Source organism: Achromobacter sp. Marseille-Q4962, from assembly GCF_943737005.1.
Classification (GTDB): Bacteria; Pseudomonadota; Gammaproteobacteria; order Burkholderiales; family Burkholderiaceae_B; genus Achromobacter.
In genome coordinates this window covers 1-225176 of the sequence record NZ_CALSFU010000005.1, presented here as the reverse complement: position 1 = coordinate 225176, position 225176 = coordinate 1, and the positions used below count along the sequence as shown (strand labels likewise).

General features: G+C 69.2%; 215 protein-coding genes, 1 tRNA gene and 1 pseudogene (1 of these 217 running past the window's edge). 80 read left to right on the top strand and 137 right to left on the bottom strand.

The genetic code is table 11. From position 1 onward, the window contains the following. Window positions 1-1453, top strand: the 3' portion of a protein-coding gene (gene lysS, locus NGJ44_RS06300; RefSeq protein ID WP_053245765.1) for a lysine--tRNA ligase. 71 nt of this gene lie to the left of the window's left edge; the window shows 1453 of its 1524 coding nt (coding positions 72-1524); its start codon lies beyond the left edge, outside the window; its stop codon occupies window positions 1451-1453. 15 nt (window positions 1454-1468) lie between these two features. Then, window positions 1469-1789, top strand: coding sequence for a preprotein translocase subunit TatB (locus tag NGJ44_RS06295; protein ID WP_251863423.1), 321 nt, complete (start codon window positions 1469-1471; stop codon window positions 1787-1789). Window positions 1790-1799: 10 nt separating this feature from the next. Here NGJ44_RS06295 and NGJ44_RS06290 read toward each other — a convergent pair whose 3' ends face one another. Genes NGJ44_RS06290 through NGJ44_RS06255 form a run of 8 tightly spaced genes read right to left on the bottom strand, consistent with a single transcriptional unit; the run spans window position 1800 to window position 10282 of the window. After that, window positions 1800-2444 (bottom strand): TetR/AcrR family transcriptional regulator, encoded by a 645-nt coding sequence (locus tag NGJ44_RS06290; protein WP_251863422.1) that lies wholly within the window; start codon window positions 2442-2444, stop codon window positions 1800-1802. Window positions 2445-2450: 6 nt separating this feature from the next. Beyond that, a complete protein-coding gene (locus tag NGJ44_RS06285) occupies window positions 2451-3605 on the bottom strand; it encodes a thiolase family protein (protein WP_251863421.1) in 1155 nt (384 codons plus the stop codon). Further along, window positions 3602-5458, bottom strand: coding sequence for an AMP-dependent synthetase/ligase (locus tag NGJ44_RS06280; protein WP_251863447.1), 1857 nt, complete (start codon window positions 5456-5458; stop codon window positions 3602-3604). The genes NGJ44_RS06285 and NGJ44_RS06280 overlap by 4 nt, the downstream gene beginning before the upstream one ends. After that, entirely contained in the window at window positions 5458-6252 is a 795-nt protein-coding gene (locus NGJ44_RS06275; protein WP_251863446.1) for an ABC transporter ATP-binding protein, read from the bottom strand. The genes NGJ44_RS06280 and NGJ44_RS06275 overlap by 1 nt, the downstream gene beginning before the upstream one ends. Window positions 6253-6301: 49 nt before the next feature. Further along, entirely contained in the window at window positions 6302-7483 is a 1182-nt protein-coding gene (locus NGJ44_RS06270; protein ID WP_251863420.1) for an ABC transporter substrate-binding protein, read from the bottom strand. 55 nt (window positions 7484-7538) lie between these two features. Beyond that, a complete protein-coding gene (locus NGJ44_RS06265; RefSeq protein WP_251863419.1) occupies window positions 7539-8576 on the bottom strand; it encodes a branched-chain amino acid ABC transporter permease in 1038 nt (345 codons plus the stop codon). Between the two features lie 3 nt (window positions 8577-8579). Beyond that, a complete protein-coding gene (locus NGJ44_RS06260) occupies window positions 8580-9458 on the bottom strand; it encodes a branched-chain amino acid ABC transporter permease (RefSeq protein WP_053243941.1) in 879 nt (292 codons plus the stop codon). After that, complete coding sequence (locus NGJ44_RS06255; RefSeq protein ID WP_251863418.1) at window positions 9458-10282, bottom strand: ABC transporter ATP-binding protein; 825 nt, start codon at window positions 10280-10282, stop codon at window positions 9458-9460. Before NGJ44_RS06255 ends, NGJ44_RS06260 begins: the two co-directional genes overlap by 1 nt. A 311-nt stretch (window positions 10283-10593) precedes the next feature. Here NGJ44_RS06255 and NGJ44_RS06250 point away from each other — a divergent pair, with 311 nt between their 5' ends. Then, entirely contained in the window at window positions 10594-11397 is an 804-nt protein-coding gene (locus NGJ44_RS06250; protein WP_053243940.1) for an enoyl-CoA hydratase/isomerase family protein, read from the top strand. A 17-nt stretch (window positions 11398-11414) separates the two neighbouring features. Here the strand turns inward: NGJ44_RS06250 and NGJ44_RS06245 are convergent, their stop codons facing one another. The 11 genes from NGJ44_RS06245 to uvrB form a co-directional block, all read right to left on the bottom strand. Beyond that, the gene (locus tag NGJ44_RS06245; protein WP_053243939.1) at window positions 11415-12299 is read right to left on the bottom strand and encodes a methylglyoxal synthase; all 885 of its coding nucleotides are present in this window, start codon (window positions 12297-12299) and stop codon (window positions 11415-11417) included. A 181-nt stretch (window positions 12300-12480) separates the two neighbouring features. Continuing rightward, entirely contained in the window at window positions 12481-12675 is a 195-nt protein-coding gene (gene iscX / locus NGJ44_RS06240; protein WP_053243938.1) for a Fe-S cluster assembly protein IscX, read from the bottom strand. Beyond that, the gene (gene fdx / locus NGJ44_RS06235; RefSeq protein ID WP_053243937.1) at window positions 12675-13016 is read right to left on the bottom strand and encodes an ISC system 2Fe-2S type ferredoxin; all 342 of its coding nucleotides are present in this window, start codon (window positions 13014-13016) and stop codon (window positions 12675-12677) included. Before fdx ends, iscX begins: the two co-directional genes overlap by 1 nt. Before the next feature lie 9 nt (window positions 13017-13025). Then, complete coding sequence (hscA, locus tag NGJ44_RS06230; protein WP_251863417.1) at window positions 13026-14885, bottom strand: Fe-S protein assembly chaperone HscA; 1860 nt, start codon at window positions 14883-14885, stop codon at window positions 13026-13028. Between the two features lie 54 nt (window positions 14886-14939). Further along, window positions 14940-15452 (bottom strand): Fe-S protein assembly co-chaperone HscB, encoded by a 513-nt coding sequence (hscB, locus tag NGJ44_RS06225; RefSeq protein WP_053243935.1) that lies wholly within the window; start codon window positions 15450-15452, stop codon window positions 14940-14942. 3 nt (window positions 15453-15455) lie between these two features. Then, window positions 15456-15779, bottom strand: a complete 324-nt coding sequence (iscA, locus tag NGJ44_RS06220) for an iron-sulfur cluster assembly protein IscA (RefSeq protein WP_053243934.1) — start codon at window positions 15777-15779, stop codon at window positions 15456-15458. 1 nt (window position 15780) lies between these two features. Further along, entirely contained in the window at window positions 15781-16185 is a 405-nt protein-coding gene (gene iscU, locus NGJ44_RS06215) for a Fe-S cluster assembly scaffold IscU (protein ID WP_053243933.1), read from the bottom strand. A 33-nt stretch (window positions 16186-16218) separates the two neighbouring features. Beyond that, on the bottom strand, window positions 16219-17430 hold the full coding sequence (locus NGJ44_RS06210; RefSeq protein ID WP_053243932.1) for an IscS subfamily cysteine desulfurase: 1212 nt from the start codon (window positions 17428-17430) through the stop codon (window positions 16219-16221). 19 nt (window positions 17431-17449) lie between these two features. After that, window positions 17450-17995 (bottom strand): Fe-S cluster assembly transcriptional regulator IscR, encoded by a 546-nt coding sequence (gene iscR, locus NGJ44_RS06205; RefSeq protein WP_053243931.1) that lies wholly within the window; start codon window positions 17993-17995, stop codon window positions 17450-17452. Between the two features lie 269 nt (window positions 17996-18264). After that, entirely contained in the window at window positions 18265-18756 is a 492-nt protein-coding gene (locus NGJ44_RS06200; RefSeq protein WP_053243930.1) for a low molecular weight protein-tyrosine-phosphatase, read from the bottom strand. Window positions 18757-19006: 250 nt separating this feature from the next. After that, the gene (uvrB, locus tag NGJ44_RS06195; protein WP_053243929.1) at window positions 19007-21034 is read right to left on the bottom strand and encodes an excinuclease ABC subunit UvrB; all 2028 of its coding nucleotides are present in this window, start codon (window positions 21032-21034) and stop codon (window positions 19007-19009) included. Window positions 21035-21121: 87 nt separating this feature from the next. Here uvrB and NGJ44_RS06190 point away from each other — a divergent pair, with 87 nt between their 5' ends. Both NGJ44_RS06190 and lexA read left to right on the top strand, forming a co-directional pair. Continuing rightward, on the top strand, window positions 21122-22321 hold the full coding sequence (locus NGJ44_RS06190) for an amino acid aminotransferase (protein WP_053243928.1): 1200 nt from the start codon (window positions 21122-21124) through the stop codon (window positions 22319-22321). 214 nt (window positions 22322-22535) lie between these two features. After that, window positions 22536-23207 carry a transcriptional repressor LexA gene (lexA, locus tag NGJ44_RS06185; protein ID WP_251863416.1) on the top strand — a complete coding sequence of 224 codons (672 nt, stop codon included), beginning with the start codon at window positions 22536-22538 and terminating at the stop codon, window positions 23205-23207. Window positions 23208-23558: 351 nt separating this feature from the next. On the opposite strand, the gene lon is transcribed toward lexA, so the two are convergent. The 5 genes from lon to loiP form a co-directional block, all read right to left on the bottom strand. Beyond that, window positions 23559-26009: an endopeptidase La gene (gene lon, locus NGJ44_RS06180; protein WP_251863415.1), complete on the bottom strand. Its 2451-nt coding sequence runs from the start codon at window positions 26007-26009 to the stop codon at window positions 23559-23561. A gap of 283 nt (window positions 26010-26292) precedes the next feature. Then, window positions 26293-27591, bottom strand: a complete 1299-nt coding sequence (gene clpX, locus NGJ44_RS06175; protein WP_053243927.1) for an ATP-dependent Clp protease ATP-binding subunit ClpX — start codon at window positions 27589-27591, stop codon at window positions 26293-26295. Window positions 27592-27699: 108 nt separating this feature from the next. Further along, a complete protein-coding gene (gene clpP / locus NGJ44_RS06170; RefSeq protein ID WP_053243926.1) occupies window positions 27700-28353 on the bottom strand; it encodes an ATP-dependent Clp endopeptidase proteolytic subunit ClpP in 654 nt (217 codons plus the stop codon). Window positions 28354-28357: 4 nt separating this feature from the next. After that, window positions 28358-29668 (bottom strand): trigger factor, encoded by a 1311-nt coding sequence (tig, locus tag NGJ44_RS06165; RefSeq protein WP_053243925.1) that lies wholly within the window; start codon window positions 29666-29668, stop codon window positions 28358-28360. 158 nt (window positions 29669-29826) lie between these two features. Continuing rightward, entirely contained in the window at window positions 29827-30582 is a 756-nt protein-coding gene (loiP, locus tag NGJ44_RS06160) for a metalloprotease LoiP (protein ID WP_251863414.1), read from the bottom strand. 246 nt (window positions 30583-30828) lie between these two features. Between loiP and NGJ44_RS06155 the strand changes: the two genes are divergently transcribed. Further along, entirely contained in the window at window positions 30829-31374 is a 546-nt protein-coding gene (locus tag NGJ44_RS06155; RefSeq protein WP_053243923.1) for a TIGR00645 family protein, read from the top strand. A 115-nt stretch (window positions 31375-31489) separates the two neighbouring features. Here the strand turns inward: NGJ44_RS06155 and NGJ44_RS06150 are convergent, their stop codons facing one another. The 5 genes from NGJ44_RS06150 to NGJ44_RS06130 form a co-directional block, all read right to left on the bottom strand. Further along, a complete protein-coding gene (locus tag NGJ44_RS06150; protein ID WP_053243922.1) occupies window positions 31490-31696 on the bottom strand; it encodes a cold-shock protein in 207 nt (68 codons plus the stop codon). Window positions 31697-32085: 389 nt separating this feature from the next. Then, window positions 32086-32646, bottom strand: coding sequence for a DUF924 family protein (locus NGJ44_RS06145; RefSeq protein ID WP_053243921.1), 561 nt, complete (start codon window positions 32644-32646; stop codon window positions 32086-32088). Window positions 32647-32728: 82 nt separating this feature from the next. Beyond that, window positions 32729-32932 carry a cold-shock protein gene (locus NGJ44_RS06140; protein WP_053245399.1) on the bottom strand — a complete coding sequence of 68 codons (204 nt, stop codon included), beginning with the start codon at window positions 32930-32932 and terminating at the stop codon, window positions 32729-32731. A gap of 375 nt (window positions 32933-33307) precedes the next feature. After that, window positions 33308-33628: a hypothetical protein gene (locus NGJ44_RS06135; protein ID WP_053245398.1), complete on the bottom strand. Its 321-nt coding sequence runs from the start codon at window positions 33626-33628 to the stop codon at window positions 33308-33310. A 108-nt stretch (window positions 33629-33736) separates the two neighbouring features. Then, window positions 33737-34135, bottom strand: a complete 399-nt coding sequence (locus tag NGJ44_RS06130) for a hypothetical protein (RefSeq protein ID WP_251863413.1) — start codon at window positions 34133-34135, stop codon at window positions 33737-33739. 120 nt (window positions 34136-34255) lie between these two features. Between NGJ44_RS06130 and NGJ44_RS06125 the strand changes: the two genes are divergently transcribed. After that, a complete protein-coding gene (locus tag NGJ44_RS06125; RefSeq protein ID WP_053245404.1) occupies window positions 34256-34585 on the top strand; it encodes a DUF2513 domain-containing protein in 330 nt (109 codons plus the stop codon). Here NGJ44_RS06125 and NGJ44_RS06120 read toward each other — a convergent pair. The 4 genes from NGJ44_RS06120 to NGJ44_RS06105 form a co-directional block, all read right to left on the bottom strand. After that, window positions 34549-34866 carry a hypothetical protein gene (locus NGJ44_RS06120; RefSeq protein ID WP_251863412.1) on the bottom strand — a complete coding sequence of 106 codons (318 nt, stop codon included), beginning with the start codon at window positions 34864-34866 and terminating at the stop codon, window positions 34549-34551. The two genes, NGJ44_RS06125 and NGJ44_RS06120, sit on opposite strands and share 37 nt — an antisense overlap. 76 nt (window positions 34867-34942) lie before the next feature. Continuing rightward, window positions 34943-36061 (bottom strand): autotransporter outer membrane beta-barrel domain-containing protein, encoded by a 1119-nt coding sequence (locus NGJ44_RS06115; protein WP_251863411.1) that lies wholly within the window; start codon window positions 36059-36061, stop codon window positions 34943-34945. A 179-nt stretch (window positions 36062-36240) separates the two neighbouring features. Beyond that, entirely contained in the window at window positions 36241-36627 is a 387-nt protein-coding gene (locus tag NGJ44_RS06110; protein ID WP_251863410.1) for a RidA family protein, read from the bottom strand. A gap of 14 nt (window positions 36628-36641) precedes the next feature. Further along, entirely contained in the window at window positions 36642-37724 is a 1083-nt protein-coding gene (locus tag NGJ44_RS06105; protein ID WP_502802115.1) for an alanine racemase, read from the bottom strand. 171 nt (window positions 37725-37895) lie between these two features. On the opposite strand from NGJ44_RS06105, the gene NGJ44_RS06100 reads away from it, so the two are divergent. Beyond that, window positions 37896-38825 (top strand): LysR family transcriptional regulator, encoded by a 930-nt coding sequence (locus NGJ44_RS06100; RefSeq protein WP_251863409.1) that lies wholly within the window; start codon window positions 37896-37898, stop codon window positions 38823-38825. A 96-nt stretch (window positions 38826-38921) separates the two neighbouring features. Then, entirely contained in the window at window positions 38922-39230 is a 309-nt protein-coding gene (locus tag NGJ44_RS06095) for a hypothetical protein (RefSeq protein ID WP_251863408.1), read from the top strand. A gap of 42 nt (window positions 39231-39272) precedes the next feature. Here NGJ44_RS06095 and NGJ44_RS06090 read toward each other — a convergent pair whose 3' ends face one another. Further along, complete coding sequence (locus NGJ44_RS06090) at window positions 39273-39530, bottom strand: hypothetical protein (protein ID WP_053244892.1); 258 nt, start codon at window positions 39528-39530, stop codon at window positions 39273-39275. A 174-nt stretch (window positions 39531-39704) separates the two neighbouring features. On the opposite strand from NGJ44_RS06090, the gene NGJ44_RS06085 reads away from it, so the two are divergent. Beyond that, window positions 39705-40193 carry a GNAT family N-acetyltransferase gene (locus NGJ44_RS06085; RefSeq protein WP_053244893.1) on the top strand — a complete coding sequence of 163 codons (489 nt, stop codon included), beginning with the start codon at window positions 39705-39707 and terminating at the stop codon, window positions 40191-40193. Here NGJ44_RS06085 and NGJ44_RS06080 read toward each other — a convergent pair. From NGJ44_RS06080 to NGJ44_RS06055, 6 genes are all read right to left on the bottom strand, one after another. Beyond that, a complete protein-coding gene (locus NGJ44_RS06080) occupies window positions 40190-40498 on the bottom strand; it encodes a hypothetical protein (protein WP_053244894.1) in 309 nt (102 codons plus the stop codon). The genes NGJ44_RS06085 and NGJ44_RS06080 overlap by 4 nt on opposite strands. A gap of 66 nt (window positions 40499-40564) precedes the next feature. Further along, a complete protein-coding gene (kdsA, locus tag NGJ44_RS06075) occupies window positions 40565-41422 on the bottom strand; it encodes a 3-deoxy-8-phosphooctulonate synthase (protein WP_053244895.1) in 858 nt (285 codons plus the stop codon). A gap of 72 nt (window positions 41423-41494) precedes the next feature. Next, window positions 41495-42037 (bottom strand): cytochrome b, encoded by a 543-nt coding sequence (locus tag NGJ44_RS06070; RefSeq protein ID WP_251863407.1) that lies wholly within the window; start codon window positions 42035-42037, stop codon window positions 41495-41497. Window positions 42038-42146: 109 nt separating this feature from the next. Next, window positions 42147-42857: an aquaporin Z gene (gene aqpZ, locus NGJ44_RS06065; RefSeq protein WP_053244897.1), complete on the bottom strand. Its 711-nt coding sequence runs from the start codon at window positions 42855-42857 to the stop codon at window positions 42147-42149. A gap of 296 nt (window positions 42858-43153) precedes the next feature. Then, on the bottom strand, window positions 43154-43498 hold the full coding sequence (locus NGJ44_RS06060) for a hypothetical protein (protein ID WP_251863406.1): 345 nt from the start codon (window positions 43496-43498) through the stop codon (window positions 43154-43156). A 182-nt stretch (window positions 43499-43680) separates the two neighbouring features. Then, window positions 43681-43935, bottom strand: a complete 255-nt coding sequence (locus NGJ44_RS06055) for a hypothetical protein (protein WP_251863405.1) — start codon at window positions 43933-43935, stop codon at window positions 43681-43683. An 8-nt stretch (window positions 43936-43943) separates the two neighbouring features. Here NGJ44_RS06055 and NGJ44_RS06050 point away from each other — a divergent pair, with 8 nt between their 5' ends. After that, window positions 43944-44417: a tyrosine-type recombinase/integrase gene (locus tag NGJ44_RS06050; protein ID WP_353506948.1), complete on the top strand. Its 474-nt coding sequence runs from the start codon at window positions 43944-43946 to the stop codon at window positions 44415-44417. Window positions 44418-44440: 23 nt separating this feature from the next. Here the strand turns inward: NGJ44_RS06050 and NGJ44_RS06045 are convergent. Continuing rightward, a tRNA-Leu gene (locus NGJ44_RS06045) sits at window positions 44441-44527 on the bottom strand. A gap of 45 nt (window positions 44528-44572) precedes the next feature. On the opposite strand from NGJ44_RS06045, the gene dapC reads away from it, so the two are divergent. From dapC to NGJ44_RS06000, 9 genes are all read left to right on the top strand, one after another. Beyond that, window positions 44573-45772, top strand: coding sequence for a succinyldiaminopimelate transaminase (gene dapC / locus NGJ44_RS06040; RefSeq protein ID WP_053244899.1), 1200 nt, complete (start codon window positions 44573-44575; stop codon window positions 45770-45772). Window positions 45773-45797: 25 nt separating this feature from the next. Further along, window positions 45798-46619: a 2,3,4,5-tetrahydropyridine-2,6-dicarboxylate N-succinyltransferase gene (gene dapD / locus NGJ44_RS06035; protein WP_053244900.1), complete on the top strand. Its 822-nt coding sequence runs from the start codon at window positions 45798-45800 to the stop codon at window positions 46617-46619. After that, window positions 46619-47806 (top strand): succinyl-diaminopimelate desuccinylase, encoded by a 1188-nt coding sequence (gene dapE / locus NGJ44_RS06030; RefSeq protein ID WP_082308332.1) that lies wholly within the window; start codon window positions 46619-46621, stop codon window positions 47804-47806. Before dapD ends, dapE begins: the two co-directional genes overlap by 1 nt. Before the next feature lie 11 nt (window positions 47807-47817). After that, a complete protein-coding gene (prmB, locus tag NGJ44_RS06025) occupies window positions 47818-48714 on the top strand; it encodes a 50S ribosomal protein L3 N(5)-glutamine methyltransferase (RefSeq protein WP_053244901.1) in 897 nt (298 codons plus the stop codon). Further along, entirely contained in the window at window positions 48711-50645 is a 1935-nt protein-coding gene (locus NGJ44_RS06020) for an ABC-F family ATP-binding cassette domain-containing protein (RefSeq protein WP_251863404.1), read from the top strand. The genes prmB and NGJ44_RS06020 overlap by 4 nt, the downstream gene beginning before the upstream one ends. A gap of 119 nt (window positions 50646-50764) precedes the next feature. Further along, complete coding sequence (locus tag NGJ44_RS06015) at window positions 50765-51253, top strand: RNA polymerase sigma factor (protein WP_053244902.1); 489 nt, start codon at window positions 50765-50767, stop codon at window positions 51251-51253. Continuing rightward, on the top strand, window positions 51250-52266 hold the full coding sequence (locus NGJ44_RS06010; RefSeq protein ID WP_251863403.1) for a FecR family protein: 1017 nt from the start codon (window positions 51250-51252) through the stop codon (window positions 52264-52266). Before NGJ44_RS06015 ends, NGJ44_RS06010 begins: the two co-directional genes overlap by 4 nt. Window positions 52267-52359: 93 nt before the next feature. Next, the gene (locus tag NGJ44_RS06005; protein ID WP_251863402.1) at window positions 52360-54984 is read left to right on the top strand and encodes a TonB-dependent receptor plug domain-containing protein; all 2625 of its coding nucleotides are present in this window, start codon (window positions 52360-52362) and stop codon (window positions 54982-54984) included. Further along, entirely contained in the window at window positions 54957-56153 is a 1197-nt protein-coding gene (locus tag NGJ44_RS06000) for a cytochrome-c peroxidase (RefSeq protein ID WP_251863401.1), read from the top strand. The genes NGJ44_RS06005 and NGJ44_RS06000 overlap by 28 nt, the downstream gene beginning before the upstream one ends. A 62-nt stretch (window positions 56154-56215) precedes the next feature. On the opposite strand, the gene NGJ44_RS05995 is transcribed toward NGJ44_RS06000, so the two are convergent. Genes NGJ44_RS05995 through NGJ44_RS05985 form a run of 3 tightly spaced genes read right to left on the bottom strand, consistent with a single transcriptional unit; the run spans window position 56216 to window position 60034 of the window. Then, on the bottom strand, window positions 56216-56521 hold the full coding sequence (locus NGJ44_RS05995; protein ID WP_251863400.1) for a chorismate mutase: 306 nt from the start codon (window positions 56519-56521) through the stop codon (window positions 56216-56218). A 19-nt stretch (window positions 56522-56540) separates the two neighbouring features. Continuing rightward, entirely contained in the window at window positions 56541-58832 is a 2292-nt protein-coding gene (locus NGJ44_RS05990) for a UvrD-helicase domain-containing protein (RefSeq protein WP_251863399.1), read from the bottom strand. Continuing rightward, on the bottom strand, window positions 58829-60034 hold the full coding sequence (locus NGJ44_RS05985) for a DesA family fatty acid desaturase (protein WP_053245960.1): 1206 nt from the start codon (window positions 60032-60034) through the stop codon (window positions 58829-58831). The genes NGJ44_RS05990 and NGJ44_RS05985 overlap by 4 nt, the downstream gene beginning before the upstream one ends. A gap of 360 nt (window positions 60035-60394) precedes the next feature. Here NGJ44_RS05985 and NGJ44_RS05980 point away from each other — a divergent pair, with 360 nt between their 5' ends. Then, the gene (locus NGJ44_RS05980) at window positions 60395-60814 is read left to right on the top strand and encodes a hypothetical protein (protein WP_082308471.1); all 420 of its coding nucleotides are present in this window, start codon (window positions 60395-60397) and stop codon (window positions 60812-60814) included. Window positions 60815-60880: 66 nt separating this feature from the next. On the opposite strand, the gene NGJ44_RS05975 is transcribed toward NGJ44_RS05980, so the two are convergent. Continuing rightward, window positions 60881-62182: an RsmB/NOP family class I SAM-dependent RNA methyltransferase gene (locus tag NGJ44_RS05975; protein WP_251863443.1), complete on the bottom strand. Its 1302-nt coding sequence runs from the start codon at window positions 62180-62182 to the stop codon at window positions 60881-60883. 535 nt (window positions 62183-62717) lie between these two features. Continuing rightward, window positions 62718-63383 carry a phosphoribosylglycinamide formyltransferase gene (gene purN / locus NGJ44_RS05970; protein WP_053245873.1) on the bottom strand — a complete coding sequence of 222 codons (666 nt, stop codon included), beginning with the start codon at window positions 63381-63383 and terminating at the stop codon, window positions 62718-62720. 118 nt (window positions 63384-63501) lie between these two features. Here purN and NGJ44_RS05965 point away from each other — a divergent pair, with 118 nt between their 5' ends. The 4 genes from NGJ44_RS05965 to coaBC all read left to right on the top strand — a co-directional run bounded on the left by NGJ44_RS05965 (window position 63502) and on the right by coaBC (window position 69197). Beyond that, window positions 63502-64467: a bifunctional riboflavin kinase/FAD synthetase gene (locus NGJ44_RS05965; protein ID WP_251863398.1), complete on the top strand. Its 966-nt coding sequence runs from the start codon at window positions 63502-63504 to the stop codon at window positions 64465-64467. Further along, on the top strand, window positions 64457-67318 hold the full coding sequence (ileS, locus tag NGJ44_RS05960) for an isoleucine--tRNA ligase (protein ID WP_251863397.1): 2862 nt from the start codon (window positions 64457-64459) through the stop codon (window positions 67316-67318). The genes NGJ44_RS05965 and ileS overlap by 11 nt, the downstream gene beginning before the upstream one ends. A 2-nt stretch (window positions 67319-67320) precedes the next feature. Then, window positions 67321-67908 (top strand): signal peptidase II, encoded by a 588-nt coding sequence (gene lspA, locus NGJ44_RS05955; RefSeq protein WP_251863396.1) that lies wholly within the window; start codon window positions 67321-67323, stop codon window positions 67906-67908. 95 nt (window positions 67909-68003) lie between these two features. Next, entirely contained in the window at window positions 68004-69197 is a 1194-nt protein-coding gene (gene coaBC / locus NGJ44_RS05950; protein WP_251863395.1) for a bifunctional phosphopantothenoylcysteine decarboxylase/phosphopantothenate--cysteine ligase CoaBC, read from the top strand. A 48-nt stretch (window positions 69198-69245) separates the two neighbouring features. Here the strand turns inward: coaBC and NGJ44_RS05945 are convergent, their stop codons facing one another. From NGJ44_RS05945 to NGJ44_RS05920, 6 genes and pseudogenes are all read right to left on the bottom strand, one after another. Next, window positions 69246-70250 (bottom strand): Bug family tripartite tricarboxylate transporter substrate binding protein, encoded by a 1005-nt coding sequence (locus tag NGJ44_RS05945; RefSeq protein ID WP_251863394.1) that lies wholly within the window; start codon window positions 70248-70250, stop codon window positions 69246-69248. A gap of 122 nt (window positions 70251-70372) precedes the next feature. Continuing rightward, the gene (locus NGJ44_RS05940) at window positions 70373-71059 is read right to left on the bottom strand and encodes an AroM family protein (RefSeq protein ID WP_251863393.1); all 687 of its coding nucleotides are present in this window, start codon (window positions 71057-71059) and stop codon (window positions 70373-70375) included. Beyond that, window positions 71056-71985 (bottom strand): DUF1177 domain-containing protein, encoded by a 930-nt coding sequence (locus NGJ44_RS05935; RefSeq protein WP_251863392.1) that lies wholly within the window; start codon window positions 71983-71985, stop codon window positions 71056-71058. Before NGJ44_RS05935 ends, NGJ44_RS05940 begins: the two co-directional genes overlap by 4 nt. Next, entirely contained in the window at window positions 71982-72686 is a 705-nt protein-coding gene (gene pepE, locus NGJ44_RS05930; protein ID WP_251863391.1) for a dipeptidase PepE, read from the bottom strand. Before pepE ends, NGJ44_RS05935 begins: the two co-directional genes overlap by 4 nt. Window positions 72687-72753: 67 nt before the next feature. Then, window positions 72754-73521 (bottom strand): IclR family transcriptional regulator, encoded by a 768-nt coding sequence (locus NGJ44_RS05925; protein ID WP_251863390.1) that lies wholly within the window; start codon window positions 73519-73521, stop codon window positions 72754-72756. 136 nt (window positions 73522-73657) lie between these two features. Further along, window positions 73658-74703: pseudogene (locus NGJ44_RS05920) on the bottom strand (metal-dependent hydrolase). A gap of 119 nt (window positions 74704-74822) precedes the next feature. Between NGJ44_RS05920 and NGJ44_RS05915 the strand changes: the two are divergent. The 3 genes from NGJ44_RS05915 (at window position 74823) to NGJ44_RS05905 (ending at window position 76718) form a co-directional block, all read left to right on the top strand. After that, on the top strand, window positions 74823-75461 hold the full coding sequence (locus NGJ44_RS05915) for a DedA family protein (RefSeq protein ID WP_251863389.1): 639 nt from the start codon (window positions 74823-74825) through the stop codon (window positions 75459-75461). Window positions 75462-75478: 17 nt separating this feature from the next. Continuing rightward, window positions 75479-75967 (top strand): hypothetical protein, encoded by a 489-nt coding sequence (locus NGJ44_RS05910; RefSeq protein WP_251863388.1) that lies wholly within the window; start codon window positions 75479-75481, stop codon window positions 75965-75967. Between the two features lie 97 nt (window positions 75968-76064). Further along, complete coding sequence (locus NGJ44_RS05905; RefSeq protein WP_251863442.1) at window positions 76065-76718, top strand: dUTPase; 654 nt, start codon at window positions 76065-76067, stop codon at window positions 76716-76718. Window positions 76719-76769: 51 nt separating this feature from the next. Here NGJ44_RS05905 and NGJ44_RS05900 read toward each other — a convergent pair whose 3' ends face one another. From NGJ44_RS05900 to lhpI, 7 genes are all read right to left on the bottom strand, one after another. After that, window positions 76770-77882 (bottom strand): NADH:flavin oxidoreductase/NADH oxidase, encoded by a 1113-nt coding sequence (locus tag NGJ44_RS05900; protein WP_251863387.1) that lies wholly within the window; start codon window positions 77880-77882, stop codon window positions 76770-76772. A 75-nt stretch (window positions 77883-77957) separates the two neighbouring features. After that, entirely contained in the window at window positions 77958-78728 is a 771-nt protein-coding gene (gene ehuA / locus NGJ44_RS05895) for an ectoine/hydroxyectoine ABC transporter ATP-binding protein EhuA (RefSeq protein WP_053245471.1), read from the bottom strand. Next, complete coding sequence (ehuD, locus tag NGJ44_RS05890; protein WP_251863386.1) at window positions 78725-79396, bottom strand: ectoine/hydroxyectoine ABC transporter permease subunit EhuD; 672 nt, start codon at window positions 79394-79396, stop codon at window positions 78725-78727. Before ehuD ends, ehuA begins: the two co-directional genes overlap by 4 nt. Then, on the bottom strand, window positions 79393-80046 hold the full coding sequence (ehuC, locus tag NGJ44_RS05885; protein WP_251863385.1) for an ectoine/hydroxyectoine ABC transporter permease subunit EhuC: 654 nt from the start codon (window positions 80044-80046) through the stop codon (window positions 79393-79395). Before ehuC ends, ehuD begins: the two co-directional genes overlap by 4 nt. 13 nt (window positions 80047-80059) lie before the next feature. Next, complete coding sequence (gene ehuB, locus NGJ44_RS05880; RefSeq protein WP_251863384.1) at window positions 80060-80983, bottom strand: ectoine/hydroxyectoine ABC transporter substrate-binding protein EhuB; 924 nt, start codon at window positions 80981-80983, stop codon at window positions 80060-80062. Window positions 80984-81146: 163 nt separating this feature from the next. Further along, complete coding sequence (locus NGJ44_RS05875; RefSeq protein ID WP_053245467.1) at window positions 81147-82298, bottom strand: ABC transporter substrate-binding protein; 1152 nt, start codon at window positions 82296-82298, stop codon at window positions 81147-81149. A 46-nt stretch (window positions 82299-82344) separates the two neighbouring features. Beyond that, the gene (lhpI, locus tag NGJ44_RS05870; protein WP_053245466.1) at window positions 82345-83292 is read right to left on the bottom strand and encodes a bifunctional Delta(1)-pyrroline-2-carboxylate/Delta(1)-piperideine-2-carboxylate reductase; all 948 of its coding nucleotides are present in this window, start codon (window positions 83290-83292) and stop codon (window positions 82345-82347) included. A gap of 219 nt (window positions 83293-83511) precedes the next feature. On the opposite strand from lhpI, the gene NGJ44_RS05865 reads away from it, so the two are divergent. Together NGJ44_RS05865 and NGJ44_RS05860 are read left to right on the top strand one after the other, a co-directional pair. Continuing rightward, window positions 83512-83937, top strand: coding sequence for an OsmC family protein (locus tag NGJ44_RS05865; RefSeq protein WP_053245465.1), 426 nt, complete (start codon window positions 83512-83514; stop codon window positions 83935-83937). A 123-nt stretch (window positions 83938-84060) separates the two neighbouring features. After that, window positions 84061-85347: an Nramp family divalent metal transporter gene (locus NGJ44_RS05860; RefSeq protein WP_053245464.1), complete on the top strand. Its 1287-nt coding sequence runs from the start codon at window positions 84061-84063 to the stop codon at window positions 85345-85347. 57 nt (window positions 85348-85404) lie between these two features. Here NGJ44_RS05860 and NGJ44_RS05855 read toward each other — a convergent pair whose 3' ends face one another. Further along, a complete protein-coding gene (locus NGJ44_RS05855; protein WP_053245463.1) occupies window positions 85405-85626 on the bottom strand; it encodes a hypothetical protein in 222 nt (73 codons plus the stop codon). A 214-nt stretch (window positions 85627-85840) separates the two neighbouring features. Between NGJ44_RS05855 and NGJ44_RS05850 the strand changes: the two genes are divergently transcribed. Beyond that, the gene (locus NGJ44_RS05850; RefSeq protein ID WP_053245462.1) at window positions 85841-86737 is read left to right on the top strand and encodes a LysR family transcriptional regulator; all 897 of its coding nucleotides are present in this window, start codon (window positions 85841-85843) and stop codon (window positions 86735-86737) included. Window positions 86738-86756: 19 nt separating this feature from the next. On the opposite strand, the gene NGJ44_RS05845 is transcribed toward NGJ44_RS05850, so the two are convergent. From NGJ44_RS05845 to NGJ44_RS05815, 7 genes are read right to left on the bottom strand one after another with little or no spacing between them, the layout of a single operon-like run. Beyond that, on the bottom strand, window positions 86757-87629 hold the full coding sequence (locus NGJ44_RS05845) for an alpha/beta fold hydrolase (RefSeq protein ID WP_053245461.1): 873 nt from the start codon (window positions 87627-87629) through the stop codon (window positions 86757-86759). Next, window positions 87626-88006: a hypothetical protein gene (locus NGJ44_RS05840; RefSeq protein ID WP_251863441.1), complete on the bottom strand. Its 381-nt coding sequence runs from the start codon at window positions 88004-88006 to the stop codon at window positions 87626-87628. The genes NGJ44_RS05845 and NGJ44_RS05840 overlap by 4 nt, the downstream gene beginning before the upstream one ends. Before the next feature lie 5 nt (window positions 88007-88011). Further along, window positions 88012-88806 carry an N-acyl homoserine lactonase family protein gene (locus NGJ44_RS05835; RefSeq protein WP_251863440.1) on the bottom strand — a complete coding sequence of 265 codons (795 nt, stop codon included), beginning with the start codon at window positions 88804-88806 and terminating at the stop codon, window positions 88012-88014. Continuing rightward, complete coding sequence (locus NGJ44_RS05830; RefSeq protein ID WP_053245459.1) at window positions 88803-90008, bottom strand: ABC transporter substrate-binding protein; 1206 nt, start codon at window positions 90006-90008, stop codon at window positions 88803-88805. The genes NGJ44_RS05835 and NGJ44_RS05830 overlap by 4 nt, the downstream gene beginning before the upstream one ends. Window positions 90009-90062: 54 nt before the next feature. Continuing rightward, window positions 90063-91499, bottom strand: a complete 1437-nt coding sequence (locus NGJ44_RS05825; RefSeq protein ID WP_251863383.1) for an NAD-dependent succinate-semialdehyde dehydrogenase — start codon at window positions 91497-91499, stop codon at window positions 90063-90065. A 2-nt stretch (window positions 91500-91501) separates the two neighbouring features. Further along, window positions 91502-92479, bottom strand: coding sequence for a Bug family tripartite tricarboxylate transporter substrate binding protein (locus NGJ44_RS05820; RefSeq protein ID WP_251863382.1), 978 nt, complete (start codon window positions 92477-92479; stop codon window positions 91502-91504). A 49-nt stretch (window positions 92480-92528) separates the two neighbouring features. Next, window positions 92529-93413, bottom strand: a complete 885-nt coding sequence (locus tag NGJ44_RS05815) for an NAD(P)-dependent oxidoreductase (protein WP_053245458.1) — start codon at window positions 93411-93413, stop codon at window positions 92529-92531. Between the two features lie 255 nt (window positions 93414-93668). Here NGJ44_RS05815 and NGJ44_RS05810 point away from each other — a divergent pair, with 255 nt between their 5' ends. From NGJ44_RS05810 to NGJ44_RS05800, 3 genes are read left to right on the top strand one after another with little or no spacing between them, the layout of a single operon-like run. Beyond that, entirely contained in the window at window positions 93669-95027 is a 1359-nt protein-coding gene (locus NGJ44_RS05810) for an MmgE/PrpD family protein (protein ID WP_251863381.1), read from the top strand. A gap of 28 nt (window positions 95028-95055) precedes the next feature. Then, window positions 95056-97122, top strand: a complete 2067-nt coding sequence (locus NGJ44_RS05805; protein ID WP_251863380.1) for an acetate--CoA ligase family protein — start codon at window positions 95056-95058, stop codon at window positions 97120-97122. Window positions 97123-97148: 26 nt separating this feature from the next. Next, the gene (locus NGJ44_RS05800) at window positions 97149-98297 is read left to right on the top strand and encodes an acyl-CoA dehydrogenase family protein (protein WP_251863379.1); all 1149 of its coding nucleotides are present in this window, start codon (window positions 97149-97151) and stop codon (window positions 98295-98297) included. An 8-nt stretch (window positions 98298-98305) separates the two neighbouring features. Here NGJ44_RS05800 and NGJ44_RS05795 read toward each other — a convergent pair whose 3' ends face one another. Beyond that, entirely contained in the window at window positions 98306-98929 is a 624-nt protein-coding gene (locus NGJ44_RS05795; RefSeq protein ID WP_251863378.1) for a TetR/AcrR family transcriptional regulator, read from the bottom strand. Window positions 98930-99023: 94 nt separating this feature from the next. Here NGJ44_RS05795 and NGJ44_RS05790 point away from each other — a divergent pair, with 94 nt between their 5' ends. Beyond that, window positions 99024-100310 carry an MFS transporter gene (locus tag NGJ44_RS05790; RefSeq protein WP_251863377.1) on the top strand — a complete coding sequence of 429 codons (1287 nt, stop codon included), beginning with the start codon at window positions 99024-99026 and terminating at the stop codon, window positions 100308-100310. 39 nt (window positions 100311-100349) lie between these two features. Here NGJ44_RS05790 and NGJ44_RS05785 read toward each other — a convergent pair whose 3' ends face one another. The 13 genes from NGJ44_RS05785 to clpS all read right to left on the bottom strand — a co-directional run bounded on the left by NGJ44_RS05785 (window position 100350) and on the right by clpS (window position 123377). After that, on the bottom strand, window positions 100350-101087 hold the full coding sequence (locus NGJ44_RS05785) for an ABC transporter ATP-binding protein (RefSeq protein WP_251863376.1): 738 nt from the start codon (window positions 101085-101087) through the stop codon (window positions 100350-100352). Continuing rightward, window positions 101084-101887 carry an ABC transporter ATP-binding protein gene (locus NGJ44_RS05780; protein WP_251863375.1) on the bottom strand — a complete coding sequence of 268 codons (804 nt, stop codon included), beginning with the start codon at window positions 101885-101887 and terminating at the stop codon, window positions 101084-101086. The genes NGJ44_RS05785 and NGJ44_RS05780 overlap by 4 nt, the downstream gene beginning before the upstream one ends. Continuing rightward, a complete protein-coding gene (locus NGJ44_RS05775) occupies window positions 101884-102972 on the bottom strand; it encodes an ABC transporter permease subunit (protein WP_251863374.1) in 1089 nt (362 codons plus the stop codon). The genes NGJ44_RS05780 and NGJ44_RS05775 overlap by 4 nt, the downstream gene beginning before the upstream one ends. Next, on the bottom strand, window positions 102969-103820 hold the full coding sequence (locus tag NGJ44_RS05770) for a branched-chain amino acid ABC transporter permease (protein WP_502802114.1): 852 nt from the start codon (window positions 103818-103820) through the stop codon (window positions 102969-102971). Before NGJ44_RS05770 ends, NGJ44_RS05775 begins: the two co-directional genes overlap by 4 nt. A 223-nt stretch (window positions 103821-104043) precedes the next feature. Then, window positions 104044-105189 (bottom strand): branched-chain amino acid ABC transporter substrate-binding protein, encoded by a 1146-nt coding sequence (locus tag NGJ44_RS05765; protein ID WP_251863372.1) that lies wholly within the window; start codon window positions 105187-105189, stop codon window positions 104044-104046. A 249-nt stretch (window positions 105190-105438) separates the two neighbouring features. Further along, window positions 105439-109260 carry a trifunctional transcriptional regulator/proline dehydrogenase/L-glutamate gamma-semialdehyde dehydrogenase gene (putA, locus tag NGJ44_RS05760; protein WP_251863371.1) on the bottom strand — a complete coding sequence of 1274 codons (3822 nt, stop codon included), beginning with the start codon at window positions 109258-109260 and terminating at the stop codon, window positions 105439-105441. Window positions 109261-109383: 123 nt separating this feature from the next. Beyond that, a complete protein-coding gene (locus NGJ44_RS05755) occupies window positions 109384-110046 on the bottom strand; it encodes a PqiC family protein (RefSeq protein WP_251863370.1) in 663 nt (220 codons plus the stop codon). Between the two features lie 4 nt (window positions 110047-110050). Beyond that, on the bottom strand, window positions 110051-111715 hold the full coding sequence (locus NGJ44_RS05750; protein WP_053245593.1) for a PqiB family protein: 1665 nt from the start codon (window positions 111713-111715) through the stop codon (window positions 110051-110053). Window positions 111716-111749: 34 nt separating this feature from the next. Then, window positions 111750-113099: a paraquat-inducible protein A gene (locus NGJ44_RS05745; protein ID WP_082308406.1), complete on the bottom strand. Its 1350-nt coding sequence runs from the start codon at window positions 113097-113099 to the stop codon at window positions 111750-111752. Between the two features lie 16 nt (window positions 113100-113115). After that, window positions 113116-115428 (bottom strand): ATP-dependent Clp protease ATP-binding subunit ClpA, encoded by a 2313-nt coding sequence (clpA, locus tag NGJ44_RS05740; RefSeq protein ID WP_053245592.1) that lies wholly within the window; start codon window positions 115426-115428, stop codon window positions 113116-113118. Window positions 115429-115480: 52 nt separating this feature from the next. Continuing rightward, complete coding sequence (gene pbpC, locus NGJ44_RS05735; protein WP_251863439.1) at window positions 115481-117589, bottom strand: penicillin-binding protein 1C; 2109 nt, start codon at window positions 117587-117589, stop codon at window positions 115481-115483. A 98-nt stretch (window positions 117590-117687) separates the two neighbouring features. Continuing rightward, entirely contained in the window at window positions 117688-122901 is a 5214-nt protein-coding gene (locus tag NGJ44_RS05730; RefSeq protein ID WP_502802111.1) for an alpha-2-macroglobulin family protein, read from the bottom strand. A gap of 161 nt (window positions 122902-123062) precedes the next feature. Then, window positions 123063-123377: an ATP-dependent Clp protease adapter ClpS gene (gene clpS, locus NGJ44_RS05725; RefSeq protein ID WP_053244471.1), complete on the bottom strand. Its 315-nt coding sequence runs from the start codon at window positions 123375-123377 to the stop codon at window positions 123063-123065. A 227-nt stretch (window positions 123378-123604) separates the two neighbouring features. Here clpS and NGJ44_RS05720 point away from each other — a divergent pair, with 227 nt between their 5' ends. After that, entirely contained in the window at window positions 123605-123850 is a 246-nt protein-coding gene (locus tag NGJ44_RS05720) for a cold-shock protein (protein WP_006220277.1), read from the top strand. Window positions 123851-124100: 250 nt separating this feature from the next. Next, complete coding sequence (locus tag NGJ44_RS05715) at window positions 124101-124556, top strand: DUF192 domain-containing protein (protein ID WP_251863369.1); 456 nt, start codon at window positions 124101-124103, stop codon at window positions 124554-124556. A gap of 130 nt (window positions 124557-124686) precedes the next feature. Here NGJ44_RS05715 and pcaF read toward each other — a convergent pair whose 3' ends face one another. The 4 genes from pcaF to xseA all read right to left on the bottom strand — a co-directional run bounded on the left by pcaF (window position 124687) and on the right by xseA (window position 129954). After that, entirely contained in the window at window positions 124687-125892 is a 1206-nt protein-coding gene (gene pcaF, locus NGJ44_RS05710; protein WP_251863368.1) for a 3-oxoadipyl-CoA thiolase, read from the bottom strand. Window positions 125893-126014: 122 nt separating this feature from the next. Continuing rightward, complete coding sequence (locus tag NGJ44_RS05705) at window positions 126015-127478, bottom strand: chloride channel protein (protein ID WP_251863367.1); 1464 nt, start codon at window positions 127476-127478, stop codon at window positions 126015-126017. A gap of 265 nt (window positions 127479-127743) precedes the next feature. After that, window positions 127744-128322, bottom strand: a complete 579-nt coding sequence (sodB, locus tag NGJ44_RS05700; protein WP_251863366.1) for a superoxide dismutase [Fe] — start codon at window positions 128320-128322, stop codon at window positions 127744-127746. A gap of 264 nt (window positions 128323-128586) precedes the next feature. Beyond that, window positions 128587-129954, bottom strand: coding sequence for an exodeoxyribonuclease VII large subunit (xseA, locus tag NGJ44_RS05695; RefSeq protein WP_251863365.1), 1368 nt, complete (start codon window positions 129952-129954; stop codon window positions 128587-128589). 366 nt (window positions 129955-130320) lie between these two features. Here xseA and NGJ44_RS05690 point away from each other — a divergent pair, with 366 nt between their 5' ends. Genes NGJ44_RS05690 through lpxK form a run of 3 tightly spaced genes read left to right on the top strand, consistent with a single transcriptional unit; the run spans window position 130321 to window position 132472 of the window. Beyond that, complete coding sequence (locus NGJ44_RS05690; RefSeq protein ID WP_251863364.1) at window positions 130321-130956, top strand: MotA/TolQ/ExbB proton channel family protein; 636 nt, start codon at window positions 130321-130323, stop codon at window positions 130954-130956. Beyond that, on the top strand, window positions 130953-131363 hold the full coding sequence (locus NGJ44_RS05685; protein WP_251863363.1) for an ExbD/TolR family protein: 411 nt from the start codon (window positions 130953-130955) through the stop codon (window positions 131361-131363). Before NGJ44_RS05690 ends, NGJ44_RS05685 begins: the two co-directional genes overlap by 4 nt. Continuing rightward, a complete protein-coding gene (gene lpxK, locus NGJ44_RS05680) occupies window positions 131360-132472 on the top strand; it encodes a tetraacyldisaccharide 4'-kinase (protein WP_251863362.1) in 1113 nt (370 codons plus the stop codon). The genes NGJ44_RS05685 and lpxK overlap by 4 nt, the downstream gene beginning before the upstream one ends. On the opposite strand, the gene NGJ44_RS05675 is transcribed toward lpxK, so the two are convergent. Continuing rightward, the gene (locus tag NGJ44_RS05675) at window positions 132469-134694 is read right to left on the bottom strand and encodes an IgaA/UmoB family intracellular growth attenuator (RefSeq protein WP_251863361.1); all 2226 of its coding nucleotides are present in this window, start codon (window positions 134692-134694) and stop codon (window positions 132469-132471) included. The genes lpxK and NGJ44_RS05675 overlap by 4 nt on opposite strands. A gap of 161 nt (window positions 134695-134855) precedes the next feature. Here NGJ44_RS05675 and NGJ44_RS05670 point away from each other — a divergent pair, with 161 nt between their 5' ends. From NGJ44_RS05670 to rpsT, 7 genes are all read left to right on the top strand, one after another. Beyond that, window positions 134856-135038, top strand: coding sequence for a Trm112 family protein (locus NGJ44_RS05670; protein ID WP_053246117.1), 183 nt, complete (start codon window positions 134856-134858; stop codon window positions 135036-135038). A gap of 48 nt (window positions 135039-135086) precedes the next feature. Beyond that, the gene (gene kdsB / locus NGJ44_RS05665) at window positions 135087-135851 is read left to right on the top strand and encodes a 3-deoxy-manno-octulosonate cytidylyltransferase (RefSeq protein ID WP_251863360.1); all 765 of its coding nucleotides are present in this window, start codon (window positions 135087-135089) and stop codon (window positions 135849-135851) included. 92 nt (window positions 135852-135943) lie between these two features. Further along, entirely contained in the window at window positions 135944-136600 is a 657-nt protein-coding gene (gene adk, locus NGJ44_RS05660; RefSeq protein WP_053246115.1) for an adenylate kinase, read from the top strand. A 114-nt stretch (window positions 136601-136714) separates the two neighbouring features. Next, window positions 136715-137473 carry a 3-hydroxyacyl-CoA dehydrogenase gene (locus NGJ44_RS05655; RefSeq protein WP_251863359.1) on the top strand — a complete coding sequence of 253 codons (759 nt, stop codon included), beginning with the start codon at window positions 136715-136717 and terminating at the stop codon, window positions 137471-137473. A 92-nt stretch (window positions 137474-137565) separates the two neighbouring features. After that, window positions 137566-139125, top strand: coding sequence for a murein biosynthesis integral membrane protein MurJ (gene murJ, locus NGJ44_RS05650; RefSeq protein ID WP_251863358.1), 1560 nt, complete (start codon window positions 137566-137568; stop codon window positions 139123-139125). A 498-nt stretch (window positions 139126-139623) separates the two neighbouring features. After that, window positions 139624-140601 carry a FecR domain-containing protein gene (locus NGJ44_RS05645; RefSeq protein WP_251863357.1) on the top strand — a complete coding sequence of 326 codons (978 nt, stop codon included), beginning with the start codon at window positions 139624-139626 and terminating at the stop codon, window positions 140599-140601. A 165-nt stretch (window positions 140602-140766) separates the two neighbouring features. Next, entirely contained in the window at window positions 140767-141030 is a 264-nt protein-coding gene (rpsT, locus tag NGJ44_RS05640) for a 30S ribosomal protein S20 (protein WP_251863437.1), read from the top strand. 125 nt (window positions 141031-141155) lie between these two features. Here rpsT and NGJ44_RS05635 read toward each other — a convergent pair whose 3' ends face one another. Continuing rightward, the gene (locus tag NGJ44_RS05635) at window positions 141156-142079 is read right to left on the bottom strand and encodes a LysR family transcriptional regulator (RefSeq protein ID WP_251863356.1); all 924 of its coding nucleotides are present in this window, start codon (window positions 142077-142079) and stop codon (window positions 141156-141158) included. Window positions 142080-142203: 124 nt separating this feature from the next. On the opposite strand from NGJ44_RS05635, the gene lysA reads away from it, so the two are divergent. After that, the gene (lysA, locus tag NGJ44_RS05630) at window positions 142204-143439 is read left to right on the top strand and encodes a diaminopimelate decarboxylase (RefSeq protein ID WP_251863355.1); all 1236 of its coding nucleotides are present in this window, start codon (window positions 142204-142206) and stop codon (window positions 143437-143439) included. A 6-nt stretch (window positions 143440-143445) separates the two neighbouring features. Here lysA and garL read toward each other — a convergent pair whose 3' ends face one another. From garL to NGJ44_RS05600, 6 genes are all read right to left on the bottom strand, one after another. Continuing rightward, window positions 143446-144213: a 2-dehydro-3-deoxyglucarate aldolase gene (gene garL, locus NGJ44_RS05625; protein ID WP_251863354.1), complete on the bottom strand. Its 768-nt coding sequence runs from the start codon at window positions 144211-144213 to the stop codon at window positions 143446-143448. Window positions 144214-144282: 69 nt separating this feature from the next. Beyond that, window positions 144283-145236 (bottom strand): Bug family tripartite tricarboxylate transporter substrate binding protein, encoded by a 954-nt coding sequence (locus tag NGJ44_RS05620; protein WP_251863436.1) that lies wholly within the window; start codon window positions 145234-145236, stop codon window positions 144283-144285. A gap of 95 nt (window positions 145237-145331) precedes the next feature. Further along, window positions 145332-147077 (bottom strand): L-arabinonate dehydratase, encoded by a 1746-nt coding sequence (gene araD, locus NGJ44_RS05615; protein WP_251863353.1) that lies wholly within the window; start codon window positions 147075-147077, stop codon window positions 145332-145334. Window positions 147078-147122: 45 nt separating this feature from the next. Then, window positions 147123-148235 (bottom strand): Ldh family oxidoreductase, encoded by a 1113-nt coding sequence (locus NGJ44_RS05610; protein WP_286012346.1) that lies wholly within the window; start codon window positions 148233-148235, stop codon window positions 147123-147125. Window positions 148236-148289: 54 nt separating this feature from the next. Further along, complete coding sequence (locus NGJ44_RS05605; RefSeq protein ID WP_251863352.1) at window positions 148290-149105, bottom strand: FadR/GntR family transcriptional regulator; 816 nt, start codon at window positions 149103-149105, stop codon at window positions 148290-148292. Between the two features lie 47 nt (window positions 149106-149152). After that, window positions 149153-150082: a dihydrodipicolinate synthase family protein gene (locus NGJ44_RS05600; RefSeq protein ID WP_251863351.1), complete on the bottom strand. Its 930-nt coding sequence runs from the start codon at window positions 150080-150082 to the stop codon at window positions 149153-149155. A gap of 215 nt (window positions 150083-150297) precedes the next feature. On the opposite strand from NGJ44_RS05600, the gene NGJ44_RS05595 reads away from it, so the two are divergent. Both NGJ44_RS05595 and NGJ44_RS05590 read left to right on the top strand, forming a co-directional pair. Further along, window positions 150298-151272, top strand: a complete 975-nt coding sequence (locus NGJ44_RS05595) for a Bug family tripartite tricarboxylate transporter substrate binding protein (RefSeq protein WP_053246642.1) — start codon at window positions 150298-150300, stop codon at window positions 151270-151272. Window positions 151273-151363: 91 nt separating this feature from the next. Continuing rightward, entirely contained in the window at window positions 151364-152320 is a 957-nt protein-coding gene (locus NGJ44_RS05590; RefSeq protein WP_053246643.1) for a 2-hydroxyacid dehydrogenase, read from the top strand. Window positions 152321-152459: 139 nt separating this feature from the next. On the opposite strand, the gene NGJ44_RS05585 is transcribed toward NGJ44_RS05590, so the two are convergent. The 3 genes from NGJ44_RS05585 to radA all read right to left on the bottom strand — a co-directional run bounded on the left by NGJ44_RS05585 (window position 152460) and on the right by radA (window position 155090). Then, on the bottom strand, window positions 152460-152687 hold the full coding sequence (locus NGJ44_RS05585; protein ID WP_251863350.1) for a hypothetical protein: 228 nt from the start codon (window positions 152685-152687) through the stop codon (window positions 152460-152462). 177 nt (window positions 152688-152864) lie between these two features. After that, complete coding sequence (locus NGJ44_RS05580) at window positions 152865-153638, bottom strand: sulfite exporter TauE/SafE family protein (RefSeq protein WP_251863349.1); 774 nt, start codon at window positions 153636-153638, stop codon at window positions 152865-152867. A gap of 87 nt (window positions 153639-153725) precedes the next feature. Continuing rightward, complete coding sequence (radA, locus tag NGJ44_RS05575; RefSeq protein WP_251863348.1) at window positions 153726-155090, bottom strand: DNA repair protein RadA; 1365 nt, start codon at window positions 155088-155090, stop codon at window positions 153726-153728. A gap of 115 nt (window positions 155091-155205) precedes the next feature. Here radA and NGJ44_RS05570 point away from each other — a divergent pair, with 115 nt between their 5' ends. Further along, on the top strand, window positions 155206-155766 hold the full coding sequence (locus tag NGJ44_RS05570; protein ID WP_251863347.1) for a hypothetical protein: 561 nt from the start codon (window positions 155206-155208) through the stop codon (window positions 155764-155766). An 88-nt stretch (window positions 155767-155854) separates the two neighbouring features. Further along, window positions 155855-156289, top strand: a complete 435-nt coding sequence (gene hpaR, locus NGJ44_RS05565) for a homoprotocatechuate degradation operon regulator HpaR (RefSeq protein WP_251863346.1) — start codon at window positions 155855-155857, stop codon at window positions 156287-156289. 6 nt (window positions 156290-156295) lie between these two features. Here the strand turns inward: hpaR and hpaD are convergent, their stop codons facing one another. The 4 genes from hpaD to alr all read right to left on the bottom strand — a co-directional run bounded on the left by hpaD (window position 156296) and on the right by alr (window position 159991). Continuing rightward, complete coding sequence (gene hpaD, locus NGJ44_RS05560) at window positions 156296-157144, bottom strand: 3,4-dihydroxyphenylacetate 2,3-dioxygenase (RefSeq protein WP_251863345.1); 849 nt, start codon at window positions 157142-157144, stop codon at window positions 156296-156298. Between the two features lie 96 nt (window positions 157145-157240). Continuing rightward, window positions 157241-157921, bottom strand: a complete 681-nt coding sequence (locus NGJ44_RS05555; RefSeq protein ID WP_251863344.1) for a FecR family protein — start codon at window positions 157919-157921, stop codon at window positions 157241-157243. Between the two features lie 76 nt (window positions 157922-157997). Then, entirely contained in the window at window positions 157998-158717 is a 720-nt protein-coding gene (locus NGJ44_RS05550) for an SDR family oxidoreductase (protein ID WP_251863343.1), read from the bottom strand. Between the two features lie 146 nt (window positions 158718-158863). Beyond that, window positions 158864-159991 (bottom strand): alanine racemase, encoded by a 1128-nt coding sequence (gene alr, locus NGJ44_RS05545; protein WP_251863342.1) that lies wholly within the window; start codon window positions 159989-159991, stop codon window positions 158864-158866. Between the two features lie 126 nt (window positions 159992-160117). On the opposite strand from alr, the gene hpnC reads away from it, so the two are divergent. From hpnC to hpnE, 3 genes are read left to right on the top strand one after another with little or no spacing between them, the layout of a single operon-like run. Further along, entirely contained in the window at window positions 160118-160957 is an 840-nt protein-coding gene (gene hpnC, locus NGJ44_RS05540; protein ID WP_251863341.1) for a squalene synthase HpnC, read from the top strand. 6 nt (window positions 160958-160963) lie between these two features. Continuing rightward, the gene (gene hpnD, locus NGJ44_RS05535) at window positions 160964-161827 is read left to right on the top strand and encodes a presqualene diphosphate synthase HpnD (protein ID WP_053246774.1); all 864 of its coding nucleotides are present in this window, start codon (window positions 160964-160966) and stop codon (window positions 161825-161827) included. Next, on the top strand, window positions 161824-163158 hold the full coding sequence (gene hpnE / locus NGJ44_RS05530) for a hydroxysqualene dehydroxylase HpnE (RefSeq protein ID WP_251863340.1): 1335 nt from the start codon (window positions 161824-161826) through the stop codon (window positions 163156-163158). Before hpnD ends, hpnE begins: the two co-directional genes overlap by 4 nt. Window positions 163159-163254: 96 nt before the next feature. Here the strand turns inward: hpnE and NGJ44_RS05525 are convergent, their stop codons facing one another. Continuing rightward, on the bottom strand, window positions 163255-163809 hold the full coding sequence (locus NGJ44_RS05525; protein ID WP_251863339.1) for an HdeD family acid-resistance protein: 555 nt from the start codon (window positions 163807-163809) through the stop codon (window positions 163255-163257). Window positions 163810-164011: 202 nt separating this feature from the next. Here NGJ44_RS05525 and NGJ44_RS05520 point away from each other — a divergent pair, with 202 nt between their 5' ends. From NGJ44_RS05520 to NGJ44_RS05500, 5 genes are read left to right on the top strand one after another with little or no spacing between them, the layout of a single operon-like run. Further along, a complete protein-coding gene (locus tag NGJ44_RS05520) occupies window positions 164012-164638 on the top strand; it encodes a PepSY-associated TM helix domain-containing protein (protein ID WP_251863338.1) in 627 nt (208 codons plus the stop codon). A 26-nt stretch (window positions 164639-164664) separates the two neighbouring features. Beyond that, window positions 164665-165180 (top strand): DUF2271 domain-containing protein, encoded by a 516-nt coding sequence (locus NGJ44_RS05515; protein WP_251863337.1) that lies wholly within the window; start codon window positions 164665-164667, stop codon window positions 165178-165180. Window positions 165181-165200: 20 nt separating this feature from the next. After that, a complete protein-coding gene (locus NGJ44_RS05510) occupies window positions 165201-166001 on the top strand; it encodes a DUF4198 domain-containing protein (RefSeq protein ID WP_251863336.1) in 801 nt (266 codons plus the stop codon). Between the two features lie 17 nt (window positions 166002-166018). Continuing rightward, window positions 166019-167074, top strand: coding sequence for an FAD:protein FMN transferase (locus NGJ44_RS05505; protein WP_251863335.1), 1056 nt, complete (start codon window positions 166019-166021; stop codon window positions 167072-167074). Then, window positions 167071-168441, top strand: coding sequence for a sulfite reductase subunit alpha (locus tag NGJ44_RS05500; RefSeq protein ID WP_251863334.1), 1371 nt, complete (start codon window positions 167071-167073; stop codon window positions 168439-168441). Before NGJ44_RS05505 ends, NGJ44_RS05500 begins: the two co-directional genes overlap by 4 nt. Window positions 168442-168495: 54 nt before the next feature. On the opposite strand, the gene NGJ44_RS05495 is transcribed toward NGJ44_RS05500, so the two are convergent. Continuing rightward, a complete protein-coding gene (locus NGJ44_RS05495; RefSeq protein WP_251863333.1) occupies window positions 168496-169461 on the bottom strand; it encodes a tripartite tricarboxylate transporter substrate binding protein BugE in 966 nt (321 codons plus the stop codon). 52 nt (window positions 169462-169513) lie between these two features. Continuing rightward, window positions 169514-170968 (bottom strand): N-acyl-D-amino-acid deacylase family protein, encoded by a 1455-nt coding sequence (locus NGJ44_RS05490; protein ID WP_502802110.1) that lies wholly within the window; start codon window positions 170966-170968, stop codon window positions 169514-169516. A 113-nt stretch (window positions 170969-171081) separates the two neighbouring features. Between NGJ44_RS05490 and NGJ44_RS05485 the strand changes: the two genes are divergently transcribed. After that, window positions 171082-172047, top strand: a complete 966-nt coding sequence (locus NGJ44_RS05485; protein WP_251863332.1) for a LysR family transcriptional regulator — start codon at window positions 171082-171084, stop codon at window positions 172045-172047. A gap of 14 nt (window positions 172048-172061) precedes the next feature. Here NGJ44_RS05485 and NGJ44_RS05480 read toward each other — a convergent pair whose 3' ends face one another. Genes NGJ44_RS05480 through NGJ44_RS05470 form a run of 3 tightly spaced genes read right to left on the bottom strand, consistent with a single transcriptional unit; the run spans window position 172062 to window position 174625 of the window. Beyond that, a complete protein-coding gene (locus tag NGJ44_RS05480; protein ID WP_251863331.1) occupies window positions 172062-172523 on the bottom strand; it encodes an SRPBCC family protein in 462 nt (153 codons plus the stop codon). A 45-nt stretch (window positions 172524-172568) separates the two neighbouring features. Next, window positions 172569-173399: a phosphoenolpyruvate hydrolase family protein gene (locus NGJ44_RS05475; RefSeq protein ID WP_251863330.1), complete on the bottom strand. Its 831-nt coding sequence runs from the start codon at window positions 173397-173399 to the stop codon at window positions 172569-172571. Window positions 173400-173410: 11 nt separating this feature from the next. Next, window positions 173411-174625, bottom strand: a complete 1215-nt coding sequence (locus NGJ44_RS05470) for a Tm-1-like ATP-binding domain-containing protein (protein ID WP_251863329.1) — start codon at window positions 174623-174625, stop codon at window positions 173411-173413. Window positions 174626-174883: 258 nt separating this feature from the next. Between NGJ44_RS05470 and NGJ44_RS05465 the strand changes: the two genes are divergently transcribed. Next, window positions 174884-175474, top strand: a complete 591-nt coding sequence (locus tag NGJ44_RS05465) for a TetR/AcrR family transcriptional regulator (protein WP_235491050.1) — start codon at window positions 174884-174886, stop codon at window positions 175472-175474. A 400-nt stretch (window positions 175475-175874) separates the two neighbouring features. Here NGJ44_RS05465 and clpB read toward each other — a convergent pair whose 3' ends face one another. Further along, window positions 175875-178481, bottom strand: coding sequence for an ATP-dependent chaperone ClpB (clpB, locus tag NGJ44_RS05460; protein ID WP_053246478.1), 2607 nt, complete (start codon window positions 178479-178481; stop codon window positions 175875-175877). Window positions 178482-178893: 412 nt separating this feature from the next. On the opposite strand from clpB, the gene NGJ44_RS05455 reads away from it, so the two are divergent. The 3 genes from NGJ44_RS05455 to NGJ44_RS05445 all read left to right on the top strand — a co-directional run bounded on the left by NGJ44_RS05455 (window position 178894) and on the right by NGJ44_RS05445 (window position 182110). Further along, the gene (locus tag NGJ44_RS05455) at window positions 178894-179622 is read left to right on the top strand and encodes a helix-turn-helix domain-containing protein (protein ID WP_053246479.1); all 729 of its coding nucleotides are present in this window, start codon (window positions 178894-178896) and stop codon (window positions 179620-179622) included. A 17-nt stretch (window positions 179623-179639) separates the two neighbouring features. Continuing rightward, window positions 179640-180692: a hypothetical protein gene (locus NGJ44_RS05450; RefSeq protein ID WP_251863328.1), complete on the top strand. Its 1053-nt coding sequence runs from the start codon at window positions 179640-179642 to the stop codon at window positions 180690-180692. A gap of 116 nt (window positions 180693-180808) precedes the next feature. Continuing rightward, window positions 180809-182110, top strand: coding sequence for an MFS transporter (locus NGJ44_RS05445; protein ID WP_053246481.1), 1302 nt, complete (start codon window positions 180809-180811; stop codon window positions 182108-182110). A 39-nt stretch (window positions 182111-182149) separates the two neighbouring features. Here NGJ44_RS05445 and NGJ44_RS05440 read toward each other — a convergent pair whose 3' ends face one another. The 10 genes from NGJ44_RS05440 to NGJ44_RS05395 all read right to left on the bottom strand — a co-directional run bounded on the left by NGJ44_RS05440 (window position 182150) and on the right by NGJ44_RS05395 (window position 190701). Continuing rightward, on the bottom strand, window positions 182150-182497 hold the full coding sequence (locus NGJ44_RS05440; protein WP_053246480.1) for a 2Fe-2S iron-sulfur cluster-binding protein: 348 nt from the start codon (window positions 182495-182497) through the stop codon (window positions 182150-182152). Then, on the bottom strand, window positions 182494-183081 hold the full coding sequence (locus tag NGJ44_RS05435) for an NUDIX domain-containing protein (protein ID WP_251863327.1): 588 nt from the start codon (window positions 183079-183081) through the stop codon (window positions 182494-182496). Before NGJ44_RS05435 ends, NGJ44_RS05440 begins: the two co-directional genes overlap by 4 nt. 59 nt (window positions 183082-183140) lie before the next feature. Further along, entirely contained in the window at window positions 183141-184394 is a 1254-nt protein-coding gene (locus NGJ44_RS05430; protein WP_251863326.1) for an Hsp70 family protein, read from the bottom strand. 74 nt (window positions 184395-184468) lie between these two features. After that, window positions 184469-185713 (bottom strand): RhtX/FptX family siderophore transporter, encoded by a 1245-nt coding sequence (locus NGJ44_RS05425; protein ID WP_251863325.1) that lies wholly within the window; start codon window positions 185711-185713, stop codon window positions 184469-184471. Beyond that, on the bottom strand, window positions 185710-186123 hold the full coding sequence (locus tag NGJ44_RS05420; RefSeq protein ID WP_251863324.1) for a cupin domain-containing protein: 414 nt from the start codon (window positions 186121-186123) through the stop codon (window positions 185710-185712). The genes NGJ44_RS05425 and NGJ44_RS05420 overlap by 4 nt, the downstream gene beginning before the upstream one ends. A 31-nt stretch (window positions 186124-186154) precedes the next feature. Continuing rightward, on the bottom strand, window positions 186155-188275 hold the full coding sequence (locus NGJ44_RS05415; RefSeq protein WP_502802109.1) for a TonB-dependent siderophore receptor: 2121 nt from the start codon (window positions 188273-188275) through the stop codon (window positions 186155-186157). A gap of 119 nt (window positions 188276-188394) precedes the next feature. After that, entirely contained in the window at window positions 188395-189285 is an 891-nt protein-coding gene (locus NGJ44_RS05410; protein ID WP_251863323.1) for a helix-turn-helix transcriptional regulator, read from the bottom strand. A gap of 84 nt (window positions 189286-189369) precedes the next feature. Continuing rightward, window positions 189370-189708, bottom strand: a complete 339-nt coding sequence (locus NGJ44_RS05405) for a hypothetical protein (RefSeq protein ID WP_053246138.1) — start codon at window positions 189706-189708, stop codon at window positions 189370-189372. A gap of 159 nt (window positions 189709-189867) precedes the next feature. Then, on the bottom strand, window positions 189868-190113 hold the full coding sequence (locus NGJ44_RS05400; protein ID WP_053246137.1) for a DUF3820 family protein: 246 nt from the start codon (window positions 190111-190113) through the stop codon (window positions 189868-189870). A gap of 102 nt (window positions 190114-190215) precedes the next feature. After that, entirely contained in the window at window positions 190216-190701 is a 486-nt protein-coding gene (locus tag NGJ44_RS05395; RefSeq protein WP_251863322.1) for an OsmC family protein, read from the bottom strand. A gap of 142 nt (window positions 190702-190843) precedes the next feature. Between NGJ44_RS05395 and NGJ44_RS05390 the strand changes: the two genes are divergently transcribed. Then, window positions 190844-191269, top strand: coding sequence for a copper resistance protein NlpE (locus tag NGJ44_RS05390; protein ID WP_053246574.1), 426 nt, complete (start codon window positions 190844-190846; stop codon window positions 191267-191269). 63 nt (window positions 191270-191332) lie between these two features. Then, window positions 191333-192073, top strand: a complete 741-nt coding sequence (locus NGJ44_RS05385) for an ABC transporter substrate-binding protein (RefSeq protein ID WP_251863321.1) — start codon at window positions 191333-191335, stop codon at window positions 192071-192073. Between the two features lie 10 nt (window positions 192074-192083). Here the strand turns inward: NGJ44_RS05385 and NGJ44_RS05380 are convergent, their stop codons facing one another. The 7 genes from NGJ44_RS05380 to NGJ44_RS05350 form a co-directional block, all read right to left on the bottom strand. Continuing rightward, entirely contained in the window at window positions 192084-193217 is a 1134-nt protein-coding gene (locus NGJ44_RS05380) for a class I SAM-dependent methyltransferase (protein WP_251863320.1), read from the bottom strand. A gap of 156 nt (window positions 193218-193373) precedes the next feature. After that, a complete protein-coding gene (locus NGJ44_RS05375) occupies window positions 193374-194396 on the bottom strand; it encodes an ABC transporter ATP-binding protein (RefSeq protein ID WP_053246572.1) in 1023 nt (340 codons plus the stop codon). Next, window positions 194393-195484: an ABC transporter ATP-binding protein gene (locus tag NGJ44_RS05370; RefSeq protein ID WP_251863319.1), complete on the bottom strand. Its 1092-nt coding sequence runs from the start codon at window positions 195482-195484 to the stop codon at window positions 194393-194395. Before NGJ44_RS05370 ends, NGJ44_RS05375 begins: the two co-directional genes overlap by 4 nt. A gap of 22 nt (window positions 195485-195506) precedes the next feature. Continuing rightward, complete coding sequence (locus tag NGJ44_RS05365; protein WP_053245345.1) at window positions 195507-196406, bottom strand: ABC transporter permease; 900 nt, start codon at window positions 196404-196406, stop codon at window positions 195507-195509. A gap of 15 nt (window positions 196407-196421) precedes the next feature. Further along, the gene (locus NGJ44_RS05360; RefSeq protein WP_053245346.1) at window positions 196422-197357 is read right to left on the bottom strand and encodes an ABC transporter permease; all 936 of its coding nucleotides are present in this window, start codon (window positions 197355-197357) and stop codon (window positions 196422-196424) included. Window positions 197358-197388: 31 nt separating this feature from the next. Then, window positions 197389-198969: an ABC transporter substrate-binding protein gene (locus NGJ44_RS05355; protein ID WP_251863318.1), complete on the bottom strand. Its 1581-nt coding sequence runs from the start codon at window positions 198967-198969 to the stop codon at window positions 197389-197391. Window positions 198970-199055: 86 nt separating this feature from the next. Next, complete coding sequence (locus tag NGJ44_RS05350; RefSeq protein WP_251863317.1) at window positions 199056-200495, bottom strand: M81 family metallopeptidase; 1440 nt, start codon at window positions 200493-200495, stop codon at window positions 199056-199058. A 538-nt stretch (window positions 200496-201033) separates the two neighbouring features. On the opposite strand from NGJ44_RS05350, the gene NGJ44_RS05345 reads away from it, so the two are divergent. From NGJ44_RS05345 to NGJ44_RS05330, 4 genes are all read left to right on the top strand, one after another. Continuing rightward, complete coding sequence (locus NGJ44_RS05345) at window positions 201034-201798, top strand: CPBP family intramembrane glutamic endopeptidase (protein ID WP_251863316.1); 765 nt, start codon at window positions 201034-201036, stop codon at window positions 201796-201798. A 36-nt stretch (window positions 201799-201834) separates the two neighbouring features. Further along, window positions 201835-202275, top strand: a complete 441-nt coding sequence (locus tag NGJ44_RS05340; RefSeq protein WP_053245351.1) for a GyrI-like domain-containing protein — start codon at window positions 201835-201837, stop codon at window positions 202273-202275. A 701-nt stretch (window positions 202276-202976) separates the two neighbouring features. Further along, on the top strand, window positions 202977-204716 hold the full coding sequence (locus NGJ44_RS05335) for a M14 family metallopeptidase (RefSeq protein WP_251863315.1): 1740 nt from the start codon (window positions 202977-202979) through the stop codon (window positions 204714-204716). A gap of 52 nt (window positions 204717-204768) precedes the next feature. Further along, a complete protein-coding gene (locus tag NGJ44_RS05330) occupies window positions 204769-205206 on the top strand; it encodes a GNAT family N-acetyltransferase (protein ID WP_053245350.1) in 438 nt (145 codons plus the stop codon). A gap of 37 nt (window positions 205207-205243) precedes the next feature. Here the strand turns inward: NGJ44_RS05330 and NGJ44_RS05325 are convergent, their stop codons facing one another. Together NGJ44_RS05325 and NGJ44_RS05320 are read right to left on the bottom strand one after the other, a co-directional pair. Then, on the bottom strand, window positions 205244-205438 hold the full coding sequence (locus tag NGJ44_RS05325) for an oxidoreductase-like domain-containing protein (protein ID WP_082308380.1): 195 nt from the start codon (window positions 205436-205438) through the stop codon (window positions 205244-205246). An 82-nt stretch (window positions 205439-205520) separates the two neighbouring features. Then, window positions 205521-206912, bottom strand: coding sequence for a lytic murein transglycosylase (locus tag NGJ44_RS05320; RefSeq protein WP_251863314.1), 1392 nt, complete (start codon window positions 206910-206912; stop codon window positions 205521-205523). 226 nt (window positions 206913-207138) lie between these two features. Here NGJ44_RS05320 and NGJ44_RS05315 point away from each other — a divergent pair, with 226 nt between their 5' ends. Both NGJ44_RS05315 and NGJ44_RS05310 read left to right on the top strand, forming a co-directional pair. Continuing rightward, a complete protein-coding gene (locus NGJ44_RS05315; RefSeq protein ID WP_053245953.1) occupies window positions 207139-208089 on the top strand; it encodes an adenosine deaminase in 951 nt (316 codons plus the stop codon). Window positions 208090-208219: 130 nt separating this feature from the next. Continuing rightward, a complete protein-coding gene (locus NGJ44_RS05310) occupies window positions 208220-209023 on the top strand; it encodes an aspartate dehydrogenase (protein ID WP_200908057.1) in 804 nt (267 codons plus the stop codon). On the opposite strand, the gene NGJ44_RS05305 is transcribed toward NGJ44_RS05310, so the two are convergent. Both NGJ44_RS05305 and NGJ44_RS05300 read right to left on the bottom strand, forming a co-directional pair. Then, a complete protein-coding gene (locus NGJ44_RS05305; RefSeq protein WP_251863313.1) occupies window positions 208995-210920 on the bottom strand; it encodes an ABC transporter ATP-binding protein/permease in 1926 nt (641 codons plus the stop codon). The two genes, NGJ44_RS05310 and NGJ44_RS05305, sit on opposite strands and share 29 nt — an antisense overlap. Before the next feature lie 113 nt (window positions 210921-211033). Next, window positions 211034-211921, bottom strand: coding sequence for a LysR family transcriptional regulator (locus NGJ44_RS05300; RefSeq protein WP_251863312.1), 888 nt, complete (start codon window positions 211919-211921; stop codon window positions 211034-211036). Window positions 211922-212046: 125 nt separating this feature from the next. On the opposite strand from NGJ44_RS05300, the gene NGJ44_RS05295 reads away from it, so the two are divergent. From NGJ44_RS05295 to NGJ44_RS05285, 3 genes are all read left to right on the top strand, one after another. Next, entirely contained in the window at window positions 212047-212877 is an 831-nt protein-coding gene (locus tag NGJ44_RS05295) for an amidohydrolase family protein (RefSeq protein ID WP_251863311.1), read from the top strand. Beyond that, entirely contained in the window at window positions 212874-213854 is a 981-nt protein-coding gene (locus NGJ44_RS05290) for a tripartite tricarboxylate transporter substrate binding protein (RefSeq protein ID WP_053245951.1), read from the top strand. The genes NGJ44_RS05295 and NGJ44_RS05290 overlap by 4 nt, the downstream gene beginning before the upstream one ends. Window positions 213855-214010: 156 nt before the next feature. Continuing rightward, a complete protein-coding gene (locus NGJ44_RS05285) occupies window positions 214011-214391 on the top strand; it encodes an RNA-binding S4 domain-containing protein (RefSeq protein WP_053245950.1) in 381 nt (126 codons plus the stop codon). A 113-nt stretch (window positions 214392-214504) separates the two neighbouring features. On the opposite strand, the gene ppk2 is transcribed toward NGJ44_RS05285, so the two are convergent. The 7 genes from ppk2 to ampC all read right to left on the bottom strand — a co-directional run bounded on the left by ppk2 (window position 214505) and on the right by ampC (window position 221445). Further along, window positions 214505-215686, bottom strand: a complete 1182-nt coding sequence (ppk2, locus tag NGJ44_RS05280) for a polyphosphate kinase 2 (protein ID WP_251863310.1) — start codon at window positions 215684-215686, stop codon at window positions 214505-214507. A gap of 235 nt (window positions 215687-215921) precedes the next feature. Continuing rightward, window positions 215922-217112 (bottom strand): trans-sulfuration enzyme family protein, encoded by a 1191-nt coding sequence (locus tag NGJ44_RS05275; protein WP_251863309.1) that lies wholly within the window; start codon window positions 217110-217112, stop codon window positions 215922-215924. Between the two features lie 31 nt (window positions 217113-217143). Continuing rightward, window positions 217144-217788 carry a methionine ABC transporter permease gene (locus NGJ44_RS05270; RefSeq protein WP_251863308.1) on the bottom strand — a complete coding sequence of 215 codons (645 nt, stop codon included), beginning with the start codon at window positions 217786-217788 and terminating at the stop codon, window positions 217144-217146. Further along, on the bottom strand, window positions 217781-218875 hold the full coding sequence (locus NGJ44_RS05265; protein ID WP_251863432.1) for a methionine ABC transporter ATP-binding protein: 1095 nt from the start codon (window positions 218873-218875) through the stop codon (window positions 217781-217783). Before NGJ44_RS05265 ends, NGJ44_RS05270 begins: the two co-directional genes overlap by 8 nt. Window positions 218876-218891: 16 nt before the next feature. Further along, window positions 218892-219707, bottom strand: a complete 816-nt coding sequence (locus NGJ44_RS05260; RefSeq protein WP_053244616.1) for a MetQ/NlpA family ABC transporter substrate-binding protein — start codon at window positions 219705-219707, stop codon at window positions 218892-218894. Window positions 219708-219858: 151 nt separating this feature from the next. Then, window positions 219859-220284, bottom strand: coding sequence for a CopD family protein (locus NGJ44_RS05255; RefSeq protein ID WP_053244615.1), 426 nt, complete (start codon window positions 220282-220284; stop codon window positions 219859-219861). A gap of 63 nt (window positions 220285-220347) precedes the next feature. Next, window positions 220348-221445: a class C beta-lactamase gene (gene ampC / locus NGJ44_RS05250; protein WP_502802108.1), complete on the bottom strand. Its 1098-nt coding sequence runs from the start codon at window positions 221443-221445 to the stop codon at window positions 220348-220350. A gap of 266 nt (window positions 221446-221711) precedes the next feature. Between ampC and NGJ44_RS05245 the strand changes: the two genes are divergently transcribed. Then, window positions 221712-222158 carry an SRPBCC family protein gene (locus tag NGJ44_RS05245; protein WP_053244614.1) on the top strand — a complete coding sequence of 149 codons (447 nt, stop codon included), beginning with the start codon at window positions 221712-221714 and terminating at the stop codon, window positions 222156-222158. Window positions 222159-222173: 15 nt separating this feature from the next. Here the strand turns inward: NGJ44_RS05245 and NGJ44_RS05240 are convergent, their stop codons facing one another. Then, entirely contained in the window at window positions 222174-222764 is a 591-nt protein-coding gene (locus tag NGJ44_RS05240) for an SAM-dependent methyltransferase (protein ID WP_053244613.1), read from the bottom strand. Between the two features lie 110 nt (window positions 222765-222874). On the opposite strand from NGJ44_RS05240, the gene NGJ44_RS05235 reads away from it, so the two are divergent. Both NGJ44_RS05235 and NGJ44_RS05230 read left to right on the top strand, forming a co-directional pair. Further along, a complete protein-coding gene (locus NGJ44_RS05235; protein ID WP_251863306.1) occupies window positions 222875-223297 on the top strand; it encodes a helix-turn-helix domain-containing protein in 423 nt (140 codons plus the stop codon). A 65-nt stretch (window positions 223298-223362) separates the two neighbouring features. Beyond that, a complete protein-coding gene (locus NGJ44_RS05230) occupies window positions 223363-223767 on the top strand; it encodes a DUF1801 domain-containing protein (protein WP_251863305.1) in 405 nt (134 codons plus the stop codon). 53 nt (window positions 223768-223820) lie between these two features. Here the strand turns inward: NGJ44_RS05230 and NGJ44_RS05225 are convergent, their stop codons facing one another. Beyond that, window positions 223821-224468 carry an IclR family transcriptional regulator gene (locus tag NGJ44_RS05225; RefSeq protein ID WP_251863304.1) on the bottom strand — a complete coding sequence of 216 codons (648 nt, stop codon included), beginning with the start codon at window positions 224466-224468 and terminating at the stop codon, window positions 223821-223823. Between the two features lie 91 nt (window positions 224469-224559). On the opposite strand from NGJ44_RS05225, the gene NGJ44_RS05220 reads away from it, so the two are divergent. Beyond that, window positions 224560-225176, top strand: a 617-nt coding sequence (locus tag NGJ44_RS05220; protein ID WP_251863303.1) for a Bug family tripartite tricarboxylate transporter substrate binding protein, incomplete at its 3' end; no start/stop codon positions are given.

Here is a 225176-nt window from a genome sequence, read left to right as displayed (position 1 = left end):
GCTGGCCAGACTGCGCGAAACCGGGGTTGCGTACCCCAACGACTTTACCCCCGACGCCCGCGCCGCCGAACTGCACGACAAATACGACGACCAGGACCAGCAAGCCCTGGCCGCCTCGCCCGTGCCCGTAAAGGTGGCCGGCCGCATGATGCTCAAGCGCGTCATGGGCAAAGCCAGCTTCGCCACGCTGCAGGACGCGAGCGGCCGCATCCAGATCTACCTGGACCGCGGGGCGCTCGGCGATGAAACCTACGCCGCCTTCAAGCAATGGGACATCGGCGACATCATCGCGGTCGAGGGAACCGTCTTCAAGACCAACAAGGGCGAACTCTCGGTGCACGCCTCGCAGGCCCGCCTGCTGTCGAAGTCGCTGCGCCCGCTGCCCGACAAGTTCCACGGCGTGGCCGACCAGGAACTGCGCTACCGCCAGCGCTATGTCGACCTCATCATGACCGACGCCACGCGCCGCACCTTCGAGGCGCGCAGCAAGGCTGTGGGCAGCATCCGCCAGTTCATGCTGAACGCCGGCTTCCTGGAAGTCGAGACGCCCATGCTGCACCCCATTCCGGGCGGCGCGGCGGCCAAGCCTTTCGTCACGCACCACAATGCGCTGGACATGGAAATGTTCCTGCGCATCGCGCCCGAGCTGTACCTCAAGCGCCTGATCGTGGGCGGGTTCGAGCGCGTGTTCGAGGTGAACCGCAACTTCCGCAACGAAGGCGTGAGCCCGCGGCACAATCCCGAATTCACCATGATGGAGTTCTATGCGGCCTACGTGGACTACCGCTGGCTGATGGACTTCACCGAGGAGCTGATCCGCCAGGCCGCCATCTCGGCCACCGGCAGCGCGGTGCTCACCTACCAGGGGCGCGAGCTGGACCTGTCCCAGCCCTTCGACCGCCTCACGATCTGCGAAGCCATCCTCAAGTACGCCCCCGGCTACACCCAGCAGCAGCTCGACGACGCGGCCTTCCTGCGCGCCGAACTGAAAAAGCTGGGCGCCGAGATCGACGGCCCGGTGCTATCGCGCGCCGGCCTGGGCGCGCTGCAGCTCGCGCTCTTCGAGGAAACCGCGGAGGCCAAGCTCTGGAACCCCACCTACATCATCGACTACCCGGTGGAAGTCTCGCCGCTGGCCCGCGCCTCCGACGCCCGCCCCGGCATCACCGAGCGTTTCGAGCTTTTCATGACCGGCCGTGAAATCGCCAACGGCTTTTCCGAACTGAACGACCCCGAGGACCAGGCCGCGCGATTTCGCGCCCAGGTCGAGGCCAAGGACGCCGGCGACGAAGAAGCCATGTACTACGACGCCGACTACATCCGCGCCCTGGAATACGGCATGCCTCCCACCGGCGGCTGCGGCATCGGCATCGACCGCCTGGTCATGCTGCTGACCGACAGCCCCAGCATCCGCGACGTGATTCTCTTCCCGCACCTGCGCCGCGAAGACTGACGGAAGAACGGCGTCATGATCTTCAAGATCCTGATGCTCCTGCTGGTCGTGGCGGGGCTGGTCTACTGGATCAGGCAGCCCCTCGGCGTCCAGGATGCCGCTTCCCGCGGGCCGGCGCGGCCGCGCCGGCCGGCCTTCGTCGCCCTGTGCGTGGCCGCCGCGATCGCCACCGTGGCATCCCTGCTGAGCGTCGTGCTGTGGATGGGCAGCGTGGCGGGTGGCGTCACCGGCGGCGGCTATCGCGGCGAAGCGGACTTCCTGCTGCCCGTGGCCGGCTCCCTGCTCGCCCTGGCCGTCGCCTGCGCCGTGGGCGCCTTCTTCAAGCGGCGCGGCTGATCCCCCGCCGTCATGCCGGCCACTCGCCGGCGCCTTCCGGCACCGCCGGCAGCGCGGCCTGCAGCATCGCGTCGATGAACTCGGCCGGCTGCAAACGGCCTCCCGGCCTGTACCACTGCACCGTCAGGTTCATGGCGCCCAGCACGCAGCGCTTGATGACGCGCGCATCGCCTTTGAGCAGTCCCGCGTCCACCGCCGCCTGCACCGTCTCCTGCCACATGTCCTCGTAGCGGTCGCTCAGCGACTTGACGCTGGCCCGGCTGGAGGCCGACAAGCTGCGCCATTCGTACACCAGCGCGTTCATGGCGTCGCCGCCGGCGCCCCGCAGCATGCTCCACATGTGGACCCGGAACAGCGCGGCCAGGCGGTCCGCGGGCGCCTGGTAGCGCGCCAGCGCCTGCTCGCCGCCGTCTATCACCTCCTGGATGCCGTTGTTCATCACGGCCACCAGGATTTCCTCCTTGCTGCGGAAATGATGGAACAGGCTGCCGGATTGCAGCCCCACCGCCCGCGCCAGCTCGCGCACCGTCGTGCGCTCATAGCCATGGCGGCGGAAGAGCCGGCCCGCCGTGAGGATGACCTCCCGCCGGCGCTCGGATTCCGAGCGCTCGTCGCGCCCCGCGGCGGCCGCCATGGCGGCTTCGGTTTTTTCCATCTCGGATCACTGCCTCTGGATGATGGTGGCGCAGGCCATGCCGTGCCCGATGCACATGAGCTGCATGCCGAGTTCGCCTCCGGTGGCTTCCAGCCCCGCCAGCATCTTGGCCATCAGGCCCGCGCCCGTCGCGCCCAGCGGATGCCCGTGCGCGATCGCCCCGCCCCAGGGGTTCACGCGGGACAGGTCCGCGCCCATCTCGCGCTGCCAGGCCAGCACGACGCTGGAAAATGCCTCGTTGATCTCGATCCAGTCGATATCCCTCAAGTCCAGCCGCGCGCGCGCCAGGGCCTGCCGGGCCGCGGGTATCACGCCGGTCAACTGCAGCACCGGGTCCGATCCCGTCGCCACCCGCGCCAGAAAGCGCGCGCGCGGCCTCAGGCCGTCGGCCAGCGCCGTGTCGCGGTCGGCCAGCAGCACCGCCGCCGCGCCGTCCGCAAGCTGGCTGGCGTTGGCGGCGGTCACGCCTCCCTCCCCGGGCGGCCGCAGGGCCGGCGCCAGGGCCGCCATGCGCCCGGTGTCCGTCCGCTCGCGTATGCCTTCGTCGCGGTCCGCGCGCGCATGCGGCCCCGGCAGCAATTCGGCGTGGCGGCCCGCCTGCGCCGCGGCCCAGGCGCGCGCATGGCTTTCCCGCGCCCATTCGTCCATCTCACGGCGGGACAAGCGCCACCGTTCCGCGATCCGCTCCGCGCTCTCGATCTGGTGTACGAGCGGATAACGTTCCAGCAACTGGGGATTCAGCGACTCGAAGCCGCGAAACGCTTCCCGTCCCAGCGTCACGTCCAGGAACATCGGCACGCGGCTCATGCTCTCCACGCCGCCCGCCGCCACATAGCGCATGTCGCCCGCGGCAATGGCCTGCGCGCCGAAATGCACGGCCTGCTGGCTGGAGCCGCACATGCGGTTCAAGGCCACGCCGGGAACGCTCTCGGGCAAGCCGGCCAGCAGCGCGGCCAGCCGGCCGATATTGGCGCCCTGCTCGCCGGCCTGGCTGACGCAACCCGCGATCAGGTCCTCGACCTTGTCGTGCGGCAGGCCGGCGCGCGCCAGCAGGCCCCTTACGGTCCGGGCCAGCAGCGCATCCGGCCGCGTGTCCGCCCACCACCCGCCGTGCCGCCCGAACGGCGTGCGCACGGCTTCCACGATCACGGCTTCGTTCATGCCGTCGCCTCCTCGCTGTAGAGCGCCTCGATTTCGCCGGCATAGCTGCGGTAGATGCTGGCGCGCCTGACCTTCATGGTCGCCGTCACTTCGCCGTCGTCGTGGTCCAGCTCCTTGGTCAGCAAATGGAAGCGCTTGATCTGCGCCACCGGCGCCAGGCCGGCATTGGCGCGGGCGACTTCCTGCTGGATCAGTTCGCGCACCTGCGCGGATTCGGCGAGCGAGCGGAAATGCGTGAAGGCGATGCCGCGCGACTCCGCCCACTTGCCCACCGTGTCGAACTCGAGCTGGATCAGCGCCGAGACATACCTGCGCCCGTCGGCGATCACGATGCACTCCTTCACGTACGGACTGCCCTTGACCGCGTTCTCGATCTCGGACGGGGTCAGGTTCTTGCCGCCGGCCGTGATCATGATGTCCTTCAGGCGGTCCACGATACGCACGCGCCCGTCCTCCTCGGCCGCCGCGTCGCCGGTATGCAGCCAGCCGTCGCGCAAGGTATCGGCCGTGGCGTCCGGATTCTTGTAATAGCCCTGGAACACCATGTCGCCGCGCACAAGCAGTTCGCCCGCCTCGCCTATCCGCCACTCGACGCCAAGTATGGGTTCGCCGACCGTGCCCACTTTCACGCGGTCCGGATGCTGGCCGAAGATCATGCCCGTCGATTCCGTCAGCCCGTAGACCTCCACCAGCGGCACGCCCAGCTTGCGGAAATAGCGCACCACCTCCGGCGGAATCGGCGCGGCCCCCGTCATCGCCACGCGCACGCGGCGCAGGCCGATGAAGTTCTGCAAGGCGCGCAGCACCAGCCAGTGCCACAGCCAGCGCGTCAGCCGTTCGCCGGCCGTGTACTGTGCCGGCGATTTCTCCAGAAAGGGTTCGCAGGCGGCCAGCGCGCGGCGGTACAGCCATTGCCGCAGGCGTCCCGTTTCCTGCATCTTGATCGAGATGGCGGCGTGCAGCTTTTCCCAGATGCGCGGCACCCCCAGGAAGAGAGTCGGCGCCACTTCGCGCAGGTCTTCCTGCACCGTGCGTATCGATTCGCCGAAATTCACCTGCGCGCCCAGGTAGATGGGCACGAAGGTCGACAGCATCTGCTCGGCCACGTGGCACAGCGGCAGGTACGACAGGTGCACGCTGCGGCGGTCCAGCGCCAGCCTGTCCGCGATGCCCGGCGCCACGGCGCGCATGTTGCGGTAGCTCAGCATCGCGCCCTTGGGCTTGCCGGTGGAGCCCGAGGTGTAAATCATGAGCCCCGTGTCGTCCAGGCGCTGGCCGTCCAGCATGGCATCCAGCCCGGAAAGCTCGCGATCCTCGCGGCGCGCGCCGTCGGCCTCGACCTCGGCGAAGGTCAGGATGCGTTCGCGTTCGGCCGGCCCGTAGGAGCGCAGGCCCTTGCACTCTATCGTCACGATCCGCCGCAACAGCGGCAGCCGGCCGGCCACCTGCAGCACCTTGTCGGTCTGCTCCTGGTCTTCGCACACCACCACTTCGACGTCGGCATGCTCCAGCACGTAACCCATTTCCCCGGCCGGGCTGGTGGCGTACACGCCCACCGCCACGGCCCCGACCGCGCCTGCCCCCATCTGGGCCAGCAGCCACTCCACGCGGTTTTCGGACACGATGGCCACCCGGCCGCCGGCGCCCAGGCCCAGCGCTCGCAGGCCCAGCCCCACGCGGCGGGCGCGCCGCCAGTATTCGGACCACGAGATGGGCTTCCAGATGCCGAAGTCCTTCTGCCGGATGGCGATGGCGCCGGGATGCCGGCGGGCCTGCTCGCGCAGCATCTGCGGCAGCGTCAGCGCCGGCCATGCGTCCGCGCCGGCCGCCGGGGGGATGCGTTCCTTGTCCATCATGAGAGCCAGCGCTTGCGGCGCTTATAGTGCTTGAGGTTCCGAAAACCACGGGCCTCGCCCGCGCCGCCCACACCCAGGTAGAACTCGCGCACGTCCGGATCCGCCGCCAGCCTGTCCGCGCTGCCGTCGATCACCACCTTGCCCATCTCCATGATGTAGCCGTAGTGCGCCACCGCCAGCGCCACCGATGCGTTCTGTTCCACCAGCAGCATCGACACCCCCTGCTCGCGGTTGATGCGCGCGACGATGGAGAAAATGCTCTCGACCAGCATCGGCGACAGGCCCAGCGACGGCTCGTCAAGCAGCATCAGCCTGGGCTGCGCGATCAGCGCGCGGCCAATCGCCAGCATCTGCTGCTCGCCGCCCGACAGATAACCGGCCAGCGCTCTGCGCCGCTCGTACAGGCGCGGGAAGTAGGCATAGACCAGGTCGAAGTCCGCGCGCGCGCCCGGCCTGCCCGTCAGGGCATAGGTGGCCGCCACCAGGTTCTCCTCCACCGTCAGGTCCTCGAACACGCGGCGGCCTTCCATCACGTGCGCCAGGCCGGCGCGCACCAGGTTCTGCGGCCTGGCGCCGGCCGTGTCCCTGCCGTCGAAAACGATGCGCCCGCGCGCCAGCGCGCCGTCCTCCAGGTCCAGCAGTCCGGACACCGCCTTCAGCGTGGTGGATTTGCCGGCGCCGTTGCTGCCCAGCAGCGCCACGATGCTGCCCGCGGGCACCGACAGGGACAAGCCGCGCAACACCTGTACCGCCTTGTTGTAGACGACTTCGATGTTGTTGATATCGAGCACGGCCGCAGCCGGCGCCGCCCGCGCCTCCTGTCCGGGATTCACGGCCGCCTCACTTCAGAACGATCCAGTCGGATGCCGGCACCATCTGCTTGCGCTTCACGTCGGCGCGGTAGATGCGGCCCACGGGAATGGAATTTCCCTTGATCGTGATCGGCACGCCGATCAGGCCGCCCGTGTCGAAATCCTTGATGCTGTCGAGCGCCGCCTTCATGTTGGCGGCGGTCAGCTCCTTGCCCGCGTCCAGTGTGCGCCTGGCTGCCTCGGTGAACAGCATGGCGGCCAGGAAACCCTGCATGTAGCCCGTGCTCTGGTACTGCGGCCGCATCTCGCGGATCTTCTTCAGCATGGGCGCGTCACCCTCCGTGTCGTAGTAGTAGCGGTAAGGCATCACGCCCATGAAGCCTTCGGCATCCTCGCCCATCTGCATCACCGTCGAGTTGTCCATGGTCCAGAAGGTGCCCATGTAGCGCGTCTTCAGGCCCATGCGCTTGCCCTGCCCCACGAACTCCGGAATCGGCGCCAGCACGTAGCCATGGAAAATGGTGTAGTCGGGATCGGCGCGGCGAAGCTTGATGACTTCGGTCGACACGTCCACACTGCCCGGCGGCGTCATGATCTCGGTCGCGACCTTCAGCCCGAGCTTCTCGGCGACCGCGCGCGAGCTCGCGATCGGATCGCGCCCGAACTCCGTGTCCGAGTACACGAACGCCACCTTGGCGCCGGGCTGCTCCTTGGCGATGTAGCGCAGCAAGATGCCGAACATCTCCGTATAGTCGGGCCCCAGCATGAACTGGGCCGGATACTTGGCCGGATCGTTCAGTTCGGTGGCGAACGACGCGCCGGTCATGAGGATGTCGGCGCTGCGGTTCAGCTCGGCGTTGATGGTCTTGGAAAAGCCCGTCGAATCGCCGTAGTAGAAATTCACCTTGTTCTGGCTGGTGATCTTCTTGAACGCCGCCACCGAGGCGTCCACCTTGTACGCGGTGTCTTCGGGCACGTAGCGCAGCTTGCGTCCGTTCACCCCGCCCTGCTCGTTGACCAGCTTCACGTAGTCGGTAATGCCGGCATGGATGCCCTGCCCGGCAAAGGCAAAGACCCCGCTCAGCGGAATGGACCCGCCCAGCACCAGGTCCTCCGCCGCCTGGGCGGCGGGCGCCGACGCCAGGGCCGCCGCCAGGCCCAGCGGGGCCAGCCACCTCGATAAACCGCTGCCGATCCGGATGCGCTTCATGGTTTGTCTCCTGAGGGTCTTGTGGGTGGCCGCCGCCGCGCTGTTCGCGCCGGGCTCAGGTGCGGAAGGGCCAGAGGTGGAAGAAACGGCGCACGCGCCGCCAGATTTCCGCGAGCCCGTGCGGCTCGAAGATCAGAAAGCCCACGATCAGCAGGCCGAAAACAATAGTGCGCACCGGCGAGATCAGCCGCAGCGCGTCGCCGCCCACGGGCAGCCATCCGACGATCAGCTTCAGCAGTTCCGGCACCATCGTCATGAAGAGCGCGCCCAGGATGGATCCCAGGATCGTGCCCATGCCCCCTACGATGATGGCCGCCAGGAAGAAGATCGACATGATGAGCGGAAAGCTCTCGGGCGTGACCACGCGGAAGAAATACGCCCACAGGCCGCCCGCCACGCCCGCGTAGAACGAGGATAGGCCGAAGGACAGCAGCTTGTAGCGCAGCAGCCGGATGCCCAGCACCTCGGCCGAGATGTCGCGGTCGCGGATCGCGATGAAAGCGCGCCCGATGCGCGTGCGGAACAGGTTGGCCGCGCCCAGCACCATCAGCGCCGTCACCGGCACGATCAGCCAATAGAGCTTGAACGACGTGTCCAGGTCCGCGCCCAGCATCCGCGCCGGCGGCACCTGCAGGCCCGCGGTGCCGCCCGTGAACGCCCAGTTCGCGAAAACGAAGTGCGCGATGAACGATGCGGCGATGGTGGAAATGGCCAGGTACAGCCCCTTCACCCGCAACGACGGGATGCCCACCAACAGTCCGCCCGCCATCGCCACCATGCCGCCGCCCAGCAGGTTCGCCAGCACGGGCGTGCCCAGGCGCAGTTCCATCAGCGCCACGGTATAGGCGCCCAGGCCCATGAAGGCGGCCTGCCCCAGGCTGACCAGGCCGGTGTAGCCGGTCAGGATGTTCAGCCCCGTCGCGCTGGCGATGTTGATCGCCGCCAGGCAGGCCAGGTACAGCCAATAGGCGTCGGCCACGAACGGAAACGCCGCCAGGGACGCGGCCAGCAGCGCCAGCCACACGCGCTGCGTGCGGGTGTCGAACAGTGCTTCGTCGGCAAGATAGGTCTCTTTGGCGGTCGCGATGCGCATGTGTCACAGCCTCTCGATTTCACGGGTGCCGAACAGGCCATAGGGCCTGACCATCAGCACCGCGACCAGCACGATGAAAGTGGCCAGCAACTTGTACTCGCCCCCCAGGTAGGCGCCCGCCCAGGCTTCCAGCAGGCCGATGAACACCCCGCCCACCAGCGCGCCGGCCACGCTGTCCAGCCCGCCCACGATCACCACCACCAGCACCGACAGCCCGAACACGCCCATCGACGAGGAAATGCCCCCGATCGCGCCCACGATCACGCCCGACACTGCCGCGAGCGCGCCGGCGGCCACCCAGGCCAGCGAAAACACGCGCGGCACGTTGATGCCCATTGCGTACGCGGCGCCCTGGTCCGAGGCCGTGGCCCGCAGCGCCACCCCGCCGCGCCAGTAGCGGAACACGATCAGCACCAGCAGGACCAGCGCCGCCGCCACCCAGAATCCGTAGAACACCTTGGGCGCGACGAAGGCTTCGCCCACCATCACGGGCGAACGCGGCATGAATTCGGGCAGGCGCCGCTGGTCCGCCGTCCAGATGAGCTCCACCGCCCCCACCAGGATGGACGCCAGCCCCACCGTAACCATGAAAACCGATATCGGCGACTCGCCCAGCATGGGCCGGATGGTCAGGCGCTCGACCAGCGCGCCGAACATCCCCGAAGCCAGCACGGCGCCCGCGATGGCCAGCCAGATCGGCCACGCCATGCCCGCGGCGAAGGCGTAGAAGAGATAGGCGCCCAGCATCAGGAATTCGCCGATGGCGATGTTCACCACCCGCGTCGCCTTGTAGACGATGACGAACGCCAGGGCCGCCAGCGCATACAGCCCGCCGCTGCCCAGCCCGGCCAGCGTCACCTCGAGGAAGAACAGCATGTCCATCAGGCGGCCTCTCTCAGGCGGCGACGCAGGTCGCCCACGTCACCCGCGCCCAGATAGGCCTGGATAACCTGGGGGGCCGCCTGCACCTCGACGGGCGTGCCGTCGGCGATCACCTGGCCGAAGTTCAGCACCACCACATGGTCGGACAGGTCCATCACCATGCCCATGTCGTGCTCCACCATAAGCACCGTCACGCCCCATTCGGCGCGGGCGTCGAGGATGAAGCGCGCCATATCGTCGGTTTCTTCGCGGTTCATGCCGGCCACGGGCTCGTCCAGCATCAGCACCTTGGGATTCATGGCCAGCGCGCGCGCCAGCTCCACGCGCTTCCGCAATCCATAGGGCAGCGCCGCCACCGGCGCGTGACGGATGTGGTCGATTTCCAGGAAATCGATGATGCGCTCCTCGATGTCGGCGCGCAGCGCCATCTCCTCGCGGCGCGCCCGGCCGAGGTAGAACAGCGCATCGAACACGTTGCAGCGCAGATGGGCATGGCGCCCCAGCTTGATGTTGTCCAGCACGGTCATGCCGCGAAACAGCGCGATGTTCTGGAAGCTTCGGGCCAGGCCCAGCCGGGCGCGCTCGGGCGCCGCCACGCGCGTGATGTCGCGCCCCAGGAAGCGGATCTGTCCCGACGTGGGCTTGTAGAAACCGGAAATGGTGTTGAACAGCGAGGTCTTGCCGGCGCCGTTGGGGCCGATGACCGCCGTGATGGACCCGGCCGCCACGCGAAAGCCCACATCCGTGAGCGCCTTTACCCCGCCAAACGCCAGCGTGACTCCATCCACCTCCAGCAAGGGAGGGCTATCGGACCGATCCACCATCTGTCTCCTCGCTTTGATGCGAAGCTTTTTGCCGTTGGGCCGCCCCTGGGCAAAAATGCGCCCCCCACTGGAGGCGGCAAGCCGAAGGCGCGGCGTGGAGGTCTTTTCTTATTGCTTATTGGCGTCAGTCTGGCGAACCCGCGAGGCAGGCGATGCAACGAACCTGTCCTACGCCAGTGCGGCGCCGGAAAATCGTTCCATGCGTTACGCTTGGCGTGCCCAAGACAAAACCGAGCAAGCGCTCGGTTCAGACCATAGCATCGGGTTTTTTGGATCGACACTTGGTATTTACCCGATAACGGAGACTCGCCATGCCCCCAGGAATTCCCCGCTTCCGGACGCTGCTTCTGGAAACCGACGGCGCGATCGCGACCGTGACGCTGAACCGCCCCGACGCGCTCAACGCCATCGATGTGGCGATGGCGCAAGACCTGCTGCAGGCCGCCCAATGGCTGCAGACCTGCCCCGGCACCCGCGTGGTGCTCCTGCGCGCCGCGGGCAAGGCTTTCTGCGCCGGCGGCGATATTTCCATGTTCGAAGGCGACGCCGATCAGGTGCGCGGCACGCTGCTCGCGCTGTTCGCGCCGCTCAACGATTTCATCGCCCGTATCCCGCGCATGGACCAGGTATGGCTGGCGCAGGTGCAGGGCATCGCCGCGGGCGCGGGCCTGTCGCTGGTGCTCGCCTGCGACCTGGCCATCGCCGCGGCCGAAGCGCGGTTCACGACGGCCTATCTGAAGCTCGGCGCCACGCCCGACGCCGGCATGACGCACGGGCTGACCCGCGTGCTGGGCGCCCGCCGCGCGCTGGACCTGCTGCTGCGCTCCGACACCTTCGACGCCCGCGACGCGCTGGCCTGGGGCATCGTCACCCGCACCGCCCCCGCCGCCGAACTCGCCGACGCGGCGCTCGCCTACGCAAAAGACATTGCCCGCAACGCGCCGCACGGCATCGCGGGCGCCAAGACGCTGCTGCGCTCGGCGGCAAGCGCCACGCTCGAAACCCAGCTGGCCGAGGAAACCGCGTGCTTCCTCGACTCCGCCGGGCGCGCCGACTTCGCCGAAGGCGTGCAGGCCTTCCGCGAAAAGCGGCCGCCCCGGTTCACGGGGAAATAAGGCCGGGCCGGCGCGGGTCAGATGACGCGCTTCTCCACCGCCTGCGCCCAGCGGCGCGCCACCGACGGCGAAGTGGCGCATGTGGCCGACTCGGTCACCACCCGCACGGCCCGCTCCAGTAGCTGGATGTCGGCCTCGTGCTGGCGCGCCACGTGGGGATCTTCGAAGAAGATCACGCGCTGGCACTGGTGCTCCAGCACCAGTTCGGCGATCTGCGCATCGCCGCCCAGCGGCCCGCTCAGGTAGCGATGCACCCACGGCCGCTCTTTCGGCCAGCCGCGCGACCAGGCCAGCTCGTTCAGGCGGCCGCCCGTCGTGCCCGTGGCGACGCGGCGCGCGAACCGCGACAGCACGTCGAAGTGTTCGCTGGCGAAGGCCACCATCTCGTCCTTGAGCGCATCGTGGGCGATCAGCGCCAGCGTCTGCCCCTCGAAATTGAAGTAGCGCGACAGCGCCGCGTCGGGCGCCAGCCCGGCATGGACGCGCTCGACTTCCATCCATTCGATGGCGCCCGCCAGGGTCGAGATGAAAGGGCGGCCGTGCGTAATGCATTGACGCTTCAGGGCCAGCGCCTCCGGAAAAATGGAAGACGGATCGACCGGGTCGATGAGGTAGATGGCGCCGTCGAACGGCGCCTGCTCCTGCCGCCCTTCCGTCACGCGGGCCACGAGCTTCATCAGGCCGCCCTCGCGCCCGTAGGGATAGCGGATCAGGCCCGGATAGCCCTGCAGCATGCCTTCGCGCACGATGGCGTCGTGCGTGCGCCCCACCGTATGCAGCTGGACGCCCAGTTCGCGGATGGTGGCGGAACAGGCGCGCAGCCAGGTAAAGAGCGCGGCGTCCGGGGTTTCATGGTGCAGGCGGTTGGCGGCCAGGCCGAAACGCAATTGGGGTGCAGGCATCGCGGACTCTATGGAAAAAAACGAAAAGACGGGGCCGATGACAGCCGATGATACCGCCGAAAACCTGCGTCCCCGACGTCCGCCTCCGTTTCGGCGGCCCCAAAAAAAACCGCTCCCCAGGGAGGAGCGGCTTTTTTCATCGAGGCGGCCGCGGCGGAAAGCCGTCACGGCAAGCCTGGCGTCAGTCGGCCTCGTCCATCCAGGCCATCTGGATGGCTTCCAGGATTTTCTCGCCGCAGTGTCCGGGGTCGTCGTTGAATCCGGGCAGCGCCAGCACCCATTCGCGCAGCTGCGTGAAGCGCACGGTCGCGGGATCCGCGTCCGGATGCGCTTCGGCGAGCGCGGCGGCAAGCTCGTAGGTGTCGGTCCACTTCATCAATGGCCCTCCTTCGCGTGGTTGATCGTGTACTTCGGAATCTCGATCGTCAGGTCGGCATCGCTGATCCGGGCCTGGCAAGACAACCGCGAATTCGGCGTCAGGCCCCAGGCCTTGTCCAGCAGGTCTTCCTCGGCGTCGCTGGGGTCTTCCAGCGAGGAAAACCCCTGCTTGACCACCACGTGACAGGTCGTGCACGCGCACGACAGTTCGCAGGCATGCTCGATGTCGATATGGTTGTCCAGCAGCACGCGGCAGATGGATTCGCCTTTCGGGGCGTCTTCGATCACCGCGCCTTCTGGGCAGTACTCGGGATGGGGCAATACAGTCAGTTTCGGCATAGTTTCGAATCAGGCAATCTCGTCCAGTTTGCGGCCGGACAGCGCGGCGCGGATGCTGCGGTCCATGCGGCGCGCGGCGAACTCGTCGGTCGCGGCGGAAAGCGCGGCGGTGGCAGCCTTGACGGTCTCCACGTCCTGGGCGTCCTGCGCCTGCGAGGCGGCCTCCAGGCACGCATCGATGCGGCGGCGCTCCTCGGCATCGAGCAGGTCGCCGTCCACGGCCAGCGCGGCGCGCACCGATTCGACGAGCTGGCGCGCCTCGACCTGCTGTTCGCGCAGCATGCGCGCGCGGGCGTCGGTATCGGCCTGGGCCACGCTATCAGCCAGCATGCGGGCGATTTCCTCGTCCGACAGGCCATACGAGGGCTTCACCGACACCGCGGCCTCCACGCCCGTGCTCTGCTCGCGCGCGGTCACGCTCAACAGGCCGTCCGCGTCCACCTGGAAGGTCACGCGGATGCGGGCCGCGCCCGCCACCATGGGCGGGATGCCGCGCAGTTCGAAACGCGCCAGCGAGCGGCAGTCGGACACCAGGTCGCGCTCGCCCTGCACCACGTGGATGCTCATGGCGGACTGGCCGTCCTTGAAGGTGGTGAATTCCTGGGCGCGCGCCACGGGAATGGTGCTGTTGCGCGGAATCACCCGCTCCACCAGCCCGCCCATGGTCTCCAGCCCCAGCGACAGCGGGATCACGTCCAGCAGCAGCCAGTCCTCGCCCGGCGCGCGGTTGCCGGCCAGCAGATTGGCCTGCAGCGCCGCGCCCAGCGCCACGACCTGATCGGGGTCGAGGTCGATGAGCGGGTCGGTGCCGAAAAGCCGGCCCACCGCCTCGCGCACGACGGGCATGCGCGTCGCGCCGCCCACCATGACCACGCCGCGCACGTCGGCCGGCTTCAGGCCAGCGTCGCGCAGCGCGCGGCGCGCGCAGTCCAGCGTGCGCTCCACCAGCGGCCGGGCCAGGGTTTCGAATTGCCCGCGCGTCAGCGCGCAGCTGAATTCGCGCCCGTCGGAAAGCGCGGCGCGCAGCACGGTTTCGGGGGCGTCGGACAGGGCTTCGCGCGCGGCGCGGGCCGCCACCAGCAGGCGGCTGCGGTCGGCGCCGCCCATCTCGCTGCCCTCGGCCGCCAGCACATGGTCGACGATGGCGGCATCGAAATCGTCGCCGCCCAGCGCCGTGTCGCCGCCGGTCGAGATGACCTCGAACACCCCTTGGGTCAGCCGCAGGATGGAGATGTCGAAAGTGCCCCCGCCCAGGTCGTATACGGCATAGACGCCCTCGGCGGCGTTGTCCAGCCCGTAGGCAATGGCCGCGGCGGTGGGTTCGTTCAGCAGGCGCAGGACGTTCAGCCCCGCCAGCCGCGCCGCGTCGCGCGTGGCCTGGCGCTGCGCGTCGTCGAAGTACGCGGGCACGGTGATCACTGCGCCCACGAGCTCGTCGCCCAGCACGTCTTCGGCGCGCTGGCGCAGCACCGCGAGGATCTGCGCCGACACCTCGACCGGGCTCAGCTCGCCTTGCGCCGTGCGCAGGCGCACCATGCCGGGCGCGTCCACGAGTTCGTAGGGCGCGCGCATGGCGCGCGCCTCCTGCATGCTGCGGCCCATGAAGCGCTTGACCGACACCACGGTGTTCAGCGGGTCTTCCGCCTGGCTGGCCAGGGCCTCGCGGCCGGTCAGCGTCTTGCCGCCGGCGAGGTAGCGCACCGCGGAAGGCAGCAGGGCCTGGCCCTGCTCATCGCGCAGCACCTCGGCCACGCTGCTGCGCACGGCGGCCACGAGGGAATTGGTGGTGCCCAGGTCTATGCCCACTGCCAGCTTGCGCTGGTGCGGCGCGGGCGATTCGCCGGGCTCGGAAATCTGCAATAAGGCCATGATTCGGTTTTTCTCGTCGGTTGGCGGCCGGGGCGCGTCGCGCACCCGCTTCCGCTATCGAGCCGGCTGGGCCTGGGCCAGCTCCTGCGCCAGTTTCTCCACGAACATCCATTCGCGCACCTTCTGGCCCGCGGCGGCGTAATCGCGTTCCACGTCCAGCAGTTGCGCGAGCCGGGCGCGCATCCCGGCGCGGGCGGTTTCCAGCTCGGCATGCAACGCGGCCAGCGCCTCGGGATCGTCGCGGCCGTCGTCGAGCATCTCGCGCCAGGCCATCTGCTGCATCAGGAAATCCGCGTCCATGGCGGTATTGCTTTCCGTCTGCAAATCCACGCCCGCGCTTTCGCACAGGTAGCGCGCCCGCAGCAGCGGATCGCGCAGGACGCGGTAGGCTTCGTTGGCGCGCGCCGCCCATTGCATGGCCACCCGCTTCTCGGCCGGGCTGGCGGTTGCGTAGCGGTCGGGGTGCACCTGCGCCGCCACGGCGCGCCAGGCGGATTCCAGCGCCTGCCCGTCGAGCTCGAAACGGGCCGGCAAGCCGAAAAGGCTGAAATGATCGTCCGCCGCCACGCCCTACACCGTGAACGACTCGCCGCAGCCGCAGGTCGCCTTCTCGTTGGGGTTGCGGAACTTGAAGCCCTCGTTCAGGCCTTCGCGGGCGTAATCGAGCTCGGTGCCGTCCAGGTACGGAAGGCTCTTGGGATCGACGAACACCTTGACGCCGTGGCTCTCGAAGACGAGGTCCTCGGCGGCCGGGTCGTCCACATATTCGAGCTTGTAGGCCATGCCCGAGCAGCCCGTCGTTCTCACGCCGAGCCGCAGGCCGATACCCTTTCCGCGCTTCTGCAAATAGCGGCCGATATGGCTGGCAGCCTGTTGGGTCAGGGTAACGGACATGTCAGTTCGCCACGGCTTCGGCGTTCGCCGAGTGCTTTTCCTTGTAATCCTGGACCGCCGCCTTGATGGCGTCCTCGGCCAGAATGGAGCAGTGAACCTTCACCGGCGGCAGGGCCAGCTCTTCGGCGATCTGCGTGTTGCGGATGGCCAGGGCCTGGTCCAGCGTCTTGCCCTTGACCCATTCCGTCACCAGCGAACTGGAGGCGATGGCCGAGCCGCAGCCGTAGGTCTTGAAGCGCGCGTCTTCGATGATGCCGGCTTCGTTGACCTTGATCTGCAGCTTCATCACGTCGCCACAGGCCGGCGCGCCGACCATGCCGGTGCCCACCGAGTCGTCGGACTTGTCAAAGGAACCGACGTTGCGGGGATTCTCGTAGTGATCGAGTACTTTGCTGCTGTAAGCCATGTTGATTCTCCACGTATGTCTTGGCGCGGGCGCTCAGTGCGCGGCCCACTGCACGGTGTTCAGATCGATGCCTTCCTTGGCCATTTCCCAGAGCGGCGACATGTCGCGCAGCTTGCCCACTCGGCTCTTGATGAGCTCGATGGTGTAGTCGACGTCGGCTTCGGTGGTGAAGCGGCCCAGGGTGAAACGGATGGAGCTGTGCGCCAGCTCGTCGTTGCGGCCCAGGGCGCGCAGCACGTAGGAGGGCTCCAGGCTGGCCGAAGTGCAGGCCGAGCCGCTGGACACCGCCAGCTCCTTGATGGCCATGATGAGCGACTCGCCTTCGACGTAGTTGAAGCTCACGTTCAGGTTGTGCGGCACGCGGTGCTCCATGTCGCCGTTGAGGTACACCTCCTCGATCTGCGACAGGCCCGCCCAGAGGCGGTCGCGCAGCATGCGGATGCGTTCGTTCTCGGTGCCCATTTCCTCGCGCGCCAGGCGGAACGCCTCGCCCATGCCGACGATCTGGTGCGTGGCCAGCGTGCCGGAGCGGAAGCCGCGTTCGTGGCCGCCGCCGTGCATCTGCGCCTCGATGCGCACGCGCGGCTTGCGGCGCACGTACAACGCGCCAATGCCCTTGGGGCCATAGGTCTTGTGCGCCGAGAACGACATGAGGTCGACCTTGAGCTTTTGCAGGTCGATTTCGACCTTGCCGGTGGCCTGCGCCGCATCGACATGGAAGACGATGCCCTTCTCGCGGCAGATTTCGCCCAGCGTCTCGATGTCCTGGATGACGCCGATCTCGTTGTTCACCATCATGACCGACACCAGCACGGTGTCGGGACGCAGCGCGGCCTTGAACACGTCCAGGTCGATCAGGCCGTCGTCCTTGACGTCGAGATAGGTCACTTCGAAACCCTGGCGCTCCAGTTCGCGACAGGTGTCCAGCACCGCCTTGTGCTCCGTCTTGACGGTAATGATGTGCTTGCCCCGTTCGGCGTAGAAATTCGCCGCGCCCTTGATGGCAAGGTTGTCGGACTCCGTGGCGCCGGAAGTCCAGATGATTTCGCGCGGATCGGCGTTCACGAGCTTGGCGACTTCCTCGCGGGCGCGCTCGACGGCCTCTTCCGCTTCCCAGCCGAAGGCATGGCTGCGCGAGGCCGGGTTGCCGAAATGCTCGTAGAGCCACGGCACCATTTTCTCGACCACGCGCGGGTCGACGGGAGTGGTGGCGGAATAATCCAGGTAGATCGGGCGAGAGGTCATGTACTGCTCCTGATGCTGCTTATACGGTGGCATTGGCCGCGACGGAGGTGGTCGGGGCGTTGGCGGCGCTCGCATTGGCGCCGCCCACCCGATCCACGCGCACCGCGCAGGCCTGGGCTTGGTTGTTGGCTTCCTGCAGTTGCCGCACACGCTGCTGGTCGACCAGATCCTGCAGGGATACCGAATCCAGGTAATCCACCATTTTGCGATTCAGGGTGGCCCAGAGCTCGTGCGTCATGCACTTGCCAGGCTTGCCGTCGTTGCCGCTCGTACAGTCCCGCTTGCCGCCGCAACTGGTGGCGTCCAGCGGCTCGTCGACGGCGAAGATGATGTCGGCCACCGTGACGTTGCGCGCCAGGCGGGCGAGCGAATAGCCGCCTCCCGGGCCGCGCACGCTGTCCACGAGTTCGTGGCGGCGCAGTTTCCCGAAAAGCTGCTCGAGGTAGGAAAGCGAGATGTTCTGACGCTGGCTGATCGCCGCGAGAGTGACCGGACCGCTGTGCTGGCGCATGGCGAGATCGATCATGGCCGTCACGGCGAAACGCCCTTTGGTAGTTAGCCGCATGGTGAATTCCCTGTGATCCCGGCATCGGCCGCCGGGTCATCCGGCGGGCAATACCTGAGTAATTGCCTCAAGTATAGCAAATTCCCGACTAATTTGGTATGGCTCCCGCCTAGAAAAAACCGCGCCGAGGCGCGGTTTCCGTCTGTCCGGCGTCGCCAGGGGCGGCGCCGACCCGGGCGGCGGCCGCCTGATGACGAAACCCTGGCGACACGGCCCGAGGGTCTGACCGGCACCGGCCCGGGCATCAGGCCCTGTGCCTCAGGGCAAAATCAGGCCGCCTGGTACTGGGTGGCGCGCTTGCGGACCAGCTCCAGCACACCCTGACAGGCGTCTTCCAGGTAGTCGAGCACCTTGGAGAAGCCGTCCGCGCCGCCGTAGTACGGGTCGGGCACCGTGGCTTCCTCGTGGTCGTTCGCAAAGCGCATGAGCAGCATGAGCTTGTGCTGGTACGCCTTGGGGCACTGTTGCTGCATGGCCGAGAGGTTGTCCCAGTCCATGGCGAGGATGAGGTCGAAATCGCGGAAATCCTCTGCGGTGACCTGGCGGGCCTCGCGGTGCGTGATTTCGTAGCCGCGCTTGCGCGCCGCGGCTTGCGCCCGGGCATCAGGCGCCTCGCCGATATGGAAGGCATGCGTTCCCGCCGAGTCGATGCGCACGACATCGGCCAGACCCGCGTCATTCACCAAATGACGGAACACGCCCTCTGCGCTCGGCGAGCGGCAGATATTGCCCATGCAAACGAAAAGTACCTTGGTCATCATGCATGTAAGTGTGCGGGAAAACCCGGAATAAGGCAAGCTTTTTTTGCGCCTGCGCAATGGGTGCGGGACGAAACAGGCGCTTTGATTTTTTCAATGAAATCAATTCATTGCGTCAATTCCGGCGAGCGCCGGAATCGCCCCGCGCGCGCCGCCTCCGGCGCGGCCGGAACGCCATGCCGCGGCGCGGCGATCACCCGTCGTTCAGATTTATGTCAGCACCCATCAAGCACATGTAACAACAACCGCGGCGCTATACCGCCCCGTCGAGCAGCACCCGCTGCTTGAGCGCATTGAGCGCGTCCCGGGCGGCGGCGGCCTGCTCGAATTCCAGGTTGCGCGCGTGGTCCATCATCAGCTTTTCCAGGCGCTTGATTTCCCGGGCCAGCGCCTTCTCGTCGGTGAGCAGCTCGGCGGGCACCGCGGCCTCCAGCGTGTCGTGCTGGGCCGGCGCCACCACGCCGTCGATGAGCTCGCGCACCGCCTTCTGCACGCCTTTGGCGGTAATGCCGTGATCTTCGTTGAATTTCAACTGCTTGGCGCGGCGCCGGCTGGTTTCCTCGATGGCGCGCCGCATCGAGTCGGTGACGCGGTCGGCGTAAAGAATGGCATGGCCGTTCAGGTTGCGGGCGGCCCGGCCGATGGTCTGGATCAGGCTGCGCTCGGAACGCAGGAAGCCTTCCTTGTCGGCGTCCAGGATGGCCACCAGCGACACCTCGGGAATGTCCAGCCCCTCGCGCAGCAGGTTGATGCCCACCAGCACGTCGAAAGTGCCCAGGCGCAAGTCGCGGATGATTTCCACCCGCTCCACGGTATCGATGTCGGAGTGCAGATAACGGACCCGGATGCCGTGCTCGGAAAGGAAGTCGGTCAGGTCCTCGGCCATGCGCTTGGTAAGCGTGGTGACCAGCACCCGCTCCGACCGGGCCACGCGGGCCTTGATCTGGCCCAGCAGATCGTCCACCTGGGTGCGGGCCGGCAGCACTTCCACCACGGGATCGACCAGGCCGGTGGGCCGCACCACCTGTTCCACCACGTTGTCCGAATGCTCGTTCTCGTAGGCGGCGGGCGTGGCCGAGACGAACACGCACTGCCGCATGCGCGCCTCGAACTCCTCCAGGCGCAGCGGCCGGTTGTCCAGGGCCGAAGGCAGGCGGAACCCGTATTGCACCAGGGTTTCCTTGCGCGCGCGGTCGCCGCGGTACATGCCGCCCAGCTGGCCGATGGTGACGTGGCTTTCGTCGATGAACATCAGCGCATCGGCGGGCAGGTAATCGATGAGCGTAGGCGGCGGCTCGCCGGGCGCCGCGCCGGACAGGTGGCGCGAGTAGTTCTCGATGCCCTTGCAGAAGCCCAGCTCCTGCAGCATCTCGAGGTCGAAGCGCGTGCGCTGTTCGAGCCGCTGCGCCTCGACGAGGTGCCCCCCGTCCACGAAATGCTTGACGCGCTCGCGCAGCTCTTCCTTGATGGTTTCGATCGCGCGCAGCACCGTGTCGCGCGGCGTGACGTAGTGCGAGCCAGGGTACACCGTGAAGCGCAGCAGCTTCTGCCGCACGCGGCCGGTGAGCGGATCGAAGAGCTCCAGGGTTTCGATCTCGTCGTCGAAGAGCGTGACGCGCAAGGCCAGCTCGGGGCTTTCCGCCGGGAAGATGTCGATGGTTTCGCCGCGCACGCGGAACACGCCGCGGGTGAACTCGGCATCGTTGCGGGTGTATTGCATGGCCACCAGCCGCGCCAGGATCTCGCGCCGGGAGATCTGATCGCCCGTGCGCAGGATGAGCACCATGGCGTGGTAGTCGCCCGGGTTGCCGATACCGTAGATGCACGACACCGTGCCGACGATGACCGTATCGCGGCGCTCCAGCAGGCTCTTGGTGGCCGACAGCCGCATCTGCTCGATGTGCTCGTTGACCGAGGAATCCTTCTCGATGAAAAGGTCGCGCGTGGGCACGTAGGCCTCGGGCTGGTAGTAGTCGTAGTACGAAACGAAATACTCGACGGCGTTGCGCGGGAAGAATTCGCGCATCTCGGCGTAGAGCTGGGCGGCCAGCGTCTTGTTGGGCGCCAGCACCAGGGCCGGCCGCCCCAGGCGCGCAATGACGTTGGCCATGGTGTAGGTCTTGCCCGAACCCGTCACGCCCAGCAGCGTCTGGTACATGAGGCCGTCCTGCACGCCCTGGGTCAGCGCCTCGATGGCGGCGGGCTGGTCGCCCGCGGGCGGATAGGGCTGGTGGAGGTGAAATGGACTGCCTGGGAATTCGACGAAGCCGGGGTCTGCCATAGTGTTTCCCATGCTAGACTGTTTCAGGGTAAACCCCCCATTATCCACAGCACTCCGGACTGCGTCCACCCACGTCAACACACTCCCATGAGCACCCTTTTCGATACCGTCGAACTCGCGCCGCGCGATCCCATTCTTGGCCTGAACGAACAGTACAACGCGGACACCCGCCCCGGCAAAGTGAATCTGGGCGTGGGCGTGTATTACGATGACCAGGGGCGCATTCCCCTGCTGGCCGCGGTGCGCAAGGCCGAGCAGGCGCGCATCGAAGCCGCCGCCGCGCGCGGCTACCTGCCCATCGAGGGCATCGCGGGCTACAACCAGGCCGCGCAGACCCTGCTGCTCGGCAAGGATTCCCCCCTGGCCGCCGCCGGCCGCGTGCTGACCGCCCAGGCGCTGGGCGGAACCGGCGCGCTGAAGATCGGCGCCGACTTCCTGCGCCAGCTGCTGCCGCAGTCGAAAGTGCTCATCAGCAACCCGAGCTGGGAAAACCATCGCGCGCTGTTCGAGCGCGCCGGCTTCGAGGTCGGCACCTATGCGTACTACGATCCGGCTACCCGCGGCCTGAACTTCGACGGCATGCTGGCCGACCTGAAGGCCGCCCCCGCCGGTACCGTCGTGGTGCTGCACGCCTGCTGCCACAACCCCACGGGCGTCGATCCCACGCTCGACCAGTGGAAACAGATCGCCGCGGCGGTCAAGGAAAACCGCCTGGTTCCCTTCCTGGACATCGCCTACCAGGGCTTCGGCGAAGGCCTGCAGGAAGATGCCGCGGTGGTGCGCCTGTTCGCCGATCTCGATCTCACCATGTTCATCAGCTCGTCGTTCTCGAAATCGTTCTCGCTGTACGGCGAGCGCGTGGGCGCGCTGACCGTGGTGGCCGGCAGCAAGGACGAGGCCGTCCGCGTCCTGAGCCAGCTCAAGCGCGTGATCCGCACCAACTACTCGAACCCGCCCACCCACGGCGGCACGGTGGTTTCCATGGTGCTCAACTCGCCCGAGCTGTACGCCATGTGGGAAGCAGAGCTGGCCGGCATGCGCGACCGTATCCGCCTCATGCGCAAGCAACTGGTCGAGAAGATCGCCCAGTACGGCGGCAAGCAGGATTTCAGCTTCGTCCTGAAGCAGCGCGGCATGTTCTCGTACTCGGGCCTCACGGCCGCCCAGGTCGACCGCCTGCGCGAAGAACACGGCGTGTACGCCGTTTCCAGCGGCCGCATCTGCGTGGCCGCGCTCAACAGCGGCAACATCGACACCGTGGCCAAGGCCATCGCCTCCGTGCTGTAAGGCGGCTCGGCCCCGTGCCGCCCACCGCAAGAAGGGCCCCTCGCGGGCCCTTCTTGCATGGGCCTTTCCGCATCGGCGCCTGCCGCGCCGGCCCCGCTGCGCGTCGGTCCCGTTCCACCCCCGCCCCGCCTTTTCCGCTGCTTGCTTTTTTTTGCTGTGTCCCCCAGAATGGCGCTGTATATATGTACAGTCCGCCAGCAAACGGATCATCGCCATGGCCAGCAAACTCACCGAACGCCAACAGCAAATCCTAGATCTCATCCGGCTCACGGTAGCGCGCACGGGTTTTCCGCCCACCCGCGCCGAAATTGCCCAGGCGCTGGGGTTCCGCTCGCCCAACGCGGCGGAAGACCATCTCAAGGCCCTGGCGCGCAAGGGCGCCATCGAGCTTACCGCCGGCGCATCCCGCGGCATCCGCCTCAAGGACCTCGCCAAGGACGCCTCCTCCCCCTCTTCCGCCTCGCTGGCGGCCTCGTCCGTGGCCGGCGCGCTGCAGCAGCTGCTGCTGCCGCTGGTGGGCCGCGTGGCGGCCGGCAGCCCCATCCTGGCGGCCGAACATGTCGAACGCGAGGTGGGCGTCGATCCCAGCCTGTTCGCGCAGGCGCCCGACTACCTGCTCAAGGTGCGCGGCATGAGCATGCGCGACGCCGGCATCCTCGAAGGCGACCTGCTCGCCGTCAAGAAAGCCGCCGAAGCGCGCAACGGCCAGATCGTGGTCGCGCGCCTGGGCGACGACGTTACCGTCAAGCGCTTCCAGCGCCAGAACGGCCGGCTCGCCCTGCTGCCCGAAAACCCTGATTTCGACCCCATCATTGTCGAGCCCGGCCAGGATTTCGCGCTCGAGGGCATCGCCGTCGGGCTGATCCGCACCCAGGCGTTGCACTGATCCTCCGCGCGCCACTCGGCCGAGCAGGCGCAACGAACGAATGCAGAACGGCAGGGCCCGCGGCCCTGCCGTCTTGCTTCCCGCCTCCTTCTTCCGCAGCAGCCCGTCTCAGGGCGGGCTTCACCCTCCGTTCCACAGCCCGCTTCGCGGCCCATTCATGGCACGATCGGGTAGGGTGAGGGGTTAGCCCTTGCCTTCGGCTAACTCTTCCCCTTGTCGGGCGAGTAGAGGACTTCCACCTCCAAGTGGGTGCGCCCTGCCGGGCGCACCAAAAAAAAAACCGCGCACAGGGTGCGCGGTCATCTTGACCGGGCCGCGCTTGCGCGCGGGCCCGGCGGCGGCATGGCCGGATCAGTGCTTCAGGACGGGATCGCCCGATTCCGACTCGGCAGGCTTGCCCACCAGCGGTTCCTTCACGGCCTCTTCCTCGGCCAACGGCTCGGGTAGACGCTCCAGCGCCAGTTCCAGCACCTTGTCGATCCAGCGGACCGGCACGATTTCGAGCTGGTTCTTGACGTTGTCGGGGATCTCGGCCAGGTCCTTGACGTTTTCTTCCGGAATCAGCACGGTCTTGATGCCGCCGCGGTGCGCCGCGAGCAGCTTTTCCTTCAGACCGCCGATCGGCAGGACTTCGCCCCGCAGCGTGATCTCGCCCGTCATGGCCACGTCCGCCCGCACCGGAATGCGGGACAAGGCCGACACCATGGCGGTCGTGATGGCGATGCCCGCGGACGGACCGTCCTTGGGCGTGGCGCCTTCGGGCACGTGCACGTGCATGTCGTGTTTTTCGAACACGCTGTCGGCAAAGCCCAGGCGGCGGGCGCGGGAGCGCACCACGGTGCGGGCGGCCTCGACCGATTCCTTCATGACGTCGCCCAGCGAGCCGGTGCGCTGGATCACGCCCTTGCCGGGCATGTCCGCCACTTCGATGGTGAGCAGGTCGCCGCCGACCTCGGTCCAGGCAAGGCCCGTGACCTGGCCGATCTGGTTTTCCTTCTCGGCCATGCCGAAGGTGTAGCGGCGCACGCCCAGGTAATCGCTCAGGTTTTCGGCCGTGACGTTGACCGGCTTGGTTTCGGGCGCCTTGCCCTCTTCCTTGGCTCGGTCGGACTGGGCCAGCAGCTGCTTGACCACCTTGCGGCAGATCTTGCCCACCTCGCGTTCCAGCGCGCGCACACCGGCTTCACGAGTGTAGTAGCGCACGATGTCGCGCAGGGCGCTCTCGTCCACGGTCAGCTCGCTGTCCTTCACGCCGTTGTTCTTCATCAGCTTGGGCAGCAGGTGATCGCGGGCGATGTGGATCTTCTCGTCTTCGGTGTAACCCGACAGGCGGATCACTTCCATGCGGTCCAGCAGGGCCGGCGGAATGTTGAGCGTATTGCTCGTGGCCACGAACATCACGTCGGACAGGTCGAAATCCACCTCGATGTAGTGGTCCTGGAACGTGTGGTTCTGTTCCGGATCCAGCACCTCCAGCAGCGCCGACGAGGGATCGCCGCGGAAATCCATGCCCAGCTTGTCGATCTCGTCGAGCAGGAAGAGCGGATTGCGCACGCCGACCTTGGTCATGTTCTGGATGATCTTGCCGGGCATGGAGCCGATATAGGTGCGGCGGTGGCCGCGGATCTCGGCTTCGTCGCGCACGCCGCCCAGCGCCATGCGCACGAACTTGCGGTTCGTGGCCTTGGCAATGGACTGGCCGAGCGAGGTCTTGCCCACGCCCGGAGGTCCGACCAGGCACAGGATGGGCGCCTTGACCTTGTCCACGCGCTGCTGCACGGCGAGGTATTCGAGAATGCGTTCCTTGACCTTCTCCAGACCGTAGTGGTCGTTGTCCAGCACGGTTTCGGCGTTGCTGATGGAGTTGTTGATCTTGCTCTTTTTCTTCCAGGGAAGATTGATGAGCGTGTCGATGTAGTTGCGCACCACGGTGGCCTCGGCCGACATGGGCGACATGAGCTTGAGCTTCTTGAGCTCGGAATCGGCCTTCTTGCGCGCTTCCTTGGGCATGTGCGCGGCGACGATCTTTTTCTCGAGCTCTTCGATGTCCGCGCCTTCCTCGCCCTCGCCCAGTTCCTTCTGGATGGCCTTGACCTGTTCGTTCAGGTAGTAGTCGCGCTGGCTCTTTTCCATCTGCTTCTTCACGCGGCCGCGAATCCGCTTCTCGACCTGGAGAATGTCGATTTCGGTTTCGAGCTGCGTGAGCAGACCTTCGAGGCGTTCGGAAGTGCCGGTGATTTCCAGCATCTTCTGCTTCTGCTCCAGTTTGAGGGGCAGATGGGCGGCAATGGTATCGGCCAGGCGGCCGGCATCGTCGATGCCCGCCAGCGAGGTGAGGATCTCCGGCGGGATCTTCTTGTTGAGTTTGACGTACTGTTCGAACTGCGCAACGATGGCGCGGCGCAGGGCTTCGGTCTCGGAGCCCTGCATGACGTCGGGTTCGATGGGCGTGACCTGGCACGTGAAGTGCGAGTCCACGTCTTCGATGCTGTTGATGCGCGCGCGCTGCGTGCCCTCGACCAGCACCTTCACGGTTCCGTCGGGCAGCTTGAGCATTTGCAGTATGCCCGCGACGCAACCGATTTCGTATACGTCTTCGGGGGTGGGATCATCCTTGCCGGCGGATTTCTGGGCCACCAGCATGATGCTCTTGCCCGCTTCCATGGCGACCTCGAGCGCGCGGATGGAGCGCGGGCGGCCGACAAACAGCGGGATCACCATGTGCGGAAACACGACGACGTCGCGTAGCGGCAGCAGGGGCAGGTCGATCGGGTCGGAAGGCAGGGTCTGGCTGGCAGACATAGGGGGTTCCTCGGTATGACTCGGCGTATCGGGGACGAGGAGCCGGGCTGCGCCTGGCCGTCTCGTCGGTTACGTCTGTTATGGGAACAATAGCCGAAAATTCAAGATCCTGGCGGACCGATAAGCAAAAACGATGCGAAAAGGCCTCCAGTACGGTTTTGCCCGCTTCCGGAGCATCGTGCGGAAACGGGACGCCTGCTGCATAGACTACCCGGCCTGGCAAATCCGGGGCGTTCCAAACCAAAAAAACCCGTTTCAAGAACGGGTTTTTTTGAAATATCCATCAGGCGGCGGCGTCCCGGACTTCTCCACGCGCCGGCTTTTCCGGCGCGGCGTCTTCGTCCGCGTAGATGAGCAACGGCTTGCCGTCCCCCTCTATGACGTTCTCGTCCAGCACCACGCGCTTGACGTTGCCCTGGGAAGGCAGCTCGTACATGGTGTCCAGCAGCGCCTGCTCGATGATGGAGCGCAGGCCGCGCGCGCCGGTCTTGCGGCGCAGCGCCTTGCGTGCGATGGCCTTGAGGGCGGCGGGGCGCACGTCCAGCTCGGCGCCTTCCATGGCGAACAGCTTCTGGAACTGCTTGACCAGCGCGTTCTTGGGCTCGGTGAGGATCTGCACCAGGGCCGCCTCGTCGAGCTCGTCCAGGGTGGCGACCACCGGCAGGCGGCCGACCAGTTCGGGAATGAGGCCGAACTTGATCAGGTCTTCGGGCTCGACCTCGCTGAAAAGCTCGCCCACCCCGCGCTCGGACTTGGCCCGCACGGAAGCCGAGAAGCCGATGCCGGACTTCTCGGTGCGATCGCGGATGATCTTTTCCAGGCCGTCGAAGGCGCCGCCCACGATGAACAGGATGTTGGTCGTGTCGACCTGCACGAAGTCCTGGTTGGGGTGCTTGCGGCCGCCCTGCGGCGGCACCGAGGCCACCGTGCCCTCGATGAGCTTGAGCAGGGCCTGCTGCACGCCTTCGCCCGAAACGTCGCGCGTGATCGACGGGTTGTCGGACTTGCGGGAAATCTTGTCGATTTCGTCGATGTAGATGATGGCGCGCTGCGCCTTCTCGACTTCGTAGTTGCAGTTCTGCAGCAGCTTCTGGATGATGTTCTCGACGTCCTCGCCCACGTAGCCGGCTTCGGTCAGGGTGGTGGCGTCGGCCATGACGAAGGGCACGTTCAGCATGCGCGCCAGCGTCTGGGCCAGCAGCGTCTTGCCGGAACCCGTGGGCCCGATGAGCATGATGTTGCTCTTGGAGAGCTCCACCTCGTCGCCCTTGATCTCGCCGTGGCGAATGCGCTTGTAGTGGTTGTAGACCGCCACCGCCAGCATGCGCTTCGGGCCGGTCTGGCCGATGACGTACTGGTCGAGGAAGGTCTTGATTTCAGCCGGAGTGGGCAGCTCGGAACGAATCGCCGCGCGCGCGGTGGCCTGGGCCTCCTCGCGGATGATGTCGTTGCACAGGTCTATGCATTCGTCGCAAATGAAGACCGACGGGCCCGCGATCAGCTTGCGGACTTCATGCTGGCTCTTGTTGCAAAACGAACAATGCAGCACCTTTGCGTCTGCCGATCCCTTTTTTTCAGGCATATGTGTTTCGTATCTCAGGTAACGACGCGCCGGACCGCTTGCAGGCCCGGCGCAGCCTACGCTTACTCAATCGTGACGGCAGCAGGGTGTGGGATCAACCTCGGGAAGTCAGCCTTCCGCGCGGGAGGTCATCACCTTGTCCACCAATCCATACGATACCGCATCTTCGGCCGACATGAAGTTGTCACGTTCCGTGTCCACCGCGATGCGCTCGACCGGCTGGCCGGTGTTCTCGGCCAGGATGCGGTTCAGGCGCTCGCGCAGGTCCAGGATTTCGCGGGCCTGGATCTGAATGTCGGAGGCCTGCCCCTGGGCGCCGCCCGAGGGCTGGTGGATCATGATGCGGGAGTTGGGCAGCGTGAAGCGCTTGCCCTTCGTGCCCGCCGCCAGCAGGAACGCGCCCATGCTGGCCGCCAGGCCGGTGCACAGCGTGGAGACGTCCGGCTTGACGAACCGCATGGTGTCGAAGATGGCCATGCCCGCGTACACCGACCCGCCCGGCGAGTTGATGTACAGGGAGATGTCCTTGTCGGGATTCTCCGATTCCAGGAACAGCAGCTGGGCCACCACCAGGTTGGCGGTGGCGTCGTTGACCGGCCCCACCAGGAAGATGAGGCGTTCGCGCAGCAGGCGCGAATAGATGTCATAGGCGCGCTCGCCGCGCCCCGACTGTTCGATCACCATGGGGATGTACCCCAGGGCGGTGGGGGTCACGGAGGACCCGCCGTGCATGGCCGCGTAGAAATCGGTGAATCTCTGCATGGTGTTACGCCATCCCCATCAACTGATCGAAAGGCACCTTCTCTTCGGTGACCTTGGCCTTTTCCAGCACGTGCGCGACGACGTTGTCCTCCAGCACGATGGCTTCGATTTCGGCACGGCGCTGGCGGTCGGACAGGTAATAGCTGACAACCTGGGCGGGTTGTTCGTAGTTCTGCGCGAACTCTTCGATGCGGGCGCGCACCTGCTCCGGCTTGGCCTGCAACTGCGCCTGCTTGACGAGCTCGGACACCAGCAGGCCCAGACGCACGCGGCGCTCGGATTCGGCGGCGAAGGCTTCGGCGGGAATGGGCACCGATTCGGCGTTGGGCACGCCGCGCTGCTTCAGTTCCTCGCGGGCGGCGGCCACGCGGCTCTGCACGTCGTTGTCGACCAGCGCCTTGGGCACGTCGAACTTGCCCGCCTCGACCAGGGCGTCCATCACGCTGGCCTTGGTGCGGCCTTGCGAGCGGGCCTTGACCTCGCGCTCGATGTTGCTGCGGATGTCGGCCTTCAGTTTCTCGACGTCGCCTTCGGGCTGGCCGAGCGACTTGGCGAATTCGCCATTGACTTCGGGCAGCACGCCTTCGGCCACTTCCTTCACGGTGATGGTGAATTCGGCGGTCTTGCCGGCGACTTCCTTACCCTGGTAGTCATCGGGGAACTTGAGCGGGAAGACCTTGGTTTCGCCGGCCTTCAGGCCGCCGGCGGCTTCCTCGAACTCGGGCAGCATGCGGCCCTGGCCGAGCACGAACGCGAAGTTCTCCGCCTTGCCGCCGTCGAACGGCACGCCGTCGATGGTGCCGGCGAAATCCAGGGTGACGCGGTCGCCGTCCTGGGCCGCGCGGCCGTCGCGGGCTTCGTAGGTGGCGCGCTGCTTGCGCAGCACGTCGAGGGTCTTTTCGACCTCGGCGTCGGTCACGGCGGTGTCGTAGCGCGTGACGGACAGCGTGGAGAGGTCGGGGACGGCGACTTCGGGATAGACCTCGAACGTGGCGGTGAAGGCCAGCGTGCCTTCCGCGGCGCCTTCGGTCTTGGGTTCGAGGCTGGGAGCGCCGGCGACGCGCAGCTTGGCGCCGTCGATGGCGGCTTCGAAAGCGCGGCCGACCTGGCTGTTGATCACGTCATAGCGGATGCCGGGGCCATGGCTGCGCTCGAGCATGGCGAGCGGCGCCTTGCCGGGACGAAAGCCCGGCACCTTGGCCGTGCGGGCCACGCGCTTCAATTGCGCCTGGACTTCCTTTTCGACGTCGGCCACCGAAACGGCCAGATCAACACGGCGCTCGAGGCCGGAGAGGGTTTCAACCACAGGCTGCATTAAAAGACCTATATTCCGAAAGATAAAAAGATGACGGGCGGATAAACGCGCCATTTTACCGGAAACTGCCGCCCCCCTGACACAACGGGGCGCGCCCCCCGGATAAGCCCGGAGGCCCGCGCCCCGTTTTCGGCGGAAAAGGCGGCCTGCCGGCCCGGTCACTTGGCCGTGGCGATGCGCTCCTCGATGTGCTGGGCGCGCTTGGCCGAGGACGGGTGCGAACTCATCATATCGCTCTTGCCGCCATCCAGCTCGGCAAGCTTCTGGAACGCCGTCACCAGGCCGCGAGTGTTGAGCTTCTTGGCATGCAGCAGGTCGAAGGAGTAGTCGTCGGCCGCGCTTTCCTGCGACTGCGAGAATTGCGCGTTGATGAACTTTTCGGTCAGGTCGCCCAGCTGGGACGAACTCAGGGCCGAGACGGCCGAGTTGCCGGCGGCGCCGGCGGCGTCGCGGGCGGCGGACACCGTGTAGGCGGTCTGCATGGCCTTCTTGCTGTGGCCCAGGGCCACGTGGCCGATCTCGTGGCCCACCACGCCCAGCACCTCGTCGTCGTTCATCATGTCCATCAGGCCGCTGTAGACGCGGATGCAGCCGTTGGCCATGGCCCAGGCGTTGACGTCCTTGGTGATGTAGACCTTGTAGTTGGCGCGCTGTCCGTTGACCGTGGCGCCCAGCGACTTGGCGAGCTTCTGCAGGCGGGCGTCGTACTTGCTGCCCGGCGCGGCGATCTTCTCCTGGGAGTCGCTTTGCGCGCAGGCCTTGTCGGACAGCGCCTTGATGTCGGCGTCGCTGAGCGTGGCGGCCTGCACCACTTTGCTGCCCGCGCCGATCATCCCGCCGATGTCCAGAGCGTGCGAGGCGGAGAACGGGGCAAGCGCGAGGGCGAGCGCGGCGGCGGTGTAGCGGATCTTCATGGAAAAAACTCCTGTGTGCAGACGGGGATCGTCCCGAGTGAGGCCGCATTCTATATAGGGCCGCAAGAGACGCGCCGCTTCGCCACAGAGTTTCGCAAATGCGAAATCCGCTTACATAAATGTGCGCCCGCCGTGGCGCGAACGTGGTAGGCGCCGCCCTCCCCGCGTCGGCGGACGGGGTTGCAAAGCTGACGGCATTGTTAAAATTGCCGCCCGCTTTTTCCACCCACGGCTCGCATCTACCCCATGATTGAAAATCAGACTCCCCGGCTGGGCCTGCTGCCCGCCCTCATCTTCAGTTCCCGCTGGCTGCAGCTGCCCCTCTACCTGGGGCTGATCGTGGCCCAGGGCGTGTATGTCCTGCTGTTCCTCAAGGAACTCTGGCACCTGCTGACCCACGCGACGAGTTTCGGCGAGATGGAAATCATGCTCATCGTGCTCGGCCTGATCGACGTGGTCATGATCTCGAACCTGCTCGTCATGGTGATCGTGGGCGGCTACGAAACCTTCGTGTCGCGCCTGCGGCTGCAGAACCACCCGGACCAGCCCGAATGGCTGAGCCACGTCAACGCCAGCGTGCTGAAGGTGAAGCTGGCCATGGCGATCATCGGCATCTCTTCCATCCACCTGCTGCGCACCTTCATCGAGGCCGGCTCCCTGGGCGCGCCGGGCACGCGCTTCACCGAGTCGGGGGTAATGTGGCAGACCATCATCCATGGCCTCTTCATTCTTTCCGCGCTGGGCATCGCCCTGGTGGACAAGCTCGTCACGCCGCCGCCCGGACGCCATTGAGCGCCTATTGGGCGCCCGCGGGCCGCTGCGGGCTCCCGCGGCTTTCGGCGGCGCAAGGCAAAAAAGCCCCTTACGGGGCTTTTTTGCTGCAGCAAGGGCGATGCGCCCGCGCCGGTCAGGGCGTGACTTTGATGTTCTTGGCGCTGGGCCCCTTGGGGCCGGTGCCGATGTCGAAAGTGACGCGCTGGTTCTCCTGGAGCGTCTTGTAGCCCTCGCTGCGGATTTCCGAGTAGTGGGCGAAAAGATCCTTGCTGCCGTCGTCGGGCACGATGAAGCCGTACCCCTTTTCGGCGTTGAACCATTTGACGATGCCGGTTGCCATAAGTACCTGTCCTTCCAAGCGTGTGAGAGCGATAGCCCGGGGCGCCAGATCATCAAGAATGCCGGGGGCGGAACTGCCGGAGGCAAAAGCCCCGCATCGCTGACGGCGACAGTAAACGGAGACCGCGTCGCTTGAAAATCTCGCTGGGATTTCAGTTTATGGGGGTTCGCTGAAAAATGCCATGGGTGCGCGCATGCCCGAGCCGCCCGGCAGCCCTCCGGCCCCGCCGCGCGGCGGCCTTTTTTGCCCTTTTGACCCCGGCAAAAACCATCGCATACACAAATATTTTCATGTAGCCAACCACGGATACATGCCGGCCGCCGCTTAACAGATTAAGCAACGGCCTGCGGTTCCCGGAGGGGCCGGGCCGCGCCCCGCACGCGCCAACCCTAGCCGGCGAACCCGCCCGCGTCCAGAAAAGCCTGCTCGGCGGCGGAGGTTTCGCGGCCCAGGAGCGCATTGCGGTGGGGAAAGCGGCCGAAACGCTCGATGATGTCGCGGTGCACCAGCGCCCAGCGCAGCGGCTCCTGCCCCAGAGGCTCCATGAGCGCGACCGCCCTTTCCTGCGCCTGCGGGTCTTCGGCGTGCTCGAAAGGCAGGTAGACGAATTGCCTCATGGCGGCATCGACCCGCTGGTCGAGCCCCGCGTCGACGGCGGCCTGCGCGAATGCGCGCGCCAGCGGATCGGTGGCGAACATGTGCGCCGTGCCGCGGTAGGCATTGCGCGGAAACTGGTCGAGAAGGATGACCAGCGCCAGCACGCCCTCGGGTTCGGCCGACCAGGCGTCGAGGCGCCGCGCGGCGGCATCCATGTGCGCGGCCTCGAAGCGCTGCCGGAATTCCCGGTCGAACGCGGGGCTCTTGCTGAACCAGCGCGCCGGCCCGGCCGCGCGCCAGAATCGCACCACATCCCGGAATGCCGGGGACCGGGAAGAAGAAAGATCGGCCATGGAAACTCCGCTCGGGCAGCGGGCGCCGCGGCGCCCAAAACAAAAAAGCCCCTTGCGGGGCTTTTCTCGGAGAGCCGGGTTCTTACAGAACCTGGATCTTGGTGGCCTGCGGACCCTTGGGGCCGTTGGCCGTCACGAAGCTGACGCGCTGGTTTTCTTCCAGGGTCTTGAAGCCCGTGGCCTGGATTTCAGAGAAGTGGGCAAACAGATCCTTGCCGCCCGCTTCCGGGGTGATGAAGCCATAGCCCTTTTCCGAATTGAACCACTTAACAACGCCGGTTTCCATACTGTATTTCCTAGAGATAATGAGCAAACGCCCGGGGATCACGAATCAATCAAGGAGGGGACAGTAGAACAATAACGCTAAGCCGGAAAAGGCACGGCACTGATCGAAAATCGCAACGCTTGTGATCGTGTGCCGTAACTATGATTTATGTTCCCCTCACAAGTCAACATAATCCTAAAAAACACGTGCCAATAATGCAACAAAGAGAAACCACGTTGAAAATCCGCACTTTTCACAGGCAATAGAACGCCCGGCACGCGTGCAAACCACCCATGCGTAATAAAAATATCGGCTTAAATAAGCTATAAGCGCCGTCCCGCGGCAGCGCACAAAAGTCCTAGGCCGTTGGCACGACGTCGGGCGGGAGCCGGGGTCTTACTCGTCTATGGGCAAACCCAGCAAGTCGAGTGCCGCGCCAAAGGCGTCGGCATCGGCGCAAAGGAAAACCGCAACGTCGCCAGGGTTCATATTTTCCAGAACCTGATCGATCTGTTCTTGCGCATTATCAACATCGTCGACATTTGCGGCGTGTATGTCCGCGCCGGCGTCGACTTTTTCGCGGGGAACGATGTCAGCGATCGCATTGAGATCGGTGACGCCCGTGACAACGTAGGTGCTGATGCTTTCGCCATCCAGCGTGGTGTCCAGCGCTACGCCGCCAGGCACGTCGGCAACCAGCCGACTCTGTATTTCCATTTCCATCTTCCTTGATCCGCGGGACGTGGCCCGCCTGGGCGCGCACGCAGGCGCGCGCACACCCAGGCGCGACTATAACAGCCCTGGCCCGGGATGGGTCGGCGCGCTTTACGCTTTTCCGGCTTTCGGACCGATGGGACGGCGCGCCGCCCCCGACGTGGCCGCCACGCGGCGGCAGCGCACCTCCGCGGCCGCGAGCACCGTCTTGAGCGCCTGCTGCGCCTGCTCGAACGAGACCTGGTCGGATCCGGCATGGCGGCAGGCGAACAGCTGCGCCTCCAGCCGGGTGCGGCGCGCCTTGCGGTTGCCGCTTTCCTGGGCCAGCCATTGTCCGACCCACTCCGCCGCCGACCGGGCGTCGCCCTGCGCCTTCAGGCGCTCCTGCAGGTCGAAAACGAGCACGCCCGAGACCCGGCCTGCCTCGTCGCGCGCCAGGAATAGCCTGGCCGCTGCGCCGGAGTAGCCGGGAACGATGGCAAGGCAATCACGTTCGGCGGGTTTCTTCATGATGCACACTCGGTGAAAGGGAAAAGGCGAGACTGTAACCCGTGGTGCCAGCAGGACTGGAAACCCGGCAACTCTGCTATTGTGGATTCATTCCCTCCCAGCCCCGACGAGGTGCACATCATGCAACGCGATTTCGATCTGGTGGTTTCCATTCTGGGCGCGCTGCGCGACGCGTCCGGCCCGAACCTGAGCACACACGACATCAAGAACGCCGCGCTGGCGCCCCACCCCGAGGAACAGGGCCTGCAGGTGGTGGCCCACCATCTCGAACTGCTGGCCGACGCCGGGCTGGTGAAGCAGATCAGCGAGACGGCCGCCAACGCCGGCGCCACGCGCTGGCGCCTGACCTGGAAAGGCTACGACGCCCTCGAGCAGAACGAGGACGACGAGGACGAGGACGAGGACGAAGAGGACTACGAGGAAGAGGAAGACGAAGAAGACGAAGACTGACGCCCGGCCTCGCGCCGGCGCCGGATGCGGCGCGTCAGCAAGGCCGACGCCGACGCGATTACCAGCGTGAACATGGCCGCGGCGATTGCCAGCATGCCCGCCATGTCGCCGAAGCCGCCCCGGGGGGCGAGCAGCGCGACGCCCGCCAGCACCGCGATGGCCCAGACCGCCACGCCCGCGAACGTGCGGCCGGCGGACGCCATGCGGCCGCACAGCGAACCCACGGCCAGGGCGGCCGCGACCAGCGCGGCCATGGACCAGAACAGATATTCGTATTGCACGGCGGACGGCCCTCCTCCCAGGCATCGAGGCGTCCCGCATTATAAGGACGGCGACCGGCGCAACCGGCCCGTTTTCCTAGAAGCGGAAGCGGTAGCCGATGCTGGCCGTGAGTTCGTGACTCACGCTGGCGCCATGCCCGTACTGCACGTCCACGAAAGCGCCGTGACGGCCGGACTCCACGCCCAGCCCTCCGCCCAGCTGCCAGCGGTTGCCTGGCAGCGCGACGTGATAATCGGTGTTGCCGAAAGACACGGTGTCGTCGTGGGAGAACTGCTTCAGGTAGGAAGCCTTGACATAGGGCTGCATCACACCGCCCTGCTGCAGCGCGATGCTGCGGCCGGCGCGCAGGCCCGCCCTGCCCTGCACCGAAGTCTGGCTGCTGCGCGTGTAAATACCCTGGAGCTGGGGCTCGACGAACCAGCCCGAGCCCAGGTTCCAGTGATAGCCGGTTTCGATACTGCCTGAATAAGTGGTGTGCGACACGTTGTCGGCGTATTCGCCGCGGTCCAGCGGGAGGTCGAAACGCACGTCCTGCTCGATCCGGCCCACCTTGTTCACCACGTCGAGGTACAGGCCGCTCTGGTGCTCGTACGACAGGTAGATGCCCGCATAGCGGCTGTCGATCTTGCCGTGCGTGCCGAATTCCGCGTCCTGCCCGGACCGCGACATGCCGACAAAGCCGCCGAGGTAGAGCGTGCCCGCCTGCCCCGCCCAGGCATAGTCGGCGCCTGCCGAGACCGCGCTGGCGTCCTGGTCGAACGCGCTGGCGTCGGCGGTTTCGACCTGGTAGCCGCTGGCCGCCCCGCGCAGCCAGAAACCGCCCCGCTCGGGACGGGTGCGCAGCTCGCCCTGGCGCTGCGCCACCGTGCCCAGTTCGGTGTCGAGCAACATGATGGAGGCAGTCTGGCCCATGGCGATCGCGTTGGCGCCGCGGTCTGCCACCGCCTGGCGGTATTCGGCCAGCAACCGGCGCTGCGCCTCGAGCGCGGCCTGCTTCTGCGCTTCGATCGCCGCGCGCTGGGCTTCGAGCGCCGCGCGCTGGGCGGGCGTCAGCGACGCCGCCATGCCCGGCCGCCAGGCAGCCGCGGCGCCCGCCGCCAGGGCGGCCAGCAGCGCGCAGCGCAGGACGGCGGCGGAACGCCCGGAGAACGCGGGCAGGAAAGATTTCGGATGGCGCAGGGAGGGATTTTTCACAATTTCTCTATATTCGATACAAAATACAATACCGAATTGTAGAAACCGGCCCCGGGCTCCGATGCGGCGAAATACATGGGTTTCTGGCGGCTGTTCACCCGCTCGCCGTCTCCGCCCCGGCGGCCTGCGTGAAAAACAACAGGCCCCGCAGTGCGGGGCCCATGGGCCTTGCGGCCGGATCAGGCGACGGCGATGGCGCTGATCTCCACCAGCGCGCCGTAATGCAGCGCGCCGCAGGGCACGACGGTGCGGGCGGGCCGGTGCGCGCCGAAGTAGCGTTCGTAGGCGCGGTTTACCTCGGGCCAGTGCGCGATATCGGCCACATACACGGTAACGCTCGCCACCGCGCCGGGCCCCGCTCCGGCCGCTTCCAGGATGGCGCCCAGGCTGGCAAGCGCCGCCTCGGTCTGCGCCGCGATCCCGTCGGCCAGGCGCGCCGGCGCGCCGGATCCGTGGCGGGACAGGAAACCCAGCTGGCCCGACACGAACAGGAACCCATTGGCCCGCACGGCCTGGGAGTAATGCCCGGCGGGCGGCGTGGCCCGCGGCGAGAACACGATATCCATGAAAGCCCCCCCATTCACCAGCCGCGGAAACGGCTCCAGCGCGCCACGACGGCGCGGCTGCCTGCGCGCACGACCTCGTAGGCATCGTGCTGGGCGCAAGTGGCGCAGGCGTGATTGGGCATGATGCGCAACCGCGCGCCGATGGGCAGGTCGGGCAGCGCGCGGCGGCTGCCGGGCCGCAGGCGGATGATGCCCTGCTCCTGGTTGGTTTCGGCCAGCAGAAGATCGGGCAGCACCTCGCCGTCGATATCGCACACCAGCCCGTAGGCCTGGTCCACGGGCTGGCTGGCGGTGCCCCGGTCGCGCGACATGGCCATCCAGCCGGCATCGACCAGTATCCAGCCCTTTTCGCGCTGGTGGCCGATGACGGTGGTCAGCACGGTTGCGGCGATGTCCTGCACGCCGCACACGCCGAGCCCGGCCATGACCAGATCGAAAAACACATAAACCCCGGCGCGCACTTCGGTCACGCCTTCGAGGCTGCGCGCGAAGTGGGCGGTAGGCGTCGAACCCACACTGACCACGGGACACGGCAGGCCCGCGGCGCGCAAGGACCGGGCGCAATCGACCGCCGCGCGGCGCTCCTGCTCGGCCATGGCGGCGATGGCATCCAGGCTGCGGCAACCGTAGGATTCGCCCGCATGCGTCATGACGCCGCGCAGGCAGCCGGCGCCGTGCAGAATGCGCCCGATTTCCAGCAGCGCGGCCGTGTCCTGCGGCTGCACGCCGGCGCGGTGGCCGTCGCAGTCGATTTCGATCAGGGCGGGAATCGCCTCGCCCTCTTGCGCCGCGCGCCGCGCCAGGGCGCCCGCGGCTTCCGGGTTGTCCACCACGACGGTCAGATCGGCGCCGGCGCGGCGCAGCGCCAGCACGCGGTCGAGTTTGGCCGGCGTGACGCCGACGGCGTAGAGCAGGTCGGTGATGCCGGCCGCTGCGAACTGTTCGGCTTCCTGCAGCGTGGATACCGCGGCGGGCCCCCGCGGCCCGCTCATGACGCGATGCGCCACTTCGATCGATTTGGGAGTTTTCAGGTGCGGGCGCAGGCCGACGCCGTGCGCGCGCATGATGGCCGCCAGACGCTCGATATTGCGCGTCATGCGGGTTTCGTCCAGGATCAGGCAGGGCGTGTCGAGCTGGTCCAGCGTGGAGGTGGCGGGCGAGGAAGACATGGCGATGGGGAAATAAAGAAGGAAACTGGCCACAAGTATCGCCTGTCCGGCGATCCGCATGTTTAATATGCCATTAACCTCGCATTAAGGCGTTTATGAATGATAACCACCGATGACCTGCGCTTTTTCCTCACGCTCTCGGCCACCTCGTCCCTGGCCGAGGCGGCCCGGGCGCTGGACGTTACGCCGCCCGCGGTCACGCAGCGCCTGCATGCGCTGGAAAAGCGGCTGGGCGTGCGGCTGGTCAACCGTTCCGGGCGGGGCACCGCGCTGACCGACGAAGGCCGGCTGCTGGCGCTGCGCGCGGGCCAGATATGCGGCGAGCTGAACCATCTGGCCGATGAGCTGACCGGCCGGCGCGGAGTGGTGGCCGGGCACCTGAGGGTCGTCGCGCCGCTGGGTTTCGGACAGCGCTACATTGCCCGGCTGGTGGCCGGGTTCCGCGGCGGCAGCGAGAACGTGACGGCCAGCCTCACCCTCTCCGATGGCCCGCCGCGCCTAGCCAGCGACGACTGGGATGTCATGGTGCACATCGGCGAACTGCGCGATTCCACGCTGGTGGCGTATCCGCTGGCGCCCAACCGCCGCCTGCTGTGCGCGGCCCCGTCCTACTTGGCGCGGCGCGGGGCCCCGGCCAAGCCCGAAGACCTGCGCGACCACGACTGCATCGCGCTGCGCGAGAACGACGAAGACGCCACGCTATGGCGCCTGCGGCGCGGACGCGGGCCCGCCGTGGGCGTGCGCATCGCGCCGGTGCTGTCTTCCAACGCCGGAGCCGCCGCCGTGCAGTGGGCGCTCGACGGGCATGGCATCGTGATCCGCTCCGAATGGGACGTGGCGCAATACCTACAGTCCCGGCAGCTCGTGCCGCTGCTGCAGGGATGGTCGCTGCCCGACGCCAATATCGTGGCCCTGGTGAAATCGAGGCACGAACTCCCGGCCCGGACCGCCGGCTTCCTGGCCGTGCTGCGTGAGCATTTCGCCGAGCCGCCGTGGCGGCCCCGGCGGCCGGCTGCGCCGGACGCATGAGGCGGTTGGCCGGCCCGCGCGCGCCCCCGCCTAAAGCAGTATGGAGATCATGCCCAAGCCTTGCTACGCTGGTCACATCGCGGGAGGCAGGCCATCATGAACGAACAGATCCGCATGCTTTGCATCCAACCCGACTCCTTCGGGGCGCGCTTCGCCTTCCTGGGCGTGGCGCTGCGCTGGTCTATCGGCCTGTCGCCGCGCCCGCAAACCCTGGTCATCGGCCCGCACGAACTGGAACTGGTAGGGTCGGAATCGGCGTTCTGGCGCTTCGCGCTGCGCCACGCCGTCATGGGCGAATCCCTGCTCATCACCCGCCGCGGCCGCTGGGACGTGGCGGGATCGGTGGACGGCGACGTGGTGCGGGCCTTCGGCCGCAAGTTCGCCCTGAGGCACTGCCTGTACTGAAAAACGCCCGCGCCGGCGCAGGGCGCGCCCGCCTGCCGGCGCTCAGGCGCCCGCGTGCCGCTTGCGGTGAAAGGCCGCCATCGCTTCGGGCGTCCAGCGTTCCCTGGCCTCTTCCCTGCAGCAATTCCGGTAGATGAGCGCGCCCACCGCCAGGAAGCGGGCCATCTCCGCCTCGCTCAGCGCCGATTGCACGGCGGCCAGACAGTCCGCATAGGCGGACAAGGCGCCATACCAGCCGTCTTCCGAATCCGGCGCCGCCGGCCAGTCGATCATCCTGGCCATCATTTCGCTTTGATCCATACTGCCCCCGGTTCCTCGCCGCCCGGGCGGTTGCGGCCCATGCCTGCCGCCGGCCCGCCTCGCCCGCGGCCATGGCCAGCGTTTCAGCAAGCGTCGTGCCCGGACCGGGGCCGCTCCCCTGCGGCCGTCGGGCAAAGCGGGTAGGATTCAAGCCTCGCAGAAAGGAGCCTCACCGTGAACGTCGAAATCCGCCCAGCCCGCCCCGGCGATGCCGAGCTGATCCATGCCTTCATCACCGAGCTGGCCATCTACGAACGCGCGGCCGATCAGGTCGTCGCCGGCGTCGAAGACATCCGCCGCAGCCTCTTCGCCGACGGCGCGCCGTCCCGGGCCTTGATATGCGAGCGCGACGGCAAGCCCATCGGCTATGCGGTCTATTTCTACAGCTACTCGACCTGGCTGGGACGCAACGGCATCTACCTGGAAGACCTGTATGTCACACCCGAGCACCGCGGCATCGGCGCCGGCCGCGATCTGCTGCGCCACATCGCCCGCGAGGCCGTGGCGCAAGGCTGCGGCCGCCTGGAATGGAGCGTGCTGGACTGGAACGCCCCGGCCATCGATTTCTACGAATCCATCGGCGCCCGGCCCCAGAAAGAATGGGTGCGCTACCGCATGGCCGGCGACGCGCTGGCCGCCTTCGCGGAAGGCCGCCGGGGCTAGAACTCCGGCAGATCGAACACCGTATGCAGGGTCGAACTGGGCGCCGGCGCCGAAACCAGGCGTTCGCAACCGTCGTCGTCGACCAGCACGCGCACCGCGCGCCGGGCCACGGTGACGCCCTCGCTGAACGCGGTTTCGACGTCCATGCCCTGCTTGATGAGATCGATGACCTCGGACGCCGCCGCGGTGACGGGCTCGCTGATCCATCCCGGCGCGCCCCGCTCGGCCTGCCCCACCCGGACATACGCCACATGACCGCTGATGGGCTCCTTGCGCACCGCGACGATCACGTACAACGACGACATGCTGGCTCCTCCCTTGATCCAAGGCCAGCATGCTAGCGCACGCGCGCGATGCGCGCATGGCGACGCTCAGGGCTCGATGTCGATCGGGGCAAAGGACTTCACCAGGTCGTCCAGCCGCTTGAGCTGCGCCAGGAAAGGCTCCAGCTTGTCCAGGGGCAGCGCGCTGGGTCCGTCGCACTTGGCGTGGGCGGGATCCGGATGCGCCTCGAGGAACAGGCCCGCCAGCCCCACCGCCATGCCGGCGCGGGCGAGTTCCGCGGCCTGCGCGCGCCGGCCGCCGGAGGCCGCGTCCAGCGACGACCGCTGCTGCAAGGCGTGGGTAACGTCGAAAATGACCGGCCGGTTGTCGCACACCTTCTTCATGACGCCGAAACCCAGCATGTCCACCACCAGGTTGTCGTAGCCGAAGCAGGTGCCGCGGTCGCAGAGGATGAGCTGGTCGTTGCCTGCCTCGGTGAACTTCTCGACGATGTTGCGCATCTGGCCGGGGCTCAGGAACTGGGGTTTCTTGATGTTGACGACGCGCTGCGTCTGCGCCAGCGCCACGACCAGGTCGGTCTGGCGGGCCAGGAAGGCCGGCAGCTGCAGGATGTCGGCCACCTCGGCCACCGGCGCGGCCTGCCAGGGCTCGTGCACGTCCGTGATGACAGGCACGCCGAACTCCGATTTCACCGCCTCGAAGATCCGCAGTCCTTCCTCCAGGCCCGGGCCGCGGTAGGAATGGATGGAAGAACGGTTGGCCTTGTCGAACGATGCCTTGAACACGTACGGAATGCCCAGGCGCGTCGTGACGCGCTGGTATTCCTCGCAGGCGCGCAGCGCGAGCTCGCGCGACTCCAGCACGTTGATGCCGCCGAACAGTACGAAAGGCCGGTCGTTCGCGCAGGAAATCGACGAGGAGATGAAAACTTCGAGGGCGGTCATGATGAGCAATCCTGTGTGTCTGTGCCGATAGTCCGTAATGTACAACCGGCAGGGACCGCGCGCCGCCCGCGCTCAGCCGCCGGAGGTCATGCGCCGCAGCACGCCGTCGCGCATCATGTAGTGGTGCCACAGCGCCGCACAGGCATGCAGCCCGGCCAGCACAATGATGCACCATGCCACCGTGTTGTGGAGGTCGCCGTAGAAATGGCGCACGTCCCGGCTGAGGGGAATCAGCGTCGGCACGTCGAACAGGCCGAAAAACGAAAACGGCTCGCCCTGCGCCCAGCGGAACAGGAAGCCCAGCACGACCTGGGCCGCCATCAGTGCGTAGAGCAGGAAATGCGCCCCCACCGCGGCCAGGCCCGGCAGCCCGCCGGAGGCGCGCGGCAAACGCCGGCCGGCGCTGAGGCGCCACACGATGCGCACCAGCAGCACGGCCGCGAACGCCAGCCCGAAAGAGACGTGCAGGGATTGCAGCAGCTTGCGCGTCGGCGTGCCGCGCGGCAGGAAGGCCCAGATTTCCGCCAACGCGAAAAGGCCCACCACCAGGATGGCGGTCAACCAATGGAGGACGATGGTGCAGCGGTCGTAGTGCGCAGAGTTGGCGGTGTCCAAGGCGTGATCCGGGCGTTAGCGGCTTGGGGGCTCTTTCAGGAGGCTTTCGGGCAAAACATTTTTCAGCTTAGCCAGCCCATGCTTACGGCATCCTGACCCGCCCACGCCTTCAGTCGCCGGCGTCCCGGGTGGATACCAGCCGGAATGCCAGCGCGCCCAGCACCCCGCCCGCAAGCGGCGCGGCCCAGAACAGCCAGAGCTGTTCGAGCGCCCAACCGCCCACGAATACCGCGGGCCCCGTGGAACGCGCGGGATTGACCGAGGTGTTGGTGACCGGAATGCTGATGAGGTGGATGAGCGTGAGCGCCAGCCCGATCGGTATGCCCGCCAGGCCGGCCGGCGCGGATTTGCGGGTCGCGCCCAGGATCACGAACACGAACCCCGCGCTCAGCACCAGCTCGCAGATCAGCGCCGCCTCCATCGAATACTTGCCCGGGGAATGCGCGCCATAGCCGTTGGCCGCGAAACCGCTGCCAACGAGGTCGAAACCGAGCTTGCCGCCGGCGATCGCGGACAGCACCGCCGCCGCGGCCACGGCTCCCAGCACCTGCGCCGCCATGTAGGGCACGATATCGCGCCAGGGAAAGCGCGCCCCCGCCGCCAGCCCCAGCGTGACCGCCGGATTGAAATGTCCGCCCGAGATGTGCCCGACCGCGAACACCATGGTCAGCACCGTCAGCCCGAACGCCAGCGCCACGCCCGCGAAACCGATGCCCAATTCCGGAAACGCCGCCGCGAGCACCGCGGAGCCGCAACCGCCCAGCACCAGCCAGAACGTTCCAAAAAACTCGGCGCCGCAGCGCTTGGGCAATGAGTACATGCGTGTCTCCGGGACGATGGGATGCCGGCCGGGCCGCCGGCGCGGCGCGCGTGCCTGCACAGCATAGGCGCCGGGCGCGTCTGCCCGGCATCGTCCGCACGCACGACACCCCTGGCCCGGTGGTCCGTATAAGGGTGTGAACCACTGTGGCACCTACAACGACTGAGGATACGCAATTCGACTGACAGCACAGGGCGGGGTGGGGTTCCCGGCGTATAGAAGCACCACCGACCGGAAAGCAAAACCCGCCCGCTCTCGCGCGGCGGGATTCGAGCCTGGAGCGCCCAATCTCCGGATCAGGGGAACTTCGACACGATGAAAGCCACTTCATTGCGATGATTCGGATAACGACCATTGACCAACTCAGCGAACTCCTGCTTCGTCAAACGATGGCGATAGGTGTCGTGTAGCCAGATCAGGAATTGCTCTTCATCAGCCTTGGTATCGATGGGGATACGCTTGTAGTTGGGGTCCGCTTTAACTTGGTCCAGCAACCTGTTGAACCACGCATAGAACGGTTCATCTTCGACAGCTGCCGTAACGCGGGGATTCGTACTCGTCGTGCACCCCTGTATCGCCGGCAATGCCAGGACACAAGCCAGCATGAATGCACGGCCAAAGCTTCCCGCGGTCAATTTCATACTCGGATCTCCGTACTGAATCAGGCGAGCAGAAACCATACTGTATATGTGCGCAATTCTGATACCAAGAGATTGTCAAAAAACAAAAACCCGCTTGCTTTCGCAAGGCGGGCTTCGTTGGGCGGACTTCTGAGGAAATCCGTTGTCGCTGATTATGGGTTCGTTTCCGCAAGAGTCAACGATCAGGGGATAAACCCGGCTTCGCGCAGCAGTTTTTCAGCGTTGGCGTGCGCAGCCTGCTCGACGCCGTAGATTGGCTCCGCGCCCTTCTTCTGCCGGGTGCCGCGCAGCCAGCCCCCCGCCCTGGCGCTCGCCCGCTCGACGCTGCGAACCTTGCACCCGTATTCATCGGCCAGAGACGGGAGCGTTCGCATACCGCCCGTGTCGTAATTACGGCGCACCAGGGCATACAGCAGTGCGCTATGGGCGGTCCGCATCGAAAGACATGCACCCAAGCGCCCCCCGCAACGCGATGGAGCGCCCCCGACCAGTCCGGGTGGTCGCCCTCGCTGCCGCACCGTCGATGCCGGCCACCTGGGTCGGCGCGGAGCCGCATGGGGAAGTGTTCCGTAACCCTGGCACAGGCGAGCGCTGGTCGGGCAGCCAAGCTGTGCAAAGGATCTGGGTAACCGCCCTGAAACGCGCCAGCGTTCGATATCGGAGGCCTTACCAAACGCGCCACACATACGCATCAATGATGCTGTCTGCTGGCGAGCAGCCTATGTGGGTGGCGAAGCAGATGGGCCACAAAGACTGGGCCATGATCATCCGCGTATACGGAAAATGGATGCCATCTGCCGACCCGGACGCCGGCGGCAAGGCCGCGGATCTGTTCGGAGAAAAGCTGGCATCAAGTTGTCATTCTGGTGCCCAAACAGCCCCAAAACACCCCAAAAAAAATGACAACATGAAATCTTAAGTTATTGATTTCATTAATAAAGTTGGTGCGAAGGAGGGGACTCGAACCCCTACACCTGTTACGGCGTCAGGACCTAAACCTGGTGCGTCTACCAATTTCGCCACCTTCGCAAAGCCAAGCCCGCTATTGTAGCTTGCTTGTTAAAATCTTGCGTTATGAATCCGCGCCTCGACACCCTGCACCCCTATCCGTTCGAAAAACTGCGTGCCCTTCTGGCCGAGGCCGGGCCGCAGCCGGAAGGATTGCGGCCGATCAATCTGTCGATCGGCGAACCCAAGCACGCCGCGCCCGCCTGCGTGGAGCAGGCGATCCGCGAGGCCATGCCGGGGCTTTCGGTCTACCCGTCCACGAAGGGCGATCCGGCGCTGCGGCGCGCGATCGCGGCGTGGCTGGCGCGCCGCTACAGCATTCCCGCGCCCGATGCCGAGACGCAGGTGCTGCCGGCGCTGGGCTCGCGCGAGGCGCTCTTCGCGTTCGCGCAGACGGTGATCGACCCGTCGGCGGATTCGGTGGTGGTGTGCCCGAATCCGTTTTACCAGATTTACGAGGGCGCGGCGCTCCTGGCGGGAGCCCGGCCCTATTACGTCAACGCGAACCCGCTGCGCGATTTCGGCTGCGACTGGCACCAGGTGCCGGAAGACATCTGGCGCAAGACCCGGCTGGTGTTCGTGTGCTCGCCGGGCAATCCGGCGGGCAACGTGATGTCGCTGGACGACTGGAAAATGCTGTTTGCGCTGTCGGACCGGCACGGCTTCGTCATCGCCTCGGACGAGTGCTATTCCGAGATCTATCTCGACGAGGACAATCCGCCGCTGGGCGGGCTGCAGGCGGCGCGCCGCCTGGGGCGCGACGACTACCGCAACCTGGTGGCGTTCTCCAGCCTGTCCAAGCGCTCCAACGTGCCGGGGCTGCGCTCGGGCTTCGTGGCGGGCGACGCGGCGCTGCTGGCGCGTTTCCTGCTCTACCGCACCTACCACGGCAGCGCGATGAGCCCGCTGGTGGCGGCGGCCAGCGTGGCGGCCTGGAACGACGAGGCGCACGTCAAGGAAAACCGGCGCATGTACCGCGAGAAGTTCGACGCGGTGCTGCCCATTTTGCAGCGGGTGCTCGACGTGCCGCGCCCGCAGGCATCTTTCTATCTCTGGGCCGCCACGCCCGGCTCGGACACGGCGTTCGCCCGCGGGCTGTACGGCCGCGCCGGCATCACCGTGCTGCCGGGCAGCTTCCTGGCGCGTCCGGCGCACGGCATGAACCCCGGCGAGGGCCGCATCCGCATCGCGCTGGTGGCCCCGCTCGCCGAATGCGTGCAGGCGGCCGAGCGCATTGCCCATTTCGTGAATACTTCTTCTGTTTGACCAACCCCTGAAAAGCTGAGCCGCTATGACTCTCGACCTGCAGACCACCATCGAAAAAGCCTGGGACGACCGGGCCAACCTGTCGCCCACCGACGCCTCCGTGGAGGTGCGCGAGGCGGTTGAGCACACGATCGACGGCCTGGATCTGGGCCGCCTGCGCGTCGCCGAGAAGATCGACGACGAATGGGTGGTGCATCAATGGATCAAGAAGGCGGTGCTGCTGTCCTTCCGCCTGGCCGACAATGCCGTGATGGGCCAGGCGCCGCTGCAGTTCTACGACAAAGTGCCGCTCAAGTTCGGCGACTATGGCCAGAACGCCTTCCGCCAGGGCGGCTATCGCGTGGTGCCGCCGGCCGTGGCGCGCCGCGGCGCATACATCGGACGCAACGTGGTGCTGATGCCTTCCTACGTGAACATCGGCGCCTACGTGGACGACGGCACCATGGTCGATACCTGGGCCACCGTGGGCTCGTGCGCCCAGATCGGCAAGAACGTGCACCTGTCGGGCGGCGTGGGCATCGGCGGCGTGCTGGAGCCGCTGCAGGCCAACCCCACCATCATCGAAGACAACTGCTTCATCGGCGCCCGCTCGGAAGTCGTGGAAGGCGTGGTGGTCGAGGAGAACTCGGTGCTGGCCATGGGCGTGTTCCTGTCGCAGAGCACCAAGATCTACGACCGCACCACGGGCAAGATCATCTACGGCCGCGTGCCGTCCGGCTCGGTGGTGGTGCCGGGCTCGCTGCCCTCGGCCGACGGCACGCATAGCCTGGCCTGCGCGGTGATCGTCAAGCGCGTGGACGCGCAGACCCGCGCCAAGACCAGCATCAACGACCTGCTGAGGGCCTGATGAGCATTTCTTCCGCCCCCGGGGCAGCCGAGGCGCGGCGGGAGGGCGAGCCCTCCCCCGCCGTGCTGGACCTGGTCAAGGACCTGGTCGCCCGCCCGTCGGTCACCCCGGCCGACGAGGACTGCCAGGCCATGCTGGCCGCCCGCCTGCAGCGCATCGGTTTCCGCTGCGAAACCATCGCCCAGGGCGGCGTCACCAACCTCTGGGCGCGGCGCGGCGAGGCTTCGCCGCTGGTCGTGTTCGCCGGGCACACCGACGTGGTGCCGCCCGGCCCGCGCGACAAATGGGACAGCGATCCGTTCGTGCCCACCGAGCGCGACGGCTTCCTGTACGGGCGCGGCACGGCCGACATGAAGAGCTCGATCGCCGCCTTCGTGGTGGCGGCCGAGGAATTCGTCGCGGCCCGGCCCGCGCACGAGGGCTCCATCGCCCTGCTCATCACGTCCGACGAAGAGGGCCCGTCCATCGACGGCACGGCCATCGTGTGCGACGCGCTGGCCGCCCGCGGCGAACGGCTCGACTACTGCATCGTGGGCGAACCGACTTCCGGCGAACGCCTGGGCGACGTCTGCAAGAACGGCCGGCGCGGCTCGCTATCGGGCCGCCTCACGGTCAAGGGCGTCCAGGGCCACGTGGCCTATCCGCACCTGGCGCGCAATCCCGTGCACCAGCTCGCTCCCGCGCTGGCCGAGATCGTCGGCATCGAATGGGACCAGGGCAACGAGTATTTTCCGCCCACGACCTTCCAGGTTTCCAACCTGAACGCGGGCACCGGCGCCACCAACGTGGTGCCCGGCGAAGCGGTGGCGCTCTTCAATTTCCGCTTCTCCACGGCCAGCACGCCGGAGAGCCTGAAGGCGCGCGTGCACGAAGTGCTGGACCGCCACGGCCTCGAATACGACCTGCAATGGGAGCTGGGCGGCGAGCCCTTCCTGACGCCGCGCGGCTCGCTGAGCGAGGCGCTCACGCAGGCCATCCGGGCCGAGACCGGCCTGACTCCCGAGCTTTCCACCACGGGCGGCACGTCCGACGGCCGCTTCATCGCCAAGATCTGCCCGCAGGTCATCGAGTTCGGCCCCTGCAACGCCACGATCCACAAAGTGAACGAACGGATCGAACTGGCCTCGCTGGAGCCGCTGAAGAACATCTACCGGCGCACGCTCGAAAACCTGCTGCCCGCCCGCTGAGTCCCGCTTTCATGTATCAATCCGCCCGCCAAGAACTCCTGACGCTGCGCGACCTCATCCGCTACGGCGTGTCCCGCCTGAACGGCGCGCAGGTCGCGCTGGGCCACGGCAGCGACAACGCCTGGGACGAAACCGCGTATCTGGTCCTGCATGCGCTGCACCTGCCGCTGGACACGCTGGACCCCTTCCTGGACGCGCGCGTGCTGCGCGAGGAGCGCGAGCGCGTGCTCGACCTCATCGAGCGGCGCGTCGCCGAGCGCCTGCCCGCGCCGTATCTCACGAACGAGGCCTGGCTGCGCGGGCACCGCTTCTACGTGGACCAGCGTGTCATCGTGCCGCGCTCGCCCATCGCCGAATTGCTGGACACGGGGCTCGCGCCCTGGGTGGCCGATCCGCTGGAGGTGGAGCGCGTGCTCGACATGTGCACCGGCTCCGGTTGCCTGGCGATCCTGGCCGCGCTGGCCTTTCCCCATGCCCGGGTCGACGCGGTGGACGTCTCGGCCGACGCGCTCGACGTGGCTCGCCGCAATGTGGACGACTACGGGCTGCAGGACCGGCTCGCCCTGCATCGCAGCGATCTCTTCGACGCCCTGCCGCCCTGCCCCTACGACGTCATTCTCTGCAACCCGCCCTATGTGAACAGCGGCTCCATGAGCGCGCTGCCGCAGGAATACCGCCACGAGCCGCAACTGGCGCTGGCGGGCGGCGAGGACGGCATGGACCTCGTGCGGCGCATTCTGGCCGCCGCGCCCCGCTACCTGTCCGACACGGGCGTGCTGGTGCTGGAAATCGGCCATGAGCGCGATTTCTTCGAGGCCGCCTTCCCGGACCTGTCGCCCGTCTGGCTGGACACCGAGCAAGCCTCGGACCAGATCCTGCTGCTGACCCGCGAGCAGTTGACGCCGTGATACGCGCGACCGGACTGACTTTGCGGCGCGGCGCCAAAGTGCTGCTGGACGACGCGGAATTTGTGGTGCACCCCGGCGAGCGGGTCGGCATCGTGGGCAAGAACGGCGCGGGCAAGTCTTCGCTGTTCGCGCTCCTGACTGGCGCGCTGGACCAGGACGCGGGCGCGCTGTCCGTGCCGGCGGGCTGGCGCATCGCCAGCGTGCAGCAGGAAATCGCGGCCGACGACCGACCCGCGCGGGAATTCGTCATCGACGGCGATACCCATCTGCGCGAACTGCAGGCGCGGCGCGCCGCGCTGTCCGACGACCAGGGCACGCAGATCGCCGAGACCGAGGCGGCGCTGGTGGAAGCCGGCGCCTGGAGCGCGCCTTCGCGCGCCGAGCAGTTGCTGGCCGGCCTGGGCTTCAAGCCGCACGAGTGGATGCAGCCGGTGGAGGGCTTTTCCGGCGGCTGGCGCATGCGCCTGGCGCTGGCGCGCGCGCTGATGGCGCCGTCGGAACTGCTGCTGCTGGACGAACCCACCAACCACCTGGACCTGGACGCCATGCTGTGGCTGGAGAAATGGCTGGCCGCCTATCCCGGCACCGTCATGCTCATCTCCCACGACACGGAGTTCCTGGACGCGGTGGCGCGCTCGGTGCTGCATTTCGACCACGGCAAGCTGGTCCGCTACAAGGGTGGCTATGCCGACTTCCTGACGCAGCGCGCCGAGCGCCTGCGCCAGAGCAGCCTCGCCTACGAAAGGCAGACGCGCGAGGCGGCCCGCCTGCAGGGCTTCATCGACCGTTTCAAGGCCAAGGCGTCCAAGGCCAAGCAGGCGCAGAGCCGCGTGAAGGCGCTGGCCCGCATGCAGGTGCTGGCGCCGCTGCATGCCGAAGCCGGCATCGACATCCGCATCCCCTCGCCCGACCACATGCCCGACCCGCTGCTCACGCTGGAGCATCTGTCGGCAGGCTACACGGACGAGGCCGGAAACCCCGTGCCCATTCTGCGCGACGTCACGCTCATGGTGCGCGCGGGCAGCCGCGTGGGCGTGCTGGGCGCCAACGGCGCGGGCAAGAGCACGCTGATCAAGACGCTGGCCGAAGAGCTGCCACCGCAGGCCGGCACGCGCCGCGCCTCGCGCGGGCTGGCCATCGGCTACTTTCACCAGCACCAGCTCGACATGCTGGACCTGGACAGCACCCCGCTCGCGCACCTCGCCCGGCTGGCGCCGGATGCCCGCGAGCAGGAACTGCGCAACTACCTGGGGGGCTTCGGCTTTTCGGGCGACACGGTGACGAGCAAGGTGGGCCCCATGTCGGGCGGCGAGAAAGCGCGGCTGGCGCTCTCGCTCATCGTCTGGCAAAAGCCCAACCTGCTGCTGCTGGACGAGCCGAGCAACCACCTGGATGTGGAAACGCGCGAGGCCCTGGCCGCGGCGCTGGCCGAGTTCGGCGGCAGCATGCTGCTGGTTTCGCACGACCGCCATCTGCTGCGCACCACGGTGGACAGCTTCTGGATCGTGGCCGACGGCGCGGTGCGCGAGTTCGACGGCGACCTGGAAGACTACCGGGACTGGCTGGCCGCGCGCAACGCCGGCGAGCGCGCCGGCGCGGCGCGCGAAGCCGCCGCGCAGGGCGCGCCCGTGGTGGACCGCAAGGCGCAGCGGCGCGCCGAAGCCGAGCAGCGGCAGCGCCTGGCGGCGCTGCGCAAGCCGCTGGAATCCCGGCTCTCCAAGGTGGAAGCCGAAATGGAGAAGCTGCGCGGCAGGCTGCAGGCGCTGGACGCGGTGATCGCGGACCCGGACCTGTACTCCGACGCGCGCCGCGCGGAACGGCAGCAGGTCATGGCCGAGCACGGCGAGCATGGCAAGCGCATGGAAGCGCTCGAGGAGCAGTGGCTGGAACTGCAGGGCTCGCTGGAGGAAATCGAACAATCCGAAGGCTAGGGCCGGAAGGGTGGCGCAAAGAGCCGCCCTGTGCCTGTCCATGCCCTTATCTACTAACAATAACAATTATCATTTATACTTTCATGATTGTTTGTTGCCATGGCCAAGGCGCTGGCTGCATGTCTACGCTTACGGATGTCTTTCTTCGCCACTACCGGGAGCTGCTGGGGTTCCTGTCCCTGCGCACCGGCTCCCGCGACGTGGCCCAGGATTGCGCGCAGGACACCTGGATCCGGCTCGCCGAGTTCAAGGACCGCACCCGCCCGGCCAATGACCGCGCCTACGTGTTCCGCGTGGCCGCCAATATCGCCACCGACTGGCACCGCCGGCGCGCGCGCGAACAGGCCCTGGCCCTCGACTATGCGGCCGCCCAGCCTCCCCGGCACGAAGCCGACACGCTGGACGTGGCAGCCGCCAGCCAGCTGGCCCGCCGGCTGGAAGCCGTCCTGCTCGCCCAGCCTCGCCGCAGCCTGGACGTCTTCATCATGCATCGCCATGACGGCATGAGCTACCGCGCCATCGCCGAACGCCTCTCCATCTCCGTCAGCGCCGTCGAAAAACACATGATGCGCATCCTGCTGGCCTGCGACCAGGCGCTGGCGGCATGAGCCTTGCCGACGGCTCCCGGCGCGGGCGCCGAAGCGCGCGGCCCGACAGCGGCCAGCCGGGCAATCGCGCCGCCACCGAACAGGCCTCGCTCTGGGTGGTGCGGCGCAGCGGCCAGCCTCCGGACGCGCGGGCGCAGTCCGAATTCGAAACCTGGTACCAGGCCGACGCGAGCCACGCGGCCGCCTACGACCGCCTGGCGCGCGTCTGGCGCAGCATGGCCGAAGTGGACCGCGCCGCGCTGCGCGCCCGGCCCGCCCGCAAGCGGCGCGCGGCCGCGGCCGCCCTGCTGGCGGCGCTGGCCCTGCCCGCCTGGCTGGGCCTGAAAGGCGAACATCCGCTGGCCGATTACCGCAGCGGCGCGGAGGTGCTGAACGTGGCGCTGCCCGACGGATCCCGGGTCGTGCTCGACGCCCGCTCCGCCCTGGACGTGGATTTTTCCGCGGGCCGGCGCGAAGTCAGGCTGCTGGCCGGCCGCGCGCTTTTCGAGCCGGCCCCGCGCACGCCCGGCGGCGCGCCGTTCACGGTGCTCACCGGCCAGGCCAGCGCCACGGCGCTGGGCACGCGCTACACCGTCTCGCGGCATCAGGACAGCACGCGGGTCGCGGTCTACGAACACAGCGTGGCGCTGCGCTGCCTGGTCTGCGCCGACAGCCGGACGCTCACCCTGGAAGCCGGCGAAGGCGCGGACGTGTCGCCCGCCGGCATCCTGCCCGACGCGCCTGTCCGCCCCGCCCCTCCCGCCTGGACCCGGGGCCTGCTGGTGTTCGACGACGTGCCGCTGGCCGAAGCGGCGCAACGGCTGTCGCGCTACACACGCAAGCACATCCTGGTGCTGGGCGGGCCGGCCCGCGCGGTCCGCGTGTCGGGCACGGCGCAGGTGTCGGACCCGGCGCGGGCGCTGTCCCTGCTGCTTGCCCAGACCCCCGTGCGCATCGACGAGCTGCCCGGCCTGCTGGTGCTGCGCATGGACGACGGAGCGTCCGGCAAGTCCGCCAAACCTATTAGTAAATAAGAATCAATATAGATAATTCATCGCTCCGGCGCTGAGGGACATGGGGACCCAGCGCGTCCTACGGCTGACTACAACGCAGCCAGGAACCCAAGCATGTTTCCCTCTTTACGCAGCAAGCACGGAGCGGCGCTTCTGTGCGCCCTCCTCGCCGGGATGGCCCCGGCCGCGCCGCAAGCCCAGCCGCAGACGCATCCCGCCTCCTACGACATCCCCGCGCAGCCCCTGGGCGCGGCCCTGCTGGAACTGGGGCGCCAGTCGGGCCTGGAGATTTCCTTTCCGCCGGCCGCTGTGGCCGGCAAACAGGCGCCCGCGCTGCAGGGCGAATACTCGGCGCTGGCCGCGCTGACGCGCCTGCTGGCAGGGTCCGGCCTGGCCCTGCGCGCCGAAGGGCCGGGCCGCTACATCATCTACGTGGACCGCGCCAACCAGTTCTCGGCGCTGCGGCTCGAAGCCGTGCGCGTGTACGGCGAGCAGACCGGCGAGCGCACCTACTCGCGCGAGGAAATCGCCGAAACGCCCACGTCCAACCGCGACCTGAGCTCGCTGGTGGCCACGCATCCGGCGGTGCGCGTGAACCCGAGCGCCAACGGCTCGCAGAACCGCGGCTCCCTGAATGTGGAAGACATTTCCTTCCATGGCTCCAGCCCCTACCAGAACCTGTTCCAGATCGACGGCATGGACGCCACCAACCGCATCGATCCGGCGAGCAAGAACCTGAACCTGCAGGTCGGCAACATTCCCAGCAATGCGCAATCGTATTTCGTGGACACCAGCCTGCTGGAAGCAGTGCGAGTGCACGACAGCTTCGTGCCCGTGGAATACGGCCGCTTCACCGGCGGCGTAGTGGATGCGCGGCTGCGGCGCTTTTCGGGCGAGAACCACCTGCGCCTGGACTACCGCTGGAACACCTCGAACATGACGCGGCAGAAGGTGGCCGAGGGCGAGCAAAGCAACTGGGAACAGGGCAAGCCGGGCTACTCGCCGGAATGGAAAAAGCGCTTCTACTCCGCCGTGGGCGACGTGGCCTTCAATGAGAAATCGGGCATGGTGCTGGCCGTGTCGCGCCGGGAGTCGGACATCACGCGCTGGAACATGGGCGTGGACGACAAGGGCCAGCCGCTGGCGGGCCAGGAAGACTACCGCGACCGCATCGACAATTTCCTGGGCAAGTTCAGCGTGCGCGCCAGCGCCGAAACGGTGGCGGACCTGACGCTGAAGTACGCCGACCGCAGCGAACGCCTGGCCAGCAATCTGTTCCGCGACACGTACTGGGACAACAACCATGCCGCGCGCGGCGTGGCGGGCAATGTGGAGCATGTCTTCAACGGAGGCCGGCTGTCGCTGCAGGCCGGGTGGGACCGCGCGCTGAGCAACCGCGAGTCGGTGGGCGACGAGCTGGTGACCTACCGCCCCTACAAGCTGCCGCAGTTCACGGCGGGCGGCTTCGGCAAGGAGCAGACGCGGCAGGATACCTGGACCCTGAAGGGCCGCGTGGACCTGGACGCCGTGCGCACGGGGCCTTTCACCCACCTGCCCTACGCGGGCGCGGAATGGCAGCGCGTGGACGCGAATTTCGAGCGATTCCAGGAATCGTGGTCGTACCGGCGCGACTACGCCGCCAACGGCAGCTACAAGGATTTCAGCAAGGTGCGCTACCTGCCGGGCACGGTGGACGTGGACTACGACACGCTGTCCCTGTATGTGTCCGACCGCATCGAGTGGCAGCGGCTGGCGCTGGACGCTGGCCTGCGCTATGACCGCGAGAACTTCCTCGGCACCGGCAACCTCGCGCCGCGCTCGCGGCTGGACTGGGACCTGTTCGGCTCGGGCGAGACGGTGTTGAGCGCGGGCTGGGCCCGTTATTACGGCGGCGAAGTGCTGCAGACCGCGCTGGAGCAGGAAATCAGCCGCCTGCGCCGGCAGGTGCTCGATTCCAAGGGAAATCCGGTGGCCGACGGCAACAAGGAATACTACGTGCAGTACAAGGGACTGCGCATGCCCTACGACGACGAGTGGGCCGTCTCGCTGCGCCAGCGCATGGCGGGCATGGAAGGCTTGCTGAGCTACGTGCGCCGCAACGGCCGCGACCAGTGGACCAAGACCGGCACCGAGACCACGGGCTATCGCTACACGAACGAGGGCCTGTCGACGACGGACGGGGTGAGCCTGTCGGTGCGCACCCTGGAGCCCTGGCGCCTGGGCGAAACCCGCTGGAACCTGATGGCCTCGTGGAGCTGGCAGAAGCGCAAGACCAACGCCGACCTCGTGGAAGGCTATGCGGGCGACGCGCGCGACCCCGGCGAATACGTGATCTACAACGGCTCGCGCATACGCGTCATCGACCTGCCGCCCAGCTCGTTCTACCAGCCCCGGAAAGCCACGCTGACCCTGGTGGGCGCCTGGCCCCGCGCCGGGCTGACGTGGAGCAACATGGTCAACTGGCGCAGCAAGCGGGACGACGTCATCTATGTAGGCCGCGGCCCCAAGCCCGAGTACCTCGACCGCTACGAGTCGGGCAGGATTCCCTCCTACTGGACCTGGGACACCAAGCTGTCGTGGCAGCCCGCGTTTGCGCGCAACCTGGAACTCACCGTGGAAGTGCTCAATGTGCTCGACCGCACGCCCAAGGTCATGGCCACCAATCCCAGCCTCACCACCAACCGCAACCTTTACCAGGTAGGACGCGAGCTATGGCTGCAAGTCGGTTATCGCTTCTGAGGCGATCGGCGGCCGCGCTGGCGAGCGCGGCCGCCTTGTGGAGCGCCCAGCCGGCGCGCGCCCAGGACGCTTCCGCCGCCGCGCCGGCCTGCCGGCAGGCTGCGGGTTGGGACGCCGCCTGCCTGCGGGCCCGCTACGCCGGCCCGGCGTCGGAATGGCCGGCGCCGGCCATCGACCCCGGCGTGCGCTGGCGCGAATGGGCGCCGGCGCCCTCCGCCGACCTGCCGCCCGGGCAGTGGACGGCCGCCAACCCGGGACAGGCCACGCTGAACGCCGACCTGGCCAGGCCCGGCGTGACGGCGCTGGGGCAGATGCTGTTCTTCGACTCGCGCCTGTCTCGCAAGGGACAGGTTTCCTGTGCGTCCTGTCACCAGCCGCAGCGCGCCTTCACGGACGGCCGCGCGCTGGCGGTGGGCGAAGACGCGCTGATGGGCCGCCGCCGCTCCATGCCGCTGTATGCCGCGCCCTTCTCTCCCGCGCTGTTCTGGGACGGGCGCGCCGCGAGCCTGCAGGAGCAGGTGCTGGGGCCGATCCACGATGCGCGCGAGATGAACCACGACGCCGCCGGCGCGGTTGCGCGGCTGCGCGACACCCCGCCGTATCCGGCCGAGTTCCTGCGCGCCTTCGGCGACGCCGGGCCCACGCAGTCGCCTGTGACGGCCGACCGCCTGGCCCGCGCCCTGGCCGCCTATGTCGCCACGCTGCGGCCGGAACGCACAGCCTTCGACGCATTCCTGGACGGACGGCGCGACGCGCTGGACGACGCCCAATTGCTGGGCCTGCATCTGTTCCGCACCAAGGCGCGATGCATGAACTGCCACAACGGGCCGCTGCTGACGGACAACGGTTTCCACAACATCGGCCTGTCTTTCTACGGACGCCGCAACCAGGACCTGGGCCGCTACGAAGTGACGCGGGCCCCCCGGGACCTGGGCAAGTTCCGCACGCCCAGCCTGCGCAATGTGTCGCGCGCAGGGCCCTGGATGCACAACGGCCTGTTCGGCGACCTGAAGGGCCTGCTGCGCATGTACAACGCGGGCATGGGCCGCGAGACGCCGCCGGCGGATCCGCCCGACCCGTATGCGCCGGTAAAGTCGCCCCACATCCGGCGGCTCGATCTCACGCCGGAGGAAATCGACGCGCTGCTGGCGTTCCTCGAGGCGCTGTAGACAATAGAACGCCGCCCATGCCGGGCGGCGTTTGTGGTGCCGGAAAGCCGTCCCGGAACGGATCAGGAGTACGGGCGGTCGCGCAGGCGCGCGTGGGCGTCCACTACCGTGTCGATGATTTCGCGCAGAATGGTTTCGGCCAGGGCGGGCGGAACGCCGGCCTCTTCGGCCAGGCGGCGGATGCGCGCCACCTGGTGGGCCTCGCGCTTCGGATCGACCAGGTCGAGCCCGTGGGTGTGCTTGATTTCGCCGAGCTGGTCGGTGCAGCGGAACCGCACCCCCAGCAGCAGGATGATCTGCTGGTCGATTTCGTCGATTTCGGCGCGCAATGCCGCCAGGTCCGCGCTGTAAGACGCTTGATTCGCCATGTCGTGCCCCGAGTGTGGCTCAGCCCTGAATGATTTCCAGCTTGGCGATGCCCAGCGCCAAGGTCTTGGCGCCCACGTCGCGGAACTGGATCTGGGCCTGGGCGTCCTGCCCGGCGCCGCTCAGCCCGATGATGGTGCCGTCTCCGAAGCGCGCGTGGCGCACGCCCTGCCCTACACGATACTGCTTATCGCCCACGGTGACGCCGCTGGTCGCGCTGCGCGCTTGACGCGGCGCAATCGTATTGGTGGGCCGGCGTCCGAACGCATCGGCGCGCTGGCCTGCCCAGGCCGCCTGCTGCGGGCCGCCGTGGCCCGCGCCCGCCCGGGGGCTGAGCCATTTCAGGTGCTGCTCGGGGATTTCCTCCAGGAAGCGCGAGCGCATGGCGTAGCGGGTCTGGCCGTGCAGCATGCGGCTTTGCGCCAGGGTGATGTACAGCCGTTCGCGGGCCCGCGTGATGGCCACGTACATCAGGCGGCGTTCTTCTTCCAGGCCCGAGGGTTCGAGAATGCTGTTCTCGTGCGGGAACAGCCCCTCTTCCAGGCCGGTGATGAAGACGTTGTTGAACTCCAGGCCCTTGGCGGCATGCACGGTCATGAGCTGCACCGCGTCCTGGCCCTGCTGGGCCTGGTTGTCGCCGGCTTCCAGCGCCGCGTGCGACAGGAAAGCCGCCAGCGGCGTCATGGCGTCGGGAACCAGGGCTGGCGTATCGACCACGCCCGGCATCAGCGTGGATGAGGTGTCGTGCTCGGGCACCACGCCCGCGGGCAGGCCGTCGTAGTTTTCCTCGGAAGCGAACACCGCCGCGGCCGTGATCAGTTCGTTCAGGTTCTCCAGGCGCTCCGCGCCCTCGCGCTCGGATTCGTAGTGCGCCTTGAGGCCGCTGGCCTCGAGCATGTGCTCCACCATTTCCGGCAGCGGCAGGTCGCGGGTTTCCGCGATGAGCCGGTTGATGAGCTGGGCGAACTGCGCCAGATTGGAGCCCCCCTTGCCGCCCACCCGGCCCACCGCCGAATACAGGCTGCCATTGTCGGCGCGCGCCGCGTCGGCAAGCTGCTCCAGGGTGCGCGCGCCGATGCCGCGCGTGGGGAAATTGACCACGCGCATCCAGGACGTGTCGTCGTGCGGATTGGCCATGAGCCGCAGGTAGGCCAGCGCGTGCTTGATTTCCTGGCGCTCGAAAAAGCGCAGGCCGCCGTACACCTTGTAGGGAATGCCGGCCGAGAAAATGGCGTGCTCGAGCACGCGCGACTGTGCGTTGCTGCGGTACAGCACGGCGATTTCGCGGCGGTCGCTGCCCTCGTGGATGAGCGAGCGGATCTCGTCCACCACCCACTGCGCCTCCATGGCGTCGGAAGGCAGCTCCATGACGCGCACCGGCTCGCCCTCGCCCTGCTCGGTCCAGAGGTTCTTGCCCAGCCGGCCGGTGTTATGGCCGATGAGCGCGTTGGCCGAGTCCAGGATGTGGCCGTAGGAACGGTAGTTCTGCTCCAGGCGGATGACCGTGCCGTGGGCGTACTCGCGCTCGAAGTCGGCCATGTTGCCGACGTTGGCGCCTCGGAAAGCGTAGATGGACTGGTCGTCGTCGCCCACCGCGAAGATGGCGGCGCCGCCGCCCGCCAGCAGGCGCAGCCACTTGTACTGCAGCGTGTTCGTGTCCTGGAACTCGTCGACCAGGATGTGGCGGAAGCGGCGCTGGTAGTGCTCGCGCACCGGCGCGTTGCGCGACAGCAGTTCGTAGGCGCGCAGCAGCAGCTCGGCGAAATCGACCACGCCCTCGCGCTGGCACTGGGCCTCGTAGAGCTGGTAGACCTCGATGAGGCGGCGGCGGTGCGCGTCGTAGGCTTCCACGTCGGCCGGCCGCAGGCCCTCTTCCTTGGCGCCGTTGATGAAGCGCTGCACGTCGCGCGGCGGGTACTTCTCGTCGTCGACGCCGTTGGCCTTCATGAGCCGCTTGATGGCGGCGAGCTGGTCGGTGACGTCGAGAATCTGGAAGCTCTGCGGCAGGCCGGCATCGCGGTGGTGCGCGCGCAGCATGCGGTTGCACAGGCCGTGGAAGGTGCCGATCCAGAGTCCGCGCGTGTCGATCGGCAGCATGGCCGACATGCGGGCGAGCATTTCGCGCGCCGCCTTGTTGGTGAACGTGACCGCCAGGAGCCCAAAAGGCGAAGCCTGGCCGGTTTGAATCAGCCAGGCCATCCGGGTGGTGAGCACCCGGGTCTTGCCGCTGCCCGCCCCGGCCAGGACCAGGGCGTGCTGCGGTTCGAGGGTTACTGCGGCGCGTTGTTCAGGGTTGAGCTGCTCTAGCATCATGCCGCATAGCGGCGCAGGCGTTGCGCGAACTGCTCGAGACCGTCGATGCCGCTTTGCTGGGCACGCTGGCACCAGGCTTGCAGGTCATGCAGCAACTGTTCGCTGCTGGCGCTGGAGCTTTCCCAGATGCGCCCCAGCTCGCGGCGCATCTGCACCAGCGTGGAAAGCGCCTTGTTCTGGGCAATGGCCTGATCCACGGCCTCGCGCTGCTCGGGCTGGAGGATGTCTTCGTTGCGGTGCAGGGCGCGGCGCACGCTGTAAAGCTTGCGCCAGCCGCTGTCGGCCGTGTCCTTGCTGGAAGCCTTCAGACGGGCCAGTTCCTGGCGGGCGGCGCGCTTCATGACGTCGGCGTAGCGGGCCATGACTTCGTAGCGGTGGGTGATCACGCCCTGCAGGGTGCGCAGGTCGATGCCCGTGCGGGAGTCGTCGAGCTTGAGCTTGGGCGCGACCTTCTTGACCTTGGCCAGGCCCAGGAACTTCAGCACGCTGATGTAGCACCAGCCCAGGTCGAATTCGTACCACTTGGCCGAGAACTTGGCCGAGGTGCCGTGGGCGTGGTGGTTGTTGTGCAGCTCTTCGCCGCCGATGATGATGCCCCACGGGAACACGTTGGTGCTGGTGTCCGGGCTGTTGTAGTTGCGGTAGCCCCAGTAGTGGCCGATGCCGTTCACCACGCCGGCCGCCCAGAACGGGATCCAGGCCATCTGCACGGCCCAGACCGTGAGGCCGATGGCGCCGAACAGGGCGATGTCGATGGCGAGCATGATGAGCACGCCCAGCAGGCTGTGCTTGCTGTAGATGTTGCGCTCGAGCCAGTCGTCGGGCGTGCCGTGGCCGAACTTGGCCATGGTTTCCTTGTTGGCCGATTCCTGGCGGTACAGCTCGGCCCCGCGGAACAGCACCTTCCAGATGCCGAACAGCATGGGCGAGTGGGGATCGCCGTCTTTTTCGCACTTGGCGTGATGCTTGCGATGGATGGCCACCCATTCCTTGGTGACCATGCCGGTCGTCATCCAGAGCCAGAACCGGAAGAAATGCATGACGGCGGGATGCAGATCCAGCCCCCGGTGCGCCTGGCTGCGATGGAGGAATACCGTCACCGAGATGATGGTGATGTGCGTCATCACGAGCGTGTAGACGACGATTTGCCACCAGCTGGCTTTGGTCAGGCCGTCGGCAAAGAAGGAGAGGATGTAATCCATAAAGCTGTTGTGAGCCTCGCTAGAAGAGTGGCTGAAGTTTAGCTTACCTTGAATCGCTTATGACATCGCGGTTTCAAAATAGTAATTGAGGGAAATCAAGCACTAAGCCGGACTTTTGACCACAAAACGCCCTGCTTGCCCGCAAGGCGGGCAAGCAGGGCCGCCCGGCGCGGCCCCGTTATTCGGGAGATGATGCGTCCCGGTTTACGGTTGGCGATGCGCGCGGGCCTCTGCATTGGGCCGGGCCCGCAGCTTAAAGTTCCTGTCAACGGGTTTTCGGAAAGCTTGCAGCGGCCCGGGCTTGCGGCGGCCGCCGGAGTGGCCCACACTGCCGGGCGCCGTTTCATTGCCGAAAAAACCATGCCGCCGTTCCGTATCCGCCCGCTTCCGCTTTCCCGTTCCTGCGCCGCGCTCGCCGCGGCGGCCCTGCCGGCCCTTTCGGCTCTTCCGGCCGGCACGGCCGCGCAGACCCTCAAGACGGGCGACGTGGCGGTGCTGGCCTCGTACTATGAAATCCGGGGCGCGGATTGCCTCGCCCTGCGCGCCCCGCGTGTGGTGATTACGCAACCTCCGGCCCTCGGCCAGGCCCATGTGCAGCAGACCCGCGGCCAGGCCGGCGCTTCGGGCCGCTGCGCCTACAAGGCCGTCCCCATTTCGCAAGTGGTGTACCAGGCCCGCCAGCCCGGCACGGACGTTCTGGCGTGGGAAGTGAAATACCAGGACAAATCGCTGGGCACGCGCCATTACAACGCCCGCGTGGGCGTGACGCCAGCCCCCTGAGCCGGGGGGGCGACCGGCTAGGGCGACCGGCCAGGGCGACCGGCCAGGGCGGCCGGCCCCGCCCCGTTATGCCTGCGGCCCGGCCTCGGGCGTCCCGGGCGTCTCCGGCGTTGCGAGCGGCGCCGCCTTGCGCCGCTCGAATACCGCGGCGAAGAAGCCGTCCGTGCCGTGCCAGTCGGGACGCAACTGGACATACGGCCCTTGCAGCTTCAGCGTTTCGCAGCGCGCGCCCAGCAGGGCCGCCGCGTCCAGGCGCTCGAAATCGGGGTGCGACGCCAGGAAGCGCCCGGCCTGGGCCTCGTTTTCCTCGGCCAGCAGGCTGCAAGTGGCGTAGACCAGGCGGCCGCCCGGCGCCACGCAGCGCGCCGCGCTGTTGAGGATGCGCTCCTGCAGGCGGCCCAGCTCGGCCAGCGCCTCGGGATGCTGGCGCCATTTCAGGTCGGGGTTGCGCCGCAGCGTGCCGATGCCGCTGCACGGCGCGTCGACCAGCACCCGCTGCGCCTTGCCGGCCAGCCGCTTGATGCGCGTGTCGTTTTCGCTGTCGATCACCACCGGCACCACGTTGGACAGGCCGCTGCGGGCAAAGCGCGGCTTGGCCCGCGCGAGCCGCGCCGCCGACACGTCGAACGCGTACAGGCGCCCGGTGGAGCGCATGAGCGCGCCCAGCAGCAGGGTCTTGCCGCCCGCGCCGGCGCAGAAGTCGATGATCATCTCGCCGCGGCGCGGCGCCACCAGCAGGGCCAGCAGCTGGCTGCCCTCGTCCTGGACTTCCAGGCTGCCGTTCTCGAACTGCGGCCAGCGATTGATGGCCGGCCGGCCTTCCAGGCGGATGCCCCAGGGCGAATACGGCATGGCCGCGGGCTTGCAGCGCGCGGCCGACGTCTGCAGCTCGGCCAGCATGGCGTCGCGGTCGGCCTTCAGCGGATTGACGCGGATGTCCAGGCTGGCCGGCTCGTTGAGGGCGGCGATCAGAGTATCGGGGCTTTCCATGGCGCCCAGCCGCTCGTCGAGCCAGTCGGGCAGGCTGCCGCGCACGGCGCGCGGCAGCGTGGCCGGGTCGATGCGCGACACCCTGTCCAGCCATTGCGCCTCGACGCCGTCCAGACCCTCGGCCAGCGCGTCGGCGCCCTGTGTGGCCGCCAGGCCCAGGATGGCCAGGCGGCGCGAGGCCGGTCCAACACCGCTTTCGCCGAACTGGCGGTAGCGGCGCAGGTTGCGCAACACGTCGTAGACCGCCTCGGCCACCTCGGAACGGTCGCGCGCGCCGAGCGCCGGATGCGCGCGCAGCCAGTGCGACAGCGCGGCGTCGGCCGGATAGGTCCACTGCAAAATCTCGCCCAGGGCGCTCTGCACCTGGTCGATGCGCATGGCGGCGTAAGGCTGGCGCGGACGCCGCGGCGCGGACGCGGCGCGCTCGCCGCGCGCCGGCGGACGGGCCTGGGACGCATGTGCGGCGGGCTGGCGCTGGTCGCGCGCATCGGGGCGCGACGGGCGCACGGAGCCGTGCCCGGGGTCACGTCCGGGGTCACGTCCGGGGTCACGTCCGGGGTCACGTCCGGGGTCACGTCCGGAGTCGCGTCCGGGGTCGCGTCCGAATTCGCGGCCCGGTTCGCGCTGGGACCCGCGCGGCGCGTCCCGGCGGGTTTCGCGCCGCGGTTCGGCGCGTTGGGACTCGGCCCGCTCCGGGCGCCGCGGGCGCGCCGCCGGAGCGCGGGCCGGCTCGGCGGCGCGGGCCTCGCCCTTGGGACGCGAGAAAAAGGAACGGCCGTCCCGGCCTTCGGCGGGCCGCGCGGCGGAGGCGGGCCTCGGCGCGCCGGAGGATCGGGAACGCGGGGATCGGGGTTTGTTCATGAGGGTATCCAGAAAGGCGGCGAGCCGCCCGGGCTAAGGCGTTGCAGCGGCGTCAGCCGCCGGGCGTCCAGACGAACAGGCGGTCGGGGTCGCCAGCGACGTCCACGCGGTGGTCGCTCGTCAGCGAGACGCGGCCCTCGGCCAGCCAGCGCACCGCGGCGGGAAAGACGCGGTGCTCGACGGCCAGAACCCGCCCGGCCAGCGATTCCGGGGTGTCGCCGGCCAGCACCGGCACGCAGCCCTGGGCGATGATGGGACCATGGTCGAGCACCGGCGTGACGAAATGCACGGTGCAGCCGTGCACGCGCACGCCGGTGGCAAGCGCCTGCGCATGAGTGTGCAGCCCCGGAAACGCCGGCAGCAGCGAGGGGTGGATGTTCACCAGCCGGCCGGCGTAGCGATTGACGAACGCCGGCGTGAGCACACGCATGAAGCCGGCCAGGATGACGTAATCGGGGCGGTGCAGGTCGATTTCGTCGGCCAGGGCGGCATCGAAGGCTTCGCGGCTGGCGTAGTCTTTGTGGTAGAGCGCCGCGGTGGCGATGCCCTGCGAGGCGGCCCATTCCAGGCCGGCCGCGTCGGGGCGGCTGGCGATGACCGCCGCGACCTCGGCGGGCCAGGCTTCGGCGCGGCAGGCCTCGGCCAGGGCGCGCATGTTGCTGCCCCGCCCGGAAATCAGGATGACGAGGCGGCGCTTGATGGTAGAAGAATCCGGCAAGATGGGGTTCCGGCGAGAAAAATGACGAAAAGGCACGAAAGACCGGCCGCGGGGGAAGCCGCGGGCGCCGGCAACGGCGGGACAGCCGCAAAGAATCCAAAATTGTAAACTCTCGCTCGTGAAACCATTGCTGCGCATTTACCGATACCTCCCTCCGCCCGCCGAGCGCGCGCCCTGCGCGCTGACCATCGGCAATTTCGACGGCGTGCATCGCGGCCACCAGGCCATGCTTGCGCGCGTCTGTCAGGCGGCCCGCGAACGCGGGCTCACGCCCTCGGTCATGACCTTCGAGCCGCATCCGCGCGAGTATTTCGCCGCCCTGCACCGCCGCCCCGAGCTCGCGCCCACGCGCATCTCCGGGCTGCGCGACAAGCTGGCCGCGCTGGCGCGGCACGGCGTGTCGCAGGTGGTGGTCGAGCGCTTCGATGCCCGGCTGGCCGAAATGTCGGCCAATTCGTTCATCGAACAGCTGCTGGTGGAGGGGCTGCGCACGCGCTGGCTCCTGGTGGGCGAGGATTTCCGCTTCGGCCACAAGCGCAGCGGCGACATCGAGCTGCTGCGCGAGGCCGGCATGCGCCACGGGTTCGAGGTGCAGACCCTGGCCGACGTCGCCGACCAGCACGGCCACCGCATCTCCAGCTCCGAGGTGCGCACCGCGCTGGCCGTGGGCGACCTGGACCGCGCCCGGCATCTGCTGGGGCATCCCTTCCACATCAGCGGCCACGTGATCCACGGCCAGAAGCTGGGCCGCACGCTGGGCTTTCCCACCATGAACCTGCGCGTGGCGCAGCGCTGCGCGGCGCGCTCGGGCATCTACGTGGTGCAGGTGCACGGCCTGGCCGGGCGGCCGCTGCCCGGGGTGGCCAGCCTGGGCGTGCGCCCCACCGTGGAAGACCGGGGCCGCGTGCTGCTGGAGGCCCACCTGCTCGACGAGACCGTGAACGCATACGGTAAACTCGTGCGAGTCGAGTTCCTGCACATGCTGCGGGACGAAGAAAAATTTCCCGATCTCCCTTCCCTGACTGCCGCCATCGCCGAAGACGCGCGAAACGCGCGCGCCTATTTTGCCGTTCATGGACTATAAAAAAACCCTCAACCTGCCCGACACTCCCTTTCCCATGCGGGGCGACCTCGCCCGCCGCGAGCCGGGCTGGATCGCCCAATGGGAGGAAAACCACGTCTACCAGGCGATCCGGGCCGCCAGCCGCGGCCGCCCGCGCTTCGTGCTGCACGACGGGCCGCCCTACGCGAACGGCGACATCCACATCGGTCATGCGGTCAACAAGATCCTGAAGGACATCATCGTCAAGAGCCGCAACATGGCCGGCTACGACGCGCACTACGTGCCGGGCTGGGACTGCCACGGCATGCCGATCGAGATCCAGATCGAGAAGAAATACGGCAAGCACCTGCCCGTGGCCGAGGTGCAGTCCAAGGCGCGCGCCTACGCGCTCGAGCAGATCGACCGCCAGCGCAAGGATTTCAAGCGCCTGGGCGTGCTGGGTGAATGGGACCGCCCCTACCTCACCATGAATTTCAGCAATGAGGCCGACGAGATCCGCGCGCTGGGCCGCATTCTGCAGAAAGGCTATGTGTTCCGCGGCCTGAAGCCCGTGAACTGGTGTTTCGACTGTGGCTCGGCGCTGGCCGAGGCCGAGGTCGAGTACGCCGACCGCACCGACCCGGCCGTGGACGTGGCCTTCCCCTTCGCCGAGCACGCCCGCCTGGCCGACGCCTTCGGGCTCGAATCGGTGGAAGACGGCGCCATCGTCATCTGGACCACCACGCCCTGGACCATTCCCTCGAACCAGGCGCTGAACCTGCATCCCGAGATCGAATATGCGCTGGTGCGCGTGTCGCCGGCGCCCGCCTTCGGCCCGCTGCTGCTGCTGGCCGCCGAGCGCGTGGAACCCTGCCTGAAGCAATGGGGCCTGCAGGGAGAGATCATCGCCACCGCGCCGGGCGCCCGGCTGTCGGAAATCGCCTTCCATCACCCGCTCGCCCGCGTGAACCCCGGCTACGACCGCAAGTCGCCGGTGTACCTGGGCGACTACGTGACGGTGGATTCCGGCACGGGGGTGGTGCACTCCGCGCCCGCCTACGGCATCGAGGATTTCCAGTCGTGCAAGGCGCACGGCCTGAAAGATTCGGACATCATCAATCCGGTGTTGGGCGACGGCAAGTACGCCGACAGCCTGCCGCTTTTCGGCGGCCTGTCCATCTGGGACGCCAACCCCAAGATCGTCGAGGCGCTCAGGCAGGCCGGCACGCTGATGCACGTGGAAAAGCACCAGCACAGCTACATGCACTGCTGGCGCCACAAAACGCCCGTGATCTACCGCGCCACCAGCCAGTGGTTCGCCGGCATGGACGTCACGCCCAAGGACGGCGGCGCCACGCTGCGCGAAACCGCGCTGGCCGGCATCGACGCCACGGCTTTCTACCCCTCCTGGGGCCGCGCGCGCCTGCACGCCATGATCGCCAACCGGCCCGACTGGACGCTCTCGCGCCAGCGGCAGTGGGGCGTGCCCATGGCGTTCTTCGTGCATAAAGAAACCGGCGAGCTGCATCCGCGCACGCCCGAGCTGCTCGAAGAAGTGGCCCGGCGCGTGGAGCAAGGCGGCATCGAGGCCTGGCAGACGCTGGACCCGCGCGAGCTGCTGGGCGACGAGGCCGACCAGTACGAAAAGAACCGCGACACGCTGGACGTGTGGTTCGATTCGGGCAGCACCCACGCCACCGTGCTGGGCGGCAAGGACCGCGACTTCGCCGGCTCCCATGGCGCCGAGCTGGCCTGGCCGGCCGACCTGTACCTGGAAGGCTCGGACCAGCATCGCGGCTGGTTCCATTCCTCGCTGCTCACGGGCTGCATGCTGTATGGCCAGCCGCCCTACAAGGCCCTGCTCACGCACGGCTTCGTAGTGGACGGCCAGGGCCGCAAGATGAGCAAATCGGTGGGCAACGTCATCGCGCCGCAGAAGGTGTCCGATTCGCTGGGCGCCGAAATCCTGCGCCTGTGGGTGGCTTCCACCGATTATTCCGGCGAGCTCTCGATCTCCGACGAGATCCTCAAGCGCGTGGTGGAAGGCTACCGCCGCATCCGCAACACGCTGCGCTTCCTGCTGGCCAACCTGGCCGATTTCGACGCGGTATCGCAAGCCGTGCCCTACGGCGAGCTGTTCGAGATCGACCGCTATGCGCTGGCCATGACGACGCGCATGCAGGCCGAGGTGCAGGCCCACTACGAGCGCTACGACTTCCACCCCGCGGTGGCCCGCCTGCAGACCTTCTGCTCGGAAGACCTGGGCGCGTTCTACCTGGACGTGCTGAAAGACCGCCTCTACACCACGGCGGCCGGCAGCCTGGCGCGCCGCTCGGCCCAGACCGCCCTGCTCGACATCACGCAGACCCTGCTCAAGCTGATGGCGCCCATCCTGTCCTTCACGGCCGAAGAGGCCTGGAAGGAACTGACGGCCTCGGCGCTGAAGAACCAGGCCGACGCGGCGCGCGTCACCATCTTCACCGAGGTCTATCACGTGCTGCCGCCCTTCGCCGACGAGGACGCGCTGGTGGCCAAGTGGACGCGCCTGCGCGCCATCCGCGCCGACGTGCAGCGCAAGCTCGAGGAAGTGCGCACGGCCGGCGAGATCGGCTCCTCGCTGCAGGCGGAGGTGGACATCCGCGCCAGCGGCGAAGACCTGCAATGGCTCCAGAGCCTGGGCGATGACCTGCGCTTCGTGCTCATCGTCTCGCGCGCCGGCGTGCATGCCGGCGAAGGCGAGCCGCGCATCGACGTCTCGGCCTCGGCGCACAAGAAGTGCGAACGCTGCTGGCACTGGCGCGCGGACGTGGGCCAGGATCCGGACCATCCCGAGATCTGCGGCCGCTGCGTCTCCAACCTGTTCGGCCCGGGCGAAGCCCGCGACAAGGCCTGAGCATGGCCCGGCCTTCCGATACCGGCACGTCCGGCACCGGCACGTCCGATACCGGCACGTCCGATACCGGCGCGCCCGATACCGGCGCGCCCGTCCAGCCGGCGCGCGGCGAACCCGCGCGCGCCGGCCGCTGGCTGGCGCTCGCCCTGGCCATCATCGTGCTGGACCAGATCACCAAGGTCTACTTCAACACGGCCTACCAGTACGGCGAGCGGGTCAACGTGCTGCCCTTCTTCGACTTCACGCTGCTGTACAACCGCGGCGCGGCCTTCAGCTTCCTGGCCTCCGAAGAAGGCTGGCAGCGCTGGCTCTTCACGGGCCTGGGCTGCGTGGCCGCCGTGGTCATCGTCTGGCTGCTGCGCCGCACGCGCGGCCAGCCGCGCTTCTGCCTGGCGCTCGCCATGATCCTGGGCGGCGCCGTGGGCAACGTGATCGACCGCGTGGCCTATGGCCACGTGGTGGATTTCCTGCTTTTCTACTGGCGCGACTGGGCCTACCCCGCCTTCAACCTGGCCGACGTGGGCATCACCTGCGGCGCCGTGCTGCTGGTGCTGGACGAGCTGTTGCGCGCGCGCAAGCCCCGCGCCTGACCGCGCAGCGGGCGCGCCGGATGCCGCGCCCGCCCATTGCGAATAAAATTCCGGTTCATCCTTTCTCAGCGCGGCCGCGCGCCGCCCCCGCCTCTATGCTCGACCTCGCCCGCAAACGCATCGTCCTCGGCCTGACCGGGGGCATCGCCTGCTACAAGATCGCCGAGCTGGTCCGGCGCATGACCGAACAGGGCGCCACGGTGGACGTGGTCATGACCGAAGCCGCCACGCACTTCATCACGCCCGTCACCATGCAGGCGCTGTCGGGCCGGCCGGTGTTCATCGACGCCTGGGACGCGCGCGTGCCCAACAACATGGCGCACATCGACCTGACGCGCGGCGCGGACGCCGTGCTGGTCGCGCCGGCCAGCGCCGATTTCATGGCCAAGCTGGCGCACGGCATGGCCGACGACCTGCTTTCCACCCTGTGCCTGGCGCGCGCCTGTCCCCTGCTGGTGGCGCCCGCCATGAACCGCGAAATGTGGGCCAACCCGGCCACGCAGCGCAATGTGGCGCAACTGCGCGCCGACGGCGTCAGCGTGCTGGGCCCGGCGGCGGGCGAGCAGGCCTGCGGCGAGACGGGCGACGGCCGCATGCTGGAAGCGCACGAACTGCTGGCCGATCTCATCGCCTTTTTCCAGCCCAAGCTGCTGGCCGGGCGGCACGTGCTGCTGACCGCCGGCCCCACGTCCGAGCCGGTGGATCCGGTGCGCGTGCTGAGCAACCGCTCCTCGGGCAAGACGGGCTATGCGCTGGCGCGCGCCGCGCACGAGGCAGGCGCCCGCGTCACGCTCATCACCGGCGCCACCGCGCTGCCGATTCCGCGCGGCGTGACTGCGCTGTCGGTGACCACGGCGCGCCAGATGCGCGACGCGGTCATGGCCAGCGCGGCCGACGCCGACATCTTCATCGCCGTGGCGGCCGTGGCCGACTGGCGCGTCAAGAACGTCAGCGCCCAGAAACTCAAGAAAACCAGCGAAGGCGGCGGCGCGCCCGCGATGGAGTTCGAGCCCAACCCCGACATCCTGGCCGAGGTGGCGCGCATGGAGCATGGCCCGTGGTGCGTGGGTTTCGCGGCCGAAACCGAAAAGCTCGCCGAGCACGCCGAAGCCAAGCGCGTGCGCAAGGGCATTCCGCTGCTGGTGGGCAACCTGGCGCACAAGGTCATGGACGCCGACACCACCGAGCTGGTGCTCTTCGACGAGCACGGCGTGCATCCGCTGCCGGCGGCCGGCAAGCTCGACGCCGCGCGCCGGCTCATCGCGGAGATCGCCGCGCGCCTGCCGTAGCGCGGCGCGGGCGCGCCCGATGCCGCGCCCCTCTTCAAGCCTCCCTTCTTACTGTTCCAGCGAGATATTGGCCGCCTTGACGATGTCGGCCCACTGCTGGCGGTCCTTCTCCAGGAACTGGCCGAACTGCTCCGGCGTCATGCCCGTAACCGGTTCCGAGCCCAGCATGCCCATCTTCTCGATGACGCCGGGCTGCTTGAGCACGTCCTGCAACGCGGCGTAGTAGGCCGCCAGCACGTCGGCCGGCAGGCCGGCGGGCGCGAACACGCCCTGCCAGGTCGGCATGTCGAATCCCTTGAGGCCCTGCTCGTCCAGCGTGGGCACGTCGGGCAGCTGCGGCGCGCGCTTGAGCGAAGCCACGCCGATGGCCTTGACCTTGCCCTGCTGGGCCAGCGGGGCCGCCGTGGAGATGTTGTCCATGGTCATGGCGATGTGGCCGCCCAGCAGGTCGGTAATGACGGGCGCCGCGCCGCGGTAAGCCGCGTGCGGCACCTTCACGCCCAGGCGATACAGCATGGTTTCGGCGATCAGGTGGTTGGAAATGCCCACGCCGGCGGTGCCGTAAGTGGCCGAGGGCGTCTTCTGGAAGTATTCCTTCAGTTCGGCGAGATTGCTCGCCGGCACGTCCTTGTTGACGATGACGACATTGGGCTGCACGGCCGCCAGCGTGATCGGCGTGAAGTCCGAGGGCTTGTAGTTGGTGCCCTTGGGATTGAGCACGTGGGTGATCGCCATGGAACCGGCCGCGCCGATGCCGATGGTGTAACCGTCGGCAGGCGACTGGCTCAGGCGGAAAGCCATGATGTTGCCGCCGGCGCCGGCCAGGTTTTCCACCACCACGGACTGTCCCAGGCGCTGCGACAGCGGCTCGGCCAGCAGGCGCGCCAGCGTGTCGGCCGAGCCGCCGGGGGCGAAGCCCACCAGCAGGCGCACGGGCTTGGAAGGCTTCCAGGCCTCGGCGGCCGAGGCGGCGGGCGCCGCGAACAGGGCGGCGGACAGCGCGCCCAGGGCAAACAGTGCGCCGGCGGCGCGATGCAGGGTACGGCTCAGCATGAATCAACTCTCCAGAGAAAAATGGTCCGCGACCAGGGTGTCTCCCGCCGCCTGGGCGGCGGCCGGCGCGCGTTGCGGCAATGCGCCCGCGCCGTCTTGCCATGAAGACCGGGCCATGCGGCTCAGTCCAGGATTTGCGCCAGCGCCGCCGCCACCATCCGGTTGGACAACAGCGTCGGCCGGCCCGAGGCCTGCGCCACGGCCGAGCGCATGCGCTCGGCATAGCCCATGCAGTGCATGACGATCAGGTCGCAATCGGCGAGCTGCCGGCCCGCCTGTCCGAAGGCGGCGGCGGCGCGCGCGGGGTCGCCCTCGTAGGGCGAGGCGTGGGTGACGCGGGTATCGCAACCTGGCGCGACGGCCATGTGGAACGCCTCGACCTGGGCGGCCAGCGGCACGACCAGGCCGATGCGGCGGCAGTGCCGGGCGAGCCCGACAACGAGGTGATCCACCACCTGCTGCGGCTCGACCACCAGGGTGCGCAGGGGCGGGATGGCCGTGCCCGTGCACAGCGGCACCAGGAGGTCGTAGCCCTGGCCGTCGGCCCGCCGCATGATGTCGGCCAGCCGGGCTTCCGCCGCGGCCTTGTCGAGCTCGACCTGGCCGCCGTCGCGCAGCCGCGTGGCGAAGCGGTACGCGCCCGCCCTGGGCGCGAGCGCCGCCATCGCCGCGGCGTCCAGGCCGTCGAGCGCGCCGAATTCGTCGATGCGCACGCGCGGGCCCAGCAGCGCCGCCATTTCGGGCACCACATCGCTGCGCGGCGACTGGCCGATGGTGAAGAACGCCACGCGGCGCGCGGCCGCGCTCACTGCCCTTCCCCTTCCGTACGGCCCACGGTCTGCAGGTGCGCCATCGAGCCGTAGCGCGACTGCAGCGCCTGCCATTCGGCTTCGTCGTAGAACGGCAATGCGCCCTGCCCGTACAGCTTGGCCACCTCGATGCAGAAGCGCATCGCCACGTCGGCATCCACCGCATTGGTGACGCCCGTGGCGCAGCCGGGCACCGTGGTCTGGGCCGTGAGCGCCACGCCCACCACCGGCGCGCCGGTGACGATGGCAGGCTGCATCAGCGAATTCACGTGCCACAGGCCGTTTTCGTAGGGCGTGATGTCCTGCGTGGTGAGCGGCAGCGTCATGGGCAACTCGCCGCTGACCCAGCCCATGACGTCCAGCATGGTTTCGGGAATGCGCAGCAGCCAGCCCTGGCGCGCCACGGGCGTGAGGGCCACGCCGCGGCGGTTGACCAGCCGGTTGCCGCGCGTGGTGTCCACCGAAAGAATGGCCTGCATGAGCGGGTCCACTTCGTGCGACATCATCTCGCGCATGGGAAACGGCGAGCGCATCATGGGCACGGGGTGATGCGGGCGCGTGCCCGCGCGCGGGCAGATGTGGGTGCGGATGCGCACCGTGCCGGGCAGCATGTCGCCCTGGCGCTGCATGGCCATGAGCTTGAACGCCGCTGAGATGGCCACCACCGCACCGTCGCTGTCCGACACCAGGCCGGTGACGGCGGGCCGGGCACCGATACCGCCCAGCCGGCCGACGATGCCCAGCTGCGGGGCGCTGTCGTCCGCGCCGCGGATGACGATGGAAAGAAAGTCGGTGCACGCGCCTTCGCGCTCCAGGCGCGTCACGTCCACCTCGCAATCGCCCGCCGCGCGCAGCGCGCCGGCCACAGTTTCGCCGTCCACACGCGCCGAGGACAGCAGCTCGATGGTGTCGATCACCTGCTTCATGCCGACACCTCCAGCGGGCCGGGACGGCAGGCGCGGGGCGCGTCGGCGCCGCGCAGCAGCACCGCCTCGTGCGGGCCGATCAGCGACATGGCCCCGGCGCGCACGCGCAGCCCCGAGCCTTCGGGCAGGCCCAGCACGGGCATGGCGGGGTTGAGCGCGCAGAACTCGGCCAGCCGCTGCGCGCGCGTCTCGCCGCGATGGCCTGGCGGGTGCGCGTTGGTGTAGTGCGGGTTGATCTGGAACGGCAGCAAACCGAGCGCGTCGAAGCCGCGCGGGTCGACAATGGGCATGTCGTTGGTGGTGCAGATGGTGGGGCAGGCCAGGTTCGAGCCCGCGCTCCAGCCCAGGTAGGACGCGCCGTCCCGGACGCGGCGCGCCACCTGTTCCAGCTCGCCACGCCGGCGCAGCTCGGCCAGCAGATTGAAGGTATTGCCGCCGCCCGCGATAACGAGGGCGGCCCGCCGCAGGGCGGCGGCCGGGTCGGCTGCCCGGTGCAGCCCCTGGATGTCCAGGCCCAGATCGGCCAGCGCCGAGGCCACCAGGGCCGTGTAGTCGTCCCAGCCGCGCGTCACGCCGGCGTAGGGCACGAACACCGCCGGCGCGCCGGCCGGCAGCCCCGCGGCCAGTTCGCGGATGTCGGGCAGCGCGTGGACCAGATAGCCCGCGTCGCTGCTGGAATTGCTGAGTAGCAGGAGATTCATGGAAGCTGTTTCCGCAAGAAATGGACGGACGCCCGGGAAGATGCCGCGCGCCGCGATGGTGAATGCATCAGGTGAGCCAATAGGGATCGTTCAGCGAGCGGCCCAGCGCCCCGACCTGCTCCAGCACCGCCTCGCACAGGTCGCGCACCAGCGCCGGCTCGGCCTGGAACGACACGAAAGACAGGCACAGCCCACGCAGCTCGCCCGTGGCGGGATCGCGCACGGCGGCCGCCACCGCGCCGATGCCGGGCATGGCCTCGTCGATGGCCACGCCGCAGCGCGCCTCGCGCGTCTGCGCCACGCGCCGCGCCAGCTCGCCCACCGTGGCCGGGCAATCGCGCCCCTCCACCGGCAACGGCCGCGCCGGGTCCGCGCCGTACAGGGCCTGGAATTCCGCGTCGGTGAGCCGCGAGAGCAGCGCGCGTCCCATGGCCGTGCCCGACGCGGCGCGGCGCGATCCGGGCGGCGACAGCACCTGGACCGGGTGCGTGCCGTTCAGGCGCTGCAGCACCACGGTTTCGCGCTGGTTCAGCGTGGACAGGTAGGCCGTCAGGCCGCTGCTGTCGGACAGGCGCGCCAGCACCTCGCGGCAGGCGTCGTCCAGCGGCGTGGCCGCCATGCCGGCCCGCACCGCGTTGGCCAGCAAGGCCCCCGCGCGATAGCGGCGCGTGGCGGGATCCTGATCCAGCAGGCCGTAGTGCTGCATCTGGTTCAGGAGACGCGAGGCCGTGCTCTTGGGCAGGGAAAGCCGCGCAGCCACGTCGGTGAAGCTGAGTTCGGCCGCGCCGTCGGCATAAAGGCCGAGCACGCGCTGGACGCCATCGAGTATGCTCATTGAAGTTCTGTTTTTTGGAACTTATGTTCCTTAATTGCGAACAAGAATATCCCAGCGGCCCGGCCGGGGTCAATCGGGAAAAACGGCAGGAGAAAAAACCCGCCGGCAGGCCGGGATGGCGGTCAGCCGGCCGCGCTCAGCGCAGCGTGCGCTCGGACCAGGATGGCAGCGGCAGCGGCGGCCGGGGGCTCAGGATGCGTGCCAGCACGAGCCTGAGCTGCGGCCAGCCGCCGCGCGCGGACGGCCAGGAACTGGGCGTGACGGAGGCCCAGCCGCCGTCGGCCGCGCGCTCGGCCATTTTGAAGCGGAAGGTGTAATAGCCGGCCATGCCCATGCGCAGGTCGGTGACCACCAGCGCGTCGCCGATGCGGTCGTACCGCAGCCAGTCGTCCGTAAACCAGCGCAGCCGCGCCAGCACGGGATTGTCCGAAAGCGGCCGCGCCGCCTCCCGGTTCAGCGGCAGGCGCACCCATTCGGGACGCGCACCGCCGTCGAGCCAGCCGCTGACCGCCTCGTAGTAGCCGCCGTCGGGCGTCTTGGCGATGACGCGCCAGAGCAGTGTGTTGAACGGCATGGGCACGGCGCGCAGCGCGCTGACGGCAATGCCCTCCTGCCGCATGGCCTCGCGCACGCGCTGCTCGGCCGCCAGCCGGCCGGCCAGGCCGAAACCCAGATAGGCGGTGCTGAACACCAGCGCGGCGGCCAGCAGGCGCCGGGCGCGGCTCGTGAGTCCGGCCGAAACGCCGTAGGCCATGGCTGCCAGCAGCGGCAGCGTATAGGCCGGGTCGATGATGAAAATGGCCGACCAGCTTTCCGGCACCCGGGGCAGCGGCCAGAACAGCTGGGTGCCGTAGACGGTAAAGGCGTCGAGGACAGGATGGGTGACAAGCACCAGCCACAGGGTGAGGAACAGCCGCCTGCCGCTGTAGGGCGCCAGGGGCCAGTACCGCCGGATCAGCCAGGCCAGCAGCGCCGCCAGCGCCGTGAGCACGAATACCGAGTGCGAGAAGCCGCGGTGATGCGTCATGAGCGACACCGGATCGGGGTAGCGCATCATCACGTCCAGGTCCGGCAGCGTGGCCAGCGCCGCGCCATAGATTAGCGCGCGCGCCGGCCCTGCGCCCGCCCCAGCAGCGCTCCTTGTATGCCCGCGCCCAGCACGGCTTGTGTCACCGAGTCCATGATGCTCCGACAGCGTGTTTCATTCGTAGGGATGAGTATGGCAAGTGCCTCGTCCCCGATTTCATGGCGTTAAGATACCGGATTGCGTTCAGCTTTAATTCAGGAATTAATCCAGACCCATGGATCATTACATAGACCAGATCGGTCTTTTCATCGAGGCCAACCAGGCCTGGGCCGGGCCCATCACGTTCCTGCTCACGCTGGGCGAGTCGGTGGTGCTGCTGGGCCTCTTCATACCCGCGACGGCCATCATGCTGCTCACGGGCGGGCTCATCGGCGCGGGCACGCTCAGTCCCTGGGGCATACTCGCCTGGGGCGTGGCGGGCGCCGTGGTGGGCGACGCCCTCTCCTACGGGTTGGGACGCTGGGCCGGCCCCGGCGTGCTGCGCCGCTGGCCGCTGAAGCAGCAGCGCACGGCGGTCGCTCGGGCGCGGCTGTTCTTCCACCGCTATGGCTTCGCCTCGGTACTGATCGGCCGCTTCCTCGGCCCCATCCGCTCCACCATACCCACCGTGGCCGGCGTGATGGGCATGGCCCATGGCCGCTTCCAGCTCGCCAATGTCGCCTCCGCCGTCCTCTGGATGCCGCTCATGCTCGCGCCCGGCTATTTCGCGGCGCGCAGCCTGGAAGTGGCCGCGGACACGCAGCAGGCCGCGATGATGGCGGGTGTGGCGCTCTCGGTGCTGTTAGGATGCGCATTGTTGATCGCAATGCTGCGCAAGCGCCGCCAGCCGGCGCGGGTGCGCAGCCGCACTTGAAAGAAGGCGGGCCTGCCATGGCAATAGACGGAGAACCCAGGAACGGCGATTTCGCGCGCTACATCGAGCAGTTGAGCCGCACCGGCGGCCCCGAGCCCGGCAAGGTCGACAAGCGGGCCGGAATCTTCTCCGCCCGGCCGGCGCCGCCGCCTGCCTCCGCCTCGGAACCCCTGTCTTCCGCGCCGTGGGGGCAATCGCCCGCCTCGCCCGGCGTCCCCGCACGCGATGCGCAGGCCGAGCTGACGCTGGCCCAGCGCGACGGCAAGCGCCGCGCCAGCGTGCTGCTCGGCGTGGCCGGCATCGCCGTGGGCATCGCGGCCGCGCGCGTGGCGTTCCAGGCGCTCCAGCGTCCCTATTTCGACCTGGACGAACTCATGCCGGCCGTTTTCCTGGGGTTTCTCGCCCTGATGCTTTTCAAGGCGGCGGCCGGCGCGCGCAAGGCGAAGAACGTCCCTGCCCGCCCGCTGCCGCCGTTGCAGCCCTCGCGCCACCGCAAGGACGGCTAACGCGCCCCGGGCTAACGCGCCCCGGAGTGCTAACATCTGCGCCCAGTTTCAACGACGTCCAGCAACACAGGGAGTGAAAGTGAACAACGCAGCCGGATTGAACCAGGCCCAGGCGGCCACCATGCTCAAACTGCAGGACAGCCTGAACCGCATCATCAATCCGGACTGGATCAACGGCGGCGCGCGCTTCCTGCGTGCGGCCTTCGTGGAATCGGCCGAGGCGCTGGAGCACCACGGCTGGAAATGGTGGAAAAAGCAGAGCATCGACCTGCCGCAGGTGCAGATGGAGCTGGTCGACATCCTGCACTTCTACCTTTCCCACACGCTGGCGCAGGCCGGCGGCGATATCGACCGGGCCGCGCGCGCCCTGCTGGACGACCTGGCCTCGCCCGCCTCCGTAACGCTGGACGGCCGGGCCTACGAGCTGCCCGCCCTGCCCGTGCCCGAACTGCTCGAGCTCATCGGCGGCCTGGCCGTGTGCGGCCGGGCCAGCTTCAAGACGCTGGAACAGGCCATGACGGCCTGCGAGCTGGATTGGGCCGGCACCTACGCGCAATACGTGTCCAAGAACGTGCTCAACATCTTCCGCCAGCGCCACGGCTACAAGGAAGGCAGCTACATCAAAATCTGGAACGGCGAGGAAGACAACGTGGTGCTGGCCCGCCTGATGAGCCGGCAGGACCCCGCCGGCGCGGACTTCGCCGACACCCTCTACCGCGAGCTGGAAGCCGCCTACGCCAGGCTGGCCTGAGGCGGGAGCGGCCGTAGCGGCGCCGCCCCGGCCCCGGGGCCGCCACGCGGCTCAGCGCTGCCCGAAGCGGGTTTCGCCGAACAGGTTCTTGAGTTCGCGGGGCTGCGAGCGCCAGTACTGGCGCGGCGCGGCCACCTGCCCGCCCAATTGGGCCGCGGCATGCCAGGGCCAGCGCGGGTCATACAGCATGCCGCGCGCCAGGGCCACCATGTCGGCCTGGCCCTTTTGCAGGATGTCCTCGGCCTGCTGCGCCTCCGTGATCAGGCCCACCGCGATGGTGGGCATGCCGGTTTCGCGCTTGATCGCCTCGGCGAACGGCACCTGGTAGTTGGGCCCCACCGGTATCTTCTGGCGCGGCGACACGCCGCCGCTGGAGACGTCCATGAAATCGCAGCCGCGCGCGTGGAGTTCGCGGGCGAAGGCCAGCGTCTGGGGCAGGTCCCAGCCGCCTTCCACCCAGTCGGTGGCCGACACCCGCACGCCCAGCGCCACGGTATCGGGCACGGCGGCGCGCAGTGCCTCGAAGACCTCGAGCGGCAAGCGCATGCGGTTTTCGAGGCTGCCGCCATAAGCGTCGTCGCGCCGGTTGGCCAGCGGCGACAGGAACTGGTGCAGCAGGTAGCCGTGCGCAGCGTGCAGTTCAATGGCGTCGAAGCCCAGGCGCAGCGCGCGGCGGGCGCTGTCCACGAAAGCCCGGCGCACGCGCTCCAGCCCGGCGGCGTCCAGCGCGCGCGGCGCCGGCTCGCCCTCGCCGTGGGGCACGGCCGACGGCGCCCAGCCCTGCCAGCCGCCTTCGCTGGGCGGCACGAGCTGGCCGCCGTTCCAGGGCGCGTTGCTGGATGCCTTGCGCCCCGCATGAGCGAGCTGGATGCCCAGCCGGACAGGCGAATAGCGGCGCACGGCCCGGACGACGCGGCCCAGGGCGGCTTCGGTTTCGTCAGACCACAGGCCCAGGTCGCCCGGCGAAATGCGGCCCTCCGGCTCGACGGCGGTGGCCTCGGTGAACAGCAACCCGGCGCCCGACAGCGCCAGGTGCCCCAGATGGATCATGTGCCAGTCGGTGGCGCAGCCCTCCTCGGCCGAGTATTCGCACATGGGCGCAATGACGATGCGGTTGGCGAGCGCGAGCTTGCCGATCGCGGCCGGACTGAACAACAGACTCATGAGGTGGCCTCGGTACGGTGAACGTGAACGGATGAATGGCCAAGCATAACCCGCCGCCCGCGCGGCGGCGCGGGCCTACTGGCCCTCGATCACCGAGTCCAGGAACTGCCGGGTGCGCTCTTCGCGCGGCTGGCCGAAGAGCGCGGCGGAGTCCGCGTCTTCGACGATATTGCCCTGGTCGAAAAACAGCGTGCGGTCGGAGCTGCGCTCGGCGAATTTCATCTGGTGGGTCACGATGATCATGGTCATGCTGCGCCGGGCCGAAAGGTCGCGCATGATCTGCAGGATGCCGCCCACCAGTTCGGGGTCCAGGGCCGACGTCACTTCGTCGAACAGCATGATCTCCGGCCGCATGGCCAGGGCCCGCGCGATGCCCACGCGCTGCTTCTGCCCGCCCGACAGCTGCGCCGGGTACACGTCGAGCTTGTCGCCCAGGCCCACCATGTCCAGGTACTGGGCGGCGCGCTCGCGCGCCGCGTCGCGAGAAAGGCCCTGCACGCGCATCGGCGCCTCCATCACATTGCCCAGCGCCGTCATGTGCGGGAACAGGTTGAAGTGCTGAAACACCATGCCGATCTTGCCCCGCACCTGGCGCACGTGGGCCGAATTCGGCCCGGCCGGACGGCCCTTCGCGTCGGTCCACATGGGCACGCCGTCTATTTCGATCTCGCCGCTGGTGGGGCGCTCCAGCGTCATCAGGACCCGCAGCAGGGTGGACTTGCCCGAACCCGACGGCCCGATCACGGACACGGTCTGGCCCGCCGGGATGTCCAGGTCTATGCCCTTGAGCACCTCCAGCTCGCCGTAGCGCTTGTACAGGTTCCGGATCTTGATCGCGGCGCTCATCGCTTTCCTCCATATCGTTGCAGCCTGGCCTCCAGCCTGCGCACCCCCCACGCCGCGATCAGGCTGAGCACGAGAAAAAGCGCGCCCACCAGCGTCAGGGGCTCGGTGTAGCGGAACGTGGCCGAGCCTATCATCTTGCTCTGCTGCAGCAGCTCGACCACGGTAATGGCCGACAGCAGCGGCGTGTCCTTGAACATGGCCACCAGGTAATTGCCCAGCGCCGGCACCACCGGCGGGATGGCCTGGGGCAGCACAATGCGGGCCGCCGTGTCCCAGCGCGACAGGTTAAGCGCGGTGGCGGCCTCCAGCTGCCCCCTGGGCACGCTCTCGATGCCCGCGCGGTAGACCTCGGCGCAATAGGCCGCGTAGTGCACGCCCAGCGCCAGCACGCCGGTGGCCAGCGGCGACATCCGCACGCCCGTCAGAGGCAGCACGTAGAACAGGAAATACATCTGCACCAGCAGCGGCGTGCTGCGCACGAACTCGATGAAGAACGCCGCCGGCAGCGACACGATCGCCAGACGCGCGCGGCGCAGCAGCGCGAGCGCCAGGCCCAGCGTGACCGCCACCAGCATGCCCAGCACCGTGGCCTGCACCGTGACGACCAGCGCCGCGCCCAGCGTGGGCAGGATCTCCAGCGCGAAAGACCAATCGAAAACAGGATTCATCGCACCCGCACCCTTCGCTCCAGCAGGCGCACGCACGCCGTGATCAACAGGGCCACCACGAAATACAGGAACAGGATCAGCGTGAAAATCTCGGTGGTGCGCAGGGTTTCGCTGCGCAGCAGCTGCCCGCGGAACGTGAGGTCGGTAATGGTGATGAGCGACACCAGCGCGGTGTTCTTGAGCAGTTCGATCAGCAGATTGCCGGCCGGCGGCAGCATGGCCGGAATGGCCTGCGGCAACACCACGCGCCGCATGATCTGCCCGCGCGTGAGATTCAGCGCGATGCCCGCCTCGCGCTGGCCGGGCGGCACCGCGCGGATCGCGCCGCGCACGACCTCGGCGCCATAGGCGCCCGCATTGAGCGCGAGCACCACGATGCCCACCAGCATGGCCGGAAGCTGCATGCCGAACAGCGGAAGCACGAAGTAGAACCAGAAAAGCTGCACCAGCGCCGAAGTGCCGCGGAACACTTCCACGTATACCGCGGCGATCCAGCGCAGGGGCGCGATGGGGGACAGCCGTCCGATGCCGGCGGCCACGGCCAGCGGCACGGCCAGGGCCGCCGCCCCCGCCATGATGCGCAGGGTCACGCCCAGCCCTTGCAGCAGCGGCGGCAGCAGCTCGGCGAGATGCTCCGGTACGAGCGACATGGACGCCCCTTCTTTATTGCTGCTGGCCGCAAAGTTTGGCGGCGGTCATGCCCTGGGGCATCTCCTGGTCGGTAAAGCCGAACGGCGCCACGAGCTTCTTGTGCTCCTCGGTGCCCACGAACTTGGCCAGTTCCGCGTTGAACGCGTCGGCAAACGCCTTGTCTTCGGTGCGGAAGGCGTAGGCGCCGTAGCCGCGCACGCTCTTGCCGTCGATCACCGGGTCGGTGAAGGGCCGGGCCTTCTCCAGGCCGCTGCTTTGGTCGGTCTTGTTGAGCAGGTCGTTCACCGTGAGCGCCGTGGCGGCGTAGGCGTCGGCGCGGCCGGCCTGCACCCCGGACAGCGCGCTCACCGCGTCCGGAAACACCGCCACCTGAGCAGGCGGCACGTTGAGCTTGGAAGCGTATTCCGACTCGATGGCGCCCACCACCACGCCCAGCTTGGCATCGGGATTCTTGGCGATGTCTTCATAGCTGTGCAGGTTCTTGGGATTGCCCTGCTTCACCAGGAAGGCCTGGCCCACGCCGTAGGTGGGATTGGAAAACACGACCTGCTGGCAGCGCTCGGGCGTGACGTACATGCCCGCCGCGATAATGTCGAACCGCTTGGCCTGCAGGCCGGGAATGAGCGAGCCGAACTCGGTCAGCACGCCCTCGACCTCGTTGATGCCCAGGCGCTTGAGGATCACCCGCGCGATTTCCACGGATTCGCCCGTCACCTTGCCTTGCTTACTGTCCATATAGGCAAAGGGCGCCTCGTTGGCATAGCCGATGCGGATCTTGCCCGCCGCGCGCGCGGCTTCCAGGGTGCCGGCCGCCGCGGCGGGCTCCTTGGCGGCCGGCGCCGGCTTGGAATCGGAATCGGAGCCCGAATCCGAGCAGGCGGCAAGCAGGCCCAGGCTGACGGCGGCAAGCAGTCGTTTGGTCTGGAGCAAAGTCATGGCGTTTTCTCCCTGATGTATTTATCGAAAAAGGCTTCGCCAAAAATAATACGCGAATAAATCATTTCTACACTAATCAATAGCACAAGAAAAAGCAGGCCGCAGCCTGCCCAAAGCCCCTGCTCCCCTCGGTCCGTGAGAGCAGGTTACGAAGCGTAGGCGCTTATTTCGCGTAGGAGAACCGCCCGTCCTTCACCACCCCCATGACGCGCGCGCGCTCGTCGAAACCCTGGTGGTCGGTCTTGGAGATATTGAGCACGCCGTTGGGCACGATCAGGCCGCGCGTCGATTCCAGGGCATCGCGCAGGGCGGCGCGGAATTCGGGCGTGCCTGGCCGGGCGCCGGTCTTGAGCGCGCGCGCGACGGCCGAATCGAGCAACATCCAGGCGCCGTAGGCGTCGCCCGCGAACTGCGTCAGGGTATGGGCGCCGTACTGCTTTTCGTACTTGTCGGCAAAGGCCACGGCAACCGGCTTGACGGGGTTGTCGTCGGGCAGCTCGCGCGCCACCACGCCCGGGCCGGTGGGGAACAGCGTGCCCTCCACGTCCTTGCCGCCCACCTGGAGGAATTCCAGCGTGCCGATGCCGTGCGTCTGGTAAATGGCGCCGGTATAACCGCGTTCGAGCAGCGTTTTCTGGGGCAGTGCGGCCGGGGTGCCCGAGCCGGCGATGAGAACGGCGTCGGGCCGGGCGGCGATGACTTTCAGCGCCTGGCCCACCACCGAGGCGTCGGTGCGCTGGAAGCGCTCCTGGGCGACGACCTCGAGGTCCCGGCCGGCGGCGGCGGTGAATTCCTTCCACCAACTGTCGCCGTACGAATCCGCGAAGCCGATGAAGCCCACGGTCTTGTAGCCCTTTTTCTTCATGTCCTGCACCAGAGCCGAGGCCATGAGGGAGTCGTTCTGCGGCATCTTGAATGCCCAGGCGCGCTTGGGATCGGACTGCGGCTCGACGATGACGCTGGAGGCCGCCAGCGCCACCATGGGGGTGCCGGTTTCGGCCAGCACGTCCAGCGCGGCCAGCGCCGCCGCCGTGATGTTGGGGCCGACGATGGCGTCGACCTTGTCTTCGGACGTGAGCTTGCGCATGTTCTTCACGGCGCGGCTGACGTCGGTGCCGTCGTCCAGCACCACGTAGCGCGCCGGCTCGCCGCCCAGCGTGTCGGGCCACAGGCGGATGGCGTTGTTGGTCTGGATGCCGATGGCGGCGGCCGGCCCGGTGGTGGAGACGTCCACGCCGATGACGATTTCGGCCCGGGCAAGCAAGGGAATGGCCAGCGCGGCGGCGCAGGCGAGGCGAAGGGTAAGACGCGGCATGACGGCTCTTGAAGACAGTGAAAACATTGGCGCTATTGTGCCTGACTCAGTACGGCCCCTTTCCGGTCACGGCCTCGTAGACCAGCGCGGCCAGCGTCAGGTCTTCGAGCGCGCTGCCCACCGCCTTGAACACCGTGACGGCCTGCGGCCCCGAGCGCCCCGGCGCCTTGCCCGCCACCAGACCGGCCAGCGTGCCGCGCAGCTCGGCGGGCGTCAGCACGCCGGCGTCGAACGCCGCCAGCAGGTCGCCCGCCTTGGCCGGCGCTTCGTCCGTGTCCACATAGACTTCCGTGCCGTCGAAGCAGGCCGTGTCCGTCTCGCGCATTTCGGGCTTGAAGCTGCCGATCAGGTCCAGGTGCGCGCCGGGCTTGAGCCAGGCGCCATGCACCAGCGGCTCGGTCGACAGGGTGGCGCAACTGACGATGTCCGCCTCCCGCACCGCCGCTTCCAGGTCGTCCACGCTCTCCGCGTCGAAGCCCTGCGCGCGCAGCGAGGCGGCCAGGTTGTCCGCCCCCGCCGGGCGCACGTTCCAGACGCGCACCCGGTGTATGGGACGCACGCAGCGCATGGCGGGAGCCACCAGGCTGGCCACGCGGCCCGACCCCAGGATGAGCAGCTCGCCCGCGTCGGGACGGGCCAGATAGGAAGCGCCCAGCGCCGCCGCTCCAGCGGTGCGGAACGCGGTGATCACGTCGCCGTCCACCTGGGCCAGCGGCACGCCCGTGCGCGCGCTGTACAGGTTGTAGGTGGCGTGCAGGCCCGGCAGCGACTGGCGCGTATTCTCGGGGAAGATGTTGATGACCTTCACCCCGAAATATCCCCGCTCGTTCCAGGCCGGCATGATGAGCGAGGTGCCGTGCGCGCCCCCGGACTCGATGGCATGCACGTGGCGCGGGGGAACCGTCGCCCCCTGGCGGAAGGCATCCCGCAGCGCCGCGATCACGGCCTCGAAATGCAGCGCGTGCCGCGTCTGCACGGTATCGATCACTACCATCTGTATCCCCGGTTGCGTTGTCTGGCCAGCTTCCCAGTGTGCAGGCGCGCGCACAGGCTGGCAAGCGCGGCCCGCGCCGCCGTTACATCGGCTTGCGGATGCGCGCGCCGCGCCGTTTGCCGCTCGCCGGGCGCACCGTATCATGGGTCGAGCCGCGCCCTGTGCGGCGCGCTTTTTCTCAATGGCCGCCTCCGACGCGGCCGCTACAGGGAGACGAGCATGAAGAAAACCGCCACCGCCGCCTGGTCCGGCGACCTGAAGACCGGCAAGGGCACGCTATCCACGCAGAGCGGCGCGCTCAAGGACCAGCCCTATGGTTTCAATACCCGATTCGAAGACGTGCCAGGCACCAACCCCGAAGAACTGCTGGGCGCGGCCCATGCGGGCTGCTTCACCATGGCCCTTTCCAACATCCTGGCCGAGTCCGGCATGGTCGCGCAACGCCTGGACACCCGGGCCGAAGTCACGCTGGACAAGCAGGACGGCGGCTTCGCCATCACCGCCGTGCATCTTTCCGTGGAAGCCGTGATCCCCGGCGCGAGCGCCCAGGCCTTCGAAGACGCCGCGCGCAAGGCCGAAAAGGGCTGCCCGGTTTCCAAAGCGCTCAACGCCAGGATCACCATGGACGCCAAGCTGAAGTCTTGATGGCGCGCGGGCGGCGGCGCAGGGCGGGCCGATTGGGCCCGCCTATGGCCGCCCTGCCCAAAATCAATTTGACGCGGCCCCGGCACCTCAAGAAAATGAGAACCATTCTCAGGAGTGTGCCGTATGACGGGTCTGATTCTCGCGATCTCGGGCGGCCGGGCCGCCCGGCACAATGTCCAACTTTCCGCCAGCCTGCGGCGCATGGTGGGCTCGGGCATGCTTGTCGCCGTCGGCTACATCGACCCGGGCAACTGGGCCACCGACATCGCCGGCGGCAGCGGCTACGGCTACGGACTGCTCATGGTGGTCTTCGCCTCGGCCTTCCTGGCGCTCGGCTTCCAGGTGCTGGTGTCGCGCCTGGCCCTGGCCACCGGCGAAGACCTGGCCACCCTCACCGCCCGCCATCTTTCCCCACGCGTGGCCAAAGCCGCCTGGCTGGCCGGCGAGGCCGCCATTCTCGCCACGGCGCTGGCCGAACTGATCGGCGGCGCTATCGCGCTGCGCCTGCTCTTCGGCCTGCCCTTGCTCGCCGGCGTGGCCGTCACGGGGGTGGGAACCTTCGTGGTGCTGGCCCTGGCCCGCGGCAACGCCGACCGGCACGAGCGCGTCATCGCCGCGCTGCTGGCGGTGGTGGCCATGTCTTTCGTCTTCCTGCTCTTCGAGGCCAATCCGTCCTGGACCGCGATGGCCGGGGGCGTCGCGCAGACCGGACGGGCGCTGCGCGACCCCGAGGGCTTCATGATCGCGCTGGGCATCCTGGGCGCGACGCTCATGCCGCACAACCTCTACCTGCATTCCGGCTCGCTGGCGCAGCGCGCCCGCCAATTGCCGCCGCAGGCGCGCGGCATGGCCATGCGGGTGGCCCGCAACGACACCATGGTGTCGCTCGGCGTGGCTATGCTGATCAACTCGGCCATCATGATCGTGGCGGCGGCCTCGCTGTCGGGCGCCGGCCTGGCGGTGTCCAGCCTGGATGCGGCCCATGCGGTCATCGGTCAGACGCTGGGCTTGGGCGCGGCCCTGGTCTTCGCGGTGGCGCTGTACGCCGCCGGCCAGAGTTCGACCATCACCGGCGTGCTGGCCGGACGCATTCTTTCGCGCGGATTCCAGGTCCGGCAGGGCTGGAGCGACCGCCGCCGCGCCCTGTTCACGCGCCTGGTCGCGGGCGCGGCGGCCGTGGGGCTGCTCATTCATTCCGGCGGCCAGGATCCGGACGGCCTGCTGGTGCTGAGCCAGGTGATCCTCAGCCTGGCCCTGCCCTTCGCCCTGGTGCCGCTGGTGCTGCTGGCGCGGCGCGCCAGCCTGATGGGCCGCCATGCGCTGCGCGGCGGATGGGCCGCCGCCGCCATCGCGGCCACCGCCGCGATCATCCTGCTGGACGGCTATCTGGTGTGGGATGCGCTGGCGTAGTCCGCACAGGCGGCCGCTCGCGGGCCGGCGCGCTCCAGGCCGCCCGCGAACGGCGGGTCAGTGGTAGGCGGAAATCACGGGATGCTGCCTGCGGCCCGCGTCCATATCGTGCAGCACTTCGCCGATCGCCCCGCCAAAACGCGCCAGGCGCACCTTGAGCCGCCGCCAGCCGCGGCGGCTGAACGGGCCGGACAGGCTCTCCGCCTTGACGGCCTCGCGGATCAGGGACTGCTCGAGCGAGTCCGACAGGCGGGCATTCTTCAATGCGGTGTTGCTCATGATTCTCTCCTTGAGAAAGCGCGAGGGGTGATCGCAGTTTCATCGTAGGCCTGAGTTTGCTGCATCGCAATAAGCGCCGCAGCACGCCGGAAAAAACCGTTGCGCGACAAACACATAACGATCCATAGCGGTGCTCGCGCACCGAATTTCGCACCAGGATTGTGCACCGCAACACATCCGCTTCGGACCGGGCGCTCGGGTATAGTGTGCCGCTATGAAAAAGCTCGATATACCCGCGCTCGAGATTTTCGTGGCGGCGGTGGAGGAGAAAAGCCTGTCCAAGGCGGCGGAAAGGGAAAACCTGGTCACCTCCGCCGCGAGCAAGCGGGTGGCGGAGCTGGAGCGCCAGCTCGACCGGGTCCTGCTCCTGCGCCACGGACGGGGCGTGGAGCCCACGCAGGCGGGCGTGCTGCTGTACCAGCGGGCCAAGGCCATCCTGCGCAGCGTGCAACTGACCGAACAGGCCGTGCAGCGCTTTTCGGCCAACGGCCAGGCCAAGGTGAAGCTGGCGGCCAATCCCTCCACCATCCTGCAGTTCCTGCCCGCCGTCATGGGGCGCTTCCTGGCCGGACGCAGCGACGTAAGCGTGGATCTCCTGGACCGGCACAGCTACGACATTCCGCGGCTGGTCGCAGAGGGCACCGTGGACATCGGTATCTACCATGCGGACTATCCCATGCCCGGCGTGGAGTCCTATCCGTTCCGCCGCGACCGCGTCGGACTGGTGGTGCCGCTGGGCCATCCCCTGGCCGGGCGCGGCGAGCTTTTCCTCGAAGAGGCGCTGGACTATGAGCTGTTGGGGTACTTTCCCCGGCATTCGCTGGACCAGTTCCTGGCCTACGCGGGCACGAGCCTGTCGCGCCCGCCCAATGTGAAACTGCAGGTGTCGAACTTCGAAACGCGCTGCCGCATGATCCGCGAGGGCGTGGGCATCGGCATCGTGCCGGAAGCGATCGCGCGCAATTACCTGCACGCCATGGGGCTGGCGCTGCTGCGCCTGCGCGACGGCTGGGCCGAGCGCCAGTTCTTCGTGTGCGTGCGGTCGCCGCGCGACCTGGGCGGCGCCGCGCACGAACTGCTGCAGGCCCTGCGCGCGCCCGAAACAGCCTGAGCCGCGCCGGGCGGCGCGTTCAATCCAGGCGCGCGGCGCGACCGGCGGCCGCCTCCTCGAGCACCGGCCGCAGATAGCGCAGAAAGCGGTCCGGATCCTCGCTCATCGGAAAGTGCCCCATGCCCTCCATGATCTGCCAGCGCGCCCCGGCGATACGCTCGCCCAGATGCGCCGTATCTTCGGGCGTGCATGAATAGTCGTACTCGCCCGTAAGCAGCCAGAGCGGGCAGCGGCGGGTGTCGATGGCCGCCGCCTTCTCGCGGATGTCGCCGTCCGCGGTATAGAAATGCAGGTCGCCCTGGAACACGCCCGGGCCGCTCTGCATATAGTGCCACAGCGTTTCCCAGCGGTGGACCTCGGGGCTGCCCGGCCCGATCAGCCCCGACACGATGCCGGCGCAAACCTCGCCGCCGTGCACATCGGGCCGGTTCAGCCACTCCAGGTCGTAATAAGGGTCCACGTGCGCGCCGGACTGCAGGCCGATCGCCCCGCCGAAACGGTCCGGATGCGACAGGGCCAGATGCAGCACCATGCGCCCGCCGATGGAGCAGCCCATGACCAGCGGCCGCGCCAGCGCCAGCGCGTCGGCCACCGCCAGCACGGCCGCCTCGTAGCCCTGGGTGGTGAGCCGGTAGCGACACTGGTGCCAGCCCGCCGGCGGCGACGACTTGCCGTGCCACGGCAGGTCGAAGGCAATGACCTGGAAGCGTTCCAGAATGCCGGCGTCATTCTGCAGCGCCCGGTACTGCCGTGTATCGGCCCCCGCCGTGTGCAGGCAGAGCAGCGGCACGCCCTGCCCCGCCGTCTCAACGTAGACGCGGTGCGGCTCGCCTGCGATGTTCAGGCGCAGATAGCGGCCCACGGCCGGTTCGAAGTCGATGTCGGGTTTCATTGCGCTCCCTCTTTCCGTGCGCATTCGAGCACTTCCTTGAAATAAAGCAGGTTGCACATCAGCGGATACAGGTCGCCTTCGGCGCGCAGCCGGCGGAACTTGATCAGCGCCATGATGTCGTGAAAACCCGGCTCGGGCCGGGGCTGCAGAAAGCGCTCCCATACTCCGCGTTCGGCCCGCAGCGCGAACCGCCAGCGCGGCATGACGAACGGTCCGCCGCGCACGCTTTCGATGCGGCCGCGGCGTATCCCGATGAGCCAGGCCGCATCGCCCGCTTCGAGCAGGAAATCCGTATCCAGGTGCCGGCCGCGCCACGTCAGGCGTTCGCGGCAATTGACGCGGTCGGCGAAATCGCGCGGCAGCAGGTCTTGAAACATCACAGTCATTCTCCTTGCGGGTCGAAGTCCAGCCGGTAGATGCCCGGCGCGGCCTCGGGGTAGCGCCGGGCCACCTCCGGGTCGTGGCCCGGCACGATATGGTCTTCGGTCGAGGCCATGGCGCGCAGGCGTTCGTAGCCATGCAGCATGTCGCCCAGGTTGTAGATGGCCGGAAACGGATTGTCGTCGGCCAGATTGCGCCGATAGTGCAGCGCATCGGAAGCCAGCACCACCCAGCCGCGCGCGGTGTGCACGCGCACGATCTGCAGGCCGGGCGTATGCCCGCCGATGCGATGAAGCTCCACGCCGGGCGCAAGCGCTGCGCTGCCGTCATGGAAGCGCACCCGTTCGGCATAGACCTGGCGCACCAGGGCCGCCACGTCGTCCGCTGAGAAAAAATGGCGCAGCGGCGCAAAACACATGCAACGGCCGGTCGCGTAGGCCATCTCGGCCTCCTGCACGTGGATGGTCGCGCGGTCGAACAGATCCAGGTTGCCGGCATGGTCGTAGTGCAGGTGGGTCAGCACCACGTCGCCAATGTCCCCGGCCCCCAGTCCCAGCGCCGCCAGTGCGTCGCACGGCGTCAGCAGGAACCGCCGGTTTCTCGCACGCGCCGACGCAGCGCTGAAACCCGTATCGACGACGATGTTGCGGCCGTGGCCGCGCAGCAGCCAGAAATAGAAGTCCAGCGCCATCGGCCCGTCGTGCAAGTCGTTGCGCGTCAGAAAGTTGTCCAGGCTACGGCGCTGCGTTGTCGCATAGCGGACCGCGTAGGCCGCGTATTCGGGCAGCGCGCTCATGAGCCGCCCTTGGCCAGCTTGCACTGGCTTTCCGCAAGCGGCACAAAGGCCTGGTCGCCGGGAATGGTCTTGACGATGCGGTAGTAATCCCAAGGCCCCTTGGACTCCTCCGGGGTCTTGACCTGCACGACATACGTGTCATGAATCAGCTTGCCGTCGGCGCGCAATCGCGCGTTGCGGGCGAAGGCGTCGTGGATCTTCATGCTGCGCAAGGCGTTCATGACCGCTTCCACATCGTCCGAACCGGCCTTTTCCACCGCGCGCAGATAGCTGAGCACCGCGGAATACTGGCCGGCCTGCAGCGCCGTGGGCATCTTGCCCGACGCCTGCCGGAAACGGCGGGCGAACGCCCGCGTCTCGTCGTCCATGTCCCAGTAGAAGGTTTCGGCGAACGTCATGCCCTGCGCCGCCTCCAGGCCTACGCCATGCACGTCGGCAATGCTCATCAGCATCGCGACCAGGCGCTGCCGGTCCGCCAGGCCGAACTCGCGCGCCTGCTTGATCTCGTTCTGCAGGTCCGCGCCCGCGCTGGCGAAGGCCACGGCGTCGGCGCCGCTGGCCTGCGCCGACAGCAGGAAGGACGCAAAGTCATTGCCGGGAAACGGATAGCGCGCCGAGCCCAGCACCGTGCCGCCGCCCTGTTTCACGAACCGCGCGCCGTCGGCCTCCAGCGAATGCCCGAACGCGTAATCGGCGGTAACGAAATACCACTTGCGCGCGCCGCTCTCGACCAACGGCAGCGTGCCCACCTTGGCCAGCGCATAGGTGTCGTACACCCACTGCACGTTCGTGGGCGCGCAATCCTCGCCGGTGATGCGCATGGCGCCCGCTCCCGTCACCATGGTCATCCGGCGCTTCTCGCGCGCGATGTTCATCACTGCCAGTGCCACGGCGCTGTTGCCCAGCTCCGTAATGACGTCGACCTTCTCGCGGTCCATCCATTCGCGTGCCCGGCCCGCCGCCACGTCTGTCTTGTTTAGATGGTCCGCGGACAGCATCTCCACCGGCTTGCCCAGGACGTTGCCTCCCACGTCTTCGATGGCCAGCCGCGTGGCGAGCACCGAACCCGGCCCGACATTGCCCGAGTATGCGCCGGATAGATCGGTGAGCACGCCGATGCGCACCACATCGTCGGAAATCCCCGCCGCCTGGACAGGGCCGGTCGCGGCCAGGACCAGGACGAACACTGCGCTGTGCTTCATGTTTGTCTCCTATGGGGAGCGCCCCGCGCTTGTTGCCGCGCGGTGGCGCGGGCGTCAGCTCGCGCGCTGACTGACGTATTTGGTTTGCATGAATTCCTGCAGCCCTTCGATGCCGCCCTCCCGGCCCAGGCCGCTGTCCTTGTACCCGCCAAACGGCGTCTCGGGCATCGAAGCCTGGCAATGATTGACGCAGACCACGCCGCTCTGTATGCCATCGGCGGCCTGCTGCGCACGCGCGAGATCGTGCGTGAAGACGTAGGCCGCCAGGCCGAACGGCAGGCGGTTGGCCAGCGCCAGCCCGTCTTCCATGCCATCGAACGGATGCAGCAGGGCCAGCGGGCCGAAAGGCTCGACGTTGGCGGCCAGGCTTTCCGTTCCCGCGCCGCGCAGCACCGTGGGCAGCCAGAACCAGCCCGGCAGGCCGGGCGCATCGCCGCCGGCCAGCACTTGCGCACCCTGCGCGCGGGCATCGGCCACCATGTTGCGCATGGCTTCCAGCCGGCGCGGATTCGCCAGCGGCCCCATCTGCACGCCCGCCTCCAGCCCGTTTCCCACGCGCAGCCGTGCCGCGCCGGCAGCGAACGCTTCCGCGAAGCGCTCGAATAGCGCACGCTGCACGTAGATGCGCGTGGGCGAGGTGCAGACCTGGCCGCTATTGCGGAACTTGGCCGCCACCAGCGCGGCGGCGGCGCTCTCGGCATCGGCGTCGTCGAACACCAGCACCGGCGCATGTCCGCCCAGTTCCAGCGTGGCGCGCTTGAGGCCCCGCGCCGCCATCGTCGCCACCTCGCGGCCGATGGCGGTGGAGCCGGTGAAGGTCACCATGCGGATGTGCGGCGATTCGATCAGCTGGCGCGAAATGGCGCCCGGATCGCCGAACACCATGTTGAGCACGCCCGCGGGCAGGCCCGCGTCCTGCAGGGCCCGGGTGATCTCCAGGGCCACCGCCGGCGTTTCCTCCGAAGGCTTGATGACAATGCTGCACCCTGCCGCCAGGGCGCCTGAGATCTTGCGCGAAGGCGTGATAGCCGGCGCATTCCAGCCCGAAAACGCGGCCACCGGCCCGATGGGTTCCGGCATCGCCATCTGGCGCATGCCAGCGGCGCGCGCGGGAATCAGGCGCCCGTAGGCGCGCCGCGCTTCCTCCGCGCCCCACTCGAACATCTCGGCCGCGGTGACGACTTCTTTTTCCGATTCGGCCAGGGGCTTGCCCAGCTCGCGCGTGATGAGCCAGGCCAGCTGCGCGATGCGCTCGCGCATGAGATCCGCGGCCCGGCGCAGTATCGCCGCGCGCTCCAGCGCGGGCGTGGCGCGCCACCGTCCGAAGGCCGCGGCCGCTGCGGCCAGCGCGCGCTCGACGTCCTCGGCGGCAGCCGCTGGCAGCCGGCCCAGCACCTCCTGCGTGGCCGGGTCCTGCACGTCCAGGGCGGCCTGACTCCGGCCGGCGGTCCACTGACCGTCGATAAAGAGAAGCAATTCCGGATATTGCATGATCAGTCCGCCTTGGGAATATGACTGGTTTCAATAACCTCCGCCCAGCGCTCGGTCTGGCTGCGGATATGATCGGCGAAGTCCCGGGGCGAGCCGGTCAGCGGAAACTGTCCCAGCTTCCGCAGGACCTCGCGAGCCTGCGGCGCGCTCATGGCCCGGTTTATCGCCACGTTGAGCCGCTGCGTGACGTCGGCAGGCAGGCCCGCGGGCGCCAGCACGCCGTTCCAGGGCTCGGCCGAGAAACCCGGAATGCCAGCGGCCTCGGCCACGGTGGGCAGGTCCGGCGCAATCGGCGAAGGACGGGCACTGGCAATGGCCAGGGCGCGCAATTTGCCCGCCTGCACCAGCGGCAGTGCCGCGATGGCGCTCAGGAACGCCATATCCACCCGCCCGGCCGCCAGGTCGGCAATGGCCGCGGAATCCCCTTTGTAGGGCACGTGGGTGATATCGGCCCCGGCTGCGTGGCTGAACCACTCGCCGGCCAGGTGATTGACCGCCCCGCTGCCTGCCGACGCAAAGCTGAGCTTGCCGGGCTGCGCGCGCGCACCGGCGATCAGTTCCGCCACGCTCCGGAAAGGCGAACCGGCGGGCACGACGAGCAGGTACGGGTAGCTCGCCACCAGCCCGACCGGCTGGAAATCCTTGAGCACCTGGTAATCGACGCGGCGCTTGTACACCGGCTCGACCGACAGCGTTCCGCTGCTGCCGAGCATGAGGGTGTAGCCGTCGGCCGCCGCGCGTCGGGCCGCCTGGACGGCAACCACGCCGTTGGCCCCGGGCCGGTTCTCGACCACCACGGCCTGGCCGAGTTCGGCTTCCATCTGGCGGGCCAGGTAGCGTCCGACCGAGTCCGTGGGGCCGCCGGCGGTGAAGCCGATGATGAGCGTGATGGGCTTGTCGGGATAGGCCGCGGCCGCGCCCGCGCAGACGCTGGCCGCCGCCAGCGCGCCGGCGGCCAGCCGCTTGAAGAAGAGCAGCATGATTTTCTCTCCGGGATTCTTCGGGAAACCGGGCGCATGCGCGCCGGACTCAGGCGTAGCCGCGCTCGATGAGCCTGACCATTACCGGGTAATACTCCTTGACGTATCCGGCGGCGCGCGTCTGCTCCAGCAGGCTGTGCGTCAGGCTGGCCGCGCGCGCGTCCACCTCGCCCTGGCGCGCGAGTTCCAGCGCCAGCAGAATGTCTTTGATGGCGTATTCCGTCGGAAAGGTCCTCTCGGGAAACTGCTCGGCGGCCAGCGCCTTCTGGCCGGGATTGCGCAGCGCGAAGCTGTCGGCCGATCCCAGGCTCAGCGCATCCATGAGCAGCTTGCCGTCCACGCCCGCCCTCCTGCCGATCGTCACCGCCTCCGCGAGCGCGTGCACCGTCATCAAGACCACCATGTTGTTCATGATCTTGACCACCTGCCCGCAGCCGGTGCCGCCGCACAGCACCACGTCGCTGCCCATGCAGGACAGGTAAGGCAGCACGGCCTGGTACTGCTCGGGCGTCGCCCCCACCGTGATCATGAGCGTGCCCTGGCGCGCCGCCTCGCGCATGCGCGCGACGGGTGCGTCGATGAGCAGAATGCCATGAGCGCGCAGCTGCTCGGCCAGCTTACGCGTACGCGCCACGTCGCTGGTGCTCATGTCCACCACGGTGCGCACCTTGCCGCCGGCCTCCGCCAACGCGGCGCAGACCTGCTCCACCTGCACGATGCTGGGCAGCGACAGGAAAACAATGTCCGCGGTCCGCGCCACTTCCGCCGCCGACCCGCAGTGGTGCGCGCCCAGCGCCGCCAGGCGGGCCATCGGCTCGGCCGCCAAGTCGTGCACGTGGACGGGCCGTCCCGACTTGCGGACCAGGTTGGCGCACATCGGTTCGCCCATGACGCCCAGCCCGATAAAGCCCAGCGTATCGTTGTTGCCGCTCATGTCGTCCTCCTTGGTTCTTTGCGGGGTATAGCCAGTTCGGGTACTGCCAGCAAGCTTAGGCAGCCGCCGGCTTCCCAGGTTTGAAAATTTGGCAACGCTACGTTCTCGTTTCGCGCCCCCCTCGACCGAAGAAAGGTGCGTTTCCTTTTTTTCAAGCCTGCGCGGCGCGAGCGTCGATACAGTGGTCTGCATTCGACGGCGGCGCGCCGCGCCCGCACGCGGCAACCGCAAGAAGGCAGAACGAACGGAGACGACATGCTGCTGCACACACTGGCCGACTATGGCGCACGCGAAAGCGCCGCGCGCCTTTCCGAGGACGTGCTGCACCACGCCAAGCGGGCGTTCCTGGACTGGCTGGCGGCCCTCTACCCCGGCACCCGCACCGCGCCCTGCCTGCAATTGCTGGGCGCGCACGGCGACGAGCTGGGACACGGCGCCAGCAGCCTGCCGGGCTGCGGCACCACGGCTTTCGCGCCCACAGCGGCCTGGATCAACGGCAGCGTGTCGCACGCGGTGGAGTTCGACGACATTTACCGCGACGCGGTCTATCACCCCGGATGCCCGACCATCGCCGCCGCGCTGGCCGTGGCGGAAGACCGCGCGGCCAGCGGCCGGGCGTTGCTGAACGCCATCGTCGCGGGCTACGAGATATCGACGCGCATCGGCGCCGCGGTGCAGCCGTCCCATTACCGCTATTTCCACACCACGGGCACGGTGGGCGGTTTCGGCGCGGCGGCGGCGGCCGCCGCCCTGGCGGCGCCGGGCGATGCGCAAGCCATGCTGCACGCGCTGGCCACGGCCGGCACCCTGGCCAGCGGCCTGCAGCAGGCCTTCCGCTCCGACGCCATGAGCAAGGCGTTGCATGCCGGCCATGCCGCCGAAGTGGGTGTGCGGGCGGGACTGGGCGCGGCGCACGGGCTGACCGGCGTGGCGGACATCCTGGAAGGCGAAGTGGGCTTCGGCGCCGCGCTGGCGCGCGATCCCGACTGGCGCCTGGCCACCGAGGCGCTGGGAGAGCGCTACAACATCGCCCGCATCACCCAGAAGAACCACGGCTGTTGCGGGCACACCTTCGCCGCCATCGATGCGGTGCTGGCGCTGCGCGCGCAGGGGCTGCGGCCGGAGGCGGTCCGGGCCATCGACGTGGACACGTACCAGATCGCGCTGGACGTGACGGGCAACTTCGCGCCGGCCACAGCATTCGAAGCGAAGTTCAGCCTGCCTTACGTGCTGAGCCACGCGCTGGTTCACGGCTCGGTGCGCCTGGACGCTTTCGGCGAACGGCGCCGCGCGGACGAAACGGTGCTCGGCCTGATGCGGCGCGTGGCGCTGCATGCCGATCCCGAGCTGAGCGCGCGCTTTCCCGGGCAGCGCGCCGCCCGCGTGCGCGTGACCACGCGCGACGGGAGCAAGGTTTCACACTATGCCCCTTACCGCAAGGGCGATCCCGAAGCGCCGCTGTCCGACCAGGACCTGAACGACAAATTCGCCGAACTCGCCGGCCCCGTGCTGGGACCGGCCCGCATGCGCGCGCTGCGCGACGCGGTCTGGCGCCTGGAGACGCTGGACCACGCCGGCGCGCTGGGCCTGGCCGCCGACGGCTCGCCCGCCTGACGCTTCTTTCCACTTTCCACAGGAACCCATGACCACGCTTGCCGACGCCCTGCTGGCGCCGCGCTCCATCGCCCTGGTGGGCGCTTCCGGAGACGCGCGCAAGAACACCGCCCGGCCGCTGCGCTTCATGCGCAAGCACGGCTATGCCGGCCGCATCTATCCCATCAACGCCACCCGCGCGGAAATCCTGGGCGAGCCCGCCTGGCCCTCGCTGGCCGCCCTGCCCGGTCCGGTGGACCACGTATTCGTGATGATTCCCGGCGAGGGCGTGCCGGCGCTGCTGCCCGAGTGCGCCCGCGCCGGCGCCAAGGTGGTCACCATCTATTCCGACGGCTTCGGCGAGACCGGCGCAGAAGGCCGGGCGCGACAGCATGCGCTGGTGGAACAGGCCCGCGCGCTGGGACTGCGGTTGCTCGGCCCCAACAGCATCGGGCTGGCGGACCTGCACTCCGGAGCGATCCTGTCCGTGAATGCGGCCTATGAGGCCGACACATTGCTGCCTGGCGAAGTGAGCATGGTGTCGCAAAGCGGTTCCATGATGGGCTCGCTGCTTTCGCGCGCCGCCGCGCGCGGCATGGGGTTCGCCAAATCGGTGTCGGTGGGCAACGAAAGCGACATCAGCGTGGGCGAAGTGGTGGACGCGCTGGTCGGCGACGCGGATACGCGCGCGATTCTGCTGTTCCTGGAGACCCTGCGCGACGCGCCGACGCTGGCCCGCGCGCTGGAACGCGCGCGCGCGGCGGGCAAGCCCGTCATCGCCTACAAACTGGGCCGCTCGGAACAGGGCGACGCGCTGGCGCAGTCCCACACCGGCGCGATGGCGGGCAACGACGCGGCCGTGGACGCCTTCCTGCATGCGTACGGCGTCATGCGCGTGCGCCAACTGGAAACACTGTTCGAGCTCGTGCCGCTGGCCCTGCGCTATGGGGCAGCCCGGCCGAAAACGCACCGTCCGGCGCGGGTGGCGGTCATCACCACCACGGGCGGCGGCGCGGCAACGGTGGTGGACAACCTGGGGCTGCGCGGCCTGGCCGCGGTGGCGCCGCCGGCCGATTTCATCGCGCACATGGCCGGGCGCGGCCTGCGGCTGCGCCAGACGCCGGTGATCGACCTGACCCTGGCCGCCAGCGGCGCGCAGTACCGGGACTTGCTGGAGCATCTGCTTGCCGCGGACTGGTGCGACGCCGTGTTGAGCGTGGCGGGGTCTTCGGCGCAGTTCCATCCGGAACTGGCAGTGGGACCGCTGCTGGAAGCGGAAAAGCCTGCCGCCAAGCCGCTGGCCGCGTTTCTCGCGCCCGAGGCGCCGGAATCGCTCGCGCTGCTGCAGCGAGCCGGCATCGCCGCCTTTCGCACGCCGGAGTCCTGCGCCGATGCGCTCTCCGTGTTCTTCGACGCCGCAGGCGAACCGCCGCCGCCCGCGCCGCCGCAGGACTGGCCGGCGGGTCTGCCGGCGCGCGGGCTGCTCAACGAATACGAAGCCAGCCTGGTGTTCGAGCAATTGGGTGTGCCGGTGGCGCCGCGCGCGCTGCTGCGTGAGGCTGGCGCGCGCCACGGCCTGCCCTACCCGCTCGCGGCCAAGGTGTGTTCCCGCGATATCCCGCACAAGACCGAGGCGGGCGCGGTACGCCTGGGCATCGGCGATGAAGCGGCGCTGCGGCAGGCGCTGCGGGAACTCCCGCAGCGCGCGCGCGCCTGGTGCCCGCAGGCGCGCCTGGACGGCGTGCTGGTGCAGGCCATGCAGGGCAGGCTGGCGGAATTCATGCTCGGCTACCGCGATGACCCGCTGGTCGGCCCCACTGTGCTGCTGGGCGCGGGCGGCATTGCCGCGGAACTCATGCCCGACTTCGCCCTGAGGCTGGCGCCCGTGACCGAGGCGCAGGCCCGCGACATGATCGCGCAAGTCCGCCACGCGCGCCTGATCGAAGGTTTTCGCGGGCTGCCCCGGGGCGACGTCGACGCCCTGGCGCGCGCCATTGTCCGCTTTTCACGACTGGCGGGCATGCGCGGCGCGCGCGTGGCCGAAGCCGAGATCAATCCGTTGTTCGTCCAGGCGCATGCGGTGGTCGCGGTGGACGGCCTCATCCGCCTGGCCTGAACTTTTTTCACACACAGGAACCCACGATGGATTTCAACCTGACTCCCGAACAGACCGGCTTCGAAACCGCGGTGCGGCGCTTCGCGCAAAGCGAACTCGCCCGCGATGCCGTGGCGCGCGCGCATTCGGACGACTATCCCTGGGACGTCGCGCGCAAGATGGCGCGGCAAGGGCTGCTCGGCATTACCGTGGCCGAGGCCGACGGCGGCGTGGGCGGCTCGCTCATGGACGCCGTCATCGCCATCCAGACGGTGGCCTCGGTCTGCCCGCGCAGCGCCGACGTGGTGCAGGCGGGCAACTTCGGCGCCATTCGCGTGCTGGCCGAATACGGCAGCGCGCTGCAAAAGGAAAAGTACCTGCGCCCCCTTCTGGCCGGCGAGGCGCTGATCTGCGTGGGCATGACCGAGCCGGACGCCGGCTCGGCCGTGACGGAACTCAAGACCAGCGCCACGCCCGCGCCGGGCGGCTGGCGCATCAACGGCAGCAAGATCTTCACGACGCACGGCCCTCACGCCACCGTCATCCTCGCCTACGTGCGCTTCGGGCCGGGCACGCACGGCATCGGCTCCGTCCTCATCGACACGCGCGCCGAAGGCGTGCGCCTGGGCAAGCGCTCGGCCTTCATGTCCGGCGAGGAGTGGGTGGAGATCTTCTTCGACAACGTATTCGTGCCGCAGGACATGGTGGTGCTGGGCGAAGGCGGCTTCAAGAAGCAGATCGCCGGCTTCAATGTGGAACGCATCGGCAATACCTCGCGCTCGGTGGCGCTGGCACGCTATGCCTACGAAGAAGCGCGGCAATGGGCCATGCAGCGCAGGCAGTTCGGCCGCCTGCTGTGCGAGTTCCAGGGGCTGCAATGGAAATTCGCCGATATGCGCATCAAGCTGGACGCCGCGCAACTGCTGCTCTACCGCGCCGCCGGCAACGCCGACACCGGGTTTCCCTCGGCGACGGAAACCGCGATCGCCAAGGCCTATTGCAACCAGATCGGCTTCGAGGTGGCCAACGAGGCGCTGCAGGTCATGGGCGGGATGGGCTACAGCCGCGAGTCGCTGGTGGAATACTGCGTCCGGCGATGCCGCGGCTGGATGATCGCCGGCGGGTCGATCGAGATTCTCAAGAACCGGATTGCCGAGGGCGTGTTCGAGCGCAGCTTTCCGCAGCGCGCGCCGTAGGCCCGGCCTCAATCCCGCAGATAGGCCTCGATCAGCCGGTCCGCCGCCCGCGCCACCTGGCCGGCCGGGCCGCCGCCGCCGAAGATCTGGCCCGAGACGAACGCGCCCTCGATGAGCAGCAGCAGTCCGTCGGCCAGCGCGGCGGGCTCGCGCGCGCCCATGTCGGCGCACATGGCGCGCAGGCGTCCGCGCAGTGCCTCTTTGTGCCGCACGGCCACGCCGCGCGCGGGGTGGGCGGGCTCCGGATACTCCACGGCTGCATTGGTGAGGCCGCAGCCCCGGTAGTGCGGCTGCACGGCGCGCTCGGCCAGGCCCTCCAGGTAGGCCAGCACCTGTGCGCGCGGGTCGCCGGGATGCGCCTGGCAGGCGGCATCGAAACGGGCCCAGAACTCGCATTCGAAGTCGCGCAGATAAGCCGCCGCCAGCTCGTCCTTGGACGTGAAGCTGCGGTACAGGCTGGGCTTGGTCACGCCCGCTCGGGTAACGATGGCGTCCACGCCCACGGCGCGGATGCCCTCGCGGTAGAACAGTTCGCGCGCGGTGCGGCGGATGCGCTCGGCGGCCAGCACCGGCGCCGCCTTGCTGGCGGCCCGGCCCGGACGGCGCGCCGGCGCGGGCGTATTGCGGTTCATGCGGTCTCCTTGCCCAGGGGCGATGCGAAAATGCTTGACCATGTTACTGACCGGTACGTACTATGCGCGAATCGCCAACGTACCGATCGGTAACATGAGTATATCCCGTCTGCCTTTTCCCTTCCGCAATGCCGGCCAGAAATACGCTTTCGTGGTGGTGGCCGTGATCTTCTTCGCGCTGCTGGTGTCGGCCGGGCTGCGGTCGTCGCCCAGTGTGCTGATCCTGCCGCTGGAGGAAGCCTTCGGCTGGAGCCGCGGCGTGATCTCGCTGTCGGCGGCCATGGGCATTTTTCTCTATGGGCTGGTCGGCCCGTTCGCGGCGGCGGCCATGGAGCGTTTCGGCCTGCGGCGGGTACTGATCGGCGCCCTGGCGCTCATGGCCGCCTCCAGCGCGGCCAGCGCGTTCATGACGCAGTCCTGGCACCTGCTGCTCACCTGGGGCCTGTTTTCCGGGCTGGGCACCGGCGCCGTGGCGGTCGTGCTGGGCGCCACGGTCGTCAACCGCTGGTTCAGCCGGCACCGCGGGCTGGCCATGGGCGTGCTCACCGCCAGCACGGCCACCGGCAACCTGATCTTCCTGCCCGTGCTGGCCGCGCTGGCCTCTTCGGGCGACTGGACGCGCGTGGTATGGACGGTGGCGGCAGCCGCCGCCGCGCTCGTACCGCTGGTCTGGTGGCTGGTGCCGGACCGGCCCGCCAGCGTGGGCCTGGCCCCCTACGGCAGCCCGGCGGACCAGGTGGAACCGGCGCCCGCGCCGCGCGCCGGCCTGGTCGCCAACACCTTCGGCACGCTGGGGCGCGCCGCGCGCACGCGCACGTTCTGGTTCCTGTTCGCCACTTTCTTCGTGTGCGGCTTCACCACCAACGGCCTGGTGGGCACCCATCTCATCGCGCTCTGCGGCGACCATGGCATCCCCGAGGTGAAAGCGGCCGGGCTGCTGGCGCTGATGGGCATTTTCGACCTGCTGGGCACCACGGCCTCCGGCTGGCTGACCGACCGCTACGACGCGCGCAAGCTGCTGTTCATGTACTACGGCCTGCGCGGGCTGTCGCTCATCTACCTGCCCTATTCCGACTTTTCGTTCTACAGCCTGTCTCTCTTCGCCGTGTTCTTCGGCCTGGACTGGATCGCCACCGTGCCGCCCACGCTGCGGCTGACCACCGAGGCGTTCGGCGAGCGCGACGCGCCCATCGTGTTCGGCTGGATCGTGGCCGGGCACCAGGTCGGGGCGGCCAGCGCGGCATGGATGGCCGGAGCGCTGCGCGAGATGCAGGGCAGCTATGTCATGCCGTTCGTGCTGGCGGGCGCGACCGGGCTGGCCGCCGCCGTCATCGCGCTGAGGATCAACCGCCGCCGCCCCGCCGCGCCGCAGCCCGCCTGACGCGGGCGGGGTCCACGGCGCGGCCGCGCCGGCCGGCCCTCAGGCCGATTCCTCGACCTCGCCCAGGTAGGCCGCCCGCACCTTGGGATCGTGCAGCATCTGGCCGGCCGGGCCGGAAAGAATGATTTCGCCGGACTCCATCACGTAGCCGCGATGGCTATTCTCCAGCGCCAGGCGCGCGTTCTGCTCGATGAGCAGGATGGTCACGCCTTCGCTGGCGATGGCGCGCACCACTTCGAACACCTTTTCCACCATGAGCGGGGCCAGGCCCATCGAAGGCTCGTCCAGCAGCAGCAGCCTGGGCCGCGCGATCATCGCGCGGCCCATGGCCACCATCTGCTGCTCGCCGCCCGACAGGGTGCCGGCCGCCTGCCTGCGCCGCTCGGCCAGGCGCGGAAACAGCGTGAAGACGCGCTCGGTGTCCTGGCGCACCTGCGCGGCGTCGCGGCGCACGTAGGCGCCCATGGCCAGGTTTTCCTCGATGGTGAGCTGGCCGAAGATGCCCCGGCCCTCGGGCACCATGACCAGGCCCTGGCGCACCAGTTCGTGCGATTTGCGTCCGCCGATGGACTGGCCGTCGTAGACGATCTCGCCGCCGGCCAGCGGCACGAGGCCGCAGATAGCGCGCAGCGTGGTGCTCTTGCCCGCGCCGTTGGCGCCGATGAGGCAGACCAGCTCGCCCGGGTCCACGCGCAGGTCGATGCCGCGCACCGCCCGGATGCCGCCGTACGACACCTGCAGGCCGCGCAATTCGAGTAGGGGTTGGGATGCGGTCATGATGCGGGGCGCTCCTGGTGGATAAGCGGGTCCTGGGCGGCGCCAGCGCCCAGATAGGCCTCGATGACCTTGGGATCGCGCTGCACCTGGGCCGGCTTGCCCAGGGACAGCACCTTGCCGTATTCGAGCACCAGCACGCGGTCGCACAGACCCATGACGAGCTTCATGTCGTGCTCGATGAGCAGCACGGTGATGCCGTCGCCGCGGATCTTCTCGATCAGCTTGCGCAGCACCACGGTCTCGGAGGCGTTCATGCCCGCCGCCGGTTCGTCCAGCGCGAGCAGCTTGGGATCGGTGGCCAGCGCCCGCGCGATCTCCAGGCGGCGCTGGTCGCCGTAGGGCAGCGAGCGCGCCACGTCGTTGGCGCGGTGGGCGATGCCCACGTACTCCAGCAGCTCGTGCGCGCGGGCCTCGATGGCGGCTTCCTCGGCGCGGGTGGCGCGGGTGCGCAGCACCGCTCCCAGCACGCCGGCGCGCGTGCGCACGTGGCGGCCGATCATCACGTTCTCGATGGCGCTCAGGTTGGCGAACAGGCGGATGTTCTGGAAGGTGCGCGCCAGGCCGGCCTGGGCCACTTCGTGCGGCTTCTTGCCCGTCATGGACTCGCCGTTGAAGATGCAACTGCCTTCCTCCGGAATATAGAGCCCGGTCAGCACGTTGAAGAGCGTGGTCTTGCCCGCGCCGTTGGGGCCGATGAGGCCGTAGATCTCGCCCTGCTCGATGTCGAAGCTCACGTCCGACAGGGCCTGCAGGCCGCCGAAACGCTTGCCCAGGCCCTGGGCTTGCAATAGCTTGCTCATGCCTCGCCTCCCCGGTTCCTGGATGACAGCTCGCGGCGGCGCACCGCCGAGGGCCACAGGCCCGCGGGCCGGAACAGCATCACGCACACCATGGCCAGGCCGAAGAGCAGCATGCGTATGCCTTCGGGATCGAGCACCACCGAGCCGAACAGCATGTTCTGCAGGGGCTCGACGACCGCGCGCAGGAACTCCGGCAGCGCGGCCAGGATGAGCGCGCCCAGGATCACGCCCGGAATATGGCCCATGCCGCCCAGCACCACCATGCACAGGATGGAAATGGATTCCATCAGGCTGAAACTCTCGGGGCTCACGAAGCCCTGCATGGAAGCGAACAGCGCTCCGGCCACGCCGCCGAAGGACGCGCCCATGGCGAACGCCAGCAGCTTCACGTTGCGGGTGTTGATGCCCATGGCCTTGGCCGCGATCTCGTCTTCGCGGATGGCCTCCCAGGCGCGCCCGATGCGGGAGTTCTGCAGGCGCACGCACACCAGCACGATGAGCAGCGTCAGGCCCAGCAGCAGGTAGTAGTACTTCTCCGGCCCGGTGAAGCGGATGCCCATGAGGGTTTCCGTGCGGCCGAACGCGAAGCTGCCCACCTTGAAGGTGTCGATGCGGTTCAGGCCCTGGGGCCCGTTGGTGATGTTGACGGGCGCGTTCAGGTTGTTGAGGAAGATGCGGATGATTTCGCCGAAGCCCAGCGTCACGATGGCCAGGTAGTCGCCGCGCAGCTTGAGCGTGGGCGCGCCCAGCAGCACGCCGAACAGGCAGGCCAGCGCCAGCGCGATGGGCAGGATGGCCCAGAACGGCAGGTGCAGCCCGAAATGCGGCGAAGCCAGCAGCGCCCATACGTAGGCGCCCACCGCGTAGAACGCGATGTAGCCCAGGTCGAGCAGGCCGGCGAAGCCCACCACGATGTTCAGGCCCAGCGACAGCATCACGTACAGCAGCGCGAAATTCAGGATGCGCACCCAGCTCTGTCCGGCCACGCCCAGCACGAAGGGCAGCACGGCCAGCGCCACGCCGATCAGCGCGATGCCGGCGAGGTTGCGCGCGGTGAGCCCGTTTTTCTTCAGTGTCGCGTTCATGCCCGGTCTCCCACGCGTTCGCCCAGCAGGCCGGAAGGACGGAAGATCAGCACCAGCACCAGCACGAAAAAGGCGAAGACGTCCTGGTAGTGGCTGCCCAGGAAGCCGCCGGTGAGGTCGCCGATGTAGCCCGCGCCCAGCGATTCGATCACGCCCAGCAACAGGCCCCCGGCCATGGCGCCAACCAGGTTGCCGATGCCGCCCAGCACCGCGGCGGTGAACGCCTTCAGGCCCAGCAGAAAGCCCATGGTGTACTGGGAAACGCCGTAGTAGGTGGCGACCATCATGCCGGCCACGGCGGCCAGCGCCGAGCCGATCAGGAAGGCGGCGGAGATGACGGTGTTGATGTTCACGCCCATCAGCCCGGCCACCTCGCGGTTCTGCGCCGTGGCGCGCATGGCCGTGCCCAGGCGCGTCTTGTGCACCACGAGCAGCAGCGCGCCCATGATGAGCGCCGCGATCACCACGATGGCGATCTGCAGCGTGCTCATGCGCGCGCCGAAGAACTCGAACACGCGCGGCGAAAGCACCTGCGGGAAGTTCAGGTAATTGCGGCCCCAGCCCATCATGGCGAGGTTCTGCAGGATGATGGACACGCCGATGGCGGTGATGAGCGCCGCCAGACGCGGGGCGCGGCGCAGCGGCCGGTACGCGATGCGCTCGGCGGTCCAGCCCACGGCCATGCACAGCGGCACGGAAACCAGCAGCCCGGCGCCCAGCACCAGAAAGGCCGACGCGGAGGGGTCGCCGCCCACCAGGGAGATGGCGATGGTGGTGGCGGCCATCGCGCCGATCATCACCACGTCGCCGTGGGCGAAATTGATGAGCCCGATGATGCCGTACACCATCGTGTAGCCCAGGGCGACCAGGGCATAGACGCTGCCCAGCGTCACGCCGTTAATCAGTTGTTGAATGAAGATATCCATAGGCGCCGTATCAGCCGGGAAAGATGCGCGCGGCGCGGCCCGCATGGGGCCGGCCTGGCGAAGCGCGCCGCCGGGCCGGAACCGGCCGGCGGCGCATGGCGGGCCAGGGGCGACGGCGCCCCGCCCGCGGCAGGCGGCCGGAGGCTCAGTTGGCCTGGCTCACCATGGTTTCGACCATCTCCCACTTGCCGTTCTTGACTTCGTAGATGGTGACCGAGATTTCCTTCAGGTCGCCGTTGGCGTCGTAGGAAATGTGCTCGCTGGTGGCGCCCTTGCGATTCAGCTTGGCCAGCGCGGGCAGGTACTTCTCGGGCTTGGCCGAGCCGGCCTGCTCGATGGCGGTAATCATGTTCCACGCGCCGTCGTAGGCATAGGGCGCGTACACGCCGGGCGCCTTCTTGAAGCGGGCCTGGTAGCGCTGCTCGAAGTCCTTGCCGGCCGCCATCTTGTCCAGCGGCACGCCGGCCAGCGAGGCGTAGGTGCCGTCGGCGGCGTCGCCGGCCAGCTTGATGAAGGTGTCGCTGCGGGTCATTTCGCCCGAGACCAGCGGCGCCTTGATGCCCAGCGTCTTGATCTGGCGCTTCATGGGGCCGGACTGCGCGTCCAGGCCGCCGTAGAAGATGGCGTCGGGCTCCGAGCCCTTGATGTTGGTCAGGATGGACGTGAAGTCATTGGCCTTGTCGGTGGTGTACTCGCGGCGCACGACCTGGCCGCCCGCGGCCTTGACGGCCTTCTCGACCTCGTCGGCCAGGCCCTGGCCGTAGGCGGTGCGGTCGTCGATGATGGCGATCTTCCTGGCCTTGAGCTTTTCCACCATGAACTTGCCCACGGCGGCGCCCTGCTGGGTGTCGCTGGTCATCATGCGGAAGGTGGTTTCGTAGCCCTGCCTGGTGTATTCGGGCGAGGTGGCCATGGCGATCTGCGGCAGGCCGGCCTCGTGGTAGACGCGCGAGGCGGGAATCGTGGTGCCCGAGTTGAAGTGGCCCAGGATGCCGACCACGTCCTCGTCCACCAGCTGCTGGGCGACCTGCACGCCCACGCGGGGGTCGGCCTGGTCGTCGCGCGACACCAGCACGAACTTGGCGGGCTCTCCGTCGACCTTGATGCCCTTCTTGTTGGCTTCCTCGAGCGCCAGGGTCAGGCCGTTCTGCATGTCTTCGCCGTAGTGCGATTGCGGGCCGGTCAGCGGCGCAGCAAAACCGAACTTGACGTCGGCCGCGTGCGCCGCGCCAAGCAGGCCGGCGGCGGCGATGCCGGCGCTCAGGAGCTTCAGGGTGGTGGGGAATTTCATCGGGGTCCTCCGGAAGATCGGATTGTCAGCCTAGTCATGCCTGCGCTTTTGGCCAGGCTTTCTGGTTTTTTATTCCGCCGCGCGCCGGCATGGATTTCCTGCGCGCGTCGGGTCTGCGTTGCCGGGCGGCCTTTCGTCTTGCCGCCCGGCCCGAGGTGCGACCGGATTTTGCTTCGAGTGCAACCTCGGGTGATATTGGAGATAACCCTTGGTCGTCTCCGGTTCTACCTGTGCTTCAACCTAAGGACTTCAACCTATGGTCATGAGACTGGCGTTGCCGCCCGCCGCGGCGGTGTTCACGCTGATCGAGCGCTCCGCGAGCAGGCGTTCCGGCACGTAGGCCGCGCCGGCCGCGAGCGCGTCCGGGCTCAGCCCGTGCACGGCCAGGAGGGGGCCCGGCCGCTGCGCGATGCGCTGGTTGAGCGCCAGCAGCGCATCGCCGTCACCCTCGAACAGTACTGCCTGGAAGTCCGCCTGGTCTACCTCGGCGTCGTCCAGAATGCCGGCCTGCTCCTGCTGGGCCGCGTCCAGCCCCGCCAGCAGGGACCGCGCGGCCGGCGTGTCGGCGAACCAGGCGTGGTTGCCCGTGCGGCGCGCGGCCTCCCATTGCGCCCGCGCGCCCGCCTCGGTAGCGGCCACGCAGTACACCGCGCCTCGCGGCTCCACCACGTAGGTGTTGGTTTCGCCCGTGGGCCCCGGCAGCGCGATGCGCTGCGGCAGCGGCGCGGCCGCGTCCAGCGCGGGCGGCAGCCCCGGCGGGCGCGTGCCCAGCAGGCGGTACATGTACAGCGGGCCGCCCGCCTTCGGGCCTGTGCCCGACAGCCCCTCCCCGCCGAAAGGCTGCACCCCGACCACCGCGCCCACGATGTTGCGGTTGACGTAGATGTTGCCCGCGTGGATGCGGTCGGTGACGTGGGCGATGGTTTCGTCGATGCGCGTATGCACGCCGAAGGTAAGGCCGTAGCCGGTGGCGTTCACGGCCTCCAGCACGCCGTCCAGCTCGCCGCGGCGGTAGCGCAGCACGTGCAGCACCGGGCCGAACACTTCGCGCGTGAGTTCGGAGATGTCGTCGATCTCGATGAGCGTGGGCGCCACGAAGGTGCCATGGCGGCACTCGGGCCCCAGCGGCACCTGGTCCACGCGATGGCCGGCCGCGCGCATGGCGTCGATGTGGCGCAGGATGCCGTCGCGCGCTTCCGCGTCGATCACCGGCCCCACGTCCACGGACAGCCGGTCGGGGTTGCCCACGCTGAGCTCGCGCATCGCGCCGCGCAACATGGTGAGCATGTGGTCGGCGCAATCCTCCTGCACGCACAGCACGCGCAGGGCCGAACAGCGCTGGCCCGCCGAATCGAAGGCGGAGGTCAGCACGTCGAACACCACCTGCTCGGCCAGCGCGGAGGAATCCACCACCATGGCGTTCTGGCCGCCCGTCTCGGCGATGAGCGGAATGGTGTGGCCGTTGTCGTCCAGGCGGCTGGCCAGGGTGCGGGCGATGATGCGCGCCACGTCGGTGGAGCCGGTGAACATCACGCCGCGCACGCCCGGGTCGGCCACGAGCTGCGCGCCCACGGTTTCGCCGCGCCCCGGCAGCAGCTGCACCGCGCCGGCCGGCACGCCGGCCGCACGCAGGATGCCCACGGCCTGGGCCGCGATGAGCGGCGTCTGTTCGGCTGGCTTGGCCAGCACGGTATTGCCGGCCGCCAGCGCCGCCGCGACCTGGCCCGTGAAGATGGCCAGCGGGAAGTTCCACGGGCTGATGCACAGCACCGTGCCCAGCGGGCGGTGCGTGTCGTTGCCGAACTCGCGCGCGGCCTGGTCGGCGTAGTAGCGCAGGAAGTCCACCGCCTCGCGCACTTCGGCGATGGCGTTAGGCAGCGACTTGCCGGCCTCGCGCACGATGAGGCCCAGCAGCGTCTGCATCTGTTCTTCCATGAGCTGCGCGGCGCGCCGCAGGCACAGCGCCCGCTCGGCCACCGGCGTGGACTGCCAGATCGGCGCGGCGTTGCCGGCCGCCCGCAGCGCGGCCTGGGCCTCTCCGGAGGTGGCCTCGATCACGTGGCCCACCACGTCGCGCACGTTGGCGGGGTTGCGCACCTCGACGGCGCGCGCCGGGTCCCAGGGCGCCTCGCCTTCGCCCAGCATGGGCATGGCGCGCCAGGGCGTGCCGGCGCTGGCCTGCAGCGCGGCCGACAGCGAACCCAGCCGGTGCTCGTTGCTGAGGTCCAGGCCCGCGGAATTGGCGCGCGCGCCCTGCTGCGGATTGCCGTAAAGCTCGCGCGGCAGCGGAATCTTCTCGTGCGGCGCGCCCAGCGGCGCGATGCGCGAGGCGACCTCGACCGGGTCGGCCACCAGTTGCTCCACCGGAATGCTCTCGTCGCCGATGAGGTTGACGAAGGACGTGTTGGCGCCGTTTTCCAGCAGCCGGCGCACCAGGTAGGCCAGCAGCGTCTCGTGCGTGCCCACCGGCGCGTAGATGCGGCACGGCCGGTTCAGCTTGCCCTGCGCCGCCGGCCCCACCACTTCGTCGTACAGGGGCTCGCCCATGCCGTGCAGGCACTGGAACTCGTACTGGCCCGGGTAGTAGTTCTGGCCCGCCAACTGGTAGATGGCGGAGAGCGTGTAGGCATTGTGCGTGGCGAACTGCGGATAGACCGCGTCCGGCGCCGCGAGCAGCTTGCGCGCGCAGGCCAGGTAGGCCACGTCGGTGTACACCTTGCGCGTGTAGACGGGATAGCCCTCCAGGCCGTCGACCTGGGCGCGCTTGATTTCCGTATCCCAGTAGGCGCCCTTCACCAGGCGCACCATGATGCGGTGGCGGCTGCGGCGCGCCAGGTCCACCACGTAGTCGATGACGAAGGGCGCGCGCTTCTGATAGGCCTGGATCACGAAGCCGATCCCGTTCCAGCCTTCGAGCTCGGGCTCGAAACAGAGCGCTTCCAGCAGGTCCAGCGAGATTTCCAGCCGGTCGGCCTCCTCGGCGTCGATGTTCAGGCCGATGTCGTAGCTGCGCGCCAGCACGGTCAGCGCCTTCACGCGCGGCAGCAGCTCGGCCATGACGCGCTCGCGCTGGGCGCGCGAATAGCGCGGATGCAGGGCCGAGAGCTTGATGGAAATGCCGGGGCCTTCGTAGATGCCGCGGCCCGCCGCGGCCTTGCCGATGGCGTGGATGGCCTGTTCGTACGAGGCGTAATAGCGCTCGGCGTCCTCCGCCGTGGTGGCCGCTTCGCCCAGCATGTCGTAGGAGTAGCGGAAGCCCCTCGCCTCCATCTTGCGGTTGTTGGCCAGCGCCTCGGAAATGGTCTGGCCCGACACGAACTGCTCGCCCATCATGCGCATCGCGATATTCACGCCTTTGCGCACCAGCGGCTCGCCGCCCTTGCCGATGAGGCGCGTCAGCGCCTTGGACAGCGACTGCTCGCTGCTCACCGCCACCAGCTTGCCGGTGATCATCAGGCCCCAGGTCGCCGCGTTGACGAACAGCGACTGCGACCCGCCCATATGCGATTTCCAGTCGCCGCGGGCGATCTTGTCGCGGATGAGCGCATCGCGCGTGGCGCGGTCGGGAATGCGCAGCAGGGCTTCGGCCAGACACATCAGCGCCACGCCTTCCTGGCTGGACAGCGAAAACTCCTGGATCAGCCCTTCGACGCCGCCGCCGCCGCGCTTGCCGCGCAGCTTGCGCACCAGGCCGGCCGCCATGGCGTGCACCTTGTCGGGATTGGGCACCCGCGCCTGGCCCAGCAGCAGCGGCACGCACTCGGGTTCGGGGCGGCGGTAGGCGGCGGTGATGGCCGCGCGCAGCACCGACTGGGGCTGCACGTCCTGGCCGAATTCGTAGAAAGGCGGCACCTGGACGGCGGCCGCCTCGCCGTGCTCCTCGTCCGCGCCGTCTTCGCCGGCCAGGTGCGACATCTCGGCGGGCAGGTGCCCCCGCTCGATCCGGTCCAGATAGGAAAGAATGGCTTGCTTGTGCAGCCAGTGCGGCGTGCAGTTGAGCTTTTGCGCCGCCGCCTTCAGGCGATCGCGCAGCGCGTCATCGACTTTGACGCCTAGGGTCGTGCTGGCCATAAGAGATTGCTTCCTGTCGCATGACGGAGATCGCCGGCCGGACGGCCGGTGGGTACGACCGTATGCTAGTCAGGTTGCAACCGGGTTTGTATTGCGGTTAACCCTATGGTTAACTGATTGAGATCACGCGGGGTTTTCACCCTGGGCGCGCGGCAGGGCCGTGCAGCCCAGCGTGCGCACGGAAGAGCCCGCGTCTTCCGTCCCGCCGCGGATGGCGGCCGCCATGGCGCCGGCCAGCGCCGCCACGGCGCGCCGCTGGGCGGCCACCAGGGCCGGCGCGCCTTCGCCGTCCACGTTCTCGACCACCAGGCTGCGGCAGAGCCGCCCCTCGCCCGCCGTGTTGAGCGGCCGGACGCGCCAGGTGGCGTCCAGTTGCGCCCGGCTGCCGGCCACCAGGTCGAAGCCCTGCACATCGGCCTGCACCCGCCAGACGGGCGCGTTGGCGGCCGGCTTCACGGTACGCACGTCCAGCGCGCCCAGGTCGCGCTTGAGCGCGTCGGACAGGGCGTCGCGGATCTCCTCGGCCAGCGGCGCGGCCCAGCGTTCGCCGTACAGGGCGGCCACCGAGCCCTCCTCCGTGCGCACCATGAGTTGCGGCTGGTCGGCCTGCGCGGGCACGCTGACCGGCAGCACGTCGATGAGATACCCGGCCTGCACGCGGGGCGCGGCGTCGGCCGCCGGAACGGACAGGGTGTAATAGCGCGGCGGCGCCGAAGACGAGCAGCCCGCCAGCGCGGCTGCCAGGGCGGCGCCGGCCAGGGCGGTTCGGACGGAAGGAAATTTCATCGGCTCAGTTCCTCACCGGCCCGGCGCCGGGGATGGGGTCTTCCCCTCGGCCGCGCAGCAGCGCCTCGGGGTTGGATTGCAGGAAGTCGGCCAGCGCGCGCAGCGAACGGGCCGCCCGGCCCAGCTCCTGCATGGCGCGCTCGGCATTGACCGGCAGCGAGCCGTCGGGCGAAACCAGCGCATTGATCTGCGCCAGCGATTCCTTGGCCTGACGGAACACGGCCTGCGCCTGCGGCGCCACCTGCTTGTCCAGGCGGTTCATGAGGCGGGACGTGCTGGACAGCGTGGCGCGCAAGTCTTCGCCGATCTTGTCGAAGGGAATCTTTTCGATCTTGGCGACGATATTGCTGACCTGCTGCTGGAGCTGGTCGAGGTTGCCGGGCACGGTCGGGATCACGGCCGGCGTGGACGGCTTGAACTCCACCGGCTTGGCGTTGGGGAACACGTCCAGGCTCACGAAGAGCTGGCCGGTCAGCAGGTTGGCGGTGCGCAACTGGGCGCGCAGGCCGTGGCCGATCATGCCCGCCAGCAGCCGGTTGCCCGCGACGTCGCCGTCGCGCTCGGCGCGCTTGCGCACTTCCTCGAACACGCGGCCCAGGCGCTCCGGATAGAGCGTGGCGTCCACCACCGAATAGAACCGCTTGGCCTTGTCGTCGAAGTCCAGGTTGATGGCAGTGACGTTGCCCAGCGTGATGCCGCTGAAGTCCACCGGCGCGCCCACCGCCAGGCCGCGGATCGACTGGTCGAACCGCATGCGGATGTCGAAACGCTCGGCGTCGGGGTTGGCCTTGGCCTGCGCCTCGGTGCCGTAGAGCTGGAACTCGGCGTCGGGCGGGGCCGGCTGGTCGGCGCCGCGCGCCGTGTAGACGGGCTCGAACGCCACGCCGCCCACGGCCATGGACACCAGCGACTGCGTGCGCACTTTCAGGCCGTCGGCGTTGACGCTGAAGTCCACCCCGCTGGCGTTCCAGAAGCGCGTGCCGCTGGTGACGAATTGGTCGTTGGGCGCGTCCACGAACACCTCCACGTTCACGGCGCCGCCGGTCTTGTCCAGTTCGTAGCCGATGACGCGCCCCACGGTGATGCGGCGGAAATACACCGGGGAGCCCACGTCGAGCGAGCCCAGGTCTTCCGCCTTGAGCCGGAAACGCTTGCCGGCGCGGTCATGAGTGACGGCGGGCGGCGTTTCCAGGCCCTCGAACTCGAACTTGGTGGCTTTTTTCTGCCCGTTGCCGCCCTCCGGCGCGTCCACGCCGATGTAGGCGCCCGACAACAGGGTGCCCAGGCCCGACACCCCGCTCACGCCCAGGCGCGGCCGCACCACCCAGAAATTGGTGCCCTCGCGCGCCAGGTCGGCGACTTCCTTGGCCAGCTCGGCCTTGACCACCACCTTGCTGCGGTCTTCGTTGAAGCCGATCGACTGCACCGTGCCGACGTTCACGTCCTTGTAGCGGAGCTGGGTCTTGCCCACCTCCAGGCCTTCGGCGGTATTGAAGGAAATGGAAATCTCGGGCCCGGCCTGCAGCCAGGTGCGCACCACCAGCGACAGGCCCATGAGCGCCGCCACCACGGGCACGAGCCAGATCCACGAAATGCGGTTCTGGCGCTTGCGCGTGACAGTGGGTGTTGCGTAGTCGGATTCCCCGGAGCCTGGGACTTGATCGGACATTCTTTTCCTTTTTTCCGCGCGAAGGTGGGCGGCTTCAGCCGGCGGGTTCCCCGGCCGCCGCAGCGCGGGCCGCGAAATTCGATGACGGTGATTCTATTTCACCTTGCCGCTCCAGGTCCCAGCTGCGCCGCAGATCGAAGCTCATGGCCGACAGCATGGTGAGAATGACCACCAGGCCGAAGGCGGCCGCGCCCGCCCCCGCGCTGATGGCCATCAGTCCCTGGAAATCGGCCAGGGCGGCCAGCAGGATGACGACGAACACGTCCAGCATGGACCATTGCCCGATGAATTCGACCAACTGATAGAGCCGCGTGCGCGGGCGCAGGCTGGTGGCGCTGCCCCATTGCTGGGTAAGCAGCAGCAGGGCCATGGCAAGCAGCTTGGTCAGCGGCACGGCCACGCTGGCAATGAAGACGATGAGCGCGATGTCCCACGAGCCGGTTTCCCAGAGCTCCACCACCCCGCCCAGGATGGTGTGGCCGCTGTCGCCCAGCAGCGAGCGGATCTGCATCACGGGCAGCACATTGGCCGGAATGTAGAAGATGGCGGCGGCGATCAGCAGCGCCCAGCTCCGCGCAAGGTGATCGGGCTTGCGGTAATGGACCACGGCATGGCAACGCACGCAGGCGTGGGTTTCCTCGGGGTCGGCATCGCGCGGCAGCGCCTGCACCTGGCCGCACACATGGCAGCCGGCCAGCACCACGTCCGGCCCCGCGCGCGGCACGTGCACCGGCACCACGCCCGCGCTTTCGGCGTACCGCCAGATCACATGAGGGGACAGCCTGCCCAGCATAGTGAGCAGCACGGTGAGCAGGCCGAATCCGGCCAGGCCCATGCCGGGCGACACCGACGCCATGCCGGCCAGCTTCACCACCGACACCAGCACGCCCAGCAGGAAAACGGGCACCATGCACCAGGGGCGCAGCAGGCCCAGCACGCGCATCGCCTGGCGGAAGGCCGGCGGTTCGCGCCCGGCCGCCAGCGGGCCGATCACCCAGAGCAGCACCGCCAGCTGCAGCAGCGGCAGGCCGAAGCCCGCCAGGCCGGTCATGAGCGCCACCACCCAGTGCCCCTGGCGCCAGGTGATGATGACGGCATCGAGCATGGACGCCTGCTGCGTCATGCCCTGCACCGACATGAAAGCCACGGGATAGGCGTTGGCGATGCCGAAGACGATCAGGGCCGTCAGCGCCAGCGCCAGCCAGTTGGAGAGCGTCAGCCCGCTGTAGCGCCACAGCGTGGAGCCGCAGCGCGAGCAACTGGCCGTTTCGCGCGGCGCGAGCTCGCGCCGGCGGTACACGCTGCCGCAAAGCTCGCACTCGATGAGCGGTTCGGTGCCCGCTTCCGGGGAGGTCCGCGCCTCCTGCCGCGCGCCGTTATGCATGCAAGGCGGACCGGCGTCAGTCGATCAGCTCGACTTCCTGCCGGTCGGGCGCGTCCGAGGCGGGCGGCTTGCCGTTCTCGTCGAACTCCAGCTTGACCTTGCCCTCCTCGTCCAGGTCCACCGTCACCGCGCCGCCGTCGACCAGCCGGCCGAACAGCAGTTCGTCGGCCAGCGCCCGGCGGATGGTGTCCTGGATGAGCCGCTGCATCGGGCGCGCGCCCATGAGCGGATCGAACCCTTCCTTGGCCAGGTGCTCGCGCAGGCGGGTGGTGAAGATGGCCTCGACGCGGCGCTCGTGAAGCTGGTCTTCGAGCTGCATGAGGAACTTGTCCACCACGCGCAGGATGATTTCGCGGTCCAGCGGCGCGAACGGGATGATGGCGTCCAGGCGGTTGCGGAACTCGGGCGTGAACATGCGGCGGATTTCCGCCATTTCGTCGCCCACCACGCGCGTGTTGGCAAAGCCGATGCTCGGGCGGTTGAGCGTTTCCGCGCCCGCGTTGGTCGTCATGATGAGGATGACGTTGCGGAAATCCGCCTTGCGGCCGTTGTTGTCGGTGAGCGTGCCGTGGTCCATGACCTGCAGCAGGATATTGAACACGTCCGGGTGCGCCTTCTCGATTTCGTCGAGCAGGAGCACGCAGTGCGGCTGCTTGGTGATGGCTTCGGTGAGCAGGCCGCCCTGGTCGAAGCCGACATACCCGGGAGGCGCGCCGATCAGGCGCGACACCGCGTGGCGTTCCATGTATTCGGACATGTCGAAGCGCAGCAGCTCCACGCCCATCGTGAAGGCAAGCTGGCGGGCGACCTCGGTCTTGCCCACGCCCGTGGGGCCGGAGAACAGGAAGGCGCCGATGGGTTTCTCGGGCTTGCCCAGGCCGGAACGCGCCATCTTGATGGCCGCGGCCAGCGCCTCGATGGCCTGGTCCTGGCCGAAGACCACGGTCTTGAGATCGCGCTCCAGCGTGGCGAGCTTGCTGCGGTCGTCGTTGGAGACGGACTGCGGCGGGATGCGCGCGATCTTGGAGACGATGTTCTCGATGTCGGTCTTGCCGATGACCTTCTTCTGGCGCGAACGCGGCAGCAGGCGCTGCGCGGCGCCGGCCTCGTCGATCACGTCGATGGCCTTGTCGGGCAGGTGGCGGTCGTTGATGTAGCGCGCCGACAGCTCGGCAGCCGCCGACAGCGCGGCCGACGAGTAGCGCACGTTGTGGTGCTCCTCGAAGCGGCTCTTCAGGCCGCGCAGGATCTGCACGGTCTGCTCGACGCTGGGCTCGGCCACGTCGATCTTCTGGAAGCGCCGCGACAGCGCGTGGTCTTTCTCGAACACGCCGCGGTATTCGGTGTACGTGGTGGCGCCGATGCACTTGAGCTGGCCGGAAGACAGCGCCGGCTTGAGCAGGTTGGACGCGTCCAGCGTGCCGCCCGAGGCCGAACCCGCCCCGATCAGCGTGTGAATCTCGTCGATGAACAGGATGGCGTCGGGATTGCCGCGGATCTGCTTGAGCACGGCCTTCAGGCGCTGCTCGAAGTCGCCACGGTACTTGGTGCCGGCCAGCAGCGCGCCCATGTCCAGCGCATAAACCTGGGCGGCCTGCAGGATCTCGGGCACCTCGCCGCGCGTGATGCGCCAGGCCAGGCCCTCGGCGATGGCGGTCTTGCCCACGCCGGCCTCGCCGACCAGCAGCGGATTGTTCTTGCGGCGCCGGCACAGCACCTGGATCACGCGCTCGACCTCGTGCTCGCGCCCGATCAGCGGATCGATGCGTCCGGCCAGCGCGGCGGCGTTGAGATCGGTGGCGTACTGGTCCAGCGGCGACTGTCGCGCGTCGCCCTGCTCTTCGCCATTGGTCTGCTGCTCTTTCTGCACGGCGGGAGACTCCACCTGCGGCTGTTTGGTAATGCCGTGGGAAAGGAAATTCACCACGTCCAGGCGCGTGACGCCCTGCTGCTGCAGGTAGTACACGGCATGCGAATCCTTCTCGCCGAAGATCGCCACCAGCACGTTGGCGCCGGTGACCGGCTTCTTGCCGGTGCCGCCCGCCGAGACGTGCATGATGGCGCGCTGGATCACGCGCTGGAAACCCAGCGTGGGCTGCGTATCGACCTCCGCGCCGCTCGGGATCACGGGCGTGTTCTCGGACACGAACTGGCGGAGATTGCGGCGCAGGTCATCGAGGTTGGCGGCGCAAGCGCGCAGAACCTCGACAGCCGAAGCATTGTCGAGCAGCGACAGCAGCAGGTGCTCGACAGTGATGAATTCATGCCGGGCCGAACGGGCCTCGACGAAAGCCATATGCAGGCTGACTTCAAGCTCTTGAGAAATCACGCTTCCTCCGTAACGCATCGAAGCGGTCAAATACACGATTCATATTCTATGCCTATCGGGGCGTAACGCCAGCGATTTCAAAAACCACGCTGTCGTGGCGGCCCTGTCCATCCATGACGGTAAGCGTATACCTGCCGTCGCGCCCGAGCACCAGATTAAACGGATGATCCGCCTGTCGGCGATCCACCACACGCCCGTCCAGCATCCACCATACTTCACCCGCCGCGCCTTCCGCCTGCACGTCCACCGCCACCTGGCGGCGGCCGGGCACCGGGCGCAGCACCGAACCGTCAGCCAGTCCGGCCAGGCGCAGCGGACCGCGCGAGGCGTCGGCATAGCCGGGAAACGACGGCGGCACCGTATCGTTCAGGGCCCAGGCGGCGCGCTGCTCCGGGCACCGGCCGGACGGAACGCTGCCCAGCCGGTAGCCCAGGGGCCAGCAGGTCACCACCGCCTGCACCGTTTCGGGCCTGGCGCGGGCGCGCTGCGGGCCTTCCGGCAGCGCGGCCACGATGTCCTGCAGAAGCGGCGCCGCGACGTTGGCGCCGAAGAAGCCGGGATTCGGCGTGCCGTCGGGACGGCCCACCCAGACCCCGATCGTCCACCTGTCGGTCACTCCGACCGCCCAGGCGTCGCGGAAACCAAAACTGGTGCCGGTCTTCCAGGCCAGCCTGCGCCCCGGACTGCCCGATTCGTAGAAAGGCCGGTCGGGATGCCCGCCGCCTTCCAGGATATCGCGCACGATCCAGGCCGCGCCCGCGCTCATCATACGGGACTCGATCCGGGGGTCGCCCGGCCGCAGCCGGGGTCGCCCCGAAATGCCGCCGCGGGCCAGCGCGCGGTAGGCACCCACCAGTTCTTCCAATGTGGCGCCGGCCCCGCCCAAAATCAAGCTCAGGTTGGGACTGGCGCCCGCCGGCAGGCGCAGCCGCACGCCTCCCGCCAGCATAACCGATGCGAAACTGGCGGGCCCGACGCGGTCCAGCAGATCGACCGCCGGCACGTTCAGCGAACGCTGCAGCGCCTGCGCCACGCTTACCGGCCCCGAAAACGCCGCCTGGAAGTTGCCCGGGGCGTAGCCGCCGAAAGACAGCGGCGCGTCGATAAGCAGGCTTTCGGAATGGATCAGCCCCTGGTCCAGCGCCTGCGCATACAGGAAGGGCTTGAGCGTGGAGCCGGGCGAGCGCACCGCGCGCACCATGTCCACGTAGGCATAGCGGCTGGCGTCGGAAAAATCGGCCGATCCGGCATACGCCTTGACCTCGAGGCTGTCGTTGTCCATGACGAGCACCGCCATCGACACTTTGGGCGGCAGGCCGTCCACGCGGTCCAGCAGCATGCGCTCCACCGCCGATTGCGTGTCGGCGTCCAGCGTCGAGCGCACGAGGCCCGGCCGCCCGCCGGCGCGGCCGGCCGCCGCGTCCTGCAGCAGGCGCTGGGCCGCCAGCGGCGCCATCCAGCGCGCGCGCAGCGGCGGCGCGACCACGTTCTCGATCTTGGCGTCGGCCACCTCGGCCGGGCTGGCCCGCCCCAGCTCCGCCATGCGGTCCAGCACCTTGTCGCGCGCCGCCCGCGCGGCCTCGGGATGGCGGTCGGGCCGCAGCCGGGACGGCGCCTGCGGCAGCGCCGTCAGCAAGGCGGCCTCGGCCGCGCTCAGGTCGGCGGGCGACTTGCCCAGCCACATCCGCGCCCCCATTTCCACCCCTTCCACGATGCCGCCCATGGGCGCGTGCGTCAGGTAGAGCGACAGGATCTCGTCCTTGCTGTAGTGCATTTCCAACTGCACGGCGCGCCAGGCCTGCCGCAGCTTGGCGCCCAGCGTGCGCGACGGGCGGCCGGCGAGCTGCGGGTCGATGAGCCGCGCCACCTGCATGGTCAGCGTGGACCCGCCGGACACGATGCGGCGATTGGCCAGCCACTGCCAGCCGGCGCGCGCCAGGGAAACGGGGTTGACCCCCGGATGCCAATAGAACCAGCGGTCTTCGTAAGTCAGCAGGGTGTCGAGGTAGCGCGGCGAAACCCGCTCGGGCGTCACGGGGTAGCGCCACACGCCGTCGCGGCTGGGATAGGTGCGCAGCGGCGCGCCGCCGGCGGCCACCACCACGGCAGCGCCGTCGGAATTAATGGGCGGCAGCGGATACAGGCGGTCCAGCGCAACCATCGCGACGGCCAGCGCGGCGGCCGCGCCGGCGGCGCACAGGCCCGCGCGCCGCCAGCGGCGCGAGCGCCCGCCGCCCGCCGCGCCGGACGGACCGGCCCTCAAGGACGCCTGGCGCCGCGATCGCGGATTTCCACGGTGCTCCATTGCTCGCCCACGCCGCGCAATTCGGGCCGATACATATCCTCGGCCACGGTGGACGGTACGGCGTAGCGGCCCGGCGTCACCACGCGCACCAGATAGAACACGTCCACCTTGCCGCGGCCCAGGGACACGGCGGCCACGTAGCGGTCGTCCCGGAATTCGCGGTGACGGATGTTGGGATCGGCCATGGCGTCGGCCACGCGGCGCCCGCCAATGGTCCAGTCCTGCATCTCGGGGCTTTGCGAGAGATTCAGGTTCTCCACCTCGAAGCCCGCCGGCACGCGGTCCACCAGCAGCCCGTCGGGAATGTACTGGTTGGCGGTGGCCTGGACCCACACCACCAGCATGTCGCCGGTCTGCAGGACGCCGCCGTCCCACGGACGGCCGTCCGGCCGGTACCAGCCGCGCTTGAGCTGGATGACGCTGTTGCGCGGCGCGGGCGCGGCGGTGGGGCTGCCCTGGATGTCGTACTCCACGAAAAGCGACTGCGAGCCGGTGTTGGCGAGCTGGACCGAGCCCAGGTCGGCCGCCGACAGCGAGACGGACAGGTCGCCCTTGCCGCCGGCCAGCGGCTTGCGCGCGCCGTTGACGGTAAGCGCGGCCTCCCACGGCGTGCCGCTATCGCCGCCCGCCGCGCGCGCGGCCAGCAGCAGCGCCATCTGCTCCTGCGTGGAGAGATAGGAACGGTTGCCCAGGCGCGACGCGAGCTGGCCGAGCAGGTTCTCGCGGCGTTCGTGGCGCAGATCGTGGCGGGCCATGAGAGCGTACGACAGCGCATCGTCGCGCACCGCCGAGCCGTAGTCGCCCAGCCACTCGTCGTAGTAGTAGGCGCCGGCGCCGCGGCGGCTGATGCCGTAGTCGCGCGACATGGCTTGCTCCAGCGCCGTCTTCATGCGGCCCTCATCGCCCATGAGCTTGAAGGCGGCGGCGAGCTGCACCAGCGGCAGCGGCGAGCGCGCGCGCTCCTGGTAGCTGTCGAACAGCTGGCGCACGGTGGACAGCGGCGCCTTGCCGTCGCGCGCCAGCGCCAGCGCGGCGGCCGCCAGGCCGGCAAAGCGGCGATGGTCTTCGCGCAGGATGTTGGCGTCACCGCTGTCGTAGCGGCCGGACTCCAGGTTGCGCCGCAGATTGGGCGACCAGGCGCCGAAACTGCCCGCGCCCTGCTGGAGCTGCTCCAGCAGCCAGGCGCGCGAACGGTCCAGGGAAGCGTCGGGCACGGCGAAGCCGTTGTCGCGGGCGTCCTGCATGAAACCCACGGCGTAGGCCGTCAGCCACACGTCGCGCGAGGAATAGTCTCCCCACAGGCTGTAAGCGCCGGCGGCGTTGCGCATGCCGGCCAGGCGGCCCAGGGCGCCGGCCACCTTGGCCTCGCGCTGGGCCTGGGTGCGCGGCTTGAGGCCGAATTGCCGGGCGGCGCCTTCATCGATCAGCACCCAGGGCAGCGTGGCGCTGATGGTCTGCTCGGTGCAGCCGTAGGGATAGTTCAGCAGATCCTCGACCAGCCGGTTCACGTTGAAGGGCGGCCGGTTGGACAGCGTGAGGCTGACGGTGGCGGAGTCCGGGTAATAGGACGACACCCACGCTGCCTGCGCCGGCTGCGTCTCGCCCGGATTCAGCCGCAGGCGCCGCACCTGACGCTCGGGCGCGTGCGCCGGCTGCACCTGCAGCACGGACTCGCGCACGATGCGCACCGGCTCGGGGCCGCCCTGCCCGTCCACGGTCAGACGCATCAGGCCCAGGCCGTAGGAGCCGGTGGCGGCGGCATTGAAGCGCAGCGTGGCGCGCTGCTTGTCCTGCAGCGTCAGCGTGCGCGTGCCATCCGGGATGGCCAGCGGATCCAGGGCCTCCAGTTTGACCGTCACCTTCTGCGCGGCGCCGCTCAGGTTGGTAACGTCCAGCGCGATGGCGGCCTGGTCTCCCGGCGTAATGAAGCGAGGCGTGTTCAGCTCTGCCACGATGGGCGCGGCCACCACCATCTCGGCGTCGGCGCTGCCGTAGTTCTCGGGCGTGAAAGCCACGGCCATCAGCCGCAGCGTGCCGTTGAAATCCGGCAGGTCCAGCGCGATGTCGGCCTCGCCCCGGTCGTTGAGCGCCACCGGGCCGGAGAACAGGTCCACCAGCTTCACCTTCTTGGGCAGGCTTTTGCTGTCGCCGCGCATGGCGGCGTCGCCGCCCCATTTCAGCTTGCCCTGCGTGCCGTCCATTTTCTCGATGAGCTTGCCGTACATGTCCAGCAGCTCGGGCGCGTAGCGGTGTTTGCCGAAGAAATAGTCCAGCGGATCGGGCGTGGCGTACTGGTTGATGTTGAGAATGCCCACGTCCACGGCCGACAGCGTCACCGTGGCCCGCTTGCCCTGCGCGCCGTCGACCTTGACGCGCACCGTGGCCTTGCGCTCGGGCTCGGTCTTGGACGGCGCCGATATCTGCACGCCGAGCTTGCGGTCGGCGCTGGCGATGGGCAGATAGGTCAGGCCCAGCGCGCGCGCCGGCGTCACGCGGTCGCCCTCGCTGCCGGGGCGGAACACCGCGGCGGCAATGTACAGGTCGTGGCGCTTCCAGCTCTGGTCCACCGGAATCTCGACCTCGGTGCCCGTCGCCTTGACGGCCACCCAGCTGGACCACAGCATGCGGTCGCCTTCCACCGTGACGAGCGCCTGGCCGTCGTGCGGCGGCGTGAGCGTGAGCTTGACCGTATCGCCGGGCCTGGCCGGCACGCCTTCCAGCTTCATCTGCACGCGGTCGGGGCGGTTGCCCATGGCGTCGGCGTCCTGCGCGTTCCAGCCGGCGTAGAAGCGGTAGCGCAGCGTCTGGCCGGTTTCCGGGTCGGCCAGCTCCAGGCGGTAGCGGCCCCACTTCACGGCCACGGTGAACTGGGTGCGGTCCTCGAGCGCGATTTCGCGCGAATCGACCAGCTCTTCAGTCTCGGTGTAGCCGCTGTTCCAGCCCCGCTGGTCGTCGAAGCGCCAGTAATACTGGCGCTCTTCGCGGAACAGGCGCATCTGCGCCCGCGCCAGCGGCGCGATCTTGCCGGAGGCGTCCACACGCAGGGCCTCGAAGACGGCGGGCGCGCCTTCGCGCGTCACGTCGCCCTCGAACTGCGGGCGCACGGCGATCAGCTTGTCGGCCGGCCACACGCTGCGCTCGATGGAGCGCACCACCGGCCGTCCGCCCGACTCCAGCAGGCTGGCCGACACGCGCACCTTCATGGGCGAATGCGTGCCCGAGGTCTGCGGATCGATTTCGAGCTGTGCGCCGCCCTGGTCGTCCAGCGCGGTTTCGGGCAGCTCCTGGAAGTGCCGGCGGCTGTCGTCGGCCACGTCGCCGAAAATGAATCCGGGCCATTGCTGCGGCAGCGCGTGGCGTTCGCGCTTGACCTGGAAGCTCGACAGCAGGCGGTTGCCCGCCGCGGGCGCGCCGTACAGGTAGTCGCCCCGCACATCCACAGTGAGCGGCTCGTCGGGCGCCAGCACCGGCTGCGTCGAAGTGAGCAGCAGCTTCATGCGCTCGGGCAGGAACTCCTCGACCTGGAACTTCCAGGACGCGTCGGCGTTCCTGGCGGACGGGTCGACCCGCAGCTCCAGCAGCCAGGAGCCGGTCTGGGCGTCCGGCGGCAGCTCGATGGCGTGCTCCACATAGCCCGGCAGGTCTTGGGCCGGATGCCAGAGCGAAGTCTGCACCACGCGGCCGTCGGGACGCTTGAGGGTGGCGGTGAGCGGCGAAGGCGCGAGCGGGCGGCCGTCGAGGTCGCGCGGCAGCACCGACACCTGGAAGGTTTCGCCCGGGCGGTACAGGTTGCGGCCCGCGTACACGAAGAGGCTGTTGGGACGCGAGACGTGGCCGCCGATGTCGAACTCGGACAAGTCCAGCGCCGGTTCGCCCAGCGCGAGCACCGTCATTTCCTTGCCGCGCGAGGCGCGGATGACGCGCGCATTGGCGAAGCTGCCCTCGAAGCGCACGTGGCCGTCCTTGCCGGACGCCGCCTTGGCCAGCGCCTTGCCGGCGCCGTCCACCAGCTCGAACTGCGCGCCGGAAATGGCCTGGCCGCTCTTGAGCGACACCGAATACGCTTCGATGCGGTCGGCGTAGCGGCGCGCATGCAGCCCGATGTCGCTGACGTAGAAATAGGTGACCTGGTACTCGTAGCGGAACCGGCCGGGCTGGCTCATGACTGCGATATAGATGCCGGGCTCCTGCAGCTCCTTGATGCCTTCCACCGGCAGGAACGTCACGTGGCGGCGATTGGGCTTGTCGTCGGTGAGGAAGCGGCCCTGGTAGACGCTGGTGGTCAGCGTGTTGAGCCGGTCCAGGTCCCAGTTGCTGACCGAACCTTTCAGGCTGCGGTTGTCCGCGTAGCGCCAGCCGTCTTCCTCTTCTCCCTCGTCTTCGTCGTCCGCCGCCGCGCCGCCGCGGCCCACGCCCAGCACTGTGTCGAACAGTTCGGGCACGCGCTCGGGCGCGACGCGCAGAAACTGCACGTCCACCTCGGGCACGTTGACGGTGGCCACCGGCAGCCCGCCGTTCTGGCCCGCCGGCAGCACCACGCCGCGGCTGGCGAAGTAGAACGAAGGCGGCATCGCCTGCGTACTGACCTGGCAGTTCGAGGCCGAGGCCAGGCTGGCCTTGCCGCCCGCGCCCGGCAGACCGGCGCGGATGGAAATGGCGTAGGCGCGCTGCGGCTGCACATAGGGGAAATACACCATGCGGGGGTTGTCGCCCACCACCCAATTGCCCTTCAGGATCTTGCCCTTGGGCGCGGCGTCGCCCGGCCGCACCGAGGCGGGCTGGTCGCCGGGCGCTGCGGCGCTCTCGGCGCCATCCTCGTCGCGCCTGGCGGCGCCGGTGTCGGTCACCTGCAGAAAGCTGTCCAGGTCGGCCTTGGCGTCCACCGGCTGGGTGAACGTCACCGCCAGCGCCAGCGCGTCGTTATATTGGCGCGGCTGGCAATTGAGCGCCGCGAAGGGGTCGGCCTCGCCCACGACGGCGCTGGCGGGCAGCGGAGGCTGCGCGGGCTGGGCTGGCGCGGTCGCCGCCGCGCCCGGGGCCGCCGGCGCGCGGTTCGCGCCCGCGCCGGGCTGGCCCGGGTTGCCCATCCACCAGCCCACGCCCACGGCGCCCGCCACCACGATGGCGCCGGCGATCGCCAGCCAGGTCTTGCTGAACTTTCCACTCACGGCGACTCTCCCCGCTTACTTCGATACGACGCTCCTTTGCGGCGGAGCTGCCGACCCGCTGGCGTCCGGCCATGCCGAGGCCCGGACCGCACCGGCGCCGCCATGGCGCGGTACGACAATGACAACGCCGCCCGGGGGCGGCGCTTGTTTCTGGTTTTCTCTTACACGGGTTCCATCACGCACTGCAGCGGATGCTGGCGCGCGCGGGCATATTGCCCCACTTGGGCGATGCGCGTGGCCGCGACGTCGCGCGGATAAACCCCGCACACCCCGCGTCCTTCGTGATGCACCTGCAGCATGATGCGCGTGGCTTCTTCGTGATTCTTGTTGAAGAACTTCTGCAGGACTTTCACCACGAATTCCATCGGCGTGTAATCATCGTTCAACAGCACGACCTGGTACATCGGCGGCGGCGCAACTTTCGCCGGCGCCTTTTCGACGGCCAAATCGTGCTGGGTATCCAAGGTAGAACTCATAGCGCGCGTATTCTATTTAAACGGGGAACGATCTGCTGGCAACTTACCAAGAATTACACGTAGAAATGCGTAGTTTCCATACTTGACGCGACAAAGAAAAGCGGCGCATTATCCACGCATTCTGGGGGGTTTTCTACAGGAAAAATCTGCCAGAAAACCGGAGGGGGGACAGGGGTCTAGACCGCAATGCCCTTCTGTCAAACATACGATTCAGTGAGGCAGTCCGCATGTCTGATACGACCGCAACCGCCGTCCAAGGGGACAATCCCAAATCGACGGGCACCGTCAAATGGTTCAACGATGCAAAGGGGTTCGGCTTCATCACGCCCGACGACGGCGGTGAAGATCTCTTCGCCCACTTTTCGTCCATCCAGATGAATGGTTTCAAAACCCTGAAGGAAGGCCAGAAAGTCGCCTTCGAAATCATCCAGGGGCCCAAAGGCAAACAGGCGCTGAATATCACTGCGGCCTGAGCGCCCTATGGCGCGGCAGGCTTGTTGCGCCATAATCCGGGGCGGGGCTTTCGAGCCCCGCCCCGTTGTTTTTGCGCGGACGCAACCGTGGATGTCATCGCGGATGCCGCCGCGCAACGCACGGCTCCAGACATGCCGGCGCGCCCGCGCCCGCATGCCCTCGCTGCCACGCAGTTCCTCATTTTTACTACCGCATCGCCTCATGCTGAAAAACGCCGTCCTGTTTCCGATCCGCCGCATGCAATCCGCCATGGCGGTCCCGAGAGCGGCAAAGGCGGCGCTGGCCGCCCTTGCGCTGGCCATCGCCGCGCCTGCCCACGCGCAACCGGCCGATGGCCCGCAGCCGCGCCTGCCCGTGGTCCAGCTCTCGGCAGGAATCCATATTATCCACGCAGAAGTGGCCGACACGGAATCGACCCGGCGCGCGGGGCTGATGTTCCGACGCGAACTGCCGGGCAACGAAGGCATGCTGTTCGTCTTCGAGAACCCCGACGTGCAGTGCTTCTGGATGCGCAACACGCTGGTGCCGCTGTCCATCGCCTTCATCGCCGATGACGGCACCATCGTCAACATCAACGACATGGCGCCCCAGACCGACGACGGCCACTGCGCCAAGAAACCCGTGCGCTACGCGCTCGAAATGGCTCAGGGCTGGTTCGCCGAGCATGGCGTGTCGGCGGGCCGGAAAATCGACGGCCTGCCCTGAACAGGGCCTTTTTCACCGGAGAGCGGCCGCCGCCCAAGAAAAAGAGCCCTGACGGGCTCTTTTTCTTGACGTTCATGGCGCGCCTGACAGGCCGGGCGCGCCATGAACGCCCGGAAACACCCCAAGGCGCTCAGACCCGCTCGAGGACCAGCGCGATACCCTGCCCCACCCCGATGCACATGGTGCACAGCGCATAGCGGCCGCCGCTGCGGTGAAGCTGGTTGATGGCCGTGGTGGCCAGGCGGGCGCCGCTCGCGCCCAGAGGGTGGCCCAGCGCGATCGCGCCGCCGTTGGGGTTGACGCGGGGATCGTCGTCGGCGATGCCGAGCTGGCGCAGCACCGCCAGGCCCTGGGCCGCGAAGGCCTCGTTCAGTTCGATGACGTCCATCTGGTCCAGCGTCAGGCCGGTCTGGGCCAGCACCTTGCGCGTGGCGGGCGCCGGACCGATGCCCATGATGCGCGGCGCGACGCCGGCCGTGGCCATGCCGACCACGCGGGCGCGCGGCGTGAGGCCGTGGCTGGCGGCGGCCTTCTCGCCGGCCAGCAGCAGCGCGGCCGCGCCGTCGTTCACGCCCGAGGCGTTGCCGGCCGTAACCGTGCCGCCTTCGCGCACCACGCCCTTCAGCCTGGCCAGCGCTTCGAGGCTGGTTTCGCGCGGATGCTCGTCCTTGGACACGACGATGGGGTCGCCCTTTTTCTGGGCAATGGACACCGGCACGATCTCGGCGTCGAAATAGCCTTCTTTCTGCGCGCGCGCGGTCTTCTGCTGGCTGGCCAGCGCGAACTTGTCCTGGTCTTCGCGGTTGATGTGGAAGTCGTCGGCCACGTTCTCGGCCGTTTCGGGCATGGAGTCCACGCCGTACTGGGCCTTCATGAGCTTGTTGATGAAGCGCCAGCCGATCGTGGTGTCGTAGATGGCGGCGCTGCGCGAGTAGGCGCTTTCCGCCTTGCCCATGACGAACGGCGCGCGGCTCATGCTTTCGACGCCGCCGGCCAGCATGAGGCCCGCCTCGCCGGCGCGGATGGCGCGGGCGGCCGTGCCGATGGCGTCCAGGCCCGAACCGCACAGGCGGTTGACCGTGGCGCCCGGCACTTCCACCGGCAGGCCGGCCAGCAGCGTCGCCATGCGGGCCACGTTGCGGTTGTCTTCGCCGGCCTGGTTGGCGCAGCCCATGATGGCGTCGTCGAGCTCTTCCCAGCGCACGCCGGGATTGCGCGTGGCGAGGGCCTTGATCGTTACGGCCAGCAGATCGTCGGGGCGGACGGAAGCCAGCGCGCCGCCGTAGCGGCCGAAGGGGGTGCGAATCGCGTCGCAGATGTAGGCATGCACGGTCATGAGTAGCTCGAAGGAAGTGAAGGAAAACGCGTGGAATAACCGCCGATCTTACTGCCGGCCGCGGCGCGCCAAATTGGTGCACGCGTTAACTGTCCGCCTTGCGGACGATGTCCGGGCCGCGTTCACTTTGCACCGGACGGGGGCGTTGCGCGCGCGTTTTCGGGGCGGCCGGCCTGGTCCGCCATCGCCCTGCCCGCCGCGGCCTTGGACGCCCTGCCCGCCTCCACGATGGCCTGGCGGCGGAAGCGGCCGGCCGACAGATGATAGAACGGACGCGGGCAGAACTGGCGGGACACCACCGAGGCCAGCATCGAACCCGCGAGCAGCCAGAACAGCATGGGCTGGCTGCCCGTCATTTCCATGACCACCACGCTGGCGGTCAGGGGCGCCTGCGTGGCCGCGGCCAGGAACGCGGCCATCGAGACGAGCACCAGCACGCGCTGGTCCACGCCCTCGCCGGCCAACGCCCAGATCTGGTGGCCGACGCCCGCGCCGGTGGTCAGCGCGGGCGTGAAAATACCCCCCGGAATGCCGGCCCAGTACGAAGCCACGGTGGCGGCGAGCTTGGCCAGGCCGAAGCCGTCGGGCGCGACGCCCGGCTGGCCCGACAGCAGCCCCGCCGCCACGCCGTAGCCGGTGCCGTAGACGGTGCCGGCCGTGAGCATGCCCAGCAACGCGACCACCAGGCCCAGGACGAAGGCCGTGCCCAGCGGGTGCTCGCGCACCCAGCCGCGCCATGCGGCGGGAACGGCGCCCGCTGCGCCCTTGCCGAGCAGGCGGGCGAAAATGCCGCCCAGCGCGCCGTTGAGCGCGCCGCATATCAGCACCCACATCAACATGTGCTCGGCCAGGGGACGGCCGCCGAAAGCGCCGAAATAGGGGTTGTTGCCGGCCACCGCCACCACCATGAAGCCGGCGGCCAGCACGCCGATGAGCACCAGCCGCTCCCAGCGCAGCACGGTGCCGCGGCCCAATTCCTCGATGGCGAAAATGACGCCGGCCAGCGGCGCGTTGAAGGCCGCCGCCAGTCCTCCCGCCGCCCCGGCTGCGATGAGCTCGTTGGCGTGAAAGCCCCGCAGGCGCACGCCGCGCCGCTTCCAGAAATCTCCCCAGGCCAGCATGACGGCCGCGCCCACCTGCACCGACGGGCCTTCGCGCCCGATCGAGGCGCCGGCCAGCATGCCCAGGAACGTCAGCGGAATCTTCCAGACCGTCTGCGCCAGCGACACCAGGCTGCCCTGGCCGGGCCCGGGCGGCAGCGACAGCGCGCCGATCACCTGGGGAATGCCGCTGCCCGAGGCATAGGGCGCAAAGCGCATCGTGAGCCAGCGCAGCGCCGCCAGCCCGCACGGCAACACGATGAAGGCGAGCCATCCCGCGTGGCCCACCCATGCGCGGTTCCATTCCAGCGCGAGGTCGGCCAAGTGGGCGAAACCCAACGACACCAGCGCCACCAGCGAGGCGCCGCCCAGCAGCAGCGCGAGCTGCACGCTCTTGCGCGACCACCGGTTGATCTGCCTGACCTTGCGCCGCCCGTATCGGCGGACATTGGCGATGCGGCGGCGGACGAGGGCGGGCAGGCTCATGGGCGCGGTTCGGGTGTCTGCGGGGCTGGGCGGAATCGGCCCCCCCGGGCCGGCGATCCGCATTCGGGGAGGACAGGCCCGAACCTTACCATTTCCACCTTACCCGCAGCCCACAACATCCAGCCGCCCCGAGCCGGACCCGGCCTGCCCCCGGAAGGCCCGGCAGCGGAAAACCACGCCCAAAAAGCAAAGCCCCTCGCGTATGCGAAGGGCTTTGCGCAGGGCTTCGCGTGGGGCCTGGCGGCCCGCCGCGGGCGGCCGGAGATCAGCCGAAGTTCTTGGCCGCGAATTCCCAGTTCACCAAGGCCCAGAAGTTTTCCAGGTACTTGGGACGGGCGTTGCGGTAATCGATGTAGTAGGCGTGTTCCCACACATCACAGGTGAGCAGCGGCTTGTCGGCCGTGGTGAGCGGCGTGGCGGCGTTGCTGGTGTTGACGATGTCGACCGAGCCGTCGGCCTTCTTGACCAGCCACGTCCAGCCCGAACCGAAGTTGCCGGCGGCGGACTTGTTGAACGCCTCCTTGAAGGCGTCGATGCTGCCCCACTTGGCCTTGATGGCGTCGGCCAGCTTGCCGGTGGGTTCGCCGCCGCCCTTGGGCGACAGGCTGTTCCAGTAGAACGTGTGGTTCCAGACCTGGGCCGCGTTGTTGAAGATGCCGCCCGAGGATTTCTTGACGATCTCTTCCAGCGACAGGTTTTCGAATTCGGTGCCGGGGATGAGATTGTTCAGGTTGGTGACGTAGGTCTGGTGGTGCTTGCCGTAGTGATACTCCAGCGTTTCCTTCGAGATGTGGGGAGCCAGCGCGTCCAGTTCGTAAGGCAGGGGAGGAAGAGTATGTGCCATGTGATGGTTCCTTCTGTTGAGTGCACGATCAAGCCGTTTCATTGTATCGGCAATGGCCGCGGCCCGCCGCGTTAACCCCGGGGCGCGGCGGGGTTAAACCGCGGGCCTGCGCACAATCTTGCCCGCCCTTGTAAACCTTGCCGCCGCATGCGCCCGCGCCTTGCGCGACACGTGCGCAAGCCCGCGGCGCCCGCCGTTTGCGTCCGCATCCGGCGTGCCCGGCCCGCGCGCGGGGCGCAACGGGCCGCGGCGGCCGCAGACGGATCAGGACGGCTCGCGGTCCGCGCGCGTCTGCAGGACTTCGACCTGCGCGCCGCCGCGCGCGAAGCTCAGGTCCAGCGCCTGCCCGGGCGCGAGCGAGGCCGCGTCGCGCACGATGCGGCCCTGCGCGTCGCGTGCGATGCTGTAGCCGCGCGCCAGCGTCAGCCCCGGGTCGAGCGCGCGCAGCTGGGCGCCCGCCGCGGCCAGGCGGGCCTGGCGCGCCGCCAGCAGCCGCGCATGCGCCAGGCCCAGCTGGCGCGCGGCGCCTGCCAGCCGGTCGGCCGCGCGGGTCAGGTCGGGCGCGCGGTGCGCCAGGCGCTGGGCCAGCAGCTCCAGGCGGCCGCGGCGCCGGGCCTGCGGACGCGCCCACGCGGCGGCGAGCCGGTGGCGCAGCCCCTGCAGCCGCTCGCGCTGGTGAGCCAGCCGCTGGGCCGGGGACACGAGCAGGGCGGCCGCGCGGTCCACGCGCTGGGCGGCGCGGTCGAGTTGGCGGCGCTGGGCGCGGACCAGCGCCTGCGCCGCGGCCAGCGTGCGGCCCAGCAGGTCGGCGCGGGGCATGCAGGCGAGCTCGGCGGCCGCGGTGGGCGTGGGCGCCCGCAGGTCGGCCACGAAGTCCGCGATGGTGAAATCCGTTTCGTGCCCCACGCCGCTGATGACGGTGATGGCGCTGGCGGCCACTTCGCGCGCCAGCGCTTCGTCATTGAAGCTCCAAAGGTCTTCGATACTGCCGCCGCCGCGCACCAGCAGCAGAGTGTCCACTTCGGCGCGCGCATTGGCCTCGCGCACCCGGGCGGCCAGGCGGGCCGCCGCGTCGGCCCCCTGCACGGGCGCCGGATAGACAATGACGGGAACGTGCGGCGCGCGCCGTGCGAGCGCCGTCAGCACGTCGCGCAAGGCGGCCGCGTGCAGCGACGTGACGACCCCGATGGCGCGCGGCAGCGCGACGGGCTCGCGCTTGCGGGCGGGGTCGAACAGCCCCTCGGAGGCCAACTGCTCCTTCAGGCGCAGGAAGGCCTCGTACAGATTGCCGATGCCCGCCCGCCGCATGGCGTCGGCCTGGAGCTGGTAGTCGCCGCGCGGCTCGTAGAGGCTGACGCGGGCCCGCACCTCGACCTGGTCGCCCGCGCGCGGCACGAATCCCACCGCGCCGGCGCGGCTGCGGAACATGACGGCGCGCACGGCGGCGCGGCTGTCCTTGAGCGTGAAATACCAGTGGCCCGAAGCCGCCTGCGTGAAATTGGAAATCTCGCCGCGCACCCATAGCGCGGGGATGTTGCGCTCCAGCATCCGCCCCACGGCTTGATTCAGCTGGGCAACCGTAAGGATATCCCGCGCAAATACGTCGTTTGTGACTGAAAACTCAATAGTCATGAGGCTTTCCAATGCATACCTGTCCACAGGGCCCGCGCGGCGGGGCGCCATGATACCGCGTTCCGCCGATTCGGGCCCAACCGGCTCGAAACGCAGCATTTTCGTAGCAAGCTTTTGATCTATAAGGCTATTTTTAAAAAAATGCCTTGCGCGCTTTTGAAGCAACCCACCGCCAGCCCTGTGTCAGCAAGCCTTCCGGCGAAGTTCTGCACAGAATTATCCACATATTCTGTGGATAGATTCGGGATTCCCTCGCCTTGCCAACCAGCCCGCCGCGCCGTTACAGTGCCGCCTTAGCCGCACGCCGTTGCGCGCCGCCGGGGCGCGCCGCCGGACGTCTCGCGGCCCTGCCTGGAGTTGAACGCTTTGCTAACCATCTTGCGCGAGGCCGGCTGGCCCATCTGGCCCCTGCTGGCGACTTCCGTGCTGGGTCTGGCGCTCATTCTCGAGCGCTTCCTCTCCCTGCGCCGCGGCCTGGTCATGCCCAGGGGCCTGAGCGAACAGGTCGCCGAAATGCTGCGCAACCGGCAGGACACGCCCGAATCCCTGCACCGCCTGGAGCGCAATTCCCCCCTGGGCCGCGTGCTGGCCGAAGTCATGCGCAACCGGCACCTGCCGCGCGACGAGCTGCGCAATGTGGTCGAGGACACCGGCCGCGCCGTGGCCCACGACCTCGGCCGCTACATTTCCGCCATCGGCACCATCGCGGTGGTGGCGCCGCTGATGGGCCTGTTCGGCACCGTGGTCGGCATGATCGAGATCTTCGGCTCGTATTCGCCCGGCGGCGGCGACCCGGTCCAGCTGGCGCGCGGCATTTCCATGGCGCTCTACAACACCGCCTTCGGCATCCTGATCGCCATCCCCGCCATGATCGCGCACCGCTACCTGCGCGGCCGGGTCGACAACTACCTGGCCGCCATGGAACACGCCGCTTCGCGCCTGGCGCGCGCGATCGCGCCGTCCCATGCCGCCGCCGGCGGCGCGCGCGAGGCCCGCCCATGAATTTCCGCGGCCGCGGCAATCGCGACGAGCTGGACATCAACCTGATCCCGCTCATCGACGTGCTGCTCGTCATCCTGATCTTCCTGGCTGCCACCACGTCGTTCGCGAAGTTCACCCAGCTCAAGGTCACGCTGCCCGAAGCGTCGGCCGCCCAGGACATGCCCGCGGCGCTCGAGGTGGCCGTGAGCCAGGACGGCCGCTATGCGCTCAACGGCACGCTCATCGACGTGTCCACCCCGGCCGAGATCGCCGACACGCTGCGCCAGGCGGCCGCGGGCAAGACCGAGCCCATGATCATCATCAACGCCGACGCCCAGGCCACCCACCAGTCCGTGATCAACGTCATGGAAGCCGCCCGGCTGGCGGGCATCGGCCGCGTCAACTTCGCCGCCCAGACCTCGCGGTGACCGCCCGTCGTTCTTCCGCGCCGCTGCTGGCTCGCCAATGGCAGGAAGGCGGCTGGCTGTCCGACCTGCTGCGCCCCCTCGCCGCGCTGGTGCGCCGCCACACCGAAAAAAAACGCGCCGACTACCTGCAAGGCCGCAAACCGTCCTGGCGCGCGCCCGTGCCCGTGGTGGTCGTGGGCAACATCTACGTGGGAGGCACCGGCAAGACGCCCGTGGTCATCGCCGCCGTGCAGGCGCTGCGCGAGCGCGGCTACACGCCCGGCGTGGTGAGCCGGGGCTATGGCGTGAAAATCGGCCCCGCGCCGCGCGTGGGCCGGGGCGAACTGCCGGCCGGCGAATTCGGCGACGAGCCGGCCCTGATCGCGCGCGCCACCGGAGCGCCCGTGGCCGTGCACCCGCGCCGTCCGCTCGCGGCGCAGGCCCTGCTGCGCGCGCACCCCGAGGTGGACCTCATCGTCTCCGACGACGGCCTGCAGCATCTGGCGCTCGCGCGCGACGTGGAAATCGTGGTGCAGGACGCCCGCGGCGTGGGCAACGGCCGCCTGCTGCCGGCCGGTCCGCTGCGCGAACCGCCCGAACGCCTGGACGAGGTGGACCTTATCGTCACCAACCAAGCCGGCCCCGACACCCCCCCTCCTCAGGGGAAAGCTGGCCGGGCCGCGCCAGGCCGGGCCGCGTCAGGCCGGGCCGCGTCAGGCCGGGCCGCGCCGGGCGGGGCCGCGTCAGGTCATCCGCGGCGCGTCGCCATGTGGCTGCGCCCCGGCCTGGCGCGCCGGCTGACAGACGGCGCCGAGCGCCCGCTGTCCGATTTCGCCGGCCAGCCCGGCGTGGCCGCCGCCGCCGGCATCGGCAACCCGGACCGTTTCTTCGCCACGCTGAAGGCCGCGGGGGTAGAGCCCGGGCACACGTTGCCGCTGCCCGACCATCACGACTACGCCCGCTCGCCCTTCGGCGCGCTGGGCGCGCGGACCATCCTGATCACGTCCAAAGACGCCATCAAATGCGCCGCCCTGCACGACGATCGGCTGTGGGAGGTGCCGGTGCGTGCCGAGTTTTCCGATCCGCGCCTGTTCGATTGGCTGGCCGCGCGCCTGCGCGGCAAGCACTAGAAAAAGGCCGGCCCGGCCGCGGCGGCGCGCTGCGCGACGTCCTGCGCCAGGGCGCGCTCGCGGGCGCGCGCGGCGCGCAGCCGCAGCAGCCAAAGCGGCGCATGCGCCAGCACCAGCAGCGCGGCCAGCGTCCATGCCAATGCCGTCGCCAGCGCGCGCCACGGATCGGACAATCCCAGGGAAGCATCGATCGCCAGCAGGGGCGAACCCGCCTCGTCCCGGCCCGAGGCGATGACGATGCCTTCGATGCGGAACGGCGCCCCGCCCTCCGCCGAAAGCATGAGCGCCTGGGCGCGCCAGCGCGCCAGCAGGTCGCCGCCGGCCGCCTCGGGCGCTTGCGGCAGCGAAGCATGGGGCCCGGGCGCCACCCGCAGCGCCACGCCGCCGCGCCGCATCCGCGCGGCCTCGCCGGCGGCCTTGTCGACGGCCAGCCGCACCTGTTCGCCCATGCTCTCGCGGCCCAGGCGGCGCAGCTCCTCGGCGGCGCGCGAATTGACCAGGGCGGTATCGCGCCGCCCCTTGAGCTCGCCTTTGCGCGCCAGGTCCAGCAACGCGCCCCAGTCTTCCGGCTCGGGTCCGTCGAAGACGAGCTGCTCGGCCATCGTGCCCTTCAGGCTCGCGCACAGCCCGTGATCGCTGCCGCCCGCCGCGGCGCAGGCCTGTTCCACGGCGAGCACTCCCTCGCTCAGCCCGGCCACCGTCTCCACCGACACGGCGCGCCGGCCGCCATAGGGATACGGATACGGCGACGCGCCGCCCGCCCGGCCCGCCGCCATGCGCACCAGGGCGTCCATGACGGGGTTGGCCCGCGTGCGCAGGAACGCTCCCGAGTAAACGGCGAGCACGGATTCGTCCAGCTCCGGCCGCGGCGCCTGCACGGGCTGCCCGCCCCAGCGCAGTCGCCGGCAATCCGCCGGCCAGAAACCGCCTTCCGAACCGGCCGCGGGGTCGCAGCGCCCCTCGCCCGACAGCGCCACCGGCGCGCCCACGGCGGGCAGGTCGCGCATCAGGCCCTCGGGCGAGTCGTATGCGCGCGGCTCCGCGCCGCGCAGCCAGGCGCCGGCCAGCAGGAACTCGGACCGCGGATTGCCGAGCGCCAGCCACAGCAGGACCAGCGCGGCCAGGCCCGTGAGCGCCAGCGTCAAATGCCGGCCCCAGTACACGGGCGGATGCCGCCGGATGTCTTCATCCACTGAATGCGTCCTGCCCAGCCGCAGCACGCCGTAGTCGGAAACGCGCAGGTCCATGTCCACGCGCAGGTCGTCCGGCAGCTTCAGGCTGTCCTGCCAGTGCGCGGGCAGCGACACCGGCAGCTTGTCGCCCACAAAGAGCTGGGCGCGCACGGTTTCGGTATTGCGCGTGTCGGTGAGCACCACGGCGTGCAGTTCGCCCCGCACGCGGTTCACCTTGCCCGGCTCGGGCAGCCGGCGGCGGCGCCACGCGACCCACAGCGCGGCCGCGGCCGGCGCCGCGCCGCCGGCCATCCAGGCGGGTGAGTCCTGGCCGATGGCGAAGGCCAGCGCGCCGAACGCCAGCGCCCACAGGAGCGCCGGCCAGATGCCCGCCCCCGGCCCGCTGCGCGCCGCCACCTCGGCCGGCGTCTCGTCGCGCTGGCCCAGGATTTCCACGCGCATCGCGTCCTCCAGCTCGCGCGCCGCCTGCGCGGCAGGTTCGCCGGGAGGCGAATCGGCCAGCAGGTCCTCGGGATCGCTCACGTTCTGCATCGCGCCCGTCCGGCCCGACTGCCATTGGTCGCTCTGCCTCCTGCGGCGCTGCTCGCGCTCGCGCCCTTGCGCCAGCGTGAATCCGTCATTGAGGGCCACCACGATGGCGAACCTGTCGGTAAGCGCCACCTCGGCCCGATTGTTCTCGGCCAGGAAATCGCGCGCATCGTAGGGCAGCACCACGTCGATGCCGCCCAGCGTGTCGTGCATGGCGGTGCCGCCCTGCGCAGTCTGCAGCCCGTGGCGGATGAATTCGCCCGCCAGGCGGTAGACGCCGTCGTCGCGCAGCGGGTGGCGCTTGCGCGGCTTCTGCGGATCGACCAGGAAGGGTTCGACCAGCGCCGCTTCCTCCGCCGTCAGCCGGCGCAACGGGCTGGCTTGCTGCTGCAGCGTGCGCAGCGCACCCTTGTTGCCGCTGCGTCGCGAAAGATAAGTCACGACACTGATGGCCGACCATCCCAGGACCGCCAGCAGGAGCGCCAAACGCAGGATTTCCATTGTGAGCCTTCTTCTTTTTTCGGGAAGGCAGGATCATAGCGATGATGCGTCCCGGGATTTTCTCGCAAATATGCCAAAGCATGACAATCGTTGACCAAACGCCAGGAAGACCCCGCTGCGCCGGGCCGCCGGAGGGAAGAAACTGTTCTAGAATCGCGGTCATGGAATCCCGCCTCCTCGACATTCTCGTCTGCCCGCTGTGCAAGGGCCGCCTCGAACACGACCGCCAGCGCGGCGAGCTGATCTGCCGCGCCGACCGCCTGGCCTTTCCCGTGCGCGACGGCATCCCCGTCATGCTGGAATCCGAAGCCCGCGAGCTGGACGAAACGCCGGCCGCCGCATGACGCGACTCTCCACTTCCTGCCCGCCCGCGCGGGCCTGACCTCCGCATCGTGAGCTTCATCGCCCTCATCCCGGCGCGCACCGCGTCCACCCGCCTGCCCGACAAACCCTTGGCCGACATCGCCGGCAAGCCCATGGTGGTGCGCACCGCCGAACGGGCGCTGCGGTCCGGCGCGACGCGCGTATGCATCGCCACCGACGACGAGCGCGTGCGCGAGGCCGCGCACGCCCACGGCCTGGAGGCCGTCATGACGCGCGCCGACCATCCCACCGGCACCGACCGGCTGTCCGAGGCAGTGGACCTGCTGGGCCTGCCCGACGACGCGCTGGTGGTGAACGTGCAGGGCGACGAACCCCTGATCGAGCCCGCCCTTATCGACGCGGTGGCGCGCCAGCTACGCGGGGCGCCCGGGGCCGACATCGCCACCTGCGCCTGTCCGCTGGCCGACGCCCAGGCGCTTTTCAATCCGAACGTGGTCAAGGTGGTGTGCGCGGCCGACGGACGCGCGCTGTATTTCTCGCGGGCCCCGATACCGTGGGCGCGCGACGCGCTGGCGGGCGGCGAGCGCGTGCTGGCCGAGGGCCTGCCCGCCTGGCACCATGTGGGGCTGTATGCCTATCGCGTGCCCTTCTTGCGGCGCTTTCCCTCCCTGCCCCAGGGCGTGCTCGAACGCTTCGAGGCGCTGGAGCAATTGCGCGCGCTGGAACACGGCCACGCCATTTCCGTATACCTGGCCGATACGCCTCCGGCCGCCGGGGTAGATACTCCGGCCGATCTCGAACGCGCGCGCAGGGCGTATTCCAATCGGTTATAAGGGTTATTTCGCATGGCGCCGGCCCGCAGAGGCTGCTGCATTGCGGCATAATCGCCCCGATCACAAAAAACAAACCCCATTCAGGAGCACTCATGCGTCTCATCTTGCTCGGACCTCCCGGCGCCGGCAAAGGCACTCAGGCCGCGTTTCTCACCCAGCGCTTCGGCATTCCGCAGATCTCCACCGGCGACATGCTGCGCGCGGCCGTGAAAGCCGGCACGCCGCTGGGCCTGGAAGCCAAGAAGGTCATGGACGCGGGCGGCCTGGTGTCCGATGAGATCATCATCGGCCTGGTCCAGGACCGCCTCAAGCAGCCCGACTGCGCCAACGGCTATCTGTTCGACGGTTTCCCGCGCACCATCCCGCAGGCCGACGCGCTCAAGCACGCCGGCGTGAAGCTGGACTATGTGGTCGAAATCGAGGTTCCCGAAGCCGACATCATCGAGCGCATGAGCGGCCGCCGCGTGCACCAGCCCAGCGGCCGCACCTACCACGTGCGCTTCAATCCGCCCAAGCAGGACGGCAAGGACGACCTCACCGGCGAACCGCTGATCCAGCGCGACGACGACCGCGAAGAAACCGTGCGCAACCGCCTGGCCGTCTACCGCGAGCAGACCCGCCCGCTGGTGGACTACTACTCCGGCTGGGCCGCCAGCCAGCCCGCCGAGGCGCCCAAGTACCGCAAGATCTCGGGCGTAGGCTCGGTCGAAGAAATCAAGAACCGGCTGTTCGAGGCCGTCCAGGGCTGACCGCGCGCCGACGGCCGCCCGAGGCCTCCGGGCCGCGGCCCGGAGGCTTTTTCTTTTCTTCGCGGCGCCGCCCGCGCCGCGTCCAATCCATCGAGTTCATGGGGTAGCAGAGACATGGAAATCGCGAACAAGGTATTCATCGTGACCGGCGGCGCCTCCGGCCTGGGCGCAGGCACCGTACGCATGCTGGTGCAGAACGGCGCCAAGGTGGTCATCGCCGACGTGCAGGACGAGGCCGGCGAGGCGCTGGCCAAGGAGCTGGGCCAGCGCTACGTGCACTGCGACGTCACCCAGGAAACCGACGGCCAGCGCGCCGTGGCCGCCGCCAAGGAACTGGGCGCCCTCTTCGGCCTGGTCAACTGCGCCGGCATCGCCCCGGCGGCGAAGATCGTCGGCAAGAACGGCGCTCACCCGCTGGATCTCTTCCAGAAAGTGATCTCCGTCAACCTCATCGGCAGCTTCAACATGATGCGCCTGGCCGCCGAGGCCATGAGCGCCAACGCGCCCGAGCCCACCGGCGAGCGCGGCGTGCTCATCAACACCGCCTCGGTGGCGGCGTTCGACGGCCAGATCGGGCAGGCCGCGTATTCCGCCTCCAAGGCGGGCGTGGCCGGCATGACGCTGCCCATCGCGCGCGATCTGGCCAAGACCGGCATCCGCTGCATGACCATCGCTCCCGGCATCTTCGGCACGCCCATGATCTTCGGCATGCCCCAGGAAGTGCAGGACTCGCTGGCCGCCAGCATCCCCTTCCCCGCCCGCCTCGGCCGTCCCGAAGACTACGCCAAGCTGGTCCACAGCATCATCACCAACGACATGCTCAACGGCGAAACCATCCGCCTGGATGGCGCCATCCGCATGCCGCCGAAGTAAACCGGCCCGCGCACGGCCGTGCGGCCGGCCTCTGCCCCGGAAACCGCTGTCCGGGGCGGCGCCGGCCCACCCCTCCCCGCTTCCCGCCTTCCATGAGTCTTTTCCGTTCCGCGGCCACGGTCAGCGGCCTCACCCTGCTCTCCCGCGTCTCCGGCCTCGTCCGCGACATCCTGGTCGCGCGCGCATTCGGCGCGGGCCCGCTCACCGATGCGTTCTGGGTCGCGTTCCGCATTCCCAACCTGCTGCGGCGGCTCTTCGCCGAAGGCGCGTTTTCCCAGGCGTTCGTGCCCATACTCGGCGCGGCGCGCGCCAACCGCGGCGAAGACGCCGTCCGCACGCTGCTGGACCGCGTGGCGCTGCTGCTGACGCTGGCGCTCATGGCCATCACGCTGGCCGGCATCGCGGCCGCGCCCTGGGTGGTGTCCGCCATGGCCAGCGGCCTGCGCGGCGCGGCCCGCGAAACCGAATTCGGCGCCGCCGTCTGGATGACGCGCATGATGTTCCCGTACATCCTGTGCATGTCGCTGGTCGCCTTCGCCTCGGGCGTGCTCAATACCTGGCGGCGCTTCGCGGTGCCCGCCTTCACGCCCGTGCTGCTCAACCTGGCCATGATCGGCGCCTGCCTGTGGCTGGCGCCGATCATGGCCGTGCCCATCTATGCGCTGTCGGTCGGCGTGATGGCCGGCGGCGTGGCGCAACTGGCGGTGCAATGGGCCGCGCTGGCGCGCCTGGGCCTGACGCCGCGCCTGAGCCTGCGCGTGCGCGAAGCCTGGCGCGACGCCACGGTGCAGCGCATCCTGAAGCAGATGGCGCCCGCCACGCTGGGCGTATCCGTGGCGCAGATCTCGCTGCTCATCAACACAAACATCGCCACCTGGCTCAAGCCCGGCAGCGTGACCTGGCTGTCCTTCGCCGACCGCCTCATGGAATTCCCCACCGCCCTGCTGGGCGTGGCGCTGGGCACGGTGCTGCTGCCCAGCCTCTCCGCCGCGCATGCGCGCGACGACCATGGCGGCTACAGCGCGCTGCTCGACTGGGGCCTGCGCCTGGTGCTGCTGCTGGGGCTGCCGGCCGCCGTCGGCATGGCGCTGCTGTCCGACGGGCTGGTGGCCACGCTGTTCCACTACGGCCGCTTCGACGCCGCCGACGTGGGCCAGACGCGGCTGGCCGTGATCGCCTACTCCGCCGGGCTGATCGGCCTGCTGTCGGTGAAAATCCTCGCCCCCGGGTTCTACGCCAAGCAGGACATCCGCACGCCCGTGAAAATCGCCATCGGCGTGCTGCTGCTCACGCAGCTGATGAACCTCGCCTTCGTGCCCCTTTTCTCGCACGCCGGCTTGGCGCTGGCCATCGGGCTGGGCGCCTGCCTGAATGCGCTGGCGCTGCTCCTGGGCCTGCGCCGGCGCGGGGTATACCGGCCCGGCGCGGGCTGGGCCGTCTTTGCGCTGCGCCTGCTGCCGGCCCTGGCCGCCCTGGCTGCGCTTTTGATCTACGCCGATCAGCGGATCGACTGGATCGGCCTGCAGGCGCATGCTTGGCGCCGGGTCGCCTGCCTGGCCGGCGTGCTGGCGGCCAGCGGCCTGGTGTATTTCTCGATGCTGTTCGCGTTCGGCTTCCGCCCGCGCGATTTTCGGCGCGCGCGCAGCGGCTGAATGCGGGATTTTCGTCCCGCATGAAGAAAGAAGCCCCGCGCCGCGCCCGCTGCGCGGGCTTGCTGCCCCCAAGGGGGCGCTTTTTGTCTTGGGGCGGCCCAGCGATGAAAAGGGCCCCCCACGCCGCGCCCGCTGCGCGGGCTTGCTGCCCCCCAAGGGGCGCTTTTTGTCTTGGGGCGGCCCGGCGATGAAATGGGGCCCCCCGCGCCGCGCCCGCTGCGCGGGCTTGCTGCCCCCCAAGGGGGCGCTTTTTGTCTTGGGGCGGCCCGGCGATGAAATGGGCCCCCCGCGCCGCGCCCGCTGCGCGGGCTTGCTGCCCCCCCAAGGGGGGCGCTTTTTGTCTTGGGGCGGCCCGGCGACAAAAAAAGCCGGCCCAGCGCCGGTTTTTTATTTAAATTTCCGTCAAGAATTGACAGCCACCCGGTAATCTTTGGTAAAAAACCTTTATTATTTACAAGTTGGCATTGCAGGATTCCCACCCGCCTCCGTGGGACACGAATGAATTACGCACAAGGAAAACCCGTGGCCGACCAGGTAATCAACTGGTTGCTGTTGCTGCGGTCCGGCCGTGCAACCGCCCAGGATTATGACGAATTCCTGGCCTGGCGCGCGGCCGACCCCAGCCACGAGAACGCTTGGCAGCAGCTCAGCAGTTCGCTGGCCGGCTCCGCGTTCGGCCGGCTCGGCGACGCGTATCCGGTCGGCTATCCCACCTCCGACGCCGAGGCGCCCCCGCCCGCGCCGGTTCCGGGCTCGCGCCGCCGTTTCCTGGCCGGCGGACTGGCCCTCGCCTGCACCGGCGCCTTCGCCGGCTATGTGGGCAACGCCTATTATCCGCTGAGCAGCGTAGCGGCCGACGCCGCCACCCCCACCGGCCAGCGCCGCCGCTACATGTTGTCCGACGGCAGCCAGTTGCTGCTGGACGCGCGCAGCCGCGTCAATCTGGATTTCACGCCCGCCTACCGCCAGGTCCGCCTGCTCGACGGCGCGGTCACGGTAGCCGTCGCGCCGGATGCGCGCCGCCCCTTCCTGGTGCAGACCGCCCAGGGCACGGTGCGGGCGCTGGGCACCCGCTACATGGTGCGCCAGCAGGCGCAGCGCACGGTGGTGGTGGTGCACGAGCACGAAGTCGAGGTCGAAACCATGGCCGGCGCCCACGGCGTGGTGCGGGCCGGCACCGGCGCGCGCTTCGACGCGGCGCGCATGGACACCCCGCGCGCCGAGCTGACCGCCGAAGCCGCCTGGGAAAACGGCTGGGTCGACGCGCGCGGCCGGCCGCTGGCCGAAGTGATCGCCGCCCTGCGCCCGTACCGCAGCGGCGCGCTGCGCGTCTCGATGGCGGCGGGCGGCCTGCCCGTGTACGGCCACTTCCCGCTCGACAACACGGACGCCGCCCTGTCGGCCCTGCAGGAAAGCATGCCCATCGAGGTGCGGCGCTACACCCCCTGGTTCGTGTCCATCAACGTCGCGGGCTAGGGCTGCGCCCTCCCGCCCGTCATTTCCGGCCTGAGGTATACTCCCCAGCGCCCGCCGAAGGGTCTGCGGCGGCCCCGGTCTGTGCAAATTCAGCAGGCTGTACTTGCATTCCCTGGCGGAATTGCTAAAATCTTTGTCTTTGCCGAATTCAACTTATATAGCAACATGGCCAATACCGCCCAAGCACGCAAGCGCGCTCGCCAATCCATCGAGCGCAACAAGCACAATTCCAGCCTGCGCTCGATGCTGCGCACCGCCATCAAGCGTGTTCGTCAAGCCATCGCCGCTGGCGACAAAGCTGCGGCAGGCGAAGTGTTCCAGAAGGCCACCAGCGTGATCGACCGCGTGGCCGACAAGAACATCATTCACAAGAACAAGGCCGCTCGCCACAAGAGCCGCCTGGCCGCCGCCATCAAGGCGCTGGCCTGAGCCATTCTGCCGCCCCGCCTGCCGGGGCAGCACGAATACGGCAAATGAAAAAGGATGCCCGCGGGCATCCTTTTTTGCGTGGGAACGCCGGGCACGTGTGGAACCGTCCGCGCCCATGGCGCTCCCTATGCCGAGACCTGCCGCGCAAGCGCGGCCCGCATGGCCCGGACTTCTTCCTGCAACGCCACGCGGAAGTCCGCCGCCAATGAATTGGCCGGCCGGTGCTCGGGAAACACCATGCCGACGCGAAACGGAAAAGACCGCGTCAGCGGCCGCAGGTGCAGATGCGGTCCGGCGAAGTCCAACGCCGTCAGGGGGTTGACGATGGCCGCCCCCAGCCCCTGCCGCACGAAGGCGCACACCGACACGGCCGTGGGCGTTTCCGCCACCGGACGCGGCGCCACGCCCAGCTCCGCGAACGCCGCGTCGATCTGGAGGCGGTACGGATCGCTGGGCGACAGGCACACGAACGCCTGCCCGGCCAGATCCTGCAGCGCAATGGCCCGCCGCGCCAGCAAGGGATGTCCGGCGGGCAGCACGCATACCTCGTCCACTTCCAGCAAGGTTTCCAGCCGGGTGCCCGCGGGCGCGGCATCGCGCTCGGTCAGACCCAGGTCGTAACGCTGGGCGCTCAGCCATTCTTCGAGCACCGGCGATTCCTGGTTTTCGACCGAGACGCTGGCGTCCGGATGGCGCGCGTGAAACCGGCGGCAGGCGCCAGGCAGGATCGAGTGCGAAAACGCCGGCAGCGCGATCACGGCCAATTGGCCGTCGTGGAAGGCGCGCAGACGCGCCGCCGCCGCGGCGACGCGCTCCAGGCCCGTGTACGAGCGCCGCACTTCCTCGTAAAGCGCCAGCGCCTGCGCCGTAGGCCGCAGCCGGCCGCGCACGCGCTCGAACAGCGCCAGCCCCAGCATGCGCTCCAGCCGGGCCAGCTCGCGGCTCACGGTCGGCTGCGAGGTGCGCAGCAACTCGGCCGCCCGCGTGGCGCTGCCGGCGAGCATCAGTGCGCGGAACAGCTCGACATGCCGGTGCGATAGCTGGCTCATGTATATCAGATATGAATGAATGCTTTAATAGAAGGCATTTTACGGCATGGGGATTTCGCGTCATGATGGCGCCCTCCCGCGCCGGAAAGACCGGCGCGCATTTTCTTTCCGAGACGCATCAGACATGGCTTTCGATCCCCGCCAGCTTTCCGACCTCGCCGAACGCTACGGCACCCCGCTCTGGGTCTACGACGCGGCGGTCATCCGCGAACGCATCGGGCAGCTCCGCCAGTTCGACACCCTCCGCTACGCGCAGAAAGCCTGCTCCAACATCCATATCCTGAAGCTCATGCGGGAAGCGGGCACGGTGGTGGACGCGGTGTCGCTGGGCGAAATCCAGCGCAGCCTGGCGGCGGGCTTTCGCCCCGGCGGCGAGCCCGAGGGCATCGTCTTCACCGCGGACCTCATCGATCACGCCACCATGGCCGCCGTGCGCGAGCACGGCATTACCGTGAACGCGGGCTCGCTGGACATGCTGGAACGGGTGGGCATCCAGTCGCCCGGCCATCGCGTGTGGCTGCGCATCAACCCCGGATTCGGCCACGGCCACAGCAACAAGACCAACACCGGCGGCCCGCAGAGCAAGCACGGCATCTGGATCGGAGACACCGGACGGGCGCTGGACATCGTGCGCCGCCACGGCCTGAAGCTGGTCGGCATCCACATGCACATCGGCTCGGGCGTGGACTACGGCCATCTCTCGCAGGTCTGCGACGCCATGGTGCAAACGGTGGCGGGGCTGGGCCACGACATCGAAGCCATCTCGGCGGGCGGCGGCCTGTCGATCCCGTACCGCGAGGGAGAGCCGCGCATCGACACCGCGCACTACTTCGCGCAATGGGACGCGGCCCGCAAGCGCATCGAGGCGCAACTGGGCCACGCCGTGCGGCTGGAAATCGAACCCGGCCGCTTCCTGGTGGCCGAGGCGGGCGTGCTGGTGGCGGAGGTGCATGCGCTGAGCGGCCGCCCCGGGCGCGATTTCGCGCTGGTGGACGCGGGCTTCAATGACCTGATGCGGCCGGCCATGTACGGCAGCCACCACCGCATCGAGGTGCACGCGCGCGGCGATGCGCCGCGCGACGGCGCCCTGGCGCCGCTGACCGTGGCCGGCCCGCTGTGCGAGTCCGGGGACGTGTTCACGCAGGACGCCGGCGGCGTGGTATCGGAGCAGGCGCTGCCGCGCCCTCGCGTGGGCGACCTGCTGTTCTTTCATAACGCCGGCGCCTACGGCGCTTCCATGTCTTCCAACTACAACAGCCGGCCGCTGGCAGCCGAGGTGCTGCTCGACGGCGACCGCGCCACGCTGATCCGCCGTCGCCAGACGGTGGACGAGCTGCTGGCGCTGGAAAACACGCGCTGAGCGCGTTCAGGTGGGAAATGCCTCGCGCAGGGCGAAAGTGGCCTGTTTGAACACGCCCAGGTCGGTGCCCACCGCCACGAAGTGCATGCCCATGTCGAGGTAGCGGCGCGCGTCGGCCGCCACCGGGGCCAGGATGCCCACTGCCTTGCCCTGCGCGCTGATGCGCTGGTAGAGGTGGCGGATGGCCTCCTGGACCTCGGGGTGGCCGGGATTGCCCAGATGGCCCAGCGCCGCGGCCAGGTCCGAAGGACCGATGAACACGCCGTCCACGCCCTCCACCGAGGCGATCTCGTCCACGGCTTCGATGCCCGGCCGGCTCTCGATCTGCACCAGCACACAGATGTTGTCATTGATGGTCTGCAGATAGCCCGGCACGGTGCCGTAGCGGTTGCTGCGCTGCGCGCCGGCCACGCCCCGGATGCCCTGCGGCGGATAGCGGGTGGCCGCCACCGCGCGCCGCGCGTCGTCTTCCGACTCCACGAAAGGAATCAGCAGGTTGTAGAAACCGATGTCCAGCAGGCGCTTGATCTCCACGGGGTCGTTCCACGACGGCCGGCCGATGGGCGCGCTGCCGCTGGCCTGCAAGGCCTGCAACTGCTGCAGGAACATGGGCACGTCGTTGGGCGAGTGCTCGCCGTCGAGGAGCAGCCAGTCGAACTCGGCCAGGCCGGCCACCTCGGCCGTGATGTGGCTGGCCATGCACATCCAGAAGCCGATGAGGCGCTCGCGGGCCAGGATGCGTTGGCGGAAACGGTTGGGTAGCGGTGAATTCATTGCTGCATTTGCCTTTCAGGGATGCGGAATCGAAGAGCCGCGGCCGGCCGGGGCCGCGGCGGGAAAAGCTCAGTCCATGCGCGCGCCGGACGCCTTGGCGGCCGCGCCCCACTTGGCGATCTCGTTGCCGACGAAGGCCGAGAACGCCTTGGGGTCGTTGCCCACCACCACGAAGCCTACGCTTTCGAGCTTCTGCCGCGTGGCGGGATCGGCCAGGGCCTTCACCGTAGCCTGGTGCAGCCGCTCGATGACGGCGGGCGGGGTCCGGGCCGGCGCCGACAGGCCGAACCACGATTCGGCCGCAAAGCCAGGATAGCCCGACTCGGCGATGGTGGGCGTGTCGGGATAGGCCGGATTGCGCTTGGCGCTGGCCACGGCCAGCGCGCGCAGCTTGCCGGCCTGCACCTGCGGCAGCAGGTTGTCCTGGTTCAGGAACAACACCGAGACGCGGCCCGCGATGGTGTCGGTGATCGCCGCGGCGCCGCCCTTGTAGGGCACGTGCATCAGGTCGATCTTGGCCGCCTGCTTCAGCATCTCCATGGCGAGATGGCCCGAGGAGCCGTTGCCCGAGCTGGCGTGGGTGTACTTGCCCGGGTTCTCGCGCGCCAGCTTGATGAGCTCGGCGAAGGTGCGCGCCGGAAACTCCGGATTGGCCACCAGCACGTTGGGGCCGGTCGCCAGCAGCGAAATGTGCGAGAAATCCGCGTCGCGGTACGGCATGCTCTGGTAGAGCGCGTAGTTGATGGCGTTGGAGCCCACGCCCGAAAGCAGCAGCGTATGGCCATCGGGCTCGGCCTTGGCGACCGCGTCGGAGCCGATATTGCCGTTGGCCCCGCCCTTGTTCTCGACGATCACCGTCTGTCCCAGCTCCTTGGACAGACCGGCCGCGAGCATGCGGCCCACGGCGTCGGTGCTGCCGCCCGGCGGAAACGGCACCACCAGCTTGACCGGCCGCGACGGCCAGTCCCCGCCCTGGGCGCAAGCCGGGCCGCCCAGCGCGGCCAGCGCCGCGAAGGCGGTCATGGCCAGCAGCGCCTGGCGGCGTCCCGCGCGGGATGTAGCGTGGTTCTTCATGGTTTTGTCTCCTCTCTGTGTTGTCGTGGCGCCCGCTGCGCGGGTCAGTGGATTTCGGGCTCGCCGGCCGCGCCGGCCCGCTGTCCGGTCTGCAGGAAATCGAAATCGCAGCCCGTGTCGGCCTGCCCGATGTGCTTGAGGTACAGCACTCCGTAGCCGCGCTCGAAACGCGGCTGCGGCGGCTGCCACGCGGCCTTGCGCGCGGCCAGCTCTTCGTCGGACACCCGCAGCTCGATCTTGCGGCCCGGCACGTCCAGCGAAATGAGATCGCCGTCTTTCACGAACGCGAGCGGGCCGCCCACATAGGATTCGGGCGATACGTGCAGCACGCAGGCGCCGTAACTGGTGCCGCTCATGCGGGCGTCGGAGATGCGCACCATGTCGCGCACGCCCTGCTTGAGCAGCTTCTGCGGAATGGGAAGCTGGCCCCATTCCGGCATGCCCGGCGCGCCCTGCGGCCCGGCGTTCTGCAGGACGATGACGCTGTCGGCGTCCACGTCCAGCGCGGGGTCGTCGATGCGCTCGGCCATGTCGTTGTAGTCCTTGAACACCACGGCCCGGCCCGTGTGCACCTGCAGCCGCGCCTCCATGGCGGGCGGCTTGATGACCGCGCCGTCGGGCGCCAGGTTGCCGCGCAGCACGGCCAGGCCGTCGCGCTCGATGATGGCCTGCCCGCGCGGGCGGATCACGTCTTCGTTGAAGATGCGCGCGCCGGCGATGTTCCCGCCCAGCGTGCAGCCGTCCACGGTGCGCTGGGACAGGTCCAGCAGATCCTGCATCTGCGCCAGCATGGCCCGCAGGCCGCCCGCGTAATAGAAGTCTTCCATCAGGTACTTGCCCGAGGGGCGCAGGTTCGCCAGCACCGGCGTGCTGCGCGCCAGCGCGTCGAAACGGTCCAGGTCCAGCCCGAAACCGCTGCGCCGCGCCATGGCGATCAGGTGCACCACGGCGTTGGTCGAACCGGACAGCGCCAGCACGGTGCGCACCGCGTTGTCGTAGGATGCCTCGGTCAGCAGGTCGGAGGGCTTGAGGTCTTCCCACACCATCTCGACGATGCGCTTGCCCGACAGGCTGGCCATCTGCGCGTGGCGCGAATCCGGCGCCGGAATGGACGCATAGCCCGACAGGCACAGGCCCAGCGCCTCCACCGCCGACGTCATGGTCGAGGCCGTGCCCATGGTCATGCAATGGCCCGGCGAGCGCGCGATGCCGTCTTCCACGCCCTGCCAGTCTTCTTCGGTGATGTTGCCCGCGCGCAGCTCCGCCCAGTATTTCCAGGTGTCCGAGCCCGACCCCAGCGTGTTGCCGTTCCAGTTGCCGCGCAGCATGGGGCCGGCCGGCACGAAGATCGTGGGCAGGTCCATGGACACCGCGCCCATGATGAGCGCCGGCGTGGTCTTGTCGCAGCCGCCCATCAGCACACAGCCGTCGGCCGGATACGAGCGCAGCAGCTCCTCGGTTTCCATGGCCAGCAGGTTGCGGTAGAGCATGGTGGTGGGCTTCTGGAACGGCTCGGACAGGCTCATCGCCGGCATTTCCACGGGGAAGCCGCCGGCCTGCCAGATGCCGCGCTTGACCTCTTCCACGCGCTGGCGGAAATGGCTGTGACAGGGGTTGATGTCGCTCCAGGTGTTGATGATGGCGATCACCGGCTTGCCCGCGTAGTCGGAGCGGTGATAGCCCATCTGCGCGGTGCGCGAGCGATGGCCGAAGGAACGCAGGTCTTTCACGCCGTACCAGCGGTGGCTGCGCAGTTCTTCGGGTTTTTTGCGGGGTTTGTCTTGGCTCATGTCTCGGATCCTGTGTTCTGGTTATGAAAGCATGCGGGACGCGGTTCAGGCGGGCCCGTCCAGCAGGTATGGCGCGCCGGCCCGCTCGCAGATGCCGCGCAGCCGCTCGGCCAGCGCGGCCGGTATGGGAATGCCCGCCACGCGCCTGCGCTCGCGCTCGGCGGCCTCGGGCTCGCCGGCCACCAGCACCGGCGCTTCGGGGTCGGCCGGCGCAGTGGCGTGCAGGGCGTCGATCAGGCCGTCCATGTCGGACTCGAAAGAGCCCGAGGCGCGGAAGGCGTCGGGGTTGAGCGCCAGGAAGAAATGGCCGACGTCGTCGGGTTCGTCCGGCCGGCGCGTCGCGGCGCGCCGCGCGGCGAAGGCGCTGCCGCCCAGCGTGCCGCCCAGGATCTGCGCCATCATGGCCAGCCCGTAGCCCTTGTGGCTGCTCATGGCGGGCGTGCCGCCCAGCGGCGTGAGCCCGCCCTCGGGCCGCTCGAAAATGGTTTTCATGGCCTGGCCCGCGTCGCGGATCGACGCGCCCTGCCCGTCCACGGCCCAGCCCTCGGGCAGCGGCTTGCCCAGAAAGTCGTACACCTTGACCTTGTTGGCCGCGACCGTGGTGGTGGCCATGTCGAGCAAAAAGGGCTCGTTGCGCGCCGCGGGCGCGCCGAAGGCGATGGGGTTAGTGCCCAGCATGGGCATGGCGCCGCGCGTGGGCACCATGATGATGCCGTTGGCGCTGCTGGTGACCAGCCCCACCACGCCGCGCGCCACGGCGATGCGGGCATAGACGCCGGCCGCGCCGAAATGATGCGAGTTGCGCACCGACACCGCCCCCACGCCGGATTCCAGGGCCTTGTCCACCGCCAGGTTCATGGCCATGGCGGCCGCCGGATACCCCAGCCCGCCCATGGCGTCGATGAGCGCGCTGGCGCCGCTCTCGCGTTCCACGCGCGGCCGCGCGTCCAGGCGCAGCGAGCCGGCGCGCCATTTTTCCTCGTAGGCCGGCAGCATGGAAATGCCATGAGAATCGATGCCGAGCAGGTCGGTCTGCGCCATCAGGTCCGCCGTGATGCGCGCCAGGTCGCCGGGCATGCCCCAGGCCTGCAGCACCGCCAGGATCTGCTCGCGCACGCGTTCCGCCGGCGCCGCCGTACCCGATCCGTTTCCTCGCACTCCGTACTCCTTTTCGTCTCTGTCTGATGGTGATGGGCGGGGAAGCGGCGGCGGTCAGTCGCGCTCGCGATCAACGAGCCTGTGCCGCGCCTGCCCCAGGTGGAATTGCATGGCGATGCGGGCCCGCTCGCCGTCCTGCTCCCGGATCGCGTCCAGGATGGACGCATGCTCGTCCACCACGCGCTGCGCGCGCTGGCGCGAGCCGGTGCGGGTAAGGTTGAGCGTGAGCCGCATGAAGCCGCTGATGGACTCGTGGATGCTTTCCAGCACCCCGAGGTAGAAGTCGTTGCCGCTGGCCTCGGCGATGCTGGCATGGAACGCCAGGTCGGCCTCGGCGGAGACCTGGCCGCGCGCCAGGCTGTCGGCGAACGCTGCGTGCGCCTGCACGATTTTCTGCAACTGCTCGTCGGTGCGGCGCAGGGCCGCCAGCCGCGCGGCGTCGCCCTCCAGCGCCACCCGCACCTCCTGCGCACGCAGGTAGGCGCTGACGTTCTTCACATCGCTGAAAGTTTTCAGGCGTGGCGCGGGCTGGTGGCTGACGAAGGTGCCCAGCCCCTGGTGGGCCGTGACCAGGCCGTCGGCGCGCAGGCGCAGCAGCGCTTCGCGCACGACCGGCCGCGACACGCCGAAGCGTTCGGATATCTCGTTCTCGGAGGGCAGGCGGTCGCCCACGTTGAGGCTGCCCGAGACGATCTGCTCGAATATCTGCCCGTAGAGCTGGTCGGCCAAACGCACGCGGTGCCCGCGCTCCAGCACCAGGGCGCCGTGCTCCTGTTCGGGCGGGTGCGCCGCCCCCTGTCCCGCTTCTTCCGCTGCCGCCTTGTTCCGGACCACTGCGCCTCCTGCATGAGCTGATCGCCAACCTGCCATGGCCGCCATGGTAACGCCCGGCGGCGCACCGAGGCGGACCACGCGGTTCAGGCGCCGGCGCCTTCGCGGTCCCAGGCCGCCAGCGCGCGCGCCACCGGCGCCACCCGCTCGCGCTGCGCGGGCGCGAGCCCGGTCAGCAAGGGCAGCATGGGCCCCATGTCGGCCACGCCGGCCAGCGTCACCGCGTCGTGCAGCACGCGGATGGGGCTGACCTCGTCGCGGCAGTCTTCCAGCGGCAGGTAGCGCTGCCGCACCGCCTCCGCCTCGTCGTAGCGGCCTGCGCCCAGCAGGCGCAGCAGCCGCATGGACCCGCGCGGCGCCACGCAGACCGAGCCCGAGGTGAAGCTGCGCAGGCCGAACTCGCGCCAGTGCGCGATGGCGGGGCGCTCGCCGATGCCGCTGACGATCCAGCGCGCGTCCACCGCCTGGCGCAGCGCGGACAGGTAGGCGTCCTGCGCCGGATCGGCGCGCACCACCGCGTACTTCAGCGCCACGATGCGGCCTTCCTCGATGAGCCGGGCCACCGTGGCCGGCGCGAGATAGTCGGCGGACTTGATATACACCACCGCCGGCTTGCCGAGCGCATCGGTGAAGCGGCGGATGCCCGCCGCCAGACCCTCGTCGGTCCAGGGAAAGGACATGGGCAGCAGCATGGCCGTCGGAAAGGCGCGCGAACGCAGGATGGCCGCCTGGTCCATCATCTTGCCGTAGTCGGGGCCCACCGAGGGCAGGATCCAGGTGTCTTCGCCCGCCAGCCCGGCCAGCATGTCCACGATGCGCGCGTATTCGCTCACGCCCACGTTGTAGAAGTTGGCGTTGCCCCCGTACATGACGTTGCGCACCCCGCCCGCTTCCAGATGCGCGAGCAGCGCGCCGTTGGCCGCCTCGTTCAGGGACAGGTCTTCGTGGCGCGCCAGCGGCGGCACGGCAATGACCGAACGCTGCAGGTCCTGGGCGGTGACGGGCGTGGTTTTCATGGAAGCTCCTCTGCAAGGGACGGGCGGCTGTGCGATGGAAAAAGTATACTTGGTTGACAACCTACAACTCAATACATATATTTGTTTAACAAGTAGGCGAGCATCACGAAACAGTCCGAGCACGCGCCGGGCCCGCCCCGCGCCCTCCCGTCAAAGAGACGGCCGCCACGCGCGGGCGGCCGGCCCGATTCCCATCGCGCGAACCAGGAGACATCGTGAACAAACTCATCAACGCCATCGCCGCGGCCGGCGCCGCCGTCCTGCTTGCGGCCCCGGCGGCCCGCGCCGCCGGCTACCCCGACAAACCCGTCACCATGATCGTGCCCTTCGTGCCGGGCGGGTCTTCCGACATCACCGCACGCGCCGTCACGCCCGGCCTGTCGCAGCGGCTCGGCCAGACCTTCGTGGTCGAGAACAAGCCGGGCGCCAACAGCGCCATCGGCGCGCAGGCGCTGGCGCGCGCCACGCCCGACGGCTACACCATGATGGTGGGCTCGATCGGCACCTTCGCCATCAATGAGGCGCTGTACAAGAGCCTGGCCTATAACCCCAGCAAGGACTTCGAGTACCTGACGCAGGCGGTGCGCAATCCCAACGTGCTGGTGGCCTCGCCCGCGTTTCCCGCCAGTACCGTGGCGGAGCTGGTGGCCTATGCCAAGAAGAATCCCGGCAAGGTGTCGTACGCCTCGTCGGGCACGGGCTCATCCGACCATCTTTCCGCCGTGCTGTTCCGCCAGCGCACCGGCAGCACCGGCGTGGACGTGCCCTACCGCGGAGGCGGCGCGGCCATCGCCGACCTGATCGGCGGGCAGGTGAACGTGTCGTTCCAGAACCTGGGCGCGGTGCAGACCCACATCAAGGCGGGCAAGCTCAAGGCCCTGGCCATCACCGGCGAGTCCCGCGCGCCCGAGCTGCCCGACGTGCCCACGCTGGCCGAGGCCGGCATCAAAGACATGGTGGTGTATTCGTGGCAAGGTTTCGCCGTGCCCAGGGGCACGCCCCGGAACGTGGTGCAGAAGCTCTCCGAGGCCCTGCGCGCCACGCTCGGCGAGCCCAAGGTCAAAGCCACGCTGCAAGGGCTGGGATTCGAAGTCGTGGCCAATACGCCGCAACAGTTCGCCGCCTTCCAGCAGGCCGAGGTCAAACGCTGGAAGGACGTCATCCAGAAAAGCGGCATCCAGCTCGAATGAGGCCGCCCGCGGCGGGCGCGCCGCGTCCGCCAGCGCCCCGAAAGCGCGGATCAAGTAGCATGGTCTTTTCGCCACTCACACGCAACACACCATGACCACCAAGCATCGCATCATCCAGGTCGGCTCGCTGGCCGGCTCCCCTTCGGCCAACCAGCGCCTGGCCGAGCAGTACGACGTGTTCGAACTCTGGAAGCACCCCGACCGCAAGCAGGCCCTGGCCGAGCACGGCAAGGGCGTGACCGCCGTGGTCACCTCCGCCAACTTCGGCGCGAACGCCGAGCTCATCAACGCCCTGCCCGATCTCAAGGCCATCTGTAGCTGGGGCGTGGGCTACGAAACCATCGACGTAGCCGCGGCCAAGGCGCGCGGCATCCAGGTCAGCAACACGCCGGACGTGCTCACCGATTGCGTGGCGGACCTGGCCTGGGGGCTGCTCATCGCCGGCGCGCGCCGCATGGGCCAGGGCGAGCGCTTCGTGCGCGCGGGGCAATGGGGCCAGGTGCATGGCAGCATCCCGCTGGGCACGCGCGTCAGCGGCAAGAAGCTGGGTATCCTGGGGCTGGGCCGCATCGGCCTGGCCATCGCGCGGCGCGGCGCCGGCTTCGACATGGAAGTCCGCTACCACAACCGCAAGCCGCGCGCCGACACGGACTACGGCTACGAGGCGTCGCTCAAAGACCTGGCGCAATGGGCCGACTTCCTCGTCGTGGCCACGGTGGGCGGCGCGGGCACGCGCCACCTGGTCGACCGCGAAGTGCTCGAAGCCCTGGGCCCGCAGGGCATCATCGTGAACATCGCGCGCGGTCCCGTCATCGACGAAGCCGCGCTGGTGGCGGCGCTCGAAGCCGGCAAGCTGGGCTGCGCCGCGCTCGACGTGTTCGAGCACGAGCCCAAGGTGCCGCAGGCGCTGATCCAGAGCGACAACGCGGTGCTGCTGCCGCACATCGGCAGCGCCACGCGCGAAACCCGCATGGCCATGGAAGACCTCATGCTCGACAACCTGCGCGCGTTCTTCGAAACCGGCCGGGTCATCACGCCGGCGGAATGAGCCCGGCGCAAGGCGGGCGGCCGCCCGGATGAAAAAAGCCTCCCGGCGCCCATACCGGGAGGCTTTTCGTTTTTCGCGCCCGAGGACGCGGAAAAACCTTGCAAAGGAACGAGAACGGGCCTGCGGCCCGGGCGGCGGCTTACTTCGCCGGCGCGGCGGCGGCCGGCGCGGCGGGAGCCTGCTTGGCTCCGGCGTGCTCATGCTTGGCGGTCTTGCCGGCCTTGTGATGCTTGTGCGTCTGGGACTTCGAGGCGGAAGCCTTGGCCGTGCCCTCGGCGCCGGCTGCGAAGGCCGCCGGCGCGGCGGCCAGGCCCAGGCACAGGGCCGAGGTGGAAAGAAAAGCGGCAATGCGGGAGTGAGTCGTCATTTCATGAGCTCCTGAATACACGATGAAAGACCGGCGGGTCTTGCATCCGCAAGGCGCGGCGCCATCGCCGCACGGCCTTGTAAAGCGTTGGAGGCCGGCCGCGGCCGAAGGTTCACGCAAGCGCACTTTTTTTCCGCTGTTAACGCCTCGTCATTTCCGCGTCATCAATCCGAAAGCTCAGGCCTCGAACACCAGCAGCGCCACCGTGGCGAACAGCATGGCCGCAAAACATGCTCTCAGCTTTTTTTCAGGAAGCCGGTAGGCCAGGCGCACGCCCACCGGCACGAACAGCAGGCTGCCCAGCGCCAGCGGCAGGCCGACGAGCCAGTCGGCCTGCCCCGCCCATCCGTAAGTGGCCAGCGCGATGGTCGAGCCGGGAATCACCATCGACAGCGCGAGCGCCTGCGCCGAGGTCTGCGGCAGGCGGAAGACCGAGGTGATGATGGGCACGGCCAGCACCGCGCCGCCCACGCCGAAGAAGCCGCCCAGCGTGCCGCACAGCATGCCCAGCACGCAGGCGCGGCGCGGCGTGAACGCCGGCGCGGGGCCGGCGGCCGGCTTGCGGCGGGGCGCCTTGCCGGCGCGCCAGGTCTGCCACACATAGAACAGCGCGATGAAAAACAGGAACACCGCGAAACTCAGCCGCAGGCTGCGCGAATCGATGCCCAGCGCCAGCCGCGCGCCCACCCAGGTGAACACCACCGCGCCGGCCGCGCCCGCGGCCGCCACGCGCTTGTCGATGCGCGCCTGCTGGTTGTACTTGCGTACCGCCATCATGATGGTGGGCAGCACCATGATGAGCGCCGTGCCCTGCGCGAGCTGCTGCGACATGCCCATGAGCAGCACCAGCGACGGAATGGCGATCAGCCCTCCCCCTATGCCCAGCACCCCGCCGAGGAAACCGATCAGGCCGCCGGCGGCCAGGCATGCGGGGATGAGGTACAGACTCACGGAAAGGCTCCAGGCAAGCGCGCCGCGGCGCGCGGGTTTCGGGGTGGGGAAACGCGCCGCCCGGCGCTTGCGCGGGCGACGCGGGTTTCAGCGCAGTTTGTCCAGGGCCGCGTCCAGGCGCTCCACCGCCCAGATCTCCAGCCCTTCGACGGGCTGGCGCGGGGCGTTGGCCTTGGGAATGAGCGCCACGCTGAAACCCAGCTTGGCGGCCTCGCGCAGCCGCTCCTGCCCGCGCGGGGCCGGCCGTATCTCGCCGGCCAGCCCGACTTCGCCGAATGCGATCAGGCCGCGCGGCAGCGGCTTGTCGCGCAGCGAGGACATGATGGCGAGCAGCACGGGCAGGTCGGCGGCGGGCTCGGTGATGCGCACCCCGCCCACCGCGTTGACGAACACGTCCTGGTCGAAGGTGGACACGCCCGCATGCCGGTGCAGCACGGCCAGCAGCATGGCCAGGCGGTTGCCCTCCAGCCCCACCGTGAGGCGGCGCGGATTGGGCGCGTGCGAGCTGTCCACCAGCGCCTGGATTTCGACCAGCAGCGGACGCGTGCCTTCCTGGGTGGCCATGACGCAGGAACCGGCCACCTGCTGCTCATGCTGCGAGAGGAACAGCGCGGACGGATTGGCCACGCCGCGCAGGCCGCGGTCGGTCATGGCGAAGACGCCCAGCTCGTTGACCGCGCCGAAGCGGTTCTTGAAGGCGCGCACCAGCCGGAACGAGGAATGCGTATCGCCCTCGAAGTACAGCACCGTGTCCACGATGTGCTCCAGCACGCGCGGCCCGGCCAGCGCGCCGTCCTTGGTGACGTGGCCGATCATGACGATGGCGATGCCGGTCTGCTTGGCCAGCCGGGTGAGCTGCGCGGCGCACTCGCGCACCTGCGACACCGAGCCCGGCGCCGAGCTCAGTTCGCCGCTGTAGAGCGTCTGGATGGAGTCGATGACGGCCACCGCCGGCTTCTGCCGCGACACCGCGGCCTGGATGGATTCCAGCCGGATTTCCGCCAGCAGGTCCACGTTGCCCGTCTGCAGGCCCAGCCTGCGCGCACGCAGCGCCACCTGCTCGGCCGATTCTTCGCCGGTGACGTAAAGCACCTTGGTCGAGGCCGACAGCGAGGCCAGCGCCTGCAAGAGCAGCGTGGACTTGCCTATGCCCGGATCGCCGCCGATGAGCACCACGGCGCCGGCCACCAGGCCGCCGCCCAGCACCCGGTCGAACTCGTCCAGGCCCGTGGGCTGACGCGGTGTTTCGCGCGCCTCGATCTCGGACAGGCTGCGCACCGAGCTGGAAGACGCCAGCGGAGCGTAGCGGTGGGCGCCGCCCGCGGCCTGCGCAGGCGCCTCCACGGTTTCCTCGAGGGTATTCCAGGCATTGCAGTGCGGGCACTTGCCCTGCCACTTGGGCGTGGTGCCGCCGCATTCGGCGCACACATAGACGGTTCGGGTTTTGGCCATGCGCGGAAGTTTACCGGCAAAAAAAGCTGCCGGATTCCGCGCCGATCGCGCATAATCATTCATCGGATCACGCGCACCGCGGCAGCCTTTCTGCTCGGACTCCAGGAGCATGCGCATGAGCACTGCCTACCGCCCCCCTTTCGACGAAGACGACGAACTGGACCGGCGCGGCCTCTATCGCAACCGTGGCGCGGGCCGCGGGTCGCCGGACGCCGCGGGTTCCCCGGCCTGGCACGCCGGGCCGGGCTGGCACCCGGGCTGGGCCGCCGCGGCATGCCTGGCGCTGGCCGCCGGCATGTTCGCATGGACGGACGCGCTCGAGGAGCGGCTCGCCAATCCGCCGCGCCCGCGCGCGCCCATCGCCGCGCAGCCCGACCCCGCCGAACCGGCCGCCGCGCCCCCACCCGCTTCCATGCCTGCTGCCGCGCCCGCCGGCGCGCAGGTTCCGCCGCAGCCCGCGGCCGGGCCGGCCGCCGACGCGCCGCCGGTAACGGATACCGCCCCGGAAGCCGCCTCCGACGAGCGCATCGACGAGCTGGTCGGGCGCATCCGCGGGTTCATGCAGAACGACCAGGTCGAAGACGCCCGCGAGGCCCTGCAGGAGCTGCGCGAGCTGGCTCCCGACTATGGGCTACCCGACGATCTGGAAGAGCTTGCCGGCCGGCAGCCGGCCTGAACCGCCGCCGGCGCCGCGCCCGCTTCGCGGCGGGCAATCGGCGGGCGCGGACCGGGGCGCCGGGCGGCTTCTTGCTAACATACCCGCCATGAGCCCGAGCTTTCACCACCGCAATCTCCCGCACCTGTTGCTGTACGCGCGCGAAACCCTGATGGCGCATTTCCGTCCCGTGCTGCACGCGGCCGGCGTGACCGAACAGCAATGGCGCATCCTGCGCACGCTCAGCGAAACGGGTTCCATGGAACCGAACCAGATCGCCCGCACCTGTCAGATTCTCAGCCCCAGCCTCACGCGCATGCTGGCGGGCATGGAAGAACAGGGCCTGATCCGGCGCGCGCGCTCCAGCGCCGATCAGCGCCGCCAGGAAATTTCGCTCACGCCCAAGAGCGCCCGGCTCATCGACCGCATGCGCCCTCAGGTCGACGCCAAGTACCAGGAGCTCGAGGCCAAGATCGGCAAGGAACTGCTCGACCGCCTCTACCAGGACGTGGACGCCATGGTGGAGCTCATCAAGCGGCCCTGAGGCGCCTCAACGCACGGGCAGCACGGCGTTGATCTGGCCCGTGCCGGAACTGCAGAAGTAATCGGTGATGATCTCGGCGGGCTGGTCGTAGCCGTCCCAGCCCAGCAGCCCCAGCAGCATGGCGGTGTCGTGCATGCCGCCCTCCCCTTCGCACAGGCGCGCATACTCGGGCAGCATGGCGCAGAAATCCTTCCAGTTGCCGGCGCGCCAGAGATCCACCACCCGCAGGTCCACCTGGCGGAAGAATTCGCGGCTGATGCGGTGGATGGCGGCCTCGTCGCTGCCGTTGTCGTTGAAGCGGTGCGACAGCGAGCCGCTGGCGAGCACCGCCACGCGCTCTTCGCCCGCCTCGATGGCCTCGCGCAGCGCCGCGCCGAAGCGGCGGCTGTCTTCCAGCGCATGCCAGGCGCACCATGCGGCCACCGACACCACCTTGAAGCGCCCGTCGGCGTTCATGTAGCGCATCGGCACCAGCGTGCCGTATTCCAGCTCCAGGCTGGCGATCTCGTGGGCGCGCGTGCCCACGCCCGCCGCGCTGGCGGACTCGGCGATACGCCGCCCCAGCGCGGGATTGCCCGGGTAGGCGTAACGCATATCCTTGATGAAATGCGGCAGCTCGTTGCTGGTGTAGCAGCCCTCGAACCGCGGGCTGCAGTTGACGTGGTAGCCCGCATTGACCAGCCAGTGCACGTCCAGCACGACGATGGTGTCCACCTCCAGTTCGCGGCAGCGGCGGCCGATCTCCCGGTGCCCCTGGATGGCCGCCTCGCGGCACCCGTGATGAGAGCCGGGCAGTTCGGACAGATACATGGACGGCACATGCGTTACTTTTGCCGCCAGTGCGAGCTGGGTCATGATGTCGTCTCCTCGCCGGGCCTGACCTGGCCGGTCCGGGATTGCGGCCCCGGTTTTTAGTTAACGAGTTAACATTATACGGGCGCACCCGCAAAGTCAACGGCGAGAAACCCCAGGGGCGACGGCGGCGGCCACCGGGAACGCGCCCGCCGCCTCGATATCCATGGGCACGGGCGGAAGAATGGCGCCGGACCCGGGCACCCTCAGCCCCTGCCCGGCGCGCAGCACGGCGCGTCCCAGGTTCCACCAGTGGCCGCCCGTGACCTCCACCTCGCCGGACGCCACCGCGACCAGCACGCCGTCCGCGTCGCGGCGCACGGCGAAAACGGTGCCTGTGACCCTGACGTCGCCGGCGCCGGCGCGCACCAGGAACGGCCGCTCAGGATCGGGCGCAACGCTGAAACGGATTCCGCCCGCCTCCAGATCGACCTCGCGCCGGTCGCCATACAGCCTCACGAGCGCCTTGGCGCCCGCGCGCAGGTCCAGCAGGCTGCCGTCGGGCAAGGACGCCTGGCGGCGCTCCTGGGGGCCGGTTTCCAGCATGGCTTCGTAGTCCGGTTCGCCCTTGGGCCTGGCATGCCAGGCCAGCCCCGCCGCAATGGCGGCCACGGCGCAGCCGGCGGCCAACGCCATGCGCCACGCCGGCGCGCGCCCGCCTGCCCCGGGCGGCGTCGCCCGGCCGATCAGCGCGCCGGCCGCGCGGCGCAGCTTGCGCAGGCGATCGCGCGCGACGGCGCGAAAACCGGGAGCCAGGGGAGGTTTGCGGTCGGCGGACATGGCGGCTGGAGGATTTCCGCAGGGATCCGCGCCGGGCTGCCGCCGGCCGGCGCGCTCCGGCCGGCGGCAGCCCGGCTCAGGAGCGCCCGCCCAGGCTGCCGCCGCCGTCCACGCCCAGCACCTGCCCTGTGATGAAACCCGCTTCGTCGGACAGCAGGAAGGCGATGGCGGCGGCCACCTCGGCCGGCGTGCCGACGCGTTTCATGGGCACCGAGGCCAGGGCGCGTTTTTCTTCTTCGCTGCCGACCGGTCGCGTGGCGCGGAACATCTCGGTTTCGATGGGGCCGGGCGCCACGGCATTGACGGTGACCCCGTATTCGGCGAGCTCCAGCGCCCAGGTGCGGGTGCAGCCCACCAGCGCGCTCTTGGCCGCCGAATAGGCGGTGCGGTCCAGCCCGCCGTGGATGGCGCGGCTGCACACGTTGACGATGCGGCCGGCGCGGCGCACTTTCATGGACTCCACGAAGGCCTGCGTGACCTGCACCGCCACGCGCACGTTCAGGTCCAGCACGTTGTAGAGCGTGGCCAGGTCGATCTCGCCCAGGGGCTGCGGCTTCACGATGCCCACGTTGTTGACCACGGCATCGACGGGGAATTTGTCGCGGATCTCGCGCAGCACTTCTTCGGTGCGGCCGGCGTCGGCCAGGTCACAGGCATACAGGTAGCCCGGGAAATCCACGTCCGTCGTGTTGCGCGCGATGCCGACCACATGGCAGCCCATGTCGGACAGGCGCTGAGCTAGCGCCCAGCCTATGCCCTTGGTGGCGCCGGTGATGAGCACGCATTTGTCCTTCATGGATGGGAACCTCTCTCGATGTGAGTGAAAAACGGACGCCGGGCGCCCGATACCGCAAGTAGACACCAAGGCGCGCCGGCTGTCTGCAAAGCCGGGGCCGGATGTGCGCGGTGCGAACAGGCCCGGCGGACCCGGCCGGACACGCCCTAGCCTTCGCGGGTGACGGGCACGCGCGGGGCCAGCGCGCACAGCAGCTCGTAGCCGATGGTGCCCGCGGCCTGCGCCACCTCGTCCACCGAGGGGCCGTCTTCGCCCCACAGCGAAACGGGCGCGCCCACGCCGGCGGCGGGGACGGGGTCGAGGTCGACGATGAGCATGTCCATGGAGACGCGGCCCACCAGGCGCGTGCGCACCCCCGCCACCACCACCGGCGCGCCCGTCGTGGCATGCCGCGGGTAGCCGTCGGCATAGCCGCAGGCCACCACGCCCACGCGCATGGCGCGCTCGGTGCGAAAAATGGCGCCGTAGCCGACCGAGTCGCCGGGCCGCAGTTCCTGCACGGCGATGATCTCGGAACGCAGCGACATGGCGGGCCGCAGCCCGAACGAAGCCGCGTCGGCGTCGGCGAACGGCGAAGCGCCGTAAAGACAGATGCCGGGCCGCACCCAGTGAGGCGGCGTGCCCGGGCCGATGGCGATGTCGGCAAAGCGCAGCGTGGCAGCGGAATTGCAGACACTGACCGGACCCGGCAGGCGATGCGTCACGGAATTGAACACCGCGAGCTGCTCGTGCACGCCCTGCGGCCCGTCGGCGCAGGCGAAGTGGGTCATCTTGCCCACCGAGGCCAGCACGCCCTGGCTTTGCAGCAGCATGGCGCGCTCGTGGGCGGCGGCGTAAGACGCGGGGCTGAAGCCCAGCCGGTTCATGCCGGAATTGAGCTTGAGCATGATGTCCACGCGGCGCGACAGGCGCGCGCGGGCGAGCATGTCGAGCTGCTCGCGGTTGTGCACCGTGGTGCTCAGGTGGTAGCGGTCGATGATGTCGAGGTCGGCCGGCTCGAAAAAGCCCTCGAGCAGCAGGATGGGGCCGCCCCACCCCGCCTCGCGGCAGCGCACGGCCTCGTCGAGGTCGAGCATGGCCAGGCCCTGGGCGGACGAGAACCCCGCCACCGCCTGCTCGATGCCGTGTCCGTAGGCGTTGGCCTTGATGACGGCCCAGATGGAGGGAGGCACGCCGCCCGCCGCGGCGGCGGAGCGCTCGAGGTGGGCCCGGACGGTGGACAGGTTGTAAGCAAGCGCGGAAACGGAAACGGAGGCTGAAATCGGGCGGGGCATGGTGTGCGATCCTGTGGCGACTAAGTCTAACTGATCGCTGCCGTCCACGGCAGCGGGGGCATGACGAAAGCGTCCTCTAAAATGTGCCGGCAACCCGGTCTTGCGCCCCGGCCCCGTATTCCGCCTATGCCCGTCGATCACTACGAGAACTTTCCCGTCGCCTCGCTGCTCCTGCCGCGCAGGCTGCGCGCCGCCGTGACCGATATCTACCGCTTCGCCCGCGCGGCGGACGATGTCGCCGACGAAGGTCCGGCCTCGGACGAGGAGCGGCTGCGCCAGCTCGCGGAATTCCGCGCCGAACTGCACCGCATCGGCGCGGAGCCCGGGGGCCGGCCGGCTCCCGGCTCGCCCGCGCTGGCCGGCATCTTCGCCCCCCTGGCGACCACCATCGCGCGTCACCAGCTTCCCATCGCGCCCTTCTACGACCTGCTGTCGGCGTTCGAACAGGACATCGTGGTCAAGCGCTACGAAGACTACGACGCGCTGGCCGACTACTGTACGCGCTCGGCCAACCCGGTCGGCCGCCTGATGCTGCATCTGTTCCAGGCGGCCACGCCCGAAAATATCGAACTGTCCGACGCCATCTGCACCGGCCTGCAGCTCGTGAATTTCTGGCAGGACGTGCGCGTGGACTGGCGCAAGCAGCGCGTCTACCTGCCGCAGCAAGACCTGCGCCGCCACGGCGTCACCGAAGAAGACCTGGCGGCCTGCCGCCTGACGCCGGGCTGGCGCGAGCTCATGGCGTTCGAGATCGGCCGCGCCCGCGCGCTGCTAAACTTCGGCGCTCCGCTGGCGCGCCGCCTGCCCGGGCGCATCGGCCTCGAATTGCGGCTGGTGGTGCAGGGCGGCCTGCGCGTGCTCGAGCGCATCGAGCGCGGCGGCTACGATGTATTCATGAACCGCCCCGAACTGGGCGCCAAAGACTGGGCCGTCATGCTGTGGCGCTCCCTCCGACAACGGCCCTGACCCGATATGACCCCTGACGAGTACTGCCAGGACAAAGCCGCCCGCAGCGGCTCCAGCTTCTACTATTCGTTTCTGTTCCTGCCGCCCGAGCGCAGGCGCGCCATCACGGCCCTGTATGCCTTCTGCCGCGAGGTGGACGACGTGGTGGACGAGTGCACCGACCCGTCGCTGGCGCGCATCAAGCTCGCCTGGTGGCGCACCCAGGTCGACCAGATGTTCGACGGCCGGCCCGACCACCCCGTCACGCGCGCCCTGCAGCCGCACCTGGCGCCCTGCGGCATCACGCGGGAGCGGCTGCTGGCGGTGATCGAGGGCATGGAAATGGACCTCGACCAGACCCGCTACCTGGACTGGCCCGGCCTGCGCAAATACTGCTGGCACGCGGCCGGCGTGGTGGGCGAGCTGTCGGCCGGGATCTTCGGCTACACCGATCCCCGCACGCTGCAGTATGCCGAGAAACTGGGCCTGGCCTTCCAGATGACGAACATCATTCGCGACGTGGGCGACGACGCGCGGCGCGGACGCATCTACATCCCGGTCAACGACATGCAGCAATTCGATGTGAAGGCGGCCGACATCATCAACGGCCGATACTCGGAACGTTTTGCGGCGCTCATGCGCTTCCAGGCCGAGCGGACGCGGACGCTCTACCGCGAGGCCATGCAGCTCCTGCCCGAGGCCGACCGCCGCGCCCAGCGGCCCGGCCTGATGATGGCGGCCATCTACCATGCCCTGCTCGACGAAATCGAGCGCGACGGCTGGCAGGTGCTGCACCAGCGCATTTCCCTCACGCCGCTGCGCAAGCTCTGGCTGGCCTGGAAGACCTGGGTGGGCGGCGGGCGCGGCCTGGTCCGCAGGCTGTCGCGATGAAAGCCGCCGTCATCGGCGCCGGCTGGGCCGGCCTGGCCGCCAGCGTCGCCCTGCGCGAAGCCGGCGCGAAAGTCACCGTGTTCGAAGCCGGGCACACCCCCGGCGGGCGCGCCCGCCGCGTGTTCACCGGCGGATTCGACGCGCCCCTGGACAACGGCCAGCACCTGCTTTGCGGCGCCTACCGCCGCACGCTGGCGGTCATGCGGCGGGTCGGCCGCAATCCCGACGCGCTGCTCATGCGCCGGCCGCTGCGGCTGGCCAGCCTGGACGGGCGCTTCCGCCTGTCGGCCCCGCGCCTGCCCGCTCCCCTGCACCTGGCCGCCGCCGCGCTGGGCGCGCGCGGCCTGTCCTGGAACGAGCGCCTGTCGATGCTGCGCCTGATGCGCGGACTCAAACGCATGGGCTGGGCCGCGCCGCGCGAATGGACGGTGGCGCAGCTCATGCAGTATCACGCGCAGCCCGAAGGCCTCGTCCGCCAGGTGTGGGAGCCGATCTGCCTGGCGGCGCTGAACACCCCGGTCGCCGCCGCCAGCGCCGCGCTGTTCGCGCACGTGCTGCGCGACAGCCTGGCGGGCAAGCGCGAGCACAGCGACCTGCTGCTGCCCTGCACCGACCTTTCCGCCCTGTGGCCGGACGCGGCCGCGCGCCAGGTCACGATGCGCTACGGCAGCACCGTGCGGCAATTGCGTCCGTCGGCCGACGGCATCGACATCAACCAGGAGCGTTTCGACGCGGCGGTGCTGGCCATCCAGCCGGCGCACGCGGCGCGGCTGCTGGCCGGTCCGTTGCGCGAGGCGGGCGCCGAGGGCCTGCTGGCCGCGCTCAAGTCTTTCGAGTACCAGCCCATCGCCACGCTGAACCTGCGGCTGTCGGCGCCGTGGCGCTTGCCCGAGCCCATGATGATGCTGCGCGAAGACCACGCCCGGGGCCATCTCGGCCAATGGGTATTCGATCGCGCCCAGATCCTGGGCGACGCCAAGGCCGGCGAGCTGGCGGTCGTGGTGAGCGCGGCGGCCGGCATCGCCGAGACCCAGCGCCCCCAGGTCATCGAGGCGCTGGCCGACCAGGTGGCCGAGCAGGCGTCGGCGCATCCGGCTCGCCTGCCCCCCATGCCTGAGCCGTCGGCGGCCGAGCTGTTCATCGAAAAACGCGCCACCTTCGCGGCGGTGCCGGGCCTGAGCCGCCCGCTGAACACCACGCCCTGGCCCACCCTGGCGCTCGCGGGCGACTGGACCGACACGGGCTACCCCGGCGTGCTGGAAGGCGCGGTCGCGAGCGGGCTGCAGGCCGCTCGCGTGCTCAATCCGCGCGCGCAGGCCCCGCAACCGTAAGGCCCGCCGACGCGCCCTGGCGCAGCCGCGCCGCAATGGCCAGGCCCGTGTCCAGGAAATGCAGCGGAACCCGCGCGGGCCGGGCCGGCGCCGCGCTCAGGCCGCGCCGTGCCGCTTGAGCCGGAATGCGAAAGCCAGCAGCAGCGCGCCGAAAAAGAGCGCATACAGCCCGATGACCCACACCACCGCCAGCGCGCCCGCGCCGGGCTGCGCCAGCAGCATCAGGCCGAACACCACGGATATCACGCCCGACAGCGCCACCAGCCATTCGTTGCGCATTTCCTTGCGAAAGCGCACCGCCGCGACGATCTGGAACACGCCCGACACCAGCGCCCAGAAAGCAATGATGTAGAGCAGAACCAGGGCCGTGAGCCCCGGCCACAGGAACGTGGCCACGCCGGCCGCCACGCCCAGCACGCCCACCACCACCAGCGCCCACAGCGGCTTGCCCTGCTCGCGGATGCGCAGGCCGGCCACCAGCGCCAGCACGCCGTCGGCCAGGGCGAACGCGCCCCAGACCAGCACCAGCGCGGACAGCGTGATGCCCGGCATGGCCATGGCCATCAGTCCGAACAGGATGGCGATCACGCCGCGCAAGGCTATCCAGCCCCAGTGGCGGCCCATGGAATTGACGGCGTCTTGGTCGAGCATGGCAACCTCCGGCATCGGTAACGGTGACCTATGTTATCCCCGAGTCGCCGGATCGCGCCACGCGGCCGCCCGGCGCGCGCGGACGCCGGCGGCCGCGGCGCGCCGAAACCGCCTGAAATTTCTGCGCGCCGCGGCCGCGGCTTCACACATAAGAGTCATTCTCATTAAATGCTAGAATCCGCCGCTTGCAGACCCCTACTCCATGGACAACCAGACTCCCACCCGGCGGCGCGCTTATTGGCTCAAGACGCTGCACCAATGGCATTGGATCAGCTCGGCCCTGTGCCTGCTGGGCATGCTGCTGTTCGCGGTAACGGGGCTCACGCTCAACAACGCCTCGCATATCGAGTCCAAGCCCCGGGTCACGCACCGCCAGGCGCGCCTGCCCGAGACGCAGCTACAGCGGCTGCAGGCGCCTCCTCCCTCCAAAAAGACTCCGCTGCCGGCGGAAGTGGCGCTATGGCTCGACGGCGAACTCGGCGCCGACTCCGCCGGCCGCCCGGCCGAATGGTCGGCCGACGAGATCTACGTTTCGATGCCCCGCGCGGGCGGCGACGCCTGGCTTTCCATCGACCTCGCCAGCGGCGACGTCGAATACGAGCGCACCGACCGCGGCTGGATCTCCTACCTGAACGACCTCCACAAGGGCCGCAACACCGGCGCGGCCTGGAGCTGGTTCCTGGATGTCTTCGCCGTGGCCTGTCTGGTCTTTTCCCTGACCGGGCTGCTGCTGCTCAAGATGCACGCGGGCAACCGCGCCGCTACCTGGCCCATGGTGGGGCTGGGGGTGGTGATTCCCGTGGTGCTCGCCTTGATCTTCATTCATTGAACCCGCGATCCGCCCTGGAGACCTCCATGCGCAAACTGCTGTTGCCGGCCCTGCTCGCCGGCGCCATCCTCCGGACGGCCCACGCCGCCGACCTGAATCTCTCCGTCGAAATCCCGCGCCTGGACGTGGCGGAGTACCACCGCCCCTACGTGGCCATCTGGATCGAGAACCCCGACCAGAGCGTGGCCACCGATCTCGCGGTCTGGTACGACGTGGCCAAGAAGAACAACGAAGGCACCGAGTGGCTCAAGGACATGCGCCAATGGTGGCGGCGCAGCGGCCGCAACCAGCAGTTCCCGGTGGACGGCGTGAGCGGCGCGACCAAGCCCGCCGGCAGGCACGCCCTGGCCTTCCAGTCGTCCGCCAAGCCGCTGTCCGCCCTCAAGCCCGGCAAGTACGCGGTCGTGATCGAAGCCGCGCGCGAAGTGGGCGGCCGCGAACTCCTGCGCATCCCGTTCGAATGGCCGCCGCAGAAGGCCGAGACGCTGGGCGCGCAAGGCGAACACGAACTGGGCGCCATCGCCCTCGACCTCAAACCCTGAACCCACGACGGGAGCGCTATATGAAATCCGCCCTGAAACTCGCCGCCGCCCTGGCGCTGGCCCTGCCCTTCGCCTCGCAGGCGCACGACACCTGGATGGTGCCGTCCTCCACCGTGCTGTCCGGCGTCGACAGCTGGATCACCGTGGACGCCGCCGTGGGCAACGACAAGTTCTATTTCAACCACGCCCCGCTGCGGCTGGACGGCCTGGCCGTGACGGCGCCCGACGGCAGCGCCGCCGAAGCCGAGAACGTCAACCGCGGCAAGCTGCGCAGCACCTTCGACCTGCAGTTGAAGCAGAGCGGCACCTACCGCGTCGCCGTGGTCAACGAAGGCGTGTTCGCCCGCTGGAAGGAAGACGGCAAGCCCAAGCGCTATTTCGGCAAGCCCGAGGGCCTGGAGAAGGCCCTGCCGGCCAAGGCCGACGACCTCGAAGTCTCGCAGAGCGCGGGACGCGTGGAAACCTTCGTCACGGCCGGCAAGCCCACCCCGGTCAAGCCCGTGGGACGCGGCCTGGAGCTGGCGCCCGTCACGCATCCCAACGACCTGTACGCCGGCGAGGAAGCCACCTTCCAGTTCCTGCTGGACGGCCAGCCCGCGGCCGACCTGGGCGTCACCGTGGTGCCCGGCGGCAGCCGCTACCGCGACAAGATCGGCGAAATCGAGCTCAAGACGGACAAGAACGGCAAGTTCTCGGTGAAATGGCCGCAGCCGGGCCTGTACTGGGTGGAAGCGCGCGCCGAAGACGCCAAGGTGAGCGTGCCCAAGGCGACCAAGCGCCGCCTGTCCTACTCCGGCACGCTCGAAGTGCTGCAGCCCTGAGGCGCGACGCGAGCCGCATGTCCGCCAAGCCGCCAGCGGGCGCCGCAGCGCCCTCCTATGCGCCGCGCGGCGCGGCGCCCGCGCGCCTGGGCGCCGCGCCGCCGCCGCCGGCCGCCCTGGGGGCCTCGCCCATGGCGCTGGCCGGGGCCACCATGGGCACCACGTGGTCAGCGCGCCTGGCCGCGCCGGCCGGCCTGGGCCAGGACCGCGCGCGGCGCGCCATCCAGGCCGCGCTGGACCGAGTCGTCGCGCAGATGAGCACCTGGGAACCGGACTCCGACATTACCCGCTACAACCAGGCCGAAGCCGGCTGGCGCGTGCTGCCGGACGCGTTTTTCCATGTGCTGGCCCATGCGCAGGCCCTGGCCGAGGACACCGGCGGCGCGTATGACGCCACGGTCGGGCCGCTGGTCAACGCCTGGGGTTTCGGTCCGCACCAGCGCGCGCACGAACCGCCCTCGGCCGCCGCCATCGAAGCGGCCCGCGCGCGCTGCGGCTGGCGGCGCGTGGCGCTCGATCCGCAGCGCCGCGCCGCGCTGCAGCCCGGCGGCGTCTACCTGGATCTTTCCTCCATCGCCAAGGGCTACGGCGTGGATTGCGCCGCCTGGGCGCTGGACGCCCTGGGCGTGCGCCACTACCTGGTGGAAGTGGGCGGCGAGCTGCGCGCCCGCGGCCTGCGGCCCGACGGGCATCCCTGGCGCGTGGCGGTGGAACTGCCCGACGCCAGCGACAGCCACGCCCTGGCCCTGCCGCTGCGCGACCTGAGCATCGCCACCTCCGGCGACTACCGCCGCCATGCCGGCGCGGGCGCCGCGCGCTTCGGCCATACGCTCGACCCGCGCAGCGGGCGGCCCGTGCCGCGGGAAGTGGCGTCGGTCACCGTGGCGCACCGGGGCTGCATGGAAGCCGACGCGCTGGCCACGGCGCTGACGGTGCTGGGGCCGCGGGAAGGCCTGGACTACGCGCGCCGCCGCGGCCTCGCGGCCCTGTACATCCTGCGCGGCGCGCAAGACTGGCGCGTATTGGCCACGCCGGCGTTCGAAGCGCTGGCGAACACCGGCCGATGCCCATGATGCAACGCGGGATTGCCGCCGCGTGCGTGGTGCTGGCCTGGCTGCTGCTGTGCGCCTGGGCGTGGCGCCGTTCGCGCCGCGAGGCCGCCGCCCGGACCCGGGCGCTGCGCGCCCTGGACACGGCGCCGGGCGAAGGCGCCGTACTGGTCGCGCACGCCAGCCAGACCGGCTACGCCGAAACCCTGGCCGCGCAGACCGCCGACACGCTGCGCGCCGGGGGGCTGGCCGTGCGGACGGTGGCGCTGGGCCAGCTCGATCCGGCCCGCCTCGCGCACCACGGCCGGGTGCTGTTCGTGGCGAGCACCTATGGCGAAGGCGATCCGCCCGACGCCGCCGCGCCCTTCGCGGACCGCATGGACGCCGCCACAGGCGGCGCGCTGGAAGGCCTGCAATACGCCGTGCTGGCCCTGGGCGACAGCGGCTACGCGAACTTCTGCGGCTTCGGCCGCCAACTGGACGAATGGCTGCGGGCGCGCGGCGCGGCTCCGCTCTTTGACCGGGTGGAGGTGGACAACGGCGACGCCGCGGCGCTGCGGCACTGGCAGCACCATCTGGGCCTGCTGGCCGGCCGCAGCGACCTGCCCGACTGGGAGGCCCCGGCTTACGACGCCTGGCGGCTGAGCGGCCGCGTCCTGCTCAACCCCGGCAGCGAGGGAGGGCCGTGCTACCTCGTGTCCCTCGCGCCCGGCGACGGCGCGCGCGCCGCGTGGCAGGCGGGCGACATCGCCGAAATCGGCCCGCGCCGCGAGCGCGGCGGCCAACGGTTGCCCCACCGTGAATATTCCATCGCCTCGCTGCCGCAGGATGGCTGCCTGCAACTGCTGGTGCGCCAGATGCGCGCGCCCGACGGCAGCCTGGGGCTGGGCAGCGGCTGGCTCACCGAAATCGCCCGCATCGGCGACGAGATCGAGCTGCGCGTGCGGGTCAATCGCAATTTCCATGCGCCCGCGGACGGGCGGCCGCTCATTCTCGTGGGCAACGGCACCGGGCTGGCCGGCCTGCGCGCCCACATCAAGCAGCGCCGCGCCGCCGGGCATCGGAGCAACTGGCTGATCTTCGGCGAACGCAGCGCCGCCCGCGACGCCTTCTGCAACGCCGAAATCGAAGCCTGGCTGGCCGACGGCACCCTGGCGCGCGCCGACCGCGTCTACTCGCGCGACCAGCCCCGGCGCCGCTACGTCCAGCACGTGCTGGCCGAGCAGGCGGCGCAGCTGCGGCAATGGGTGGAAGCGGGCGCCGCGATCTACGTCTGCGGCAGCCTGCAAGGCATGGCCGCGGGCGTGGACGCGGCCTTGCGCGAGATCCTGGGCGCAGAGCGCCTGCTGGCCCTGCAGCACGAAGGCGGCTACCGCCGCGACGTGTACTAGGCCCCAGGGCGCACAGGCGGATAATCGGGCTTCAGGCCAGGCGCGGCCGCCGGCTCATTGCAGCGTGATCTGCGCTTTCTCGATCACGCCTTTCCAGCGGTCGCGCTCGGCGCGGATCTGCGCGGCGAATTCGGCGGGCGTGTTGCCCAGCGGAAAGGCGCCGCTTTCTTCCATTTTCGCGGCGGTGGCCGGATCGCGCACGGCCTGGGCAAAGGCGCCGGCCAGTTTGTCGCGCACGTCCTCGGCCAGGCCGGCGGGCGCCACCACGCCGTACCAGGCCGTCACGTCGTAGTCCTTGTAGCCCTGCTCGGCAAAGGTGGGCAGTTCCGGCAGCCGCGGATTGCGGACCGCGCCGGTAATAGCCAGCGCGCGCAAGCGGCCGCTCTTCACATAGGGCAGCGACGAGGGGAAGTTGTCGAAAATCACCGGCACCACCCCGCCCACCGTGTCGGTGAGCGCGGGCGCGGACCCGCGGTACGAAATGCTGTTCATCTTGCCGCCGATGATCTGCAGGAACCAGATCATGCCCAGGTCGTTGACTCCGCCTGCCCCCGCATTCGCGTATCCGTCCTTGCCCGGATTGGCCCGCACGCGCGAGACAAACTCGGCCAGCGTCCGGGCCGGAAACTGCGGGTTCACCGCCAGGATGTTGGGGCTGGTGACCAGGTTCGTGACCGGCGTGAAGTCTTTGACCGGGTCGTAGGACAGGTTGGAAAACAGGTGCGGCGCGGTGCCGTGCGTGCTGACCGTGGCCAGCCCCAGCGTGTAGCCGTCGGGCCTGGCGCGGGCGGTCGCGGCGATGCCGATGGTGCCCGAGGCGCCGGTGCGGTTTTCCACCACCACCTGCTGCCCCAGGATCTCGCCGGCCCTGGCCGCCGCCAACCGGCCCACGATATCGGTGGGCCCTCCCGCCGGAAACGGCACGATGAGCGTGATGGGGCGTTCGGGAAAGGCGGCCTGGGCGCCGGGCAGCAGCGCGGCCGCCAGCGCCAGGCCGGCGCAGGTTTTCTGCAACAGCATGGATGAGTCTCCTCGGGGGACAGGGTTTGGTTTTTCTGAATCCGGGCCGCGCTCAGGCGGCGGCGCGGCGCAGCACGCGGCCCGGCCTGACGCGGCCCGGCCTGACGCGGCCCGGCCCGGCGGAAAACACCGGGCTGCCGTTGACCAGCACGAGCTCCACGCCCACCGAAGGCAGCGTGGGAGATTCCCAGGTCGCGCGGTCTTGCACGGTGTCCGCGTCGAACACCGCCACGTCGGCCCAGGCGCCCTCTTCCAGCCGGCCCCGGCCTTGCAGGCCGAACACCGAGGCGGGCAGCGCGGTCATCCTGGCCACCGCCGCCTCCAGGCTCATCAACTGCGCCTCGCGCACGTAGCGGCCCAGCACGCGCGTGAAGCTGCCCCACAGCCGCGGATGCGGGTGTGCGTCGTTGGGCAGGCCGTCCGAGCCCACCATGCAGCATTCGTGCTGGAAAATGCGGCGCACTTCGTTCTCGTCCATGGCGAAGTAAATTGCCCCGGCCGGACAGAGGCGGCGCGCAGCCTCCGTCTTGCCGCAGCCCCACTCGCGTGCGATGTCCTCGAGGTTGCGTCCCGCGCATTCCGGATGGGGCGTGGACCAGGTGATGCGGATGTCGATCAGCTCGGCGCGCTCGGGAATCAGGATGGTGGAGCTGCCCGGATACGGATAGATGTCCAGCGCCACGCGCACGCCCCCGGCGCGCGCCCGGTCGATGCTGGCCAGCGTGACGGCGCTCTTGCCCCAATTGCGCGGCATCATGCACTTGTGATGCGACAGCACCGTGGCGCAACCGGTTTCGCGGCCCACGGCGAGCACTTCGTCCACCGCCGCTTCCACCGCGTCGCCCTCGTTGCGGATGTGGCTGGTGTGCAGCGCGCCGCGCGCGGCGGCCACCCGGGCCAGTCCGGCCAGTTCGGGTGGGCGGGCCGACCCGCCAGGCTCGTAGGCCAGGCCCGTGCTGAATCCCACCGCGCCCGCGTCCAGCGCCGCTTCCAGCATGCGCTCCATGGCGCGCTGCTCGGCCTGGGTAGGCTGGGCGGCCGGGTCGCGCATCGCCGCCAGCCGGAGGTTGGCGTGGCCCACCAGGGCCGCGACGTTGATCATGGGCCGCTGCGATTCCAGCGCCTCGAAGTAAGCCGCCATGTCGGCGAACAGCGGCGTCTCGCCCAGCAGCGCCAGCGCCGCCGCGGTATTGCCGGGCAGGGGCGCGGGCGCGCCGCTCACGCCGCAGTTGCCCACCACCACCGTCGTGATGCCCTGGCTGGTCTTCCATTCCAGCCCCGGCTTTTCCACGAACATCAGGTCGTCGTGGCCATGCACGTCGATGAAGCCCGGCGCCACGATCTTGCCCGAGGCGTCCACGCGGCGAGCCGCCGGACTCGAAGCCAGGTCGCCGATGGCGGCGATGCGCGCGCCGGCCACGCCCAGGTCCGCGCGCCTTCTGGGCGCGCCCGAGCCGTCGACGATCCAGCCGCCTTCGATGATGAGATCCAGGAGTTGCCGAGCCATGATTGATTCCCGTCAGGTGAATGCCGATCGCTCCCACGCGGGGCGGCCCCAGTATCGCCGGCCCGATCAATCTGGAAAAATTCTTTTTATTGATCCATCTATCGGATTTTGAAATGTATCGCCTGCCCAAGCACGTCACGCTCAAGCACCTCACCGCCTTTGTCGCGGTCGCGCAGGAATCCAGTTTCACGCACGCCGCCAAGCGCCTGTTCCAGACCCAGTCGTCCGTCACCAGCCTGGTGCGGCAGCTCGAAGACGCGCTCGCCACGCGGCTCTTCGACCGCACCAGCCGGCGCGTGCTGCTCACCGCCGCGGGCGAGGCGTTCCTGCCGCGGGTGATGCGGCTGCTGGCCGATTTCGACGGCGTGATCGAAGACGTGGTGCGTTTCGGCGCGCTGGAGCGCGGGCGGGTCGGGGTGGCGGCCGCGCCCTCGGCCATTACCCAGATCATCGCGCCCGCCGCGGCGGCCTACGCGGCCCGGTATCCGGGCGTGCGCCTGTACCTCAGCGACGACAACTCCGGGCGCATCCAGCGCAAGGTATCCGCGCGCGAGGTGGATTTCGGCTTCACCAGCCGCTGGACCGACGCGCCGGACCTGATCTTCGAGCCGGCGCTGCGGGACCGCTTCGGCGTGCTGTACCGGCACGACGACTCGGCCCTGCGGCCCGGCGCGGACGGCGCGGTGGCCTGGCAAAGCCTGGCCGGGCGCAAACTGGTCGGCGTGGTGGACGAAACCGGCATCATGGCGCTGCTGCGCGCCCGCGCCGACCTGCCCATCGAGGCGGCCGCGCCCTTCTACGAAGCCTCGAGCACCACGTCGCAGGCGGCGCTGGTCAAGGCGGGCCTGGGCGTGGCGCTGCTGCCGGCGCTGGCGGCGCAGCGCGTGCTGGAGCCGGACCTGCGCTACGCGCTGCTGAAGCGGCCCACGGTGGAGCGCAGCCTGTGCCTCATCCGCCACCGCGACTACCCGCTCAGCCCCGCCGCGACGGCGCTGGCGGACGCCATCCGCGACCATCTGCGGCGCGGCGGCCTGCCCACGGGCTGCCGCCCTGCCCCGGCCCGCCCGCGCGCGGCCTGAACGGCCGCGGCCGCTCAGCGCGCGCTCAGCTTCCGGTCTAGCGCGGCCAGGCCGGCCGCGAACACGCCGCGCGACACCAGGGCGGCCACGTCGGCGAGCTGCGCGCCCGGCTTCACGCCGAAATCGGCCCACCATTCGGCGAAAGTCTGCCCGGTGGCGGTAACGGAAACCATGCGCACGCCGGCCACGTAATCGCGCATGGGCAGGCTGGTTTCGATGATGCTGTAGCGCAACGCCGTGCCCGGGTCGTCGAGCATGAGCAATTGCTCGCGCACGAAATCGGGCCGCGCGGGGTCGGGCGAGGCCAGGGTCAGATGGCGCACGGAACCCACCGCGTCGCCACGGCCGCCGGCTTCAAGGCGGCTTTCGCGGATGCCGGGATGCCACTGCGAAAGCGCGTTGAAATCGCGGAACAAGGGCCAGACCTGCTCGATCGGCGCGCCGATGACGGCGCTGGCGTAGGCGGTATGCGGCATGCGGACTCCTGGTGGGCAAAGGCGCTGCGCGCCCGTGGGTGGATCTCAGAAGCTGAGTTGCTTGAACTCGCGCGTGGTGGCGGTGAGCGCGGTTTCCGTGGGCAGGCGTTCCATGGAGCTCGCGCCGTAGAAGCCGTGGCAGTGCTTGCAGGCGCGCAGCACGTGCGCGGCATCTTTCGGCGTGGCGATGGGCCCGCCATGGCACAGCACGATCACGTCGGGACGCAGCGCCAGCGCCGCCTCGGCGATCCGGTCGATGCGCCGCACGCAATCGTCCAGCGTGACCGCCGTTTCGGCGCCGATGGCGCCGCCGGTGGTCAGGCCCATGTGCGCCACGATAATGTCGGCGCCGGCCTGCGTCATGGCGCGCGCGTCGTCTTCGTTGAAGACGTAGGGCGTGGTCAGCATGTCTTTCTCGTGCGCCAGGCGGATCATGTCCACTTCCAGGCCGTAGCCCATGCCGGTTTCTTCGAGGTTGGCGCGGAAGGTGCCGTCGATGAGGCCCACCGTGGGGAAGTTCTGCACCCCGGCAAAGCCCTGGCGCTTCAGGTCGTCCAGGAACACGTCGAAGTCGCAGAACGGATCGGTGCCGTTCACGCCGGCCAGCACGGGCGTGTGCCTGACCACGGGCAGCACTTCGCGGCCCATGTCCACCACGATCTCGTTGGCGTTGCCGTAGGCCAGCAGCCCGGCCAGCGAGCCGCGCCCGGCCATGCGGTAGCGGCCCGAGTTGTAGATGACGATGAGATCGATGCCGCCCGCTTCTTCGCACTTGGCCGACAGGCCGGTGCCCGCCCCTCCGCCGACGATAGGCTTGCGTTCGCGCACCATGGCGCGGAACTTATCCATTAGCGCATTGCGTTCGAAACGGGGCATGGCGGTGTCCTTCAGTGTGCGGCGATTGCAAGAAAATGCTCGACCGCCGTTTTGGCGAACAGCGGGTCGTTGATGTGGCAGGGCACCCGCACCAGGCGGCGCGACGGCGTCTGCACGAAATGGGATTCAAGCGCCGCGAACAGCGCGGCGTCGGCCTCGGGATTCCAGAAAGCCTGGCCGGGCGCGTCCAGCGCAGACACGCCGCCCTCCGGGATGAGAAAGCGCACCGGCCCGTCGCAGCGGTTCAGCCGGGCGGCGATCCACTCGCCCTGGCGCGCGTTTTCCTCGGGCGTGGTGCGCATCAGCGTGACCTGGGGGTTGTGCGGATAGAACTGGCGGCCCCGATAGCGCTCGGGCACGGTATCCATGGCGCCGAAATTCACCATGTCCAGCGCGCCGCACGAGCCCACGTAGGGCGCGCGGCTGCGCGCCACCGCGCCGAAGCGGTCTTCGGTGCAGGCCAGCACGCCGCCGAACAGGAAGTCGCAGACCTCGGTGGTGGTGAGATCGAGCACGCCGCCAAGCAGGCCGCTGTCGAGCAGCTTTTCCATGGACTGCCCGCCGGTGCCCGTGGCGTGGAAAACCAGGCAGTCGTAGCGCGGCTCCAGCAGCGGCACCACCTGCTGCACGCAGGGTGTGGTGACGCCGAACATGGTGATGCCCACGGCGGGCCGGTCGTCTCCCGCCGCCGCGGGGCGCCGGGCCTGGCGGAACGCGCCGCCGATGGCGCCGGCCGCGTTGGCCAGCACCCGGCGCGAGATGCGGTTCAGCCCGGCCACGTCGGTCACGGAATACATCATGGCGATGTCGGAAGGGCCGACGTAGGGCGCCACGTTGCCCGAGGCCATGGTGGAAACCATCAGCTTGGGCACGCCGATCGGCAGCGCCCGCATGGCGGGCGTAATGAGCGCCGTGCCGCCCGAGCCGCCCAGGCCCAGCAGCGCGCCCAGGTCGGCGCGCCCGGCGGCGTAGCGCTCGAAGGCCTGCGCCATGGCGGCGATGGCGGTGCCGCGGTCGCCGGTGAACACGGCGGCCTCGCCTTGCGGATGGCTGGCCGCCACCTCGCGCGCCTGCACCGAGGCGGCGCTGGCCTGGCCGGTGGTGGACACGTCCACCGAAACCACGTCCAGCCCGTCCTGCCGCAGCAAGGCGGCCACATACTCGGCCTCATGGCCCTTGGTGTCGTAGGTGGCAGCCACGTAGACCCGCCGGTTCGCATTCGTCATGGCTCCTCCGCGGGCGGCTACACTGCGTGCGCACGCCTCGATGTCATGCAGGCCAGGGCCTGTCGACCCCCAAGCCCGTAAAATCCAGAAATGAGACGAAAGAATCATACTGAGACACCTGTCTCAGGTCAAACCTCCGAATCGCGTAAACCTTCCGCACGCGTCTCGCGCGCGCCTTCCCGCCCGCGCCAGCTCATCGCGCCCGCCAGCCCGCAGGCGGCCGCCAGCGGCGAGCCGCCCCACGGCCCGCGGGCCCGCATGCGCAAGACCCTGCTCGACGCCGCGCAGGCCCTCATGGCGCAGGGCACGATTCCGTCGGTGGCCGAGCTGGCCAGCCACGCGGGCGTGTCGCGCGCCACCGCCTACCGGTACTTTCCGAGCCAGAGCGCGCTGATCGCCGCGGTGGTGGACGAAAGCCTGGGTCCGCTGGTGGCCTGGACCAGCGCCGCCGCCGACGCCGCCGAACGGGTGGACGAGCTGCTGCGCTACGCCTACCCCCGCCTGGCCGAACACGAGGCCCCGCTGCGCGCCGCCGTCATGGTGTCGCTGCAGCAGCACGCCGAGGCCAGCGCCGGCCGCGCCGGCAGCGAGCCACGCCTGGTGCGCGGGCACCGGGTGGACGTGCTGCGCCGCGCCATCGAACCGCTGGCCCCGCGCCTGTCGCCCGCCGAACGCGACCGCGTGGCGCAGGCGCTGTCGCTGGTCTACGGCACCGAAGTCTTTCTTGTACTCAAGGACATCTGGCACCTGCAACTGCCGGCCATCACCGACGTGGCGCGCTGGACCGCCCGGGCCATCCTCAACCAGGCCCTGGCCGACAGCCAGTCCGGCGAGGCCGGCGCGCAGTAAGAAACGCCCCCGCGCTGCGCGGGCTTGCTGCCCCCCAAGGGGGCGCTTTCTGTCTTGGAGCGGCCCAGCGATGAAAAGGGCCCCCACGCCGCGCCCGCTGCGCGGGCTTGCTGCCCCCAAAGGGGGCGCTTTTTGTCTTGGGGCGGCCCAGCGATGAAAAGGGCCCCCACGCCGCGCCCGCTGCGCGGGCTTGCTGCCCCCCAAGGGGGCGCTTTTTGTCTTGGGGCGGCCCAGCGATGAAAAGGGCCCCCACGCCGCGCCCGCTGCGCGGGCTTGCTGCCCCCCCAAGGGGGCGCTTTTTGTCTTGGGGCGGCCCAGCGACAAAAAAGCCCCCCGACGAAAACGCGGGGGGCGTGAAAACCGGAGGGCCGCCGGCGGAGAATCCGCCGGCGCGGCCGTCTTACTGCAGGGTGCGCGTGAACACGAATTTGCCGTCCTGCCAATCGACCGGCACCACGTCGCGCGGGCCGAACTGGCCTTCGAGGATGAGCTTGGCGACCGGGTTCTCGATCTGCTGCTGGATGGCGCGCTTGAGCGGACGCGCCCCGAACACCGGATCGAAGCCCGAACGGGCCAATTCCGCCAGCGCTGCCTCGCTGACCTCCAGCCGCATTTCCTGCTTTTCCAGGCGCTCGCCCAGGCGGCGCAGCTGGATGCGGGCAATGGACTCGATGTGCTGCGCTTCCAGCCCGTGGAATACCACCACCTCGTCGATGCGGTTGAGAAACTCGGGCCGCAGGGCCTGCTTGAGCTCGTCCCACACCACTTCCTTCACGACTTCGTAGGGCTTGCCCGCCAGGCTCTGGATGTGGTGCGAGCCCAGGTTGGAAGTCATGACGATGACGGTGTTGCGGAAGTCCACGGTGCGGCCCTGGCCGTCGGTGAGCCGGCCGTCGTCCAGCACCTGCAGCAGCACGTTGAACACGTCCGGATGCGCCTTCTCGATCTCGTCGAGCAGCACCACGCTGTACGGCTTGCGCCGCACGGCCTCGGTGAGGTAGCCGCCTTCCTCGTAGCCCACGTATCCCGGCGGCGCGCCGATCAGGCGGGCCACGGAATGCTTCTCCATGAATTCGCTCATGTCGATGCGGATCATGTGCTCTTCGGAGTCGAACAGGAACTCCGCCAGCGCGCGAGTGAGCTCGGTCTTGCCCACGCCCGTGGGCCCCAGGAAGAGGAACGAGCCATACGGCCGCGACGGATCGGACAGGCCCGCGCGCGAGCGGCGGATGGCGTCGGACACCAGGCGCACGGCTTCGTCCTGGCCGACCACGCGCTTGTGCAGGTATTCTTCCATGTGCAGCAGCTTTTCGCGCTCGCCCTGCATCATCTTGGACACGGGAATGCCCGTGGCGCGCGAAACGACCTCGGCGATTTCCTCGGCGCCCACGCGGGTGCGCAGCAGGCGCGGACGCCCGCCGTCGCCCTCGGCCTCCGAAGCCACCGCGGCCGCGCCCACCTCGGCGGCCTTCAGGCGCGATTCCAGGTCGGGCAGCTTGCCGTACTGCAGCTCGGCGAGCTTGTCGAACTGGCCCTTGCGCTGCAGCTCGGCCATTTCGGCGCGCACGCTGTCGATCTCTTCCTTGATGGCCTGCGTGCCCTGCACGGCGGCCTTCTCGGCCTTCCAGATTTCTTCGTAGTCGTTGTACTCGCGCTGCAGCTTCTCCAGCTCGTCTTCGATGGCGGCCAGGCGGCGCTTGGACGCATCGTCGGTTTCCTTCTTGACGGCCTCGCGCTCGATCTTGAGCTGGATGATGCGGCGGTCCAGCTTGTCCATGACTTCCGGCTTGGAATCGATTTCCATGCGGATGCGGGCGGCCGCCTCGTCGATGAGGTCGATCGCCTTGTCCGGCAGGAAGCGGTCGGTGATGTAGCGATGCGAAAGCTCGGCCGCGGCCACGATGGCCGGGTCGGTGATCTCGACGCCGTGATGGATCTCGTAGCGCTCCTGCAGGCCGCGCAGGATGGCGATGGTGGACTCCACGTCGGGCTCGTCGACCAGCACCTTCTGGAAGCGGCGCTCGAGCGCGGCGTCTTTCTCGATGTACTTGCGGTATTCGTCGAGCGTGGTCGCGCCGATGCAGTGCAGCTCGCCGCGCGCCAGCGCGGGCTTGAGCATGTTGCCCGCGTCCATGGCGCCCTCGGCCTTGCCGGCGCCCACCATGGTGTGCAGCTCGTCGATGAACACGATGTTGCTGCCGTCGTCCTGCGCCAGTTCCTTGAGCACGGCCTTCAGGCGCTCCTCGAACTCGCCGCGGAACTTGGCGCCGGCCAGCAGCGCGGCCAGGTCGAGCGCCAGCACGCGCTTGCCGCGCAGGGTTTCGGGCACCTCGTCGTTGACGATGCGCTGGGCCAGGCCCTCGACGATGGCCGTCTTGCCCACGCCGGGCTCGCCGATCAGAACGGGATTGTTCTTGGTGCGGCGCTGCAGGATCTGGATGGTGCGCCGGATTTCGTCGTCGCGGCCGATGACCGGGTCGAGCTTGCCCTGGCGGGCGCGCTCGGTGAGGTCCATGGTGTACTTGGCCAGCGCCTCGCGGTTGGATTCGCCCTCGGCGGCCGAGACGCTCTCGCCGCCGCGCACGGCGTCGATGGCGGCCTCCAGCGCCTTCTTCTGCAGCCCGGCGTCGCGCAGGATGCGGCCGGCCTCGCTCTTGTCGTCGGCCAGCGCCAGCAGGAAAAGCTCGCTGGCGATGTAGGTGTCGCCCCGGCGCGCGGCTTCCTTGTCGGTGCGGGTGAGCACCGCCTGCAGGTCGCGGCCGACCTGCACGTTGTCTTCGCCCTGCACCTGGGGCAGGGTCTTGAGCGCGGCGTCGATGGCCGGCTGCAGGCGGTTGACGGCCACGCCGGCGCGCGCGAGCAGGCTGCCGGCGCCGCTGTCGGGGTCGGTCAGCAGCGCGGAAAGCACGTGCAGGGGTTCGATGTAGGGATGGTCGTTGCGGGCCGCCAGGCTTTGCGCGTCTGCCAGGGCCTGCTGGAACTTGGTGGTGAGTTTGTCGAATCGCATAATGGTCTTTAGGCTGTTGGGGAGCCTGCCCGACCTGTGTTCAGCGGCGGCTGGCTCGATGACCTGAATATGCGGCCGGATGGGCGGTTTTCAATAGCCCGCCGGCCCTGGATCCGCCCGGGGCGGGTCCGGCCCATCTTCTCGACTTCCGGATGCGATGAGCATATACGCTTTTGTCCGCGGCACGCTACGCGCGGCGGGAATCCGCGACGGCTGCCGTCCGCTTGCCGGCCGATGGCGCGCAGGCCCGGTCCGTGGTGAAATCGACCGGAAGAAATCCGCGAAGCGCCGCCTGGAGCCCGGGCTCCGGCCCCGTAAGACGCCGTAGTAACAACAGACTACAATGGACGTTCTCTACACACGCTTTTCCCGCCGAGGCGCCGCGCGCCCGCCGGATCCTACAGAGGTCATTATGCAAAAACGGGTTCCCGTTGCCCCTGATGCCGCCCATTGCTCCACGTGTATGCTCGGCCACGTGTGCGTTCCCGTCGGCATGGCGGCGGCCGAAGTCGAAAAGCTGGACGAACTGGTGAAAGAGCGTGTGCGCGTCGAAAAGGGCAAGGCGCTGTACACGCTCGACCAGCCGCTGGATGCGGTCTACGGCGTGCGCTTCGGCAGCCTCAAGACCCAGCTCGAAGACGCCACCGGCCAGATCCAGATCACCGGCTTTCACCTGCCCGGCGAGATCGTCGGCATGGACGGCATGCTGGACGGCCGCCACGTGTCGGCGGCCCTGGCCCTCGAAGACTCCGAGGTGTGCGTCATCCGCCTCGCGGAAATCGACCGGGTGGCCACCCACCTGCCCTCGCTGCAGCAGCAGTTCCGCCGCCTGATGAGCCGCGAGATCACCCGCTCGCACCAGATGCTGGCCTCGCTGGGCTCGATGCGCTCCGAGCAGCGCCTGGCCGCCTTCCTGCTCAACCTGTCGCAGCGCTATGCCTCGCTGGGGTATTCGTCCACCGAGTTCGTGCTGCGCATGAGCCGCGAGGAAATCGGCAACTTCCTCGGGCTCACCCTGGAAACCGTGAGCCGGCTGTTCTCGCGCTTCGCGCGCGACGGCCTGATCCGCATCAACCAGCGCGAGGTCCGCATCCTGGACATGCCCGCGCTCAAGCAACTCCTCGGCCACGAAGGCTGCTGAGGGGCGCGCCATGCGCCGTGCGCCGCTTCGCGACCGCGTCCGGCCGGCGGCCAGATGCCGCGCCGCCGCGCTGGCAGGCGCTGTCCCTGGGCAAGCCCGGGCATGCATACAAGATCGCGGTCTACGCCAACCGCGACCTGGCCCGGGGCGAGCTGCGCGGCATCCGGCATCTCCTGGTGGTGTTCCATGGTGTCAAGCGCGACGCCGACCACTACTACGAAGAAGCCGCCCGGCTGCTCGCGGCCAACCCCGCCTACGCGTCGAACACCCTCATCGTGGCGCCCCGCTACGTGGGCTCCATCGACTCGGGCTTTCCGGGCGTGGCGGCCTGGCGCAAATCGAGCTGGGAAGAAGGCGGCGAAAGCGTGCAGGCGCCCGGCCGCCCGGCGCCCGTCTCGTCGTTCCACGTCATCGACGACCTGCTGCGCGGGCTGGCCGACCGCAAGCGCCTGCCGCTGCTGGAAAGCATCGTGCTGGCCGGCCATTCGGGCGGCGCACAGCTGGTGCAGCGCTACGCGGTGCTGAACAACCTCGACGGCGCGCTGCGCCGCGACGGCGTGGCGGTGCGCTACGTGATCGCCAACCCCTCTTCCTATCTCTACCTGGGCAGCGAGCGCCCGCGCCCCGGCGGCCAGGGCTACGCCCGCTACGAGCGCGGCATCTGCCCCACCTACAACCAGTACAAATACGGCCCCGACAAACTGCCCGCCTATGCCCGCGAAACCGACGAATCGCGGCTCTTCGTGCGCTATGCGGACCGCGACGTCACCTATCTGCTGGGATCGGCCGACAACAACCCCGAACACCGGCTGCTGGACAAGAGCTGCGGCGCCGAGGCGCAGGGCGCCACGCGCCTGGCGCGCGGCCTGGGCTACCTGCGCTACGAATACCTGCTGGCCTCGCGCGGCCCGCGCCCCGTGCCGCTGCGCCGCCAGGGCTACGAAGTGGCCGGCGTGGGGCACGACAGCGGGCGCATGTTCGGCTCCGAGTGCGGCGTGCGCGCCCTGCTGGGCGAGCAGGCCCGGCCGGACGACAAAGCGGCCTCCTGCCAGGCTATCGCCCCGCGCTGAGCCGGAGCCGCCGGGCGCGGCGCGTGCATTTTTTCGCCGCCGGGCGCAAGATGGCGGACATGGCCCCCGTTTCACGACGGCCGGCAGCTCCCGAGAGGCTCACCGGAAGGACAGCGATGACGCACACCTACCTAGACATGCCCGACGCCAGGCGCCGCATCAAAGCCATTTTCGTGGGTTCCATGGGCAACCTGGTCGAGTGGTACGACTTCTACGCTTATACCGCCTTCGCCCTGTATTTCGCCCCCGCCTTCTTCCCCTCTCACGATCCCGTCGTGCAGCAGCTCAATGCGGCCACGCTGTTCGCCGCCGGCTTCATCGTGCGGCCGTTGGGCGGATGGCTCTTCGGCCACATCGCCGACCGCCACGGACGCCGGCTTTCGCTCATGGTGTCGGTGGGCATGATGTGCGTGGGCTCGCTGGTCATCGCGGTCACGCCAACCTACGCCAGCATCGGGCTCGCGGCGCCGGCCGTGCTGGCCCTGGCGCGCGTGATCGAGGGGCTGAGCCTGGGCGGGGAATACGGCGCCAGCGCCACCTACCTCACCGAGATCGCCGACCCGGAGCACCGGGGCTTCTATTCCAGCTTCCAGTACGTGACCCTCATCGGGGGCCAATTGAGCGCCATCCTGGTCCTGCTGCTGCTGCAGAACGTATTCCTGACGCCGGAACAGCTCAAGGAATGGGGCTGGCGCATTCCTTTCGTGATCGGCGCCATGCTCGCCATCATCACGGCGGTGATGCGCCGCGACATGCCGGAAACCGAATCGTACAAGGAGGCCAGCCGCCACAAGCCGCGCACCAGTTCGCTGCGCGGCCTGCTGGCGTACCCGCGCGAAGTGGCCATCGTGGTGGGCCTGACGGCGGGCGGCACGGCGGCCTTTTATACGTTCACCACCTACATGCAGACCTTCGTGCGGCAGACGGCAGGGTTCTCCGACCACGTCACGACCTACGTGATCGCCGCCACGCTCATCTTCGCGCTGATCCTGCAGCCGGTCTACGGCGCGCTGTCCGACAAGATAGGCCGCAAGCCCCTCCTGGTGTTCTTCGGCGTGGCGGGAGCCGTGCTCACGGCTCCCATCCTCAAGACGCTGTCGCACACCACCTCTCCCTTCATGGCCTTCCTGCTGATCTCGGGCGCGTGGATTTTCACGGCCTGCTATACGTCGATCAACGCGGTGGTGAAGGCGGAACTGTTTCCCACCAACATCCGCGCCACCGGCGTGGCCGTGCCCTACGCGGTCACCGTGTCCATTTTCGGCGGCACCGCGCCGGCCATCGCGCTCTGGTTCAAGCAGCAGGGGCACGAGACCTGGTTCTACTACTATCTGTCGGGCATCATCTTCGTGTCGCTGCTGGTCTACATGACCATGCGCGACACCCGGCGCCATTCGGCCATCGACCGCCACGAGTGAGGCCGCGATGCCGCGCCCGGCCCGAAGCGGGGCCGGCGCTCAGCGGCGCGCGCCGGTGAGGGGCCGGGGCGGCGGCGCCTCGGGCACGTGCGGCGCGGCCAGCGGCGACTCGATCACCAGGGCGGAGCGGGCCAGCGCCACGCAGGGCAGGATCCAGCCTTCGTCCTTTTCGTCGCGCGACAGGCCCGGCCATTCGACGGCGTAGGCTATTTCGCCCTCGACCAGCCGGCACATGCAGGCGCGGCACGCGCCGTTGCGGCAGGAGCTGGGCAGCCTGATGCCGGCGGCCTGCGCGGCCATCAGCAGCGACGCGCCGGCCCCGGCCTCGAACCTGAACCCGGCCGGCTCCACCCGCACAGCAAACGCGCCATCGGCGGCAGGCTTCAATTTTCCTGCGCCTGCCACGGCAGCTTCCACGCGCCGGACAGGACGTTCTGCAGCCAGAGCACGCAGGTCAGCGTCTTGGCGTCGGTGACTTCGCCCTTGCGGCAAGCCTCGTACAGTTCTTCGGGGCGGGCGCTGCATACGTCCAGGAACTCGTCCTGGTCGAGCTGGCGCGCGCCGGCCGACAGGCCGCGCGCGAAGAAGATGTGGATGATCTCGGTGGAATAGGCGATGGCCAGGTGCAGCGCCCCCGCGCAGGCCCACTCGCGCGCGGTGTAGCCGGTTTCCTCGAGCAGCTCGCGCTTGCCGCAGACCAGCGGATCTTCGCCCGGGTCCAGCTTGCCGGCGGGAAACTCCGTCATGACGCGGCCGACGGGATAGCGGAACTGGCGCTCCAGCAGCACGCGGCCATCGTCCAGCAGCGGAATGACGACCACCGCGCCCGGGTGCACCACGTATTCGCGCACACCCTGGTTGCCGTTGGGCAGGGCCACGGTGTCGCGCCGGATCTTCAGGAACTTGCCCTCGTAGGGCGTTTCGCGCGAGACGAGCGTTTCGACGAGATGGGTTTCGGCGGGAGGCGTCATGGCAAATGGAGAAACATGGAAGGCGGGAAGACGACGATGCAGCTTACCACCGGCGCGCCTCAGCCGAACCGCCGGCTGGCGTCCAGCGCCAGCCCCGCGCCGATGCTGCCGAAGAGATCGCCCTCCACGCTGCGTGCTCCCGGAACCAGCGCCGACACGCATTCGCGCAGGCGCGGCACGCGGCTCGATCCGCCAGTGAAGAACACCGTATCCACGCCGCCCGGGCCGATGCCCGCGTCGGCCAGCAGCGCCCGCACCGTGGCGCCCACCCTGTCCACCAGCCCCTGCACGCAGGCGTCGAAGGCCGCGCGCGCCACATCCACGCCCAGCCCCTGGGCGAGGCGGTCCAGGCCGATGCGCGCCGAGGGCTCGGTGGACAGCGCGATCTTGGCCTCTTCCACCTGCACCGCCACCCAGTGGCCGGCGCGCTCGCGCACCAGCTTGAGCAGCAGGTCGATCTTGTCGCGCTCGCCCGCCTCGGCGCGGATATAGGCGAAATGCTCCGCCGCCTTGCGCGTGTAAGCCTGGTTGATGGTGTGCCAGCACGCCAGATTGCCGTACTGGGTGGAAGGCACGTCCTTGCCGCTGCGCAGGCGGCTGCCCAGTCCCAGCAGCGGCATGACCCGGGCCAGGCTGAGCTGCTTGTCGAAATCCGCGCCGCCGATGTGCACGCCGCCATAGGCCAGGATGTCGGCGCGGCGGTCGGCGCGCGCGGCGTGCTCCGGGCCGAGCCGGATCAGGGAAAAGTCGGACGTGCCGCCGCCGATGTCGATCACCAGCACGAGCTCCTCGCGCGCGATGCCGGATTCGTAGTGGAAGGCGGCGGCCAGCGGCTCGAACTGGAATTCGACCTCTGCAAAGCCCACGCCGGCGGCAATGCCGGCCAGCGTGTCCTGCGCCAGCCGGTCGGCCGCCGGGTCGCCGTCCACGAAATAGACCGGCCGGCCCAGCACCGCCCGCGTGAAGGCGCGGCCCGCGGCCGCCTCGGCGCGGCGCTTGAGCTCGCCGATGAAGCGCGCCAGCAGTACGCGAAACGGCACCGACCTGCCCTGCACTTCGGTCGCCCCGTCCATCAGCGAGCTGCCCAGCAGGCTTTTCATGGCGCGCATCAGGCGGCCGTCGTAGCCCGCCAGGTAGTCGGCGATGGCGGCGCGGCCGTAGCTCACCTCGGCGTCTTCGTCGTGGAAGAAAATGGCCGAAGGCAGGGTCGGCTTGCCGTCCTCCAGGGCCAGCAGCGCGGGCTGCCCGGGCCGGCTCCAGCCGACGGTGGAATTCGACGTGCCGAAGTCGACGCCGCAAGCAGGAGTAGGCATGGGAGATTCCTGGCAAAAAGCCGGCAAGTTTACCCCGAGGGCCCGCGCGCGCCGGAACCGGCCCCTCGCCCGCCCTATGCCCGGCTGCTTTCCAGCGGCTTGCGGCCGGTCTTCAACCCTCCCACCACGAAGGCCAGCGTCGCCAGCGCCACCGCCAGCCCGCAGGCGGAGCCGCCGCCATAGCCCAGCGCCGCGGCCAGTCCGGTCATGAGCGAGGAAGCCAGGATCTCGCCCAGGTCGCGCGCGCTCTGCACCGCGGTCATGTCGGTGCCGGCCTGCCTGCCGGCGCGGGCGAACCGCATGGCCAGGGTCATCAGGCCGACCGAGGCCGCGCCCGCGCCGAACGCGCCCAGCGCCTGGGCGGCATAGGCCGTCCAGGGCGCGACCGGCGCGCCGGCCCGGGCCAGCGCCAGCCATGCCAGCGCCGCGGCGCCCGAGGCCGCCAGTCCCAGGGACAGCGCGCCGCGCGCGCCCAGCCGCCCCGTGAGCCAGGCGCCGCCGCCGCAGCCCAGCAGCACCGTCACCACGCCGCCCGCCATGCCGGCGCGGCCCACGGCCTCCACCGTCCAGCCCATGTCCACCAGGAACAGCCTGGACAAGCCGTAGCCCGACACCGCCGTCACCGCCGACAGCAGGGCGGCCAGGGCCAGCGCCCAGGCCCCGGGCCGGCGCGCGAATCCGGCCAGGGTGGCGCGCGGCGATGCGCCCGCCGCAGCCGGCGGCGTCTCGCGCCAGGCGGCGGCCAGCGCCAGGCTGCACGCAACCACGCCGGCCAGCAGCGCCAGCGCCGCGCGCTGCCCCACGTAGGCGCTCGCGATCAGGCTGCCGGGCCCGCCCGCGAAGAACCCCACCATCGTGCCGCCGACCTGGATGGCATTGGCGCGCGCCAGGTCCTGCCCGGCGAAGCGCTCGGCCGCCAGGCCATCGGTGGCGATGTCCTGCGTGGCGCTGGCCAGCGAAGCCAGCGCCATCAGGCCCGCTACCCAGGCCGCGGTGGCCGCGGAAATCCCCAGCGCGGCCACCGCCAGCAGGCAGGCCAGCACCACCGACTGCATGGGCAGGATCCAACTGCGCCGCCGGCCCAGCGCCGCGCGCCAGCGGTTGTCCACCGCCGGCGCCCACAGGAACTTGAGCACCCAGGGCAAGCCCGCCAGCGGCAGCCAGGCCAGCGTCTGCAGCGCGGCGCCATCGCGCCGCAACAGCGCCGGCAGCGCCTCCATGGCCACGCCCAGCGGAATGCCCTGCGAGAAATACAGCGCGCCCACCATCAGGAACAGGTGCGCCCGCGCGCCGCGCCTGCCCGTCACGGCGCCGCTCATTGCGCGGCTCCCGCGCGGCGGTGTTCGCTGCCCTGGCCGGGCGTGACGAACAGGATCCTGGCCGGACAGGCGATGTGCAGCCGGTGCCACACGCCGCGCGGCACGATGGCGCCGCGCCGGGTGTCCAGCAGCAGGTCGTGCTCGCGCTCCTCGCCGTCCAGCAGCGTGAGCACGACGCGCCCCTCCAGCACGAAGAGCACCTCGTCGCCGGCGGGGTGCCGCTCCCAGACATGGCCGTGCACGTCGGCATCGCTGGCCGCGGCCTTCACGCCCACCAGCCAGCCTTCGTGCGGCGCCAGGCGCTTGAGTTTGCCGATGCCGCGCACCCCGCCGCCCGCGTCCAGGGCCAGGAAATGTTCCAGCCAGTCGAAGGCCTCGGGCGCGGGCGTCGTCTCGGAACGGTCTGTCATGAATAATCCTCCTCGGGAAATCGGCGCGCGTTCAATACTGCGCGCGCAGGGTCAGCATCACGTTGCGCGGCTCGCCGTAGCGGTTGTTCCACGCGGTGCCGGACAGGCTCTGGTAGTAGCGGCGGTCGAACAGGTTGTTGACGTTGAGGGCCGCGGTGAGATGCTTGTCGTAGCGGTAAGCCAGGCGCAGGTCCACCAGGGTGTAGCCGCCCTGGCGCAGCGTGACCGGCCCCGACACGGTGGCAAAGCCCGACTGCATCTGCACGCCGCCGCCCACGCTCAGGCGGCGCTCCAGCACGGGCAGGTCGTAGTTCGTCCAGAGACGGAAGATGTGCTTGGGCGTGAACCGCGCGAACGGCTGCCCGCCCGATACCGCGTCTTCGAGGTACTTGCTGGTGTTGTAGGTGTAGCCCGCCGCCAGCGTCCAGTGCGGCGTCACGCGCCCCGACGCCTCGGCCTCGATGCCGCGGCTGCGCACCCTGCCGCCCGGGATGTAGTAACAGTTGCTGCCCACGCAGGGCCAGTCGGGATCCTGCTGCGCGCGGTTCTTCTGCGTGATCTGGAAAGCCGCCAGCGACACTTCGAGCGCCCCGCCCGCCAGCTCGCCCTTGATGCCGGCCTCGTAGTTGGTGCCGGTAATGGGGTCCAGCGGCCGGCCGTCGCGCGTGAGCTCGCTTTGGGGCTGGAAGACCTGCGCGTAGCTGCCGTAGAGCGACCACTCGCGGCTCAGGTCCACGATCAGGCCGCCGTAGGGCGTGAACTCGGGATCGATCTGCTGCCGCGCCTTGGGCGCGCGCTGGTTCCACCAGCTCATGCGCCCGCCCAGCGCCAGCGTCACCGGGTCGGCCAGCGAGAAGCGCCCCATGGCGTACACGCCCTGCTGCTTGAGCCGCGTCTCGCCCGGCGAGACGTAGGGGCCGGTGCCCGGCTCGGGCACGCCGTGCGGATCCCAGTCGAAGACGTTCACGGGCACGTTCAGCGCCGGCGTCAGCGCGGCCGAGTACTGCTCGGTGGCGATGCGCTGCGCGTTGCCGCCCGCCACCAGTTCATGACGGCGGCCCAGCAACGTAAAAGGCCCGCTCAGGTAGGCGTCCACGCTGGTCTGCGTATTGTCGAACTTGTAGGCGCCGCCCATCAGGCGCGACCCCAGCCCGGTTTCGCGGTCGATCGCGCCGTACGCGCCCGCATACTTCAGGTTGCTGTCGGCGCGCAGGTGGTTGACGCTGATCTTTGCCGTCCAGCCCGCGCCGAAGCGGTGTTCCAGGTCGGCAAACACCCGTGTGGCGTCCCAATTGAAACGGTCCCAGTCCGCGTCCAGGTAGGTGGAGCGCGGCAGGCCGATGTCGCCGCCATCCGCGTACCGCGGCACGCCGGCCATGTTGGTGGTGGAGCGGATGCGCTGCGTCTGCACCCCGGCCGACAGCACGGTGCGCGGGCCGAGGTCGGCCTCGCCCACGGCGTAGAGCAGCCCCGACTGCTGGTCGGCCACGTCATAGAAATAGCCGCGGTCCTCATGCGCGCCGACGATGCGCCCGCGCACGCTGCCGCTGTCGTTGAGCGGGCCGCCCAGGTCCACCTGCGCGCGGTAGCGGTCCCAGCTGCCGGCGCTCAGCATGCCCTCGAAACCGAACTCGCGCTGCGGACGCTTGCGCACCAGATTCACGGTGGCGGCCGGGTTGCCCGCGCCGTGCATCAGCCCGTTGGCGCCGCGCAGGATTTCCACGCGTTCGTAAATGGCCATGTCCTGCGGCGAGGCGGCGGTATTGCCCATGAGCACCGGCACCCCGTCCTGCTCGAACGAATCCACCTTGAAGCCGCGCGCGTAATACGCCGTGGTCAGAAGCTGGTAGGGCTGCACCGTGATGCCCGTGGCATGCTGCATGACCTCGTCCAGGCTCCGCAGGTTCTGTTCGCGCAGGCGCTCCTGGCCGATGACCGACACCGACTGCGGAATCTCGCGCACCGCCAGCGGCATCCTGCCCAGCGTGGCCGTGCGCGGGGCCACGCCCTCGCCGCTGACCGTCACGGCCGGCAGGGTGGCGGCTTCCCGCGCCGCCTCCGCAGCCGGCTCCTGGGCGCAGGCCCCGCCCGCCGCCGCCGCGAGCAGAAGCGGCAGGCCCCTCGCGCATCCGCGCGGGCGGCGCGTGTTCAAGCTGTTTCGCACAACGTCCCTCTTTCTTTATCAATGAGAATTATTCTCAAATCAATTCTAGAAAGAGGCCGCGCCGCGCACTGGCGATCGCGGAAGTTTCGTTGGCGATTGCGGAAGTATCAGCGCGACGCGAGCCGGCTGGGCAGCACGCCATAGCGGCGCAGGAAAGCCTTGGTGAAGTGCGAGTCCGTATAGCCGCAGGCGTAGGCAGCCTCGGAAACCGTGATCTCGCCCGAGGCCAGCATGGCATGGGCGCGCGCCATGCGCGCTTCGCGCACGAAGGCGTACACGCTCTGGCCGAACAGCCGCCGGAAACCCGTGGTCAGCTTGTTGACGTTGATGCCCGCCGCGCGCGCCAGATCGGGCAGCGCCGGCGGCTGCTGCAGGTTGCGCAGCACCAGCTCGCGCGCGAAATGCAGCCGCTCCGCGTCGGCGCGCGACAGGCCGCCGGCCGGGCCGCTTCCCCCGCCGCCCTCGCCGCTTTCGCCGCGCAGCGCCATGAACGCCTGCGCCGCCAGCTCCAGCGCCTTGCCCGTCAGGTACATGCGGCGGATGGCCCCCTGCGCCGGGCAGGCCAGCATCTGGTGGCCCAGCGCCTGCATGGCGCGGCCCACCTCCAGATTGGTCTCGGCATACGGCCGCGCCTGGCCCGGCGCGCGCAGCCACCCGGCTATCTCGTCCGGCTCCAGCGCAAAGCCCTGGCGCAGCTGCGCCAGGGGCGTGCGCAGGGACACGAAGCGCAGCGCGCCGCGGGCGTCGAACTCATGATCCATGGACAGCGAATCGCGGCACAGGCTCACGTGCAGCAAAGGCCCGCTGACCCGGGCCGCGGGGCCGCCGCGCACCTGATAGCGCAATTCGCCGTCGAGCACCAGCACCACCTTCAGCCCCGGCTCCAGCGCCTCGGTCACGGGCCGGCCATCCGTGGCGCGCAACGTGCCGCCCGCCAGCGACAGTACGGGCGCGGCGGACGATACGGACCAGTCGGGCTGGAGGCGGGCGGCGTTCACGACGGGAAGCATCGGGCAGGTAAATGAAAGTGAATATTATTACCATCCTCCGCCGCGGCCACAAGCGCGCCGCCGAGCGGCCCCTTATTGCTGCTGGCGGCGCTGCTGCAATGCCTGCAGGCACTGGGCCACGCCCGCCTGCATCTGCGCGTTGGACACCGCGGCCCGGTCCGACACCTCGCGGCAGCGCTGATACTCCGCCAGGCTTTCGGGCGTGTCGCGCACAGGCGCGGGCGCCGAACCCGCCCCGGGCGTCACGGTAATGCGCAAGGTGGACGGCGGCGACTGGCTGCCGTCGGGCGAGCGCGTGCTGGGATACTGGTATTCCTGGGTGGCGGGCGGCGCGGCGTTCTGCGCCTGCGCCAGTCCAGCCGCGCACAGCGCGGCGGACGCGATGAGGGATTTGCAGAGGGATTTCTTCATAACAGCCTCGGTTCGATGCGCGGAGCCGGAATCGAAACCGGGTCCAGGGTCCGCGCGTGCCGGCCTATCGTATCGCCCCGTCCGCGCGCTGGCGGTGCCAAGACGATACATGGAAGAACGGATTTGTTTCTCCCGGTTTCCCGAAGGCTGCGGGGCGCCTCAGCCTGGGCCGCCCCGGCCGTGCCGCTCGGGCGCGGAGGTGCGCAGCGGGGCGAGCAGGCCCCGCAGACCGTTGTGGTCGAGCTCGTGCATGAGCGCCAGCAGCCGTCCCAGCTCGCCCGGCGGAAACCCCTTGCGGGCGAACCAGGCCAGGTACGGGCCCGGCAAGTCCGCGATCAGCCGCCCTTCGTACTTGCCGAAAGGCATGCTGCGGGTGACCAGCAGATTGAGCAGTTCGGGATCCATGACGGGCGTAGCGGCAGCGGCGCGAAAGAGAAGGAAGACGGCCAGTCTACGCCATCGCGCGCGTGGCCGCCGGAAAGCGTCCTCCCCGAAGCGGCGCCCGTCTCAGCCCGCCTGCGAGATGCGCGGCTCGCAGCGCACCGGAAAATTCACCGAGTTCGCGATGAAGCACAGATGATGCGCGCGCTCGTGCAACGCGGCGGCCAGCGCCGCATCGTCGCCCTGGCGGATGCGCACGTCCGGCCGCAGCGTCACGCTGGCGAACGCGCCCCCGCCCTCCGCGTTTTCGGTCATGACGCCCTCGGCCTCGTCCTGGTACGACTCCACCACGATGCCGGCCTGCGCGCACAGGTGCAGGTACCAGAGCTTGTGGCAGGCCGACAGCGACGCCGCCAGCAGTTCTTCCGGATTCCAGCGCGCGGGGTCGCCGCGAAAAGCCGGATTGGACGAGCCCGGTATCGCCGGCTTGCCCGGCGCCCGGATCTCATGGTTGCGGGAATAGGCTCCGTAGGAAGCCGTGCCCGCTCCCGTGTTGCCGGTCCACCGGACGGCGACGCGGTAATGATGCGCTTTGCGATTCGATGCGCTCATGAGAGAGACTCCATGCGCGGCCCGCAAGGCCGGGGGCATAGCGTAGCGCAGCCGCGCGCGGCACGGCTTTACATTCGGTTTCAGCTCCCCCGCGCCCAACTCCGTATCGTGAACGGCGTTTTGCCAACAGGAGCTCGCCATGATGCCGAAAACCGCCTTGACCTGCGCCCTGAGCCTTGTCCTGATCGCCGGCTGCGCCCCCACGCAGCCGCCGGACGCCCGCGCCACGCCCGCCGACCGCCACACCTCGCGCGACGCGCTGGACTGGCAGGGCAGCTACGAAGGCACCCTGCCCTGCGCCGACTGCCCCGGCATCCGCGTGCGGCTCACGCTGATGCAGGACGGCCGCTACGAAAAGCAGACCCAGTACCTGGACCGCGAACCCCGGCCCGAAACCGTCACCGGCACCTTCAACTGGGAATCGGACGGCGGCACCATCCGCCTGGACGCGGCCGGAGACAGCCAGCGCTATTTCGTCGGCGAAAACCAGGTCACCCTGCTGTACCGCGACGGCACCCGTCCCACCGGAGCGCTCGCGCCGCATTACGTGCTGCGCAAAGTTCCGTAGCGGCCGCCGCGGCGAGCCGCTATGCTTGGGCGTCTCCGACTTCCTTCCGCCGCTGCCGCAGCCATGACGCCCGATTCCGACCTGCTTGCCGCCTTCGCCCCCACCGGCGCCCTGCGCGCTTCCATCAACCTGGGCAATCCCATACTCGCCGGCACCGATCCGGCCACCGGCCAGCCTCGCGGCGTGTCGGTGGACCTCGCCGGCGAACTCGCCCGGCGCCTGGGCCTGGAACTGGAACTGGCGGTATTCAAGACCGCCGGCGACTCGGTCAACGCCGTCGCCGCCGGGCAGGCCGACGTGGGCTTCTTCGCCATCGACCCCAAACGCGGCGAGCAGATCGCCTTCACCGCGCCCTACGTCATCATCGAAGGCGCCTACCTGGTGCGCCAGGACTCCCCCATCGCCCGCATGGAAGACGTGGACCGCGCCGGCCAGCGCATCGTGGTCGGCAAGGGCAGCGCCTACGACCTGTACCTCACCCGCGAAATCAAGCAGGCGGAAATCTTCCGCGCGCCCTCCTCGCCGGCCGTGGTGGACACCTTCCTGGGCGAAAACATGGAAGTCGCCGCCGGCGTGCGGCAGCAACTGGAAGCCGACGCCCGCCGCCTGGGCGGGCTGCGCCTGCTGGACGGCCATTTCATGCTGATCCGCCAGGCCATGGGCCTGCCCAAGCGCCGCGGCGGCCGGGCCGCCGCGTGGCTGGCCGCCTTCGTCGAGGACATGAAACGCACGGGCTTCGTGGCCGGCGCCCTGGCCCGCCACGGCATCCAGGGCGCCTCGGCCGCCCCGCCCGAAACCGCCTGAACCGCCCGCCTCAGCCCGGACGCCGCCTCAAGAACACGTACAAGTGGCGGAAAGAATCATCGACCGGATGCCGCGCCCCTTGCACGCCCGCGATGCCCGGCGGCGCTTCCTCGAACAGGCCGCCCGCCAGCGGGTCCACCGGGAACCCGAACCGGTCGGGAAAGTCGTTGTAGCCCAGCACCAGCAGGCCGCCAGGCTTGAGCACCGCGTGGCACTCGTCCAGCAGGCGCAGGAAATCCGCCTCGGTATCGATGCCGAAACCGATGATCCCGTTGGCGATCAGCGCATCGAACGCCGCCCTGCCGTAATGCGCGGACATCTCCAGTGCGCTGCCCACCCAATGCCTGCCCGCGCGACCGTACACGGCCATGTGCGGGTTGCAATCCAGCGTGTGGAAATCCACCCAGGGCAGCAGGCGCGGATAGTGCCAGTTGTGCTTGTCCAGGCCCACGAACAGGCACCGCAGCCCGTCGGGCAGCTCGCGCGCCAGCTCGTTGAGGCGGCCGAAGATCTGCTGCTCGAGGAAATCGCGATTCGGGGCGCGCAGCCGGAAATCGATATCGCAACGTTCGGCCAACGCCGGCGACAATTTGAACAGCGCCCGCTTGAGCGCATAACGCAGTTTGAACATTCCCGCTTTTCTCCGCATGGGTTGCGCGGACCGGCGGCGCATGCCGCCGGAAAGGCGGCGGCGGGCCGGCCGCCTGCGGGAAAGTAAGAAAGCGGCATGGGCGGCGGTATGGGACGCGATGGACGCGGAAACGTGATTTTTCTGAAAGCGGGCGGCCAGGCTAAGGCGTGTTCCCCCGCCCTGGAGAAGGCAGCGCCAGCACGCCCCGCGCCGCCTTCCAGCCGCACCCGGCAGCGCCCGGTCGGGGGCGGCCGCCGCCGCGCCCGAGCCGCCGCTGGAGCCGCCCGGCGCGCGCCGGATGTCGTAGGGATTGCGGCTCAGCCCGGTGAGCGAAGAAACATTGGTGATGCCGCATGCCAGCTCGTGCATGGCGGTCTTGCCCAGGATCACCGCCCCCGCCTCCCGCAGGCGGCGCACCACGGCGGCGTCGCGCTCCGCCCGCAGCGTGGCCAGCGCCAGCGCCCCGGCCGGCAGGGGCAGGCCCGCCACGTCGAAGTTGTCCTTGACCAGCAAGGGAATGCCATGCAGCGGCCCGCGCAGCCGGCCCGCGGCGCGCCCGGTATGCGCGCACCAGATCCTGCGACGAATACAGCCCGGCCGCCATCCCCGCCTGCAGGGCTTCCATGCCCTGTTCGTACACGGCCCGTTCCGCCGCCGCGGCGCGCCGGCTCAACGGAAATGACAGGCGACCCATTGCGTGCCGGGCGTGGCGCCCGGCCCCCCCGGCCGCTCGGTCAGCGCCGGCTGCCGTTCGCGGCAGACCGGCTGGGCCAGCGGACAGCGCGTGTGGAACCGGCAACCCGAAGGCGGATTGGCCGGGCTGGGCGGATCGCCGGGCAGCAGCTTGCGCTGCGCAGGCCGGTGCGGATCGGGCACGGGCGCGGCCGACAGCAGGATCTCGGTGTAGGGATGCAGCGGCCGGGAGAACAGCGTGTCGCGGTCGGCCACCTCCACGATGCGGCCCAGGTACATCACCGCCACCCGGTGGCTGATGTGCCGCACCACCGCCAGATCATGCGCCACGAACAGGTAGGCAATGCCCATTTCCTGCTGCAGGTCCATCAGCAGGTTGATGACCTGCGCCTGCACCGATACGTCCAGCGCCGACACCGGCTCGTCGCACACGATGAGTCTGGGGCGCAGCGCCAGCGCCCGGGCGATGCCGAGCCGCTGGCGCTGCCCGCCGGAGAATTCATGGGGATACTTGCGCATGGCCTCCGGACGCAGGCCCACCTTGGAAAACAGCCAGGCCAGCTCTTGCTGGCGAGGACGCCCGCCGGCCGCCGGAAAATTGCGCAGCGGCTCGCCCACGATCTCGCCAGCGGTCATGCGCGGATTCAGCGACGCATACGGATCCTGGAAAATGATCTGCATGTGGCGCCGGTACTCGCGCATGCGTTCGGGCGGCAGGTCGAGCAGCTCCTCGCCGTCGAGGCGCACCGACCCCGACGTGGGCTGGATCAGGCGCAGCACCGCTTTGCCTGTCGTGGTCTTGCCGCAGCCCGACTCGCCCACCAGGGCCAGGGTTTCGCCTCGCGCAACCGAGAACGACACGCCGTCCACCGCCTGGATGACGCGCTGGGCGCGCCGGAACAGGCCGCGCGCTGCCGGGTAATGCTTCTTGAGGTCGCGCACCTCCAGCAGCGGCGCTTGCGCGTCCTGCCGCGGGGCTCGGGAATCTGAAACGCTCATGCCAGGGTTCCGTCGAAAGCGGCGCGCAGCGGGCCGCGGGAGGGAGAGGCGGCGGCCGGGCGGGGCTCGCGGGCCACGCGCTCCACCTCGAAACAGGCCGCCACGTGATCGGCGCCGTGCGCCTCCAGCGGCGGCGCCTCGGCGCGGCAGCGTCCGGTGGCATAGGCGCAGCGCGGGGCGAAGCTGCAGCCCCGGCCCAGCTCGCTGGGCGCGGGAACCATGCCGGGGATTTCCGCCAGCCGCGCGCGGCCGGCATTCATCGAGGGCATGGACGCCATCAGCGCCCGGGTGTAGGGATGCAGGGGCCGGTCGAACAGCTCGGCCACCGGCGCCTCCTCGACCTTGCGGCCCGCGTACATCACCACCACGCGGTCGCAGCACTCGGCCACCACGCCCAGGTCGTGGGTGATCATCACGATGCCCATGCCCATCTGCGCCTGCAGCCGGCGCAGCAGGTCGATGATCTGCGCCTGGATGGTCACGTCCAGCGCGGTCGTGGGCTCGTCGGCGATCAGCACCTCGGGGTTGCAGGCCAGCGCCAGCGCAATCATCACCCGCTGGCGCATGCCGCCCGAGAGCTGGTGCGGGTACTCGTGCACGCGCCGCGCGGGCTCGGCGATCTGCACCAGCCCCAGCATTTCCTCGGCGCGCGCATAGGCTTCGCGCCGGCCCAGCTTCTGGTGCAGCATCACCGTCTCGGCGATCTGCCTGCCCACCGTCAGCACGGGGTTGAGCGAGGTCATGGGCTCCTGGAAGATCATGGAGATGCGGTTGCCGCGGATCTTGCGCATCTGCTTTTCGGTGAGCGACAGCAGATTCACGCCTCGGTAGCGGATCTCGCCCGCCGCGTAGCGCCCCGGCGGCGTGGGCACCAGGCGCAGGATGGACAGCGCCGTCACGCTCTTGCCGCAACCCGATTCCCCCACCACTCCCAGCGTGCGCCCGGCCCGCACGCGGTACGACACGCCGTCCACCGATCGCACGGTGCCTTCCACCGTATCGAAATACGTCGACAGCCCATCGACCTCCAGCAACGCGTCGCCGGCCTGCGGCGCGCCCGCTGCCTGGCCGTTCGGTTCATGCTTCATGAAGACTCTCCACATCGAAACGCTAGAGCTGGTTGGCCAGCCGCGGATCCAGCGCATCGCGCAGCCCGTCGCCCATCAGGTTGATGGCGAGCACCGTCAGCGCGAGCAGGATGCCCGGATAGAGAATGGTGTAGAAAGCCACCGCCACGTAGTTGCGGCCGTCGGCCATCATGTTGCCCCAGCTCGGCACCTGCGGCGGCACGCCCACGCCCAGGAAAGACAGCACGGCCTCGGTGAGCACCGCGGTGGCGGCGATGAAGGTCGCCTGCACCACCAGCGGCGTCACGGTATTGGGCAGCACATGGCGCCAGAGAATCACGGGCAGGCGCGTGCCGATGGCATGCGCGGCCTCCACGAAAAGCTGTTCGCGCAGGGTCAGCGCCAGCGAGCGCACCAGCCGCACCACGCGCGGAATCTGCGGAATGGCGATGGCGATGATCACCGTGGCCAGGCTGGCCCTTATCACCGCCATCAGCGCGATGGCCAGCAGAATGTCGGGGATGGCCATCATGCCGTCCATGATGCGCATGATGAGCGAATCGGCCCAGCGCACGAATCCCGCCATCAGGCCCAGCACGACGCCGGCCACGCTGGCCAGCGCCGCCACCGACACCGCCACCACCAGCGACACCCGTCCGCCCCACACGGCGCGGCTGAACACGTCCCGGCCCAGCGCGTCGGTGCCGAAGTAATGCTCCGCCGACGGCGGCTTGAGGCGCTGCAGCGGGTTGATGGCCAGGGGATCGTGCGTGGCGAGCCAGGGCGCGGCCAGCGAAATTGCGGCTACGGCCAGCAGCAGCGCCAGTCCCAGCAGCAGCGTGGGATGCTTGCGCACCCAGCGCCAGCGGCGCGCGCCGCCCGACAGCGCCTGATGCACGACCGCGCCGCCGGGCGCGGCGGAAGAAATCGGATTGTCAGCCATGCGTGCCTTCCGGTTTCAGTAGCGGATGCGCGGATCGAACAGCCGGTAGCTCAGGTCGATCAGCAGGTTGATGAACACATAAGTGGCCGCCGAGATCAGCAGCACGCTCTGGATCACGGGGTAGTCGTGATGCTGCACGGCGTCGATGACCAGCCGCCCGATGCCCGGAATGGCGAACACCGTCTCGGTCACCACCACGCCCCCGATCAGCAGCGCGATGCCCACGCCCACGGTGGTGGCGATGGGAATCGCCGCGTTGCGCACCGCGTGCTCCAGCACCGGCAGCACGCCCAGGCCCTTGGCGCGCGCCGTGCGGATGTAGTCCTCGTGCAGCACCTCCAGCACGGTGGCGCGCGTCATGCGGGTAATGAGCGCGATGTACACCAGCGCCAGGTTCACACAGGGCAGGATCAGGCTGCGCAGCCACGGCCAGACGCCGCTGGACAGCCGCGTGTAGCCCTGCACCGGCAGCCACTGCAACTGCACCGCGAAACCGTAGATCAGCAGGTAGCCCACCAGGAACACCGGCACCGAAAACGCCAGCACCGCGAACACCATCACCAGCCGGTCCACCCACGACCCCGCTCGGTACGCCGCCAGCACGCCCAGCGGAATGGCCACGACGATGGACAGCCCCATGGTGAGCGCCGCGATCGACAGCGTGGGCTCCAGGCGCTGCGCCAGCAGCGTCGTCACCGGCACCTGCGTGAAGATCGACGTGCCCAGGTCGCCGCGCAGCAGCTTGCCCGCCCACAGCACGAACTGCCGCCACAGCGGCTCGTCCAGCCCCAGCGCGGCGTGCAGCCGGGCGATGTCGTCGGCGGTGGCGAAGTCGCCCGCGATCAGCGCCGCCGGGTCGCCCGGCGACAGGTGGATCAGCAGGAAGACGATGACCGCCACCACGATCATCACCGGCACCACGGAAAACACGCGTCGGATTACGTACGCCATGGCAGCCTCGCGTCCTCGCGCCGCGCGCCCGTCATTTGTCCAGCACCCAGACGTTGGGCACGCCCCAGATCCTGTCGGTGTGCTTGAGCGACTTCAGCGCCGCGAAGGTCAGCGAGAACTGGCCCACGGGCACGTTCGGGAACACCTGGTAGGCGCGCTCCTGGAAGCGGTCGAGCAGCGCCTTGCGCCCGGCCGGGTCCACCGCGGCGATCCACTGCGCACGCAGCGCGTCCAGCTCCTTGTCGCACGGCCAGCCCGGCAGCGTATTGCCGCAGCTCGCCGCCAGGTAGGTGTTGTTGAGCGGCGAATTCACGTTGAACTCCGAGGCCGACGACACGAACACGTTCCAGCCGCCCTGGTCCGGCGCCGCCTTCTTGCTGCGGCGCGCCGTCATGGTCGCCCAGTCCATCGCCTGGATGTCGAGCGTCATGCCGATGTCCTGCAGCGCCTGGATCGCCACTAGCGTGGCGGCGTTCAGGTACACCGGGTCGGAGGGCAGCATCACCACCACTTTCTGGCCCTGGTAGCCGCCCTCGGCCAGCAGTTTTCTGGCCAGCGCGATGTCGGGCTTGGCGTAGGGCGCCGATCCCGCGGCGGTTTCGTTGGGGCCGCCGCAGATGAAGAACGTGTCGCAGTGATCCAGGCGCAGGTCGGGCGGATACCCCATCGCGCTCACGAACCTGGCCTGGTCGATGGCATGCGCCGCCGCCTGCCGGATCTTGGCGTTGTCGAACGGCGGAAAAGCCTGGTTCAGCACCATGTACGCCTGGTTGCGGCCCATGACGCCGATGGCGATGCCGCTTTCCTTGCGCAACGGCTCGATGTAGTCGGCCGGCGTCTGCTCGATCATGTCCACTTCCTGGTTCTTCAGCGCCGCCACCGCGCTGTTCGAATCCGGAAGAATCACCCATTCCACGCGATCGACGTGCGGCGCCTTGCTGCCCGCCAGGCCCGAGGCCGGCTCGCTGCGCGGCTTGTAGTCCGGATTGCGGACGAACACCACCTTGTTGCCCGGCACCCACTCGTCGCGCTTGAAGAGGAACGGGCCCGAGCCCACCACCTCCGTCAGCGGCCGGTCGGCCGGCATCTTCGCCAGCCGCGCCGGCAGGATGAACGCCGGATAGCTCGACACCTTCGCCAGCCCGTCGAGCACCGGCCCGAACGGCCGTTCCAGCGTGAGCGTGAAGGTGCTGGCGTCCACGGCCTGCCACTTGCCGCCGGCCGCGCTCAGCGCATGGCCGATGTTGTCGCGCGCGGTCCAGCGCTGCAGCGAGGCCACACAGTCGGCGGCCGTCACCGGATTGCCGTCGCTGAACTTCAGCCCGTCGCGCAGCGTGAAGGTCCAGACCTTCTTGTCGTCGGACACCTTGTAATCCCGCACCATTTCCGGCTGGGGCTGGCCCTTCTCGTCCATGGCAAAGAGCGTGTCGTACACCATGTAGCCGAAATTGCGCGTGATGTAGGCGGTGGTAAAGGTCGGGTCGAGCACCTTCAGGTCGGCATGCGGCACCAGCCGCAGCGTCTTGGTCTCGGCCATCGCGGCGCCCGGGCACAGGGCGCAGGCGGCCGTCATGGAAATCGCGGCGAGGCTCGCCAGCAGTCTTTTCTTCATCGCTACACTCCCTGATCCCGGCATCGTGCGGGTACGAACGGCAAACATGTAAGCCGGCCGCCACGGCCGGCGCCGGGCGGCGCCCTTCACAGCGGCCACTTGGGCCGCCGGATCTTCCTGTAGGGCAGCGTCTTCCAGTCCGGCGTCGCCACGCCGCGCCCGCCCACGTAGATCACGTGGCGCGCCACCTGGGAAAACGATGCATGGAAATGCTGGGCCGACTTCACCACCACGATCTTCTTGGACGCCAGGTCGCAGCCGAGCTGGCTGAACAGATCCGTATTGATGGCCTGGTTGCGCACCGACGTCAGCACGATCTCGATGCCCTGCGCCTCGACCAGCGCGCAGTCGCCCATCGGCGCCGGCGCGCCCGACAGCCCTGTCATGACCAGGTTCTTCTTCAGCGCCTTCACCGTGCACGACACGTCGACCGGATCGCCCGACAGCGGGCCCACCTTGCCGCCCAGCCGCATCATCAGCGTGGCGCCGGGCTCCGCATCGAAGGCGATGCGCACCGCCACCGGATCCCAGAGCGGCCCCAGCGCCGCGTTGCGCACCCCGCGCTCCAGCATGCGCGCCAGCATGAACGTGGAATCGCCCGGCGCGCCGCTGCCGGGATTGTCGGGCCGGTCGGCCAGCACCACCGGGCCGCCCTCGAACGCCCGCGCCTCGTCCAGCGCCTCGTCGATGCTCCGGTACGGCACCATCAGCTGCTCGCGCATGGCGATCAGCTCGTCGGCCAGCCGCCGCGCCGCCTGCCGCGCTTGCCCGGCGTCGCCGTCCGCGTACACCAGCACCTTGGTGCCCATCTCCGGCACGTCGCCGGTCGCGAACCCTTGCGCCACCGAAATCGACAGAATGCCGTTCTTGCCTTCCATCTCCTGGATACGCCGCACGAATGAACGCGCCGGCTCGCGCGTCGTGTGCATGGGCACGATCATCTCGCAATCCACCAGCGCGGCCTTGGGCGCGATGCGGCCTTCGCGCGCCTGCACACAGAGCGTGACCAGCTCTTGCGCGCGCTCGCGGATATCGGTGTGAGGGTATTCCTTGAACAGCACCAACACGTCGGCATGCTCGACCATGGCCGGCGTCAGGTGCGCGTGCGGGTCCAGCTCCGCGCCCACCGTCACGCCGGGCCCCACGATTTCGCGCACGCGCCGCAACACGTCGCCCTCGCAATCGTCATAGCCATCGGCCACCATCGCGCCGTGCAGGCCCAGCAGCACCATGTCCACCGGCAGCGCGCGCCGCAGGTCCGCCAGCAGCTCATCGCGCAGGGTTTCGTAGGCCGAACGGGTCGTAATGCCGCCCGGCTGCGCCGACGTCACCACGCCCTCGAACAGCTCCCAGCCCAGCGCCTTGCCGCGCTGGCGCGCCACATACAGCGGCGCGCCGGCAAAGGTCACCGTGTCCGGGTGCGTGCCCGCCGGGTAGTAATCGCGGTCCCGGAACGACGCAAGACTGGTCGGCATCGGCGCAAACGTGTTCGTCTCGGTGCCCAGGCCGGCGCTGAAAACTCGCATATCATCATCCCCACTCACAAGCGGGGAAAACAGCGGCGCGTAGCCATGCCGGGCCGCGCCATCCGGCCCGCCGTGGTTTCGCGCCTTCCGCGGCGGTCGCGCACAGCGCGCCGTCGGAATCTGGTTCCCCCTGAAATGCTTTTCGATCAGGTTATGTCCGCCGGCCTGCGCGGCCGGCGTTGATGAATCAAGGCCGTCCACATGCTGCACGGCCCGTGCACACATCATGCTATCGCGCTCGCGGCGCATACAAATAGCCAAGACGACAGGGTCTATAACCTTAGGGAATGCGCGCGACCGCGCATCTGACCGGCCGCCCGCCCGCAAACGCGCGCCACGCCTGGCTTTCGCGCCATCCCGTCCCTGCGCGCACGACCGCGTGCGCCACGGCTTCGGCGCGGGAAAACCCTGAACCTCGCACGCCGCCCTTCGCGCAAGTGACAAGCCCGCCGCCGCCCCCTAGAATGCGCTCGCGCCGCGCAAGCGCGACGCCCGGCATCGCCGGCCCATCGACCGCATTCTTGTCTCCGCCCGCCCCATGAACGCCGAAGCCGCCCTGCAGAAAAGCCCGCTGTTCCGACTGTGCGCCGTCTTGTGGCTGGCCGCGATGGCCGGCGTCGTCGCGATGGCGGGCGCCACGGTGCCCCGCCTGGTGGAGAGCGCCTCGCCGCCCGTGCCGCTGCCCCTCGCGCTGATTGCCAGCGTGGCCCAAAGCGGCATCCTGCTGGCCCTGGCCACCTGGGCCGGCGCCGCGATGTCCCGTCCGCTCGGCCTGCGCGCGCCCGTGCTGGAAGCCGCGCTCGCCGGCGCGCCCGCCGCGCCGCGCCTGAAGCCTCAGCTTGTTCCCGCCGCCGCGGCCGGCCTGGCCGCCGGCCTGCTTCTGCTCGCCCTCAAGGCCGCGACGCCCGCGCCCCTGCAAGCCCTGGGCGATACCTTGCGCATTCCCGCCGCCGCCCGGCTGCTCTATGGCGGCATCACCGAAGAAGTGCTCATGCGCTGGGGCGCGATGACGCTGCTCGCGTGGCTGCCGTGGCGCCTGATCCAGCGGCGCGCCGGCGAGCCGCGCCGCGCCTGGTTCGTCGCCGCCATCGTCCTCTCGGCCGCGCTCTTCGCCGCCGGCCACCTGCCCGCCCTCGCCGCCCTGGGCGCCCCGCTGACGCCCCGGGTCGTCGGCTATGTCCTCATCGCCAATACCCTGCCCGGCCTGCTCTTCGGCCTGCTGTACTGGCGCCGCGGACTGGAATCGGCCATCATTGCCCACGCGCTGGCCCATCTTGTCGCCTTCGCCACCGGCGCGGCCTGAACCCGCCATTTCCCCACACCTGCACAGGAGCTTGCGTTGGAGCTGAAAACCGTCGAACCCCTGGCCGTGCTGCGCGACCGCCGGCGAGTCACCCTTGCCCAGGTCGGCGCGCTGGCCGCCGGCATCTACCCCGAGCTCGAGCGGCAGGCCGCCGCCGGCGGCCTGCGCGTCGAAGGCCCGCCGGTCTTCGCCGCCCACGGCCTGCCCCAGGATGCGCAAACCCCGTTCGAACTCGACTACTGCCTGCCCGTCGCCGGCGCCGCCCCGCACACGCTGCCGCGCCTGCGCTGCGCCAGCCTGCTCTACCAGGGCCCGCTGGACCGGCTCTTCTCGCAGGGCTACCAGCCCCTGCTGCGGGCCATTGCCGAAGCCGGCCTCACCCCCACCGCCGAAAGCCGCGAGGTCTATCACGCCTGGGCAGGCCCCCAATCCGCCGCCAACCGCATCGAAATCCAGATCGGAGTGGCGGAGGGCTGAACCCGTGCGCAGGCGGAGACAGGTTTGCGTGCCGGGGCAGCGCATGCCCGGGTTAACCCGCGCTCCGAACCGCTATCGGTCGTTGTCCGCTGACGGGGAACCGACGAAGCCGATTGCGCTGTCCACCTGGCCGCAGACGCCGCATCGCCGTTGATCTTCATGTTCTCACCGCAAGCAATACCATTCTTCGCCAGCATCCATGGATATTCCGCGTCGGGAAAAACACCTCGCCGTCCCGCTCAATGTCCACCATGAGAAAAAGCGGCAGAGCACTTTTTATGTTCTTGATGCAATAAAACCATTTGACAATGCACCGAAGTCCAGGCGGCTCATGTTTTTGAAAATTCACAGCAGAAACTTGGCGCAACCACAAAACATTTTCTTCGCAATACTCTCCAACCTGAAAAACGATTAATGAAAGCCTCGATCAGGTGAATCGTTTTTGCTCCCGGGCAGCGGTATAGCGCGTTGTCGATAAACGGCGCATTGCTTGTGACGGAAGAGACGCGACCTGTATAACTGGCGATGTTTGCCCGTATGCAGGAGGCCGCTTTCCCGCGCCGGCCTGGTCCGGAGATGCAATCGGCTTTGTGCGTTCAGGCGGCGGACGCCACGCGCGGCGCCGCTCCCCGTCCGCGGGCTTGCGGCGGTATGCTTGCCGACCGTGCCCGGCGCAGACACTCCCGAGGAAAGACCCGACCATGCCTTTGCTGGAAAAAACCTTCGATCGCACGCTGGACGCCTGGACACACGCCTATCAGGCGCCGTTCTGGCGCGGGTCGGTCGTGGAGGGGTGGCTGTTCGAGGACGCCGAGGCGCGCCGGGCCGCCGAGGCGCGGCTGGCGCGCGCCGGCGTGACGGCGCGTTTCCGCAGCGCCTACAAGCCGCTGCTGCATTTCTTTCTGGAAGAGGTGGAACTCGACGGCCTGGAGTCGGCGACGCTGCGCTACCCGGTGCACGCGCAGGCGCAGGCGCGGCGCTTCGCGCTGGAGGCGTATCCGCTGGCGGCGCTGCTCAAGCCGGCTGCGCTGACCATGGAGCCGGGCGCTTGCGACCTGCACTACGACGTGCGTCTGGCGTACCGCGACGGCCGCGTGACACAGGCGCGGGTGTTCGCGCCCAATGCGCTGGGGCAGACGCCGGAAGGCGAGCCGGTGCTGTCGCCCACGGGCTGGCTGCGGGTGCGCGACGCCGACGGCCGGACGCAGGTCGACGCGGCGCAGGCGACCGAATACCAGCAGGTGTTCCGCAGCATCGTGGACACGGTGCGCAACCGCGCCTGGGGCGCGCACGAGCCCTATTTCGAGCGGCTGGAAATCCGTGTCGACCTGCCGGGCATGGATTTCGCGCTGCCGGTGGACGAAGAGATCGTCAGCACGCTGGAGGCGCTGCACGAAGACCTCTATTTCACGCTGCTGGAGTTCTTCCAGCGCCATTCGGGACGCCCGCCCGGCGACCGCGGGCTGCAGCCGGGGCAGATCATCCCGGACATCCGGCGGCACGACGGGGCGGCGCGCGTGCGCATGATCATGGAACCCTTCCGGCCGACCGAGCCCGAGGCCCCGTCCGCGCCGCCCGCGCCGCTGGCGGAACTGGACCGGCCGCTGACGGCGGCGCAGATCGCCCACTGCATGGCGGAGATCGGTGGGGACGCCTTCCAGGCGGTATCGCGCCAGGGGCGGCCGGTGCTGGGAGCCTATGTGCGCGGCCCGGGGCCGGCGGTGTTCATCTCGGGCGCGCAGCACGCCAACGAAAGCTCGGGCGTGGTGGGCGCGCTGCGCGCGGCGCGCCGCCTGCAGGAAACGGGCCAGGCGCATTTCGCGCTGGTGGCCTGCGAGAACCCGGACGGCTACGCGCTTTTCGAACGGCTGCGCCAGCAGCATCCTCGCCACATGCTGCATGCCTCGCGCTACAGCGCGCTGGGCGACGATATCGCCTACCGCGAACATGCGCCGTTTTTCGAGCGCGAAGCCCGCCACCAGGCGCATGCGCTGAGCGGGGCGCAACTGCACGTCAACCTGCACGGCTACCCGGCCCATGAATGGACCCGGCCGCTGTCGGGCTACCTGCCCCGGCATTTCGAATCGTGGACGCTGCCCAAGGGGTTCATGCTGCTGGCGCGGCACCACCCCGGCTGGGGCGAGCGCGCCCGCCGGCTGGTCGAGGGCGTGACGGCGCGACTGGCGCGCAATGTGCCCGGGCTGGCGGCGTTCAACGCGCGGCAACTGGAACTCTTTCGCGCCCACGCCCTCGAAACCGGATTCGAGGTGCTGAACGGCATCCCGGTCCAGATCCAGGAAACCGACCGCGAAACGCTGCCGCTTGCGCTGATCTCGGAGTTTCCCGACGAAACGGTGTACGGCGAGCGCTTCGTGTTCGCCCACACGGTGCAAATGGAAACCGTGCTGGCGGCCGCCGAGATCCACCGTTCAGGATATTGATCGACACGCCGCGCCGCCGGCCGGCGCGCAGCAACCCAGCAATTACAAGAGCATGAACATCCGAGAACGCAATCACGGAGACGACCTGGTCCTGGCGGACATCTGGCTGCGCTCGGTGCGCGCCACGCACACGTTCCTGACCGAGCAGGACATCGACGCCCTCTATCCGCAGGTGCTCAATGTCTATCTGCCCGCGGTGCGGGTGTGGGTCTGTGAGGACGAAGACGGCGAAATCGCCGGCTTCATCGGGCTGGACGGCAACAAAGTGCAGATGCTGTTCGTCGACGCCAGCAAGCGCGGCCGCGGCGCGGGAAGGCGGCTGCTGAATTTCGCGCGCTCGCTGCACGGCAGTCTGCTGGTGGACGTGAACGAACAGAATCCGCAGGCCCACGGCTTCTACCTGCACTACGGATTCGTGGACGTGGGCCGGTCGGAACGCGATGCGGCGGGCCGGCCTTTTCCGGTGCTGCACATGAGGCTGCCGGGCTAGGCGTGCTTGCCCTGAAACGGGGTTGCGCCCGGGCATTCTAGGATTGCGCTTCCGGATGCCTGGCCTTCCAGGCTTTCAGGGCCTCGCGGTAGGCATCCATGGCCTCGTTGTACAGGTCGTAAACACAGGGTATGCACCCGCTGTTGCAGCACGCTTCGGGCGCGGGCGGCTCAGGGGGCTCGGGACGGGGATCGGCGCTCGGCGCCGGTTTGGTCGTGACGGGCGAATTCATGGCTCCATGATAACGCCGGCACGTGCCGGCACGCCCGCGCGCGGGCCGGCACGCGGCCTCGCGCGCGCATCCGTCGGCGCGTTCAGCCGCCCTGCCCGCCCGCGGCCGGGTCGGCCTTCAGCAGATCGTAGATGCGCTTGCCCACGCGGCCGTCCTGCGCCAGGTTGCGGCGCTCCTGTTCGGCGCGCACGGCCTCGCGGGTCTTGGCGCCCGGAATGCCGTCGGGCTGGCCCACGTCGTGGCCCAGCTTGTTGAGCATTTCCTGCAGCGTGCGGATCTGCGCGCGCGACAGGCCGGGGTCGTCGGTGGGCCAGGCCGTGGCGAGCGCCGGGCCGCCCTGCAGACGGTTGAGCAGCAGCGACACCGCCAGGCCGTAGCGGCGCGATTGGTTGTAGTGCTGGATGGCGTCGAAATTCACGGTGGCCAGGAACACGGGGCCTTTGGCGCCCGTGGGCGCGAACAGGTAGGCCGCCTCGTCGTTGCCGGACGCAAGCTCGAGGGGACGGCCGCCGGGCAGCGTCACGCCGGCCTGCGCCCATTGCGCCAGGCTGCGGCGGTCTTGCGAGCCGACGTATTCCGCGTCGGGCGCGGAAGGAATGGACGCCGCCAGCGCCGGCGGCACCCGCACCTCGATCACGGCCGGCAGGCCGTGCGTCCATTTGGCGCGGCGCTTGCGCAAATGATTGGCCGTGGAGGCCAGGGCGTCGGGCAGCGAGTGATAAAGATCGATGCGGCCGTCGCCGTCGCCGTCGGCCGCCAGTTCGTAGAACGACGTGGGGATGAACTGCGTCATGCCGAACGCGCCGCTCCACGAGCCGATGAAGTCGTCGGGCGCGACCACCCCGTCGCGCAGCAGGCGCACGGAGGCGTAGGCGTTCTTTTCCCAGAGGGGCTTGTTCTCGGTGCAGGCGCGCGTGAGCCAGGCATCGAGCACATTGGTCTTGCCGACCTGCCGCCCGTAGTTCGTCTCGATGCCGAAGATGGCGACCAGCGTGGCCGGATCGACCTGGTACTGCTGGCCGATCGCCTGCAGTTGCGGGCCGTACCTGGCCAGCACCTCGCGGCCGTCGGCCACACGTTCGTCGTCCACGGTCTTGGCGATGTAGTCCCACCAGCTCTCGCGGCCTTCGGGCTGGGCCTTGGCCGAAGCCACGGTGGCGGGCAGCAGTTGCGCGCCGGCGGTGTACTTGTCCCAGTCGGCCGCGCTCAGGCCGTTGGCGGCCGCGCCCTTGCGCAGCTTCGCCAGGCAGGCCTTGGTGTCCAGTTCGGTGGGCGCGATGATGGCGGGAGCGGCGGCGGGCGCGGCCGCCGTCGCAGCGCCGGGCACAGACGCGGCGGGCGCCGGCTGCAAGCGCGAGCCGGTGGCCGATGACGGCGACTGGGCCTGGGCGGCGCCGGCCAATACGGCCGCCGTCAATGCCAGCAGGACCGGGGAACGGGACGAGATTCGAAAACGCGTTAGGCTCTGACGCATGGCTATCCTGGAAATTCGGAATCAGCCGCGATGGTAACGCGAGGCGGCGGCGAAATCGAACGCGGCGCCGGCCCGCTCCCTCATCGGCGCCATCGTGAATGACGCTTGCGGGTTGCCGCGTTGCGCCGTGCGCGATGGCGGAGAATAATCGGGGCACTGCCGCCCCGGGCCGGCCGCCGCCGGCGCGTCCGCCCCGGTCTCGCCCCAACCGGATTCTGGAGTTCCCATGCAAGACTGGCTCGACACCCTGCCCAAGGCGGAGCTGCACATGCACCTGGAAGGCTCGCTGGAGCCCGAGCTGCTGTTCGAACTGGCCCGGCGCAACCGCGTGGCGCTGCCCTGGCCCGACATCGACGCGCTGCGCGCCGCGTATCGGTACCACAACCTGCAGGAATTCCTGGACCTCTACTACCAGGGCGCCGGCGTGCTGCGCACGGCGCAGGACTTCTACGACCTGACCTGGGCGTATCTGCTCAAGTGCCGGGAACAGCACGTGGTGCACACCGAACCCTTTTTCGACCCGCAGACGCACACCAGCCGCGGCGTGCCCATGGGCGCCATGTTCGAGGGCATCGGCCAGGCGCTGGCCGACGGGCGCGAGCGGCTGGGCGTGACGAGCGGCCTGATCCTCAGCTTTCTGCGCCACCTGCCCGAGGAAGACGCGCAGCGCACGCTGGACGAGGCGCTGCCCTACCGCGACGCCTTCATCGCGGTGGGCCTGGACAGCAGCGAGCGCGGCTTTCCGCCGCGGCTTTTCCAGCGCGTGTTCGAACGCGCGCGCGCCGAGGGGCTGGCCGCCGTGGCGCACGCGGGCGAGGAAGGCCCGCCGGAATACGTATGGGAGGCGCTCGACCTGCTGAAGGTGGCGCGCATCGACCATGGCGTGCGCGCCGCCGAAGACCCGCGGCTGATGGCGCGGCTGATCGACGAGCAGGTGCCGCTCACCGTATGTCCGCTGTCCAACACGCGCCTGTGCGTCTTCGAGCACATGTCGCGGCACAACATCCTGTCGATGCTGGACGCCGGCGTGAAGGTCACGGTCAATTCCGACGACCCGGCCTATTTCGGCGGCTACGTCAACGAGAACTTCCGCGCCCTGCGCGAGCACCTGGGCATGTCGCGCGCGCAGGCCGAGGCGCTGGCCGCCAACAGCCTGGACGCCCGCCTCGCCGGGTAGACGGCCCTGCGGGCATTCCGCATTGACGCATGCCGGCCCGCTGACTAAAGTGGGCCGCTGTGTCTTCCAGGGCGGCAACCCGCCCCGCAACCCCGCCGCGGCGCGCCGCGGCATCACCGTGCCCATCTCCATGAACCACTATCGCGTCGGCATCGCCGGCTTCGGCGCCATCGGCCAGTCCGTGGCGCAATCCCTGGATGCCGGCCTGCCCGGCCTGTCGCTGGCCGCCGTGGCGGTCCGCAACCCCGACGCCCCGCCGGCCTTCGCCTGGCGCGGCGAGGCTCCCCGCTACACCACGCTGGAGCGCCTGCACGAGCTCTGCGACATCGTGGTCGAATGCGCGCCCGCCGCCGTCTTCCGCCAGATCGCCGAGCCCGCGCTCGCGGCCGGCAAGCGGCTGGTGGTGCTGAGCGCGGGCGCCCTGCTCCAGCACGACGACCTCATCGGCCTGGCCCGCGACAGCGGCGGCCAGATCATGGTGCCCTCGGGCGCCATCCTGGGGCTGGACGCCATCACGGCCGCGGCCGAGGGCGTCATCCATTCGGTCACCATGATTACCCGCAAGCCGCCCAAGGGGCTCGCGGGCGCGCCCTACCTGGTGGAAAACCGCATCGACCTGTCCGACGTCACCGAGCCGCGCCTGATCTTCCGCGGCTCGCCGCGCGAAGCCGCCGTGGGCTTTCCCGCCAACCTGAACGTGGCGGTCAGCGTCTCGCTGGCGGGCATCGGCCCCGACCTCACCACGCTCGAAATCTGGGCCGACCCCACGCTGGAGCGCAACGTGCACCGGGTGGAGGTCGAGTCCGACGCGGCGTCGTTCTCGGTCGAGATCCAGAACATTCCCTCGGCCAATCCCAAGACGGGCCGCATCACGGCGCAAAGCGTGGTGGCCGCGCTGCGCAAGCTCACCGCGCCGCTGCGCATGGGCACCTGAAATCCGGCGGCGGCTGCACGGCATCCAGCGCCGCGGGCGCTGCCTGCCGCCCGCCGGCCGCCGCGCGCCCCGAATGGCCGGCGGCGCAGGCCGGAGCCGGCACGGCCCCGAATGTCCACCCGCCTTCGCCGTCCAGCGCCAGCCCGTGCGTGTGGAATGCGTCCAGCGTGCCGCGATGGCCCACGCTCACCAGCATGCGGTGCGGCAGGCGCTCGCGCAGCAGGGCGTAGAGCATGTGCTCCAGACCTTCGTCGGTGGCCGAAGTGGCTTCGTCCAGGAACACGATGGCCGGCCGGTTGTACAGCACGCGCGCAAACGCCAGGCGCTGCTGCTCACCCAGCGAAAGCACGCGCGACCAGTCCGCCACCTCGTCCAGGCGTGGCAGCAGGTGCGCGAGATTCACGTCGCGCAGCAGCGCGGCCATGCGTTCGTCTTCGTCCGCGCCGCCCCGTGGCAGGCCCGGATAGGCCAGCGCCGCCCGCAGGTCGCCCAGCGGCAGATAGGGGCGCTGCGACAGGAACAGCGCCTGCTCGCCCGCCGGCCGCCGCAGGCGGCCCTGCGCATAGGGCCACAGGCCCGCCAGCGCGCGCAGCAGCGTGGTCTTGCCGCTGCCCGAAGGGCCCTTGATGAGCAGCGCCTGGCCGGGCGACAGCCGCAGCGACAGATCGCGCACCAGCGGCTTTCCGTCGGGGCGCGTTACGGCAATGCCGTCCATCTCCAGGCCATCGTCCAGCGGCTCGGCGCGCAGCGCGGGCAGCGCGCGCGCCGCCGCGTTGGCGTCCAGAAAGCCGTTCAGGCGGTCCAGGGTGGCGCGATACTGCGCGAAGGCATCGTAAGAGGTGCGGAAGAACGATAGGGAGTCGTGCACCTGGCCGAAAGCCTGCGAGGTCTGCATCACGTCGCCCAGCTTGATCGCGCCGCTGAAAAAGCGCGGCGCCTGGATGATGTACGGAAACACCACCGCCACCTGGCTGGCCGAGAGGTTGAAGCCGTCGAACTTCAGCCCCCGGTACACGCGCGCCCACAGGTTGGCGATGTAGGCGGAAAACCGCGTCCACAGCGTGCCGCGCTCCACGCCCTCGCCCTGGTAGAAGGCGACATTCTCGGCGTTTTCGCGCAGGCGCAACAGGGCATGGCGGAAGTTGGCGGTGAGCCTTTCCGACAGGAAGTTCAGGCGGATCAGCGGGCGGCCGATGCGAAAGGCCAGCCAGGTCGCCGCCAGCACGTAGAGGTACACCAGGAACACCATGGCGCGCGGGATTTCCACGCCGGCCAGGGTGAGCGCGCCCGACAGGCTCCAGAGAATGGCGGTGAATTCCACCAGCGACACCATGGCGCTCAGTGCGCCGATGGCCAGCGTGCGCGAGCCGGTGACGAAAGCGGCGATGTCCTGCTCGATGCGCTGGTCGGGGTTGTCGACCGGCTCGTCCACGAAATGACTGCGATAATAAGCGCCCTCGTCCAGCCAGTCGCGCGTGAGCCAGTCATTCAGCCACACGCGCCAATGAATGTCGAAGGCTTGCCCGGCGTAGCTGTCCGCCAGCGAGCGCGCGACGTGCACGGCGGCCAGCACCGAGAATATGCCCAGGAAATGCCAGAACGCCTTGGCGTCCAGCGACTGCAGCGCGCTGTAGAAACCGTTGTACCAGTACGAGAACAGCACGGTCATGCGCACCGCGAACATGGCCAGCAAGAGCAGCAGCGCCACGGTGGCCAGCGGCCGCCAGTCGCGCGCCGGGTTGAGGTAGGGCCAGGCCAGGCGCCCGAACTTGCGGCCCCAGCCGGTGGTGCGCGAGAGCACCCAGGCCAGCGCGGCCAGCAGCGCGGCCGAGATGCCGAAGGCGCGCAGCAGCCACCACGCGCTCTGGGCAAGCTGTTGATTCCAGTCGAGGGTCATGGGCGGAAACCTTGCTTGCGGTTTCCTGGTTAGACGAGGCGGCGGGGCCGAGTTCCGGCCGCGGCGCCGCCTTAAGCGTGGCTTAAGCGTCCGGCGAAAAAAACGGCGGCCGCTCAGCCCGCGCGCAAATCGAGATTGGCGAACAGGTCGGCCAGCGTGGGCGTCGAGCGCGCGGGCCAGATGGCGCTCAGGTCGAAACTGGGCAGGTCCTGGCCGTCGCGCACTTCGCAGAAGCGCACGCCGCTGAAATTCAGCGAGCGGATCCAGCTCGGCAGCAGCGCCACGCCGCAGCCGCCCGCCACGCAGGCCAGCACGGTGAGCGTGCGGTTGGCTTCCTGCGCCACATGGGCTTCATGGCCGGCCCTGCGCAGCGCATCGAGAATGCCCGCGTAGAACGCCGGCAATTGCGATTGCGGGTACATGACCAGCCCGGCCCGTGCGATGCGGGCCAGCGTCACCGTGCCGTCCGCCTCGGCCTCGAACTCGTCGGGCACCGCCGCCACCAGCCGCTCGCGCAGGAGCTGGCGCTCGCGCATGCGGCCGCCCACCGCCACCGGCGTATGCATCAGCCCGATGTCGATTTCACCCGTCTGCAGGGCTTCGGCCTGCTCGGCGTTGCTCATTTCGCGCAGGATGACACGCACCCCGGGCGCCTGGCGCCGCAGCGCGCGCAGCGCCCGGGGCAGCGTGTCGAACAGCGCCGAAGACACCAGCCCCACCGTGAGCTGTCCGGCCGCGCCGCGCCCGATTTCGCGCGCCCGCTGCGCCGCCGCATCGATGCGCGCCACGCTGGCGCGCACGTCTTCCAGGATGGACAGGGCCGCGGGGGTGGGCGAGGCGCCCTGGCGCGAGCGGTCGAAGAGCCGCACGCCCAGATCCTGCTCCATGCGGCGCAGGGCCTGGCTGAGCGCCGGCTGGGCGATGCCGAGCCAGGCCGAGGCGCGGCTCACGCTGCCATGGTCCACCACCGCCAGAAAATAGCGCAGATGCCGGGTTTCCATATCAATTCAATATGAATAAAGCCTTTTTACTGAATAGAAAACTATAACCGTTCTTCCTAGAATCCCGCCTCATACGAGAAACGAGCGCCGCGCCCGCCTTGCCGGCGCGGTTCCAGGAGACAGCATTGCCCCCCTTCGGCCCCGCCGTCGACACCCACGCGCATGTGTTCCGCCAGGGTCTGCCCCTGACCGCCGCGCGCCGCTATACGCCCGACTACGACGCCTCGCTCGCCGATTACCTGGCCCTGCTGGACTCGCACGGCCTGAGCCACGGCGTGCTGGTGCAACCCAGTTTCCTGGGCACCGACAACCGCTATATGGAACAGGCGCTGCAGGCCGAACCGCAGCGCCTGCGCGGCGTGGCGGTGGTGGACGAACAGACGCGCGAAGACGAGCTGCGCCGGCTGGCCGGCGCGGGCGTGATGGGCATGCGCCTGAACCTCATCGGCCTGCCCGTGCCCGACCTGTCTTCGCCCGGCTGGCGCCGCGTGCTGCAAACCGCCAACACCCTGGGCTGGCACGTGGAAGCGCACATCCAGGCGGCGCGCCTGCCCGAACTGCTGCCCGCGCTGCTGGCCGAGGGATGCCAGGTGGTGGTGGACCACTTCGGCCGTCCCGATCCGGCGCTGGGCACGGCGGACCCGGGCTTTCGCTACCTGCTGCGCCAGGCCGACTCCGGCCGGGTCTGGGTGAAGCTGTCCGCCCCCTACCGCAACTGGAACGCGGACGACTGCGCCAGCCAGGGCCGGGCCGCGGCCGCCCAGTTGCTCGACGCCTATACCGCGGACCGCCTGATGTGGGGCAGCGACTGGCCCCACACCGAGCACCGCCACGCGGCCTCCTACCCGGCCGCCGTGCAATGGCTGGACGCCTGGATCGACGACCCCGTCCAGCGCCGCGCCATTCTCGCGGACACGCCCCTGCGACTGTTCCAATTCCAAGGAGAAACCCCATGACTTCCCTGCTCAAACGCCTGATGCGCCGCGGCCTGGCCGCCGCCGCCCTGCTGGCCGCCGCCGGCGCGGCCCAGGCCGCGTACCCCGAGCGTGCCATCACGCTGGTGGTGACTTACCCGCCCGGCGGCACGGTGGACGTGGTGGCGCGCCTGATCGGCCCCAAGCTGGCGGCCGAACTGGGCCAGCCCGTGGTCATCGAGAACCGCGGCGGCGCGGGCGGCATGATCGGCGGCGCGGTGGTCGCCAAGGCCAAGCCCGACGGCTACACGCTGATGCTGGATGCCTCCAACCACGCGCAGAATCCGGCGCTGCATTCCAGGATGCAGTTCGACACCCTGGCCGCGTTCGCCCCCGTGTCCCTGCTGCTGCGCGTGCCCAACGTGCTGGTCGTGACGCCCTCTTACGAGGTCAAGACCGTGGCCGACCTGATCCGCCTGGGCAAGCCCGGCGCCAAAGAGCCGGTGTACTTCGCCTCCGCCGGCCCGGGCTCGGCCCAGCACCTGGCGGGCGAACTCTTCAACCTGCTGGCCAAGACCGACCTGCACCACGTGGCCTACAAGGGCGGCGGCCCGGCCATGATCGACGTCATGTCCGGCCAGGTGCCCGTCATGTTCGCCAGCATGGGCTCGGCCTGGCAGCACGTGAAGAACGGCAAGCTGCGCGCCGTGGCCGTGGGCGGCGGCGAGCGCTCCAAGACCGCGCCCGACCTGCCCACCATCGCCGAATCCGGCGTGCCGGGCTACGAGTCGTATGAATGGAACGCGGTCTTCGCGCCCGCCGGCACGCCGCCGGAAATCGTCGACCAGGTTTCCCAGGCGCTGGCCAAGGTGCTGAAAGACCCCGCCATCGCGGAACAGCTCGCGGGCATCGGCGCCGAGCCCATCGGCTCCACGCCCGCCGAGCTCGACGCCTTCCGCCGCGCCGAGATCGCCAAGTGGCAGAAGGTCGTCAAGGAATCGAACATCCAGCTGGATTGAGTGCTGCGGGGCGAGTCCCCCGTTGCCGGCATGCCGGCACTGCCGCGCCCTTCGGGGCGCTTTTTTTTGCCGCCCGAGGCAAGAAACGCGCCCTCGTGGAGGGCGGCAAGCCCGCGCGTCCGGATATCATTGGCCCATCGGCATTCCGAGGCACAGATGGAAAAACTCCGGATCGACAAATGGCTGTGGGCGGCGCGTTTCTACAAGACGCGCAGCCTGGCCGCGCAGGAAATCGGCAAGGGCCGCGTCTTCGTCAACCAGCAGCCGGCCAAGCCCGCGCGCGAGGTCGCGCCGGGCGACCTGGTGACGGTGCGCAAGGAAGATCCGCCCATCCACGTCAGGGTGCGCGCCCTGAGCGGTGTGCGCGGCCCGGCTCCCGCGGCGCGCCTGCTCTACGAAGAAACGCCCGAAAGCATTGCCGCCCGCGAGCGCGCGGCCGAGATGCGCCGCCTGGCTCCCGAACCCGCGCAAGACCTGGCCGAGGGCCGGCCCACCAAGCGCGACCGGCGGCTCATCGACCGGATGCGCGGGCGCTAGCGCGCGCCGGGTATTTCCGCGTTCGCGCGGCGCGCATCGCCGGGCGGATGGTCCGGATTCGCCGCGAGGGGAAGAACGCCCCGCCCGTCGCCCCCGATGCTCCGCCGTCCCGCCTACAGCGCGCGTCCCACGATCAGCGAATCGATCGCCATCTCCGGGCCGGCGCTCTTGCCCTCGTAGGGCAGCCGGCTGAGCACGTAGCGCATGGCGTTGAGACGGGCCCGCTTCTTGCAATCCGACTTCACGACGATCCAGGGCGCGTCGGCCGTGTCGGTATGCGCGAACATCGCTTCCTTGGCTCGGGTGTAGTCGTCCCACTTGTCCAGCGAGGCCAGGTCCACGGGGCTGAGCTTCCATTGCTTGAGCGGGTGCACTTTGCGCTGCATGAAACGGCGGCGCTGCTCTTCGCGGCTGACCGAGAACCAGAACTTGATAAGGTGGATGCCGCTGTTGACCAGGTGGCGTTCGAAGTCCGGCACCTGGCGCAGGAACTCCAGATACTCCTCCTGCGAGCAAAAGCCCATGACACGCTCCACGCCCGCGCGGTTGTACCAGGAGCGGTCGAACATGACGATCTCGCCCGCAGTGGGCAGGTGCTGCACATAGCGCTGGAAATACCATTGGCCGCGCTCGGTGTCGGAGGGCTTTTCCAGCGCCACCACGCGCGCGCCGCGCGGATTCAGGTGCTCCATCATGCGCTTGATGGTGCCGCCCTTGCCGGCCGCATCGCGCCCTTCGAACAGGATCACCACGCGCTGGCCGGTGGCCTTGACCCAGGCCTGCAGCTTGAGCAGCTCCACCTGCAGCCGGTACTTCTGCTTCTCGTAGTTCCGGCGCAGCATGCGATGGCGGTACGGATAGATGCCTTCACGCCAGTCCGCCGCCAGCTCTTCGTCGGGATTGCGCCTCGCGGCGCGCCCCGGCGCCTCCGATCGCGCCGACGCCTCCGATTCGAGCAGCGCGCGGTGCACGGCGCGCGCGTCGTCCGGCGAGAGCGCGTCGATGACGGCCCGCAGCGCATCGTGCGCCGGCAGCGCGGCGCGGCCGCGGACGCGGCCGGCGATATCGGCCAGCACGGCAAGCGCCTCCTGGCGCGCCGCGTCCACGCGCGCGGCAACGTGCTCGCGCACCTGTCCGGCGGCCGCCGAGGCGGCGTCGCGCGGCGGCTCCTGCCTATCCGCCGTCTCCGGACGCCGCAGCGCCGCGGCGCTGCGCCGGGCCGGACGGGCGGGCGCAGCGCGCGTCTTGCCCGCCGCGCCGCGCGCGGGCGCGGCCCCCGCCGGTTTCTCTGCCATGGTCATGATCCTCCCCGTATGTGCCGGCGCACCCTTCGAGCGGTTCGGTTCCGTCGGGGCGCGGCCGCAAAAAAACGTTCACCCTAACCCGCGCGGGCCGGCAAAGGTTTGCGCGGGATCAAGGCACGCAACATTCTTGCATGCGCCCCGGCCCGCGGCGGCTCCCCGGCGCGGCGATCGCCGCGAGGGTGCGCGCTGGAAGGCCGGGCGGGCCGCGGCCCGCCCGGCCTGGGGTTCACAGCCGGTCCAGCCCCTGCCTGAGATCGGCCAGGATGTCTTCGGGCGTTTCCAGCCCGACCGACAGGCGCAGCAGCCCTTCGGAAAGCCCGTAGCGTTCGCGGTCTTCGGCGCTGTAGCTGGCGTGCGTCATGGTGGCCGGATGCTGGATCAGGGTTTCGGGGTCGCCCAGGCTGACGGCGATGCGCGCGAGCTTCAGGCTGTCCATCAGCCGGCGGCCGGCTTGCAGCCCGCCTTCGAGCTCGAACGCCACCAGTCCCCCGCCCGCCGACATCTGCCGGCGGGCGATGTCCGCGCCCGGCGTGTCGGGCAGGCCGGGATAATGCACCTCGGCCACCGCGGCATGCTCGCGCAGCAGGCGCGCCACGCGCAACGCGGATTCGCTGTGCCGCGCCACGCGCAGCTCCAGCGTCTTCAGTCCGCGCAGGACGAGGAAGGCGGTGAACGGCGACAGCGTCGCCCCCGTGAAATAGCGCAGGCCTTGCAGCCGGATGGCGTCGATGAGCCTGGCCGGCCCCGCCACCGCGCCGGCGAGCAGGTCGCCGTGGCCGCCCAGGTATTTGGTGGCCGAGTGCAGCACGAGGTCCGCGCCGTGCTCCAGCGGGCGCTGCAGCGCTGGCGTGGCGAAGGTGTTGTCGACGATGGTGAGCAGGCCGCGGCCGCGAGCGATGGCCGAAATGGCGGCAATGTCCACCAGCCGCAGGTTGGGATTGGCGGGCGTCTCGAAGTACACGGCCCGGGTCCGAGGCCCGATGGCCGCCGCCACCGTTTCCGGGCGGGTGAAGTCGGCGAACACGGCGCGCACGCCGAAGCGCGCCAGCCCCTGCGTGAACAGCGTGAACGCGGTGCCGTAGACGATCTGGTCCACCACGATCTCGTCGCCGTCCTGCAGCAGGCTGAACAGGGTGGCCGAAATCGCGGCCATGCCCGAGGCGGCCGCCACCGCCGCCTCCGCGCCTTCGAGCGAGGCCAGGCGCGTTTCGAGCAGCGCCTGGGTGGGGTTGCGGATGCGGCCGTACACGTAGCCCTCGCGCTCGCCCAGGCGCACTTGCTCGTAGGCGTCGGTGCTGTCCTGGGCATAGGTGGAGGTCAGGTAGAGCGGCGGCGTCAGCGCGCCCAGCGCGTCGCGCGGCTCGTAGCCGAGGTGGATGGCGCGCGTGGCGAAGCCGGCGTCCAGGGTGTCTGTCATGATGGGTTCCGTGTGTCGGGGCCTGTTTACGCTAGCGCCGGTGGTCGGCGCGGCGCGCCAGCCATTCGCCGGTGAATTGCACGAGCGTGACGAGCGCGATGAGAATGACGATGACTTCGAACATGACCCGGGTTTCGTAGCGTTCGTAGCCGTAGCGGATGGCCAGGTCGCCCAGGCCGCCTGCGCCCACCGCGCCGGCCATGGCCGAGGCGTTGATCATGGCGATGACGCTGACAGTCATCCCGCCGATGATGCCGGGCAGCGCCTCGGGCAGCAGCACGTGGCGCACGATGTGCCAGCGCCGGCAGCCCATGGCGCGGGCCGCTTCCACCAGCCCGTGGTCCACTTCGCTCAGGCTTACCTGCGCGATGCGGGCGAAGAAGGGAATGAGGTTGGCCGTGAGCGGCACCACGGCGGCCCAGGTGCCCAGCGTGGTGCCCACCAGGAAGCGGGTGAAGGGCAGCATGGCCACGAGCAGGATGATGAACGGAATGGCGCGGAAGGTGTTCACCGTGACGGACAGCGCCTTGTTCAGGCGCGGCCTGGGGTACAGGTTGCCCGGCGTGGTCACCGTGAGCACCACGGCCAGCGCCAGGCCGGCGACGATGGCCAGCGCGGCCGACAGGCTCACCATGGCCAACGTCTGGCCGAAAGCCTGCAAGTATCGGTCAAGCATCGACATAGCCCAGCACCTCCACATGATCGGCCAGCAGCGCGGCGCGCGCGGCCTCTTCGCGCAATGCGCCCGCCGGCACCGACACCAGCAGGCTGCCCTGGGCGTGCCCGCGCAGGCGGTCGAGCCCCCCGTGCAGCAGGCGCGCGCCCGGCCCCAGCGCGGCCAGCGCCGGCAGCGACACGCCGCCGGGCTGGCCCTGTCCCGTGAAGCGCAGGCGCAGCACGGCCGCCTCGCCCGCGCCGCGCGGCTCGGGCCGCAGGGCCGCGGCCAGGTCGGCCGGCACGTCGTGGCGCAGCGGCCGCAGCAGCGCGCGCGTGGCCTCGGCCTGCGGGTTTCCGAACACGCGCCAGACCTCGCCTTCTTCCGCCACCCGCCCGGCATCCAGCACCAGCACACGGTGGCAGACTTCGCGGATGACCGCCATGTCGTGCGTGATGAGCACCACCGTCAGCCCCAGCTTGCGGTTGATGTCGCGCAGCAGCGCCAGAATGGATTGCGTGGTTTCGGGGTCCAGCGCGGAAGTGGCTTCGTCGCACAGCAGTATCTCGGGATCGTGGACCAGCGCCCGCGCGATGCCCACGCGCTGCTTCTGCCCGCCCGACAGCTTGGCCGGGTAGACGTCGGCCTTGCCGCCCAGCCCGACCAGCTCCAGCAGCGCCTGCACGCGCCGCCGCGCCTCGGCCGGCTTCACGCCGGCCACGCGCAGCGGCAAAGCCACGTTCTCGGCCACCGTCTTGGCCGACAGCAGGTTGAAATGCTGGAAGATCATGCCGATGCGCCGGCGCAGCCGCACCAGCGCGTTTTCGTCCAGCCGCCCCACGTCGGTGCCGTCGATGCGCACGGCCCCGCCGTCGGGGCGCTCCAGCATGTTGATGGAACGCAGCAGCGTGGATTTGCCGGCCCCGCTGCGGCCGATGATGCCGAAGATCTCTCCCCGGCCGATGGCGAACGACACGTCGTCGAGCGCGGTCACCCGGCCCCGGGCGCCCTGATAGTGCTTGCGCAAACCCTCGAACACGATGTGGGGCGCGACAGGCGGCGCGGCATCGTCCGCCGCCACCGCGGCGGCGGGAAGCTCGTTTTGCATCATGGCGCGCCCGGCCTCAGAAAACGGGGATGACCGAGCCTTCGTACTTGCTCAGGATGAACTGCCGGACCTCGTCCGAGTGATAGGCCCGCACCAGCTCCGGCACCCAGGGCGCGTTCCTGTCGGCCTCGCGCACGGCGATGATGTTGACGTAGGGGTTGTTCTCTTTCTTCTCCACGGCAATGCCGTCGCGCGTGGCGATGAGGCCGGCCTGGTAGGCGAAGCTGTTGACGATGGCCGCCGCGTCCACGTCGGGCAGCGAGCGCGCCAGCACCACCGAGGCGCTTTCCACGAACTCCAGCTTGCGCGGATTGGACGTCACGTCGGCCAGCGTGGCCGTGCCGGTGTAGGGGTCGAAGCCGTCGCGCAGCGTGACGAGCCCGTGGTCGCGCAGTACGACCAGCGCGCGCGTCTGGTTGCTCGGATCGTTGGGGATGCCCACCTTGGCGCCCTGCGGCAGCGCTTCCAGCGACTTGTATTTCCGGGAGTAGAACGCAATGGGAGAGATCAGGGTGTTGGCCACGGACACCAGCTTGTAGCCGCGCTGCCGGATCTGGTCTTTCAGGAAAGGAATGTGCTGGAACGCGTTGGCGTCGAGGTCGCCGTTATTGAGCGCCTCGTTCGGGCTGGCCGTGCCGGTGATGACGACCGGCTCCACGGCCAGACCGTTCTTCTTGGCGACTTGCGCCACCACCTCCCATATCTGCTCGTCCACGCCGCCGCGCACGCCCACCTTGAGAGGCCGGTTGTCGGCGGAAAACGCCGGGCCGTGGAACATGGCGGCCGCCGCCAGCGCCGCGCCCAGCAGGCGCTTGAAAAAGGGGGAAATCATCTCGGAATCGCCTCTCGGTCAACCCAATCCAGGGAGAGACGATTCTAGGCAGCGCGGCGCCGAGCGTGAACGATTCGCTGGTTGAGTCCTTATTACGCCCGCCTTTGCATATGCGCGGCGGCAATATGCCAGGGCGGCGAGATGCTTGCGTTCAGAAAGGCTTGACCACCACCAGCGTGACGATGGCGGCCGCCAGCACCACGGTCAGCGGCGCATACAGATCGGCCAGCGGCGCGCGCCTTGCGCCGCCTTGCGCCATGCGCCGCAGCGCGGCGCTCTGTACGCCGTGCAGCGCCGACAGCGCCAGCGCGCACCCCGCCTTGACCCAGATCCATTTCATGGCGAACCAGCCCACCGAGAACGCCAGGTGAAGACCCAGCAGCCACGCAAGCGCCATGGCCGGCGTGGTGACGCAGAGGTTCCAGCGCCGCAGGCGGGGCAGCATGCCGCGCCCGCGCGGCGCCTCGTCGCCATCGCGGTGCGGGGCCGACAGCAGATACAGGGACACGAAAAGCGATCCGCCCACCCAGGCCATCACGGCCGCGGCGTGCAGCAACACGAGCAATTGATAGTTCATGGAGCGGCATTATCGCCGGCCGCGCGGCGGGCGCTGCGCGACCGATTGACGCGGGCGGGCGGCTCAGCGCAGCAGCTCCATGATGCGGTAGGCGAGCCGCACGCGCGCCTCGTTGGGCCAGTTGCGGTTGGCCAGGATAACGATGCCGGTCTGCGCGGCGGGCACGAACGCCACGTAGGCGCCGAAGCCGTTGGTGGAGCCTGTTTTATTGATCCACGCCGACGCCTGCGGCGCGAGCGGCGGATCCAGTGCCCTGGCCTCGTGCGTGCGGGCCGCCATGTCCGGCGCGTTGCCGGCGATCAGCGTCTCGAGCCGGGCGGGCCAGGCGTACTGCTCCCAGGCCAGGTCCTGCATCATGCCGTCCACCTGGTAATAGGCCACGTGCGTGGCCGCCAGCGCGCGCCGCAGCCTGGGGTCCAGGCCAGGCGCCAGGCCGAGATTGGCGTCCACGAAGCGCAGCAGGTCGCGCGCGCTGGTGCGCACGCCATAGGCCTGGGCGCCCAGCACGCCGGGCGTGAGCCGCACCGGCTTGGCCTGCGCGTCGTAGCCCTGCGCATAGCTTTCCTGGCGGTCGGGCGGCACCGCGAGAAACGTGCTCGCCAGGCCGAGCGCCGGGAACAGGTCCTGCTCCATCGCCAGGTCGAACGGCCGGTCCAGGGCCCGCGCCGCGGCCTCGCCCAGCATGCCGATACTGGGGTTGGCGTAGGTGCGGCGCGTGCCGGGCGCATATGACGGCCGCCATGCCTTCAGGTAGGCGAGCAGCTGGGCGCGGGTGCGCACGCCGTCCGGCACCTGCGGCGGAAAGCCGCCGCCCGTGTGCGTGCCCAGGTGGATCAGGGTCAGTTTTCCAAACGGGCTGCCGCGCAGCTCGGGCACGAACTTCTGCACCGGATCCTTCAGCGCCAGCCGGCCCTGCGTCTGCGCGTAGGCGGCCAGGGTCGCGGTGTAGGTCTTGCTGATGGAGCCCACTTCGAACAGCGTGTCGCTGGTCACTTTCTGCTGCGTGCGCAGCGAGGCCACGCCCAGGTTGTAGAAGCGCGCCTCGCCGCCATGCCGCACGCCGATGGCCATGCCCGCGATGCCATGCTCCCGCATCGCCTCCTGGGCAACCTGCCGGATGGCGTCATCCGTCCCGGCCGGCGCGGCCCGCGCGCCATGCATCCCCGCGACGGCCGCCAGCGCGGCGGCGCAGACCAGCCGGCCGCATGCGGAAGCCGGCAGCCCAAGCCGGCGAAAAAAAAAACGGCAACCCGGAAGACCAGCGCATGGAACCTTTTCGAGAGAAAAGCGGCCCTCGCGGCCGCAGCGAAAGAATATAACGCCGCGGCGGCCCGTCTCCGCGCGTATCCCTGGACAGCGCCCGCCGATTTCCGGTCTACTGGTCTGTCGCGGCAGTACGTTCAACTTGTCGACGGAGGAGAATCATCATGGCGACTGGAACCGTAACCCTGCACCGTGTGCTGCGCGCGCCGCCCGAGCGCGTCTACCGCGCCTTCCTCGAACCCGATGCGGTGGCCAAGTGGCTGCCCCCGCACGGCTTCACCTGCCAGGTCCATGAGCTGGAGGCCAGGGTCGGCGGCCGGTACAGAATGTCGTTCCGCAATTTCGGCAATGGCCAGGCCCATTCGTTCGGCGGGGAATACCTGGAACTCGTGCCCGGCGAACGCATCCGCTACACGGACCAGTTCGACGACCCCAGCCTGCCGGGCAGCATGCAGGCCACCGTCACGCTGCGCAAAGTGGCCTGCGGCACCGAGCTGAACATCGTGCAGGAGGGCCTGCCCGAGGCGATCCCGGTGGAGATGTGCTATCTGGGCTGGCAGGAATCGCTGGCCCAGCTGGCCATGCTGGTCGAGCCGGACATCCAGGAGTAAAGCGCGCGCCTGCGCTCAGGACGCCGGCTTGCGGGCGATGAACTGCACCACGCAGGCCCGCCCGGTGTGGAACCGGCCCTCGACCACCTCGCGTTCCAGCTCCCGGGACAGCACAATCTCGCAACCCGGGAACTCCTGCTCCAGCGCCGCGCGGGATATCAGCATGTCCGGATCCCTGGGCCCGCCGGTCCGGTTGCGGATCTGGCCCGGCGCGTAAGCTTCGAGCAGGACGACGCCGCCTGGGCGCAGCGACCGCGCGAGCAGCCGGTTAAGCCGCTTGCGGCTGGCCGACGGCAGATGCGCGAAGATGCACGCCACGCCGCCGAACGCCAGGGCGGGCGGTTCGTAGCGGGCAAGATCGGCGACTTCGGTGCGGATTTCCACGCCCCGGGCCGCGGCGAGCCTACGCGCCTTTTCCAGGCCGACGGGCGAGCCGTCCACGCCCAGCACGTCCAGGCCCCGCTCGGCCAGGAAAACGGCATTGCGCCCCTCGCCCTCGGCCACGCTCAGCACAGGTCCGGCAAGCAGGCCCGCGTGCTCGGCCAGGAAATCGTTCGGTTCGGTGCCGTAGACGTAATCCGCGGCGGCATAGCGTTCATCCCACATGGCTCAGGCTCCCTGTCTGTGCGTTCGACCCGCCGGCCGGCGCGCGGAAAGATGCGCGCGGAGCGGAATGGGGATAGTCTGCAACTTCAAGCCGACTTGAGGTCAAGCGCATGACGCACCTGGACATAGCCGAAGTGGCGCGGCAAACCGGCATCCCCGCCTCCACGCTGCGCTATTACGAAGAAAAGGGCCTGATCGCCTCAATCGGCCGCCGCGGCCTGCGGCGGCAATACGAGGCGGCCGTGCTGCAAAAGCTGGCGCTGATCGGACTGGGGCGCGCGGCGGGGCTGTCGCTGGACGAGATCGGCAGCATGTTCTCGCCCGACGGCGAGCCCAGCATCGATCGGGCCGTGCTGGCCGCCAAGGCCGACCAGCTCGACCGCGCCATCCGCCGCCTGAGCGCCATGCGCGATGGCCTGCGCCACGCCGCCGCCTGCCCCGCGCCCAGCCATTTGCGCTGCCCCGCTTTCCAGCGCCTGCTGAAGGCCGCGGCCTCGGGCGCCTTCGGCGGGCGGCGCAAGCGCGCCGCTTGATTCCGCGCCGCCGCCATGGCAAGGTGGTCCGCGAAAAGCCGCGCCCCGGCTGCTGGAGAACGCACATGGAAAAACCGAGCCGCAACGCCCAGGGCCCAGATCCTTCCCGCCTGATCGACGCCCGCATCCGCGAGCTGGGCGATTGGCGCGGCGCGGCGCTGGCCCGGATGCGCGCGCTCATCCTGCAGGCCGACCCGCAGGCCGTGGAAGAATGGAAATGGCGCGGCGTGCCGGTGTGGTCGCATGCCGGCATCCTGTGCACCGGCGAAACCTACAAACACACGGTGAAGCTGACCTTCGCCCAGGGCGCCGCGCTGGCCGACCCCGCGGGGCTTTTCAATGCGAGCCTGGACGGCAACACGCGGCGCGCCATCGACATCCGCGAGGGCGACGAGATCGACGAAGCCGCTTTCAAGGCGCTCGTCGCCGCCGCCGCGGCCTTCAACCTCGCGCGGAAAAAGCGCGCCTGAACCCGGCCCGGCCGGCGCGGATGCGCCGCGCGCGCCGGGCGCGCCGGCGCGCCCTACACCACTCCCACACGGATCACGCCCGCGATCGTCTCCGCGGCGCGCTGCAGGGCGGGAACCATGTCGTCTTCCAGGCGGCCGCCCTCGACCTCGGAGGCCGCCACGGAGATGCCCACCGACAGCACGCGCGATCCGGCCCCGGGCACCGGCACCGCCACCGAAACCTGGTTGCTGTCGGGATAATCGAACCGGCTCCATTGCCCCGGCGCCAGGCGCAGCCCCCCGGCCAGCGCGCTGGCCAGGGGCAGCACGCTGCCCACGCGCAGGTTCATGACCACCAGCCGGCGGCGCTCGGCCGGCGCCATGGCGCGCCCGATGATGATGACGCCTTCGGGGTTGGCCTCGCCCAGGTTCGACGTGCCCGAGTAGGCGTCGGCCAGGCCCTGCAGGATTTCCTGCACCGCTTCGGTGACCCCCAGGCTGTCCATGGCCGCGAAACCCAGCTCGAACACCTGCGGCGTCAGCCGCCAGCGGCTGTCTTCGCGCGCGGCGTAGCCCTCTTCTTCCAGCGTCTGCAGAAACCGCAGCACGGTGGCGTGCGGCAGCTCGACCGCGCGGGCCAGTTCGGCCAGCGTGGGCCTGCCCCTGCCGCGAAAGGCCCGGATGATGGATAGACAGCGCTGGATCGATCTATTATTCTTCAATCGTTCACCTGACAAACATTACGTTCACTAGGTGAACAATACACGTAAACAGAGCCCGCGGCAAGACCGCGAGCCAGGGAAGGAGACATGCATGAAACGTTTTGCCCTCGCGTTGGCGGCCGGCCTGGCCTGCGCCTGTAGCCCGGGCCCGGCCGCGGCCGGCGCCCCATGGCCCTCGCAGCCCATCAAATGGATCGTGCCGTATCCGCCCGGCGGCTCCACGGACATGCTCGCCCGCCTGGTCAGCCACAAGCTGGGCGAGCGGCTGGGTCAGCCGGTCATCGTGGAAAACAAGGCCGGGGCCGGCGGCAACGTCGGCACCGACTATGCCGTGAAACAGCCTGCCGACGGCTACACCATCGTCATGGGCAATATCGGCCCCATCTCCATCAATCCGGCGCTCTACCCCGACCTGCCCTACCAGCCGCAGCGCGACCTGGCGCCGGTAACGCTGCTGATGAGCGTGCCGAACCTGCTGGTGGTCAATCCCGCCCTGCCGGCGCGCACCGTGCGGGAGCTGATCGCCTACGCGAAGCAATCGCCCCAGCCGCTGGACTACGCCACGCCGGGCACGGGCACGTTGAATTGCCCCGGGAATCGAGGAGGCTGTTTGGTTAAAGTACAGCGTTCATCGGCACAGAGTCAGAGTTGGTACGGAGATAGCGTTCTTCAGCCTGCGCAGGAGGAATATACCCGATGGACCCGAGC

Coding starts and splice junctions, on each gene's coding strand:
- NGJ44_RS06295 (WP_251863423.1), top strand. CDS start 1,469: ATGATCTTCAAGATCCTGATGCTCCTGCTGGTCGTGGCGGGGCTGGTC.
- NGJ44_RS06290 (WP_251863422.1), bottom strand. CDS start 2,444: ATGGAAAAAACCGAAGCCGCCATGGCGGCCGCCGCGGGGCGCGACGAG.
- NGJ44_RS06285 (WP_251863421.1), bottom strand. CDS start 3,605: ATGAACGAAGCCGTGATCGTGGAAGCCGTGCGCACGCCGTTCGGGCGG.
- NGJ44_RS06280 (WP_251863447.1), bottom strand. CDS start 5,458: ATGGACAAGGAACGCATCCCCCCGGCGGCCGGCGCGGACGCATGGCCG.
- NGJ44_RS06270 (WP_251863420.1), bottom strand. CDS start 7,483: ATGAAGCGCATCCGGATCGGCAGCGGTTTATCGAGGTGGCTGGCCCCG.
- NGJ44_RS06265 (WP_251863419.1), bottom strand. CDS start 8,576: ATGCGCATCGCGACCGCCAAAGAGACCTATCTTGCCGACGAAGCACTG.
- NGJ44_RS06260 (WP_053243941.1), bottom strand. CDS start 9,458: ATGGACATGCTGTTCTTCCTCGAGGTGACGCTGGCCGGGCTGGGCAGC.
- NGJ44_RS06255 (WP_251863418.1), bottom strand. CDS start 10,282: ATGGTGGATCGGTCCGATAGCCCTCCCTTGCTGGAGGTGGATGGAGTC.
- NGJ44_RS06250 (WP_053243940.1), top strand. CDS start 10,594: ATGCCCCCAGGAATTCCCCGCTTCCGGACGCTGCTTCTGGAAACCGAC.
- NGJ44_RS06245 (WP_053243939.1), bottom strand. CDS start 12,299: ATGCCTGCACCCCAATTGCGTTTCGGCCTGGCCGCCAACCGCCTGCAC.
- iscX (WP_053243938.1), bottom strand. CDS start 12,675: ATGAAGTGGACCGACACCTACGAGCTTGCCGCCGCGCTCGCCGAAGCG.
- fdx (WP_053243937.1), bottom strand. CDS start 13,016: ATGCCGAAACTGACTGTATTGCCCCATCCCGAGTACTGCCCAGAAGGC.
- hscA (WP_251863417.1), bottom strand. CDS start 14,885: ATGGCCTTATTGCAGATTTCCGAGCCCGGCGAATCGCCCGCGCCGCAC.
- iscA (WP_053243934.1), bottom strand. CDS start 15,779: ATGTCCGTTACCCTGACCCAACAGGCTGCCAGCCATATCGGCCGCTAT.
- iscU (WP_053243933.1), bottom strand. CDS start 16,185: ATGGCTTACAGCAGCAAAGTACTCGATCACTACGAGAATCCCCGCAAC.
- NGJ44_RS06210 (WP_053243932.1), bottom strand. CDS start 17,430: ATGACCTCTCGCCCGATCTACCTGGATTATTCCGCCACCACTCCCGTC.
- iscR (WP_053243931.1), bottom strand. CDS start 17,995: ATGCGGCTAACTACCAAAGGGCGTTTCGCCGTGACGGCCATGATCGAT.
- NGJ44_RS06200 (WP_053243930.1), bottom strand. CDS start 18,756: ATGATGACCAAGGTACTTTTCGTTTGCATGGGCAATATCTGCCGCTCG.
- uvrB (WP_053243929.1), bottom strand. CDS start 21,034: ATGGCAGACCCCGGCTTCGTCGAATTCCCAGGCAGTCCATTTCACCTC.
- NGJ44_RS06190 (WP_053243928.1), top strand. CDS start 21,122: ATGAGCACCCTTTTCGATACCGTCGAACTCGCGCCGCGCGATCCCATT.
- lexA (WP_251863416.1), top strand. CDS start 22,536: ATGGCCAGCAAACTCACCGAACGCCAACAGCAAATCCTAGATCTCATC.
- lon (WP_251863415.1), bottom strand. CDS start 26,009: ATGTCTGCCAGCCAGACCCTGCCTTCCGACCCGATCGACCTGCCCCTG.
- clpX (WP_053243927.1), bottom strand. CDS start 27,591: ATGCCTGAAAAAAAGGGATCGGCAGACGCAAAGGTGCTGCATTGTTCG.
- clpP (WP_053243926.1), bottom strand. CDS start 28,353: ATGCAGAGATTCACCGATTTCTACGCGGCCATGCACGGCGGGTCCTCC.
- tig (WP_053243925.1), bottom strand. CDS start 29,668: ATGCAGCCTGTGGTTGAAACCCTCTCCGGCCTCGAGCGCCGTGTTGAT.
- loiP (WP_251863414.1), bottom strand. CDS start 30,582: ATGAAGATCCGCTACACCGCCGCCGCGCTCGCCCTCGCGCTTGCCCCG.
- NGJ44_RS06155 (WP_053243923.1), top strand. CDS start 30,829: ATGATTGAAAATCAGACTCCCCGGCTGGGCCTGCTGCCCGCCCTCATC.
- NGJ44_RS06150 (WP_053243922.1), bottom strand. CDS start 31,696: ATGGCAACCGGCATCGTCAAATGGTTCAACGCCGAAAAGGGGTACGGC.
- NGJ44_RS06145 (WP_053243921.1), bottom strand. CDS start 32,646: ATGGCCGATCTTTCTTCTTCCCGGTCCCCGGCATTCCGGGATGTGGTG.
- NGJ44_RS06140 (WP_053245399.1), bottom strand. CDS start 32,932: ATGGAAACCGGCGTTGTTAAGTGGTTCAATTCGGAAAAGGGCTATGGC.
- NGJ44_RS06135 (WP_053245398.1), bottom strand. CDS start 33,628: ATGGAAATACAGAGTCGGCTGGTTGCCGACGTGCCTGGCGGCGTAGCG.
- NGJ44_RS06130 (WP_251863413.1), bottom strand. CDS start 34,135: ATGAAGAAACCCGCCGAACGTGATTGCCTTGCCATCGTTCCCGGCTAC.
- NGJ44_RS06125 (WP_053245404.1), top strand. CDS start 34,256: ATGCAACGCGATTTCGATCTGGTGGTTTCCATTCTGGGCGCGCTGCGC.
- NGJ44_RS06110 (WP_251863410.1), bottom strand. CDS start 36,627: ATGGATATCGTGTTCTCGCCGCGGGCCACGCCGCCCGCCGGGCATTAC.
- NGJ44_RS06105 (WP_502802115.1), bottom strand. CDS start 37,724: ATGACGCGCAATATCGAGCGTCTGGCGGCCATCATGCGCGCGCACGGC.
- NGJ44_RS06100 (WP_251863409.1), top strand. CDS start 37,896: ATGATAACCACCGATGACCTGCGCTTTTTCCTCACGCTCTCGGCCACC.
- NGJ44_RS06095 (WP_251863408.1), top strand. CDS start 38,922: ATGAACGAACAGATCCGCATGCTTTGCATCCAACCCGACTCCTTCGGG.
- NGJ44_RS06090 (WP_053244892.1), bottom strand. CDS start 39,530: ATGGATCAAAGCGAAATGATGGCCAGGATGATCGACTGGCCGGCGGCG.
- NGJ44_RS06080 (WP_053244894.1), bottom strand. CDS start 40,498: ATGTCGTCGTTGTACGTGATCGTCGCGGTGCGCAAGGAGCCCATCAGC.
- kdsA (WP_053244895.1), bottom strand. CDS start 41,422: ATGACCGCCCTCGAAGTTTTCATCTCCTCGTCGATTTCCTGCGCGAAC.
- aqpZ (WP_053244897.1), bottom strand. CDS start 42,857: ATGTACTCATTGCCCAAGCGCTGCGGCGCCGAGTTTTTTGGAACGTTC.
- NGJ44_RS06060 (WP_251863406.1), bottom strand. CDS start 43,498: ATGAAATTGACCGCGGGAAGCTTTGGCCGTGCATTCATGCTGGCTTGT.
- NGJ44_RS06055 (WP_251863405.1), bottom strand. CDS start 43,935: ATGCGGACCGCCCATAGCGCACTGCTGTATGCCCTGGTGCGCCGTAAT.
- NGJ44_RS06050 (WP_353506948.1), top strand. CDS start 43,944: ATGCACCCAAGCGCCCCCCGCAACGCGATGGAGCGCCCCCGACCAGTC.
- dapC (WP_053244899.1), top strand. CDS start 44,573: ATGAATCCGCGCCTCGACACCCTGCACCCCTATCCGTTCGAAAAACTG.
- dapD (WP_053244900.1), top strand. CDS start 45,798: ATGACTCTCGACCTGCAGACCACCATCGAAAAAGCCTGGGACGACCGG.
- dapE (WP_082308332.1), top strand. CDS start 46,619: ATGAGCATTTCTTCCGCCCCCGGGGCAGCCGAGGCGCGGCGGGAGGGC.
- prmB (WP_053244901.1), top strand. CDS start 47,818: ATGTATCAATCCGCCCGCCAAGAACTCCTGACGCTGCGCGACCTCATC.
- NGJ44_RS06015 (WP_053244902.1), top strand. CDS start 50,765: ATGTCTACGCTTACGGATGTCTTTCTTCGCCACTACCGGGAGCTGCTG.
- NGJ44_RS06010 (WP_251863403.1), top strand. CDS start 51,250: ATGAGCCTTGCCGACGGCTCCCGGCGCGGGCGCCGAAGCGCGCGGCCC.
- NGJ44_RS06005 (WP_251863402.1), top strand. CDS start 52,360: ATGTTTCCCTCTTTACGCAGCAAGCACGGAGCGGCGCTTCTGTGCGCC.
- NGJ44_RS06000 (WP_251863401.1), top strand. CDS start 54,957: ATGGCTGCAAGTCGGTTATCGCTTCTGAGGCGATCGGCGGCCGCGCTG.
- NGJ44_RS05995 (WP_251863400.1), bottom strand. CDS start 56,521: ATGGCGAATCAAGCGTCTTACAGCGCGGACCTGGCGGCATTGCGCGCC.
- NGJ44_RS05990 (WP_251863399.1), bottom strand. CDS start 58,832: ATGATGCTAGAGCAGCTCAACCCTGAACAACGCGCCGCAGTAACCCTC.
- NGJ44_RS05985 (WP_053245960.1), bottom strand. CDS start 60,034: ATGGATTACATCCTCTCCTTCTTTGCCGACGGCCTGACCAAAGCCAGC.
- NGJ44_RS05980 (WP_082308471.1), top strand. CDS start 60,395: ATGCCGCCGTTCCGTATCCGCCCGCTTCCGCTTTCCCGTTCCTGCGCC.
- NGJ44_RS05975 (WP_251863443.1), bottom strand. CDS start 62,182: ATGCGCATCGACCAGGTGCAGAGCGCCCTGGGCGAGATTTTGCAGTGG.
- ileS (WP_251863397.1), top strand. CDS start 64,457: ATGGACTATAAAAAAACCCTCAACCTGCCCGACACTCCCTTTCCCATG.
- lspA (WP_251863396.1), top strand. CDS start 67,321: ATGGCCCGGCCTTCCGATACCGGCACGTCCGGCACCGGCACGTCCGAT.
- coaBC (WP_251863395.1), top strand. CDS start 68,004: ATGCTCGACCTCGCCCGCAAACGCATCGTCCTCGGCCTGACCGGGGGC.
- NGJ44_RS05945 (WP_251863394.1), bottom strand. CDS start 70,250: ATGCTGAGCCGTACCCTGCATCGCGCCGCCGGCGCACTGTTTGCCCTG.
- NGJ44_RS05935 (WP_251863392.1), bottom strand. CDS start 71,985: ATGAAGCAGGTGATCGACACCATCGAGCTGCTGTCCTCGGCGCGTGTG.
- pepE (WP_251863391.1), bottom strand. CDS start 72,686: ATGAATCTCCTGCTACTCAGCAATTCCAGCAGCGACGCGGGCTATCTG.
- NGJ44_RS05925 (WP_251863390.1), bottom strand. CDS start 73,521: ATGAGCATACTCGATGGCGTCCAGCGCGTGCTCGGCCTTTATGCCGAC.
- NGJ44_RS05915 (WP_251863389.1), top strand. CDS start 74,823: ATGGATCATTACATAGACCAGATCGGTCTTTTCATCGAGGCCAACCAG.
- NGJ44_RS05910 (WP_251863388.1), top strand. CDS start 75,479: ATGGCAATAGACGGAGAACCCAGGAACGGCGATTTCGCGCGCTACATC.
- NGJ44_RS05900 (WP_251863387.1), bottom strand. CDS start 77,882: ATGAGTCTGTTGTTCAGTCCGGCCGCGATCGGCAAGCTCGCGCTCGCC.
- ehuA (WP_053245471.1), bottom strand. CDS start 78,728: ATGAGCGCCGCGATCAAGATCCGGAACCTGTACAAGCGCTACGGCGAG.
- ehuD (WP_251863386.1), bottom strand. CDS start 79,396: ATGAATCCTGTTTTCGATTGGTCTTTCGCGCTGGAGATCCTGCCCACG.
- ehuC (WP_251863385.1), bottom strand. CDS start 80,046: ATGTCGCTCGTACCGGAGCATCTCGCCGAGCTGCTGCCGCCGCTGCTG.
- ehuB (WP_251863384.1), bottom strand. CDS start 80,983: ATGACTTTGCTCCAGACCAAACGACTGCTTGCCGCCGTCAGCCTGGGC.
- NGJ44_RS05875 (WP_053245467.1), bottom strand. CDS start 82,298: ATGCCGCGTCTTACCCTTCGCCTCGCCTGCGCCGCCGCGCTGGCCATT.
- lhpI (WP_053245466.1), bottom strand. CDS start 83,292: ATGGTAGTGATCGATACCGTGCAGACGCGGCACGCGCTGCATTTCGAG.
- NGJ44_RS05865 (WP_053245465.1), top strand. CDS start 83,512: ATGAAGAAAACCGCCACCGCCGCCTGGTCCGGCGACCTGAAGACCGGC.
- NGJ44_RS05860 (WP_053245464.1), top strand. CDS start 84,061: ATGACGGGTCTGATTCTCGCGATCTCGGGCGGCCGGGCCGCCCGGCAC.
- NGJ44_RS05855 (WP_053245463.1), bottom strand. CDS start 85,626: ATGAGCAACACCGCATTGAAGAATGCCCGCCTGTCGGACTCGCTCGAG.
- NGJ44_RS05850 (WP_053245462.1), top strand. CDS start 85,841: ATGAAAAAGCTCGATATACCCGCGCTCGAGATTTTCGTGGCGGCGGTG.
- NGJ44_RS05845 (WP_053245461.1), bottom strand. CDS start 87,629: ATGAAACCCGACATCGACTTCGAACCGGCCGTGGGCCGCTATCTGCGC.
- NGJ44_RS05840 (WP_251863441.1), bottom strand. CDS start 88,006: ATGTTTCAAGACCTGCTGCCGCGCGATTTCGCCGACCGCGTCAATTGC.
- NGJ44_RS05835 (WP_251863440.1), bottom strand. CDS start 88,806: ATGAGCGCGCTGCCCGAATACGCGGCCTACGCGGTCCGCTATGCGACA.
- NGJ44_RS05830 (WP_053245459.1), bottom strand. CDS start 90,008: ATGAAGCACAGCGCAGTGTTCGTCCTGGTCCTGGCCGCGACCGGCCCT.
- NGJ44_RS05825 (WP_251863383.1), bottom strand. CDS start 91,499: ATGCAATATCCGGAATTGCTTCTCTTTATCGACGGTCAGTGGACCGCC.
- NGJ44_RS05820 (WP_251863382.1), bottom strand. CDS start 92,479: ATGCTGCTCTTCTTCAAGCGGCTGGCCGCCGGCGCGCTGGCGGCGGCC.
- NGJ44_RS05815 (WP_053245458.1), bottom strand. CDS start 93,413: ATGAGCGGCAACAACGATACGCTGGGCTTTATCGGGCTGGGCGTCATG.
- NGJ44_RS05810 (WP_251863381.1), top strand. CDS start 93,669: ATGCTGCTGCACACACTGGCCGACTATGGCGCACGCGAAAGCGCCGCG.
- NGJ44_RS05805 (WP_251863380.1), top strand. CDS start 95,056: ATGACCACGCTTGCCGACGCCCTGCTGGCGCCGCGCTCCATCGCCCTG.
- NGJ44_RS05800 (WP_251863379.1), top strand. CDS start 97,149: ATGGATTTCAACCTGACTCCCGAACAGACCGGCTTCGAAACCGCGGTG.
- NGJ44_RS05795 (WP_251863378.1), bottom strand. CDS start 98,929: ATGAACCGCAATACGCCCGCGCCGGCGCGCCGTCCGGGCCGGGCCGCC.
- NGJ44_RS05790 (WP_251863377.1), top strand. CDS start 99,024: ATGAGTATATCCCGTCTGCCTTTTCCCTTCCGCAATGCCGGCCAGAAA.
- NGJ44_RS05785 (WP_251863376.1), bottom strand. CDS start 101,087: ATGACCGCATCCCAACCCCTACTCGAATTGCGCGGCCTGCAGGTGTCG.
- NGJ44_RS05780 (WP_251863375.1), bottom strand. CDS start 101,887: ATGAGCAAGCTATTGCAAGCCCAGGGCCTGGGCAAGCGTTTCGGCGGC.
- NGJ44_RS05775 (WP_251863374.1), bottom strand. CDS start 102,972: ATGAACGCGACACTGAAGAAAAACGGGCTCACCGCGCGCAACCTCGCC.
- NGJ44_RS05770 (WP_502802114.1), bottom strand. CDS start 103,820: ATGGTGTACGGCATCATCGGGCTCATCAATTTCGCCCACGGCGACGTG.
- NGJ44_RS05765 (WP_251863372.1), bottom strand. CDS start 105,189: ATGAAATTCCCCACCACCCTGAAGCTCCTGAGCGCCGGCATCGCCGCC.
- putA (WP_251863371.1), bottom strand. CDS start 109,260: ATGGCCAGCACGACCCTAGGCGTCAAAGTCGATGACGCGCTGCGCGAT.
- NGJ44_RS05755 (WP_251863370.1), bottom strand. CDS start 110,046: ATGAAATTTCCTTCCGTCCGAACCGCCCTGGCCGGCGCCGCCCTGGCA.
- NGJ44_RS05750 (WP_053245593.1), bottom strand. CDS start 111,715: ATGTCCGATCAAGTCCCAGGCTCCGGGGAATCCGACTACGCAACACCC.
- NGJ44_RS05745 (WP_082308406.1), bottom strand. CDS start 113,099: ATGCATAACGGCGCGCGGCAGGAGGCGCGGACCTCCCCGGAAGCGGGC.
- pbpC (WP_251863439.1), bottom strand. CDS start 117,589: ATGGTTGCGCTGGACCGCCTGTATCCGCTGCCGCCCATTAATTCCGAC.
- clpS (WP_053244471.1), bottom strand. CDS start 123,377: ATGAGTTCTACCTTGGATACCCAGCACGATTTGGCCGTCGAAAAGGCG.
- NGJ44_RS05720 (WP_006220277.1), top strand. CDS start 123,605: ATGTCTGATACGACCGCAACCGCCGTCCAAGGGGACAATCCCAAATCG.
- NGJ44_RS05715 (WP_251863369.1), top strand. CDS start 124,101: ATGGCGGTCCCGAGAGCGGCAAAGGCGGCGCTGGCCGCCCTTGCGCTG.
- pcaF (WP_251863368.1), bottom strand. CDS start 125,892: ATGACCGTGCATGCCTACATCTGCGACGCGATTCGCACCCCCTTCGGC.
- NGJ44_RS05705 (WP_251863367.1), bottom strand. CDS start 127,478: ATGAGCCTGCCCGCCCTCGTCCGCCGCCGCATCGCCAATGTCCGCCGA.
- sodB (WP_251863366.1), bottom strand. CDS start 128,322: ATGGCACATACTCTTCCTCCCCTGCCTTACGAACTGGACGCGCTGGCT.
- xseA (WP_251863365.1), bottom strand. CDS start 129,954: ATGACTATTGAGTTTTCAGTCACAAACGACGTATTTGCGCGGGATATC.
- NGJ44_RS05685 (WP_251863363.1), top strand. CDS start 130,953: ATGAATTTCCGCGGCCGCGGCAATCGCGACGAGCTGGACATCAACCTG.
- NGJ44_RS05675 (WP_251863361.1), bottom strand. CDS start 134,694: ATGGAAATCCTGCGTTTGGCGCTCCTGCTGGCGGTCCTGGGATGGTCG.
- NGJ44_RS05670 (WP_053246117.1), top strand. CDS start 134,856: ATGGAATCCCGCCTCCTCGACATTCTCGTCTGCCCGCTGTGCAAGGGC.
- adk (WP_053246115.1), top strand. CDS start 135,944: ATGCGTCTCATCTTGCTCGGACCTCCCGGCGCCGGCAAAGGCACTCAG.
- NGJ44_RS05655 (WP_251863359.1), top strand. CDS start 136,715: ATGGAAATCGCGAACAAGGTATTCATCGTGACCGGCGGCGCCTCCGGC.
- murJ (WP_251863358.1), top strand. CDS start 137,566: ATGAGTCTTTTCCGTTCCGCGGCCACGGTCAGCGGCCTCACCCTGCTC.
- NGJ44_RS05645 (WP_251863357.1), top strand. CDS start 139,624: ATGAATTACGCACAAGGAAAACCCGTGGCCGACCAGGTAATCAACTGG.
- rpsT (WP_251863437.1), top strand. CDS start 140,767: ATGGCCAATACCGCCCAAGCACGCAAGCGCGCTCGCCAATCCATCGAG.
- NGJ44_RS05635 (WP_251863356.1), bottom strand. CDS start 142,079: ATGAGCCAGCTATCGCACCGGCATGTCGAGCTGTTCCGCGCACTGATG.
- lysA (WP_251863355.1), top strand. CDS start 142,204: ATGGCTTTCGATCCCCGCCAGCTTTCCGACCTCGCCGAACGCTACGGC.
- garL (WP_251863354.1), bottom strand. CDS start 144,213: ATGAATTCACCGCTACCCAACCGTTTCCGCCAACGCATCCTGGCCCGC.
- NGJ44_RS05620 (WP_251863436.1), bottom strand. CDS start 145,236: ATGACCGCCTTCGCGGCGCTGGCCGCGCTGGGCGGCCCGGCTTGCGCC.
- araD (WP_251863353.1), bottom strand. CDS start 147,077: ATGAGCCAAGACAAACCCCGCAAAAAACCCGAAGAACTGCGCAGCCAC.
- NGJ44_RS05605 (WP_251863352.1), bottom strand. CDS start 149,105: ATGGCAGGTTGGCGATCAGCTCATGCAGGAGGCGCAGTGGTCCGGAAC.
- NGJ44_RS05600 (WP_251863351.1), bottom strand. CDS start 150,082: ATGAAAACCACGCCCGTCACCGCCCAGGACCTGCAGCGTTCGGTCATT.
- NGJ44_RS05590 (WP_053246643.1), top strand. CDS start 151,364: ATGACCACCAAGCATCGCATCATCCAGGTCGGCTCGCTGGCCGGCTCC.
- NGJ44_RS05585 (WP_251863350.1), bottom strand. CDS start 152,687: ATGACGACTCACTCCCGCATTGCCGCTTTTCTTTCCACCTCGGCCCTG.
- radA (WP_251863348.1), bottom strand. CDS start 155,090: ATGGCCAAAACCCGAACCGTCTATGTGTGCGCCGAATGCGGCGGCACC.
- NGJ44_RS05570 (WP_251863347.1), top strand. CDS start 155,206: ATGAGCACTGCCTACCGCCCCCCTTTCGACGAAGACGACGAACTGGAC.
- hpaR (WP_251863346.1), top strand. CDS start 155,855: ATGAGCCCGAGCTTTCACCACCGCAATCTCCCGCACCTGTTGCTGTAC.
- hpaD (WP_251863345.1), bottom strand. CDS start 157,144: ATGACCCAGCTCGCACTGGCGGCAAAAGTAACGCATGTGCCGTCCATG.
- NGJ44_RS05555 (WP_251863344.1), bottom strand. CDS start 157,921: ATGTCCGCCGACCGCAAACCTCCCCTGGCTCCCGGTTTTCGCGCCGTC.
- NGJ44_RS05550 (WP_251863343.1), bottom strand. CDS start 158,717: ATGAAGGACAAATGCGTGCTCATCACCGGCGCCACCAAGGGCATAGGC.
- alr (WP_251863342.1), bottom strand. CDS start 159,991: ATGCCCCGCCCGATTTCAGCCTCCGTTTCCGTTTCCGCGCTTGCTTAC.
- hpnC (WP_251863341.1), top strand. CDS start 160,118: ATGCCCGTCGATCACTACGAGAACTTTCCCGTCGCCTCGCTGCTCCTG.
- hpnD (WP_053246774.1), top strand. CDS start 160,964: ATGACCCCTGACGAGTACTGCCAGGACAAAGCCGCCCGCAGCGGCTCC.
- hpnE (WP_251863340.1), top strand. CDS start 161,824: ATGAAAGCCGCCGTCATCGGCGCCGGCTGGGCCGGCCTGGCCGCCAGC.
- NGJ44_RS05525 (WP_251863339.1), bottom strand. CDS start 163,809: ATGCTCGACCAAGACGCCGTCAATTCCATGGGCCGCCACTGGGGCTGG.
- NGJ44_RS05520 (WP_251863338.1), top strand. CDS start 164,012: ATGGACAACCAGACTCCCACCCGGCGGCGCGCTTATTGGCTCAAGACG.
- NGJ44_RS05515 (WP_251863337.1), top strand. CDS start 164,665: ATGCGCAAACTGCTGTTGCCGGCCCTGCTCGCCGGCGCCATCCTCCGG.
- NGJ44_RS05510 (WP_251863336.1), top strand. CDS start 165,201: ATGAAATCCGCCCTGAAACTCGCCGCCGCCCTGGCGCTGGCCCTGCCC.
- NGJ44_RS05505 (WP_251863335.1), top strand. CDS start 166,019: ATGTCCGCCAAGCCGCCAGCGGGCGCCGCAGCGCCCTCCTATGCGCCG.
- NGJ44_RS05500 (WP_251863334.1), top strand. CDS start 167,071: ATGATGCAACGCGGGATTGCCGCCGCGTGCGTGGTGCTGGCCTGGCTG.
- NGJ44_RS05495 (WP_251863333.1), bottom strand. CDS start 169,461: ATGCTGTTGCAGAAAACCTGCGCCGGCCTGGCGCTGGCGGCCGCGCTG.
- NGJ44_RS05490 (WP_502802110.1), bottom strand. CDS start 170,968: ATGGCTCGGCAACTCCTGGATCTCATCATCGAAGGCGGCTGGATCGTC.
- NGJ44_RS05485 (WP_251863332.1), top strand. CDS start 171,082: ATGTATCGCCTGCCCAAGCACGTCACGCTCAAGCACCTCACCGCCTTT.
- NGJ44_RS05480 (WP_251863331.1), bottom strand. CDS start 172,523: ATGCCGCATACCGCCTACGCCAGCGCCGTCATCGGCGCGCCGATCGAG.
- NGJ44_RS05475 (WP_251863330.1), bottom strand. CDS start 173,399: ATGCCCCGTTTCGAACGCAATGCGCTAATGGATAAGTTCCGCGCCATG.
- NGJ44_RS05470 (WP_251863329.1), bottom strand. CDS start 174,625: ATGACGAATGCGAACCGGCGGGTCTACGTGGCTGCCACCTACGACACC.
- NGJ44_RS05465 (WP_235491050.1), top strand. CDS start 174,884: ATGCGCAAGACCCTGCTCGACGCCGCGCAGGCCCTCATGGCGCAGGGC.
- clpB (WP_053246478.1), bottom strand. CDS start 178,481: ATGCGATTCGACAAACTCACCACCAAGTTCCAGCAGGCCCTGGCAGAC.
- NGJ44_RS05455 (WP_053246479.1), top strand. CDS start 178,894: ATGCAAAAACGGGTTCCCGTTGCCCCTGATGCCGCCCATTGCTCCACG.
- NGJ44_RS05445 (WP_053246481.1), top strand. CDS start 180,809: ATGACGCACACCTACCTAGACATGCCCGACGCCAGGCGCCGCATCAAA.
- NGJ44_RS05435 (WP_251863327.1), bottom strand. CDS start 183,081: ATGACGCCTCCCGCCGAAACCCATCTCGTCGAAACGCTCGTCTCGCGC.
- NGJ44_RS05430 (WP_251863326.1), bottom strand. CDS start 184,394: ATGCCTACTCCTGCTTGCGGCGTCGACTTCGGCACGTCGAATTCCACC.
- NGJ44_RS05425 (WP_251863325.1), bottom strand. CDS start 185,713: ATGAGCGGCGCCGTGACGGGCAGGCGCGGCGCGCGGGCGCACCTGTTC.
- NGJ44_RS05420 (WP_251863324.1), bottom strand. CDS start 186,123: ATGACAGACCGTTCCGAGACGACGCCCGCGCCCGAGGCCTTCGACTGG.
- NGJ44_RS05405 (WP_053246138.1), bottom strand. CDS start 189,708: ATGAAGAAATCCCTCTGCAAATCCCTCATCGCGTCCGCCGCGCTGTGC.
- NGJ44_RS05400 (WP_053246137.1), bottom strand. CDS start 190,113: ATGGATCCCGAACTGCTCAATCTGCTGGTCACCCGCAGCATGCCTTTC.
- NGJ44_RS05395 (WP_251863322.1), bottom strand. CDS start 190,701: ATGAGCGCATCGAATCGCAAAGCGCATCATTACCGCGTCGCCGTCCGG.
- NGJ44_RS05390 (WP_053246574.1), top strand. CDS start 190,844: ATGCCGAAAACCGCCTTGACCTGCGCCCTGAGCCTTGTCCTGATCGCC.
- NGJ44_RS05385 (WP_251863321.1), top strand. CDS start 191,333: ATGACGCCCGATTCCGACCTGCTTGCCGCCTTCGCCCCCACCGGCGCC.
- NGJ44_RS05375 (WP_053246572.1), bottom strand. CDS start 194,396: ATGAGCGTTTCAGATTCCCGAGCCCCGCGGCAGGACGCGCAAGCGCCG.
- NGJ44_RS05370 (WP_251863319.1), bottom strand. CDS start 195,484: ATGAAGCATGAACCGAACGGCCAGGCAGCGGGCGCGCCGCAGGCCGGC.
- NGJ44_RS05365 (WP_053245345.1), bottom strand. CDS start 196,406: ATGGCTGACAATCCGATTTCTTCCGCCGCGCCCGGCGGCGCGGTCGTG.
- NGJ44_RS05360 (WP_053245346.1), bottom strand. CDS start 197,357: ATGGCGTACGTAATCCGACGCGTGTTTTCCGTGGTGCCGGTGATGATC.
- NGJ44_RS05355 (WP_251863318.1), bottom strand. CDS start 198,969: ATGAAGAAAAGACTGCTGGCGAGCCTCGCCGCGATTTCCATGACGGCC.
- NGJ44_RS05350 (WP_251863317.1), bottom strand. CDS start 200,495: ATGCGAGTTTTCAGCGCCGGCCTGGGCACCGAGACGAACACGTTTGCG.
- NGJ44_RS05345 (WP_251863316.1), top strand. CDS start 201,034: ATGAACGCCGAAGCCGCCCTGCAGAAAAGCCCGCTGTTCCGACTGTGC.
- NGJ44_RS05335 (WP_251863315.1), top strand. CDS start 202,977: ATGCCTTTGCTGGAAAAAACCTTCGATCGCACGCTGGACGCCTGGACA.
- NGJ44_RS05330 (WP_053245350.1), top strand. CDS start 204,769: ATGAACATCCGAGAACGCAATCACGGAGACGACCTGGTCCTGGCGGAC.
- NGJ44_RS05325 (WP_082308380.1), bottom strand. CDS start 205,438: ATGAATTCGCCCGTCACGACCAAACCGGCGCCGAGCGCCGATCCCCGT.
- NGJ44_RS05320 (WP_251863314.1), bottom strand. CDS start 206,912: ATGCGTCAGAGCCTAACGCGTTTTCGAATCTCGTCCCGTTCCCCGGTC.
- NGJ44_RS05315 (WP_053245953.1), top strand. CDS start 207,139: ATGCAAGACTGGCTCGACACCCTGCCCAAGGCGGAGCTGCACATGCAC.
- NGJ44_RS05310 (WP_200908057.1), top strand. CDS start 208,220: ATGAACCACTATCGCGTCGGCATCGCCGGCTTCGGCGCCATCGGCCAG.
- NGJ44_RS05305 (WP_251863313.1), bottom strand. CDS start 210,920: ATGACCCTCGACTGGAATCAACAGCTTGCCCAGAGCGCGTGGTGGCTG.
- NGJ44_RS05300 (WP_251863312.1), bottom strand. CDS start 211,921: ATGGAAACCCGGCATCTGCGCTATTTTCTGGCGGTGGTGGACCATGGC.
- NGJ44_RS05290 (WP_053245951.1), top strand. CDS start 212,874: ATGACTTCCCTGCTCAAACGCCTGATGCGCCGCGGCCTGGCCGCCGCC.
- NGJ44_RS05285 (WP_053245950.1), top strand. CDS start 214,011: ATGGAAAAACTCCGGATCGACAAATGGCTGTGGGCGGCGCGTTTCTAC.
- ppk2 (WP_251863310.1), bottom strand. CDS start 215,686: ATGGCAGAGAAACCGGCGGGGGCCGCGCCCGCGCGCGGCGCGGCGGGC.
- NGJ44_RS05275 (WP_251863309.1), bottom strand. CDS start 217,112: ATGACAGACACCCTGGACGCCGGCTTCGCCACGCGCGCCATCCACCTC.
- NGJ44_RS05270 (WP_251863308.1), bottom strand. CDS start 217,788: ATGCTTGACCGATACTTGCAGGCTTTCGGCCAGACGTTGGCCATGGTG.
- NGJ44_RS05265 (WP_251863432.1), bottom strand. CDS start 218,875: ATGCAAAACGAGCTTCCCGCCGCCGCGGTGGCGGCGGACGATGCCGCG.
- NGJ44_RS05260 (WP_053244616.1), bottom strand. CDS start 219,707: ATGATTTCCCCCTTTTTCAAGCGCCTGCTGGGCGCGGCGCTGGCGGCG.
- NGJ44_RS05255 (WP_053244615.1), bottom strand. CDS start 220,284: ATGAACTATCAATTGCTCGTGTTGCTGCACGCCGCGGCCGTGATGGCC.
- ampC (WP_502802108.1), bottom strand. CDS start 221,445: ATGCATGGCGCGCGGGCCGCGCCGGCCGGGACGGATGACGCCATCCGG.
- NGJ44_RS05245 (WP_053244614.1), top strand. CDS start 221,712: ATGGCGACTGGAACCGTAACCCTGCACCGTGTGCTGCGCGCGCCGCCC.
- NGJ44_RS05240 (WP_053244613.1), bottom strand. CDS start 222,764: ATGTGGGATGAACGCTATGCCGCCGCGGATTACGTCTACGGCACCGAA.
- NGJ44_RS05235 (WP_251863306.1), top strand. CDS start 222,875: ATGACGCACCTGGACATAGCCGAAGTGGCGCGGCAAACCGGCATCCCC.
- NGJ44_RS05230 (WP_251863305.1), top strand. CDS start 223,363: ATGGAAAAACCGAGCCGCAACGCCCAGGGCCCAGATCCTTCCCGCCTG.